Genomic DNA, 228,331 nt, shown 5'->3' with positions numbered 1-228,331 from the left:
GCGCGCGTTCGCGGAGGGACCGGCCGAGTTCGTACCGCTCCTTGCGGGGCCGGCCGGGCCGGCGCAGCGAGGCGAATCCTTCGTCGGGGCCCGAGTCGAGCACGGTGTTCATCGTGCCGTAACTCTACGGATCGCGCATGAACCGGAGGCGACGCCGCGCATGAACGGGAAGCGCGCCACGCGTGAACCAGAGGCGGCGGCAAAGCGTGGACCGGAGGCGGTGGCAAAGCGACGACCGGAAACAATAGAGTCTTGACCCCGGCCGTGTTATCGCTAACATGAGGCAACGGGTCACGGGACCGGCCCGGCGTTAGTCTCTTCTCCAGGCCTTTCTTGAGGGGTTGAGGGTGCGTTGGTGGACATCAGGGGGTCCCGTGGCCCGGCTATGACCGACGTCGCGCGGCTGGCGGGGGTTTCGCACCAGACCGTGTCGCGGGTGCTGAACGATCACCCGAACGTGAAGGAGCAGACCCGGCTGCGCGTGCGCGCGGCCATCGCCGAGCTGGGCTACCGGCCCAACCGGGCGGCCCGCACGCTGGTCACCGGCCGTTCCCAGCTGCTCGGCGTGGTCACGCTGAACAGCACGCTGTTCGGCCCGGCGTCGCTGCTGGCGGCCTTCGAGCAGGCCGCGGCCGAGGCCGGCTTCGCGGTGAGCGTGGCCAGCGTGGTCAGGCTCGACCGGGAATCGGTGGCGGCGGCGGTCGACCGTCACCTCGATCAGCGCGTGGCGGGGCTGGTGGTGATCGCGCCGACCGCCTCGGCCGGCGAGGGGCTGGCCGCGCTGCCCGCGGGCGTGCCGGTGGTGACCATCGACGGCGACCCGAACCGGGCCCATGGGCTGGTCACGGTCGATCAGGTGGCCGGGGCCCGGGCCGCCACCCAACACCTGCTGGACGCCGGTCACCGCACGGTCTGGCACGTCTCCGGCCCGCCCGACTGGTACGACGCGGCCGGCCGGATCGAGGGCTGGCGGCGCACCCTCCAGGCGGCGGGGGCCGAGGTGCCGCCGCCGGTGCAGGCCGACTGGTCGGCCGCCGCGGGCTATGCGGCGGGGCAGATGCTGGCCCGGATGCCCGAGGTCACGGCGGTTTTCACGGCCAACGACCACCTGGCCCTGGGCCTGCTGCGGGCGCTCTACGAGCGGGGCCGGCGGGTGCCCGAGGACGTCAGCGTGGTCGGTTTCGACGACGTGCCCGAGGCGGCGTTCCTGATCCCGCCGCTGACCACGGTCCGCCCCGATTTCGCGGCCGTGGCGCTGGCCGGCCTCGATCTGCTGCTCGCTCAGATGGCCGATGCCGACGCCGCGCCCGGACAGACCGTGGTGGAGCCGGAACTGGTGGTGCGCAACAGCGTCCGCAGATAAAGCAAAGTAAAACCGTCGTGTCCTGAATGTTGCCGACAGCCGTTGACACGATGGATTGTTAGCGTTCACACTTTCGCTTCATGACCCAGCACACACCGCCGGCGTACGTCGTGGGAATCGACTTCGGAACGCTCTCCGGTCGTGCCGTCGTCGTCCGGGTCTCCGACGGCGCCGAGCTCGGCTCGGCCGTGCACGACTACCCACACGCGGTGCTCACCGAGACGCTGCCCGACGGCACGCCGCTCGGCCACGACTGGGCGCTGCAGGTGCCGGCCGACTACATCGAGGTGCTGCGCAACGCCGTCCCCGCGGCCCTGCGCGCGGCCCAGGTCGACCCGGCCCAGGTGATCGGGGTGGGCACCGACTTCACCGCCTGCACCATGGTGCCGACCACGGCCGACGGCACCCCGCTCAACGAGCTCGACCGCTTCGCCAGCTCGCCGCACGCGTACATCAAGCTCTGGAAGCACCACGCCGCCCAGCCGCAGGCCGACCGGATCAACGCCCTCGCCGCGAAGCGTGGCGAGTCCTGGCTGCCGCGCTACGGCGGGCTGATCTCCTCGGAGTGGGAGTTCGCCAAGGCGCTGCAGGTCCTCGAGGAGGACCCGGAGGTGTACGCGGCCACCGAGCGCTGGGTCGAGGCGGCCGACTGGATCATCTGGCAGCTCACCGGCGACTACGTCCGCAACGCCTGCACGGCCGGCTACAAGGGCATCCGGCAGGACGGCGCGTACCCGTCGCGGGAGTTCCTGACCGAGCTCAACCCCGACTTCGCCGACTTCGTCGACACGAAGCTGGACCAACCGATCGGGCAGCTCGGCGAGGCGGCCGGCCGGCTCGGCGCCCGCGCGGCCGAGTGGACCGGCCTGCCCGAGGGCATCGCGGTCGCCGTCGGCAACGTGGACGCGCACGTCACCTCGGCCGCCGCCCAGGCGCTCGACCCGGGCCAGATGGTCGCCGTGATGGGCACCTCGACCTGTCACATGGTCAACCACGACGAGGTCAAGGTCGTGCCGGGCATGTGCGGGGTGGTGGACGGCGGGATCGTGGCCGGCCTGTTCGGCTACGAGGCCGGCCAGAGCGGGGTGGGCGACATCTTCGCCCACGTGGTGCCGCCCGGCTACACCCACGAGCAGCTCACCGACCTGGCCCGGGGCCAGAAGCCGGGCGAGCACGGCCTGCTGGTGCTGGACTGGCACGGCGGCAACCGCTCGGTGCTGGTCAACGCCGAGCTGTCCGGCCTGGTGGTCGGCGAGACGCTCGCGACGAAGCCGGAGGACGTCTACCGCGCGGTGATCGAGGCGACCGCCTTCGGCACCCGGGTCATCGTGGAGACCTTCCAGCAGGCCGGCGTCGAGGTGCGCGAGTTCGTGGCGGCCGGTGGGCTGATCAAGAACCCGCTGGTCATGCAGATCTACGCGGACGTGCTGAAGTTGCCGCTGTCGGTGATCGGGTCGGACCAGGGCCCGGCGCTGGGCTCGGCGATCCATGGCGCCGCGGCCGCCGGCGCGTACCCCGACGTGCGTGCCGCGGCCGCGGCCATGGGCCGCAAGCAGGACGCGGTCTGGTCGCCCGATCCGGCGGCGGGTGCGGTCTACGACGAGCTGTACGCCGAGTACGTGCGCCTGCACGACTACTTCGGCCGTGGCGAGAACAACGTGATGCGCAAGCTTCGCGCCATCCAGCGCAAGGTCGTGACCTCATGACGGTTGCCGAGAGCATCCTCGAGCTCCGGCGGCAGGTGGCCGCCCTGCACGCCGAGCTGGTGCGCAATCAACTCGTGGCGTGGACCGCGGGCAACGTGTCGGCCCGGGTGCCCGGGGCCGACCTGCTGGTGATCAAGCCGTCCGGTGTCTCCTACGACGACATCACGCCGGCGAACATGGTCGTCACCGACCTCGACGGCAAGCTGGTCGAGGGCGATCTGGCGCCGTCCTCGGACACCGCCGCCCACGCGTACGTCTACCAGCACATGCCCGAGGTCGGGGGAGTGGTGCACACCCACTCCACCTACGCGACCGCCTGGGCCGCCCGCGGCGAGCCCATCCCGTGCGTGCTCACGATGATCGCCGACGAGTTCGGCGGCGAGATCCCGGTCGGGCCGTTCGCGCTGATCGGTGACGACTCGATCGGCCGCGGCATCGTCGACACCCTCCGCGCCTACCGGTCCCGGGCGGTGCTGATGCGGAACCACGGTCCGTTCACCGTGGGCAAGGACGCGAAGTCGGCGGTGAAGTCGGCGGTGCTCTGCGAGGACGTCGCCCGGACCGTGCACATCGCCCGCCAGCTCGGCGAGCCGGTGCCGATCGCGCGGCAGCACATCGACTCGCTCTACGACCGCTACCAGAACGTCTACGGACAGGAGCCGCGAGCGTGACACCCCAGATCTGGTTCCTCACCGGCAGCCAGGGCCTCTACGGTCCGGAGACCCTCGACCAGGTGGCCGACCAGTCGCAGCAGATCCAGCGGATGCTCACCGGCAACGGGCTGATCGCCGAGCTGGTCGGCCGGCCGGTGCTCACCGGCAGCGCGGCCATCCGGGACGTCATGCTGGCCGCCAACGCCGACCCGAACTGCGTCGGCGTGATCGCCTGGATGCACACGTTCTCGCCGGCCAAGATGTGGATCACCGGGCTGGACGCGCTCCGCAAGCCCCTGCTCCACCTGCACACCCAGCTCAACGAGTCGTTGCCCTGGGAGTCCATCGACATGGACTTCATGAACCTCAACCAGGCCGCGCACGGCGACCGGGAGTTCGGGTTCATCCAGGCCCGGCTGGGCGTGCCGCGCAAGACGGTGGCCGGGCACGCCAGCGACCCGGGCGTGGTCGAACGGATCAACCGGTGGGCGCGGGCGGCGACCGGCGTGCAACATCTGCGGACCCTGCGGCTGGCGCGCTTCGGCGACAACATGCGCGACGTGGCCGTCACCGAGGGCGACAAGGTCGAGGCCGAGCTGAAGTTCGGCGTCTCGGTCAACACGTACGGCGTGAACGATCTGGTCGAGCGGGTGGATTCGGCCGGCGACGACGAGGTGGACAAGCTGGTCACCGAGTACGCCGACGCGTACGAGCTGGCGCCCGAACTGGCCCGCGGCGGCGAGCGGCACGATTCGCTGCGGTACGCCGCGCGCATCGAGGCCGGCCTTCGCCGCTTCCTCACCGAGGGCGGCTTCGGCGCCTTCACCACCAACTTCGAGGACCTGGGCGGGCTGCGTCAGCTGCCGGGCCTGGCGGTGCAGCGGTTGATGGCCGACGGGTACGGCTTCGGCGGCGAGGGCGACTGGAAGACCTCGGTGCTGCTGGCCACGATCAAGGCGATGGCCCCGGGCGGCCGGACCTCGTTCATGGAGGACTACACGTACCACTTCGGGCCGGGTGAGCCGAAGATCCTCGGCGCCCACATGCTCGAGGTGTGCCCGACGATCGCGGCCGGCACCCCGCGGGTCGAGATCCACCCGCTGGGCATCGGCGGCCGCGAGGACCCGGTCCGCCTGGTCTTCGACGCCGCGCCCGGCCCGGCCGTGGTGATCGGCATGTCCGACATGGGCGAGCGGTTCCGCCTGGTGGCCAACGAGGTGGACGTGGTGCCGCCGGACGAGCCGCTGCCCCGGCTGCCGGTCGCCCGGGCGGTGTGGAAGCCGCGCCCGTCGCTGTCGACCTCGGCCGAGAGCTGGCTGACGGCCGGCGGCCCGCACCACACGGTGATGACCGCGGCCGTCGGGGCCGAGACCCTTCGCGACTTCGCCACCATGCTCAATACTGAGCTCCTGATCATCGACTCATCGACAAATGTTGATGACTTTGCGGACCGGATCCGCTGGAATCAGGCGTACTACCGCCTGGCCCGGCCCCTGTGAAAAATAGAGGAGAATTCATGCGTTTCACCCGTCTGGCGGCGGTGGCCTCGGCCACCGTCCTCACCGCGGCGCTGGCCGCCTGCGGTTCCAGCGAGAAGACCGTCGACCAGCAGGCGTCCGGCGGCGCGAACAACGCCGGCGCGCTGATCGGTGTCACCATGCCGACGCGGTCCTCGGAGCGCTGGATCGGCGACGGCGACAACCTGAAGAAGCAGCTCGAGGCGCTGGGTTACAAGGTCGACCTGCAGTACGCCGAGGACGACATCCCGACCCAGGTGAACCAGCTCGACAACCAGATCACCAAGGGCGCCAAGCTGCTGATCATCGCGTCGATCGACGGCACCGCGATCACCACCCAGCTGCAGAGCGCCAAGGACAACAAGATCCCGGTCATCGCCTACGACCGGCTGATCCGCAACTCGCCGAACGTCGACTACTACGCGACCTTCGACAACTTCAAGGTCGGCGTGCAGCAGGCGACCTCGCTGCTGACCGGTCTCAAGCTGGTCAACGCCGACGGTTCGCCGGGCACCGCCAAGGGCCCGTTCAACGTCGAGCTGTTCGCCGGCTCGCCGGACGACAACAACGCCACGTTCTTCTTCAACGGCGCGATGTCGGTGCTGAAGCCGTACCTCGACAAGGGCACGCTGAAGGTGCCGAGCACGCAGACCGAGTTCAAGAAGGTCGCGATCCTGCGGTGGCAGCCCAAGACCGCTCAGGACCGGATGGAGAACCTGCTGACCTCGACGTACCGCTCGGGTCTGAAGGTGGACGGCGTGCTGTCGCCGTACGACGGCCTCTCGATCGGTATTCTCTCGGCCCTGAAGAGCAACGGATACGGCACCACGGGCCAGCCCTACCCGGTTGTCACCGGACAGGACGCCGAGCTCGCCTCGGTGAAGTCGATCATCAAGGGTGAGCAGTACTCCACCATCTACAAGGACACCCGCGAGCTGGCCAAGACCACCGTGGGCATGGCCGACGCCGTGCTCAAGGGCCAGAAGCCGACCACGAACAACGACAAGGACTACGACAACGGCGTCAAGGTCGTGCCGTCGATGCTGCTCGAGTCGGTCATCGTGGACAAGACCAACTACACGAAGGCCCTGGTCGACACCGGCTACTACAAGGACTCGGATCTGAAGTGACCATCCTGTCGATGCGGGGCATCACCAAGACCTTCCCGGGTGTGAAGGCCTTGCAGGACGTCACGCTGGACGTGGAACGCGGCGAGATCCACGCGATCTGTGGTGAGAACGGCGCGGGCAAGTCCACGCTGATGAAGGTGCTGTCCGGCGTCTACCCGCACGGCTCGTACGACGGAGAGATCCTCTTCGACGGCGAGCCGTGCCGGTTCGCCGGCATCCGGGACAGTGAGCACCGGGGCATCGTCATCATCCACCAGGAGCTGGCGCTGGCCCCGAACCTGTCGATCGCCGAGAACATCTTCCTCGGCAACGAGCAGGCGACTCGCGGCATGATCGACTGGAACCGCACCAACCAGGCGGCGCAGCAGTTGCTGCGCCGCGTGGGCCTGGCCGAGAGCGCCGTCATCCCGGTGGTCGATCTGGGCGTCGGCAAGCAGCAGCTCGTGGAGATCGCCAAGGCGCTCTCCAAGGAGGTCAAGCTGCTGATCCTCGACGAACCCACCGCGGCGCTCAACGACGAGGACTCCGAGCACCTGCTCGACCTGATCCGCGGCCTGCGTGACGAGGGGATCACCTGCGTGATCATCTCGCACAAGCTGAACGAGGTGATGGCCATCGCCGACCGGGTCACCATCCTGCGCGACGGCAAGACGATCACCACGATGAGCATGGCCGCCGACGAGGTGACCGAGGAGAAGATCATCGCCGGGATGGTGGGCCGCGACCTCGACCACCGGTTCCCGCCGCGGGAGCCGCACGTCGGCGACGAGATCCTGCGGATCGAGGACTGGACCGTGCACAGCCCGACGCAGCACGGCCGGGTCCTGGTCGACAACGCCAACCTGACGCTGCGCCGGGGCGAGATCGTCGGCCTGGCCGGGCTGATGGGCGCCGGCCGCACCGAGCTCGCGATGAGCGTGTTCGGGCGGGCGTACGGCATCGGGATCTCGGGGCGGGTCTTCAAGGACGGGCGGGAGATCCACCTGCGGTCGGTGCGGGACGCGATCAGGAACGGCATCGCGTACGCGACGGAGGACCGCAAGCGCTACGGCCTGAACCTGATCGAGGACATCAAGCGCAACGTCTCCGCCGCCGGTCTGCGGAAGCTCGCGCGCCGGGGCTGGGTGGACGACAACGAGGAGTTCAAGGTCGCCGAGGAGTACCGCCGGTCGATGAACATCAAGGCGCCCAGCGTCTCGAGCATCACCGGCAAGCTCTCCGGCGGCAACCAGCAGAAGGTCGTCCTGTCCAAGTGGATCTTCACGAACCCGGACGTCCTGATCCTGGACGAGCCCACCCGAGGCATCGACGTCGGCGCCAAGTACGAGATCTACACGATCATCAATCGGCTCGCCGAGGAGGGCAAGGCGGTGCTGCTCATCTCCAGTGAGCTGCCCGAGCTGCTCGGCCTCTGCGACCGCATCTACACATTGTCGGCCGGCCGGATCACCGGTGAGGTGCCCCGGTCGGACGCCACCCAGGAGGGCCTGATGACGCTCATGACCGCAGGGCAGGCGCAATGACCAGCGTCGCGCCCAGCAATGCCGACCTTGCGGTCGATCCGGTACCGGCCGGCGCCGGGCCGGAGGGACCCCGGCGCTTCCAGTTGAACCTGCGCCAGAGCGGCATCTACTTCGCCTTCGCGGCGATCGTGGTGCTGTTCACCATCCTCACCGGTGGCGACCTGCTGGCGCCGCAGAACATCAGCAACATCGTGGTGCAGAACTCGTACATCCTGATCCTGGCGATCGGGATGATCCTGGTCATCATCGCCGGGCACATCGACCTGTCGGTGGGCTCGATCGTGGCCGCCAGCGGCGCGTTCGCCGCGGTGATGATGGTCAACCAGGGCTGGCCGTGGCCGCTGGCCGTGCTGGTCACCCTGCTGATCGGCGGTCTGATCGGCGCCTGGCAGGGTTACTGGGTCGCCTACTTCGGCATCCCGGCGTTCATCGTGACGCTGGCCGGCATGCTGCTGTTCCGGGCGGTCACGCTGACCGTGCTCGGCAACCGCGGCATCGGCCCGTTCCCGGACGAGGTGCGCACCCTGGCCAACGGCTTCACCGAGGGCTATCTGGGCAACATCGGCCTGGGCGCGCTCGGCGGGGCCGACCTGTTCAGCCTGCTGGTCGGGGTGGCCGCGGTGGCGGTGTTCGCGTTCAGCCAGTGGCGGACCCGGATCGCCCGCCTGCGCTACGAGCAAGCGGTCGACCCGATCCCGCTGTTCGTCCTGAAGATCGCGCTGGCCGCGCTGGTGGTCATGTACGTGGTCCTCCAGCTCGCCCGGTTCAAGAACCTGCCCTGGGTGCTGGTGCTGCTCGCCGCGCTGGTGATCGGCTACTCGGTGCTCACCAACCGGGCGGTGTTCGGCCGGCAGATCTACGCCGTGGGTGGCAACCTGCAGGCCGCCACGCTGTCCGGCGTGAAGGTCAAGTCGGTGATCTTCTGGATCTTCGTGAACATGGGCGTGCTGTCGGCCCTGGCCGGCATCATCTTCGCCGGGCGGCTCAACCAGGCCAACCCGACCGCGGGTGACCAGTTCGAGCTGGACGCCATCGCGGCCGCGTTCATCGGCGGCGCCGCGGTGCAGGGCGGGGTCGGCAAGGTGGTCGGCGCGATCACCGGTGGCCTGATCATGGGCGTGATCAACAACGGCATGGGCCTGATCGGCGCGCAGACCGAGTCGGTCATGCTGGTCAAGGGCGCGGTCCTGCTGGCCGCGGTCGCCTTCGACGTGTGGGCCAAGCGGCGGGCCGGCGCGTCGCGCTGACCCGCGGTACGGGAGGAGGGCACTGCGGTCCCTCCTCCCGTCGTAGTGACCTGAATCCGACTCTTCACCGTCCCGTTCGGTACCTTCCTCCACCATGGACCCGCGGCGGGTCTCGGGGAGGGCGGTATGAGGGATTGGCGGCGGCCGACCGCGATCATCGCCGGCGTGGTGCTCGCCGGCGTCCTGGCCGGTGTGGCCGTGGTGGCGGTGACCGGGCCGGACGAGGCGGCCACCCCCGCGGTCGCGCCCGCCCGTAGCCCTGAGGTGGCGCCGGCCGGCGACCCGCTGCCGCCGGCCGACCCCTCCGCGCAACCGATCCCCGACCGGCCCGCCGCCGAGCGGCCGGCCGTGCCCTCGCCCCGCCGCTCCCGGTCGCCCGAGCGGCTGCGCGACCACAACAAGCCCCCGGCCCTCCCGGATGGGCCAGGGCCGCCCGCGGACCGTCCGGTGGTGGTCGAGAGGCCCGAGGACATGGCGCCGGAACCGCGGCCGGACGGCGTACCCGAGCAGGTGAACTTCTTCTTCGGGGGCGGGCCGGAGTGCTTCGACCGGATCCCGCCGCCGCCCCCGGCCATCACGCTGTCGGACGACGCCGTGATCCCCAGCCGCTTCCAGCTGTGCTTCATGGGGTTCGACAAGGAACGGCCGGTGCGGATCACCCTGACGCCACCCGGCGGCCGGACGATCACCCGCACCCTGCCCGCCACCAGGAGCGAGGAGCAGGGGCACAGGTACGAGTGGCCGCGGCTGCCCTCGCACCGGGCCGGCGCCCACCGGATCACCGCCCGCCAGGGGAACACCGTGGTCACCAAGACGGTCAACGTGCTCCGGCCGGCCCGGCCCCGGCTCTGGATCGACCGCCCGCCCGCCTTCCGGGCCAGCACCGACGTGCACATGTACTACGCCGGCTTCCCGCCGGACAGCATGGTCGCCTTCAACCTCTACGCCGGCGAGGGCTACCGGGCGACCTTCCGGGTCCCGGCCGACGCGTCCGGCGGCGGTCACGCCATCCTGCGTACCGGTGACGACCCGCCGGACGGGTGCTTCGGCGTGAGCCACCCCGCCCTGGGCGACTCGACCGGTGACGAGCCGCCGAACACCGAGAACGGATTCTGCACATCAGGGGCCGAGTGATCGCCGCCGCCACCCTGGCCGCCGCCGTGGCGACCGGGCTGGTGCTGGCCGCCCTCGACCGGCCGGCGCCGCCCACCGCGCGCCCGCCCGGCATCATCCACATCCCCGGGCCGTCGCCCGAGCCGCGGTCGCCCGGCCCGGCCTCGCCCGGCCCGATCTCGCCCGGCCCGACCTCGCCCGGCCCGATCTCGTCTGGCCCGGCCTCGCCGGGGTCCGTGGCGCCGGGAGCGGATCCGGCGACCGGGCCGGGACCGGCGCCGCGGCGCGCCCGGCCGCACGCCCAGGTGATCGCGCCGCCGCCGGCACGGACGCCGGGGAACCCGCCGGCCGACGACCCGGTGCTGATCGAGGGGGCCCTGAGGCATCCGGACGACCGCCCCGACGGTGTGCCGGAGCAGGTCGAGTTCTTCTTCGGCGGCGGCCCCGAGTGCTACGACCCCGAGGCCACGCGGCCGCGCATCGAGATGGCGAGCAAGCCGCTGATCCCGACCGAGTTCCTGCTCTGCTTCCTCGGCTTCCGGAGCGACCGGCCGCTCCAGGTCACCGTCACGCCGCCCGGCGGCCGGCCGGTGGCGGTCCCGCCGCAACCCGACCCGGCCAACTTCTTCGGGTGGCCGATCCTGCCGTCGTACCGGGCCGGTGGTTATCGCGTGACCGCCCGGCAGGGGGAGCGGCACGCCGAGGCCGTCTTCACCGTGACCCGGCCGACGACACCACGCCTCTGGCTCGATCGGGGGAGCGCGTTCCTCGACCACAGCGTCGATCTGCATCTGTATTTCGCCGGCTATCCGCCGAATGGCACAGTGGACTTCCATGTCTACCGCGAGGACCACTACTTCTCGACCTTCCGGGTCCGCGCCGACGCGCTCGGCGGTGGGCATGCCGTGTTCCGCACCGGCGGCGACCTGCCGAACGCCTGCTGGGGCATCACCAGCGCGGCCCTGCGCGACGGGCCCCATCTGAATGTCTTCTGCACGTCGGAGGCCGGACGTGACTGACACCGCGGCAGCGAGGCGGGGCCGGCGCCAGGCCGAGCTGGACGGGAGCATCCCGGCCAACCTGCGGGACTTCGCGCAGCGCCTGCGCGACTTGCGGGCCGAGTGCGGCAACCCGCCCTACCGGGTGCTCAGCGGCCTGGCGCACTGTGCCACCAGCACGCTCTCCGAGGCGGCCAGCGGACGCAAGGTGCCGTCGTGGGAGACGACCCGGGCGTACGTGATCGGGTGTCTGCGCTATGCCGGCCGGACCGACGAGCTCGACCGGGAGCTGCCGCGCTGGGAGGCCCGCTGGAACCGGGCCGGCCTCGTGGTCGAAGCACCGGCCCCGCCGCGCGTGGCGCCCGAGGCGCCCCCGCCACCGAGCCGGCGACGGGTGTTACCCGGCGTTCTGGCCGCCATCGTGCTGGTGGCGGCCGGCTTCCTGGTCGCGGCCGATCAGCGGTTGACGTCGGCGCCGATGAGCGGCGCGTTCAACGTCCTGGTGCTGACCGCGGCCGGTCCCGCGCCCGCCCTCGCGCTCGACCGCGACCTGCGGGCGTGGGCCGGCGACTCGGCCGCGATCCAGGTCCGGGCGCTGGCCGGCCCGCCCGGCGCCGACCTCGCGAGCGCCGCCGCCGAGCAGCACGCCGACGTGGTGCTGCGACCGGCCGTGCATCCCGCCGGCCGCCGGACGGTCACCACGGTCGAGATCTTCCTCGGCGACCGGGCGCTGGCCGAGACCCCCGAGTTCGGCGGGCGGCAGGACCTCACCCTGACCGAGCCCGCCGGGACGACCGGCGAGCTGTCCGCCGCGACCCGGCACTACCTGGGCGGGGTGGTCACCTTCGTCCGCGGGCTGGGCGCCTACGCCGACGACGACTACCAGATGGCCGAGGACCACTTCGTGCGGGCCGGCCAGGAACTGGAGCTCATCGGCGGCCAGGCCCAGGGGCCGGTGGTGCACCGGGCGGTGGTCGACCTGATGGCCGGCAACGCGGCCGGGCGCCGCAACCCGCAACGGGCGATCGCCTACTTCGAGCGTGCGCTGGCCGCGCAGCCGGGTTACGGCCGGGCGCTGATCGGGCTGGCCGAGGCCCACCGGGCCGGGGTGTCCTGCAAGCCCGGCGCCGATCTGTCCGCCCTGGACCCGGCCGAGCAGAGCTACCGGGCCTACCTGAACGGGTCGCCGGAGAGCGTGCTGCTGAGCATGCGGGCCCGCCTCGGGCTCGGCCTGAGCGCCATCTGCCGCGGGCAGAGCGGCGCCGGCGGGCGTGCCTACGCGGCCGCCGACCGGGAGTTCCGCGAGGTCCTCCTGCTGTACGGGATCAGCGGCAGCTCCGGGCACGCCCGCTGGCTGGCCGCCGAGGCCACCGCCGGGCTGGGCCTGGACGCGATCCTGGCCCGCGGCGACGACGAGGCGGCGGCCGTGCACTACGAGGAGGCGACCGCCCGGATGGACTCGATCGGCGCGCCGCTGCCCGTCTACCTGGCCCGCGAGCTGGTCTTCCTGCGGGTGCTGCGCGGCTGTTACGACCGGCTGGACCGGCCCGGCCAGGTTCTCGAGACCAGCGACCGGATGCTGCGGATCGACCGGCGGTTCACCGAGATGACCGCCGGTCGATGACGCGGCCGGACGAGGCCGAGCGGGAGCGGCCCGCGGCTCAGGAACGGGCGGCGGCCAGCCCGAACGACGACGGCGTGATGGTCGGGAAAACGTCGTCGAGCGCGCCGAAGCCACATCGCTTCTGCAGGATCTCGCCGATCACCGAGCGGTAGTCGGTGGTGGCCGCGAGGTCGCCGTCGGCCAGGGCGCCGGGCGCCAGCGTCGGCCACCTGGTGTAGACCTTCCCGCCCCGGATCCCGCCGCCGAGCAGCATCATCGCGTTGCCGTGGCCGTGGTCGACGCCCTTCGAGCCGTTCTCGCCGACCCGGCGGCCGAACTCGCTGATCGTCACCACGGTCACCTTGGCCATGCCGTCGGGACCGAGATCGGCGGCGAAGGCGGCCAGGGCCAGCGACGTGTCGTACAGGTTGTCGTACATCCGCTGGCCCTTGACCGCGGCGCCGAGCGCCTCGTGCATGTCCCAGTCGCCGGAGTCGACCGCGGCGGCGGCCAGCCCGACGTTGGACCTGATCAGCCGGGCCAGGTCGCGCAGGGCCTCGCCGAGCGGGGTGGCCGGGTAGATCGCGTTGTTGGCCGGCGCGTACTTCTCGGCCCGCAGCGGCACACTCGCGGTCAGCGCCCGGTCGGCGGCCAGGGCCGGGGCGGCCAGCGCGGCCGGCGCGTCGGCGTACATCCGGCGCAGCGCGGCCGCCATCGGGCGCTTGCTGCTCTCACCGGCCAGCTTGAAGTCGTCGATCGAGGCCATCGACACGTCGCCGGTCGGCCCGCCGAAGATCCGCGACGGCATCGCGTTGCCCATCGCCACCCCGGCCAGCGGCGCGGTGCTCCCGGTCAGCCCGAGCATCCGGTCCAGCCAGCCGGTCCGCAGCGACGTGCCGGCCGCGGCCCGTTCCATCTCCTCCATCGCGGCGAAGTGTGACCGGGTCGGGCTGGGCTGGCCGACCGCCTGCACCGCGGCGAACCGGCCGTCGTTCCACAGCGGCAGCAGCGGGGCCAGCGCCGGGTGCAGCCCGAACGTGCCGTCGCCGGCGATCACCGCGCTCTTCGGCAGGGCGATGCTGGGCCGGGCCTTGTAGTAGTCGGTGTCGCCGATCGGGGCGATGGCCGACAGCCCGTCGAAGCCGCCGCGCAGCGACAGCACCACCAGCGTGTCGCCGGTGTAGCCCTCGCCGGCGTAGGCCAGCCGGGTGGAGAGGCCCTCACCGGCCAGGCCGGCCAGCACGGCGCCGCCGCCCACGGCCAGGGTGCGGCCGAGAACGCCTCGGCGCGACATACCGGACATCTCGTCACAAGAAGCAGCGTTCACAGAGATCACCTCAGCGAGAAGGTCGGCGCGTCGAGGACCAGCGCGATCAGGTACGGCAGGCTGCCCGCGAGCGACTTGTCGGAACTGCTCAAGGGACTGGTCGGCAGCTTGCCCGCGACACTGAGCACGGCGGCGGTGTGCGTGGCCGGGAGCGTCGTCCCGGCGAGCCGGCGGGCCAGCGCGTCGACCAGGGCGCCGTACGTGCCGGGCAGGACGGGCACCAGGGACTTGAGCAGATCCGCGGGGCGGACGAGCTGGCTGGGGTACCAGCCGGTGGCGAGGTTCAGGTGGCTGTTGCAGCGCATCAGGAAGGCGGACGGCGAGGCCCAGGCGGCGGCCACGTCCGGGAAGCCGTTCGGCGGGGCCCAGCGCAGCGGCGCGTTGCCGGCGTCCACCAGCATGTTGTAGAGGGCGTCCAGGGCCTTGGTGCCGTCCTTCTCCGGGGCCAGGCCGAGCGTGCGGACGGTCGCGGTCAGGTCCTCGAACGGCGTGCGCACCTTCTGGCCGACCGACGCGGCGAACTCCGGCGAGGTGAACAGCGCGCGCAGCATCGGGGCGATCGCGGTCCCGTTGTCCAGGTAGACCTGGGCCAGCTTGGCCACCAGCGTCGCGGGCGGCTCGTCGGCCACGAACCGGACGACCATCCGGGTGGCCAGCCGGGTGGCGGTCGCCGGGTGCTTGGCCAGGTGGTCGAGGAAGGCCAGCGCGGCGGCCTCGCCGCCCTCGGCGGTGGCGTTGGCGTGCTGGAAGCCGAGCACGCTGACCGCGCCGGTGGCGTGCTTCGCCGCGGTGTAGGTGTAGGCGCCGGCGCTGCTGACGGTCAGGCCGGTGAGCAGCCGGGCCGCCGCCTTGACCTCGTCCTCGGTGTAGACCAGGCCGACGGTGTGCAGCTCCATCAGCTCGCGGGCGTAGTTCTCGTTCGGGTGCGCCTTGGTCGACGACCGGTTGTCCAGGTAGGTCAGCATCGCCGGGTGCCGGGCGGAGGCCTTGAGCATGTCCGCGAAGGTGCCGAGGGCGTGCTTGCGGATGACCTGCTGGTCGTAGTCGCTCCGGCTGTCCCAGACGCCCGCTGAGGGCGCCGCCACGTGCAGCACGTTGTTGAAGAAGTTGACCGTGGTCTCCAGCAGCTGCCGGTTGCTCCAGACGGCGCGGGCCACGGTGGCCCGGCCGAGCTCCTTGAACGCGTCGTACGAGTGCACCTTGAGCTTCGACCGGACCGTCGCGATGTCGGCGCCGGCCAGCGGGAGCCGGGTCAGCAGGCTGTCGCAGGCGGCGTCGCTGATCTTGGCCGGGCTCAGCTGCTGGTCGAGCCAGCCGTTCACGCCGAGCTTGGTCGCCTCGGCCAGGGTGGCCGGCGTCGCGCCGAAGGTCGCCCGGCGCAGCAGGTGCGCGATCTGGTCGGCCGGGAGCAGGTCGGCGGGACCGGCGGCGACCGCGGGCGCGGCCAGCAGCAGGTCGGCGGCGGCGACGGTCGAGACGGCAACGGCAGAGGCGGCGAGGACGGTGCGGCGCGTTGTCATGCCGGGCTCATCGGCCCGTACGGGCAGTGCCCTTCGGTGATTCGGACCGAGGCAACCGAGGCGCAATCCGTGGGCACCCGTTCCCGCCCGGGCCTGCTCGGACGTAGTCTCGTGGTGTGGATCACATCGAAGCGGTGCGCACTCCGGCGTCCTGGGTCGTCGTGGGGCTGGACAACGGTGGTACCTGCAACAACGCGACCGTGCTGGACGCGACGGGACGGTTCCTGGTGGACCGTCTGGTCGAGAACCCGAGCCTGGTCACCGACGGCCCGGAGCCGGCCGTGGAGCAGCTGGCCGAGGCGCTCACCAACATCCTGACGCTGACCAGCACACCGCTGACCCTGGTGCGCGCGGTCGGCCTGGACACCCCCGGCCCGGCCAGCGCGACCGGCGTGATCTCGTCCAAGGGCTCCACCAACTTCAACCAGACGTCCTGGCACGGCTTCGACATCCGCGGCGCCCTGGAGGCCCGGATCGGGCTGCCGGTGATCTACAACAACGACGCCAACGCCGCCGCCCTCTACGCGCACCACCGGCACTTCGGCGCCCGGGCGGGGGAGACCGGCTCGATCTCGGCGATCGTCGGCACCGGCCTCGGCGGCGGCGTGGTGGAGAGCGGCCGGGTGATCAGCGGCGCGGCCGGGATGGCCGGCGAACTCGGCCACGTGCAGATCCCGCTGCACGACGTGCTGGAGCCGGACCAGCCGGTGCCGGCCTGCAACTGCGGTTTCGAGGGCGATGTCGAGAGCATCGCGTCGCTCACCGGCATCAAGAAGAATCTGCTGCCGTACTGGCTGGCCAAATTCCCCGAGCACCCATTGGCCGCCGAGCCCATCGATAAAGCGGCCAAGCTTTTACGCGGTTACGGCGAAAAAGAGGATCCGCTCGCACTGGCCGTGTTCGGCCAACAGGCCAAGGCGATCGGGAAGCTTTTCACGATCGCGGCCAATTTCACTGATCCACATGCATATTTCCTGGGTGGAGGTGTCGTAGAGGCGACGCCCGGGTTCCGGCAGTGGTTCTTGAACACGGTGCGTGAACACACCCAGTTGCGGCGGGAACAGGTCGACGCGGCGGCGTTCGCGCTGGTGGCAGACCTGGACATGGCCGGGGCGCGCGGCGCGGCAGTGGCCGCATTGGACACTGTCAAGTCCACATAGGTCCGTCATACACGTATCAATTGACCACACTAGATATTGATCGCCACCTTCAGTAGCGTTCCGGTTGCTGTCTACGGCCGGGGGGCCGGGATGCGCTGAAGGGGGAATACAAGATGCGAAGGAGCATCGCGACCGCCGGAGCAGTGCTGCTCGGGCTGATCACGCTTACACCGGGCGTGGCGACCGCTGCACCGGATCCCGCGGGTGGTTCACGCTCCGGGTTGAGCGCCGCCGAGAAGGCCGCCGTCAATGCCGGCGTTCCGTTCGCGCCGAAGGCCAAGCCGGGAGTGAAGCCCAAGGGCGTCAACCCGTTCCTGGCCAACCTGGGCGATCCGGCCAAGGCTGATTACAGCGGGTGGAAGACATATCTGGCCAAGCAGGCCGCCGCCAAGGCGTCGGCCAAACTCAAGGCCAAGGCCGGCGCCAGGGCCGCCGCGCGGCCGGTCCTCTTCGAGGAGGACGAGTTCGACGGCACCCGGGGCGGCAACGACACCCCGGCGTTCGCCCAGCGGCTCCGTGGCTTCGGCACCGGCGCCAACCAGTCGTCCGCGGCCCGCGTGGTCGGTCAGCTCGACCCCGAGCCGGTCACCAGCACCGCGATCGCGCCCACCCCGGCGGCCACTGAGGACGGCAGCATCCCGACCGCCCGGGTCACCGGCCTCGGCGTCACCGCCGACGGCATCACCACCACCGGCGAGATCGGCGACGGCGCGCACGGCTCGCTCGGCGACAGCACCGGCGACTTCGACTACTACTCGCTGACCTCGGCGGCCGGCGACACCATCACCGCCGAGACCGGCGACCTCACCGGCGGGCTCGACACCCTGGTCCGGCTGTACGCGGCCGACGGCACCCAGGTCGCGTTCGACGACGACGGCGCGGTCGAGTTCCTCGCCAGCAAGCTGCAGTTCAAGGTGCCCGCCGCGGGCACCTACTTCCTCGCCGTCGGCGCCTACGGCAACCTGCAGGCCAGCCCGAACGACCCGGCCAGCGGCGACGGCGTCACCAGCGAGGGCACCTACGACCTCAGCATCACCACGGCCCAGGCGGACGAGGACTTCTTCTCGGTCAACCTGAAGAAGGGCGACGTGCTCGGCGCGTCGGTGAAGGGCTCGCCGTCCTACATCACCGTGTACGACACCGACCCGCGTGAGGTGCACGGCTCCAACCAGGACGCCACCGCGATCTACCCGCCGACCTCCCCGCTCCCGGGTGGCGGCAACGCGCAGACCGACTACGTCGCCACCGAGGCCGGCTGGCACTTCATCGGCGTCACCACCGGTTCCGGCGCGTACGACATCACCGTCGAGGCCTTCCGCCCCACGCTCGAGGGCGGCACCCCGCCGGTGCAGACGCTGTTCCTGGACTTCGACGGCGCGCGGGTGAACACCGCGGTCTTCGGCGGCCCGGGCACCGTCACGCTCACCCCGTTCGCCGCCTTCATGTCCCGCTGGAACATCCCGCGGTCCCAGGAGGACGAGCTGATCGCGGCCATCACGGCCAGCGTCACCGAGAGCCTGAAGCAGGACATGATCGACTCGGGCCTCAACAACCGGTTCAAGCTCCAGGTGACGAACAGCCTGGACGACCCGGACACCTTCGGTAAGCCGAACGTCAGCCGGATCATCATCGGCGGCACCCAGGCCGAATCGGGTATCGCCACGATCGGCATCGCGCAGAGCATCGACCCGGGCAACTTCGACACCCAGGAGAGCGCGCTGGTCCTGCTCGACACCCTGAGCAACCCGGCCGGGTCGAGCGCGGCCTCGCTGAACACGTACCTGACCCCGGCCAGTGACCGGATCGCGTTCGTGGCCCAGGCGGTCGGCAACGTGACCTCGCACGAGGCCGGTCACTTCTTCGGCAACTTCCACACCGACAACGCCAGCCTCAACGTCAACCTGCAGGACGCGGGCGGCGCGAACTTCCAGAACCTGTTCGGCGTCGGTCCGGACAACATCGGCGGCACCGCGGACGACGTCGACGTCGACTTCGGTGACGACGCGTTCTCGCCGGCTGAGGGCTTCGTCGGCACCGAGGACACGCTGGGCCGGATCGCCTTCGGCATCACCAGCTAGCACGCACGGACAGCGAGGGGCGTCCCGGGTCTCCCGGGGCGCCCCTTACTCCTTGAGCGCCGCTTCCAGGTCGGGATAGAGCGCCAGGTATTCGGTCAGACCGAGGGTGTCGAGCAGCCGGCGCAGGAAACTGGACGGCGCCGCCAGCCGCACCCAGCCGCCCCGCTCCATCGCCCGGCCGTGGGCGGTGACCAGGACGCCGACGCCCATCGAGTCGCAGAAGTCGAGGCCGGAGAGGTCGACCACGACATGCGGGGCCGAGCGTTCGACGAGGCGGGACAGGTTGGCCTTGAGGGCGGGCGCGGTGTCGATGTCGAGAGAGCCGCGGAGATTCAGGACGGCCGTGTTCGGTGGGTGGTGCGCGACCGAGACCTGCATGGGGTGTCGCTTTCGTTCCGGGGAGGGGTAAGGATCTCTCCACCCTATGCGAGTAAGCGCACTCCAGTCGCCTCCCCGGAACCGCCGTCCTCAGCCCCACCACCACCCAACACCAGACTGAAGGCAGAGTTGAATCTCAAGGCGCGTTGCGCCACTTCCGCCCGCTGCGTTCGATCAGCCGGTTGGCGTCGGTCGGACCCCAGGACGCGGCCTCATACGTCGGGATCGGGGACTGGTCGCCCGCCCAGTTCTCGATGATCGGGTCGACGATCCGCCAGCACTGCTCGACCTCGTCGGTGCGGATGAACAGCGTCGGGTCGCCGAGCAGCGCGTCGAGCAGCAGGCGCTCGTACGCCTCCGGCGACTCCTCGGTGAACGTGGTGTCGTACGAGAAATCCATGCTGGCCGTACGCACGCGGAAGGAGTGGCCGGGCACCTTGGCGCCGAAGCGCAGTGAGATGCCCTCATTCGGCTGGATCCGCAGGACCAGCGCGTCGGCCTCGAGGTCGGTCAGCTGGCTGGTCGGGATCGGCAGGTGGGGCGGCCGCTGGAACTGCAGCGCGACCTCGGTCAGCCGGGCCGGCAGGCGCTTGCCGGTGCGGACGTAGAACGGCACGCCCGCCCACCGCCAGTTGTCCACGTTCAGCCGCATCGCCGCGTAGGTCTCGGTCCGCGACAGTGGGTCGACGCCCTGCTCCTCGCGGTAGCCCGCCATCAGGTCGTCACGGGTGCCGCCCCGCGTGTACTGCCCGCGCACGGCCAGATCGGCCACGTCCCGGTTGGTGGGCAGCCGCACCGACTGGAGCAGCTTCACCTTCTCGTTGCGCAGGCCCTCGGCCTCGAACGAGGCGGGCGGTTCCATCAGTGACAGCGCGAGCACCTGGAGCACGTGGTTCTGCACGATGTCGCGCATCGCGCCGGCGTGCTCGTAGAACCCGCCGCGGGTGCCGACGCCCAGCGTCTCGGCCACCGTGATCTGCACGTGGTCGACCCAGGAGCGGTCCCAGATGGGCTGGAAGATCGAGTTGGCGAAGCGCAGGGCCAGGACGTTCTGAACGGTGTCCTTGCCCAGGTAGTGGTCGATCCGGAAGACCTGGTGCTCGTCGAACGCGGCGTGCACGATGCCGTCCAGCTCGTGGGCGGTCTGCAGGTTCTTCCCGTACGGCTTCTCGATGACCAGCCGGGCGAAGGAGCCCTCGCGGGCCTGGTTGAGCCCGGCCCCGGCCAGCCCGTTGATCACCGGCTGGAAGGCCTCGGCCGGGGTGGAGAGGTAGAAGATGCGGTTGCCCGCGGTGCCCCGGCTGGCGTCCAGCTCGTCGAGGACCTCGCCGAGCCGCTTGTAGGTCTCGGGGTTGTCGTAGCCGCCGGACACGTAGCGGATGCCGCCCTGGAGCTGCGGCTTGTCGAGGAGGCTGCGGTCGCCCAGCGCGCTGCCGGCGAACTGGCTGTCCTCCATCGGCGTGCGAGCGACGCCGACCAGCGCGAACTCGGCGGGGAGCCGGTTGTGCCGGGCCAGGCTCTCGACCGCCGGGAGCAGCTTGCGCCGGGTCAGGTCGCCGGATGCGCCGAAGATCACCAGAGTGGCGGGCGGGGCGCTGCGCTCCTGGATGAGCTGAGGGGCGGTGTCCATGATCGTTGATCGTCCTCCGGCCGATGTGAGCGTCTGACTGAACCTTACGCAGGGCGCTCCGCGCGGGGTTCAGACCCGTCCTGGCCATCGCGCCGGGTCCGCCGCCGCAAAAGTGGCATATTGGTAGTTAACGCCGAAGATCCCGAGGGAGCGTCACGTGAAGTACCGCCTGGTCACCCGCAGCGACTTCGACGGCCTGGTCTGTGCGGTGTTGCTGCGTGTCCTGGACATGATCGACGACATCACGTTCGTTCACCCCAAGGATGTCCAGGACGGCGCGGTCGATATAACTGAACGTGACATCTTGACCAACCTGCCGTACGCGCCGGGCGCTTACATGGTCTTCGACCACCACCATTCGGAGACGCTGCGTAACAAGGCCGGCCTCTCGAACCACATCATCGATCCCGACGCCCCGTCGGCGGCCCGGGTCATCTACGAGCACTTCGGCGGGGCCGAGCGCTTCGCGGAGATCTCCGACGAGCTGATGCGGGCCGTGGACCAGGCCGACTCGGCCGACTACACGCTCGAGGACATCCTGCGGCCCGAGGGCTGGACGCTGCTCAACTTCCTGATGGACAGCCGCACCGGGCTGGGCCGGTTCCGCGAGTTCCGGATCTCCAACTACCAGCTGATGATGCTGCTCATCGACGCCTGCATCCAGATGCAGGAGGTCGAGGAGATCCTGGCCCTGCCGGACGTGGCCGAGCGCGCCGACCTCTACCGCGACTGCTCGCTGATGTTCCAGGAGCAGCTCGAGCGGGTCAGCCACGTCGAGGGGGACGTGGTCATCGTCGACCTGCGCGACGAGGAGACCATCCACGCCGGCAACCGGTTCATGGTGTACGCGATGTTCCCGCAGGCCCGGGTGTCGATGCACATCATCTGGGGCCGTCAGAAGCTGAACACCGTCTTCGCCTGCGGCAAGTCGATCCTGGACCGCACCTCGCCGGTCGACATCGGCGAGGTGATGTTGCGCTACGGCGGCGGAGGTCACCTGGCCGCGGGCACCTGCCAGGTCCCGCACGAGGACGCCGACCGCGTCCAGCGCGAGATCATCGAGGCCCTCAAGACGCCGCGTACGGCCGGCGTCAACTCCTGACCTACCACTGGGCCTGGGTATGCATCGGGGCGGGAGACCGAACTCTCCCGCCCCGATGGCCGCAGGTCGTGGGTCTTGCCCTTGACCCCACCTGCTCGTCGTGTCCCGCGCCCCACGCGCATTCCACGACATTCACCCGCGCCCACCAGCGCGGGGAGTCTCGCCCTAGTTGTCCGGGCCGTCCTGGTAGCGCCACGAGGTGACCCGCGGCGCGCCGGCGGCGACCGGTTCCTTCTCCTCGCCGGCCTCGTCCTCCGGCTCGTCCTGAGCGTCGTCGCCGGCCTCGTCCTCCGGCCGGCGGCGGTTGCGGAGCAGCAGCACGGCCACGGCGCCGAGCGCGAGCAGACCGACCACCCAGCCCGCGTACGTCCAGAAGCCCAGCCCGTCGTCCTGCGCGTCGATGAGCGCCTGGAACGTGGCGTCGTCCTCGGCCGAGGTGCCGCCACCCTGGGTCGCGCCGCCGGTGTCACCGTGGCCGCCGTGGCCGCTGGTCTGGCCGGGCGCCGCCGGGGTCAGCGCGAGGCTGACGGCCGGGATGGCCGGTCCGGCCTTGCCGTCCGTGCAGGTCTGCTCGAGCGTGAAGCGCATCGATGAGGTCGTCGGCAGCGGACCCAGCGCGACGGCCAGGTCGTCGGTCTTGCCCGGCGCGACCTCGTGGCCCTTCATCGCGATCCAGGTGACCGCGGAGGCTGTCTCGGTGACCGGGGCGCCGTTGTGGACGCTGGTCAGCGGGGTGGTCAGCTTCAGCGGCGTGATCAGCGGCGCCCAGCCCTCGTTGGAGAGCGGGAACACCTCGGCCACCGGCGTGTCGGCCGGCATCAGCATCTTGACCTTGTTCACCGTGCACGAGGAGGTGTTGGTGAACTGGAAGTGGACATTCTGCCCGCTACCCTGGGGCGCGCTGGCCGGCTCCACCTTGACGTCCGCCATGGCTGGGCCGGCCATGGTAAGGGCGCCTGCCACGGTGGTAGCAGCCAGAACGCCCGCACGGCGGGCGATGAGGTTTCGGCTCACGACGGGTAGTTCGTATCGCGGGCCCGGATGGTTCAAGGGTTCAACGATTATTTTCCGGCCGTGGTCGACAATGGTCGGCATGCGCGACGTAGTGATCGACGGAGACATGATCAGGCTCGGACAGTTCCTCAAGATCGCCGACCTGGTGGACACCGGCGGCGAGGGCAAGGTGCTGATCACCTCCGGTGACGTGAGCGTCAACGGAGAGGTCGATCTGCGCCGCGGCCGGCAGCTGCACCGGGGCGACGTGGTCGAGGTGATGGGCCGCCGGGCCCGCGTCGCCTAGGCCGTCGATTTCGATACTCATTTATGCACGACCTCCCCCGGACGGTTGACATGTAATCGATCACAGGCATGTACTGATGACCGTTCTGTTACCGGCGTCACAACAGCCGGTGACAACGATGTCCGCCTCGCCGGGGAGGCCACGTGTCTCGTGCCCACATTCGTGCGGCGACAGCCGCGATCTCCGCAACCGTCCTTCTCGTCTCGTCCGGTTGCGCCGGGTGGGGTGGCAGCGAGGGCGGTTCGGACAACCCCAAGAGCATCGACGTCCTGATGGTCAACAACCCGCAGATGATCGATCTGCAGCGGCTGACCGCCGCCCATTTCACCCGCGAGACGGGCATCTCGGTGAACTTCACCGTCCTGCCCGAGAACGACGTCCGCGACAAGATCAGTCAGGAGTTCTCCAGTCAGGCCGGCCAGTACGACGTGGCCTCGCTGTCCAACTTCGAGATCCCGATCTACGCCAAGTCCAAGTGGATCGCCCCGCTGGACGACTACGTCAAGGCGGACACCCGCTTCGACCAGGGCGACATCCTGCCGTCGATGACCCAGTCGCTGACCGCGGACGACGGCAAGCTCTACGGTGAGCCGTTCTACGGCGAGTCCTCGTTCCTGATGTACCGCAAGGACGTGCTCGACGGGCAGGGCATCCAGATGCCGGCCGCCCCGACCTGGACCCAGGTCGCCGACATCGCCGCCCGGGTGGACGGCAAACAGCCCGGGATGGCCGGGATCTGCCTGCGCGGCCAGCCCGGCTGGGGCCAGGTGTTCGCGCCGCTGACCACGGTCGTCAACACGTTCGGCGGCACCTGGTTCGAGAAGGACTGGACGCCGAAGGTGAACGCGCCCGAGTTCAAGGCGGCCACCAACTTCTACGTCAACCTGGTCCGCGAGCACGGCGAGGCCGGGGCGCCGCAGGCCGGCTTCACCGAATGCCTGAACAACACGGTCCAGGGCAAGGCCGCGATGTGGTACGACGCGACCAGCGCCGCCGGCTCGCTCGAGGCCGACGATTCGCCGGTCAAGGGCAAGATGGGGTACGCCGCCGCGCCGGTCATGCAGACGAGGAGCAGCGGCTGGCTCTACGCCTGGTCCTGGAGCATCCAGCAGGCCAGCGAGAAGAAGGACAACGCCTGGAAGTTCATCTCCTGGGCGTCGTCCAAGGAGTACGAGGAACTCGTCGGCCAGGACGTCGGCTGGTCCAGCGTGCCGGCCGGCAAGCGCGCCTCGACCTACGAGAACCAGGAGTACCTGGGCGTCGCCGCCGCCTTCGCCGAGCCGACCAAGAACGCCATCACCACCGCCGACCCGCGCAACCCGGGCGTGCAGCCGCGGCCCGCGATCGGCATCCAGTTCATCGACATCCCCGAGTTCACCGACCTCGGCACCCAGGTCTCCCAGTACGTCAGCTCGGCCGTCGCCGGGCAGATGAGCGTCGACGAGGCCCTCGACCGAGGGCAGCGCCTGGCCGAGGACGTCGCCGAACGCTACAAGTCGAGGCAGGGGGCCAGCTCATGACCACCGTGGCGGAGAAGACCTCGGCGGGCACGTCGGCGCCGCCCCCGGGCGTGATCCGCAAGACCTCGGCCTGGGCCCGGCGCGCGCCGCTGCTGCCCGCGCTGATCTTCATGATCGTGGTGACCCAGCTGCCGTTCCTGGCCACGCTGGTGATCTCGTTCATGGACTGGAACGCGTACTACCCCGACGAGCGGGGCTTCGCCGGGGTCGACAACTTCGTCCGGGTGTTCACCGACGTGAACATGCGCGAGGCGGTCTGGACCACGATCCTGCTCACCGCCGGGGTGGTGCTGATCAGCCTGATCCTCGGGCTGGGGATCGCGCTGCTGCTGGACCGCAAGTTCCGGGGCCGGGGCGCGGTCCGCACCATGATGATCGCGCCCTTCCTGGTGGTGCCGGTGGCGGCCGCGCTGCTCTGGAAGCACGCCCTCTACAACCCCGAGTACGGCCTCTTCAACGGCGCCCTCACCTGGATCTGGGGCATCTTCGGCGCCGACCCGCCCCAGCCCGACTGGATCAGCAACATGCCCCTCTGGTCGGTGATCTTCGCGCTGGTCTGGCAGTGGACGCCGTTCATGATGCTGATCCTGCTGGCCGGCCTGCAGGGGCGGCCGCTGGACGTGATCGAGGCGGCCCGGATCGACGGGGCCAACAGCTGGCAGATCTTCCGCAGCATGACGCTCCCGCACCTGCGGCAGTACCTGGAGCTCGGCGGGTTGCTCGGCTCGATCTACATCGTGCAGAACTTCGACGCGGTCTTCACCATCACGTCCGGTGGGCTCGGCACGGCGAACCTGCCGTACACGATCTACACGATCTTCTACAACGCCCACGACTACGGCCGGGCATCGGCCGCCGCCGTGATCGTCGTCGTCGGCACCATCATCATCGCGACGTTCGCCCTGCGTACCGTGTCGTCGCTCTTCCGAGAGGACCCGGGCCGATGAGTACGGTTGCCACGACGGCGCCGCAGGCCGTCGAGAAGAAGAAGTCGCGTGGCGGGCCCTGGCTGAGCCTGCTGGCCTGGGTGGTCGGCATCCTGTTCGTGCTGCCCGTGGTCTGGATGGTGCTGACCTCCTTCCACGGTGAGTCGGACGCCGCGCAGAACCCGCCCGCGGTGTTCGCCCCGCTCACCATCGAGGGCTACCGCGAGTTCTTCACCGGCGGCGCCTCGCCGTGGCCGCCGCTGCTGAATTCGCTCACCGCGAGCATCCTGTCGACCGCGCTGGTGCTGCTGCTGTCCATCCCGGCCGCGTACGCGCTGTCGATCAAGCCGGTGAAGAAGTGGACCGACACCCTCTTCTTCTTCCTCTCCACCAAGATGCTGCCGATCGTGGCCGGTCTGCTCCCGCTCTACCTGTTCGCCCAGAACGCCGGCCTGCTCGACAACATCTGGCTGCTGATCATCTTCTACACCTCGATGAACCTGCCGATCGCGGTGTGGATGATGCGCTCGTTCCTCTCCGAGGTGCCGGTGGAGATGCTCGAGGCGGCGCAGATGGACGGGGCCAACCTGGTCAAGACGCTGCGCTCGGTGATCGCCCCGGTGGTCATGCCGGGCATCGCGGCCACCGCGCTGATCTGCTTCATCTTCAGCTGGAACGAGCTGCTGTTCGCCCGGGTGCTGACCGCGACCGTGGCCGAGACCGCGCCGGTCTTCCTGACCAGCTTCGTGACCAGCCAGGGCCTGTTCCTGGCGCAGCTGTGCGCGGCGGCGTTCGTGGTCTCGCTGCCGGTGCTGGTGGCCGGGTTCGCGGCCCAGGACAAGCTGGTCCAGGGTCTGTCGCTCGGTTCGGTCAAGTAAGGATCATTTTGATCGGCGGATCCCGGAACCTTGGGGGTCCGCCGATCGTCGTACACGGCATGACCGTTCGCCGCATCCCCCTGATGGCAACAGCCGCAGCGTTGATCGCTCTGTCCGCCTGCGCCCGCACCGACGCCGGCTCCGCTTCCGCTCCTTCCCCCTCGGGCGATGGCGTGACCGGAAGCGCCGGCACCGATCTGGTCCTCCGGATGCTCAGCGAGGGCGGGTTCGTGCCCGCCGAGCGCATCGTCGGGCGGATCCCCGAGGTCAGCGTCTTCGCCGATGGGCGGATCATCACCGAGGGCCCGGTCCCGGCCATCTATCCCGGCCCGGCGCTGCCCAACCTCCAGGTCACCTCGATCAGCCCCGGCGAGGTCACCAAGCTGGCCCAGGAGGCCCAGGCGGCCGGCGTGCGCACCGGGTCCGACCTCGGCCAGCCGAACGTGGCCGACGCGCCGAGCACCCGGATCGACGTGATCGTCGGCGGCGAGACCCAGAGCGTCAGCGTGATGGCGCTGCGTGAGGCCCAGGAGAACGACCCGAGGCTGACCCCCGATCAACGGGCGGCCCGGGCCAAGCTGGCCGCGTTCGCCGACAAGCTCCGCGAGTACGGCGCGAGCCCGCAGGCCAAGCCGTACCAGGCCGGTCAGATCGCCGCGCTGGCCCAGCCCTACGTCAAGCAGGACGACGGGATGCCGGGCGAGTTCACCCCGGTGGCCTGGCCGGGCCCGGCGCTGCCGGGTGAGCCCCTGAACCCGAACGTGAAGGTCGGTTGCGTCATCGCCGACGGCCCGGCCGTGCTGGCCGCGGCCCAGAAGGGCAAGGCCAACCAGCAGACCCCGTGGACGTGGGAGGCGAAGCAGTTCCGGGTCACCTTCCGCCCGCTGCTGCCGGACGAGACCGGCTGCGCCGACCTGAGGAAGCAGAAGTGACCCCGCTGGGCGACCCGTTCGACCCGGACGAGTTCCTGTCCCGCGACGAGCCGGGGCACGAGCCGAACGGCGACGGGCCGGGGCGGGCGATGCCCGCTCCGGCCCGTGCGGCCTGCCGTCCGATCACTTCACGCCGAGCAGGTCCACCACGAAGATGAGCGTCTCGTTCGGCTTGATCGCGCCCGGCGCGCCCTGGGCGCCGTAGCCCAGGTGCGGGGGGACGGTCAGCCGGCGGCGGCCACCGACGCGCATGCCGGCCACCCCCTTGTCCCACCCGGCGATGACCCGGCCCCCACCCAGCTCGAACTCGAACGGCTCGCCCCGGTTGTAGGACGCGTCGAACTCCTTGCCGGACGAGTGCGCCACACCCACGTAGTGCACGCTCACGTACTGGCCCGGCTTCGCCTCGTCGCCGTCACCCGGGGTGATGTCCTCGATCAGCAGCTCGGCCGGCGGCTCGCCGGTGATCGGGCCGACGTCGGGCTTGTCCATGGATCCTCCTGTGTTCGGTTACGTCCGCCATGCAATCACAGCCGGGCGCGCTTCTCGTCGATTGCCACCCAGGGTGATGAACGACTCGCGGCTCCCGTCCGTACCCCTGGGGTCAGTTCCGAGTCGAGGGAGTCCTCACCCATGCCGCTCCGCCGCATCGGCGCGGTGCTCGCCGCGACCGCCCTGGTCACGTTGACGACCACCGTTCCCGCCAGCGCCCACGGCGCACCGACCAAGCCGATCAGCCGCACCGCCGCCTGCGCCGGGGAGGGCACCGAAACCTCCAGCGCCGCGTGCAAGGCGGCCAAGAAGGCGAACGGTCAGCCGTTCGGGAAGTTCGACAACCTGCGCGTCAACGGGGTGAACGGCCGGGACCGCGAGGTGATCCCGGACGGGAAGCTGTGCAGCGGGGGACTGGACGCCTACCGGGGCCTCGACCTGGCCCGGGACGACTGGCCGGCGACGAAGGTGACCGCCGGCGACACGCTGACCATCCGCTACACCTCGCCCATCCCGCACCAGGGCACCTTCCGGGTCTACCTGACCAAGGAGGGGTACGACCCGGGCGAACCGCTGCGCTGGGACGACCTGCCCACCAAGGCCATCCTGGTGGACAAGGACCCGCCGCTGGTCGACGGGGCGTACCGGATGAGCGCGAAGCTGCCGAAGGACCGCACCGGCCGGCAGGTGCTCTACACGATCTGGCAGAACTCCTCCACCGCGGACACCTATTACTCCTGCTCGGACCTGGTGCTGAGCGCGGCGGAGAAACCCGCGGCGAAGAAGACGCCGGCTGTGGTCGTACCCAAGGCGTCGAAGGCCGCACCGAAGGCGAAGCCGTCACCGACCGCCTCGGACGAGCCCGCACCGGCCGCGGAAACCCCGGCCCCACAGCAGCTCCGGCGGGCCGCGGAGCTGCCGGCGGACGACAGCGTCTACTACGTGGCGATCGCGCTGCTGGCCGCGATGACCGCCGCGTTCGCGCTCACCTGGATGATCCGCAGCCGCGGGCGGCGTACTCAGGATTCTCCCAGGGAGATCGAAATCCGTTGAACCGCCGTGCTTCCGGCACCGTACTGAAGGGCGTCGACGACACAGCCCCGCCCCTAAGACGATCGAAAGGCCGAGCATGAGTCGCAGTCACTACCGCCGCCAGACGGGCACCGGCCTGTCCCGGCGCCGGGTTCTCACCGTCGCCGCCACCGTCGGGGTCGGCGCATCCGTCGCCGGTGTCGCCGGGCTGAGCCTGGCCGGTGAGCGCAAGGGCGACGGCAAGGACGACGGCCAGCCGTTGGTGTTGTCGCTGGTCGACGCGAAGAAGGGTGTGTTCGACGTCTTCAGCGGTGGCCAGAAGCTGAAGCTGGAGGACAAGAAGCTCGCCGAGCAGCTGCTCAAAGCCGCCAAGCGCGGCTGACTCCTCCTTCCCCCGACGACTTTAAGGACCCCCCTTGTCTTCGCATCGTGAAGCACCGGAGATCAGCAAGGACCCGGTGGCGGACAGCTCCGACCTCTACGCGTTCGTGAGCCCGGACCACCCGGACACCGTGACCCTGATCGCCAACTACGTTCCGCTCCAGCCCCCCGCGAGCGGACCGAACTTCTTCGAGTTCGGCGACGACGTACTCTACGAGATCCACATCGATTCCAACGGCGACGCCCGCCCGGATCTCACGTACCAGTTCCGGTTCCGCACCGAACTGCGTAACGACAAGACGTTTCTCTACAACACCGGGCCGATCGAGTCCCTGGACAGCGAGAACTGGAACCGTCGCCAGTTCTTCTCGGTGACCAGGGTGGACGCTCACGGCAAGCACACCGTGCTGGCCGAGAAGCTGCCCTGCCCGCCCTGCAACGTCGGTCCGCTGTCCATCGCGGACTACGACAAGCTCGCCGCCGACGCCGTGCACAAGCTGAAGTCCGGCGAGCAGGTCTTCGCCGGGCAGCGCGCCGACGCCTTCTTCGTCGACCTCGGGTCCATCTTCGACCTGGGTACGCTGCGTCCGTTCCAGAACGCGCACCTGGTCGGCCAGAAGCTCTTCAACTACGCCGGCAAGGCGGTCAACGCCACCGACAAGACCAACGTGCACTCCATCGCCGTGCAGGTCCCGCTGCACATGGTCCGCAAGGACGGCAAGAAGAAGGTCCGCGGCCGTGACGCCGGCGCGGTGATCGGCGTGTGGACCTCGGCCAGCCGCCGCCAGGTCCAGGTGCGCAAGGGCAAGGGCGAGGACGACGTGTACGTCGGCCCGCACACCCAGGTCTCCCGGCTCGGCAACCCGCTGTTCAACGAGGTCATCGTGCCGATGGCGCAGAAGGACCTGTGGAACAGCCTGCCGCCCAGCGAGGACAAGCGGTTCGCCGAGTTCGTCGCCACCCCCGAGCTCGGCGCGCTGCTGCCGGTGCTCTACCCGGGCGTCTTCGACAAGCTGGCCGAGCTGAACAAGGCCGGCGAGCCGCGCGCCGACCTGCTCGCGATCCTGCTCACCGGCATCCCGGACGGGCTGATCGACGAGTTCCAGAACAACACCGGCGAGACCCAGGCCGACATGCTGCGGCTGAACACGGCCATCCCGCCGGCCAAGGAGGAGAACCCGTTCGGTGTCCTCGGCGCCGACCTGGCCGGGTTCCCGAACGGCCGGCGGATCGCCGACGACGTGGTGTCGATCTCGCTGCGGGCCATCGCCGGTGTCACCGTGCCGCTGGTCAACGCCGACTTCAAGCCGGACGACGCGGCGGCGCTGGTCGAGCAGGGCCTGACCATCAAGAACGTCAGCGCCCCGCTGCTGAAGAAGTTCCCGTACCTGCCGACGCCGTTCGACGGTTTCAACAACCCGCCGGCGCCCGACGCTGCGAAGGCCAAGAAGTGACGGTCGGCGCGCATCACCACCACACCCTGGCCCCCAGCGGCCAGGGCACGGTGGTGCTCAACATCGGCGGTTCGATCGGCGCCATGGTCATCCACACGCCGGGCAGCCTGCACGGGCACGAGATCGAGGTGTCCCCGCTGTCCGACCCCACGCGGCGTACGCACGCCGCGGTCCGCGCCCGCTACGTGCGCGGCGGGGTGCTGTGGAGCGTCGTCATCGACGACCTGCCCGAGGGCCGGTACGCCATCTGGCGCGACCCGGTCACGGTGCTCGCCGAGGTGGACGTCACCGGTGGCATGGTGACCGAATATGAATGGCCGGTCCCGGTGACTGTCTGAGAGTCACCGTAGGACTACAGTCGGCGGATGGTGTCGAGGGGGTCGGACGCGGAGGCGGGCATTCCGGTCCGCACCACGCTGCGGACCAACGACCTCGACGAGGCCGGCCGGTTCTGCCGCAAACTGTTCTACGACAGCGTGCGGGTCCGCCCCCTGGGCGACACCCGCACGCTGGACTTCCAGGCCGAGGGCCTCGGCCTGGGCGCGGTGACGATCGGTGAGCTCGGGTACGGCGCCGACGTCTTCGTCACCACCTCCCACCTGGAAGACGCCTACCACGTGCTGGCCCCCCTGACCGGGGCGGTCCAGTCCCGTCAGCTCGGCCATGTGGTCGCCGCCGACGCGTCGTGCGCGGTTGTCCTCCAGCCGGTGGGCGAGGTCGAGCTGCGCCTGGGCGCCGACTGCCGCCTGCTGAGCGTCAAGGTCGACCGCGCCACCCTGGAACGCGAGGTCGACGCCGCCCTCGACCGCCAGGTCACCTCGCCCATGCCGCTCGCGGCGAGCTTCCCCACCGGCACCGGCCGGGGCCGCAGCTGGGCGGCCATGGTCCGCCAGCTGCTGACCGACATGCGCGGCCACAACCCGTTGATCGCCCGGCCCCAGATCGCCAAGCAGTGGCGCGACCTGCTGATCACCGGCCTGGCCCTGACGGTCGAACACCCGTTCTCGAACGAGCCCGCGGCCCGTCGCCCCCGCACGGTCAAACGCGCCCTGGACGCGATCCAGGAGCGCCCCGGCCACCCCTTCACGGCCGGCGACCTGGCCGCCATCGCCGGCGTCGGGGTGCGCGTGCTGCAGGACGCCTTCAAACAGCACGTCGGCATGTCCCCGATGACCTACCTGCGCCGCTTCCGCCTCGACGGAGTCCACCGGGAGCTGTCCAACGGCGACCCGTGGCGCACCACCGTCAGCGACGTCGCGGCCCGCTGGGGTTTCGCCCACCTGGGCCGCTTCGCCGGTGACTACCGCCGCCGCTTCGGCGAGTCACCCTCACAGACGCTCCGCGATCGTCGCTAGGGGCGGATGGTCAGGGGCGAGCTGATCGGCGACTCGTTGCCCGAGCGGTCGAGGCCGCTCAGGCAGTAGGTGCCGGGCCCGGGTGCGGCCGGCGCGGTCCCGGCGCGGCCGGTCGACACGAGCGCGGCCTTGGGGCCGTCCACCCGGTACAGCGCCCAGGACGCCGGCTTCTTGTCGCCGGCCTGCCAGTCCAGGGCCATGGTGCCGCCGGGGGCGGACTTGCGGGCCGCCACCAGGCGCGGGGTCGACGGCTGCTCGTTCGGGAGTTGCTTCATCAGCGGGACCAGGGCCGGCGACGCGTAGTGGGCCTTGCGGTAGCGGGACACCGAGCCCAGCCGGTCGGCCCGGATCTGCTTGGCGCTGAAGTGGACGCTGCCCTGCACGGCGTACTGGTCGTTCAGGGCCAGCTGGCGGTCGATCTGGGCCGGATCGCTCCACGGCCCCTTCTCACCGACACGGTAGTCACCCTGGCCGATGTAGAGCTGCACGTCGGTGCCTTTGACCAGCTTGGACCACCAGGGCAGGACCTTCTCGTACGCGGCCTTGTCGAAGCCGATGGCCCAGTAGAGCTGGGGCACGATGTAGTCGACCCAGCCCTCGAGGACCCAGGTGCGGGTGTCGGCGTAGATCTCGTCGTTGCTCTGCAGGCCCTTGGAGTCGGAGCCCAGCGGGTCGGTGCGGGCGTTGCGCCAGATGCCGAACGGGCTGATGCCGAACTTCACCCACGGCTTCATCTGCTTGATGCGCTGGTCCATCTCGCGGACCAGGGTGTTCACGTTGGCCCGGCGCCAGGCCGCCTTGCTCTGGCCGGGCCGCGCGTACTTGGCGTAGCTGGCGTTGTCGGGGAAGTCCTGGGTGCCCTCGGGGTAGGGGTAGAAGAAGTCGTCGAAGTGGACGCCGTCGACGTCGTACTTCTGCACCGCCTCGAGCATCGAGTCTTCGACGAAGCGCCGCGCCTCGGGGATGCCCGGGTCGAAGTAGAGGCGGGCCTTCGGGCCGGTCGGATAGGAGATCGACCACTCGCGGTGCTTGATCAGCGGGTGGTTGGGCGCCAGCTTGGCGAAGTCGGCGCCGGGTCCCTTCGGGCCGGGCTGGGTTCCCCGGTACGGGTTGAACCAGGCGTGGAACTCCAGGTTCCGCTGGTGCGCCTCGTCGATCATGAACTGCATCGGGTCCCAGCCGGGGCTCTTGCCGTCCCGTTTGCCGGTCAGCCACTCGGACCAGGGCGCGTACTTCGACTCCCAGAACGCGTCGCCGCTGGGCCGCACGTGCACGAAGATCGCGTTGTGGTTCTGGGCCTGGGCCAGCGCCAGCCAGTCCAGGTACTCCTTCTTCACCTGCGCCTCGGACAGGCCCGGCCGGCTCGGCCAGTCGATGTTGGTGACCGTGGTGAGCCACATGCCGCGCAGTTCGCGGGGCGCGTCCACCGGCGCCCCGGCGCAGCGCCCGGTGACGCCGGTGACCGGTTCCACCGCCGCCGGCCCGACCGGCTGGGCGGCGGGTGGTTCGTACGTGGCAGCCCTGATCAGACCCACCGCGATGGCGGCCAGGGCGATCACCGAGACCACCACGATCGCGGTGATCTTCAATGGCGGTCGGCGCAGGCGCATGGCCCCCAGTGTGCCTTGCGCCCACGAACGGCTCGTAACAGGTCGTAGAGTCCGGGGCGTGACGGTGATCGTGGTAGGGGCGGGCATAGCCGGTCTGGCCTGCGCGCGGGAGCTGGTCGACGCGGATGTTCCGGCCCGGGTGATCGAGCGTGGGCGCGTGGTCGGCGGGCGGTTGGCGAGCAAGAGATTCGACGGCCGGTACGCGGACATCGGCGCCGCCTACCTCACCGCGGACGACCCGGCCTTCCAGGGGCGGCTGGACAGCTGGCGGGTGGCGGGACTGGCACACCCGTGGACCGACACGTTCGCGGTCGACGACGGCGGCGAGCGTTCCACGACGACCGGGCCGGCGCGCTGGTCGGCGCCGGGCGGGCTGCGGAGCCTGGCCGAGGACCTGGCCGGTGAGCTGGACGTCACGCTGGAGCAGGAGGTGCGCACGCTGCCCGAGGCGGACGCCGTGGTGCTGGCGATGCCGGCGCCGCAGGCCGAGCGGATCACGCCGGTGGGCGTACTCCAGGAATGGTCCCCGGTGCTGGCCGCCGTGCTGACCTTCCGGGAGCGGACCTGGCCCGGCTTCCACGGCATGTTCGTGAACGGCCATGACGTGCTGGCCACCGTCTGTGATGACGGGGACCGCCGGGGCGACCGCGCGCCGGTGCTGGTGGCCCACTCGACCGGCGACTTCGCCCGGCCGCATCTGGCCGAGCCGCTCGCGGCCGCGGCGGAGCTCGAGTCGGCCGTACGCAAGCTGCTCGATCTGCCCGCCGCCGAGTCGGTCCGCGTGCACCGCTGGACCTTCGCGCAACCGTCGCCCGGCGGCGGCGAGCTGTTCCACCGCCAGGGCGACGTCTACGTCTGCGGCGACGCGTTCGGCCGGCCGCGCGTGCAGACGGCCTGGCTGAGCGGCCGGGCCGTCGCGCGGGACATCATGCGGAGCATGAAAAAGTAGGCTCAGACCTCAGAGCAGGCTGCGGTAGACCTCGAGGGTGTCCTCGGCGATCGTCGACCAGGAGAACTTCTCCACGGCCCGCCGCCGCCCGGCCAGGCCCAGCTCCTTGGCCCGCGCCGGGTCCTGGAGCACGCCGGTCAGCGCCGACGCCAGGTCGGCCACGAAGCGGTCCGGGTCGACCGGGGTGCCGGTGCCGTCCGCGACCTGGTCGATCGGCACCAGGACGCCGGTCTCGCCGTCGGCGACCACCTCGGGGATGCCGCCGGTCGCGGTCGCCACCACCGCGGTCTCGCAGGCCATCGCCTCCAGGTTGACGATGCCCATCGGCTCGTAGATCGACGGGCAGACGAACACCGTGCCGTGCGTCAGCACCTGGACGACCTCGTGCTTGGGCAGCATCTCCTGCACCCAGATCACGCCGTTCTCGTCGCGGGCGTTGCGCAGCTGGATGGCCAGGCCCTCGACCTCGGCGGCGATCTCGGGCGTGTCCGGCGCACCGGCCAGCAGCACGATCTGGACGTCGGACGGCAGGTCGTGACAGGCCCGCAGCAGGTAGGGCAGTCCCTTCTGCCGGGTGATCCGCCCGACGAAGACCACGCTGGGCCGGCTCAGGTCGATGCCCAGCCGCTCGATCACGTCCGTGCCCCGGTCGGGTTGGTACTGCTCGGTGTCGATGCCGTTGTAGACCACCCGGATCTTGGATTCATCGACCGACGGGTACGCCGTGAGCACGTCACGCTTCATGCCGGCGGACACCGCGATCACCGCGTCGGCGTTCTCGATGGCCACCCGCTCACAGAACGAGGACAGCGCGTACCCGCCGCCGAGCTGTTCCGCCTTCCACGGCCGCAGCGGCTCGAGGCTGTGCGTGGTGACCACGTGCGGCACGCCGTGCAGGAGTTTGGCGGTGTGGCCGGCGAAGTTCGCGTACCAGGTGTGGCTGTGCACGATGTCGGTGCCCTCGCACCCGGCGGCGATGGCCAGGTCGATGCCCATGGTGCGGAGCGCGGCGTTGGCGCCGGCCAGCTCGGCCGGTTCCGGGTACGCAGTGACGCCCGGCTCGTCGCGCTTGCCCCCGAAGCAGTGCACCCGGACGTCGGCCAGCGGGCGCAGATCACGAGCGAGGTACTCCAGGTGGACGCCGGCGCCGCCGTACACCTCCGGGGGGTACTCACGGCTGATCAGATCCACACGCAGGTCTTGGGAGGTCACGACACTCAACTTAGCCGCTTCGACTGGCGTTCGCGCAGCCAGAAAGTTAGCGTTCCTCCATGGCTGTCAAGGTGCTCGCGATCGTACTGGCTGGTGGCGAGGGCAAGCGCCTGATGCCCCTCACCACCGACCGGGCCAAGCCCGGCGTCCCGTTCGGCGGCATCTATCGCATGATCGACTTCGTGCTCTCCAACCTGGCCAACGGCGGGTATCTGAAGATGGTGGTGCTGACCCAGTACAAGTCGCACTCCCTCGACCGGCACATCTCCAAGACCTGGCGGATGTCGACGCTGCTCGGCAACTACGTCACCCCGGTGCCGGCCCAGCAGCGGCTCGGCCCGCGCTGGTTCGCCGGCTCGGCCGACGCCATCTACCAGAGCCTGAACCTGATCAACGACGAGAACCCCGACTACGTCATCGTCTTCGGCGCCGACCACATCTACCGGATGGACCCGGGCCAGATGGTCGACCAGCACATCGCCTCGGGCGCCGCGGTGACCGTGGCCGGCATCCGGCAGCCCAAGGCGATGTCCGACCAATTCGGAGTGATCGACATCGATCCGGCCAGCCCGCGCCGGATCCGCGAGTTCAAGGAGAAGCCGGTCGAGGTCGACGGCCTGCCGGACGCGCCGGACGAGATCTACGCGTCGATGGGCAACTACGTCTTCACCACGCGGGCGCTGTGTGAGGCGGTCACCCGGGACGCGCAGAACCCGGACAGCAAGCACGACATGGGCGGCAACATCATCCCGATGCTCGTCGAGAAGGGCGAGGCGTGCGTCTACGACTTCCGTGACAACGCCATCCCGGGCAGCACCGACCGCGACCGCGGCTACTGGCGTGATGTGGGGACGCTCGACTCGTTCTACGAGGCCCACATGGACCTGATCGCCACCTCGCCGGTCTTCAACCTCTACAACCACGAGTGGCCGATCTACACCAACTACGGCTCGTGGCCGCCGGCCAAATTCGTCCATGGGTACGACGACCGCCAGGGCCGCGCCGTCGAATCGATGATCTCGCCCGGTGTGGTCGTCTCCGGCTCGCTGGTCGACCGGTCGGTGGTCTCGCCGAACGTCCGGATCAACTCCTGGGCCCACGTCGAGGGCTCGGTGCTGATGGAGGGCGTGCAGGTGGGCCGGCGCGCGGTCATCCGCAACGCGATCATCGACAAGAACGTGATCGTGCCCGAGGGCGCCCAGATCGGTGTCGACCTCGACCGTGACCGCAAGTTCTACACGGTCTCCGACAACGGCGTGGTCGTCATCGGCAAGGGGCAACAGGTCGAGCTCTGACGGGTACGGCCGGGAGGCGCCCTCCCGGCCGTACCCGCCCGCTCGATCACGGGATGCAGTTGTGCCCCTCGTTGTGCGTGTACTCCGCCGCCGAGAAACTGGCCGAGAACCGCCGCACCTTGATCTCGAAGCAGCCGTCCGCGTCCACGGCGTCCTGCGCGGCCCGCTCGACGTTGTAGACCGTGCCGATGCCGATCGCGGTGCATCCGGCCTCGGCCAACGGGAACGCCGGGCCCCAGGCCGCGGTGATCGCGGCGCAGGCGACCGCCTCCGTGACGGCCGATCCGGCCCCGTTCTCCGGGTCGTTGAGCGCGTCGTTCAGCATCCGGCTCGCGCCCCGGCTGAAGTAGTACGACTGCGTCCCGATGCCGCCCAGACCCTTGGTCAGCACCCCGTTACCGGCCGGCGAGAATTCCGCGTCGCCGTCCGGCATCCGCGGCAGGCCGATGGTGAGACCGGCCGGCGAGTTGGCGATGCGGTCCAGCGCCGTGATGGTGATCGGGCCCGCCTCACCGTCGGCGTCCAGCCCGGCCGCCACCTGGAAGTAGTACACGGCCAGCCGGGTCCGGGCGCCGTACTGGCCGTCCGCTCCGACATCCATGCCCAGCGCTTCGAGCGATTCCTGCATCGAGCTGACACACGGCCCCGACGAGCCCATGATCAGCAGCTGGTCGGTGCACGTGGTCAGGCTCGGTGTCCCGGCCGCCTGAGCCGCCCCGGTGCCGGCTGGAATCAGCGCCAGCCCCGCCGCGACCGCCAGCATGATCTTTCGTACCCACATCTCCGTCTCCTCCCGCTCGGGTTCACCGCCACCACGGGCCCGGCGCGAAGAAGGTTCACGTGTTTTCGCTCCGGCTCCAGCCGATGGCCGGGGCGATGTGCTTGGTGATGGTCTCCAGGATCCGGGCGTTGTAGGCGACGCCGAGCTGGTTCGGCACGGTGAACAGCACCGTGTCGGCGGCCCGGACGGCCTCGTCGGCGGCCAGTTCCTCGGCGATCCGGCCCGGCTCGCCCACGTACGTACGCCCGAATCTGCTTCTGACCCCCTCGAGCAGGCCGACCTGGTCGTCGTGGGCCTGCGCGCCGAAGTAGATCTCGTCGATCTCCTCGGTGATCGGCAGGACGCTGCGGGACACCGACGCCCGGGGCGTACGGGTGTGGCCGGCCTCCTGCCAGGCCTGCCGGTAGAGCGCGATCTGATCGGCCTGAAGCTGGTCAAAAGGCACGCCGGTGTCCTCGGTCAGCAGCGTGGAGCTCTGCAGGTGCATCCCCTGCGCGGCGGCCCACCGACCGGTCGCCCGGGTGCCCGACCCCCACCAGATCCGGTCCCGCAGCCCCGGCGACTGCGGCTGGATGGCCAGGCCGCCGCTCACGCCGGTGCGGGCCGGGTCGGTCCGGGCCACCGCCGCGCCGTCGATGGCCTGCAGGAAGATCTCGGTCTTGGAGCGGGCCAGGCCGGCCGCGTCGGCGCCCTCGGGCGGGACATACCCGAACACCTCGGCGCCGCGCAGCACCGTCTCCGGGGATCCGCGGCTCACCCCGAGCTGCAGGCGGCCCCCGCTGATCAGGTCGGCCGCCGCGGCCTCCTCGGCCATGTAGAACGGGTTCTCGTAGCGCATGTCGATTACGCCGGTGCCGATCTCGATCCGGCGGGTACGCGCGCCGATCGCCGAGAGCAGCGGGAACGGCGACGCGAGCTGCCGTTCGAAGTGGTGCACCCGGACGAAGGCGCCGTCGACGCCCAGCTCCTCGGCGGCCTCGGCCAGCTCGATGGTCTGCAGGAGCGCGTCCGCGGCGCTGCGGGTCTCGGAGCCGGCCGCGTTGCGCCAGTGACCGAAGGACAGGAAGCCGATCTTCTTCACGTGGCCATTGAACCTCGGCCGTCCATCAGCGGCTCGGGGTCGCGTCCATCAGCGGCTTGGGGTCGCCTCCGTCAGCGCCCCGACGACCTCCTGGCCGGCCTGAACGGCGCCCACGACCCGGCGCGGATCACCGCCCTGCTCCGCCGCTACAGCGCCGAGCGACGGTAGGGGCTCGGCTCGGGTTCATTCGTAGTGGTAGCGGCAGGAGATGACGGCGATCTCGGCCGGCTCGACGGCGTAGATCAGGCGGTGTACCAGTGAGACGGGGTCAGCGGGCGTGGGGGACGCGGCCGGTCAGGCGCTGCCAGAGCCAGCTCGACGGGACGGAGCGGGCGCGAAGGACGTACTCGCTGACGGCGTCGTTGGTCATCGTGTCGGCCAGGTGGCGGCGGGCCGACGGGCGGCCGATCAGCAGGAGTTGATCGCCCGGGGTGACGGGGGTGTCGTCGCCGGGGGCGAGGATCGTGGCGCCGGTCTCGCGCATCAGCAGGAGGGGCACCACGGCCAGGGGGCGGTCGCGCTGGTGCGGGCTGCGTAGCAGGTCGGCCAGTCGGGCCTCGCCTCCGCGCAGCCAGGAACCCAGCGCGGGCGCCTCGCGGCTGGTCAGCGCCACCTTCCAGACCTCGCCCAGGCGGCCGCCGCACTGGTGCCGCAGGCGGTCGACCAGGCCGGTCGCCCACTCGTCGCTCTCGGACAGCATGTTCTGGAGGAAGCGCCACAGCAGCGGGGTGCTCAGCTGCGCGTAGACCTCGCGGGCCATGACCTCGGTGGGCACCATGAGCCAGTCGGCGTCGACCGCGGTGAACAGCGGGGCGTCGGCGGGGCGGTTCTGGCGGGCGGCGATGAACAGGTCCGGGTTGATCTTGCGGGCGGCGGCGATGAGGGAGAGGTTCGTGGTGTCGTTGTGGGTGCCCGCGACCAGGCCGACGGCCTGGTCCAGCTCGGCGCGGGCGATCACCTCCGGGTCGGACGCGTCGCCCACGATGATGTCGGGGCCGGCGTCGGGGTCGAGGTCGATGATGGTCACCTCCAGGCCCTCGGCTCGCAGGTCGGCGGTGAGTTCCCGGCCGAACCGGCCGTGGCCGCACACCACCCAGCGGCCGGTCGCCGGGGCCTTCCCACGCTCCGGCAGGTCGGCCCCGGGCCCGCTGACCAGCCACGACATCAGCTGGTAGGAGGACGGCGCGTGCAGCGCCAGCCGGAGGTGGTCGCCGAACCGGTCGAACGGGTTGACCACGGTCGGCGTCCCGAAGGCCTTCATCCGGTGGGCGATGGTCGGCGAGGTGGTGCGTGCGATGACGCGTACGTCGGGCCGGACGAGCGCGGCCGTCATCGTCACCAGCAGGTTGACCTCGTCATCGTCGGTGAGCGCGAGCACGCCCTCGCAGCGCGGGTGTTCGAGCCCAGCCATGCCCAGGGTGTGCGGGTCGCGGGCGTCGGCGGCCAGGCCGGGCACGTCGGCGTGGTACTGGTCGACGTCGAGCGAGTCGACGCGCTCGGACGAGGTGTCGAGCACGACGAAGCGGCGGCCCAGCGCGTCCAGCGACCGGCCCAGCAGGCGCCCGGTCTGCCCGTACCCGACGACCAGCAGGAAGGGCTCACGCAGCCGGGCCACCCTGCGGGTGAAGCGTTGCAGCGCGAGCGCCTGCCGGAAGGCCCGGTCCTGCAGCAGCGTGAGGAGCGACCCGATCGCGTACGCCCAGCCGATCACCGTGAAGTAGATGGTGGCCATCACCCAGAGCCGCTGCGCACTGGTGAAGGGGTGCGGGATCTCCCCGTACCCGATGGTGGTCGCGGTGTAGCTCATGAAGTAGAACGCGTCGAAGAAGCCCATCCGGGTCGGCTGCCCGGCCGCGTCCCGCCCGGGGATCAGCGACAGGCCGAGGACGCTCACCGCGAAGATCAGGATCAGGACGATCAGCGGTACGCGCATCCGGCGCAGGATGAGGAAGATCGTCGGCGAGTTCTCCCGGCCGCGCATGGGGTGGCCGCGCCGGGCGGTCATCGGCGATGGAAGGACACGGTCTCGATGACCAGCAGGACCACCGAGACGAGGTTGGCCAGCAGCGCGCCGCCGGACAGCGACACCACGCTCGCCATGGCCTGCGGGTCGAGGCCGGCCGAGGAGATCTGGCTGGCCCAGGCCCAGGCCAGCGCCGCCGCGATCAGCTGGAGGTCGGCCACGAGGCTGGTGGCCAGGTGGACCGCGCCGATCTGGGTGCGGTCGCCGAACTTGAGCACGGTGGCGATCAGGCTGACGACGACCGCGGCGAACAGCTCGTAGACGTTGTGCAGCGCCGGGTCGGACAGGTCGCCGATGAAGAAGCCGAAGTTGAGCGTCGCGGCGAGCAGGACGAAGAATCCGAAGATGACCTTTTCCAGGCTCACCCGGTCACCGTACCGTCGGCGACCTCCAGATGCCGGGTGGTGTGGACGGCTTCGAGCATGCGGCGGTCGTGGGTGACCAGCAGGAGCGTGCCGGTGAACGAGGACAGGGCCTGCTCCAGCTGCTCGATGGCGGGCAGGTCGAGGTGGTTGGTGGGCTCGTCGAGGACCAGCAGGTTGACGCCCCGGGCCTGGAGAAGGGCCAGGGCGGCCCGGGTGCGTTCGCCGGGGGAGAGGGTGGCCGCGGGGCGGCGGACGTGGTCGGCGCGCAGGCCGAACTTGGCCAGCAGGGTGCGTACATCGGCATCGTTGAGTTCGGGCACCACGTTGCCGAAGGCCCTGGTCAGCGGCTCGCCGCCGAGGAACAGGCCGCGGGCCTGGTCAACCTCGCCGACCACCACGCCGGGGCCGAGGCGGGACTCGCCGGCCTCCAGCGGGAGGCGGCCGAGCAGGGCGGCCAGCAGGGTGGACTTGCCGGAGCCGTTGGCGCCGGTGATCGCCACCCGGTCGGCCCAGTCGATCTGCAGGGTGACCGGGCCCAGGGTGAAGGCGCCGCGGCTCACCACGGCGTCGCGCATCGAGGCGACGACCGCGCCGGATCGGGGGGCGGCGGCGATCGTCATGCGGAGGTCCCACTCCTTGCGGGGCTCGTCGACGACCTCCAGGCGCTCGATCAGCTTCTCGGTCTGTCGCGCCTTGGCCGCCTGCTTCTCGCTGCTCTCGACCCGGAACGCCTTGACGTTCTTGTCGGGATCGGTGGCCTTCCGCCTCGCGTTGCGGACGCCCTTCTCCATCCAGGCCCGCTGGGTACGGGCGCGTTCGAGCAGGTCGTCCTTCTTCTCGGCGTACTCGTCGTATTCCTCCCGCGCGTGCCGGCGGGCCCGCTCGCGTTCCTCCAGGTACGCCGCGTAGCCACCGCCGTAGAGCCGGACCTGCTGTTGCGCCAGGTCGAGCTCGAGCACCTCGGTGACCGTCCGGGCGAGGAACTCGCGGTCGTGGCTGACCAGCGCCACCCCGGCGCGCAGGCCGGTGACGAACTCCTCCAGCCGGCGCAGACCGTCCAGGTCGAGGTCGTTGGTGGGTTCGTCGAGCAGCACGACGTCGAAGCGGCTGAGCAGCAACGACGCCATGCCGGCGCGGGCCGCCTGGCCGCCCGAGAGGGCGGTCATCGGGTGCTCGGGAGCCACGTCCAGCGCGAGGGACGCCAGCGCCATGGGAAGGCGTTCGTCCAGGTCGGCGCCGCCCAGACCGAGCCAGCGGTCGAGTGCCGCAGAGTAGGCGTCGCCGGAGTCGGCGGAGGAATTGGCGAGGGCGGCCGCCGCCGCGTCCATCGCCTCCTGGGCCGGGCCGACCCCGGTGCGCCGGTGGAGGAAGTCGCGCAGCGTCTCGCCCTCGCGGCGCTCGCGTTCCTGGGGCAGGTAGCCGACCGTCGCCGTGGGCGGGCTCAGGGTCACCGTGCCGGCGGCCGCGGGGAGCAGGCCGGCCAGGGTTCTCAGGAGCGTGGTCTTGCCGGCGCCGTTCGCGCCGACCAGGCCGATCACGTCGCCGGGGGCGATGACCAGGTCGAGGTCGGCGAACAGGCTCTTGTCGCCGTGCTCGGCGGCGAGGTTGCGGGCGATCATCGTGGCGCTCATGTCAGGTTCGATGCTAGTGAGCCCGGCGACCGAGTTTTCGCGGGCGGTGACGATCGCGGAGTAGCTTTCTTCGAGTGACAGACGCGCCAACCGCGATGATTCCGGAAACACCCTCCGACCTGCCGCGCACCCTGGGCGAGCTGCGGGCCTCCGGCCACGAGTTCCGCACCGTCAAGGAGGAGCTGCGCGACAACCTGCTCCAACGGCTCCGCAGCGGCGCGCCGCGCTTCCCGGGCATCGTCGGGTACGACGACACGGTGCTCCCCGAGGTCGAGCGCGCGCTCCTGGCCGGCCACGACATGGTCCTGCTGGGCGAGCGCGGCCAGGGCAAGACCCGCCTGATCCGGGGCCTGATCGACCTGCTCGACGAGTGGACCCCGATCATCGAGGGCTCCGAGCTGCGCGAACATCCTTACCTCCCGCTCACCCCGGCGTCCCGGCGGCAGCACGACGAGATGGGCGACCTGCTGCCGGTGGGCTGGCTGCACCGCTCCGAGCGGTACGGCGAGAAGCTCGCCACCCCGGACACCAGCGTCGGCGACCTGATCGGCGACGTCGACCCGATCAAGGTGGCCGAGGGCCGCGCGCTCGGCGACCCCGAGACCATCCACTTCGGCCTGGTCCCACGCACCAACCGGGGCATCTTCGCGGTCAACGAGCTGCCCGACCTGGCCGAACGCATCCAGGTGTCGCTGCTCAACGTGCTCGAGGAGCGTGACATCCAGGTCCGCGGCTACCAGCTCCGGCTGCCGCTCGACCTGCTCCTGGTGGCCAGCGCCAACCCCGAGGACTACACCAACCGCGGCCGCATCATCACGCCGCTCAAGGACCGTTTCGGCGCCGAGATCCGCACCCACTACCCGCTCGAGGTGGAGCTGGAGGTGGCGCTGATCCGGCAGGAGGCGGCGCTGGCCGCGTCCGTCCCCGAGCACCTGATCGAGACGCTGGCCCGATACACGCGTGGGGTCCGCGAGTCGCCGGCGGTGGATTCCCGGTCGGGCGTGTCGGCCCGGTTCGCGATCGCCGCGGCCGAGACGGTCGCGGCCAGCGCGCTGCGCCGGGCGGGGCTGCGCAACGAGAGCGAGGCGGTGGCGCGGGTCTGCGACACCGTGTCGGTCACGTCCACGCTGCGCGGCAAGGTCGAGTTCGACAGCGGCGAGGAGGGCCGGGAGACCGAGGTGCTGGCCCACCTGCTGCGGGTGGCCACGGCCGAGACGTTCCGGGCCCGGCTGGCCGGCCTCGACCTGTCCGGCTTCACCGAGCTGGTCTCCGAGGGCGCGATCATCGAGACCGGCGACCTGGTGTCGGCCGAGGAGCTGCTGGCCCAGATCGGCACCGTGCCCGGCCTGGCCAAGGTGCTCGACCGGCTCGGGCTGGGCGACGCGCCGAGCCCGGCGCAGGCGGCCTCCGGCATCGAGTTCGTGCTGGAGGGCCTCCACCTGACCCGGCGGCTGGCCAAGGAGTTCACCGACGACGGCCGCACCCTCTACGGGAGCTGACATGAGCGGGAGCGGGGAGGCTACGGCCTCGACCACGACGGCGGACGATCGCCGAGCCGCGGAGCGGGGTGGGCAATGAGTGGGAACCGATTCCGGTACGGGGCCTGGCGGGACGGGCCCGACCCGCTCGCCGCGCCGTACGACGTGCGCGGCGCGGTGGACGAGGTCGGCGAGCGGGTGCTGGCCGGCGAGAACCTTCGGGACGCGCTGCGCGATCTGCTGCGGCGCGGGCCGCGGGACGGCCGCGGGCTCGACGACCTGTACGCCAAGGCGCGCCGGATGCGCCGGGACGCGCTGCGCCGGGGCAACCTGGACGGCGCGGTGACCCGGGCCCAGCAACTGCTCGACCAGGCCCTGGCGGCCGAACGCGAGGAGCTGGGCCGGCGCGGCGACGACGACAACGCCCGGTTCGCCGAGGCGATGCTCGACAACCTGCCCCGGTCGACCGCGCAGGCGGTGCAGGAGCTGTCCGAGTACGACTGGGCCAGCGACGAGGCGCGCCAGACGTACCAGCAGATCTTGAATGGCCTGCGGCAGGAGGTCATCGAGCAGCGCTTCGCCGGGATGAAGCAGGCGCTCCAGGGCAACGACCCGGCCGCGAACGCCCGGATCTCCGAGATGCTCACCGACCTCAACGACCTGCTCGGGCGGCACGCCCGCGGCGAGGACACCGAGGACGCGTTCCAGCAGTTCATGGAGAAGCACGGCGAGTTCTTCCCCGAGCAGCCGGGGAACATCGAGGAGCTGGTCGACTCGCTGGCCCGGCGGGCCGCGGCGGCCGAGCGGCTGATGCGGTCGCTGAGCCCGCAGCAGCGCGAGGAGCTGGCCCAGCTGATGGACCAGGCGCTCGGCGACGGCCCGCTGCGGGGCCAGCTGTCCGAGATGACCGATAATCTCCGCGCGCTGCGGCCCGGCCTGAACTGGGGGCGCGGCGAGCGGATGCGGGGGTCCGAAGATCTGGGGTACGGCGACGCGACGGCCGCCCTCGGCGAGCTGGCCGACCTGGACGACCTGCTGGAACAGCTCGGCCAGGAGCATCCGGGGGCGACCCTGGACGACGTCGACGTGCAGGCGGTGGAGCGGCAGCTCGGCCGATCGGCGGCGGACGACGTGCGGCGGCTGCGCGAGCTCGAGCGGGAGATGCGCCGGCAGGGCTGGGTGACGCGGGACGACGAGGGGCTGACCCTGTCGGCCAAGGCGTTGCGGCGGCTCGGCCGGACGGCTCTGGCCAAGGTCTTCTCCGACCTGTCGGCCAAGCAGCGCGGCCAGCACGACCTGCGCGACGCCGGGGCGGCCGGCGACCTGACCGGCTCGTCGCGACGCTGGACGTTCGGCGACGAGCAGCCGCTCGACGTGGTGCGCACGATCGGCAACGCGGTGCGGCGCCGCGCGTCCGGCCGCTCCACGGCGACGCTGCCGGTGCGGTTGCAGCCGGACGACTTCGAGGTGGCGGAGACCGAGCGCCGGGCGTCCGCGGTGGTCGCCCTGTGCGTCGACCTGTCGTACTCGATGTTCGCCGACGGCCGCTGGGGCCCGATGAAGCAGACCGCGCTGGCCCTGTCCCACCTGGTCGAGACCCAGTTCCCGCAGGACTCGCTGCAGATCATCGGCTTCGGCCCGCTGGCCATGACGCTGTCGCAGAGCGAGCTGGCCGCGATCGAGCCGAACATGGAGAAGGGCACCAACCTCCAGCACGCGCTCAAGCTGGCCGGCCGGCACGTGCGCAAGCACCCCGGCTCCGAGCCGGTGGTGCTGGTGGTGACCGACGGCGAGCCGACCGCCCACCTCGACGACGACGGGCAGCCGTTCTTCTGGTGGCCCACGCTGCCCGAGACGGTGGAGGCCACGGTGCGTGAGGTCGACCAGCTCACCCGGTACGGCGCGACGCTCAATCTGTTCATGCTCGGGGAAGATCCGGGACTGCGGCGGTTCGTGGACGCGGTGGCGCAGCGCAGCGGGGGCCGGGTGTTCAGCCCGGACGTCGAGGAGCTGGGACGGTACGTGGTCGACGACTACGTGCGGTCACGACGAGGACGTGGATGACCGTGCCTCGCGTGTCGGGGAGCGCAGGCTGGTTATAGTGGCTCGGCGAGTGGCCGGAGCGTGCGTTTACCCGAGGGGGTTCGGGTGGCCCGGTGATGAGCGTCGGGGGAGAGGGAGTCGCGATGTCGCAGCAACCGTCTGCGCACGCGCCTGTAGTCGCGTCCCGGCGCATCTGGACCGTTCCGAACGTCATCAGCTTCATCCGGCTGCTCGGCGTGCCGCTCTTCCTCTACCTGCTGCTCGGGCCCGAACATGACATCGCCGCGGTGATCGTGCTGGTGGCCGGGGGCACGACCGACTGGGTGGACGGCTACGCGGCACGCCGCCTCAACCAGGTCAGCCGGCTCGGTGAGCTGCTCGACCCGTTCGCCGACCGGCTCTACATCCTGGCCACGCTGATCGGCTTCACGCTGCGCGAGGTGGTGCCGTGGTGGCTGACCGCGGCCCTGCTGATGCGCGAGGTGGTGCTCGGCGTCGGGCTGCTGGTGCTGCGCCGGTACGGGTACGGGCCGCCGGCCGTGCACTACGTCGGCAAGACCGGCACGTTCGTGCTGCTCGCGGCGTTCCCGCTGGTGCTGCTGAGCCAGGCCCTGCCGGGGTCCGAGCACTGGCTCGGCCCGACCGGCTGGGGCCTGATGTGGTGGGCGCTCGCGCTCTACTGGGCGGCCGCGGTCTTCTACTGGGTCCAGACGATCGGCCTGGTCCGCGCCGAACGCCGGGCCGAGCGGGCCCAGGACACCGACGGCACCGGGCCGGGGGCGCCGACCGGGCCCGCGGCGGTCACCGGATGACGGCCACGGGTGGCGGGGAACGCCGCACGTTCACCCCCGACTTTCTGACCGAGCTGTTCCGGAACCCGCTCGACCCCGGGTACGCCGACGCGGCCGAACGCAAGGCGCGTGGCGAAGGCCCGTCACCGAACGCGCGGAAGACCTACCGGACGATCATGGCGGTCACCCTGGTCTTGCTGGGTGTGCTGCTGGTGATGGCCTACCGGCAGACGATGGAGGACGAGCCGGCCCGCACCCGCGCCCACGCCACCCTGGTCGAGCAGGTGCAGGACCGCCGCGTCAGCAACGGCGAGCTGCAGGAACGCGCCGAGTCGCTGCGGGCCGAGGTGGCCGGCCTGCGCGAGCGCGAGCTGGGCGGCGCGGCCGTGCAGCGGCTGCGTGACCTGGAGGCGGCCACCGGGCTGGCGCCGGTGCGGGGCAGCGGGGTCCAGGTGACGCTGGCCGACGGGGCGACCACGATCAACCCGGTCACCGGCGACCGGCGGACCGAGGCGCAGGTCAAGGACACCGACCTCCAGCTCGCGTCGAACGCGCTGTGGGCGGCCGGCGCCGAGGCCATCGCGATCAACGGGGAGCGGCTGACCGCGACGTCCACGATCCGGCAGGCGGGCGAGGCGATCCTGGTCGACTTCCGGCCGGTGACCTCGCCGTACGAGATCGTCGCGCTCGGCCCGGACGACCTGGAGAGCGAGTTCCGGGACGGGTACGCGGGCCGGTTCTTCGCCGAGCTCGTCAAGCGGTACGGGATGTCGTTCGACGCGGCCGAGGTCGACGACGTCACGCTGGACGCCGCCACCGAGCTCAAACTGCGGGTCGCCAAGCCGATCACGCCCCTTGTCCCTTCGTCCTCACCGTCGGAAGGCGGCCGATGATCGCCGTACTCGCCCTGATCGCCGGTGTCGTGCTCGGCATCGTGTTCCACCCGACCGTGCCGCCGGGCCTGCAGCCGTACCTGCCCATCGCGGTGGTGGCGGCCCTGGACGCGGTCTTCGGCGGGGTGCGCGCCCAGCTCGACGGGATCTTCGACGACAAGCAGTTCGTCGTCTCGTTCGTCTCGAATGTGCTGGTCGCGGGCCTGATCGTCTATCTCGGCGACCAACTTGGCGTGGGCGGCCAGCTCTCCACCGGCGTGGTGGTCGTCCTCGGCGTCCGGATCTTCGGCAACGTGGCCGCCATCCGCCGGCACCTGTTCCGGGCCTAGGCGCGATGACCGATCCCGACAAGAAACCCGAACCCGAGGCGACGGGTACGGCCGGAGGCGAGCTGCCGCTGGCCGGCCGGATGCCCGCCCTGCCCGGGGAGTCGCGCGCGTCGATCCGCCCGCCGGAGCCGGCCGACACGCCCGGGACCGCGGAAGATGATCCATCTAACAAACCGACGGTCTCGCTGACGCGTTCCGAGCTGGTCGCCGGCCCGGGCGACGGCCCGACGACCCGCGTCGAGCGACCTCAGCCGGACGACGGCGAGACCCGCCGGCTGGTGCCACCACCGACGGTCACCGCCCCCGACGAGGAGCCCACGGTCATCACCCCGACGGCCGGCGCGACCGGGACCGGCGGCCGAGCGGAAGCCGCGCCGCAAGGCGCGGGTGACGACCAGGCCGCGGACCCGGCTGGGCGGGAGGTGTCGGCGTCACCCGAACCGGTGAACGCCGTCGACATTGCTGACCAGGCCGTTGACGGGGAGCCGACTGGCGTACCCATAAAAAGCGAGACCCGAGCCGCGAAGAAGTGGACATCGGGTGGGGCTTTGATCGCGGTGTTGCTGGCGTTGTTCGGGTTCACCCTGGTGGTCCAGCTGCGCAGCAACAACACCGATGAGGGGCTGGCGTCCGCGCGGCAGGAAGACCTGGTGCGGATCCTGTCCGACCTCGAGTCGCAGGACGCCCGGCTCCAGCAGGAGATCACCGCGCTGGAGACCTCACAGCGGAAGCTGACCTCGGGCGTGGCCGGGCGGGAGGCGGCGCTGGCCGAGGCCGACCGGCGCGCCGAGGAGCTGGGGCTGCTGGCCGGCACGCTGCCGGGACAGGGGCCGGGCCTGCGGATCACCATGGTCGGGGTGAAGGCGTCCGGCGTGCTGAACGCGGTGCAGGAGTTGCGCGGCGCCGGCGGCGAGGTCATGCAGGTGCAGGGGAGTGGCGGTCAGCCGGTGCGGATCGTGGCCTCCACCTACTTCGTCGACGCGCAGGAGGGCGGGATCGCGGTCGACGGGGAGCGGATGGCCGGGCCGTACACACTCTCCGTGATCGGCCCGCCGCAGACGATGGAAACCGCGCTCAACATCCCGGGTGGGGTGGTCGCGTCCGTGGAGGGTGACGGCGGTAGCGTACAGGTCGAGCGCCGCGAGGTGGTCGACGTGACCGCCCTGCGCAAGGCGACCACCCTGCAGTACGCACGACCGGTCTCCTGACCGACCAGGCCGGTGTCACTACGGAGGAATGTGTGATTCCTGAGGACCTGCGGTACACGTCCGAGCACGAGTGGGTGGCCTCGGACGGCAGCGGGCCGGTGCGGGTGGGCATCACCCACTTCGCGCAGGACGCGCTGGGCGACATCGTCTACGTGCAGTTGCCCGACGAGGGCACCGAGGTGCGGGCCGGTGACTCGATCGGCGAGATCGAGTCGACCAAGAGCGTGTCCGAGCTCTACGCGCCGATCGCCGGCACGGTGGTGTCGCGCAACGCGACGCTGGCCGACGAGCCGGAACTGATCAACGCGGAGCCGTACGCCGCGGGCTGGCTGGTGGAGATCGCTCCGGCCGATCCGGCGTCGGTGGACGCGTTGCTCGACGCGGCCGGATACCGGGCCCTGACCGAGAACTGAGTCTCCCGCGCGTCCGGTTGTCCGTCGATCCACGGCTGACTAGGCTCGCGTGGCACGTGTAGAACTTGTTATCTCTTCGAAACCTATAGTCGTGTGTCCGGCGTCCCGGACAGCGGCCGTGGGCAGCCGCGTCTGGGCGCCCCGGGTCGCCAGGGGGCACGACCCGCGACAGATCCGTGAGGTGGTCCATGACGCGCCCAGACGACGAGTTTCCCCCACTCGACGTCACGTCCACGCTCAACCTCGGTGCGCTCGACGAGGTGCTCGATGGGCCGGAGACGGACGTTGTCCCGAGCCGGATGTCCGGCTCGCTGCCGCCCGGCATGGCCCTGCTCGTCGTACGCCGGGGGCCGAACGCGGGCGCCCGGTTCCTGCTCGACCACGACGTGACGACCAGCGGCCGGCACCCGGACAGCGACATCTTCCTGGACGACGTGACCGTGTCGCGCCGGCACGCGGAGTTCCACCGCGACCAGGGCACCTTCACGGTGCGTGATGTCGGGTCGTTGAACGGGACGTATGTCAACCGCGAGCGGGTCGAAGCCGCGACGCTCAGCAACGGCGACGAGGTGCAGATCGGCAAGTTCCGTCTCGTGTTCATCGCCGGACCCCGGCCGGAGGGCGAGGGCGGCCAGGCGTGACGTCGGCGGGGGCAGCCGCACGCGACCCGGGATCAGCACGCCCGGGCCGCGATGTCGTGCTGATGAGTATCGGTGAGGTGCTTGCTCAGCTCCGCACCGAATTCCCCGACACGACCATCTCCAAGCTGCGGTTCCTCGAGGCGGAAGGCCTCGTCGACCCGCAGCGGACGCCGTCCGGCTACCGGAAGTACTCGCAGGACGACGTGAACCGGCTGCGGTTCGTGCTGACCGCGCAACGTGATCAGTACCTGCCGTTGCGGGTCATCCGGGAGCAGCTGGACAAGCAGGAACTGGAGCCTCCGCAGCGACCCGCTCTGGTCGCCGTCGGGGCCGCCGGTTCCACGCGTGCGGCCGATCCCGCGGACACCCGAGTTCCGCGGGCGGAGCTGCTGCAACGCACCGGGGTGAGCGACGAGATGCTCACCGAGCTGGAGCGGGCCGGGCTGGTGACGGCCCGGCCGCCCGGCTGGTACGACGGCGACCAGGTGGTGATCGTCGAGGCGGTGGCCGGCCTGGCCCGGCACGGCCTCGAACTGCGTCACCTGCGTGCTTTCCGGGCCGGCGCCGACCGCGAGGTCGGCTTGTTCACCCAGCTGCTGGCGCCGCTGGTGCGACAGCACGATCCCGGGGCCCGGGCCCGGGCCGCGGAAACCGCGCGTGAGCTGCAGGCGCTGTCACAGCGGTTGCACGCCGCACTGGTGCGTGCGGGGCTGCGCAACGAATTGGGCCGGTGAAACCCCCGCCGAGGGGCATGCCGCAGCAGACGGACACGGACGGCGTGCGTGTACCGTGCAGGAGTAGGGCAGTCGTTGGAAAGTGCGGCGGCGATGACATCGACACACGGAGGCGGCGGTGCGCGAGCTGAGCGTGGTCGGGGTTCGGGTGGAGCTGCCCAGCAACCAGCCGATCGTTCTGCTCAGAGAGGTCGACGGGGACCGTTACCTGCCGATCTGGATCGGCGCGGTGGAGGCTACCGCCATCGCGTACGAGCAGCAGGGCGTGAAGCCGGCCCGGCCGTTGACCCATGATCTGCTGCGGGACATCCTCGCGGCCCTTCAACAGCCGTTGAAGGCCGTGGAGATCATCGAGCTGAAGGACAACGTGTTCTACGCCGATCTGCTGATCGGTGACAGCCTGCGGGTGTCCGCGCGGCCGAGCGACTCGATCGCCCTGGCGTTGCGGGTGGGTGCTCCGATCCGGTGCGCCGACCAGGTGCTGACCGAGGCCGGCATCGTGATCCCGGACGAGCAGGAGGACGAGGTCGAGAAGTTCCGCGAGTTCCTCGACCAGGTTCGCCCCGAGGACTTCGCCGGATAATCCGGCACGCATCGGGGCAAAGGCCCCGGTCGTCCGTACGCGGCGTGTCGCAGTATTACCTCCCTGTTTCCCGCTCGGCTGAGATATAGGCTCATGGAGTCTCAGTCGGTGGCATGGGGAGGTAGTCGCATGCACGATCAGCCTCTTGAAGGGCCCCAGGTCGGCGAGGACGGTTCCGTCGGCTATCGAGGGGTGACCGCCTGCCACGCGGTCGGCATCAGCTACCGCCAGCTCGACTACTGGGCGCGGACCGCGCTGGTGGTGCCCAGCATCCGGGACGCGTCCGGCTCCGGCACCCAGCGCCTCTACTCGTTCCGCGACCTGGTCGTCCTCAAGGTGGTCAAGCGCCTGCTCGACGCCGGGGTGTCGCTGCAGAACATCCGCAAGGCGATCGAGACGCTGCGCTCGCGTGGGGTGGAAGACCTGGCCGGCATCACGCTGATCTCGGACGGGACCACGGTGTACGAGTGCCGCTCGCCCGAAGAGGTCGTCGACCTGCTCCAGGGCGGCCAGGGTGTGTTCGGCATCGCCATCGGCGGCGCGTTCAAGGAGATCCAGGGCTCGCTGACCAACCTGCCGGCCGAGCCGGCCTCGCCCCAGCCGGTGGGCACCGACACCTCGGCCGAGCCCGCCGCGGGTGACGAGCTCGCCGCTCGCCGGGCCCGCCGCCGCGCCGGCTGACCGTAGTGTCGCTGCGGTGACGCACATCGCCGACAGCCACGATGCCGACGCCGGCAACACGGTGATTGTCATCGAACATCACCAGGCGGTGATGGCACACGCCGATTGGATCATCAACCTCGGTCCCGGCGCGCGCGCCGACGGTGGCCGGGTGGTGTTCACTGGTACGCCGTCCGAGCTGGTCAGCGGGCCGGAAACGCTCACCGCGAGACATCTTCGGGAGTACGTCGGCAACTGAGGCAGCCCGACACGCGGGACGGAATGTGACTGCGGGTATCGACGTGTGCGATCCTTCCCCGGTCTTTTCCACCCCCTGTCCGGCCGCGGAGGTCTCCCGTGTCGTTCGTCTACGCGATCCTGGCGTTTCTGATCGGTCTGCTCGTCGGATGGTTGGTGTGGGGGAGGCGTGCCGCGACGACCCCGGCCGCGTCCGCCGCGCCGGCGTCCGAGGCGGCTGTTGCCGCGCCTTCCTCCGTGCCGGAGGCGGCTTCTCCCGCGCCCGAAACGGCTTCTCCCGCGCCGGAAGCGGTGACCGTGGCGGTCGAGCCGGTCCCGTCCGAGACGATCGAGCCGGTCGAGGACGAGCCCGCTTCGTCGCCGAAGCCGCACCTCTCCGCCGGCCTGGTCGAGGAGACCACGCCTTCGCCGGAGCCCGAGCCTGAGACCGCCCCGGTCCCGCGTCCGGGCGAAATCTCGTCCGCGCCGGTCGAGGAGCCCGAGCCGGTCGCCCGGCCGCACGAGATGGCGGTCGCCCCGGTCGCTGAGCCTGCTCCGATCGCTGACCCCGCACCGATCGCTGACCCAGCACCGATTGCTGAGCCTGCTCCGGTTGCTGAGCCTGCTCCGGTTGCTGAGGCTGCTCCGGTTGCTGAGGCCGCGCCGGTCGCCGCGGTGCCCGCCCAGCGCATCGCCGTCGGCGACGACCTCAAGCGCCTGGAAGGCATCGGCCCCAAGATGGCCGCCGCGCTGCACGCCGCCGGGATCACCACCTACGGCCAGCTGGCCGTGGCCGACGACGCCGCGATCCGCTCGGCGATCACCACGGCGAAGCTGCGCCGCCCGGCCACCGCGGGCACCTGGCCGCGCCAGGCCGCCCTGCTCGCCGAGGGCGACGAGGCGGGCTTCACCGCGCTCGCCCGTACGCTGAAGAGCCGTACCTGACCCTGGCAGTTTCTTGGAGCTCGATGTCCGAATATCGCTCGGACAATCACCGCGACGGCCCCTAGATTCGTGGCATGCCTGATCGACAACGGGCGGTCGCTCTAGGGGCCGCCGCGGTGACCGTCCTGTTCTGGGCGTCCGCCTTCGTCTCCATCCGCAGCGCCGGCTCGGCCTATTCGCCGGGCGCGCTGGCCCTGGGCCGGTTGGGCACGGCGGCGCTGCTGCTGGGCGGGTGGGCGCTGATCCGCCGGGTGGGCTGGCCCGATCGCCGGGCCTGGCCGGGCATCCTGACCTCGGGGCTGCTCTGGTTCGGCGGCTACATGGTGTTCCTGAACTGGGGCGAGCGCCTGGTCGACGCGGGCACCGCCGCGCTGCTGGTGAACATCGGCCCGATCCTGATCGCGCTGCTCGGCGTGTGGCTGCTGCGCGAGGGGGCGCCCCGGTCGCTGTGGTTCGGCATCGCGGTGTCGTTCGCCGGCACCGTGGTGGTCGGGCTGTCGATGTCCGCGGGCGGCGGGTCGTCGCTGCTCGGCGTGCTGCTGTGCGTGCTGGCGGCGATCACCTACGCGATCGGGGTGGTCGCTCAGAAACCGGCCCTCCGGTACGGTAGCGCGCTGCAGATCACCACCTACTCCACGCTCGTCGCCACGGTCGCGTTGCTGCCGTTCGCCGGCCGGCTCGCCGGCGAGGTGGCCGGCGCGCCGCTGCCGGCCACGCTGAACATGATCTACCTGGGGGTCGGTCCGACCGCGATCGCGTTCACCACCTGGGCGTACGCGCTGGCGCGCACCACCGCGGGCAAGCTCGGCGCCACCACCTACGTGGTGCCGGCGCTGGTCGTGTTCATGTCGTGGCTGTTCCTGGACGAGGTGCCCGGCTGGCTCACGCTGGCCGGTGGGGCGCTGTGCCTGGCCGGGGTGGCGGTGTCCCGTCGCCGGTCCGCTTCAGACGGTCGAGCAGAAGCGCCAGCGGCGGCCACCCCTCCCGTCCCCGCCGAGCCACCGCCCACGCCCGCATCCGCACCTCGGGACCGCTGAGCCGGACCAGCCGCACGCCCGGCTGCGGTGGCCGGTCGACCGGCAGCAGTCCGATGCCCATTCCGGCCACCAGCAGGTCCTGCAGCAGGATCAGGCTGTCGGCCTGGTGCACGAAGCGCGGGGTGAAACCCATCATCGAACCGAGCGTGCGTACGACGTCCTGCTCGGCCGGGTTGCGCGAGTTGACGATCCAGTCCTGGGCGCCCAGGTCGAGGTCGTCCGGCGCGTCGGCCGGGACCCCCAGCCACCACACGTTCTCCCACAGCGGCCAGGCCAGCAGCGACGCGTCGAAGGTGGCCGGGGCGAGGTTGTAGTCGTACACCAGGGCCAGATCGATCTCGTCGGAGGCCAGCAACGCGAACTGCTCGCCCGGCTCGTACTCGCGGATGGCCACGCCGACCCCCGGGTGGGTGGGCCGGAGGGCGGCCAGGATCGGCAGGAGCGTACGGCGGATCGCGGTCGCGAAGCCGGACACCCGCACCGTGCCGACCGGCTCGGCGGCCGGGTCGAGGTCGAGGCGGGCGGCGTCGACCGCGGCCAGAATGGTCACGCCGTGCGCGGCCAGCCGCCGCCCCGCCGGGGTGAGCCGCACGTTGCGCCCGTCCGGCTCGATCAGCGTGGCCCCGACCTCCTTGGCCAGCGCCGCCACCTGCTGCGACACGGTCGAGGTGGTGATACCCATCTCGTCCGCGACGGCCCGCATCGACTTTCGCCGTTCCAGCTCGATCAGTATTCGCAGGCGGCGGGTCTCCATCGCTCCATCGTCCGGTAATCATGAATGGTTTGTCCACCAAAAGCACGTGGACGTGAACGATTATTCAAGGTGAACTGGCGGACATGACGAACAACGCCCGTTCCGGTTCGCTGCTGGCCCTCGGCTCGATGGCCCTGGTGCAGCTCGGCATCGCGGTGTCCGTCGGCCTCATCGACCGGATCGGCGCCGACGGCACGGCCTGGCTCCGGCTGGCCTGGGCCGGCGTGCTGCTGCCGCTGCTGGTCCGCCCCCGCCTGCGCGGCGTGCCGCGGAAGGTTCTGCTCAACGGCGTTCTGCTGGGCGTGGTGACCGCCGGAGTCACCATCCTCTTCACCAACGCGGTGGCCCGGCTGCCGATGGGCACGGCCAGCGCCCTGGAGTTCCTCGGCCCGCTCGGCGTGGCCGTGTTCCGGGGCTCCGGCCGGGCCCGGCTGTGGGCCCTCCCGGCCGCCGCCGGCGTGGTGCTCCTGACCGAGCCCTGGCACGGCGGCGCCGACCCCATCGGCGTGGCGTTCGCCCTGGCCGCCGCGGTCTGCTGGGCCGCGTACATCGTCCTGACCCAACGGGTCGGCGACGCGCTACCCGGCCTCACCGGCCTGGCCGTCTCGATGCCGGTCGCCGGCATCGCGGCGACCCTGGTGGCCGGCCCGTCGGTCCTCGGCCACCTGAGCCCGTCGTTGCTGCTGGCCGGCGCCGGCCTGGCCCTGCTGCTGCCGGTGATCCCGTTCAGCCTGGAGCTGCTGGCCCTGCGCCGCCTGACAACCGCCGCCTTCGGCACCCTGATGGCCCTGGAGCCGGCCTTCGCCCTGCTGATCGGCCTGCTCGTGCTGAGCCAGACCCCCACGGCGATCGCGGTGGCCGGCATAGCTTTCGTGGTCCTGGCCGGCATCGGCGCCGAACGCACGGGCGCCCGCGTTGCCCCGTCCGCGGCACCCGCCCCATCGGCCGAGCCGAAGGAGGCCGCCGATCCCGAGGAGCCCGAGGAGCCCGCCGAGCCGGAAGGGACCGCCGAGCCCGCGCTGGCGTCTGAGCCGTCGCCCGCGCCGGCCGCGCCCGGCCCGTCGGTCGGGCCGGAAGAACCCGCCGAGCCTGCGCTGCGCGTCTGAGTCGGCACCCGCGCCGGCCGGGCCCGCGAAATGATCTTGATTTCGACGCGGCCACCGCCGCCGCCCCCACCCCTCTGGGTGGGCGGGAAGGTAGCACGCGGGCGGCGGGTCCGGCGGGCGCTGTCCACAGGAGACGGCGACTGTGGATGGGCGCCCGTGCTCCGCTACATTCGCGGGCGTGCAGATCCAGGTTCAGGAGGGCTCGCTCGCCGAGGCGCCGACCCACGATGCTTCAGGCATGGACCGGCGGGCGTTCGGGGAGTTCGTCGGGCCCGGGGGTGAGCTCGCCTCCTACGCGTTCGGGTGGGCCGACGCCGCCGAGCACCATGTCGGGCGGCTGACGGTCGGCATCGGGGCCGGGAATCCGGGCGGCGGGACGTTTCATGCCGTGGTGTTCGAGCATGAGGGCGGGCCCGCGTACTCGCTCACCGACGAGCCCTTCGAGCGGGTGCCCGAGGGCGGCCCGGATCTGAGCGCCGAGCAGGCCCGCGCCCACCCGGATCTGCCGTTCGTCTGGTGGGTCGCGGACCAGGTCATGGAGCGGGACCGGCGCGCCTGGTGGATGCGGCACTGGTTGCTGGGCACCACCTGCGTTCAGGCCGGCGAGGTCGGTCGTGAGCCCGTCCTTCGGGTGAGCCACGGCGCCGATGACGGGATGTGGCGGCTCGTCGGCGCGGCCGGCGCGGATGCCGGCGCGGCCAGGATCGTGCACCTGCACCACGCGGTCGAGCACGATCCCGGCCTGCTCGACGGGCTCGACCTGACCGCGGGGCAGAGCGCAGACCGCGACCGCCCGGGCGCGCCCTGGACCCGCCACTAGGACAGCGGCCGCCGGTAGAACAGCGGCGTCAGTGCTCGGCCTCCGAGAGCGGCCCGACGTCGATGCCCCGGATCGCGGCCGCGCCCAGTTCGTCCGAGGCGGCCAGGTCGACGGTGGCCTCGATGCCCCAGTCGTGGTCCTCGTCGGGGTCGGCGAAGACCTGCCGGACGCGCCACGTCGACGGGCCCGCCTCGATGTGCAGCAGCGCGGGGCCGCGGGCGTCGGGGCCGGTGCCGATCTGGTCGTACTCGTCGTAGTAGTCGGCCAGGGCGTCGGCCCAGCGGTCGGCCGTCCAGCCGGCCTCGCTGTCGAGGTCGCCCAGTTCGCCGGAGCGGCGCATGGCGGCCAGTTCGACGCGGCGGAACATCGCGTTGCGTACCAGGACCCGGAACGCCCGGACGTTGCGGGTGACCGCGGGCGGCTTGTCGTCGACGCGCGCCGCCGCCTCGTCGGAAGCGGGGTCGAAGGACGGGTCGCGCAGGCGTTCCCACTCGTCGAGCAGGCTGGAGTCGACCTGGCGGACCAGTTCGCCCAGCCACTCGATCAGGTCGGTCAGCTCCTCGGTGCGGGCCTCCTCGGGCACGGTCTGCCGCAGCGCCCGGTACGCGTCGGCCAGGTAGCGCAGCACCAGGCCCTCGGAGCGGGACAGGCCGTAGAACGACACGTACTCGGTGAAGGTCATCGCCCGCTCGTACATGTCGCGGACCACGGACTTCGGCTTCAGCTCGTGGTCGGCGATGTAGGGGTGGCCACGCTGGTACGTGTCGTAGGCCGCCTCGAGCATTTCCAGCAGCGGGCGGGGCCAGGTGACGTCCTCGAGCAGTTCCATCCGCTGCTCGTACTCGATGCCCTCGGCCTTCATCGCGTTGACGGCCTCGCCGCGGGCCTTCTGGCGCTGGGCCGACAGCACCTGCCGCGGGTCTTCCAGGGTCGCCTCGATCACCGACACGACGTCGAGCGGGTAGTCCGGTGACTCGCGGTCGAGCAGTTCCAGGCAGGCCAGCGCGAAGGGGGACAGGGCCTGGTTGAGCGCGAAGTCGATCTGGAGGTCTTCGACCAGGCGGTAGGTGCCGCCGGCCTTCTCGATGATTCCGCCGGCCAGGAGGGCGCGCGCGATGGCCACGGTGCGGCGGATGTGGCGGCGTTGCGCGGCCGGGTCCTCGTGGTTCTCCAGCAACAGGTGGCGCATGGCCGAGAACGAGTCGCCGCCGCGGCCGAGGACGTTCAGCAGCATCGCGTGGGACACCTGGAACGACGACGTCAGGGGCTCGGGCTCGGCCTCGATCAGCCGGTCGAACGTGGGCCGGCCGTAGCCGACGGAACCCTCCGGCGGCTTCTTCTTGACCACCTTGCGGCGCTTCTTGGGATCGTCACCGGCCTTGAGCATCGCCCGCTCGTTGTCGATCACGTGTTCCGGCGCCTGCACGATGACCGTGCCGACGGTGTCGTACCCGGCCCGGCCGGCCCGACCGGCGATCTGGTGGAACTCGCGGGCCTTGAGCAGCCGGGTCTTCACCCCGTCGTACTTGGACAGGCCGGTGAACAGGACCGTGCGGATCGGCACGTTGATGCCGACGCCGAGGGTGTCGGTGCCGCAGATCACCTTGAGCAGGCCGGCCTGGGCCAGGGTCTCCACCAGGCGGCGGTACTTGGGCAGCATGCCGGCGTGGTGCACGCCGATGCCGTGCCGGACCAGGCGGGACAGCGTACGCCCGAAGCCGGCGGTGAACCGGAAGTTGCCGATCGCCGCGGCGATCTTGTCCTTCTCCTCGCGCGTGCACATGTTGATGCTCATCAGGGCCTGGGCCCGTTCCAGGGCGGCGGCCTGGGTGAAGTGGACGATGTAGACCGGGGCCTGCCGGGTGTTCAGCAGTTCCTCGATCGTCTCGTGCAGCGGCGTCATGGCGTACTCGAAGAGCAGCGGGACCGGCCGATCGGCCGTGGCGACCACCGCGGTCGACCGGCCGGTGCGCCGCGAGAGGTCGTCGACGAAGCGGGTGGTGTCGCCGAGCGTGGCCGACATCAGCAGGAACTGCGCCTGGGGCAGTTCGATCAATGGCACCTGCCAGGCCCAGCCGCGGTCGGGTTCGGCGTAGAAGTGGAACTCGTCCATCACCACCTGGCCGACGTCGGCGTCCGGGCCCTCGCGCAGCGCCAGGTTGGCCAGGATCTCGGCGGTGCAGGCGATGATCGGCGCGTCCGCGTTCACGCTGGCGTCGCCGGTCAGCATGCCGACGTTGTGGGCGCCGAAGGTCGCGCAGAGGGCGAAGAACTTCTCGGACACCAGCGCCTTGATCGGGGCGGTGTAGAAGGTGGTGCGCTTGTCGGCCAGGGCGGCGAAGTGGGCGCCGGTGGCCACCAGGCTCTTGCCGGAGCCGGTCGGGGTGTTCAGGATGACGTTCGACCCGGTGGTGATCTCCAGGAGCGCTTCCTCCTGGTGCGGGTAGAGCGTCAGCCCCTGCTCGGTCACCCAGCCGGTGAAGGCGTCGAGGACGGTCTCGGGATCTGGGGTGCCGGGCAGGCGTTCGGTCAGGTTCATGATGATGTCCAGTCTATGGACACCGTGATGGCCGGGTACGAGCGCTCGTACCCGGCCATCACGGGGGACCCTTGCGGCGGGGTTACCGCATGATGCGGCCCATGGCGGCCGCCGAGGTGCTGGTGGAGGGGGCGTCGCCGCCGAGCGCGGAGTAGATCGGGCCGGCCACACCGGCGGCGAGGCCGGCGGCGGCGACGATGACGGCGATGGTGGAGCCGATTCGAGTACGCATCTGGGGAGCTCATTTCGCGTGAGGTGGGGGACCTGACACAAGATTGGGCGGCGCCGATTGCGACTTGGATGATGAGCGGGTGCTGATCGGTAGCAGCCCTAAAGTGAGCGACCGACTACTCATCGTGGCCAGTCGCGCAGGGTGAGACGCAGCGCCGCCACCTCGGCCGGGCCGAGCCCGTAGACCGCGAACCGGGCGTCGTCCAGCCGGTCCAGGTAGCGCCCGGCGTCGGCCAGGTCCTCGTCGTCCAGCGCCGGGTCGGCCGCCCGGGCCAGCGTGAGCACCCGGTCGAGCGGGTAGCGCTCCAGCGCCGCCGCCACGTCGATGTAGTCGCGGACCTCGCGCCGCCCGGCCAGCGCCGCCACCTTGGTCGCGACCAGGTCGTCCAGGTGCATGACGGGCCCGATGTCCATCACCACCGGCGCGCGGCGGCGGTCGAGCCGGCACAGCGTCAGGCGCAGCGCCCGGTCGCCGTCGGCCACCAGGAACTCGCGCAGGTGGTCGTCCATGCCGTCGAACATCTCGTCGGGCGCCTCGCGGGCCACCGCGTACCCGGCGCCGGCCAGCGCCGACGCCACCTCCTCGGCGGCCGCGGCCACGCCGTCCTCGGCGTCGGTGAACAGGTCGACGTCTTCGGTGGGGCGGCGGACCAGGCCGTTGACCAGCCAGGCGACGCCGCCGCCGAGGACGAAGCCGTGCTTGTCGGCCACGCCCAGGGCGATGCGGGCGACGTCGGTGAAGAAGTCGGTCACTTGCCGAGCGCGCGGTGGCGGGCTTCCCACGCCGCGCGTACGCCGCGGGGGAGGTTGAGCCGCGACCACACCCGCGCCAGCGTCGGCCCGTGCAGGTAGTTGCGCAGCTCGTCGGCGCGGACGGCCTCACGCAGCACGTTCTCGTACATCCACAGCAACTCGTCGGGCTGGTCGAGGTCGAACGCGCGCGGCGGGCCCCACCACAGACGCAGCGGCAGCTCGACCGGCCCGTGTTCGGGACCGGTCAGCTCGCGCAGGCTCCCGGCGACCACCACGGGCCGGTGCGGCCGCGCGAGGTGCACCACGGGGCTGGTCATGGGGACAGCGTATCCTGCGCGAACCCGTCGAGCAGCCGGCCACTGGCCGACCGACTCCACCAGACTTACCGGACGGTCAGAAATACCTTTACCTACCGATAGGTGATCAAACGCGGGAGGCGCGGCATGCACGCTCTGATCTCGGGCGCGAGCGTCGCCGGGCCGGTGCTCGCCTACTGGCTGCGCCGGCAGGGCTGGGACGTCACGGTGGTCGAACGGGCGGCGTCCATGCGGGCCGGCGACGGTGGGCACGCGGTCGACCTCTTCGGGCCGGCCGTCGAGGTCGTCGAGCGGATGGGCCTGAGAGCCTTGACGGCACGAGCGCCCGGCTCTCCGACGGCAGCACGGTGGAGGCCGACCTGGTCGTCGGCGCGGACGGGCTGCACTCCGGCGTACGCGGGCTGGCCTTCGGCCCCGAGCGCGACTACCGGCACTTCCTCGGGGCCTACCTCGCGGTCTACACCTTGCCCGACGTGCTGCACGCCGGGCCCACCGTGGCGTCGTTCGCCGCGCCGGGCCTCGCGGCGACCGTCTATCCGACCGCGACGGCCGGCCTGGCCGGGCCCTGTTCCTGATCCGGACGCCGATCGAGAACCTCACCCCGGCCGCCGCCCGGGACCTGATCGGCGACGCGTTCGGTCCGCGGCTGGCGCCGGTCCTGGAGCACTTCGGCCGGGCCGGCGACTTCTACTTCGACGAGATCGCCCAGATCCGGATGGCGTCCTGGTCGCGCGGCCGGGTGACCCTGGTCGGCGACGCCGGGTACGGCCCCGGCCCGGCGGTCGGCGGCGGCACCAGCCTGGCCGCGGCCGGGGCGTACGTGCTGGCGACCGAACTGGGCGACGGCCGTGACATCCCGGCCGCCCTGGCCCGTTACGAGGCCGCGCTGCGCGAGCCGGTCGGCCACGCCCGCCGGATCGGCCCGTCGGTGCTGGCCTCGATCGTCCCGGGCAGCCGCGCCCAGGTCTGGGCCATGGCCCAGACCATGCGCCTGCTCCCACGCCTGCCGGGTCCCGTCCGCAGCCGCCTGACCTCGTTCGGTGGTGGCCCGGCGGCCATGCTCAACGGCCTGGAGCTGCCGCCGGCCCGGTGAGGCGGACGCGGACGACCAGGTCGTGCAGGGCGCCGACCGCGTCGGGGTCGGGCTGGTCGGGCAGCCGGGACGCGTCGCGGGCGGCCTCCAGGTCGGTGCGCAGACGGGCCACGTCGTGGTCGAGGGCCGCTCGCACGTCCGGCGGGAACGGGCCGTGCTCGGCCGCGCGCTTGGCCGCGATCAGGTCGGGCACGTAGGCCGGGGCGTCCAGTTCCCGCAGGTCGGCGACCACCTCGCCGGTGCGCATCAGGTGGCGGCCGGTCAGCAGCACGCGCAGCAGGTAGAGCGCGGGCTTGAGCTCGCCGGTCTTGGCGAACAGCTTCTCCTGCGTCGCCGCGAAGCCCAGGTAGTGGTAGGCGTGGTTGCGGGTGACCAGGCGCGGCGCCAGGGCGGTCAGCTCGGCGTGCACGGGCGTGGTCACCACCACCAGCGGGGACAGCAGTTGCTCCAGCACGTACCCGTTGCGGCTGTTCAGAAGGCGGGCGAACTTGAGCAGGTCGTGGCTGACCAGGTCGAGCTCGACGCCGTCGCGGAGGCCGTCGGCCTGGAGCGTCTGGGGGCCGGTGCGCAGGCCGACCACCTCGGCGGCGGGCAGCACGTGGCTGGCGCGCAGGTCGAGGTCGGAGTCGACGGACGCGAAGCCGTACAGGTGTGCGCCGCTCACGGTCGCGAAGACCAGGGGATAGGGCAGGTCGGTGGCGATCTGGCCGGCCCACTCCGGCACTTCGGTGGTCATTGCAGGCCCCTTTCGCGTACGCCGATGAGCACCTGATCGATCGTCTCGCGATCCGGCCGATCGGGCAGCCGGGTTTCCGTCGCGGCCGCGGCCAGGTCGGCGAGCAGTTCCGTGGCCCAGTCGGCCCAGGGCGCCTCGCCGTGCTTGATCGCGAGCAGCCGGTCCCGCAGTGGTGACACGTCGACCAGGATGTCGCCGGTACGCAACACATGGGCCCCGGCCAGCAGCAGCCGGATCATGTGCATCGCCTGCTTGTGGTTGACCACGCCGGTGCGCTCGCGGCGGGCCTCGACCCGGGCCAGCTGGTCGCGCGCGTAGTTGCCGTAGGTTTCGGCCACCCGCCGCGACAGGAACGCCCGCCGCGCGTCCCGCAGCGCCCGCCCGTCGGAGGTGATCGTCTCGATCAGCGGCGAGAAGAGCACCTCCAGCACCGTCGGGTTGGCCTGCGCGGCGAGCGTGCAGAACCGCTCGATCTCCCAGGAGAACTCCTCGTCGCGGGGGCCGTCGAGGTGGGTCGGCGGCTTGTCCAGCCGCCAGAACAGCCGGGTGGGCGCGGCGAACACACCCCGCCGGTCGTGGTCGGAGCCGGGGCCGTCGAGCCCGTAGGCCCGGGACCCGACCACGACCGACAGGATCGTGTGCTCGGGGACGAAGGACGTCACAGGTCCAGGACCGTGCCGTCGATCGCGTCGAGCTCGGCCGGGCTGAACGACAGGTTGCCCAGCGCGCCGATGTTGGCCTCCAGCTGGGCCACGCTCGACGCGCCGATGATCAGGCTGGTCATCCGCGGGTCGCGCAGCGCCCAGGCCAGCGCCAGCTGGGCCAGCGACTGGCCGCGGCCCTGGGCGATGTCGTTCAGCGAGTGCAGCCGGCCCATCGTCCTGGCGTCCAGCGCGTCCTCGTCGAGGAAGACGCTGGTGCGCACCCGGGAATCGTCCGGGATGCCCTGGAAGTAGCGGTCGGTGAGCAGGCCCTGCTGGAGCGGGCTGAACGCGATGCAGCCGGCGCCGGCCGACTCGAGCGCGTCGAGCAGGTGGTCGCGCTCGATCCAGCGGTTCAGCATCGAGTACGACGGTTGGTGGATCAGCAGCGGCGTGCCGAGCTCGGCCAGGATCGCGGCGGCGCGGGTGGTCTGCTCGGCGGTGTAGTTGCTGATCCCGACGTACAGCGCCTTGCCGGCCCGGACCACCGCGTCGAGCGCGGCCATCGTCTCCTCCATCGGGGTGTCCGGGTCGGGCCGGTGGTGGTAGAAGACGTCGACGTAGTCCAGGCCCATCCGCCGGAGCGACTGGTCCAGCGACGAGACCAGGTACTTCCGCGAGCCCCACTCGCCGTACGGGCCCTCCCACATGTGGTAGCCGGCCTTGGTGCTGATGACCAGCTCGTCCCGGTACGGCGCGAGGTCGCTCGCGAGCAGCCGGCCGAAGTTCGACTCGGCGCTGCCGGGCGGCGGCCCGTAGTTGTTGGCCAGGTCGAAGTGGGTCACGCCGAGGTCGAACGCGCGCCGCACGATGGCTCGCTGGGTCTCGAGCGGCCGGGTGTCGCCGAAGTTGTGCCAGAGGCCGAGCGAGACCGCGGGCAGGCGCAGGCCGCTGCGGCCGGCCCGGCGGTAGGTCATCGTCTGGTAGCGGTCGTCCGCCGCGTGGTAGGTCACACACCACACTCTAGGAGCGAGATCATCAGCCGGTGCACTGGTAGTTTGGTCGCCAGCCGCTGCGGGAGAGATCACCGGAGCAAAGGTGGCGCCGAAGGGGCAAATCCTCCCCGGAACCTCTCAGGCACACGGACCGCGCGGGCAGGCGACTCTGAAGGACCCTTCGTGGGTACGACAGAGGGGGAGGGTCTGACACGACGACCCCCGGCCTGGAGTGCGCCCATGACGACTTTTGCCAACCGGCACATCGGTCCTGACGCCGACGAGCAGTCCCAGATGCTCAAGGCGATCGGCTACTCGACGCTGGACGACCTGATGGGCGCCGCGATCCCCGAGGTCATCCGCTGGCACGGCACGCTCGATCTGCCCGCGGCGGCCTCCGAGGAGGAGGCGATCGCCGAGCTGCGCGAGATCGCCGGCCACAACCAGGTCACCACGCCGATGATCGGGCTCGGCTACTACGGCACCGTGACGCCGGCCGTGATCCGCCGCAACGTGCTCGAGAACCCGTCGTGGTACACCGCGTACACCCCGTACCAGCCCGAGATCAGCCAGGGCCGCCTGGAGGCGTTGCTCAACTTCCAGACCATGGTCACCGATCTCACCGGGCTGACCACGGCCAACGCCTCGATGCTGGACGAGAGCACCGCGGTCGCCGAGGCGATGACCCTGGCCAAGCGCGGGTCCAAGAGCAGATCTTCGGTGTACGCGGTGGACGCCGACACCTTCCCGCAGACGCTCGCGATCCTGCGTACCCGGGCCGAGCCTCTCGGTATCGAACTGCGCCTGATCGACGCCTCGCTGGGCGGCGACGACCTGCCCGACGAGTTCTTCGGGCTGCACCTGCAATACCCGGGCGCCTCCGGCGCGGTCCGTGACCACGCCGCGCTCGTCGAGCGGGCCCACGCCGCCGGCGCCCTGGTCACGGTCGCGGCCGACCTGCTCGCGCTGACCCTGCTGCGGCCGCCGGGCGAGATCGGCGCCGACATCGCGGCCGGCACCACCCAGCGCTTCGGGGTGCCGCTCGGCTTCGGCGGCCCGCACGCCGGCTACCTGGCGGTCCGGGCCGGCCTGGAGCGGTCGCTGCCCGGCCGGCTGGTCGGCGTGTCCAAGGACGCGGACGGCGCCCAGGCCTACCGGCTCGCCCTGCAGACCCGCGAGCAGCACATCCGCCGCGAGAAGGCGACCAGCAACATCTGCACGGCGCAGGTCCTGCTGGCGGTGATGGCCAGCATGTACGCGGTCTACCACGGCGCCGACGGGCTGCGCGCGATCGCGAAGCGTACCCATCAGAAGGCCTTGGATCTGGCCGGCGGGCTCGCGGCGGCGGGCATCTCGCCGACGCACGACGCGTTCTTCGACACCGTGACCGTGCGCGTGCCCGGACAAGCCGCCGCCATCGTCGCCGCGGCCGGTGACCAGGACATCGACCTGCGCCTGGTGGACGCCGACACGGTGTCGATCGCCTGCGACGAGACGACGACCGACGCGCACGTCGAAGCCGTCCTGGGCGCCTTCGGGGCCACGGTCGCGTCGCCGGCCGAGTGCGGGGCGGTCGCTCTGGCGCGTACCAGCGAGTTCCTGACCCACCCGGTCTTCACCACCCACCACTCGGAGACCGGCATGCTGCGCTACCTGCGCCGCCTCTCCGACCGCGACTACGCGCTCGACCGGGGCATGATCCCGCTCGGCTCCTGCACGATGAAGCTCAACGCCACCACCGAGATGGAGCCGGTGAGCTGGGCCGAGTTCGCGAACATCCACCCGTACGCCCCGGCGTCGCGCACCGCCGGCTACGAGGCCCTGGTCGCCCAGCTCGAGGGCTGGCTGGCCGAGCTGACCGGCTACGACGCGGTGTCCGTGCAACCCAACGCCGGTTCGCAGGGCGAGCTGGCCGGCCTGCTCGCGATCCGCGGCTACCACCGCTCGCGGGGCGACCTCGACCGGGACGTCTGCCTGATCCCGTCCAGCGCGCACGGCACCAACGCCGCCTCCGCGGTGATGGCCGGCATGCGCGTGGTCGTGGTGGCCTGCGACGACAACGGCAACGTGGACCTGGCCGACCTCGACGCCAAGATCGTCAAGCACGCCGACCGGCTGGCCGCGATCATGGTCACCTACCCGTCGACCCACGGCGTGTACGAGACGTCGATCGCCGACCTCTGCGCCAAGGTGCACGAGGCCGGCGGCCAGGTGTACGTGGACGGCGCCAACCTCAACGCGCTGGTCGGGTTCGCGCGGCCGGGCAAGTTCGGCGCCGACGTTTCGCACCTCAACCTGCACAAGACGTTCTGCATCCCGCACGGCGGCGGCGGTCCCGGCGTCGGCCCGGTCGCGGTGCGCGCCCACCTCGCCGACTTCCTGCCCGGCGACCCGCTCGAGTCCGGCGATCACCACGCGGTGTCGGCGGCGGCGCACGGGTCGGCCGGCATCCTGCCGATCTCGTGGGCCTACCTGCGGATGATGGGCCCCGACGGCCTGGCCGCGGCGACGTCGGTCGCGGTGCTCGCCGCCAACTACGTGGCCGCCCGGCTCGCCGACCACTTCCCGATCCTGTACGCCGGGGAGAACGGCCTGGTGGCCCACGAGTGCATCCTCGACCTGCGCCCGATCACCAAGGCCACCGGCGTCTCGGTGGACGACGTGGCGAAGCGGCTGATCGACTACGGCTTCCACGCGCCGACCATGTCGTTCCCGGTGGCCGGCACGCTGATGGTGGAGCCGACCGAGAGCGAGGACCTGGCCGAGCTCGACCGCTTCTGCGACGCGATGATCGCCATCCGGGCCGAGATCGCCCAGGTCGCGGCCGGTGAGTGGCCGGCGGGCGACAATCCGCTGGCGAACGCGCCGCACACGGCGGCCTCGGTGTCGGCCGACGAGTGGGAGCACCCGTACCCGCGCTCGGCGGCGGCGTACCCGGCCGGCGTGGATCGGATGTCGAAGTACTGGGCGCCGGTCCGGCGGATCGACGGGGCCTACGGCGACCGGAATCTGGTCTGCTCGTGCCCGTCGCCGGAAGCCTTCGAGGACTGATCGTCCCCGGCGAGGGGGCCGCGGCTCGGGTGCGGGTCGCGGCCCTGCTGTCGCTACTTTGCGTAGCGGTAACCTTGCGGTTCTTGTTACGCCGCGAGGGCGTGCTTACCCGGTCCGCGGTGCGGCTCGATGACCGTTCCGTCGGGCAGGATCTCGCCCGTGTCCTCAAAGACGATGACGCCGTTGCAAAGCAGGCTCCAACCCTGCTCGCGACAGGTCGCGACGATCCGGGCGGCCTCGCGGTCCGTGGCTCCGGCGGGTGGGCAAGGGCTCTTGTGCTGGCACATCAGGGGTATCTCCGATAGGGGCTGTGTGATGATTCACAACTGCGGTGACGAACGTTACCTCACTCCGAACGACTGCGGATGGGGCGGGTGACGGCGTCCCGTTGCCAGAATCCTCGCTTCCGATGGTCCACGGTAGGGGCGCTGTCGACCACTTCCCGACACCTCCTTCATGTCTCATTCCGGCATCACTGAGCTCCGGCCAGGGCGGTCACCGTCTGTCATCTACCTTCCAGTGGTCTCTGACGGACGGCGGTGACCCCGCAGAGCTTGTCGCCGAGTTCCTCTCCTCCGCCGGACTGCGCGTGCGAAACCTCGGCCGAACGGCCACCCAAGTCCACCCGACCGGCGATGGCACTCCGTGCGGCGCCGCACTCTATGTATCCGCCGCCGCCGGTTCCGTGATGGCCGGCGGCGCCGTCGGACCACCGACCCCGTCGCCGGCCCTCCCTGACGTGTACGCCGTCGTCCTCGCGCACGGTTCATCCGGTCCGGAACCGGCCGGCGCATCGGCCTCCGCGTTGCGTCCGGGAGCGACCCCTTCTCCCGCCGCGCTGTCGTCGCGGCCTTTCTCGCTGGAACCCTGGGCCGACAGCTGGACCGCGGATGACCATGCGCGGGCCGTGGCGCTGGCCCGGGAGGCCATCGCCCGCGGCGACATCTATCAGGTCAACGTCGTCGGGCACGCCTCCGCGGCCTACACCGGCGATCCGATCCCGGCGCTGTCCCGGCTGGCCCGGCTGGCCGGCGCCCGCTACGGCGGCGTGCTGGCCGGTGACGGCTGGGCGATCGGCTGCGCCTCGCCCGAGACGCTGGTCGAGGTGCGCGACGGCCGGGTGATCACCCGCCCGATCAAGGGCACCCGCCCGGCCACGCCGGCCGGCCGGCACGAGCTGCTGACGTCGGCCAAGGAGCGGGCCGAGCACATCATGATCGTCGACCTGGAGCGCAACGACCTGTCCCGGCTGCCCGGTGCCGGCCCGGTGCGGGTCGACCAGCTGTTCGCCGTACGCGAATGGAGTGGTCTCTGGCAGGCCGAGTCGGTCGTCTCCGCCCCCTTGGACGGCGACGTGGACCTGGCGTCGCTGCTGCGCGCGGTGTGCCCCGGCGGCTCGGTCACCGGCGCGCCCAAGCTGGCCGCCCTGGACGAGATCGCCCGCCTCGAACCGGTCGGCCGCGGCGCCTCGATGGGCGCCCTCGGCTGGATCGGCCACGACCACCTCGACCTGGGCCTGACCATCCGCACCGCCGCGGCCGACGGCGACCGCCTGCACGTCTGGGCCGGAGGCGGCATCACCTGGGACAGCGACCCGGCGGCCGAGGTGGCCGAGGCCGCCGCCAAGGCCGGCCCGCTGCGCGCCGCCCTGTCATCGTCGGCGGTAACGGCTGGATAGGCTTACGGTCATGACAATCAGGCCCATCCGCGTGTTCGGCGACCCGGTTCTGCGTACCGAGGCCGACCCGGTCACCGACTTCGACGCCGAGCTTCGCCGGCTCGTGCGCGACCTGGAGGACACGGTCCGCGAGCCCGGCCGGGCCGGCGTGGCCGCACCGCAGATCGGGGTGAGCCTGCGCGTCTTCTCGTACAACGTGGACGACGTCATCGGCCACCTGATCAACCCGGTGCTGAGCGACTTCGAGGGCGAGCAGGACGACGAGGAGGGCTGCCTGTCCGTGCCCGGCCTGTACTTCCCGACCCGCCGCGCCCTGCGGGTGACCGCCACCGGCCAGGACCACCACGGCGAGCCCCTGGTCATCCACGGCGAGGGCTTCCTGGCCCGGGCCCTGCAACACGAGACCGACCACCTCGACGGCACGATCTACATCGACACGCTGACCGGCGACACCCGCCGCCAGGCGCTGCGCGAACTACGCAAGATCCGCCCCGCCCGGCCGCTCTAGCCGGACAGCCGTCGAGGTGGCGGCCCGGCCGTCCGCGCCGCCCTCGTTGCGGCGGGCCCGGCGCCTACTCCCGCTGCCTGCCGATCAGGGGGCTGACCCCTCGGCCAGGGTCTCGAGGACGTCGGGGCCGAACTTCTCGAGTTTGGCGCGGCCGACGCCGCTGACCGTGCCCAGTTCGTCGAGGGACGTCGGGCGCAACGCGGCGATCGCGCGCAGGGTCGCGTCGTGGAAGATGACGTACGCGGGGAGCTTCTGCTCCTTGGCCACGCGGCCGCGCCAGGCCCGCAGGCGCTCGAAGATCGGCTCGTCCTCGGGCGACATCGGGGTGGCCGCCGCCGACGGTGAGGTGCGGGACGCGCGCGGGGCCTTGGCCGGCTTCTCGGGCTCGCGGCGCATCATGACCTTGCGATCGCCGCGGAGCACCGAGGTGCTGTCTTCGGTCAGCACCAGCGTGCCGTAGTCGCCCTCGACCGTCACCAGGCCGGCGGCCAGGAGCTGGCGGACGACGCCGCGCCACTCGGGCTCGCGCAGGTCGGCGCCGATGCCGAAGACGGACAGCTCGTGGTGGCGGTGTTGCAGAACCTTCTCGGTCTCCTTGCCCAGCAGGATGTCGATGGACTGACCGGCGCCGAACTTCTGGCCGCGCTCGCGTTGCAGCCGCCAGACCGTGGACAGGAACTTCTGCGCGGCGACCGTGCCGTCCCAGGCCTCGGGCGGGTTGAGGCAGGTGTCGCAGTTGCCGCAGCCGCCCTCGGTGACCTCGTGCTGCCCGAAGTAGTCGAGCAGCCGGGCCCGGCGGCAGGTGACCGTCTCGCACAGCGCCAGCATCGCGTCGAGGTGGGCGGCCGCGTTGCGCCGGTGGGACAGGTCGCCCTCGGACGACTCGATCATCTTGCGCTGCTGGACGACGTCGGCCAGCCCGTAGGCCAGCCAGGCCGTGGACGGCTGCCCGTCGCGGCCGGCCCGCCCGGTCTCCTGGTAGTAGCCCTCGACCGACTTGGGCAGGTCGAGGTGGGCCACGAACCGGACGTCGGGCTTGTCGATACCCATGCCGAACGCGATCGTGGCCACCATGACCAGCCCCTCCTCGCGGAGGAAGCGGGACTGGTTGGTGGCGCGGATGACCGGGTCGAGCCCGGCGTGGTAGGGCAGCGCCGGGATGCCCTCGTCGACCAGGTAGGCCGCGACCTTCTCGACCGAGGCCCGGGACAGGCAGTAGACGATGCCGGCGTCGCCCGGGTGTTCGTTGCGCAGGAAGGAGATCAGCTGCCGGCGCGGCTCGGCCTTGGGCACGATGCGGTACTGGATGTTGGGCCGGTCGAAGCTGGCCGTGAAGTGTCGCGCCAGGGTCAGGTCGAGCCGGCTGGCGATCTCTTCCTTGGTGGCCGTGGTGGCGGTGGCGGTCAGCGCGATCCGCGGCACGTCGGGCCAGCGTTCGTGCAACATCGACAGCTGGAGGTAGTCGGGCCGGAAGTCGTGGCCCCACTGGGACACGCAGTGGGCCTCGTCGATCGCGAACAGCGCCACCGTGCCGCGTTCGAGCAGCCGCTGGGTCGACGGCGTGCCCAGGCCCTCGGGCGCGACGTAGAGCAGGTCGAGCTCGCCGGCGATGAACTCCTGCTCGACGAGCTGGCGCGACGAGTAGTCCTGGGTCGAGTTGAGGAACCCGGCCCGCACCCCGAGCGTGCGCAGCGCGTCGACCTGGTCTTGCATGAGCGCGATCAGCGGGGAGATCACCACGCCGGTGCCGGGCCGGACCAGGGCGGGAATCTGGTAGCACAGCGACTTGCCGCCGCCGGTCGGCATCAGCACCAGGGCGTCGCCGCCGTCGGTCACGTGCTCGATGATCTCTTGTTGCTGCCCGCGGAAGTCGGGGTAGCCGAAGACCTGATGGAGGACGTCCTTGGGCGAGGTCACTGAGCGATAGTAGTTACCTCGCCGGGGGAACGGCCGGACCCTGTGGACAACCCGGGAATCTCCATCAATCGAGCGAGATCGCGGCCGTCCGGAGGGCGGCCATCAGCTCGGGCTCCGTGCGCAGATGTCCGGCGTTGACCATCTCCAGGGTCAGGTTCTCGCCGTACGCCCGGGCCAGGTCGTACGCCTCGACCGGCGGCGTGCACATGTCGAACCGGCCCTGGACGACCCGGCACGGCAGGTGCCGGACGGCGTCGAGCGAGTCGAGGATGAAGTTCTCCGGCACGAAGCCGCTGTTGCCGACGAAGTGCGTCTCGATGATCGCGCAGGCGACCGTGTTGTCGTCCTCGTCGACGTAGCGGGCCACCGCGGCGGCGTCGTAGTTCATCGAACACAGGGTCAGCTCCCAGGTGACCCACGCCCGGGCGTACCGCAGAGCCTCGGCCGGGTCGGGCGAGCGGAACTTCCCGGCGTACCAATCGATGATCTGTTTCCCGCTGGACCGCCGATCGGCCGGGACCGGGGCGATGAACGTCTCCCACTCGGCCGGGAAGTGCGTGCGCGGACCGCCCAGCGTGAGCCATTCGTCGTCCTGCCGGCGCAGCAGGTAGATGCTCCAGAGCAGCAGGCTGCGCACCCGCGCCGGATGGGCGATCGCGAAGAGCAGGCTGAGCGTCGAGCCCCACGAGCCGCCGGCCACGTGGGCGGTGTCCCAGCCGCGGTGGGTCATCAGCGCGTCGATGTCGGCGACCAGGTCGGCCGAGGTGTTGTGCTCGACGCTGCCGGTGGGCGTGCTGCGGCCGCACCCGCGCTGGTCGAAGAAGAGCACCCGATGGCGCGCCGGGTCGAAGAGCAGCTTGTGGGTGTCGTTGAAGGCGGCGCCGGGACCGCCGTGCAGACAGACGACGGGTACGCCGTCCGGCGCGCCCCATTCCTCCCAGTAGAGCGCGTGGCCGTCGCCGACCTCGAGATGTCCACTGTCGAGCACGGCGCCGGTCATGGGGATCCGATCGAGACGTCGGGGATGGCGACGAGCGCGAGCACGTGCCGGGCGGGGGAGTCGGGCGCCGCGACCAGGGTGAGCTTGCCGCCCTGCCGGCCGTGCCGCTCGGCCACCCGGTGCAGCGCCGAGACGCCGGCGCTGGCCAGGTGGGTGACCAGGGTGAGGTCGACGGTGAGCGGCAAAGTGCCGCCCCGGCTGCGCCGGAGCAGGCCCTGTTCCAGGCGGTCGGCCGTGGTGGTGTCGATCGGGCCCTGGACGCGTACGCCGCCCTCGACGCCGTTCAGCTCACCGAGGTGGAAGTCGGCCGGGGCCACGGCGGGCAGCGGCGCGGACGCGTTGGCGAGCAGCGCGGGGCGGGTCAGCGTGTGGCGGACGGTCGCCACGGTCCCGGTCGCGGTCGGCTCCACCCGCATCGACTCGACCAGCTGCGACGTCAGCGCCAGGCCGCGGCCGCGCGTCGACTGCCGGGCCGGTTCGCGCCACCGGCCCTGGTCGGTGATCGTCGCCTCCAGGCAGCCGGCCGCGTCGAGTTCGGCGTGCAGCCGCACCACCGGCGCCCGCGGCGGGTCGGTGACGCCGTCGAAGGCGTGCTCGATCGCGTTGGCCACCAGCTCGCCCAGCGCGTGTTGCAGCAGGAAGGTGTCGTGGTCGGTGGCGCCGAGCCCGGTCAGCCACTCGCCGATCGCCGTGCGGGACGGGCGCAGCGACCCGGGCTCGGCGGGCAGGGTCAGGTCGAGCGGGCCGGGCGGGGCGACCCGTTGCACGGCCAGCACGGTGATGTCGTCGCTGTGTCCGGTGGTGCGCACCAGCAGCTCGACCGTCTGCGAGCAGACCCGCTCGGCCGGGCTCAGCTCGGGGGCGCGCAGGGCCCGCCCGGCCGCGCTGTCGGCCGCCACGTGGGCCAGCTCGGCGGTGCTGTCCGGGATGGTGCGGCCGGGGCGCTCCAGGATGCCGTCGGTGTAGAGGACGAGCACGTCGCCTTCGGCGAGGGTCGCGGTGCGTACGGGGAAGAGCGCTCCGGTGCCCAGTGGGGTGCCGCCGGTGCCGGGCAGGTAGCGGCTCTCACCCGCGGCCGTCACGATCAGGGGCGGCGGATGCCCGGCCGTGCAGTAGGTCAGCGAGCCGTCGGCCGGGTCGAGCAGCGCGAGGCAGACCGTGGTGGCGTGGGCGGCCGGGAGCCGGCGGGCCAGGCGGTCGGCCGCCGCGAACGCGTCGACCGGGTGGTCGCCGGTGTCCAGCCGGTCGCGCAGCACCGCGCGGAGCTGGCCCATCACGCCGGCGGCGGTCACACCGTGGCCGACCACGTCGCCCACGACCAGGGCCACCGTGCCGTCCGGGCGGGTCACCGCGTCGAACCAGTCGCCGCCGGCCGCGCTGTCGGCCACCGCGGGCAGGTAGCTGGCCGCGATCTGGGCCCCGGGCACCACCGGCAGGCCGGCCGGCAGCAGCTCGCGTTGCAGGGCGGCCACCACGTCGCGGGTCTGCTCGTAGCGTTCCTGCAGGTCGGCCGCCTCGGCCTCGGCGGCCAGGCGGCTGCGTACGCTCTCGGTCACGTCGAAGCCGGCGCCGATCACGCCGCGCAGCGATCCGTCGGGGTTCCGCCACGGCACGATGGTGAAGTTGGCCCACATCTCGATCGTGCCGCCGCCGGGCGCGTCCAGGTGGACCCGCCACTCCTGGCCATTGCTGGGCTCGCCGGTCTTGTACACCTCGTGGTAGGCGTCGGGGATCTGCTGGCCGACGAGGTCGCTGAGTACCTCGCGGACCGGCCGGCCGATGATGTCGCGACCGTCGAGCACCGCCCGGGTGGCCCCGCTGACGGACACCATCAGCAGGTCGGGGCCCTCGCAGACGGCCAGGATGAACGGCAGCTGCTCGATCGCGTCGGCGAGCAGCCCGTCATCGGCGGGCACGGTCACCGCCCCATCCTGCCGTATGCCGGACCTTCCGGCTCACTCCGCCAGCGGAAGATCGATCGTATGGGCGGTGTGTGACGCCTTTGTGGCCAGATAACGGACGTTTGCCGCGGATACGTGCACACCGGTGGGGATCTGTTCCTCGACCTTCACCCCGGCCGCCTTCAACTGCTCGGTCTTGTCGGGGTTGTTGCTCAGCAGCCGGATGCGTTCCGCGCCCAGGGCCAGCAGCATCTGCGCCGCCACGGTGTAGTCCCGCTCGTCCTCGCCGTGCCCCAGGGCCACGTTCGCCTCGTAGGTGTCCAGGCCGGCGTCCTGCAGCGCGTACGCGTCGAGCTTGGCGTAGAGCCCGATGCCCCGGCCCTCCTGCCGCAGGTAGAGCAGGAGACCGCCGGCCTCGGTGATCCGTTCCACCGCCTCCCGCAGCTGGGGACCGCAGTCGCAGCGCTGGCTGCCGAAGACGTCGCCGGTGAGGCACTCGCTGTGTGGCCGGACCAGGGGAGGGCGGCCGCCGACCGAGGACCGGGCCACCGCCCGACGCCAGTCACCCAGGCCCAGGGCCAGGTGCTCCTTGCCGTCCACCAACCCGTCGAAGGTGAACACGCGGGCACTGCTGGTGTAGCCGTCGCCGAACCGCAAGGGAACCGTCACCTGCGTCCGTACGACCGCCTCGGGTGTCTGTCTCATCGGCCCTCCTCGTACTGCGGCCTCGCGCCCCCGGCACGATGCCCAAAGATCTCCGTCACCATGCCGTAACAGGATGTGAATGTGCCAGCAATCGAAGCTCCGATTATCTTGGACGCATCGTGATCGGCCAGGGTGACGATCGTCGCTCGCCAGGAAGGGAACATCGGTGGGTGAGCGACCGTACGTGCTGCTGAGCTGCGGCATGTCCATCGACGGATATGTCGACGACACCGCGGCGGAACGGCTGCTGCTGTCCAACGAGGCCGATTTCGACCGGGTCGACGAGGTGCGGGCCGGCTGCGACGCGATCCTGGTCGGGGCGGCCACCGTCCGCACCGACGATCCCCGGCTGCTGGTCCGCTCGGCCGAGCGCCGGGCCCGCCGGGCGGCCCGGGGTCAACCCCCGACCCCGATCAAGGTGACCGTGACCAGCAGCTGCGACCTCGACCCGGCGGCGCGGTTCTTCACCACGGGCGACGTGACGAAGCTCGTCTACTGTGCCTCCGGAACGGTCGAGCTGGCGCGCAAGCGGCTCGGCGACGCGGCCGAGGTGGTCGACGGCGGCGAGCCGGTCGACGTCCACCGGGTCACCGCCGACCTGCACGAGCGGGGCGTCGGCCGGCTGATGGTCGAGGGCGGCGGCACGATGCACACCCAGTTCCTCAGCGCCGGCCTGGCCGACGAGCTCCAGCTCGTGGTCGCGCCGATCTTCGTCGGTGACTCCCGGGCGCCGCGCTTCGTGCACGACGGCGTCTTCCCGTGGGGCCGCGACCGCCGCGCCGACCTGGCTTCCGTTCAGCAGATCGGCGACGTGGTCCTGCTCAGGTACGCGCTCTCGGACCGGTACGCCGGGTAGCTCAGGCACCAGTCGTTGCCAGGACGCGCGGGGCGGGACGCTGAGCCGGGATGAAGGCGGGCGCGACCTCCGGCCCGACCTGCGGAACGGCCACCGGCTCGAGCACCGGCTCGGCCACGGCCACGGGCGCCGTCGTACGCGACCGGGCCGCGAAGCGTGCGATCAGCACCACCGCGCCGGGCAGCGCCGCCACGAAGGCGAACACGCCGTACACCACCGCGATGGTCAGGCCCTGGGTGGCGCTCATCCCGGCGGCGGCGAACGCCCACGCGGTCACGCCCTCACGCGGTCCCCAGCCGCCCACGTTCAGCGGCAGCGTCATCGCCAGCAGCGCGAGCAGCATCAGCGGGGCCAGCCGCAGCACCGAGGCGGTGGAACCGGCGGCCCTGGCGGCGACCACGAACGTCGCCAGGTGGCCGGCCAGCACGACGCTCGACGCCAGCAGCACGCCCGGCCAGTTGCGCCGGGACAGCAGGCCGGTGCGGATCTCGGCCAGCCCGGTGCGCGCGCCCTTGGCGATCCGCGAGGTGCCGCTGCGCAGGCGGCGCGTGCCGAGCACGACGATCGCGCCGACCGCGAGGATGGCCAGGGTGGTCGCCGCCGCCGCGGCTCCGTGCCGCGCCAGCACGTCCAGGACCGGCGAGGGCACGGTGACCAGCACGGTCAGGCCGACGACGAAGAGGACGATCTGGCCCGCCGTACGCTCCAGCACCACCGCGCGGACGCCGCGGCCGACATCACCGGTGTCCTTGCCGTGCCGCACCGCGCGGTCCACGTCGCCGAGCACCCCGCCGGGCAGCGCCGCGTTCAGGAACAACGCCTTGTAGTAGTCGGCGATCGCGGCCCGCATCGGCAGGCGCATCCCGATCCCCCGGGCCACCAGGCACCAGCGCCAGGCGCTGAACACCGTGGTCGTGACGCCGATGCCGAAGGCCACCAGCAACGTGCCGCCGTCGATCACCCGCAGGCCGTCGAGGAAGGCGCCGGTGCCCAGCTTCCAGATCAGGAGGCCGATGATGGCTGCGCCACCGAGCACACGTACCCATGCCCAGACCGTTCGCGTCACGATTGCTGTCCCCTCGGTAGCTCGTACACCCTCCTGTACGCCGAGCTGCCGCGGATCGGTTCAATCAAAACGTCGCGAGCACGTCCGCATGGCCGACACTCGCGACGAATCCGGCGCTTCGCCGCTGCTCCGGATAGTCGTCCAACCGCAGGTCAGGACGCTGTTCGAGGGCCGCGCCGGTCCAGCCCCGAAGCCATTCGGTGGCGAGCGCCCCATTGTCGGTATCCAGACGCCACGGCGCCGGCCGCACGGTGACGGTCGCGCCGGCCTTCCCGAACGCGGCGGCCGCGGCGTCGGCGGCGTCCGGCCCGAGCAGCCGCCGCCCGCCGATCGCCCGGCGCTGATGTTCGTTGAACGCGGCCGCGACCTCGTCGTCCAGCGGATCGGCCGGGTCGAGCGACACCTCACCGGTCACCGACAGCGTGAACAGCGCGGCCGCCCCGGCCTCGGCGCACGCCGCGGCCAGCGCCTCGACCTCGTCGACGGTCAGCAGGTCGAGCAGGGCCGAACAGGTGACCAGCGACGTGCCGGCCAGGTCGGCCCCGGTCAGCCCGGTCACGTCGCCCTGCCGCGTCTCGACGGTCACCCCGTCCGGCAGGTGGGCGCCCGCGTGCTCCAGCAGCGCCGGGTCCCGGTCCATCAGCACCCAGTGCTGCGGCCCGCCGAGCTGCGGCGCCAGCCACCGCCCCATCGACCCGGTCCCGCAGCCGAGATCGCGTACCACCACCGGCCCGGTCAGCGTCGCCCGGAGCGCGTCCACCAGCCCCCGGTCCCGGGCGGCGGCGTCGGCCGGCTCCCGCAGCGTCAACCAGTCCGCGCTGAACTCACCCGTCATGCCCCAGCACCTCGCTCAAAAGTCGGGTCGTCTCATCCCAGCCGCGCAGCGTCTCCCGCCGCGCCCGTGCCGCCGCCCGCCACCGCTCCCGCAGTGTCCCGTCGGTCAGCCATTCCCGCAGCGCCGTGGCCAGCGCCCCGGGATCGCCCGGCGCCACCAGCCGCCCCGGCGCCGTACCGTCGGGGGCCGCGCCGAGCGCTTCCGGCACCCCGCTGACCTGGGTGCCCAGCACCGGCACACCCCGGGCCAGCGCCTCGGTCACCACCATCCCGTAGGTCTCCGCCCGCGACGGCAGAACCAGCAGATCCGCCCCCGCGTACGCGGCATCGAGCTCTGCCCCGCCCTTGGCCCCCGCGAACACGACGCGCCCGCCGAGGTCAACGGCCGCCGCGCCGTCGTCCGGCCCTCCGAGGGCGGCCAGGTCCGGTGGCGTTCCCGCGCCGACGAACGTGCAGGTCCACTCCAGGTCGCCCAGCGTGGCCAGGGCCCGCATCAGCACGTCCTGGCCCTTGCGGTGGGAGAGCGCCGCGACGCAGAGGAGGCGCCCGCCGCCGGGGGAGGGTTCGGCCACCGGCGCCGGATCGACACCGGGCGGCGCGACGAACACCTTGTTCTCCGGCAACTCGTGCAATTCGACCACCCGGCGGGCCGCCTGCTCGCTGGTCACCACCACGGCGGCGCTCGCGTGCAGCGCGCGTCGCTCCAGCGGCACCAGATCGGCCGCGTCGGCCGACTCGTCCCCCAGGGGCAGATGGACCACCATGACCACCCGCAGCCCGCGTCGCGCCGCCGCTTCCACGACATCCGGCACCCCGCAGCCGACCAGCCCGTCCATCACCACATCGGACATTTCCGGAATGTCGCCGAGGGCGGCATCGAGGGCCCTCGCCTGCCGTTCCGACGGCCGCGGCCACGAGCCGGGCACCGCGATCTCGTGCACCCCGTCGAGCCGATCACAGACGGCCCGGTCGTAGCGGTTGCCGCCGCTCGGCCGCTCCGGATCGTCCACGCCGCCGGGCAGCACGAAATACCTACCGACTTGCCCCATCACGTCCCTTTGCTCCGAGCACCCACATGCGTCAGCCCGTCACACATGTTCTTGCTCTGCGCACCTATACGCGTCACCGCGTCACACTTGTTCTTGCTCTGCGCACCTATATGCGTCACGTACACGCAACCACGAGCCGGGTGGTGAGGCACCATCCGGGGTGCCGGTTCTTGATCACGGGCGGCGCCCGGCGCGCTTGACGACGCGGATCACCGGCGCGGTCTGCACCTCGCCGATCAGCGGCAGCGCGCCCAGGTCCTCGGTCAGGTAGCGGTAGAGGTCGTGGTCGTCCCGGAGGACGGCCGAGACCAGCAGGTTGGTCGGCCCGGTGGTGGCCGCGCAGAACACGACCTCCGGATGCGCGGCGATCGCGGCGCCGGTCCGGGCCAGATGTCCGGGCGGCACGCTGGCCCAGATGCGCACCTCGGTGGGCCGGCCCAGCGCGGCCGCGTTGACGTCGAGGTCGAAGCGGAGCAAGCCGGCCGCACGGAGCGCGTGGACGCGGCGGGCCACCGTCGACTCGGACCAGCCGGTCGCCGCGGCCAGCACGGGGTAGGGCGCACGGCCGTCGACCGCGAGGGCTTCCACCAGGGGACGGTCCGCGTCGGTGAGATGCGTGCCGGCGACATCCTCGTAGGCCGGGCGGAGAGCGGCGATCTGGTCGGCGGTGAGCGGCCCGGCGCCTTCGAAGCCGTGCCGGGCGGTGCTGAACACGTGGAGCACGCCGTGCGCGGTGACCGAGACGACCGGGCCGGTGCGCGGCAGCCGCTGGAGGATCAGTTCGTCACGGGCGCTCGCGGACCAGGCCCGCAGGCCGGCGCTGATCTCGGTCCCGCCGGAGAGCAGGACCACCCACCGGGTGTCGTCGCGCCGGGCCAGCGCCTCGGCCACCGGGGCCGCCGACCCGGGCCGGCACCGCATGCGGATCACCTGCTCGGATCCGCCCAGGCGGCGCGGATCCACCTCACCCACGAGCGCGATCACGCCCATCTCGCGCAGCCGGGCGTAGCGGCGGGCGACCGTGCGGTCGGAGACCCCGAGCACCTCGCCGATCCGGGCGAAGGGCGCCCGCCCGTCCAGGTGCAGCGCGTGCATCAGGCTCCGGTCGAGGTCGTCGGATTCCATCAGCATGTCGTCGATCATGCCGGATTCGTGCGTCGAGGCCGCTACTAGCGCCGATACACCGCATCCGTGGCGACGATGCCGTCATGAAGGCTGTGCGATTCGCCCGCTACGGCGGGCCGGAAGTGCTGGAGATCGCCGAGGTCGCCGAGCCGCACGCGGGCGCGGGCGAGATCCGGATCGCGGTGCGGGCCGCGGGCGTGAACGGGCTGGAATGGAAGGTCCGGCAGGGCCTGCTCCGGGAGGTCCGTCCGCTGCGGCTGCCGGCCGGGGTCGGCGGTGACGCCGCGGGCATCGTCGACGAGTTGGGCGCCGGGGTGGCCGGCGTCGAGGTGGGCGACGCGGTGTTCGGCTCGGGCCGGGACACGTACGCCGAACACGCCGTGCTCACCTCCTGGGCGCACGCGCCGCGCGGGGTGACGCTGGTGGAAGCGGCCGGCTTCGCCACGCCGTTCGAGACCGCCCTGCGCGTCCTGGACGACGCCCGGGTCCGGGCCGGGCAGACCGTCGTGGTCAACGGGGCCAGTGGCGGCGTCGGGTCGGCGGCCGTCCAGTTCGCCGTCGAGCGCGGCGCCACCGTCATCGGGGTGGCCGGCCCGGCCGGCCGCGACTATCTGGCCGCCCTCGGCGCCGTGCCCACCACGTACGGTCCGGGCCTGGTCGACCGGGTGCGGGCGCTCGCCCCGGCCGGGGTCGACGCCGCCGTGGACATCGCCGGTTCGGGCGTCATCCCCGAGCTGATCCGGCTGACCGGCGACCCGGCCGCCGTGGTGTCCATCGCCGACTTCAGCGCCCCCGGCCACGGCGCCTCGGTCTCCACCGGCTTCGGCCGCGACCGGACCCCGGCCCTGCGCGAGGGCGCCCGCCTGGTCGCGGCCGGCCGGCTCACCCTGCCCGTCACCCGCACCTTCCCGATGGACCGGGCCGGGGACGCTCAGGCCGCCTCGGCCACCGGCCACACCCGTGGCCGGATCATCGTCACCCTGGGAGAGCCCCGATGACCGTCACGCTGATCAACTGCTTCGCCGTCGAGCCGGCCGCCGAGGACGAGTTCCTGCGGGCCTGGCGCGACACGATCGGCCACTTCGCCACGGCGCCGGGTTTCGTCCAGGCCAGGCTGCACCGCAACACCGGCCTGAACGACACCACGTTCCAGTACGTCAACGTCGCGCTGTGGGCGGACGTCGAGTCCTACCGCGCGGTGTTCCGGGACTTCACCCCGGCCGGGCAGCGGGTCGCGGGGGTGACGGCCCGGCCCGGCCTGTTCGAGGTTGTGGTCGAGGTCGGGCCTCAGAGCTCGCGCTCGTAGGCGGCCCAGGCGATGTGCGACTCGTGCAGCGTCACCTGGAGGCCGGCCAGGCCCGAGGCGCCGGCTCCGAGCGCGCCCTCGGCGATCGCGGTCGCCAGCCGGTCGGCGATCACCTTGGCCAGGAACTCGGTCGACGTGTTGATCCCCCGGAAGTCGGCCTCGTCGTCGAGGTTGCGGTAGCTGAGCTTCCCGCAGATGGCGTGCAGCTGCTCGCCGGCCAGGCCGATGTCGACGACGATGTTGTCCGCGTCCAGCTCGGGGCGCCGGAACGTGGCGTCCACGATGAAGGTGGCGCCGTGCAGCTTCTGCGCGGGCCCGAAGACGTCGCCGGAGAAACTGTGCGCGACCATGATGTGGTCGCGGACGGTGATGCTGAACAAGCTCTTACTCCCCTTCGTAGTTGACGATGTGACACAGCGTGGGCAACGACCCGTCGGTCAGCCGCGGCAGCACGTCCGGCAGCTCGGCGAAGGCGCAGTCGCCCGTGATCAACGCGTCGAACCGGTCGTCCTTCAGCAGATCAAGGGCAAGAGCGAGGCGTTCCGCGTACGTACGACGCCGGCCCGGCGGGATGCCGCCGACCTGGCTCGACTTCACGGTCAGCCGGCGCGAGTGGAAGAACTCGCCCAGCGGCACGGTCACCGGGCGGTCGCCGTACCAGGAGAGCTCGACGACGGTGGCGTCCGGGGCGAGCAGTTCGAGCGAGCGGGTCAGCCCGGCCGAGGTGGCACTGGCGTGGATCACCACGTCGCAGTCGCCCGCGGCCTCGGCCGGTGTCGCGAAGCCCACCCCCAGCCTCTCGGCCACGGCGGCCCGGGACTCGTCCACGTCGACCAACTGCACCCGGGCGCCGGGCAACCCGGCCAGCACCCCGGCCACCGAGCAGCCGACCATGCCGCCGCCGACCACCGCGATCCGGTCGCCGATCAGCGGCGCCGCGTCCCAGACGGCGTTCACCGCGGTCTCGACCGTTCCGGCGAGCACGGCCCGGGCGGGCGGCACGCCGTCGGGCACTACCGTGACCGCGGCGGCCGGCACCACGTACCTCGTCTGATGGGGGTAGAGGCAGAACACGGTGCGGCCCTCGAGCGGGCCGGTCTCGGCCACGCCGACGTTGAGGTAGCCGTACTTGACCGGGCCCGGGAAGTCGCCCACCTGATGGGGCGCGCGCATCACGTCGTGCTGGTTCGGGGGCACGCCGCCGGCGAAGACCAGGGTCTCGGTGCCGCGGCTCACGCCGGAGTGCAGCGTACGCACCAGAATTTCGTCATCCGACGGATCACTCAGGTCTTCGGTGCGTATCTCGCCCCGTCCCGGGAAAGCCAACCAGAAGGCGCGTGCGCCGTCCGACATAGAAGGACTCCTAGACAGGCTGAACCGAATGCGGCTCGGCGAGCGTATTCGGGTTAGACAGCGGCAACACTACGCGGCAACCGATCTTGCCACCCGGGAGGCACGGTGACATCCAGTACCCAGTCGGCTACGTCCAGCAGTCGTGGACCGGCGCTCGGCCTGCTCGTCCAGGCCGGTCTGCTGATCGCGCTGGGGGCGACCGTGGGCCTCTCGACCGGCGGACTCGCGGCCGGCGCCGCGTACGGAATCGTGCTCTGCGCCCTGCTCGCGCTCGGCCTGCGCCGCGCCGGACTCACCAGGCTCGGCCCCGCGAACCTGGTCACCTTCGCCCGTGCGCTGATGGTCGGCGGGGTGACCGCGCTGGTCGTGACCTCGTTCACCCGGCCCATCCACATGGTGGCGCTGGTCACCCTGGTCGGCGTGGCGCTCGCGCTCGACGGCGTCGACGGCCAGGTGGCCCGGCGGACCGGCAGCTCGACGACGCTCGGCGCCCGCTTCGACATGGAGATCGACGCGTTCCTGATCCTGGTGCTCAGCGTCTTCGTGGCCGGCACGTTCGGCTGGTGGACGGTGGCGATCGGCGCGTTCCGCTACGTCTTCGTGGCCGCCTCCTGGCCGGCGCCGTGGCTGACCGCCCCGCTGCCGCCGAAGTTCTCCCGCAAGGTGGTCGCCGCCACCCAGGGTGTGGTGCTGGTCGTGGCGACGGCGCACATCCTCCCGTACCCGATCGCCTTTGCCGGTCTGGCCGTCGCGCTGATCTCGCTGACCTGGTCGTTCGGTCGCGACATCGGCTATCTGTGGCGCGCCGAGCAGCTGCGCCGGTCGGCCGCCGCCCGCACCGAGCTGCCGATCGTCGCGCGTCACCGCCGCGTCCTCCGCGAGCCCGCCCCGGTCGGCTGAAAGTCGTAGTCGCCCCCGCACACGTCCTGCCCGCGGGCCGATGTGCGGGCCGCACCCCGGCCGACATGCTCCCACCATGACCTCCGCACCTCACCAGGCAGAGCAGCTCGACTCCACGGCGCCGCTGGCGCACACCGACGTGATCGTCCTGGACTACCTCGCCGCGCTCTGGGCGGAGAGCGAGGACCTGGCGCCCGGCCTGCGGGACGAGCTGATGACCACGGTCGCCGACTACATCGCGATGCGGCGTACGTCGGTGTCCGACCCGCTCGCCGACCCCGCCCAGATCGTCGGCCGGCTCGGTCCACCGGAAGCCCTGGTCGGCGCCGTACGCCGCGGCCGCATGCCCGCCCACCTGCGCCTGCCCCTGGCCCCGCCGCCACTCCCGTACCGCCGCCCGGAGCCCCCCGTCGCTCCCGTCCCCGACCGCACCGCCGCCGACGGCGCCGCGATCGGCCTCCTGATGGGCGGCGGCTTCGTCCTGCCGGTGGTGGCCCCCATCGCCGGCATGGTCCTCGCCTCGATGTCCCCGCGCTGGACATCGGCCCAGAAACTGGCCGCCTGGACCCTGGTGATGGGCTCGCTGATGACCGGCTTCGTGCTGTCGCTGGTCGTCCTGGCCTCGGCCAACAGCGAGGGGCTGGCCCTGTTCGTCGCCTACTCGACGGCGGTGACCGGCTCGATGATCGCGGGCATCACCCTGATCCCCGGCCTGAGCCGCAAGAACGGCTAGAGAGCCCCGAATACCGTCAGGTTCTGCCCCTGCTTCGAGCAGTGGTAGGCCGGCACGGCATCGGCCGCCCGGAGACCGTCAGGGCCTACCACTGCGGGGTGCGTGGCGGCAGCGAGGGCGAGTGGGCAGCGTGGGCGCCTGGCCGCCGAGGGCGGGCGCTGGCGGCAAGGGGCGGGCGCTACCGGATGGTGATCGGGTTGACGATGTCGGCGGTCAGGGTGAGCAGCGTGAAGGCGCCGCCGATGAGGATGACCACGTAGGTCAGCGGCATCAGCTTGAAGAAGTCGACGCGGCCCGGGTCGGGGCGGCCCAGCCGCGCGGCGGCCCAGGAGCGGGCCCGCTCGAACCAGGCGATGGCGATGTGCCCGCCGTCGAGCGGCAGCAGCGGCAGCAGGTTGAAGAAGCCCATGAACACGTTCAGCCCGATGAAGATCATCAACACCGTCGACCAGAGGCCGAGCGAGGCCGCCTCCCCGCCGATCAGGCTGACCCCGACCACGCTGATCGGGGTGTTCGGGTCACGTTCGGCGCCGGTGATCGAGCGCCAGAGCGCGGGGACCTTCGACGGGATGCGTTTGGCCGACTCGTAGGTCTGGCCGACCATCCAGCCGGAGTAGGTCACGGTCGCCCCGACCGCGCCGGCCGGGCCGTAGGTCACCTCGCGCGGGGCGGAGATGTGCAGGCCGACGCCCAGGGCGGCCACCGTGGCGACCGGGCCGGCCGGGTTGTCCAGCGGCGGGCGTTGGACCGCGCTCAGGTCGGCCCGCACCACGGCGGGCTGCCCGTCCCGGGTGTAGGCCACCTCGGCCGGGCCGGGTCTGGTCTGCCGGACGACCCGCAGCATGTCGGCGTAGGTGGCGATCGGCACCCCGTTGACGGCGGTGAGCACGTCACCGGTGCGCAGCCCGGCCGTCCTGGCCGGCGCCACCGGGTCGGCGGGGGTGCAGGCCCGGGCGGCGTCCGGCGTGACACAGTCGCCGATCGTGATCGCGGCCGGCTGGGCGGCCAGGTCGGCCTCACTCTGTGGATAGTCGAGGTTGGGCACACCGACGTACGCGGCGGCGAACCAGAGCGTGACGATGGCCAGCGCGAACTGCACCATCACACCGGAGACCATGACCACGGTGCGCTTCCACACCGGGAACCGCCACATGGCCCGGTGCTGGTCGGCCGGGTCGACGTCGTCGTCGTGCGGGGTCATCCCGACGATCTTGCAGAAGCCGCCGAGCGGGATGGCCTTGAGGCCGTACTCGGTTCCGCCGCGGCGCCAGGAGAAGATCGTCGGCCCGTACCCCACGAAGTATTGGGTGACCCGCATCCCGAAGCGCTTCGCGCTGAGCAGGTGTCCCGCCTCGTGCAGGCTGACCGAGACCAGGATGGCCAGCGCGAAGGCCGCCGTGAACAACACCCGCATCATCACAGCGCCGAAGGGTAGCGGATGCCCGCCGCCTCCCCGGTACAGGTGGGAGGCGGCGGACCAGCGAAGGGGTCAGTGCCAGTTCAGGTCGATCTGGTGCTCGACGGTGCGGTAGCCGGCTCGGGCGAAGGCGGCCGCCATCGGGGTGTTGGCGACGTCGGTCGCGGCCCGGATGCGGGGCGCGTTCTCGGCCGCGAGCAGGCTGGTGCCGGCGGCCAGGAGGTCGTTGACGTAGCCGTGGCCGCGGTGGGCCGGTACGACGCCGATGTAGGCGATGACATGGTTGTACCCGTTGTGGGCGGGGATGACGAAGCCGACCGGCTCGCCGTCCGGCGTGGTGCCGACCCGCCACCACGAATGCGGGCTGGCGTAGCGCTCCAGTTCCTCGTGGTACTGCTGCCGGGCCGACTCGGCGGCGGTCATCCGGGTCAGTTCGTGCCGGCTGTGCGCGTCGAGCGAGCCGTCGACCACGAGCGTCATCAGCTCGATCAGTTCGTCGGGGTCGCGCGGCTCGCGGAAGGTGAGCCGGCCGGTCGGCGCGGGCGGGGGTGTGCCGGGGCGCCATTCCAGCCGCAGGCGTTCGACGAACAGCTTCGCGCCGGTGCTCTCCAGCACGCCCAGCCAGGCGTGCGGGTGGGTACGCCAGTCCGGCGGGACGAAGCGCAGGTATTCGGGATGGGTCGCCCCGGCCGGCGTGACCGCGGGCAGGGCGGCGTCGAGCAGGCGCACGGCGTCGGCCGGGTCGCCGGCCAGGTCGAAGATGTCCATCAGGAGCGGGTGGTCGTCGCCGGGGCGGGACCACCAGCCGGCCCGGGCCACGACGCGGTCGTCGCGCAGGGCGAGCCACAGCCATGAGGGCTTGCGGCGGCCGGCGTCGAGGTCGGTCGCGATCTGGTCGTTGAGGACGTAGGGCAGGCGGTTGAACAGGTCTAGCTCATCGGGCCCGGTGATCGGGCGCAGGATGAGAGTCAAGGCGTTCTCCGTTCGGAGGGCGCCCCGTCCCGGAGGACGTGAGCGCTGCAAGTGCTGCGTACATGGCTCTGTCCTCCTTTCTTTGTTAGGTCCGGCCACCCGTTCTACCAGAGCGAGCGGGTGGCCGGAACTCGATTACGACGGGCCGGGATCCTGGGTGCCGCGGGCGGCCCGGGAGGCGGCGTCGGCGGCCGTGCTGGCCCAGTTGCGGGCCCGGCCGGCCTGGCTGCCGGCCCACTCGCCGAACTCGGCGGCGCCGCCGCTGACCCGGCGGGCCAGGTGCACCAGCGGGTCGGGGGAGGTGTTGAACGCCTCGCGGTAGTGGGACGCGGCGGCGCGGACGTCGCCGGTGATCGAGGCGTTGCCGTCGCCGTCGCGGCGCGGGTAGTCGCCGCCGATGATGGCCGCGTACTCGCCGGACTCGACCCAGCGGGCCAGTTCGCCGGCCCGGGAGACCGGGACGGGGTGGCTGGCGTACAGCGTCATGCCGATCTTGAGGACGCTGTCCCGGAGGTCGCCGCCGCCGCGGTAGTCGTTCGCCTGCTCGAGGAAGGCGGTGGTGTCGATCTGGGACAGGTCGCCGCCACCGGCCAGCTTCATCAGCACCCGGGTGGAGGCGGCCGGGTCCTGGCCGGCGAGCAGGCCGGCCCGGTCGGCGGAGAGCTCGGCCTTGCGCCACCACTCGTACATGGCGGCGATGATGGCCCGCAGCGCGATCGCCCCGATCGGGAGCCAGCTGACGTTGGCCGCCCACTTGGTCAGGATCATCAGGATCGTCTTGTAGACGGCGTGGCCGGAGCGGACGTGGCCGATCTCGTGCCCGAGCATGGCCCGGAGCTCGTCGTCGTCCAGCTTCTCCACCGCGGCCGTGCTGATCACGATGAACGGCTTGTCCATGCCGATCGCCTCGCCGCTGATCATCGGGTTCTGCCCGACGTACAACTCGGGCAGCTCGGCGACGTCCAGGGTGGTCGCCGCCTCGGTGAAGACCCGGTACACCCGCGGGTACTGCCGGTGGTCCACGCGGATCGCGTTGGCCAGGTACGACAGGCGGAACGCCCGTTCGTTCCACATGCCGAAGAACGCCTTCACCACGTCGTCGAAGCCGCGCAGCTCGCGCAGGGCGGTCAGCGCCCCGCGATCGGCCGGGTGCTCCCAGGCGCGTGAGCTGATCCCGGTCAGGGTCACCCGCGGCCGGGCCGGCCGGTTGTCGTCATCGATGGTCATCTAGGTCCCTCCGAAAGGGCGTGCATGAGTGTGGCCGAGCCTCGGCCATCGGGGGCGGTGGGCACATCGGCTCGGAGCCGGACTTTTCGGGTTCACGCCCTGCGACTTTCGGCCGACCCGGAAGGCAAGTGGTGCCTATACGCGCTCAGAGCAGGGGGGCCGATCGGAAATCAGCCGTTGACATTCGTAACACCGTGGAGACAGGATCTGACTACGAAGTCAGAGACGGGCGTCACGAGGGGGCGGTCATGACGAAGCGCCGTCCGGCGGGAACCGATGTGGCCAGCCGCGCCGGCGTCTCGCAGAAGACGGTGTCCCGGGTGATGAACGGCGAGCCGTACGTCAAGGAAGAGGTCCGCCTCCGGGTCCTGCAGGCCGCGCAGGAGCTGGGCTACCGGCGCAACAACGCGGCCCGCACGCTGACCTCGGGCCGCACCCGGCGGATCGGCGTGGTGTCGCTCGGCAGCCCGCTCTACGGTCCCGCGTCCACCCTGATCGAGCTCGAGCGCGGGGCCCGCAGCACCGGCTATTCGCTGAGCGTCGTCACCACCTTCGAGGGTGATCCGGCCGGCGTGGCCGGCGCGATCGAGTCGCTGCTGGGCGAGGGGGTCGACGGCATCGTCCTGTCCGAGCCGATCGACGAGGGCGAGAGCGTGCGGGTGGATGCCGACCTGCCGGTGCTCAGCCTGGGCAACTTTCCGGGACTGACCGGCCCGGGTGTGGTGTTCAGCGGCGCGGACGGCGCGGAGGCCGGCCGGGTCGCCACCCGCCACCTGCTCGACCTGGGCCACGAGACGGTGCATCACGTGGCCGGGCCGCAGCGCTGGTGGGCGGCGCGGGACCGGCTCGCGGGCTGGCAGCAGGCGCTCCAGAAGAAGCCGCCGGAATGGATCGAAGGCGACTGGTCACCGAAGTCCGGCTACGCGGCCGGGCTGCGGCTGGCGGAAGACCCCGGCGTCACGGCCGTGTTCGTGGCCAACGACGACATGGCGATCGGCCTGCTCGCCGCGATGCGGGAGGCCGGTCGGGACGTGCCCGGCGATGTCAGCGTCGTCGGGGTGGACGACATACCGAGCGCGGCGTACCAGTCGCCGCCCCTCACCACCGTCCGGCAGGACTTCGTCACGATGGTCCGCCACGGCCTCGATCGCCTGTTACGGCAGATCGAGGCGCCCGGCAGCGCCACGCCGGGCCCCCCGGAGCCGCTGCACCTGGTGGTGCGCCGCTCCACCGCTCGTCCCCGCTGAGAAAAGCACAAGCAGAAGCGAAGAGGAGCCCCTCCGATGCGCGATATAAAACGATTCAAAACGATCGCTGCCGTCCTTGCCGTTGTGCTGACCCTGTCGGCGTGCAGTGGCGGTGACGACGACGCGGGTGGTGGCAAGGCCGCGGCGCCGGCCGGTCAGGCCGACATCGACAAGGCCATGCAGACGCCGACCGAGCTCACCTTCTGGTCCTGGGTGCCCAACATCCAGAAGGAGGTGGACATGTTCACCGCGAAGTACCCGGCGATCAAGGTGAAGCTGGTCAACGCCGGTCAGGGCGAGCCGCAGTACACCAAGCTGCGTACCGCGTTGAAGGCCGGCACCGGCGCGCCGGACGTCGCGCAGATCGAGTTCCAGTACATCCCGACCTTCTCGCTCACCAAGAGCCTGGTCGACCTGCGGCCGTACGGCGCCGAGGCGCTGAAGGACAAGTTCGTCGACTGGACCTGGTCGCAGGTCTCCGGCGCGAACGGTGAGGTGTGGGCGTACCCGCAGGACACCGGGCCGATGGGTCTGCTCTACCGGCAGGACCTCTTCGACAAGTACGGCATCGAGGTGCCGAAGACCTGGGACGAGTTCGCCGCGGCCTCGCGCAAGCTGCACGCCGCCGACCCGAACGTCTACCTCACCAACCTGGCGCCGAACCAGAACGGCGTCTGGATGGGTCTGCTCTGGCAGGCCGGCGTCAAGCCGTTCGCCAACACCGGTCCGGACTCGGTCGGGGTGAAGCTCAACGACGAGCCGTCCAAGAAGCTCGGCGCCTACTGGGGTGGCCTGATCAAGGAGGGCGTCGTCTCCACCGACCCCGACTTCACCGACCCGTGGTACCAGGCGCTGAACCGCGGCAAGTACGCCGCCTGGATCGCCGCCGCCTGGGGACCGACGTTCCTGAGCGGCAGCGCCAAGTCGACCACCGGCAAGTGGCGGGCCGCGCCGCTGCCGCAGTGGGACGCGGGCAAGCCGGCCTCCGGCAACTGGGGTGGCTCGACGAGCGCGGTGGTGACCGGCACCAAGAACCCGATCGCGGCGGCCAAGTTCGCCGAGTACATCAACACCGACCCGGCGGTCACCAAGCGGTTCGCCACCGAGCAGTTCCTCTTCCCGGCCACCAAGGCGCTGCTGACCGACCCGGAGTTCACCGGGCAGAAGCCGGAGTTCTACGGCGGTCAGACCGTCAACCAGGTGTTCAGCGACATCAGCGGCACCGTGGACACCCAGTTCCAGTGGCCGCCCTTCCTGGACCAGGTGGGCAACGACTGGGACGAGACGGTCGGCAAGTCGTTCGCCGACAAGAGTGACACCGGCGCCGCGCTCGACCAGTGGCAGACCCGGGTGACCGACTACGCCAAGAACCAGGGCTTCAAAGTCCAATGAGACGAGCGAACGCCGGCTACCTGTTCGTGCTGCCGTTCATGGTCGTCTTCCTGGCGATGCTCGTGCTCCCGTTGCTCTACGCGGCGTACCTGAGCCTGTTCCGCGAACAGCTCATCGGGGGCACGGTCTTCGCCGGGCTGGACAACTACACCCGGGCGCTCACCGACGACCGGCTGGTCGGCGGTGTGCTCCGGGTGGTCCGGTTCTTCTTGTTCCAGGTGCCGATCATGTTGCTGCTGTCGCTGGTCGCCGCGCTGGCCGTCGACAGTGGACTGCTGCGCTTCGCGAAGGTGTTCCGGCTCGGGATCTTCGTCCCGTACGCCGTGCCCGCGGTGGTCGCCACGCTGATGTGGGGCTACCTCTACGGCCCGGACTTCGGACCCTTCGCGCAGCTGGCCGACGGGCTCGGCCTGCCGCCGCCCGGGTTCCTCACCGACGCCCACATGCTCGGCTCGATGGCCAACATCGTGACCTGGGAGTTCGTGGGCTACAACATGATCATTCTGTACGCCGCCCTGCGCGGCATCCCACCCGATCTCTACGAGGCGGCGGCGGTGGACGGGGCCGGCGCGTGGCGGATCGCCTGGAGCATCAAGATCCCGGCGCTCCGCCCGGCCCTGCTGCTCTGCCTGATCTTCTCGGTGATCGGCAGCTTCCAGCTCTTCGCCGAGCCGAACCTGCTCCAGCGACTGGCCCCGAACGTGATCGACAGCGCGTACACCCCCAACCTGTACGCGTACACGCTGGCCTTCACCGGCCAGGAGGTGAACTACGCGGCCGCGGTCTCGTTCCTCCTGGGCCTGGTCATCGTCATCGCGTCGTCCCTGGTCCTGCTGGCCACCCGCCGGAGGTCGGCATGACGAGACGCAGCAACCTGCTGACCATCGGCATGCTGGCGCTGCTGGTCTACTTCCTGCTGCCGCTGTTCTGGCTCCTGGTCGCCTCGACCAAGTCCACCGGCGACCTGTTCAGCAGCTTCGGCCTGTGGTTCTCGGGCAGCTTCCACCTGTTCCAGAACATCGGCGGCGTCTTCACCTACGGCGACGGCGTCTACGGCCGATGGCTGCTCAACACGCTGTTCTACTCGGTGGTCAGCGCCGGCGGCGCGGCGTTCCTCTGCGCGCTCGGCGGGTACGGCTTCGCGAAGTACCGGTTCCGTGGCAACAACACGCTGTTCGGGGTCGTGCTGGCCGCCGTGATGGTGCCGACCACCGCGCTGGCCATTCCGACCTACCTGCTGTTCAGCAAGTTCGACCTGGTCAACACGCCCTGGGCGATCATCCTGCCGTCGCTGGTCAGCCCGTTCGGGCTTTACCTGATGAGGGTCTACGCCCAGGACGCCATCGACGACAGCATGATCGAGGCGGGCCGGATCGACGGCGCCTCCGAGTTCGGCATCTTCTTCAAGATCGTGCTGCGTTCGCTGGCACCGGGGATCGTCACCGTGCTGCTCTTCACGCTGGTCGCGACCTGGAACAACTACTTCCTGCCGCTGATCATGCTGAGCGACCCCGACCTCTATCCGATCACCGTGGGCCTGGCCGCCTGGTCGTCGCAGACCGCGGGCGGCGGAGGTTCCACCGGTGAGCTGGTCGCCTTGGTGGTGACCGGTTCGATGCTCTCGATCGTGCCCCTGATCGCCGCGTTCCTGCTGCTCCAGCGCTATTGGCAGTCGGGCCTCTCGGCCGGAGGAGTCAAAGGATGACCTTGCCCCATCGGGTGCTGTTCGGTGCCGCCTACTACCACGAATATCAGCCGTACGACCGCCTGAAGACCGACCTGGACATGATGGCCGAGGCCGGTTTCACCGTGATCCGGGTCGGCGAGTCGGTGTGGTCGACCTGGGAGCCGGAGAACGGCCGGTTCGACCTGGACTGGCTGCAACCGGTCCTGGACGGCGCCCACGAGCGGGGGATCGCGGTCATCCTCGGCACCCCGACCTACGCCGTGCCGCCCTGGCTGGCCCGCCTGTACCCGGAGATCGCGGGGGAGCGGGCCACCGGGGAACGGATCCCGTGGGGCGCCCGGCAGGAGGTCGACTTCACCCACCCGGCCTTCCGCTTCCACGCCGACCGGGTGATCCGCAAGATCATGCGGAGGTACGCCGGTCACCCGGCCGTGATCGGCTTCCAGGTCGACAACGAGCCGGGCAACGAGCTGCTGCACAACCACGGCGTCTTCCAGCGCTTCACCGACCAGCTGAGGCACCGGTACGGCGACGTCGAGTCGCTGAACCGCGCCTGGGGCCTGGTCTACTGGTCGCACCGCCTGGCCACCTGGGCCGACCTGTGGACGCCGGACGGCAACGTCCAGCCGCAGTACCACCTGGCCTGGCGGCGGTTCCAGGCCGAGCAGACCACCGAGTTCATCGCGTGGCAGGCCGGGATCGTCCGGGAGTACGCCCGCCCCGAGCAGTTCGTCACCACCTGCGTCTCGTACGAGCGCCCGGCCGTCGACGACGCCGAGGTCAACCTGGCCCTGGACGTCGCCGCGGGCAACCCGTACTACGCCATGCAGGACGGGCTGGCCCACCCGGGCGACGACGACCAGCCGCAGTACTGGACCAGCTCCGGCACCTGGGCGCTGTACCTGTCGGGCGACCGGATGTACTCGTCCAAACAGGCGCCGTACCTGGTCACCGAGACCAACGCGCAGTCGATCGGCTTCCCCTGGAACAACCGGCCGGCGTACGACGGGCAATGGCGCCAGGCGGCGTGGGCGCTGATCTCCCGGGGCGCCACGATGATCGAGTACTGGCACTGGCACACGCTGCACTTCGGCGCCGAGACGTACTGGGGCGGCGTGCTGCCGCACTCCGGGCGCCCCGGCCGCACGTACCGGGAGCTGGCCCGGCTGGGCGGTGAGCTGGCGACCGCCGGTGAGCTGGTGACCGGGCTGACCCCGGACGCCGACGTGGCGATGATCTGGTCGTCCGACAGCAAGTGGCTGATGCAGCGCTTCCCGCCGCTGGCCCGGGGCGGCGACGAACCGGACGAACGCGCGTACCACGGCCTGTTCGACCCGTTCTACCGCGGCGCGTTCGACGCCGGGGTCCCGGTGCGCATCCTGCACTCCGGGCACCTGGACGGGCCGGGTGACGCCGCCCGGCGCTACCCGGTGCTGGTGGCGAGCGGGCTCTACATCGCCGACGACATCGCGCTGGCCTGGCTGCTGGCCTACGCCGACGCCGGCGGCCACCTGGTCCTCGGGCCGCGCACCGGCTACGCCGACGAGGAGGCGCGGGCGCGGGCCGAATCGGCGCCGGCGGTCGTCGGGGGACCGGCCGGGGTCCGCTACGACGAGTTCAGCAACCTCAGCGAGCCGGTGCCGGTCGTGGCGACCGGCGGCGGCCTGGACCTGCCGCCCGGCGCGACGGCCACCCGCTGGGCCGACGGGCTGGAGGTGGACGGCGCCGAGGTGCTGGCCCGGTACGAGCACCCGCACTTCGGCCGCTGGCCGGCGATCACCACCCGGGCGCACGGCCGCGGGCGGATCACCGTGGTCGGCACGGTGCCCGGCCCGGCGCTGGCCGCGGCGCTGTTCCGATGGCTGGTGCCCGCCGGCGAGCAGGGCTGGCGGGACGCGCCGGCGAGCGTGACGGTCTCCGGCGCCACCGCCCGGGACGGCCGCCGCGTCCGGTTCGTGCACAACTGGTCGTGGGATCCCGTCGCGTACCGGCCGCCCGTTCCCGTCACCGACGTCCTGACCGGCCGGGACGTCGACGGCGACCTCGACCTCGGCCCCTGGGACGTCCGGGTTCTGGTGGAACGCTGAATCCTCATGCCCGCCCGCCCCCGGCCGATAGATCAAGCGTCGGAAGGGGGCGGCGGTGGTCGTGACTCGTGCGTGGACCGGGCTGGCCGCCCGGCTGCCCGCCGGCGGAGGCCTGCGCGACGAGGACCGGAAGCGCCGGCACCGGCTGCTCACCCTGTTGCTCGCCGGGGGCATCCCGCTGCTCACCATGGTCGGTGCGCTGCAGAACGGTGGCCTCGACGCGGCCTGGTTCCTCAGCGTCGTGCTCGTCCTGCCCTGCGTCATCGCAGCCTCGGTGATGCCCGGCCGGCGGCTGGCGTCGGTCCTGGTCGCGCTCGGCTTCGTCGCCCTGTGCGGCGGCTTCGTGGCGGTCTCGCACGGTCTCACCGAGGCCCACTTCGCCTACTTCGTGGTGGTGGCGGCGCTCGCCCTCTACCGCGACTGGGCGCCCTTCGGCGCCTTCCTGGCCGGCACCGTGCTGCACCACTCGGTGCTCGGCGCGCTCCTCAGCGACCGCACCTACGGCCACCATTCGGCCCAGGCCCACCCGCTGAAGTGGGCGCTGCTGCACGGCCTGGCGGTGCTCGCCGCGGCCACCTTCCAGGTCATCTCGTGGCGGCTCACCGAGATCGAGGAGAAGCGGGCCCAGGTGAACCTGGACGAGAGCCAGGCCCAGATGACCCTGGCCTTCGACGAGACCCCGGTCCCGATGGTCATGTGGTCGCCGGACGGCCGCCTGTTGCGCGCCAACGACGCGTACTTCGCCTGGATGCGCCTGTCGCGGCCGCTGCCGGCCGACTTCCGGATCGAGGACCTGCCGATCACGGCCGAGCCGGGCGAGGAGAACATCTTCGGCGAGGAACTCGCCACCGGTGACGCGGTCACCCTCACCCGGGCCTACCGCCGCACGGACGACGGCTCCCGGATCTGGGTGGAGATCCACAGCAACGGCCTGCGCGACGCCGACGGCCGGCTGCGCCTGATCTTCCTGCACTGCCTGGACGTCACCGGCCCGATGGAGCACCGCGCCGAACTCCAGCGGCAGGTTCGCGTCGACTCGCTGACCGGGCTGCTGTCCCGCCGGGGCTTCGAGGACGACCTGGTCGCGCTGCTCGGGCGCTCGGGCGGCCCGGTCGGCGTCATCTACCTGGACGTGGACCGCTTCAAGGCGATCAACGACGGCGCCGGGCACGCGGCCGGCGACGACGTGCTGCGCGGCGTCGCCGACCGGCTCGGCGTGATCGCGCCGGCCGGCTCGCTGATCGGCCGGCTCGGCGGCGACGAGTTCGTGGTCGGCGTGCCCGGGCCGATGGAGATCGCGGCCGAGGTCGCGCGCTCGGTGGTCGACGCCTTCGGGATGCCGCTGCCGGTGGCCGGCAACATGAGCCGCATCGCGGTCAGCGTGGGCGTGGCCGGCGCCGACCGGCCCGACCTGGCCGAGCAGCGCTGTTGGCCGCCGACACCGCGATGTACGCCGCGAAGAAGGCCGGCGGCAACCGGCTGGCCGTCTTCAACGAGCAGATGCGGGTGGCCGTGAAGCAGCGGATCACCTCCGAGGCCGACCTGCGGCGGGCCCTCGACGGCCCGCTGGACGAGACGCTGCCGGTGTGGTTCCAGCCGATCGCGTCCTCGGCCGGTGGGCGCATCCTCGGGGCCGAGGCGCTGGTCCGCATGCGTACCCCCGACGGGAAGATCCTGGGACCGGGCCACTTCATCCCGGCCGCGGAGGAGACCGGGCTGGTCGTCCCGCTGGGCGAGCACGTCATGGCCACGGCGCTGAGGTGGCTGATGAACTGGCGGCTCGAGCTCGGGTACGTGTCGGTCAACGTGAGCCCGCGGCAGCTGTCCGAGCCCGGCTTCGTGCCCATGGTGGCCCGGCTCCTCGCCGAGCACGGCCTGGACGACCCGTCGCGACTGGTCCTGGAGATCACCGAGACCGCGGTGCTGTCGCTGTCGGACGACCTGCAGAAGCGGCTCGACGCGGTCAAGGCGCTGGGCGTACGCATCGCGCTCGACGATTTCGGCACCGGCTACAGCTCGCTCACCTGGCTCCAGTCGGTGCCGGCCGACGTGGTCAAGCTGGACCGTTCGTTCGTGTCCGGCCTGGCCGGCGACGTGCGCAAGTCGTCGATCATCGTGGCGGTGCTCGGCCTGGCCACCTCGCTGAACATGACCGTGGTGGCCGAGGGAGTCGAGGAGCCGGACGACTGGCGGGCGCTGGCCGCGGCCGGCTGCCCGGCCATCCAGGGCTATCTGGTCAGCCGGCCGGTGCCGCCGCGGGAATTCCAGCGCCTGCTCTGGGAAACGCCTGCCCCCACGGGTGAGCTGCTCGCGCTCTGAGGGGTGTCCTGACCCTCACCAGCGTCCGGTGTGCCGCAAGATCTCGCCGATCACCTGCGGCCACACCGCGCGGGGCGGATATTCGTGCCCCACGCCGTCGAGGGCCACCACCCGGGCGCCGGCCGGCGGGGGCGGCGACCACCGGTCGAGGGTGCCCTGGAGCACCAGGACCGGCGCGGTCACCGGCGCGTCCGGCCGGGGCGCCTCGGCGAACACCAGGCGGTGGTTGACCCGGCTCGACATCAGGTCGACGCTGCGGTCGAAGACCCGCTGGGCCAGCCGCCGCAGCCGGGGCTCGTCGGGCTGGAACGGGCCCGCGCGTTCCTGCACCTCGGAGACGAGCCGGTCGACCGCGGCCCGCCGGTCACCCCATTCGGTGTGCGGCCACGCGGTGAAGGCGGCGGGGGAGACGTAGGTCAGCGACCGGACGCGTTCCGGCTCGGTCGCGGCGAGGTGATGGGCGAGCAGCGTGCCCAGCCCGAAGGCGACCAGGTGGGCGCGCGGCTCGTCGAGGGCGTCGAGCAGGGCCAGGGCGTCGGCGGCCAGGTCGGACCAGGCGTACGGCGGGGCGCCGGGCGGGAACGACGTCGAGCGGCCGGTGTCGCGGTGGTCGTACCGGATCACCCGGCGGCCCCCGGCGGCGAGCCGGCGGCACCACTCGTCGTCCCACCAGTCCATCGCGGACGCCGCCCCGGCGATCAGCAGCACGGGCGGTCCGGGCTGGTGACCGTACGTCTGCACGCACAGGTCGACACCGCCCGCCGGGACCATCGTCTCCTCCGCCATCCCGGCATTCTGGAACAAGATCCTGACAGGTTGATGGGAGGATGAGCGCCGTGCGCATGCCTGATTTGTCGGAATATCAACCTCACCGCGTCGCGACGGCGTCCTTCGAGGGCGAGAACGTTCCCGGCCTGGTCGCCGAGTTCTACCGGCGGCCGGAGGGGGATCGGATCGCCAGCGTCGGCCGCTATCTGGTGGCGGGGCGCGAGCTGTTCAGAGCCTGGGGGTACGTGGATGAGGAGCACTGCCGCTGGTCCGCGGTGGACGGGCACCCGCCGGTCGGCGGATGCCCCGTGGTCGAGCTGGACCGTGACCCCGGCGGGTCAGTCGTCGGCCTGCGCGTGCGCACGCCGGGCGGTGACTTCCTGAGCACGCGCGATCCGCAGGGAGACGCCGGTGAGGGTGAGCGCGATCGCGAACAGGACCAGGTGGACGACCGGACTGTCGATCGGGACGAAGGCGATGATCGCCACCGGGATCTGGACCACGGCGATCAGGCCGGCCAGCCACCAGCGGCTGGCTCGTGGACTCCAGAGGACGGCCGTCCACACCGGAGCGGTCACGACGATGAGCGTGAGGCCGTCGAGGACGGCGTGCAGGGCCGGGCTGTGCACCGCGTTGTGCGCGAAGGCCTGGGCGGGGGCGGCGAACCAGAGGGCGGCGACGACGAGGGGGATGACGACAGCGGCACGACGCATGGGATCCTCTTCTTTCATCCGAGCGTTACTGAACCGTTGCACTGAGTATCGACGGTACGGACGGTTTGCGACACTCGTCAATGCTTCTCCCGCTTGCGGGGTAATACGATCAATGCCACCGCTATGGCGATGATCGTCCCCGCGAGCAGCGTGCGCGGGCCGACCTCCTCGTCCAGCAGCCACCAGCCGAGCAGGACGGCCACCACCGGGTTGACGAAGGCGTACGTGCCGGTGATCCGGGGTGGGGCATTCTGGAGCAGCCACTCGTAGGCGGTGTAGGCGATCAGGCTGCCGAAGACGATCAGGTACGCCACGGCGAGCAGGCTCACCGTCGTGTCGGACGAGAGCTCGACCCGCCCGAACTCGCCGCCGAGGCCGCCCAGCACGGTCAGCAGCACGCCGGCGCAGATCATCTCCACGGCGCTCGCCAGCAGCGGCTGCTCCGGGCGGGGCGCGTGCCGGCCGTACACCGAGCCGAGCCCCCAGCAGAGCGCGCCACCCAGCGCGACCGCCGCCGAGAGCGGGTCCGGCGGATCGCCGCCGAACGGGTTGACCAGCACGGCCACCCCGGTCACGCCGGCCAGCAGACCGAGGCCGACCGGCAGGCTGATCCGCTCCTTGTCCACGACCCGGCTGCCGATCACGATCCAGAGCGGGATGGTCGCCAGCAGCAGGGCGGCCACGCCCGACGACAGCTCCTGCTCGGCCCAGGTCGCGCCGCCGGTGCCCGCGGCCGGGAGGAGCAGGCCCTGGATCGCGCCGGCCCGCCACTCCCTGGCCGTCGGCCTCCGGTAGCCGGGCCGCCCGCGTCGCCGCCACGCGCACAAGGCGTAGAGGATCAGGCCCGCGGCGAGGAACCGGACGGCGTTCAGCGTCAGCGGCGGCAGATGCCCGACGGCGACCTTCATGGCCAGGTACGTCGAGCCCCAGACCACGTAGACGATCATCAGTGGGCCGAGCAGCGGCATGATCGTGCATTCCCGCTGCGCGGGTGTGCGAATCCTCATACACGCAGCGTGATGTTGTTCTCTGTCCGGTTTGTCGGTTAGTCACTCCGGGTTACGTCGGCTAAGGTCGCGACGTGCGTTTGGCAGAGGTAGCAATGGCGGCAACGGTTACTGTGAGTGTGGCTGGGTTAGCTTACGTTGCGTATAACCCGGGCGTGCTGACGGAGCGTGCGTCGACCGTGGCCGACGAGGCGACCTGCCGCGCGGTCGACTCGGCCATCGTGGCGTACGCGTCGGTCCACGGCTCGCCGCCGGGGTCGGTCGACGACCTCAGGCCCTATGTGCGCGGGGATATCGCCGACTACCGCATCGTTCGCGGGGTCGCCGCCGGTCCTGGTTGCGTCTGATCCTTGTTCGGGTGCCTGGTCCTTGTTCGGGTTCAGAACGACAGCATCCCACCGAGCAGGGCCTGCCACAGGAACGCGCCGACCACGCCGTCGACGACGACCGACGGCTCGTCCGCGCGCAGGGTGTGCTGGAACGACCGGACCGCGCCGTCGGTGATCGGCCCGAAGAGCCCGTCGATCCGCGGCGCCCGCGCCGGGTCGCCGGACAGGTTCCGGAACTGGAACTCCTCCTGGATCGCCCGGACCGCCTCGCCGGAGTCGCCACGCCGGCGCGTCATGATCAGGGCCCGCCAGGTGACCGGCCCGACCACGCCGTCCTCGGCCAGATTCCGCTGATGTTGCAGGGCGCGCACCGCCGCGTCCGTGCGGGGACCGAACTCCCCGTCCACCAGAACGGCCCGGCCCTGCTCGCGCAGCAGGTACTGCAGCGTGGGAACCGGATGTGCCTTGTCGCCGCGGTGCACCACCGGCCAGGGCTGCAACATGTTGATCGCTCCTTCTCCGGGACCGTCCATCCGGGGTCATCCTGTCGCCCACCCGACACGAATGGAAACTCTCAGTCAGGTGACCGACACTCTGCGCTTCGGTAACGCCCGTGGGATGCATGTCCCGCCGCGCCGCATGATCGGACAGAGACATGAACCGAACGGTTCTTACCCTGGAGTCCTTCGGGGACGATCCTTTCTGGACATGAGCCCGCTGACAAAGGTGCTGATCGGCCTGGCCGCCGCAGCCCTGTCCCTCTGCCTGTGCGGCGGCATCGTCGCCGTGATCAACGGATCCGGGCCGTCCGCCCCCGACAACCAGGCCGCCGACGCCGCCCGCGTCCTCGACCCATCGGCCGACACACCGCCCACCACTTCGCCGACAACCCCCGCGACCACTCCCGCGACGACCGCGCCCACGACCCCGCCCGCCGCCGCGCCGACGATCCCGCCCACGTCGACGCCGCCGGCCCGTCCGAAGCCGAAGCCGAAGCCGAAGCCCAAGAAGTCGACGAAGGCGCCCGCGCCGCCCGCCGACTCCCAGGACGAGGACGACTCCGTCTACTACGCCAACTGCACCGCCGTCCGTGACGCCGGCAAGGCCCCGATCCGCAGAGGCCAGCCCGGCTACAGCCGAAAGCTCGACCGCGACGGCGACGGCGTCGCCTGCGAGAAGTGACGTCCTGAGCCGGCGGCTCGCGAATGTCGCGGACGTTACAGATCGTTTGTTGTGGCCGGCGCGACGGTGTCGGGGAACCTGGACTCACGCCTCCGAGACGTGCCGGGAGGGCGACGTGAGTGTGCTGGGTCCGGTTCTCGCCCTGATCGGTGTGGTGGTCGGCGGGGCGCTGTCGTTCATCTTCGCGTTTGTCGGTGAGAGTCGCCGGGAGCGCTGGGCCTTGCGCCGTGAGTGGCGCGAGCGCAAGTTGCAGGCCTACAGCGGCTATCTCGCCGACTGCAAACGGCTGCGCGATCTGGCGCAGCGCCTGGCCGCCGGGGTCGGGCTCGACGATCAGGCCCCGCCCTTGCCCCGCTCGGAGAACCTGGAGCCGCTGGCCGAGGCGAACATGGCCCGTAGCGCCTCGTTCGAGACGGTCAGCCTGGTCGGCGGAAAGGACGTCGTCGAGGCGGGGCGCCGGCTCAACGTGGCGCTGTGGCGGCTGGAATGGTTCGCCCGCGGCTTCCTCGACGACACCGACACGGTGGGCTGGTCCGAGGCGATGGCCGGGTACTTCGCCGCGATCAACGACTTCCACCGATGCGCCCGCTGCGACCTGGCCGTGGCGGGCGAGTTCTCACCCCGGACCGCCGAGACCTCGCCGCGGATCCTCTACGAGCGCGACCGTCGGCTTCGCGACTGCTGAGCGTCTTCGGGCGCGACCACTCACTCAGGTCGCAGGGGGCGCCCATCGTTCTGGACGCGCAGCGGCCAGATGGGTGGCCGCTGCCCTCGGCGGGAGCAGCGGTCTGTACCACCCACCGGGCTACGACATCCGGCTCTTGAAGTTGATCTTCGGGGCGGCCTTATAACATCGGCGGGTAGGCGAAGCGAACCATGGAGAGCGGGACGTAATGAGCGCGGAGACACTGGAGTTTCAGGCCGAGGCGCGGCAGTTGCTGCAGTTGATGGTCCACTCGATCTATTCGAACAAGGACATCTTCCTGCGGGAGCTCATCTCGAACTCGTCGGATGCGCTGGACAAGCTGCGGCTGGCCACGTTGCGGGACGGGGTCGAGGCGGACACCTCGGATCTGCACATCCGGATCACCGTGGACAAAGAGGCGCGGACGTTGACCGTGGCCGACAACGGGATCGGGATGACGCGGGACGAGGTGGTGTCGCTGATCGGCACCATCGCCAAGTCGGGGACCGCCGAGATGTTGCGGCAGCTCAAGGAGTCGGGGGACGCCAAGGAGCTGATCGGGCAGTTCGGGGTGGGGTTCTACTCGACGTTCATGGTCGCCGACCGGGTGACGCTGGTGTCGCGCAAGGCCGGCACCGACGACGCGGGCACGAGGTGGGAGTCGGGGGGTGAGGGGACGTACACGATCGAGGAGGTCGCGGACGCTCCGGCCGGCACCTCGGTGACCGTGCACCTGCGGCCGGCCGACGAGGAGGACGCGCTCTTCGACTACGCCGACGAGTGGAAGATCAAGGGGATCGTCAAGAAGTTCTCCGACTTCATCGCGTTCCCGATCCGGTTCGGCGACGGCGACGAGCCGATCAACTCGATGAAGGCGCTCTGGGCGCGGCCTCGATCCGACGTGAAGGACGAGGAGTACCACGAGTTCTACCGGCACATCAGCCACGACTGGACCGACCCGCTCGAGATCATCAACATGAAGGCCGAGGGCACGTTCGAGTACGAGGCGTTGCTCTTCATCCCGTCGCGCGCCCCGCACGACCTGTTCCAGCGGGACGGGCAGCGCGGCCTCCAGCTCTACGTGAAGCGCGTCTTCATCATGGACGACAGCCGTGAGCTCATGCCCGACTACCTGCGCTTCGTCAAGGGCGTGGTGGACGCGGCCGACCTGTCGCTGAACATCTCGCGGGAGATCCTCCAGCAGGACCGGCACATCCAGATGATCCGCCGCCGGCTGGTCAAGAAGGTGCTGTCCACGATCAAGGACCTGCAGGCCTCGCAGCCGGAGAAGTACGCGACGCTGTGGCGCGAGTTCGGCCGGGCCATCAAGGAGGGCCTGCTCGCCGAGCCCGACAACCACCGCGCCATCCTCGACGTCGCGTCGTTCTCGTCGACGCATGGCGCCGACCCCACGACGTTGGCTGATTACGTGGCGCGGATGAAGGAAGGCCAGGAGGAGATCTACTTCCTGACCGGCGAGTCGCGCAGCCAGGTCGAGAACTCCCCGCACATGGAGGCGTTCCAGGCCCAGGGCTACGAGGTGCTGCTGCTCACCGACCCGGTCGACGAGATCTGGGTCGAGGCGGTCCCTTCCTACGACGAGAAGAAGTTCCAGTCGATCGCCCGCGGCAATGTCGATCTTCCGGCCAAGGCCGAGGAACCCCCCACCGAAGGCTTCGACCCGCTGCTGGGCTTCCTCAAGGGCGCGCTGGAGGAGCAGGTCAAGGAGGTACGCCTGTCCCACCGCCTGACCACGTCGGCCGCCTGCCTGGTCAGCGACACCGACGACATCACGCCCACGCTGGAGAAGATGTACCGCGCGATGGGCCAGGAGGTGCCGCACGTCAAGCGCATCCTCGAGCTCAACCCGGCCCACCCGCTGGTCACCGGCCTGCGCGCCGCCCACGAGAGCCGCCCCGAGGACGCCGCGCTGACCGAGACGGCCGAGCTCCTCTACGGCACCGCGCTGCTGGCCGAGGGCGGCGACCTCGACGACCCGGCCCGCTTCGCGAAACTGCTCGCCGACCGCCTCTCGAAGACCCTGTAGACAATCGATGTCGTGGCGGGGCGGTGGGTACAGACCGCCGCTCCCGCCGAGGGCCCGTCCGGGCGGCCGCACGCTCCGCTTCCGCGGCCGCCCTCCGCGCGACGTGCGTGAGCGGTTGCGCTCACCTACTTCGCGTTCTCCGGTCAGGAGCGGGTCAGTTCCCTGATCCGGTCCATGGCCGCGATCGCGTCGGCCCGGTTGCGACGACCCAGCCCGCAGCTCGTGGACACGTCGGTGGCACCGCCGACCGCGTCCTCGACGTAACCCCGGATCCGCAACTGGGTGGCCAGGTCCTGCCGCTCGTGGGCATAGCCGGCCACGAACCGGGCGCCGCCCAGCCGGAGGCCGGACAGCGGCCGGTAGAAGGCCGGATCGTCCACCGGCGGTGCCACGGCCGCCGCGAGCGGGGCGTGCACATAGTGCAGTGGCCGGGTCGACGGCCAGCGTGCCGCCAGCGCGTTGGCCAGCTGCACCAGCGGTCCGGCGTCGCCCAGGCGCCCGAGGGCCCGGTGGTTCAGGTCGCCCAGGCACAGGTGCACGCCGAAGCGGGCGCCCGCCGGAGCGCCCAGCGCCAGGGCCGCCACGCGGTCGGCGAGCAGCCGGGCCAGCGCCTTCCGCGCGGGGCGGGGTGACCGGGCCAGCAGGATCATCTCGGCCGGGATCTCGATCTGGAACAGCACCTCGCCGCCGGCCAGCGCGTGCACCTCGTGCATGGTCAGCGACAGCGCCTCGGCGAACACCCCGGCGTGCCGCATCATCCCGGCCGGCCCGAACGTGAACATCGCCAGGTCGAGCGCCCCGGGGATGCCCACCTGGAACGTCGCGGCCGGCCGGAGCTCCCGGAACACCGGCAGCGACGCGCGCGCCGCGGCCACGATCCCCAGGTCCAGGGCGGCGCCGTAGAGCCGCTCGCCCGGCCGTACCCGGAACCGCGGGGTCGTGTCGTAGTCCGACCAGTCGCCGTCCCGGACCGTCTCGAACCGCGGATGCTCGCGGAAGCCGTCGAGCATGCTCTTGATCCAGTCGCGGCGCTCGCCGGTCTCGCCGTCCGGCATGAAGTCCAGGTCCGGACCGAGCCGGTCAACGGCCAGCCGCATCGCGTCGGCGGCGTCGGTGCCCGGGATGCTGCCGACGAGCAGGGCCCGCCGGGTGTCGAGAAGTTGGTGGCTCACCCCGACAACAACGTCGGCCACAGATCCCGTTCAAGCCGGTCGGCGTTCCTGCCCGGACACACCTCGGGTCCGGGACGGAAGGGACAACCACCGCCTCCGCCTCGGCCTCGTTCAACAAGCCATGGAGATGTAGATCAGGATCAAGAGCGGGATGTCGTAGCGGGGTGGGTGGTACAGACCGCTGCTCCCGCCGAGGGCCCGTCCGGGCGGCCGCACGCTTCGCTTCCGCGGCCACCCTCCGCGCGACGTGCGTGAGCGGTTGCGCGCAAACCCCGTGCGGGTGATTGGCACGTCGCGGGATTGACGCTGGTGGCGTCGGCCGGAAGCCTCGGTGGGTTCCATCGGCTCCGATGTGGAGGACGCGTGCGGATCGAGCTCGAGTGTGTCGATGATGACGAGGGTGAGCTGGGCGAGCTGGAGGCGTTCCTCCGGCAGGACCCGCGCCTGGACGATGCGTCGATCGTGCGGGGACAGCCCGCCGTCCGCCCGGGTGAGCTGGGCGCGCAGGAGATCCTGGAGCTGATCGGGACCAACGTCGGGCTGGGGCTGGTCGCCAACGCGTTGTATGAGTTCCTGCGGAACAGACGCGGGAAGCCGGTGCGGTTGCGGCTCACCCGGACCGATCTGCCCGGCGGCGCGCGAGAACGTGCGGCGGCTGGCGTCCGAGCTGGCCGACGACAAGGTGTGGGGCCTGTCGCGGCCGATGCGCCTGATCGAGCTGCTCGACCCCGACCGGGCCACCGTGCTGGCCACCGTCGCCGACGCCGGGCAGCTGGTCGGGCGGCAGGGGATGCTGCTCCTCTACTTCGTGGGCCATGCCGAACCGGCCGGTGGCGAGCTGTGCCTGGCCATGCGCGACGCCGACCGGCAGAACCCGCGCGCCACGATGGTTCCGGTGGCGCGCCGCCGCCGCGGCCCTGCCCGAGAGCAACCGCCGGCGCTCTACGCCAACCCGCGCTAGCTGGGCTCGCACTCGTTCGTCGGGCAGGCCAGCTGGAGGCGCTCGACGACTGGGCGGGCCCGGCCCAGCCGCACGCGATCCTGCTGTTCGAGGCGATCGGCGGCACCGGCAAGAGCATGCTGACCTGGCAGTGGGCCCCACCTGGTGCTCAGCGAACTGCGGTCCCGGCCGTGGCTCCTGGTGCTGGACGGCCTGGAGCGCGTGCTCGTGGCCTATCACCGGATAGACGCCGGTCAGCTCGCTGATGAGCGCGGGGACAGCTCGACCGCTGGGCGTCCGACCCGAATCATGGCGGCCGGCTCGACCTCGGCCTGGTCCAGAAGCGAAATCACATCCTGTCGACCGCGCTCGACGGGCTGCCCGACGCGAGCCGGCAACTGTCGGCCCTCAGCCTGCTGGTCGACGCGTTCGACTACGCGACGCTGCAGGGGCTCAACCCGCACCGCCCGCCCGCGCCCGAGCATGTCGAGCGACGTCGCCGAGGCGATCGCGGAGTTGCGAAGGAGCAGGACGCCCGGGCCTCCGCGAGTTGAGTGACCCGGGTGGCGCTGGGAGGCGTGCGGGCGTGGGGGGACTTCGGGGAACTGGTGGGGGACATGCAGCTCTGGACGGACGGGGCTAGTCGGATCTGGGGGCGGTCTCGCGGTTCGCTGAGGCTCGGAAGCCGGCTGCTTTGTGCGTACCGTCGCAGAAGGGTTTGATCGCTGATTTTCCGCAGCGGCACAGGGCCACGGTGGGGCGGCCGGCGTCGATGACGGTGCCGTCGGGGGTTTGCAGGGTGAAGTCGCCGCGGATGATCAGCGGGCCGTCCTCGTAGGGAGTGATGGTTGAGGCCATGACGGCGGGATTGCCTGAGCGCAATGGTTGAAACGTACGTTTATCTGGAAGATCCTCGGGCAGCCAAACCGGCATGAAGCTTCCGGGACCGCGTGGCGCCGCCTCCGCGGCGGTGATCGATCTGCTCGCGGGGCGGGTGGCCGGGCTGCCGCGTCAGCTCGAGCCGGACGACGACGACGATCTGCAGCTCGCGTTGTTCGTCGGCTACGAGCTGGCCTACCGCGGCTGGGACGGGGTGGACGACACCTGGGAGTGGGACCCGGGGCTGCTCGGGGCGCGCGCCACGCTGGAGGCGCGGTTCGAGAGTGACCTGCACGCGCTGGTGGGGCCCCCGGAGCCGGTCGACCCGGCCGAGGTGCCGCAGCGGCTCATCGAGCTCACCGAGTCCGACGACGGGCCGCCGCTGTCCAAGTATCTGCGCGGCCGGGCCACCCACGACCAGTTCCGGGAGTTCGTCCAGCTCCGGTCGGTCTACCACCTGCGTGAGGCCGATCCGCACACCTGGGCGATCCCGCGGCTGGCCGGCAAGCCCAAGGCGGCCCTGGTCGAGATCCAGATCGACGAGTACGGCGGCGGCGTCGCCCCGCGCATGCACCAGGAGCTGTTCAAGCAGACGATGAGCTGGTTCGGGCTCGACCTCACCTACGGCGCGTACGTCGACCTGGCGGGCGCCCCGACACTGGCCAACAACAACGTGATGTCGCTGTTCGGAATGCACCGGAAGCGGCGCGGGGCCCTGGTCGGGCACCTGGCCGCGTACGAGATGACCTCGACCGCGCCCAACCGCAACTACGGCAACGGCCTGCGCCGCCTCGGCGGTGACGCCGCCGCGATCGCCTTCTACGACGAGCACGTGGAGGCCGACGCGGTGCACGAGCAGATCGCCGCGCACGACCTGTGCGGAAGCTTCGCGGCGGCCGAGCCGGAGCGGGCCGGCGACGTGCTGTTCGGCGCCCGCTGCGCGCTGGCCCTGGACAACCGCTGGGCCGGCGCCCTGTTGGAGGCGTGGCGATGAGGCTGGGGGCGTGGCAATGAGGCCGGAGGCGTGGCGATGCGGGTCGTAGTCGTCGGCGCGTCCGGCAACGCGGGGACGGCGTTGCTGCGGCGGCTCGCGCGGGAACCGGGCGTCGAGGTCGTCGGGGTGTCGCGCCGGGTGCCCGCCGCCCCCACGGTCGAGTGGCACTCGCGCGACATCGACGACGGTGATCTGGCCGGTGTCTTCGCCGGCGCCGACGCGGTGGTGCAGCTGGCCTGGCAGATCCAGCCCAGCCACGACCGGCGGCAGCTCTTCCGGACCAACGTGCTCGGCACCCGCAACGTGGTCGCGGCGGCGCTGGCGGCGGGCGTACGGTCGCTGATCGTCGCGTCGTCGGTCGGCGCCTACGCACCCGGTCCGAAGGACGCGTACGTCACCGAGGACTGGCCGGCCACCGGCATCGTCGAGTCGTCCTACAGCACCCACAAGGCGCTGGTCGAGAAGCTGCTGGACGACGTCGAGCGGGGGCAGTCCGGGCTGCGGATCGTCCGGCTGCGCCCGGGGCTGATCTTCCAGCGCACGGCCGGCACCGAGATCGCGCGCTACTTCGCCGGGCCGCTGCTGCCCGTGGGCCTGCTGCGGGCGCAGCGGATCCCGCTGCTGCCCGGTCACCCTGACCTGCGGGTCCAGGCGGTGCACGCCGATGACGTCGCCGACGCGTACGCGAAAGCCCTGCTCGCCGATGTTCGGGGGCCGTTCAACGTCGCCGCGGCCCCGGTGCTCGACACCCGGCTCGCGGCGCGGATGTTCCGAGGGGTACGCGTGCCCGTGCCCGGCGTGGCCCTGCGGGCGGCGGCCGACCTGACGTGGCGGCTGCGGCTGCAACCGGTCGACGCGGGCTGGGTGGTGATGGGGCTGAAGGCGCCGCTGATGTCGTGCGACCGCATCGCCCGTGAGCTGGGCTGGGCCCCGGTCCACGACGCCGGGTCGACGCTGCGCGAGTTCATCGCGGGGTTCGCCGAGCGGGCCCACGACGACACCCCGCCGATGTCCGGCGACCCGGAACTGGCCGGCCGTCCCCGCGGCCTGCTGCGCGGGCGGCTCCCGGGGACGGGCAACCCGTACTGATCGATCCGTGTCAGAATCCCGCGCGTGAACGAGTCTTCCTTTACCGAGCTGACCACTGTGGTGGCGCCGCCCGCGACCCCCTATCTTGGCGACGGAAGCTGGGACGGGTTGGTCGAAGAACTCGGCACGGCGCTGCCCGCGGAGTACGTCGCCCTGATGAAGCGCTACGGCGGCGGGTCCTGGCTGCACTTTCTGTACTTCTACACACCCCTGCGGATCAACCGGTTCCTCAACCGCGCGCGGAACTTCGCCAAAGGCTACGTCTACCAACAGGAACTCGTGATCGACGCCGGCGCGACGCCGATGCAGGTCTGGCCCGAGCCGGGCGGGTTCCTGCCGTTCGCGAACGACGCCAACGCCGGCACGCTGGGCTGGGTCATGACCGGGCCGCCGGACGAGTGGCCGCTGCTGCTGGTGAGCCGGGAGCACTGGGACTTTCCGTTGCCCGGCGGGCTGGTCGACACGCTGCTGGACTGGGCGCGCGGCGGGCGGCCGGTGTCCGAGTTCCCGGTGCTGGGCGGGGACGACGATCTGGTGCAGGAGGCGGTGTTCACGCCCTGGGACGCCGGCGCCGCCTGGTGATCATCGTTCGGAGGCGGGGATCGGTCAGCCAGGAACGGGGGCCGGGATGCTGGACCCGGATCGCGGCCACCCGGATGGCCTCGTCGAGGGCGTCAAGGAAGCCGGTGGCCCGGGCGATCGCCACGGCCAGGGCGCCATGGAAGGCATCGCCCGCGCCGGCGGTGTCGGCCGCGTCGACGGTGGGGACGGGGCGTTCGCCGGATTCGGTTCCTGACCACCAGCGCACGGGCGCGGGGCCGTCGGTGACCGCGACGTGCGGGGCCACCGACCGCAGCGGGCCGCCGCCGGGCAGGTGGAAGCCGGCCGACGCGGCCACCACGTCGGCGTGGGGAAGTACCTCGGCGAAGACGGGTCGCCAGTGGCCGGCGTCCACGACCAGGGTGCCGGCACCGGCGGCGGCCGCGCGGGCCAGCACCGGATGGTGACCGTCGACCAGGACCACGCCGGACAGGTCGCACCGGGGCATGCTCAGGGTGAGCGCGCCGGCGTTACGGCTGACGATGCTGCGCCGGCCGGTGCCCTCCTCCACGGTCACGGCCGACAGGGGCGGTGGCTCGGTCGAGGAAGCGGCGGCGTCGAGCAGGCTCACTCCGTACCCGTCGAGGTCTTGCTTGATCAGATCGCCCAGCGGGTGGGCGCCGATCGCGGTGACCAGGGTGACCTCGGCGCCCAGCACGGCCGCCGTCACCGCGGCGTTCAGGGCCGGGCCGCCCGCCGCGACCGTGACCGAGGTGGCCTGCGCCTTCTCGTCGGGGCCGGGGATCCGGGGCACGCGGTGCACCAGGTCCACGGTGGACAGCCCGACGCAGGTGATTCTCACCGCGGCAGCAGGGTTCCGGTCAGGCCGGCGCAGTAGTCGAGCAGCGCGTCCTGCAACTCGGCACGCATCGTCGCGGCGGCCGGTCGCTCCTCGCGCATGTTGTAGAAGTAACGGCCGGTCACCTTGGCCGACGGGTCGTCACTCACCGCCAGCCAGGCCTGCGTGCGGGTGCCCTCGTCGAGCTTGCCGGGCGCGCCGGCGCCGCCCATCCGGGTCGCGATCCAGCCCGGGTCGACGGCGTTGGCCAGCACGCCGGGCCAGTGTCGCGCCACCGCGAAGGCCAGCACCACGTCCCACAGCTTGGTGTCGCTGTAGGCGCCGCTCCCGCTCCACCGCCGCGACGTCCACTGCGGGTCGTCGAGCGTGGCCCGCCCGCCCTGGTGCATGCCCGAGCTGAGGTAGACCAGCCGGCCGGGGCGGGAGATCAGGCAGGTCAACAGATAGGGCGCGAGTACGTTCACCGCGAAGTGTTTCTCGAGCCCGTCCGCGGTCTCCTCGCGCCGCCGTGCCGTGTAGCCGATGCCGGCGTTGTGCACGATCGCGTCGTACGGCCCGGCCCGCTCGGCCTGGGTCGCCACCTCGAGCGTCGCGGCCGTGGTGGCCAGGTCGCCGACGACCACCGCGGCCACCTCGGGCGCGGCGGCCCGGATGTCGTCGGCCCGCTGCTCGTTGCGCGCGTGCAGGACGACCTCATGACCCTCGGCGAGCAACCGCCGGCCGAGACCCAGCCCGAGCCCGTCCGCCGAACCGGTGACAAAGATCCGCGCCATGCCCGCGAGCCTACCCAGCGGCCATGAAACGATGCGGCGATGCGGACCCCCCGGTTGGAGATCGAGTACTGCACGCAGTGCCGGTGGTTGATGCGGGCCGCCTGGACCGCGCAGGAGTTGTTGACGACGTTCCCGAAGGATCTGGGCGAGGTGGCGCTGGTGCCGGGGATCGGCGGGGTGTTCGAGATCCGGCTCGACGGCGAGACGATCTGGTCACGCCAGGAGAGCGGTTTCCCGGAGCTGGCCGAACTCAAGCGGCTGGTGCGGGACCGGGTCGCGCCGGACCGGGACCTCGGTCACTCCGACCGGAAGGCGGAGTAGCCCGTCAGTTGCGGGCCAGCTCGGAGAAGAACGTGCCGATGTTGCGGAACACGTTGGCCACCCCGTCGCCGAGACTCTGGGCGATGTCGGCCGCGGGACCCGGGTTGGTCCCGATGTAGAAGATGAGCAGGATGATGGCCACCCAGCCCAGAATCTTCTTCATGTGGTGATCGTGGCATGCGGCCGCCAGCGGGCGTGGGACTTCGGCGTGGCGAGTCCGGGGATTCAGCGGGGCAAACCGAACAAATCGGCAGCGTTGCCCCAGCAGACCGCCCGCAGCCAGTCGTCGCCGAGGTCGAGGCGGGCCAGGGCCTCGAGCTGGTGTGCGTACGGGTAGGGGATGGTGGGGAAGTCGCTGCCGAGCAAGATCCGGCCGCCGAGCCCGAGGTCACGAAGCTGGGGGAGGCGTGCCCGGGGGAACGGGGCCAGCTCCTCCCAGAAGTCGGTCAGCGCCATCGTGGTGTCCAGGCGGACGTTCGGGAATCGGGACGTGAGGTCGAGGAACTCGGCGTACTCGGGGGCGCCCAGGTGCGCGATGATCAGTGCCAGCGACGGGTGCCGGGTCAGGACCTCGCCGATCGGGCCGGGGCCGGTGAAGCGGTTCGGCACGGGGCCCGAGCCGGCGTGGACGACGATCGGCGTGCCGGCCGACGCCAGCAGGCCCCAGGCCTCGTCCAGCGCCGGGTCGCGCGGGTCGAAGCCGCCGACCTGCAGGTGCAGCTTGAAGATGCGGGCGCCGCGGCCGAGGGCCGAGCGGACCACCTCGGCGGCGGTGTCCTCGGGGAAAAATGTCGCGCTCGGCAGGCACTCGGGGACCTCGGCCGCGAAGGCGAGCGTCCAGTCGTTCAGCCAGGCCGACATCGCGGGCTTGTGGGCGTACCCGAGGGCGGAGAAGGACCGCACGCCCAGCCGCCGGAGAGTCGCGGTTCGCTCGGCGTCGGAGCCGCGGTAGCGGATCGGCCACGGCCGGCCGATCAACGGGCCGGCCGCGTCGAACTGCGCCCACACCTTGCGCAACATCCGCTCGGGCAGGAAATGGGTGTGTACGTCGGCCAGCCCGGGGAGGCCGAGCCCGCGCCAGAACGCGGGGACGTCGTCGTCGGTCACCCACCGATCATGCGCTTGGCGACCTCGCGCGCGTCGGCGTGGGCGGACTCCCGGGCCGCCGCGGCGTCGGCGGTGACCAGGTTGGGGCGGAAGTGGATCTCGCTGATGTCGGTGACGCCGGCCCAGCGGAGCCAGTCGGTGAGGTACGTCGCCTGGAAGTCGGCGCCGAACGACGGCGGCAGCCCCGGCCCGTACACGGCGCTGGTGTAGATCACCGCGGCCCGCTTGCCGGTCAGCAGACCCGTGTAGCCGGCCGCCGGGTCGAACCCGAAGACCAGGCCGGGCTGGCTGACCACGTCGATGAACTGCTTCAGGATGTACGGCACGCCATGGTTCCACATCGGCACGCTGAACAGGTAGAGGTCGGCGTCGTCGAAGCGCTGGAACGTCTCGACGGCGCGGGCCCAGCCGTCACCGGTGGGCTCCTGACCGGCGAAGACGGCCATCTTGGCGGCGGCCGCGTCCGGCCCGAAGGCGGGCAGCGAGCCGTCCCAGAGGTCGAAGGTCTCGACGGGTACGGCCGGGTTGGCCGCACCGAACGTTTCGATGAACGTGCCGGCGATGGCCAGCGACTCGGAACGCGGGCCACGGGGTGAGGCGGAGACGTGCAGGAGCTTGGACATCGTGGATCTCCTTCGACGCTGTGATTTGCGTGCGCACGCACATTGTTGCCCGGTTGCGTGCGCACGCACAAGAAAACGGTAGGCTCGGGTGATGGACGACACCGCCGCCTGGGCCGGCCTGCTGCGCGTGCACGCCACCCTCGTGCCGCTGCTCGACCGCGAACTCCAGAGCGCCTGCGGGCTGCCGCTGACCTCGTACGACGTACTCCTCGAACTGAATTCCGCACCCGGCCGCCGGCTCAGCATGGGCGAGCTCGGGCAGGTCGCCGTGGTCAGCCGGTCACGGGTCAGCCGGGTGGTCGACCAGCTGGCCGCCGAGGGGCTGGTCGTGCGCGAGATCAACCCCGACGACAAGCGTTCGGCGTACGCGATGATCACCGACGCCGGGCGCAAGCGGCTCCGCGGCGCCGCCCCGGTCTACCTGGCCGGGATCAAGCGGCACTTCACCGACCACCTCGGCGCCGACGCATCGGCCGTGGCCGCCGGATTGGAGCGCGTTCTGGCCGCTCTTCGCGTTTGAGCCCAGGCTCGGCCGGGGTACGGCCGCCGCATGCAGGTCTACGCAGCCGAGGCGATCACCGACGCCGGTGGCACTCAACTGGTCCTGGCCGCGGTGCTCGGCATCGCGGTCGTCATCCTTCTCATCGCCTGGGCCAAGTGGCATCCGTTCCTGGCCCTGGTGCTCGGCGCGGCGACCCTCGGCATCGTGGCCGGCGCGGGCCCCGAGGCCGTGGTCAAGTCGTTCACCACCGGCACCGGCACCACCGCCGGGAACGTCGGTCTGCTGATCGCGCTCGGCTCGATGATCGGCGCGCTGCTGGCCGACTCCGGCGGCGCCGACGGCATCGTCAAACGGATCGTCGACCGGGTGTCCGGCGGCGCGCTGCCCTGGGCCATGGCGGCCGTCGCGGCGCTGATCGGCCTGCCCCTGTTCTTCGAGGTCGGGGTTGTGCTGCTGGTGCCGATCGTGCTGCTGGTGGCCCGCCGGACCACCGTGCCGCTGCTCCAGATCGGCATCCCGGCCCTGGCCGGCCTGTCCGTGCTGCACGGGCTGGTGCCGCCGCACCCCGGGCCGCTGGTCGCGATCTCCAGCCTGAACGCCAACCTGGGCCTGACCCTGGCCTTCGGGCTGATCTGCGCCATCCCGACGGTGCTGGTGGCCGGCCCGATCTTCGGCAACTTCATCAGCAAGCGGGTGCACGTGCCCCTGCCCGCGCTGGCCGGCGTTCCTTCTTCCGGCTCGTCTTCCGGCGCTGACCGTCCCGACGCCGTCGCCACCGAATCGGGCGCCGCGGTGTCGGCCGACGCGACCGCCGAGCCGGTCGAGCGGGACGACGACAAGCCGAAGCCGACCCGGAACCCCGGCTTCTGGCCGGCCGTGCTGACCGTGCTGCTGCCGATCGTGCTCATGCTGCTGCGGGCCATCGGCGAGCTGACCCTGCCGGACGGGAACGGGCTGCGCGACGCGCTGACCGTCGCCGGCGAACCCGTGGTGGCGCTGCTGGCCGGCGTACTCGTGGCGATGTGGTCCCTCGGCCACCGGGCCGGGTTCGACCGCCGCCAGACCTCCGCGGTGATCGGTGGCTCGCTGCCGCCGATCGCCGGCATCCTGCTGATCGTGGCCGCCGGCGGTGGCTTCAAGCAGGTGCTGGTCGACGTCGGCGTCGGCAACGTGGTCGCCGACGCCGCCAAGGACGCGAACATGTCCGCCCTGCTGCTCGGCTTCCTGGTCGCGGTGGGGATCCGGATCGCCACCGGATCCGCCACCGTCGCCACGATCACCGCCGCCGGCATCGTCGCCCCGCTGGCCGGCACGCTCAGCACGCCCGAGGTGTCACTGCTGGCGCTGGCCATCGGCTCCGGGTCGCTGTTCTTCTCGCACGTCAACGACGCCGGGTTCTGGCTGGTCAAGGAGTACTTCGGGATGACCGTCGGTCAGACCATCAAGACCTGGTCGGTGATGGAGACGATCATCTCGGTGGTCGGCTTCGCCTGCGTGATGATCATCAGCATCTTCGTCTAGCCGTTCTGGGCATCCCGCCACCCGACCCAGCGACGGAGTTCCGTCACGTCGAATTCGGGACCCCACAACCCGAGGGTGAACTGGGTGGCGCCGAGCCTCAACAGCTCCGGCGCCACCTCGTCGGGCTCCCCGGACACGCCGACCGAGACCTCGATCTCGGACGGGTCGCGGCCGACGTCGGCACAATGCCGCTCGAGCACGCCCTTCTTGTGCGCCAGCTTCTCCGGGTCGGCGAACGTGTGCCAGACGTCGGCGTGCTTGGCCACCAGGCGCAGCGTCTTCTTCTCGCCGCCACCACCGATCAGCACCGGGATCTTCCGGGTCGGCGCCGGATTCAGCTTGCCCCAGCGGGACTCGATGCGGGGCAGGGCCTCGCCCAGGTCGTCCAGCCGGCCGCCCGCGGTGCCGAACTCGTACCCGTACTCCTGATAGTCCTTCTCGAACCAGCCCGACCCGATGCCGAGGATGAGCCGGCCGTCGCTGATGTGGTCGACCGTCCGGGCCATGTCGGCCAGCAGCTCCGGGTTGCGGTAGCTGTTGCACGTGACCAGCGCGCCGATCTCGGCCCGGCTGGTCTGCTCGGCCCACGCCGCGAGCATCGTCCAGCACTCGAAATGCAGGCCCTCGGGCTCGCCGTTGAGAGGGAAGAAGTGGTCCCAGTTGTAGAGGATGTCCACGCCTAAGTCCTCCGCCTCCGCGGCGGCTCGGCGGATGGACGCGTACTCGGCGTGCTGGGGCTTGATCTGGACACCGATCCGAAGGCTTCTGGTCGTCATGTCCGAAACCCTATGCGCGATTGTGATCTTCGTCCTGCCGTACCCCGGCCGGATTCTCAAGGTCCGCACAGGCTTGACCAGCAGAATCGTCACCATGCGTAGACGAACCCTGTTATTCAGCCTCGTGGCCGCCACGGGTTTGTCGGCATGCTCTCCCTCCGACGAAGCCGCCCCCAAGCCGGCCACCTCGTCGTCCGCGCCGACCGGGGACATCATGGCGTCGAACGAGTCCTCCAGCCTCGAACCACAGAACGTGACCCGCTACGAGTTCCCGGCCGGCTCCGCCCCGGCGGCGGCGTTCCCGGTCGGCCGCCGAGACTTCACCTTCGCCCGGGGTACGGACCGTCCGCTGCCGACCCGCGTCTGGTACCCCGCCGCGGGCGTGGCGCCGGCCTCGCCCGCCCCCACCGACAACGCCGCACCCGCCGCCGGCAAGTTCCCGCTGATCCTGTTCAGCCACGGGCTCACCTCGGTCCCCGAAGACTTCGCGGCGCTGCTGTCCCGGTGGGCGCAGGCCGGGTTCGTGGTCGCCGGCGCCGCGTACCCGCACACCAAGTACGAGGCGCCCGCCTTCGACGAGAACGACGTCATCAACCAGCCCGCCGACGCGGTCGCCGTCATCGACCAGCTGCTCGCCCAGAACGGCGACCCGCTGCGCGCCGTCATCGACGACACCCGCATCGCCGCGGCCGGCCACTCCGGCGGCGCCATCACCACCATCGGCCTGTTCAGCGCCCAGCGCGACACCCGCCTCAAGGCCGGCCTGGCCATCGCCGGCACCGACTTCCTCAGCACCCCGTTCACCGGCCCGACCTCGGCCATGCTCTTCGTCCACGGCACCGACGACGACACGGTCAAGTACGAGGCCGGCCGCACGGTCTACGAAGCCGTCCCGTGGTCGAGGGCGATGCTCACGATCGAGGGCGGCGGCCACGTGATCGAGGACTCGTCGTTCGAGGCCATCGCCCGCACCACGACCGAGTTCTGGCGGTGGTCCCTGTACGGCGACAACAACGCCCGCAACCGCCTGCCGGCGGCGGCCGCGGTCGGCGGGGTCGGCCGGCTCGACCAGGAATTCTGACCGATCCGCGGCCCCGCCTGTGGATAGTTCTCGGCATCGTCACAAGTGGCTGCTACCTTCCTCGCCCACCCACAGGGGTGGGGGAGGTGGCGGCCGCGTGTCGCGATTTCAAGATCAAATTCGCGGCGGACGGCGGACGGGGGACGGCGGACGGGGGACGGGGGACGGGGGACGGGGGACGGGGGACGGGGGACGGGGGACGGGGACGGGGACGGGGACGGGGGGTTCGGCGGACGGGGTTCGGGCCGCCGAGTTCGCGCCGGGCAGCAGAACGCCTCGCGGAGCGCCAACGGGCGGCCCCGCCATTCCTTGACCAGGGCCGGGTCGGCGGCGGAGCGACCGTGGGGAGATGCTGCTCGTGGCGGTGGTGGGTCCGGACGGCACGCCGCTCGCGGCGGCCCTCGCGGCCTTGCAGTGCGCCGCGCGAGGGCGAGGGCGAGCCGCGGGTTCAAGTATTAGTTCAGGGCGGCTCGCAAGAAGGATTCGAGGGGGGTGGCGAGGCGGCCGATCAGGGACGCCAGGGTGGGGTCGGCGGGGGCGAAGTCGCCGTCTCGGCTGGCCGCGAACATGCCCAGGAGCATTGTCGCGGCGAACTCGGGCAGGCCGCTCGCGAATTCGTCGTCGGAGACGGCCACGTGGCGGATGTCGCGGCCGGTGACCCGGGTGGCGATCGCCGCCACCTCGGCCATGTTGATGGCGGCGGGGCCGGTCAGGGGCGGCGTCGGGCCGTCGACGTTGCCGTCGATCAGGATGCGGGCGATGGCCGCGGCCAGGTCGGCGTGGGTGGTCCAGGCGATCGGGCCGTCGGCCGGGACGCGCAGCTCGCCCGTTTCGAGCGCCTGCCGCAGCAGCATCGGCACCGTGGTGGCGTAGTAGCCGTTCCGCAGGGCTGTATACGCGACGCCGGACCGCGCCAGCATCTCCTCGGTCGCGGCGTGGCCGCGGGCCGGCGGGAACGGTGACGACGGGTTCGCGCCCATGTGGCTGGTGTAGAAGATCCGCTTCGCGCCCGCGTCGACGGCCGCGGCGACGGCGCTGCGGTGGGCCGCCAGCTGCTTGTCGCCGATCAGCGGGGCCGACACCAGCAGGACGGCGGAGGCGCCCTCGAAGGAATCGGCGGGATCGGCGTAGTCGCCCGCCCGCACCCGCACCCCGCGGTCGCGCAGGGCGGTGACCCGCTCGGGGTCACGCACGCTGACTGCGACCTGGTCGGCCGGCACGAGTTGCAGCAGCTGCTCGACGACGGCGCCGCCGAGCTTTCCGGTCGCTCCGGTGACAACGATCATGACCTACTCCTTATCGATGGAAACATCACCACGATAGCACTGGAAATATCAGTGGAAGCAAGCCTGGGTTATCGTTGATCCGTGAGCGAACAGGACACCCGGTGAGCGAACAGGACACCCGGTGAGCGAACAGGACACCCGGTGAGCGAACAGGACAGCCCGTGAGCGAACAGGACACTCGGGACAGGCGGCCCGTCCGGCCTCCGACGACCCGGTGGCCGACCTGCGCAGTGGCTGGGATCTGAACGTCGAGCTGGGACTGGCGAACCCGGCGCTCTACCGGCTGTTGTACGCGCGGCCGAACGCCCCGGCCGCGCGCGAGGCCCTCGACGCGGGCGTGGCCATGCTGGCCGCCAAGATCCGGCGGGGCGTACGCCGGGGCCGGCCGCCACCGCGATCACCCTGCGCGCGGCCCTGCCCGGCCTCGACGCGTACAGCGCGGGGGAGCGGGCGCTGCTGGACGAGTGGCTGGGACGGGTCAGCTAGTGGGGCGCGCGGTGCTGTCGCGGACGACGAGTTCGGTGACCAGCTCGACGCGGGGGACCTCGATGTGTTCGCCGCGGGCCAGACGCAGGGCGGTGCGGGCGGCCAGGGCGCCCATCTCGGCCAGCGGCTGGCGGACCGTGGTCAGCGGCGGCGACGCCCAACGGGACTCGGGCAGGTCGTCGAAGCCGGCGATGCTGATGTCGTCGGGGATGCGCAGGCCGCGCAGGCGGCACGCCTCGTACGCGCCGAGCGCCATGGTGTCGCTGGCGGCGAAGATCGCGGTGGGGCGGTCGGGCCGGTCGAGCAGTTCGGCCGCGCCCTCGAAGCCGGACCGGTGCTGGAAGTCGCCCTGCACGATGGCCTGGTAGTCGAGGCCGGCCTCCTCCAGGGCGGCCCGGTAGCCGTCCAGCCGGGCCCGGCTGCACAGCAGGTCCTTCGGGCCGGCGATCAGCGCGATCCGCCGGTGGCCGAGCGAGGCCAGGTGTTCGGTCGCGGACCGGCCGCCGGCCCAGTTGGTGGCCCCGATCGTGGGGACGTCGTTGCCCGCGTTGCCGGCCGGGTCGACCATCACCACCGGGATGCCGAGGCGCTGCAGCTCGGTGTGCGCGACGCCGGGGCCGGAGAGGACGAAGATGACGCCGTCCGAGGCGCGGGAGCGCAGGTTCTGCAGCCACTGCCGGGTGGACGTGGAACGCCGGTGCACCGCGGAGATGACCGTGCCGACGCCGGCCGCGTGGGTGACCTCTTCGACGCCGCGGATCAGCTCGACCGCCCACGGGCTGTCCAGGTCGTTGAAGACCAGGTCGACCAGCGCCGCGCCGCCGGGCCGCTGCCGGGACGCCCGCCGCTGGTAGCCGTGCTCGCTGAGCAGTTGCTCGACCTTCTCGCGGGTCTCCGGGGCCACGTCCGTCCGGCCGTTCAACACCCGCGAGACGGTGGGTACGGACACACCCGCCTCGGCCGCGATCGCCGCGATCGTCACCCGCCTGCCGTCCACCGGCGCCGCCCTCACGCTTGGAAGTTTCGGAAAGTATTCCACCTGGGGGCCGACATGCGGCACCCGGTGGCAATAGATAGGTGAACGTCTATGCTTCCCAGCATGCGGAAGTTGATTGCGTGCGCCGTGGCCGCGCTGCTCGCCGCCTCGGGCCTGACCACCGGCGCCGGCGCCGGCCCGGCGACGCCCGGCGCCAAGGACGTGATCGTGCACCTGTTCCAGTGGCCGTGGGCGTCGGTTGCGAACGAGTGCGCCGCCGTGCTCGGCCCGAAGGGTTTCGGGGGCGTGCAGGTGTCGCCGCCCCAGGAGCACGTGCTGGTCGCCGGCCGGCCCTGGTGGCAGGACTATCAGCCGGTCAGCTACCGCCTCGAGTCGCGGCGCGGGAACCGGGCGGCGTTCGCCTCGATGGTGTCCACCTGCCACGCGGCCGGGGTGAAGATCTACGTCGACGCGGTGGTCAACCACACGGCGGGCGGGACGTCCACGGGTACGGGCAGCGGCGGCTCGGCCTACTCGCACTACGCCTACCCGGCCGTGCCGTACGGGACCGACGACTTCCACCACTGCGGGCGCAACGGCAACGACGACATCGCCAACTACGGCGACCGCTGGGAGGTGCAGAACTGCGAGCTGGTCGACCTGGCCGACCTCAAGACCGAGAGCTCTTACGTACGCGGAAAGCTCACCGCGTACCTCAACGATCTCGTCTCTCTCGGTGTGGACGGCTTCCGGGTCGACGCGGCGAAACACCTGCCGGCCGGCGATCTGGCCGCGATCGTCGACGCGGTGACCGGCGACCCCTACGTGTTCTCCGAGGTGATCGAGGGCGGTTCGGGCGAGCCTGCCCCTGAGGAGTACGCCGGGATCGGCGACGTGACCGAGTTCCGCTACGGCGACGTGGTCAGCTCCGCCTTCCGCGACGGCAACCTGGCCCAGCTCGACGGGCTGCCGGGCCGGATGCGCCTCGCCTCCGATGACGCGGTGGCGTTCATCGACAACCACGACACCCAGCGCAACGGGCGCAGCGTGCTGACGTACAAGAACGGCACGACCTACCGCCTCGCGCAGGCCTTCCTGCTGGCCTACCCGTACGGCGTCCCGCAGGTCATGTCCGGCTACGACTTCAGCGGCGCCGACCAGGGCCCACCGGCGGCCGGCGACGGGACGACGAGCCAGGTGACCTGTGGCAGCGGCTGGGTCTGCGAGCACCGGGCGATCGCCAACCTGGTGGCGTGGCGGGCGTCGGCGGGCTCGGCCGGCCTCGGCAACTGGTGGAGCAACGGGTCGAACCAGATCGCCTTCTCCCGGGGCGGCGCGGCGTTCATCGCGTTCAACCGGGGTTCGTCGAGCCTGACCCGCACCTTCGCGACCGGGCTGGCGGCGGGCGGCTACTGCGACGTGCTGGCCGTCGACGGCAACCCGTGCGGCGGCGCCTCGTACACAGTGGACGGCAGCGGGCAGGCGACCATCACGGTGGCGGCGGGCGCGGCGGTCGCCCTGCACACCGGCGCCCGTGGTCCGGGTGGCGGCACGGGCTGCTCCACGGCGTCGGTCTCCTTCGCGGTCAACGCGACCACGACGTGGGGCCAGAACGTCTTCGTCGTCGGCGACGTGCCCGAGTTGGGCAGCTGGAACCCGGCTCAGGCGGTGGCGCTGTCGTCGGCGGCGTACCCGATCTGGCGCGCGACGGTGACGCTGTCGGCCGGACGCGCCGTGGCCTACAAGTACATCAAGAAGGAGGGGTCCACGGTCGTCTGGGAGAGCGACCCGAACCGCTCCCGGACCACCCCGTCGGTGAGCCCGTGCAGCGCCGCCTGGGACGATTCCTGGCGTTAGCCGACCGGCCGCGCGGGCGGCTTCCCCGAGATTGAAGCGTGATCGTCACCGGGAGGAACGGGGCAGCGCCATGGGCCGGAGGGGTGCAAAGGTAACGCTTTCCCCCTCGAGGAGTGACAACGAAGTGAAGAAACTGTTCAATGCCGCGTCCGTGCTCGCACTCGCCGTCGGAATCGGTATCGCCTCGGCGGCTCCCGCCAGCGCCGCCACCGACCGGAGCGGGGCGGAACGGCTGAACATCCCGAACAGCAGCGCCTGCCGGGGTGGTCGTACGGTCCTGGAAGGAATGGTGGCCGGGCCGGGTGGCCAGCTCTACATCATCTTCTCCAAGGGAAGCGCCGGGGATCCGGCCCTGTCCAGATGGACGCGCGACGGATCGGCCTGGGACGGCGCCAGCTGGATCTGTGCCGGGGCGCCGGTACCCATGTCCGAGCTCGGTCACGGCAACGACCTCGCCTACAACGCGAACTACCTGGGCCAGGGCCCGGCCCTGATCTCCACCCACGGAAGCCAGTCCGCGTTCCCGAGCGACGCCGTCGGAATCGTGCACCTGAGCGCCGGTGGAGCCATCGGCGCCCGCGAGGTGGTCCACCTGTCCACCGGCAACATCAGCGGCCTCTGCTACAGCGCGACGGCGGCCGGCGGGGCCGGCCGATACGCGGCCCGGCGCCTCGGCAACCTGTGGACGCACGCCGGTTCCGGTGCCCTGACCAGCGGCTGGACGCTGGTGAAGAGCAACCTGACCAGCCACGACAACCGTTCCGACCAGGGCATCGACTGCTCCGAGAACTACATCTGGAACACCAGATCGATGAACGACTCGACCCCCGCCACCGGCTGGAACTGGGTCTACCAGTACAACTGGTCCGGCGGCGACGTGGAGAGCGACATCGGCATCCCGTCGAACAACCTGACCGACGAGATCGAAGACATCACCCACGTCGGGAGCGACTTCTTCGTCGCCATCAACCGGAACGACGGGCTCGCCGACTCCGTGAAGGTCTTCACCGAGTAGACCCCGCGCGTGGTGGCCGTCGACGCTTTTGTCGACGGCTGCTGCTGGGCTGCATCCCGAGACTATGGACGAGCACCATCCGCACTCCCGGCCCGGACTGATGGACGCCCTCAAGACAGCGCTCCGACGCCTCACGCTCGGCGCGTTCGCCTGCACCGCCGCGTTGATCGTCGTGCTGGTCGGTCTGGCGGTGCTCAGCGCCATCGGATGGACCTCCGACCCGCACGGCTACGCGATGTTCGCGGGCATTCTGTTCGCGGCGGTCCTGACCCCGGTCGCGCTCGCGCTGTGGCTGCTGTACCGATCAATGCGACGACGCAACTGACAAGCCGTCGCGCTGGGCCGAAGCGGCGTGCCTGGTCGGCCTGGTCTCGTCATACTGCTCCCTGGACCGGTGGCAGAGCCGGGTGATCGCAACGCCCAGAGCAGAGTGACCCGGCACGCGCGGGTGGCTCGACGGCGTGTGGGGCCGCTGGCGTGCCATGCCCCACCGGGGGTTCGAATCCCCTCCGGTCCACGATGCCGGCTCCGGGGGCCGAGCCCCCGGACGCCCCGCGTTATCTGGGTCTTTGTCGGCGGCTCGCCGCCGGCCCCGCGGGTGCCGTCCTGAAGACTTCGTCATCAGCTTCGAGCGACCGCCGCGTAGGCACCCTGACCAATGTCGTCAGTTCTGTCCCGGGCTCGCCGTGGGCAGTCCGGCGGCCTTCGCGCTGTCAAGCAGCCGCCGGTCGTAGGTGACGAAGGCGATCAGCGTCGTCCCCGACTCGTTCGTGAGCACCTGGGCCGTGGCAAGATGAATGGCGTCGAGGCTTCGCAGCGTCGGCTCCGTAAAAGCGGCTGCCGTGGCGCGGATTGTGTTGTCGATCTCCATGCGAAAGAGCCGCCCCACAGCCGCCGGCACGCCGATCAAGGCCTGCGGAGCCGACCGTCGCAGCGCCCTGGGCACCTCAACCTCCACGAGTGCGGAGGACACCAGAGGCGCATCATGGTGAGCGTTGAGCCAGGAAACCAGGTCGACGCTGTGCTCTTCCTGCCGGACCAGCTTGACCACAGCGGCGGAATCGAGATAGATCACCAGCGTTCCTCATCCCGCATGGCGGCAAGCGCTGTGGCAACGTCAACGTCGTCGTCACCGAGCTTCGGCGGGAGCGGGACGGGTCCGGTGCTGGTGGGGGAGGCGGCCCTACCAGCCGCGACGAGGTTGGCGAGGGTCGACCTGTCGTCGCCGACGGGCACCAGCCGGGCGATCGGCCGCCCTCGATCGGTGATCTCAAGAGACTCGCCGCCGCTCACCCGAGCCAGTACCTGGCTGGTGTTCTGGTTCAGATCCCGGACGCCGATACGCTCCATGGAAGAAGTGTAGAACATAAAGTTCTACATCTCCATGTCGTTCGCCCCCCGGGGCATATGCCCAGCAGGACCGAGCCGACGGCGTCCAGCAGCGTTGGTCCGCCGCCTACTTGATGACGCCTTGACTCATGTGCTGCCCCTCCGGCACCGGTGAGAACTTTCTCTGCATTTTAAGGCGGCCGCTCCGCAGGCCGCTCGCGCCGTCGGATCAGGGCCTGGCCTCCGGCCAGCCGCCGACGTCTTGGGACTTCGTCAACAACGCCGCGGTAAAGCCGGCCAGGCGGCACGACACTTGGACAAGCGGGCGGGGCGCCGGTGGTGGCCGGCAGCTTGATGGACTTGGTTTCGGGAAGCAAGCACTTATGCCTCCGGCGGGGGACTGTGATCTCTGGGATGGGTTGAGAGCCATCCCAGAGATCCGTCGTCCAGGCGAAGCCGAGCAGGCAGGCCCTACATGCTCCACAGTGTGTGGACGAAGGCCGACGGGATGACTGATGGCCTAGTTAATCAGGCCGGCCATCAGCGGCAGAATCCTCCGGAAAATTAATAACCTTGCAGTTATTTACAAGCCATCCAACCGATATCTCTGATCGTGATACATCTGTGTCGGTCAATCGGCTTGCTGTCATCTTTGACCGAAGTTGGTGTACCATTTTCAATGGCGGCGTAAATGCCCGTCGGATAGCTCGGTTGACCTTGGAAACAATTATGCTACATTCGACATTCGTGGCGACCTTGCCATAGTGGCGACCTTCCGACTCCGTAACTGTCAGAACAGGTCTTTTGTCAATCAAACTAGCGAATGCAAAACCCAGCATGAGCGGCGCGCCCCCCCGGTTCGGACCCGCGCCACGCATACCTAAAGAGCATTGGCGCCATATCAATGAGCCGTGATAAGTAGACCGTGATACCGACGAAGTCTTCGCCCCGGTAGACCTTGGCCGTTCGGAGGCTGCTCGCGAGTATGGCCAATGCTTTCCCGAGCTTGACGACCTTAAGTCCATTGTAGTGCTCCAGCTCTGCCATCCATTCCGCTTCGTAACGCGTGCGAAGCTCAAGCGACGGAAAGCCCTGTGCGGCTCGATGGACAATGCGCGGCGCCAGCCATGCGCTGAGGTCCAGGACCTCAGCGGCGATCGCCCCAAAAACCGCACCTAAGATGCCGCCGATCATGAGAGCGTTCATGCCGTGCCCCCAGCGGGGCGCCAGGCCCGCGGAACCCTTCGACCAACTCGGTCAAGGGCCTCGCGTGCAGATGCGGCACCGTTAGTGCTGAGTCGGTAATAGCGGCGCCGAGGGCGACCATCCTGAACCTCCGCCGTGTCTTCCCAGTATGAATCCAGCCATCCCAGGTGCTCGAAGCGCGCCAGGATCGGATAAAGGGAACCGGTGGCGATGCCTGCCTGACCAGCGATGTCGAACCCGTAGCGTGGTCTTGTTGGATCTTCAAGCAATGCTCGAAGGACGGCCTGGGTCGCCATGGTCATACGTGGTGGACTAGACATATCCGTACTCTACATAGCTAGAGATGGCGGAGCAACCAACGGGCCGCCCCGATGAGATGTACAGCAGGGAAGTACAGCAACCGAACGAGCCTTGCCTGCCCCAGCGAGCTCGAGTCGACGTCTGAGCTGCGAGTTCGAATCTGATCGGCCTCACTGCCGGGACTCGATCGGTCACAGGTCTCAAGTCGGGCATGAAGGCGCCCGTTCTCTAATTTTGGCCGATGTGAGACTCGAACTTGGGGACTGGCTCCGACCGGCCCGCAGGGGCGAAGATCATCGAGAGGTCGGCGGATCGCCCGTACGCTCAGTGAACTGGCAAAACGTCCTGGTAGTGGGTCGCCGTTGACAACAACGCGGCGGTTCGCATGGTGCAACGTCCGGTTCGCCGACCGTCGGGTTATCGGATTGCGGATGCTTCTAGGGTCGTAGCGTGATCATCACGGGGGAGGACCAGGCTCGGGCGGGAGTGGCGGATCCGGATCGGTTTGTCCGGGCGGTCGCCGTCAGAGCGTGTCTGCGCGCCGGGTGGCTGAGTGACGAGGAGTTGCGGTCGCTGGCGGCGTCGCTGCCGCGGTCGCTTCGGGGGCTGTTGTCGCGGTGGGCGTCGCCGGGGGCCGCGGATGTGCTGGTCGAGGAGGTCCGGTCGCGTTACGGCGACCGGGAGGCGGCTCGGCTGCTGCCGCGTTGTGGGGACGCGACCGTGCGGCGGCTGCTCCCGTCGCTGGATGACCTGGCCGGCCCGAACGCCTTGGCCGCCAAGCACCCGGCCGCGCTGCTGGACCATCTGGAAGCGCGTCTGGCGGTCGGCGACCGCGCTGAGCTCTGGAACCGGTTCGCCGCCGCGGTCCTGCGGATCGGGGACGATCGGGTTCTGGACCTCGTCGAGCGCTTCGCCCCGGATGGCGTCCTGCCGGGGCGGCCGGTCGACTACGGCCGTTACGCCGGGCGGCATCCGGGCCGGGTCGCCCGGTTGCTCGCGGCGCCCGGTCGCCTGGACGGCGTAACGCTGCCGCGCCGGCTGGCCCGTCGCCTCGCTGTCCTGCCGGACGATGAGCTGATCCCGTTCGGCGACCGCCCGGAGCTTCTCGCGGCCCTGCCCCCGTCCCGCCGTGGCGCCGTCTTCCGGGCTGCCCGCGAGGACCCGGGCCGGCCCGCTCCGAACTGGCCGGCGGTGCTGGCGGTTCTGCCGCACCGGCTGCGTGCCGAGGAGGCGAGGCGGTCGGGGCTGCGGGACATCGCGGGGTTCCTGCCCTGGGAGCAGGTCCGCGAGCTGGCCGCCGTTAACGACGGTGATAGTGGCGTGCGGCTGGCCGCGTACCGGAATCTGCTCGGCTCGGCCCGGTTGAGCCGCGACCGGACCGCCGTGGCCGAGGCCCTCGAAGGGCTGAGTGGCCGCCTCCGCAACGAGATCGATCCGGTACGCCGGGAGCTGCTGCGCGCCGTCGGTGATCTGGTGCCGCTGATCACGGCGGCCGCCGCGCCCTCGCTCGCGCGGCTCGTCACGGACACCCTGGAGGCGCCGAGCACGTCCACCGGCACCCTCGAGGAGCTGGTCGAGATCCCGCTCGGCGTCCGGCATGATCCGGCGCTGCGCGACTGGGCCCTGGACGCCGTCGCGAGGATTGTGCGGGCCGGTGGTTTCGACGTTGTGCTGGCCCTGCGTGACCGGGGAGATGCCGAGCTGGTCGACCGGCTGGCCGGCTGGGTCGAGGCCGGCGCCGCGCATGGCGATCACGACCGCGCGCCCGATCTGGCCTGGGCGCTGCGCCGGGCGGGGTGGCCGGTGGAGAGGCTGCGGGGCTGGCTCGCCGACCTGGCCCTGCATCACCCGGACACCACGGTGGCGAAGGAGGCCATCGAGCAGTGGCTGGCCGACCCGGCCACCCGGGACGACCGGGCCGCCCGGCTGCTGGCCGCCGATCCGACGGCGATCACCCAGGAGCCGGTGTGGGCGGTGGTGCGCGCCCGGCGGACCGATCTGGTTCCGGCGAACGTGCCGCCCGGTCGGTTCCGGCCGGCGCCGGCCCGCCGCTGGACCCCGGCCGTGGTGCGCGGGACCGAGCGGTGGCGGCCGGAGCAGCGGGCGGCGTTCGTCCGCCTGCAGGGCGAGGTGGTCGCGGACGCCGACGAGGATCTGGCGATCCGGGTGCGGGCGGTGCGGGCGGCCGCGCGGGCCGGCGGGCGTGAGCTGGTCGAGTCGCTGGTGGATCATCCGGATGTGCGGATCGCGGAGGCGGCGGTCGGCGCGTTGGGCGCGGATTCGCTGGGCGTGATCAGGGCGCAGCTCGACACCGATCGGGCCCGGGTGGCGGTGTGGGCGCTGGCCCGGGTCGCACGGGACCTGCCTCCCGCGGAGGCGGTCGGAGTGCTCGCCGACGTCGTCCGCACGTCGCCGAGGATCGCGGCGCGGAAGGAGGCGGTACGGCTGCTCGGTGACGCGGTGCCGGTGCTGGCCGAGGTGTTCCGCCGGGACGGGCAGCACCCGGATGTCCGGGCCGCGGTCGTGGCCACCGTGCGGCAGCGGCTCGACCAGGAGCTGAGCTGGGACCTGCTGACCGAGGCGGCCCGGGACGGGATCAAGCCCGCCTGGCCGGGGGAGATCGCCGAGCGGCACCGTCCGCGCTACGCCCGGGTGGTCGCGCTGACCGGCGACGAGGACGCGATGCTGCTCTGGATGGAGCACCTGACCGGCCTCGGTGACCTGCTGTTCCGCCGGATGACCAACCTCGAGCGGCGATGCCCGCCGTTCGTGGGGGCGGTCCTGCGGCACCCGGACGCGGACGCGTTCCGGCTGGCCCTGCGCCGGCTGGCCGAGCTGGATCGGCTGGACGCCGAGCCGGGCGGGCCGGCGGCCGATCGTCCGGCCCGGCGGCGCCTCACGTGGCTGGCCGACCGGGCGGTGACCTGGGCGGTCTCGGCCGGCGCGGGCGTCGACCGGGCTCCGCTGATCGCCGCGGCGCGGGCTCTGGGTGAGGTTCCGGCTTTCGCGGGTACGGCCGCCCGCCTGCTCGCGGCGGCCCTTCCCCTCCGTACCCCGGAATTGATCGAGCTCTGCACCCCGCGCCCGCTGCTGGCCGTCGTCGTGGCCGGCGTGGTCGCCGAGCGGGCCCGGAAGGAGTCCCTCGAACCGGCGATTCTGCGGGCCTCGGCCGCGGTTCTGGGCGGGCGCGGCGACCTGGCCGGCGGGCTGATCGCGGTGGCGCTGGCGAGGGCGGGCGAGCGTCACCGGTGGGCCGAGCCGTTCCGCGGCATGCTGCTCGACCTGCGTCAACACCCTGATCCTGAGGTACGGGGGGCCGCGCTCGAGGTGTCGATGGTGGCCCGGTGACGGCACGTTCGGACCGATTTGCGACCCGTTCGCCGGACCGGCGCGGAGCTAAAGCCGCTATTCGGGCAAGATACCGTGCGTCGTGCTCAAAACCCGAATTCGTGCAAAGGCCGCGGTTCGCCGCGCGTTGATGATCGGGGTGGCCACCTCGGTGGTCGCCGCCGGCGGCGCGGCCCTGGCCGAGGTGGTCGGTTCCGACCCGGTCGCCTCCCCGTCGTTCAACGGCCCGGTGTACGCCGTGGCCCACCGCGGCGACACCGTCTACGTCGGCGGCACCTTCACCGCCGCCGTGGTGAACGGCAAGACCATCGCCCGGGACAAGCTGGCCGCCTTCAACGCGAAGACCGGCGAACTGCTGCCGTGGGCGCCGACGGCCGACGCCAACGTTCGTGCGCTCGCGGTCGACGGCGACACGGTCTACGCGGCCGGCGACTTCGACAAGATCTCCGGCACCGCCCGGGACGCGGTCGCCGGCCTGAACGCCACCACCGGCGCGCTCACCCCGCTCAAGCACTCCGTCACCGGTCAGCCCAACGCCATCGCCACCGGCAACGGCAAGCTCTACGTGGCCGGCAAGCTGGCCGCGATCGACGGCGCGACCCGGTCCAACGTGGCCGCCTTCTCGCTGGCCACCGGCGCCCTGGACGCCTGGGCCCCGACCACCGACGACGTGGTCAACGCCGTCGCGGTGACCGGCAAGCGGGTCTACCTCGGCGGCAGCTTCCACAAGACCAACGGGCTCTCCTCGACGCTGCGGCTGACCGCGGTCGACGGCATCACCGGGGTGCTCGACAAGTCGTTCCTGCCCAAGCCGGTGTCCCAGGTGATCGCGCTGACCGCGGACTCGACCGGCGTCTGGGCCTCGCTCGGCGGGCAGGGCGGGCGCGCGATCGCGTACTCGCCGACCGGCGCGACCAGGTGGACCCGGGTGTTCGACGGCGACGCGCAGGCGATCGCGGTGCTGGACGGCGTCACGTACGTGGGTGGCCACTTCGACAAGGCCTGCACGACGACCAACAACGGCGCGATGGGTCTCTGCACCGACGGCTCGGTGCCGCGGGTCAAGCTGGCCGCGGTGGACGGGCAGGGCAACCTGCTGAACTGGGCGCCGCAGGCCAACGGCGTGGCCGGGGTCCGGGCGCTGGCCGCCTCGCCGACGCTGGGCGTGGTCAGCGCGGTCGGCGACTTCACCATGATCGGCACGCAGACCCGCAAGCGCTACGTCGCCTTCAAGATCGACCGGCCCGAGGCGGGTCCGGCGCCGGCCAGCCCGTACGTGGCGTCCTACAACTTCGACACCACGGTCGCCGACGGCACCTTCGACGACGGCTCGGGCAAGGGCCACCTGCTGCGCGCGGTCACCCGCGGCGGCGGCGCGGTCAAGATGGTCCCGCACGGCAACGGCCAGGCGCTCGAGTTCCCGGCCAAGTGCGCCGGGGAGAACTGCGCGAAGCTGGTCCTCCAGTCGGCCGACACGCCGGACCTCAACCCGGGCAGCGGCCCGCTGAGCTACGGCGCGGCGGTGCGGCTCAGCCCGCAGGAGGCCGGCGCGGGGGAGAACATCCTGCAGAAGGGGTACGCCTCCGGCGGCGGCCAGTACAAGCTGCAGGCCGACGGCATCTCCGGCAAGCCGAGCTGCGGGATGGGCGACAAGGCGTCCACCTCCGTGCTCATCGCCCGCAGCCGCGAGTCGATCGCCGACGGCGAGTGGCACACGCTCGAGTGCCGCCGGTCCGGCGCCACCCTGAGCATCGTGGTCGACGAAGCGGTCAAGACGAGCGTGGCGATCCCGGTGGCCCTGTCGGTGGTCACCACCCAGCCGCTCAGCCTCGGCGGCAAGGGCGTCGGCGCGGACAACGACCAGTTCCACGGCGAGCTGGACGACGTCTGGGTCAAGGTCGGCGGATAGCCCGAACAGTGGTAGCCAGGAGCGGCATCCGGTGCCCGGATGCCGCCCTGGCCTACCACTGACTGATCGTCAGCGCTTGCCGGGGAGGGCCAGGGCGATCACGGCGCCGACGCCGACCACGGCCGCTCCGACCAGGACGGCCGGGACGACGCCGTCGACGAAGCTGTCCAGGCTGGTGTAGCCGCCGTACGAGCTGAACACCGAGGCCAGGGCGGCGACCCCGGCGGCCACCCCGAACTCGCGGATGGTGTTGTTGGCGCCCGAGGCCACGCCGCGTTCCGCCTCCGGCACGCTGGCCAGGGCCATCGTGCTGATCGGGGCGAAGGTCAGCCCCATGCCGATGCCGGCCATCACGAAGGCCGGGACCAGCGACGAGTACGTCGTGTCGGCCGCCGTCACCAGCCCGATCCACAGCAGCGCCCCGGCCAGCAGCGCCTGGCCCGTGGCGATCAGCGTGCGCAGCCCGATCCGGTCGGCGAAGATGCCGGCCAGTGGCGCGACCACCATCGGCGCCATCGTCCACGGCAGCGTGCGTACCCCGGCTTCGAGCGGGCTGAGCCCCTGCACCACCTGGAAGTACTGGGCGAGCAGGAACACCGCGCCGAACGTGCCGGCCGAGAAGGTCAGGGTCACCACGCTGACCAGGCTGAAGCCCCGCGACCGGAAGAGCCGCAGCGGCATCATCGGCGACTTCGTGCGGCTCTGCCAGGCGACGAAGAGCCCGATCAGCACCACGCCGGCGATCAGCATCGAGGCCACCCGGCCGGAGGTCCAGCCGCGGTCCGGCCCGTCCACCACACCCCAGACCAGCAGCAGCATGCCGGCCGCGGACAGCACCAGGCCGAGCGGGTCGAGCTTCGAGGCGCCGCCGCGCGAGTCGCGGAGCACCACCGCGGCCAGCACCACCGCGATCACGCCGACCGGCACGTTCAGCCAGAAGATCCAGGTCCAGTCGAGGCCCTCGGTGACCGCGCCGCCGACCACCGGGCCGACCGCGACGCCGAGCCCGCTGATGCCGCCCCAGATGCCGACGGCGGCGTTGCGCATCCTGTCCGGCACGGCCTGCGCCAGCAGGGTCAGGGACAGCGGCGCGACCGCGGCGCCGGCCAGACCTTGCACCGCGCGGGCGGCGGTGAGCTGCCACGGCTCGGAGGCCAGCGCGGCCGCGGCCGAGGCGAGCGTGAAGAGCGCGATGCCGCCGACGAACATCCGCCGCCGGCCGATCCGGTCGCCGAGCGCGGCCGCGGTCAGCAGGAACGCGGCGAACGGCAGCGTGTAGGCGTTCACGAACCATTGCAGGTCGGTGATCGAGGCGCCGATCGACGTCCGGATCACCGGCAGGGCCGTGGTCACGACCAGGTTGTCGAGCGTGACCATGAAGATCGGGATGCCGGTCGCGGCGAGCACCCAGGCCAGCGGCCGGGCCTTCCGCGCCGGTTCGGCGCCGGGCCGCTCGAGAGTCGTGGCGGTCATCAGGTTCTCCCCAGTTGTTATTCACTGATAACTACGCGACCGAAGGTAGTTATCCACTGATAACTTTGTCAAGTACGATCGGGGGCATGCCCAGAACGAGACTCACCGCCGAGGAGCGCCAGGACCAGCTGGTCCTGGCCGCCGTGACCGCGTTCAGCGAGGGCGGGTACGCCGGCACGACCACCGACCAGGTGGCCCGGCTGGCCGGCGTCTCCCAGCCGTACGTCATCCGGCTCTTCGGCACCAAGCAGCAGCTCTTCCTCGCCGCGATCGGCTACGCCTGCGACCGGATCGAGGAGCACTTCCGGACCGCCGCCGAGGTCGCACCCACCCTGGAGGCCCTCGGTGCGGCCTACGACCAGCTGATCGCCCAGCGCGAGCTGATCACCCTGTTGCTGCACGGGTTCGCCGCCGCGGGCGACCCGGTGATGGGTCCGGTGGTCCGCGAGGGCTTCGGCCGGATCTACACCTCGGTGCGCCGGCTGACCGGCGCCAGCGTCGAGGAGTGCCGCGACTTCATGGCCATGGGCATGCTCTGCACCGTTCTGGGCTCACTTCGCGTGATCGGCCCGGACGCGGTCCAGCCCGAACCGTGGTCGGCCGAGGTGCTGGGCGCCCTCAACCTGCACCACGCCTAAAGGTTGTGCCTCAAGTAGGCGGGTGACCGCCAGCCCAGCATCGCCTCGGTCATCCGGACCGCCTCGACCGTCGCGCGCACGTCGTGCACCCGGACGATGCGCGCGCCCCGCAGCACGCAGAAGACCACCGCCGCCAGCGTGCCGGCCAGCCGGTCCGGCTGCGGCCGGTCCAGTGTCTCGCCGATGAAGTCCTTGTTGCTGACCGCGGCCAGGGTCGGGTGGCCGAGCTCGCAGATCTCGTCCAGCCGCCGGGTCAGCTCCAGCGACTGGACCGTGTTCTTGTTCAGGTCGGGGCCCGGGTCGAGAACGACCTGGTCCGGGCGTACGCCGCGGTCGAGCGCGACCGACACCCGTTGCTGGAGAAACGATCGCACCTCGGCCACGACGTCGTCGTAGCGCGGGGACGGATGCGGGGTGCGGGGCGCGGCCAGGCTGTGCGTGATCACCAGCGCGGCGTCCGTACCGGCGACCGCGTCGGCCATCGCCGGATCCCGCAGCCCGGACGTGTCGTTGATCACGCCGGCCCCGCACGCGATGGCCTCGCGGGCCACTTCCGGGCGATACGTGTCGACCGACACCACGGTCAGCTCGCGGGCTGCCTCGACGACCGGGAGCACCCGCTCGAGCTCCTCCGCGACGGTCACCTCGGGCCCCGGCGCGAACGGCACACCACCGATGTCGATCCAGTCCGCGCCCTGTTCGGCGGCTGTCCGCACCGCCTCCAGCGCGTGCGCGAGCGCGAAGGTCCGGCCCCGGTCGTGGAACGAGTCCGGCGTGCGGTTGACGATCGCCATCACCGCCACCCGGCGGTCGAAATCGAACTCCCGGCCGCCGATCACGAGTCGCATATCGGTGGACGGTAGCAACCGGTCATCGGTAAGAGTGACGTAATGGATGCGCGGGGACCGGGTCGATATCTGTGGTGGCTGGCTCGACGTGTCCGGAAACGGATCTTCATCGGGGCCGCGTTCGCCACGGTCTGGTACCTGAGCCTGGCGGCCACGCCGTACCTCCTGGCCCAGGCCATCGACCACGGCCTGCGGGCACACCGCACCGACGTGCTGCTCGGCTGGGCGGCGGCGGTTCTGGTGCTCGGCGGGGCCGGCGCCTTCCTCGGCATCATGCGGCACCGGTCGATGACCAAGCTGCGGACCCTGTCCGGGCTGCTGACAGCCGACCTGGTGCTGGAGCACGCGACCCGGCTGGGCGCCGCGCTGCCGCGCCGGATCACCGCCGGCGAGGTCGTCACGATCGGCATCTCCGACGTGTGGGTGATCTCCCGCTCGATGAACGTCGGCGGCGTCGGGGTGGCCAGCATGGTCGCGTACGGGACGGTCGCGGTCCTGCTCTTCCACACCTCGCCACTGCTCGCCGTCACCGTCCTGGCCGGTGTCCCGCTGCTCGCCCTGATCGTCGGCCCGCTGCTGACCAGGGTCCAGGCGGCCGGGCAGCGCTACCGGGAACGGCAGGGCACGCTGGCCGGCCGGCTCGTCGACGTGCTCGGCGGCCTGGGCGTGCTGAACGGCCTGGGCGGCAAGGAGTCGCACCTGGGCCGGTACCGCCAGGAGTCGGACAAGCTGCGCGACCTGGGCTACCGGGTCGGCGTCACGTCGAGCTGGGTCGGCGCGCTCGGCACCGGCCTGCCCGTCCTGTTCCTCGCCGTGGTCACCTGGATCGGCGCGCGGATGGCCGCGAGCGGCGACATCACCATCGGCGAGCTGGTCGCGGTGTACGGCTGGACGTCGCTGCTGGCCATCCCGGTCGACGTGATGATCTTCTGCGGCTTCGACATCACCCGCGGCCTGGTCGCCGCCCGCCGGGTGGCCGCCTTCCTGCGCGTACCCATCGAATCCGACCACGGTGACCCGGCACCCGCCGGACCCGCCCCGCTGAGCGACCCGATCTCCGGCGTGAGCGCCGAGCCGGGCCGGTTCACCGTGCTGGCCGGCGCCCGCACCGCCGACGCGGAGGCGATCCTGGACCGGCTCGGCCGGTACGGCGAGACCGAGGCCACCTGGGCCGGCCGGCGGCTGGACGGCATCGCCCGCGCCGAGGTGCGCGACCGGGTGCTGGTGGCCCGGCACGACGCCGAGGTGTTCGCCGGGACGCTGCGCGACGTGGTGGCCGGTCCCGGCGAGACCGACGACGACCGGGTACGCCGGGCCATCGACGCCGCCGTCGCGCACGACATCGCGGCCGACCTGGACCGGCCGGTGGAGTGGCGCGGCCGCAACCTCTCCGGCGGCCAGCGGCAACGGCTGCGGCTGGCCCGGGCGCTGCACGCCGACCCCGAGATGCTGCTGGCGGCCGAGCCGACCTCGGCCGTGGACGCGCACACCGAGGCGGCCATCGCCCAGCGGCTGAGCGACGTGCGGTCCGGCCGCGGGACCGTGCTCGCCACCACGTCGCCGGTGCTGCTGTCCCGGGCCGACGTCGTGCATTACCTGGTCGACGGCCGGGTGGTCGCGTCGGGCACCCACGACTCCCTGCTGAGAACCGAAGCCGGTTATCGGGAGCTGGTCACTCGAGTGTTCGAGGAAGTTCAATCGTGAGCGGGGTTCTGCCGGTCGCGACGCCGGCCGACGTGCGGAAGGCCGCGTTCCGGCTGATCGCCGCCGACCGCCGCGCGGTGGTCAGCGTCCTCGTGCTCAACGCCTTCGCCGCCCTGGCCGGGCTGGGCGGGCCGTGGCTGCTCGGCCGGATCATCGACGCGGTCACCGCGGGCGCCGGTCCGTCCCAGGTCGACCACTACGCGCTGGGCGTGCTCGGCTGCGCCGTCGCCCAGACCGTCCTGCTCCGGTACGCCCTGTGGGCCGGCGCCAACGTCGGCGAGCGTACGGCGGCCCGCATCCGGGAAACCTTCGTCGACCGGGCCCTGACCCTGCCCGCGTCGGTCGTCGAGCGGGTCGCCGGCGGTGACCTGGCCGCCCGCGGCACCAACGACATCGACCAGGTGGCCAAGTCGGTGCGCGACATCCTGCCGGCGCTGACCGGGGCCTTCGTGCAGATGTTCTTCCTGGTCGGCGCCGTGCTCGTGCTCAGCCCGCCACTGGGCGCGGCCGGGCTGCTCGGGTTCGCCGGCATCTGGTTCATCACCCGCTGGTACCTGCGGGTGGCCCGGGACGCGTACCTGCGCGAGGGCGCGGCCGACTCCCGCCTGGCCGACGAGCTGACCGCCACCGTCGAGGGCGCCCGTACGATCGAGGCGTTCGGCCTGGCCCGGCTGCGGCTGGCCATCGGCCGGGCGGCCATCGACGAGACCCGCCGGACCCGGATGGCCACGCTGCGGCTGCGGACGTTCTTCTTCCCGACCGTCGAGCTGTCCTACGCCGTCCCGGTCGTGATCATCCTGGTCGCCGGCGGTTACCTGGCCTTCCACGGCTGGGTGTCGGTCGGCACGGTCGGCGCCGCGGTGCTCTACCTGCGGCAGCTGGCCGGGCCGCTCGACTCGATCACGATCTGGATCGAGCAGCTCCAGAGCAGCGGGGCGTCGTTCGCACGCGTCGAGGGCCTGGCCGCGGTGCCACCCGGCCCGGTTTCGACCGAACGGCTTCCGGACGGCGAGAAGATCGAGATCGACGGCGTGCGGTACGCGTACGACGAGGGCCGCGACGTTCTGCATGACGTCACGCTGACCGTGCGGCCGGGGGAGCGCCTGGCGATCGTCGGGCTCTCCGGCGCCGGCAAGTCGACGCTCGGCCGCCTGATCGCCGGCGTGGACCGGCCGCGCACCGGCAGCATCACGGTCGGCGGGGTGCCGGTCGCCGACCTGCCGCCGGACGAGTTGCGCCGGCACGTCGTGCTGGTCACCCAGGAGCACCACGTCTTCGCCGAGTCGCTGCGGGACAACCTGATGATCGCGGCGCCCGACGACGACCTGCGCCGGGCGCTGACCCGGGTCGGCGCCGACTGGGCCACCGACCTCGACCTGGACCTGGGCGAACACCCGCCGGACGGCGCCCGGGCCCAGCAGCTCGCGCTGGCCCGGGTGCTGCTGGCCGACCCGCACACGGTCATCCTGGACGAGGCGACCGCCCTGCTCGACCCGACCGCCGCCCGCACCGCCGAGCGGGCGCTGGCGGCGGTGCTGCACGACCGTACGGTGATCGCGATCGCCCACCGCCTGCAGACGGCGCACGACGCGGACCGGGTGGCCGTGATGGACGACGGCCGGATCGTCGAGCTGGGCCGACACGACGAGCTGGTGCGCCGCGACGGCCCCTACGCCGCCCTGTGGCGCATCTGGCACGGCTAGTTCCAGTGGTAGCCCATCGCGGCGTCTGCCGCCCGGATGCCGCTCCGGGCTACCACTGAAGGGTTCACGCGCCGGCGGCGTCCAGACGTTCGATCTGCTCGGTGGTGAGCTTGAGGTCGAGGGCCGGGACGACGTTCTCGAACTGCTCGGGCGTACGCGGGCCGATCAGCGGCACCACCCGCGGCCCGGGCCGTTGCGCCAGCCAGGCCAGCACCACCTGGTTGCCGGTGGCCCCCAGCTCCGCGGCCAGCTCGTCGACGGCGGCCAGCCGCGCGTCGGAGTCCGAACCGCGGTAGGCGTCGAGGATGAAGTGGTCGTCCCGCTTCGCCTTGTTGTCGTACAGCCCCTTGAGGATCGGCGAGTACGCCACCAGCGTCAGGTCGTCGTGCTCGGTCAGGTAGTCCCACTGGTCGGCGTCGACCACCGACGAGTTCTGGTTCGCCCCGTTCGGCCGCAGGTACGAGTGCTGCTGCTGGAGCGCGACCGGCGCCGTCCAGCCGTTCCGCTCGCACAGCCGCCGGATCCGCTCCAGCCGCCAGGTCCGCACGTTCGACCAGCCCAGGTGCAGCACCTTGCCCGCCTTGACGAACGAGTCCAGCGTCTCCAGGGTCTCCTCGAGCGGCGTCGCCCGGTCGTCCACGTGCACGTAGTAGAGGTCGATGTGGTCGGTGCCCAGCCGGGTCAGGCTGCCGTCCAGCGCCCGCCGGAGGGTGTCCGCCCCGGCGCCGGCGAAGGTCCGCCGGGCCAGGTCCCAGTTCGGCGAGCCGTCCGCCGCCCACAAGTCCGGGCTCGCCACCGGCACCGCCGTGGCCTTGGTGGCCAGGAAGACCTGGTCCCGCCGGTTCCCGTCGCGCAGCCACCGGCCGAGCAGTTCCTCGCTCTGCCCGCCCGCGGTGCCCGGGTTGACCCACCACTCGTAACAGTCCGCGGTGTCGATGAACGACCCGCCCACCTCCAGGTACCGGTTCAGGATCGTCACCGAGTCCGGCTCGTTCGTCTCGCTGCCCATCTGCATCGCGCCCAGGGCGAGCGCGCTCACCTGCCGGCCGGTCCGGCCGAGTTCCACTGTCTGCATGCCCCGACGCTAGGACCCGGAGCGCGCTCCAGGTCAAGCCTCGAAGTTCGGATGTTTGTCGCTGTCGATCTCGGGCATCCGCCCGCCATGCGTCTTCGGCGTAGCAATCTCTCGGAGCCCGGGTACGGCCGTCGCCGTAGTGGTAAAGGGTTCAGCTACCTCGACACCGACGGCACCCGGCTGACCGATCCCGCCGCCCTGGAGCGCATCAAGGACCTGGTCATCCCGCCCGCCTGGACCGAGGTATGGATCAGCCCGCACGAGCGCGGGCACATCCAGGCCACCGGCAAGGACGTGGCCGGCCGCAAGCAGTACATCTACCACCGGGTCTGGCGCAGCACCCAGGACGAGGCCAAGTTCGACCACGCCCTGGAGATCGCCGAACGCCTCCCCGAGATGCGCGAGCGGCTGGCCGCCGACCTGACCAGCCGGGGCCTCAACCGGGGCCGGGTGCTGGCCGCGATCGTCAAGCTGCTCGACATGGGGATGTTCCGGATCGGCGGCGCGCAGTACGCCGACCGCGACGAGGACCCGTCCTACGGCCTGTCCACGCTGCGGCCCGACCACTGCCGCACCCAGGGCGCCTGCATGCTCCTGGAGTTCACCGGCAAGTCCGGCGTCGAGCACACCGCCCCGGTCGGCGACGGCGAGGTGTGCGCGGTGCTGCGCGAGCTCAAACGGCGCCGGCGCGGCGAGAAGCGGCTGTTCGCGTTCTGGGATCCGCACACCCGGCGGTGGCGGACGGTCGACGCCGACGACATCAACGCGTACCTGCGCGAGATCAGCGGCGAGCAGATGACGGCCAAGGACTTCCGGACCTGGCACGGCACCGTGAAGGCGGCCGAGGAACTGGCCGCGGCCGGGCCGCAGCCGACCGAGAACAAGCGCAAGAAGGCCGTCTCGCACGCGATGAAGGAGGTGGCCGGCCTGCTGGGCAACACGCCCGCGGTGGCCCGCTCCTCGTACGTCGACCCGCGGCTGGTCGACCTCTACGCCGACGGCAAGGTCGCCGACGTGGAACCGGGCACGCCCCGCGAGCAGGCCGAACGCGAAGTGCTCGACCTGCTGTCCGACGCTTAGATCCGGCCGTCGCCGGCCGATCGGGCGGATATGGGCCGGATCGTGCGCGGGTGGGGGATCGGCCTGCTGATCCTGATGGTGCTCGGCGGGCAGGTGTGGTCGTTCGTCGACCCGGTTCAGCGCCCGTACGTGATCGGCCTGGTCATGCTGGTCCTGGACATCGTCGGGTTCGTGTCCGGGATGCGGGCCGCCCGGCGCGGCGACATGACGTTGTGGCGGATGATCGCCCTGGGGCGGATGTGCGCGATCGTCACGTTCGCGCTGCTGACCGCCGAGAGCTTCGCCCGGACCGAGTACCTGTGGTGGGTCGGCGTCACCGTACGCCTGGGCGCCTTCGGCTTCTTCTCGCTGGCCGTGCTCCTCGCGCCCGCCCAGCGGATGCGCGGCCGCGAACGCGTCGCCTTCTTCGCCGAGACCACCGCCGTGGTGGCCGGCGGGTTCATGGTCGTCTGGTACTTCGTGATCAACCCGGCCATCGTCGGGACCACGTCGAACCTGGCCTGGATCGGCTACATCGGCTACCCGGTCGGCGACCTGCTGATGCTGCTCGCGATCGCGGTGACCCTGCTGCGCGGCTCGATCGGGCCCGCCACCGGGCCGAAGGCGCTGCTGCTCGCTGGCATGGCCGCCTACCTGAGCGGGGACGCGCTGTGGTCCGGCCTCGAGTCGCAGCGCCTGATGTCGATCCGGTCGCCGTACGCCGGATGCCTGATCATGCTCGGCGGCCTGCTGATGACCGTGGCGCCGATGCGGGTCCGCGTACCGGAGCAGAAGCCGGAGCAGAAGCCGGACCGGACCGCCCGGCCCGACCTGCGCTGGTCCCACCTGCTGCCGGTGGCCGCGATGGTGGTCGGCGGCTCGCTGATGGTCGTGGTGACCGTCAAGGAGAACGACATGCTGCCCTGGGGCGGCCTGGTGCTCGGCCTGATCACGATGGCCGCGGCGATCACCGTGCGGCAGGTCATCTCCCTGCGGGACAGCCGCGACCAGATCGTCACCGACGCGCTCACCGGCCTGGCCAACCGCACCGGCCTGGACGAGGCGATCGGCCGGGCGCTGCGCCGGCACGAGCCGTACGCGCTGCTCCTGGTCGATCTCGACGGCTTCAAACTGATCAACGACGCGTACGGCCACGCCGCCGGCGACATCGTGCTCACCGAGGTCGCCCACCACCTGCGCAGCGTCGTCCGCGCCGGCGACGTGGCGGCCCGGATCGGCGGCGACGAGTTCGCCGTCCTGCTCACCGAGGTCACCACGACCGAACAGGCCGGCGCGGTCGCCCAGCGGATGCTCACCATGGCCGCGGCCAACCCGGTGCGGCTCGGCGAGGACACCCTGCCGATCCGGGCCAGCATCGGCCTCACCGCCGGCGACGCCGAGGACACCCCCAAGGAGCTGCTGCGCCGCGCCGACCTCGCGATGTACCAGGTCAAGCGGGCCGGCACGCACGGCTGGCGGGCGTACGACCCGGCCATGACCGACCGCCGCGCCGAGGACGCCGCCCTGAGCGAGGCCCTCAACGCTCCCGACCGTGACCTGTTCGTCCTCTACCAGCCGATCGTCGACCTGACCACCGGCCGTCCGGTAGCCGTCGAGGCGCTCGTCCGCTGGAACCACCCGGTGCACGGCCTGGTGTCACCGGCCCAGTTCATCCCGATCGCCGAACGCAGCGGCGCCATCACCGAGATCGGCCTGTTCGTGCTGGAGGAGGCCTGCCGGCAACTCGCCGCCTGGAACCGGCTGACCTACATCAGCGTCAACCTGTCCCCGCGCCAGCTTCAGGAACCCACCCTGGTGCACGACATCCTCGCCATCGTCCGCCGCACCGGCATCGCGCCGTCGTCCCTGGTCCTCGAGGTCACCGAGTCGGCCATCGTCGACCAGGCCGCCATCGCCATGCTGGACACCCTCCGCGGCCACGGCATCCGGATCGCCGTCGACGACTTCGGCACCGGCTACAGCTCGCTGCACTACCTGACCCGCCTGCCGGTCGACATCCTGAAGATCGACCGCAGCTTCGTGGCCGAACTCAACGGCACCCCCGAAGGCTCGGCGATCACCGAGGCGATCATCCGGCTCAGCCACGTCCTGCACCTGACCACGATCGCCGAGGGCATCGAGACCGACGAGCAGGCGGCCGAACTACTGGCGCTGGGCTGCACCACCGGCCAGGGCTTCCGGTACGCCCGCCCGACTCGGCCCGCCGACCTGGATCTCACCGATCTGGAGTACGCGACCCGCCAGCCGTAGCCCGTCCGTCCGGTGGGTCAGCACCAGCACGGTCCTGGCTTTCTCGCTCGTGGCACTCAGCAGGTCGGCCATCAACGCCTCGGCGCCGGCCGCGTCCAGCGCCTCGGTCGGCTCGTCCAGGATCAGCACGGCCGGGTCGGCCAGCAGGGCGCGCGCGGTGGCCAGCCGCTTGCGTTGCCCGCCCGAAATCGTGGAGCCGCCCGTACCCAGCCGCCGGTCGAGCTCCAGCTCCAGCCCCACCCTGTGCAGGCTGGCCCGGAGTTCGTCGTCGGTGGCGTCCACCTTGGCCAGACGCAGATTCTCCCGCACGGTCGAGGCGAACACATGATCCGTCTCGTCGCCGACCAGCACCACGAGCTTCCGGAAGTCGTCCTCCGGGATGTCACCGATCCTCGTCCCGCCCAGCGTGACGGTGCCGGCCGTCGGCGCCAGGAAGCGGGCCAGGACGGCCGCCAGGGTCGACTTGCCGCTGCCGGACGGCCCGAGGATCGCCGTGCGGGAGCCGGCCGGGAGCTCGAGGTCGAGCCCGTTCAGGGCCACCCCGTCCCACCCCGCGACAAGTCCCGTGATGACGACGCCCTTTTCTTCCGTGCTCGGTGCCACAGTCGCTTGTCCACCAGGGGCGGCGGCCGGGGTCAGGTCGGCGAGGCGACGGCGGGCGGCCAGCGCGCGCCGCCGGGCCAGGGCCGCCTCCGGGAGCGCACCGACCGGCTCGGCCAGCGCCACCACCGCCAGCAGCAGCACCGCCGCCCACTCCCGCGACAGCCCGCCACCCGGCGGCAACGCCCACGCCGCCCCCGCCACCGCGACCCCCCACCCGAGATGGCCGAGCGCCGCGGCGAGTCCGGCTTCCCGCGCCGCCCGCGCTTCCCGCGCGGCCAGGCGACGGCTCCGCTCCTCCGGTACGCCCAGAGCACCCGAGCCGCGCAACTCCTCGATCCCGTCCACCGTCTCCACCACGGAGTCCCGCAGCACGGCGCGTGCTTCCTCCGTACCCCGCTCTCGTCTCGCCTCGAGCCAATTCCCCAGGGCCGGCGCCAGCACCCCCGCGACCACCATCCCCGCCACCACCGGAATCGCCGCCGCCGGCCGCACCGCCGCGACCACGCCCGCCCCGGCGACCGCCGCCCCCGCGGCCGCGAGCGCCGGCAGCCACCCGCGCAGCAGCCCGTCCACGTCGGCGTCCACGTCGTCCACCACCCGCGTGAGCAGCTCACCGCGGCGCCGCGTCCGGGCCCCCGGCACCCGCGGCACGAGCCCCGCGTAGACCGCCGCCCGCCGCGCCCCCAGCCGCGCGAACGCCACCTGATGCGACACCAGCCGTTCCGCATACCGAAGCAGCGGCCGCGCCACGGCACTGCCACGAACCAGCACGACGGCCGCCGACAACGTCAACACCGGCGGCAGGGTGGCCGCCCGCACGAGCAGCCAGGCGGCCGCCCCCGTCAGCAGAACGCCGGCCAGCCACGACCCACACCCGAGCACAACGGCCGCGGCGGCGAGCCAGGCCTTCGGCGCTTCTCCCGCGCCCGTTTCCCCGATCTCTCCCGGCTCCGTGCCGGCCGACGTGTCGTGCTGGTCGGTGGCGGCCGTGGTGTGGCGCGATTCCGTGGCGTTCGAGGTGTCGCCCGGGGTCGTGGTGTTGCTCGGTTCCGGGGGTGTCGCTGTGTCGCCCGGCGCCGTGGTGTTGCTCGGTTCCGGGGCGGCCGAGGTGTTGTGCGGGCTCGTGGCGGCCGACGTTTCCTCGGGGTGGTTGACCACGAGCACCGTGCGGTCGGCGGCGGCCAGCAACGCGGGCCGGTGGGCCACCACCAGCACCGCGCATCCCCGATCCGCGGCGAGCCGCAGCTTGGCGATGACCCGCCGTTCCGAGGCGGCGTCCAGATGCGCCGTAGGTTCGTCCAGCAGCAGCACCCGGGGCGCCTCCGAGGCCCGGCTCAGCGTGGCCGCCAACGCCAGCCGCTGCCGTTGCCCGGCCGACACCCCCGCACCGTGCTCGCCCAGCGGGGTGTCGAGCTCGAGCTCCCGGTCCAGGCCGACCGCGCGCAGTGCGGCGATCCCGGCCACGTCGCCCACCGTCCGGGCATGCGGCAAGGTGGGGCGCTGGGGCAGATATACGGCTTCGGGGCCGTCGATCTCGGCGTACCCGGCATCAAGGTCTTGAATGCCCGCCAGCACCCGCAGAGCCGTGGTCTTGCCCGCGCCGGAGAACCCGCGCAGCGCGACAATCTCTCCGCCCTGGACGACGAGCCGATCGAGCCGCAGCGCATCCCGGCCCGCCCCGGGATGGCGCACCCTCAGCCCTTCAGCCCGCACGCCGGGCGCGGCCCCCGGATCCACCCTCATCCCGCGGGCCGGGTACGCCTGGAGCCGGACGCCCGCCTCGCCCGCGCCGATCGCTCCACCAAGATCAACGGCGGGTTTCGCGGCCGCCGCCACCTCCCCCACCCAGTCAATGGGTGGGTCGGAAGGTAGCAGCGCGGTACGACGATTTTCGCGCTCTGTCCACAGGACGGGGCCGCCGTCCTCGACTGTGGACAACGAGGCCGCGGCCACATGCTCTGCTGAAGTGCGGAAGCGGCCGGCTGTGAACGGTGTGGGCTCGGCGAGGCCGCGGGAGTTTTGGGCGGCGGGCGGTGGCGGCGCGGCGGCCGGTTCGGCGGGGCAGCGGGGGTCGCGAGCTGTGGGCGATGAGGGCGCGGCCATGGGCTCGGGGGAGGCCAGGACCTCGTCGATGTCACCGATCACAGCTGAAGCCGCCGCGCTGGCGTGATAGCGGGCGGCCGCCTCCCTCAGTGGCCGGTAAGCCTCGGGCGCCAGCAGGATCACCAGCAACGCCGGCGCCAGCCCCATGTCTCCGGCCGCCACCCGCAGCCCGGCGCCGACCGCGATGAGCCCCACCGACAGCGTCCCCAGCAGGTCCAGCGCCGTCGACGACAGGAAGGCCACCCGCAGGACCCGCATCGTCGCGCTCCGGTGCCGGTCGGTCATCTCGGCCACGACCCGGGTCTGACGGTCGGCCCGCCCGAATACGCGTAGCGTGGCCAAGCCCTGCACGACGTCGAGGAAGTGGCCGGCCAGGCGGGCGTCCTCGTCCCAGCGTTGTTTCGCGCGGGCCTGGGTCGCCCAGCCGATCAGGGCGCCCAGCACCGGCACCAGGGGGAGGGTCAGGACGGTGATCACCGCGGAGGCCGGGTCGACGAACGCCATCGCGATGACGACCAGGGGCGGGAGGGCCGCGCCGAGGATGACCGCGGGCAGGTAGCCGGCGAACCATGGGCGCAGCGCGTCCAGTCCGGTGGTGAGGGCGGCGGTCAGGCGGCCGCTGCCGTAGCGCGCCACCCACGCCGGGCCGTGTCGCAGGGTGGCGGCCAGGGTGGAGCGCCTCAGCTGGTCGGTGGCGCGGGCGGCGGTGCGCTGGGCGACCACCTGTTCGGCCCAGGTGAGCAGCGCGCGCACCGGGTAGGCCAGGGCCACCAGCAGCAGGCCGGTCGTCCGGGAGCCGGCCACCACCGCGGTCAGGCCGAAGGCCAGCATCAGCGCCGTCCCGGCGTGCGCCGCGCCGATCAGCGCGAGCAGCCCCACCCCGGCCCGAGCCGCCCGCGCATGCCGCATCAACCGCGGATCAACCGGCCCCCGGCCACGCGAAGAGGCCGCGGGGGAAGAGCCCGCGTAAGGGGAAGGCGCGGAAGGGGGAGGGGCGCTCATGACGGGATCCGTTCGCTGGCGACGCGGCGGCGGAAGACCCAGTAGGAGTACGCCTGGTAGGCGAGCACCCCGGGCAGGATGATCAGCCCGGCCATGGTCAGCAGCCGCAACGTCGAATCGGTGGCCGCGGCGGAGGTCCGGGTCAGCGACCACGCCTCGTTCAGCGTGCTCGGCAGCACCACGTCGCCGTGGCTGGTCAGGATCATGGCGACCGCGAAGGCCGTGCCCACGGCCGTACCCACGAAGGCGGTTGACTCTCGCCCGGCCCGGGCCAGGATCGTCACACCGAGCGCGACCATCGCCCCGACCAGCAGGGGCCGGCTGGACATGGCCCACCCGGCGGCGAAGGTCAGGACGGCCAGGAACAGGCCGGCGCCCACCGCCACCCGCCGGGCCCGCCGCCGCACGGGGCCGGTCGTTCGCAGGCCCAGGAACGTCGCCCCGAGCAGCACCGCCCCGCCCAGGGCGAGTGCCGCGCCGAGGAGCGACCAGGCGTTCCCCAGCGGGCCGAGGCTGCGCGAAAGCCCGGACCCGGTCACCGATCCCGCGGCGTCCAGGGCCAGCCCCCGGGCGAACACGGCGAGCAGCGCACCCCACAGCAGCATCACCCCGGCCGACGAGCCGAAGAGCGCCCACTCCGCCCGTCGTCGCCAGGCGGCGGACGAGTGTTTGCCCCGGAATTCGAGGGCGACGCCCCGGATCGCCAGCAGCAGCAGGACGAGCGCGAACGGCAGGTAGAGGCCGGACAGCAGGGCCGCGTACCAGGCGGGGAAGGCCGCGAAGGTGACGCCGATGGCCGCGACCAGCCACACCTCGTTGCCGTCCCAGAACGGGCCGACCGTGCGGATGGCCGCCCCGCGCTCGTGATCGTCCCGGCCGAGCAGGGGTGCGAGGATCCCGACCCCGAAATCGAAGCCTTCGAGTACGAAGTAGAGCACCCAGGCCAGCACGACCAGCGCGAACCAGAAGGTGATCATGGTTGGCTCCTAGTACGACGAGGTGGAAGAAACGAGTGGCTGGGCGGGGGACGAGGACGAGGAATCATCACGGCACACGTGCCGCACCAGCCGGAGCCAGACCACGGCCAGCACCCCGTACACCAGGGTGAAACCGGCCAGCGAAGCGATCACCTCGGCCCGCGTCAGGCCGGGTGAGATCCCCTCGGCCACCGTGGTCAGCCCGAACGCCAGCCACGGCTGCCGCGCGGTCTCGGTGAAGATCCAGCCGATCGCGTTGGCGGCGGTCGGCAGCAGTGGGATCAGCGGCAGCCAGCGCAGCAGCCACCGGTGCGGGGTGCGCCCGCGCCGCCCCAGGAACAGGTACAGCGCGGCGACCGCGGCGGCCAGCATCCCGACGCCGATCATCAGGCGGAACGACCAGAACGCGACCGGGATCATCGGCACGTAGCTGCCGGGACCGTACTGGGCGACGTACTGCGCCTGGAGGTCGTCGATGCCCTGCACGGTCGAGGTGGGTGAGCCCTTGGCCAGGATGGACAGCAGGTAGGGGATGTCGACGCGGAACGAGTCGCCGACGGCGAAGAGGGAGAACGGCGCCCCGGTGGTGGTCGAGTAGAGGGCCTCGGCGGCGGCCATCTTCATCGGCTGGACCTCGGTGATGACCTTGCCGAGGTGGTCGCCGGTCAGGGCGGTCAGCGCGCCGCCGATCAGGGTCAGCCACGCGCCGAGGCGGGCGTACACGCCGAATTCGCGCCAGACCCCGATGGCCAGGATGAGCGAACCGCCGACCATGACCGCGCCGGCCATCGTGTGCGGGAAGGCGGCCAGGTTGACCTTGTTCAGCAGCAGCTCGCTGAACGAGGACAGCTGGGCGCGGCCGGTCACCGGGTCCAGCGCGTACGCCACCGGGTTCTGCATGAACGAGTTGCCGGCCAGGATGATGAACGCGGACAGCATGGTGCCCACCGAGACCACGATGATCGTCGCGAGGTGGACCGGGCGCGGCAGTCGTTCCCAGCCGAAGTACCAGAGGGCCAGGAACGTCGCCTCGAGGAAGAACGCGAGCATCCCCTCGATCGCGAGCGTCGGCCCGAACACGTCGCCGTAGAACGTGGCGAACGCGCTCCAGCCCATCCCGAACTGGAACTCCTGCACCAGCCCGGTGACCACGCCGACCGCGAACGTGATGATCAGCAACTTCCCGGTCAGCTTGGTGAGGGTCAGGAACTCTTCCCGTTTCGTACGCAGCCAGGCGATCTGCAGCCCCGCGGCGATCCCGGCCAGGCTGATCGACATCGGCACGAAGAAGTAGTGGTAGATCGTGACGACCGCGAACTGCAGCCGGGTCAGGTCCAGCACGTCCATCAGGACACCTCTCTACGACGTTCCGTAGTAGATACTACGCCGCGTAGTACGACGGCGTGCAGTAGACTCGCTCACATGCCGCTCGGAGACCTGGAACGTGAGGTCATGACCCAGTTGTGGGAGAGCGCCGGGCCGCTGAGCGTGCGTCACGTGCACGAGCGGCTGCGCGGCCGCGACCTCGCGTACACGACCGTGATGACCGTCCTCGACCGGCTGGCCAAGAAGGGCGTGGTGACCCGCGAGCGGGACGGCCGGGCCTGGCTCTACGCCCCGGCGCAGACCCGCGAGCAGATGACCGCCGGCCTGATGATGGATGCTCTGGCCGACACCCCCGACAAGGACGCGGCGCTCGCCTACTTCGTCGGCCAGTTGTCCCCGGACGCGTTGACGGCGGCCATCGAGGCCGCCCGCAAGGGCGAGTGACGGCGCTCCTGCTCGGCGCGCTCGGCCTGCTGCTCTCGCTGGTCGCGCCGGGTCTGCTGGCCGCCGCCCGGTGGCCCGACCGCGCCCCGGCGCCGGCCGTCGTGCTCTGGCAGGCGATCACGCTCGCCGGTGTGCTGTGCGCGCTGGGTGTCGTGCTGGCCGGACCGGAGGAGCTGATCCGCGCGTTCCGTGGCGACCGCCGGATCGCCATCGTCGCGCTGATCGCCGCGCTGGCCGTGGCCGCGGTGATCGTGCTGCGGCTGCTGATCTCGCTGGGCGGGGTGATGTGGCGGTCGCGCGCCCGCCGGGCCCGGCACCGGCTGCTGGTCGACCTGCTCGACCGGGCCGAGCAACGACACGGTCTGGACGTCGAGGGGCTGCGGGTCCTGGACGGCGCACAGCCGCTGGCCTACTGCGTCGCCGGGCGCTCGCCGCGGGTCGTTCTGAGCGGCGGAGCGCTGGATGTGCTCAACGCCACACAGATCGCCGCGGTGATCGCCCACGAGCAGGCGCACCTGCGGCACCGGCACGAGCTGGTGCGTGAGTCGTTCACGGCGTTCTACCAGGCCGTGCCCCGTCCGCTGCGGTCCCGCGCGCCCCTCGACGCGGTCCGGCTGCTGCTCGAGATGGTCGCCGACGACGCGGCCGCGCGGCGGTCCGGCGCCGCATCCGTGCGCGGGGCGCTCACTCTGCTGAGCGACGGGGGCGACGAAGTGGGCGGCGCGGGACGGGACCGGCGACTGTCCCGATTGACCGATCCGCCACCCCGATCGTTGGCACTCTCCGTGATTGTCCTGGTCGGAGCGGTGGCGCTGTTGGTGCTGCCCACGCTCGTGGTAGTCGTCCCGTGGCTCAGTGTCGCGGTCAGCAACTGGCCACTCTGAGTAAAGGGTCACGGCACGGTTTCCGAACGCCAGAGCGGCGGAGTACGGTGATCCGCGGTTCCGCGGTTCCCCTATCGACCGACCCCGGTCGATCCGCGAAACCGCCGCCCGAACCTCGGCGGCTGAGCGAAAGGACCGACCACCTTCGTGAGCCGCGCACGCCGATTGCTCTGCGTCTTCGCCGTCCTTGCGACCGTGATCGTCATCCCGAAGCCGGCGCTCGCTTCCCCCGGCGTGCTGGCCGAGCCCACGCCGTCGAACGTCGAGAAGCAGATCGACCAGCAGTGGGACAAGCTCGAGCCGGTCATCGAGCAGTACAACAAGGTGCACGGCGAACTCCAGGCCAACCGCCGGAAGCTCCAGGCCATCCAGAAGCGGCTGACCCCGCTCGAGGTCCAGGTCAACGTCGCGATGGGCCAGGTGCGCGGGATGGCCGCGCAGACCTACATGCAGGGCTCGCCGTCCGCGGTGAAGGCGATGATCCTCACCGGCAACGCGCAGGGCCTGACCGACAAGCTCGAGTTCCTCGACCAGTACGCGAAGCACCAGCGCAACTCGGTCAAGGACGTCGTCACGCTCAGAGACCGGCTGAGCCAGGACAAGCAGGACCTGGACACGCTGACCAAGGCGCTGGCCGCCCAGGACGTGGGCCTGGCCCGGTCCAAGGCCGGTATTCAGAAGAAGGTCGACCAGCTCCAGACGCTGCGGCTCGCGGCGTACGGCAAGACCGGCGACGACGGCCCGCTGCGGCTCGGCCCCTGCCCGGCGACGTACACCAAGGAGAAGGGCAACCGGGCCGCCCAGAAGGCCTGCAGCCTGATCGGCACGCCCTACGTCTTCGGCGCCATCGGGCCGGGCGGCTACGACTGCTCCGGCCTCACCATGGCGGCGTGGAACGCGGTCGGTGTGCACCTCACCCACTACACCGGGGCCCAGATCGGCCAGGGCCGGCCGATCAGCCGCGGTGATCTGCAACCCGGCGACCTGGTCTTCTATCCACACCACGTGGGGATCTACGTCGGCGGGAACAAGATCGTGCACGCGCCGCACACCGGTGACCACGTGCGCATGACCGACGTCGACCGGATGGGGGCCATCGGCTACCGCCGGCCGGGCTAGGACGCCGACCAGGGCGCTCGGCCGGGCGACGCGGCGATGAACCCTTCCGGTGCATAATTCGGTGCCATGACCGTGGCGGTGATCTCCCGCAGGGCGCGCAACCTGGCCGAGCTGGGCCGGTACGCGGACGCCGAGCGGCTGCTGCGCGACGGTCTCGCCGAGGCGCCCGGCGACGCCGACCTGCTGGTGCTGCTGGGCTACGTGTTGCGGATGCGGCTCGACTACCCGGGCGCGGTGGCCGTCTGCGACGCCGCCCTGGCCGCCGATCCGCTGCTGGCCGGGCCGCACGCCGAGCGGGCCGAGAGCCTGCTGGCGATGCTGCGCGACGACGAGGCGATCGTCTCGGCGAGCGAGGCGGTACGCCTGGACCCGCATGATCCGTACTGTCACCGGGTGCTGGCCCGGGCGCTGGCCGGGGCCCGTCGCCACGACCACGCCCGCGCGGCCGCCCGGCGGGCCCTGACGCTCGGCCCGGACTCGGTGGAGAGCCTGCTCACCCTGGCCGGGGTGGAACGGGACGCGGGGGAGCGGAAGGCCGCGACCGAGATGGCCCGGCGGGCGCTGGCCTACGACCCGGCCCACCCGTACGGCCGGTGGCTGATGGCGATGCTGGACGCCGAGCGGCTCAAGGTCGGCCGGTCGATGCGCGGCCTGCGCGGCGTGGCCCGGGACGACCCGGCCCATCCCGACGTGCTCTCCATGACGTGGCCGATGCGCAGCCTGCTGAGCGCGCTCCGCCGCTGGCTCGGCCCGGCGGTCGTGCTGGTCGTGGTGCCCGCCCTGGCCGGCTGGTGGTGGGGGCGGGTGCTCGCGGCCGGCTTCGCGCTGGGCGTCGCCGGCCTGGCCGCACGGGTGCTGATCCCGGCCCGCGCCACCCCCTGGCGGTGCCTGCGCCTCACCCCACGCCTGTTCCGGCGCGCGGTCGTCGCCGGTCTGGTCACCGTCGGCGGGTCGGTCACCCTCCTCGTCGGGTACGCGGTGAGCGCCGTGACCGCGCTGCCGCTGGTGGCGCTGGGGCTGATGCCGATCCTCTGGCTGCTCGGCCTGGCCGAGCTGATCGGCGCCCGGCTCGACGACCCCGGCCACAGGTGGGCGCTGCGCAACGTCGGCAATCAGTTCCGTCAGCTCGGCGCCGAGCTGCGCGAGTGGTGGCAGACCGCCAAGCGCGAGCTCCGCGAAGCCTGGAAGGACCCTCCCAAGCAGAAGTGACACACAGCCACACGCACGACGTGCCCCCCACCTCGCGTCGCACGCGCCGCCTCATGTTCGCGGTGCTGATTCCCGCTGCCGTGCTCACCCTCGTCGGCCTGATCGTGCTCTGGCCCGGCGGCGTCACCGAGGCGCCGGTCGACGACGGCGGGCAGCGCGCGTCCGGCGAGGTCACCGCGATCTCCGAGCAGGCCTGCCCGCCGGACGCCGGCGCCCCGCCGTGCGGCACGGCCGCGGTCCGGGTCACCACCGGTCCCGGCGCGGGCAGCACCACCATCGTCGACCTGCCGCAGGGCCCCGGCGCGCCCCGGCTGTCGGTCGGTGACGACGTGGTCCTGCTGTACTTCCCCGACGCGGTGCCCGGCGGCCGGGTCTACTCGGTGATCGACCAGCAGCGGGGGATGCCCCTGGTCGTCCTCATCGCGCTGGCGGTGGCCGTGATCGTGGCGTTCGGCCGGTGGCGCGGGCTGACCAGCCTGGCCGGCCTCGCGGTGTCGTTCCTGGTGCTGCTGTTCTTCGTGCTGCCGGCGATCCTGGACGGCTCGCCGCCGCTGCTGGTCGCCGTGGTCGGCGCCGCGGCGATCATGTTCGCGGCGCTGTACCTCACGCACGGCGTGAACACGCACACCTCGGTCGCGGTGGCCGGGACGCTGGCCAGCCTGGTGCTGACCGGCCTGCTCGGCACCGCCTTCACCGCGCTGCTCAGCCTCAGCGGCGTGGGCAGCGACGACGCGGCGTACCTGTCGGCCACGCGCGCGAACCTGGACACCCGCGGCCTGCTGCTGGCCGGCATCGTGATCGGCGCGCTCGGGGTGCTGGACGACGTGACGGTCACCCAGGCGGTGACGGTCGGCGAGATGGCCGCCGCCGGCCGGTCGTCGCGGCGTGAGTTGTACGCGTCGGCGATCCGGGTCGGCCGGGCCCACGTCGGGTCGGCGGTCAACACCATCGTCCTGGCGTACGCCGGGGCCTCCCTGCCCTTGCTCCTGCTCATCGCCGCCACCGACCAGCCGCTCGGGCAGCTGTTGACCAGCGAGCTGATCGTCCAGGAGATCCTGCGCAGCGCGGTCGGCACGATCGGCCTGGTCGCCTCGGTGCCGATCACCACGGCCCTGGCCACGCTGGTCGCCGACCTGCGCCCCGGCGCCGCCGGCCGGCACCCGGTCCGGGGCCACGCCCGGCACGCCCGCTGAGCGCCGTCGCGCTCGCACATTGGTCAACCGCTGCCGCCGATCAAGTTCGGCAACTCCGACGAGATCGCGAGATCCAGAACGGGCGTTACGAGCACCGGATCCGGACCGACGCCGTCTCCGGCAAGATCACCCGGCACGACATCAAGGACTGACCCGCCTGAGCAGCTCGCGGTAGGCGGCCAGCCCGTCCGGCACCCAGTCCCAGTCGTCCAGCCTGGCCGTCAGCTCCTCGTCGGTGAGGAACGTGTGCCAGGCGACCTCTTCGACCTGCGGCCGGACGGGCTGCGTACACCGCACCTGATAGACCGCCGACCACCACGCGTGCTCGCCGGTCTCGTAGAGGAACTTGAACAGCGGCGTCGGCCGGGGCAGCCCGGTGACCCCGAGTTCCTCCTCGGCCTCGCGCCGGGCGGCCTCGTCGTACGTCTCGCCGGCCCCGACCACCCCGCCGACCCACATGTCGTGCAGCGACGGGAACACCTGCTTGGTGGCCGTACGCCGGTGCACGAAGATCCGGTCGCCGGCGTCGCGCACCAGGATGAACGAGCACCGATGACGCAGCCGGCGCGCGTACGCCTCGCTCCGCCGCGCCCGCCCGACCACCCGGTCCTGCTCGTCCACGACGTCGATCAGCTCATCCACGGGAAGAAACGTACTGCCATTCCTCGGGGCGCACCGGCCGCACGGCGCCGAGGCCCATCGGCGGCATGTTGCCGTACATGGCGTGGTGTGCGCCCGAGGGGGAGTGGATCAGCTCGTGCCACACGCCCACGCCGTCCCCGGCCCCGTAGTGCCACCAGTAGCGTCGCCGCGCGTCGTCGTGGGCCGCTCCACGGGCGAACCGGTGCAGGTCGGCCGGGCTGCGCCAGTACTGCACGACCATCGCCTGCCGTGGCCCCGGCCCGAGGAGCAGCCGGTAGCCGAGCAGGCCGCTGTCCGGCGCCGCGGCGAGGTCGCGGAGCATCCCGGCCACGCTCAGCAGCAGCGGCAGCCACCGCCGCACCTGGCGCCATCGGTTGATCCGGATGCCGAACAGGAACACCACGATGGGCTCGCCGTTGCCGGGCGCCACCTTCCCGGGGCGGACGCCGGCCGGTCCGCGGTCGCGCATCCACTCCGGGTGAAACAGCAGTCGCACACTGTCAAGCAGCACTCGTGAAGGCTAGGTCCGCATCGTCCATAATGGGGGCGGATGCCCCACGGCACTCCAGATCATGTACTGATGTCCGCCGACGAGCCCGCCGGATTCGTCCGTAGTATCGTTCCGGTCGATGAGGGGCCCGCTGCGACCGACCGACCCGCGTGGGATCGGTGTCTACCGACTCGAGAGCCGCCTCGGCCAGGGCGGCATGGGCACGGTCTTCCTGGGCCGCGCCCCCGGCGGCCGGCCCGTGGCGATCAAGATCATCAAGCCTGAGCTGGCGTACGAGGAAGAGTTCCGCGCCCGTTTCCGCAGTGAGGTGAACCGGGCCCGCCAGGTGCCGCCGTTCTGCACGGCCGAGCTGCTCGACGCCGACGCCGACCACGAGACCCCCTACCTGGTCGTCGAGTACGTCGACGGCCCCAGCCTGGCCGACGTCGTCGCCGATCACGGCCGGCTGTCCGGCGGCAACCTGTACAGCGTGGCCGTCGGCGTGGCGACCGCCCTCGCCGCCATCCACGGCGCCGGGGTGATCCACCGCGACCTCAAGCCCCGGAACGTCCTGTTCTCGCTGGGCACCCCGAAGGTGATCGACTTCGGCATCGCCCGCGCCTTCGAGGCGACCAGCCAGCACACCGGCACCGACCAGATGGTCGGCACGGTCGCCTACATGGCGCCCGAGCGCTTCGACGCCGACTCGGCCCGCGCGGTCGGCCCGGCCGCCGACGTGTTCGCTTGGGGTGTCGTCGTCACGTACGCGGGCACCGGGCGTACCCCCTTCAACGGCGACTCCGCTGCCGCGACCGCCGCGCGCATCCTCACCCAGCAGCCGAACCTGGGCGACCTGCCCGCGCCGCTGCGCGACATCGTCGCGCTGACCCTCGACAAGGACCCGGCCCGCCGGCCGACCGCCGCCGAGCTGCTCGACATGCTGGTGGCCGCGGGCGGCGCCGGCGACACCCCCGAGCTGCGGCACGCCGCCCAGGCCGTCCGGCAACCGGTGGCGGCGGCGAGCAACGCCACCACGGTCGTGTCGGACCGCCGCCGCTGGGGCCGCACCGCCCCCATCCTGGCCGCCGTCGCCCTGATCGGCATCGTGCTCGCCGGTCTGCTGGCGTTCACCCCGATGCGGCAACTGGTCGAGGCGGACAGTCCCGCGGCCCTGGCCCCCGCGCCGTCCTCCTCGGTCGAGAACGCCCCCAGCCCGCCCGCGCCGTCGGCCGTCGCGTCGAGGGCCGCCCCCGCCGCGAGCCCCTCCGCCACCGACAAACCGAAGCCGCCGCAGGACGACGCCCCGTCGGTGGCGCCGTCCAAGGCCCGGCCCAAGGTCCGCCTGTGCAAGAGCGCCGACGTCAGCGTCACCATCTCCGCCCAGGACGACACCCCCGACGCCCCCGGCACCCACCGGGCCCTGATCTCGGTGGTCAACGAGTCCGGTGACCGCTGCCGGGTCGACGGCCGGGTGTTCGTCCGCCTCTACGACGCCGCCGACGGGCGCATCGACGTGCGCACCGCCTCGGTCGACGAGCCCGGCGAGGCCCTCGACACGACCCTGTTCCCCGGCGGCGGCGCCTTCCAGGGCATGAAGTGGGTGGCCTGCGACCGCAACGAATGCCCCGCCGCCAGCACGTTCCGCGCGAGCCTGGAGTCCTCGGCCACCGGCGTGGTCGCCCAGATGGACGGCTTCCCCGACCCCGGCACCCCCCGCATCGCCATGACCTCACTCCAGCTGGGCACCCTCCAGCCCAGCCGCCAGGGCGTCGTCGCCTGGTGATCAGCCGGCCGGTACCGGGGCCGGCGAGCGGGTCAGGACGGCCGCGACCACGCCGAACACCGCGACGAGCGCGGCGTTGACCAGCACGGCCAGCCAGCCGACGTTCGCGATGTGAGCCACCGGCCAGAGCAGCGCGCTCACCGCGAGCAGGACGACGGTCCAGGTCGGCGCGAGCCGGCGCAGGACCAGGGCGCCGAGCAGCAGGGTGAGCGGGAAGCACAGGCCGAGGGGCTTGATCAGCACGGCGGCGCCGGCCGCGTCGACCAGGTCGGTGTCGCCCAGCGAGACGTGGATCGTGTTGAAGCCGTACGCGACGTCACCGGCCGCGCCGAACGCGCCGGCCACGAGCAGGACCGCGGCCAGGACGCCGTGGCCGAGGGTCGCGAGGCGGACCATGACCAGGAGGTAGCCGACGGCGCCGAGGACGTGGACCACGCCGGCGGTGGGGTCGTCCCAGCCGCGGGTCGCGTACAGCAGGTCGGCGATCAGATAGACGGCGGGTGCGACGACGAGCGACGCGGTGAGCACGCGCTCCAGGGGAGTGGAAGTCATGGTTCCACTCTCGGCGCCACGACCCGGCCGGTCATCGGGGCCGGCCCTCGGGCAATCGCCGGGTTAACCCTGGTCACAGCGGGGTCCGGCGCTGGCACGATACAGACGTGATCTTCCGGTGGGCGCTGCGCTGGGCGGCCGGTGCGGTGACCGCCGTGCTGGTCGCCGGCGGCTTCGCGCTCGGCCTCCACGTCGGCAACCTGCACAACGGGCTGATCGCCGTGTCGTTCACCGCCGTCGGGACGTACGTGGTCCACCGCCGCCCCGGCCACCGCGAGGGCCGGCTGTTCGTCGCGGTCGGCGTCGCGCACGCGGTGATGTTCGCCGGACGGCAGTACGGCCTGCACGCCGGCCGGTTGCCGGGCGCCTCGTGGATCGGCTGGCTCGGGGTCTGGCCGCTGCCGCTGGTGCTGGTGCTGATCGGCCTCGCGGTGATGTGCTTCCCGACCGGCCGCCTGCCGTCCCGCGGGTGGGTGCCGGTCGCCGCCGTCCTGGCCGGGGCCGGGCTCGTGCTGGCGACGGTCTCGGCGCTGTGGCCGGTCGAGTACGCGCGTACCGGCCTGGTCGCGGCTCATCCGCTCGGCCTTCCCGGCCTGCCGGTCGCGGACGCCTTCTACCGCGTCGCCCGTCCCGTGGTCTACCTGCTGTCCCAGCTGACCTGGGTGGCCTGCGTGGCGGTGCGGGTGTGGCGGGCCCGTGGCGACGAGGCCCGCCAGATGCGCTGGTTCCTGTACGCGGCGGCGGTGTCGGCCGCGGTCATGGTGGCCGGTCTGGTGGTCTGGGGTTCGCCGGTCCCCGGCACGCTGACCGTGCCGCTGCTGGCGGTGGCGGCCGGCGCCGCGATCCTCCGGCACCGGCTCTACGACATCGACCCGGTGATCAACAAGTCGCTGGTCCTCGGGGCGATGGCGGCGCTGGTGACCGCCGGTTACGCCGTCGTCGTGGCCGGCGTCGGACGTCTGGTCGGCGGGTACGGCACCCTGCTGTCGCTGCTGGCCACCGGTCTCGTGGCGGTCGCCTTCGAGCCGCTGCGCACGCGGGTCCAGCGGCTGGCCGACCGGCTCGTGTACGGGCGTCGGGCCACCCCCTACGAGGCCCTGTCCCGGCTGTCGGCGCACTTCACCGCCCCGGCCGGCGGAGTGCTCGACGGCATCTGTGGCACCGTGGCCGACGCCGTCGGAGCGCGGGAGGTGGTGCTCTGGACCGGCTCGCCCGGCGAACTGCGCGCCGTCTCGGCCTGGCCCGCCACGACGCCGCTGCCGGCCGGCCCGCGCCTGCTGTCCGATCTGGTGGCCGTGCCGATCCGGCACGACGGCCGGTTCCGTGGCGCGATCACGGTGGCCAAGGCGCCGGGCGAGGCCCTGTCCGGCGGGGAGCAGCGGCTGGTCGGTGACCTGGCCGCCCAGGCCGGGCTGGTCCTGGAACTGCGGGCCACGGCCCAGCGGCTGGTCGCGGCCGGCGACGCCGCGCGCCGGCGGCTGGAGCGTGACCTGCACGACGGCGCGCAGCAGCGCCTGGTGACCGTCGCCATGGAGCTCGGCGGGGTGGTGCGGCTGGCCACGACGACCGGGGCGGCCGAGGTCGCGGCCCGGGCCGACGACGTGCGCCGGCAGCTTCTCGAGGCGACCGCGGAGCTGCGGGAGATGGCGCGGGGACTGCACCCCGCGGTCCTCACCCAGGACGGGCTGGCGGCCGCGGCCGGGTTCCTCGCCGACCGTTCGCCGCTGCCGGTCCGGCTGACCGTGTCGGTGCCCCGGCGGTTGCCGGCCGAGATCGAGTCCACCGCGTACTTCGTGGTCAGCGAAGGGCTGACGAACGCGGCCAGGCACTCCGGCGCCGGGGCCGTCGTGGTCCGGGTCGGCCTCGCCGGTGACGTGCTGACCGTCGAGGTGTGCGATGACGGCCACGGCGGCGCCGAGCTGCGGGCGGGCGGTGGCCTGGCCGGGCTGGCCGACCGGCTGGCGACCCTGGACGCCCGGCTGACGGTGCGGAGCGACCCGGCCGGCACCCGGTTGCGGACGGTGATCCCGTGCGCGTGATGCTGGCCGACGACGCCGTGCTGTTCCGCGAGGGCATGGCCCGCGTGCTCACCGACGTCGGGTTCACCGTGACCGGCCAGGCCGGCGACGGCCCGGCCCTGCTGGCCCGGGTGCGCGCCGACCCACCCGACGTGGTGGTGATCGACCTGCGCATGCCGCCCGGGTTCGCGGCCGAGGGCCTCGACACCGCGGCCGCGATCCGGGCGACCTCGCCGGACATCGGCCTGATGCTGCTCTCGCAGTACGTCGAGGTGCACCACGCGCTGCGGCTGATGACCGAGTTCGACGGCGGCGTCGGCTACCTGTTGAAGGACCGGGTCTCCGACCTCGTCGCGTTCGGCGCCGACGTGCGGAAGGTGGCTCGCGGCGAGACCGTCATCGACCCCGAACTCGTGGCCCGGCTGGTCGCCCGCCGCCGCGAGCGCGACCCGCTGGACGCGCTCACCGACCGCGAGCGTGCCGTGCTCGCGCTGATGGCCCAGGGCCTGTCCAACGGGGCGGTCGCCGCCGACCTGCATCTGGCCGTCAAGACCGTCGAGGCCCACGTCACCTCGATCTTCACCAAGCTGGGCCTCATCCAGCACGAGCGCGAACACCGCCGCGTCCTGGCCGTGCTGACCTTCCTCCGCGCCTAGGCCGGGTTATGAAACACGGCCAAGTACGGCCCGCACCAACCCCGGGCGGCTAACGGTCCCAGCGGTCCAGCACCATCGTCCGTCGCAGGGCGGCGTTGATGCCGAGCCACCGCGCCGGCTCCGGTTCCCAGGGCCGCGACCGGTGGTTCACCCACGGCAGCGCGGTGCGGTCGGTCGTCCGCGAGAGGATCAGATCGGCGAGGGTACGCCCGGCGAGGTTCGCCGCGGCCACGCCGTCGCCGACGTAGCCGCCGCCCCAGGCCAGGCCGTCGTCGCGCAGGCCGACGGACGGGGTCCAGTCGCGGGGGATGCCCAGGGGCCCGCCCCACCGGTGGGTGATCCGGGGCGTGATGTCGAAAAGCTCGGTCAGGGTGCGGGACAGGCCTTCGAAGACCCGTGGCACCCGGTCGTAGCCGGGGCGGATGCGCGAGCCGAAGTGGTACGGCGCCCCGCGGCCGCCGAAGGCCAGCCGGTCGTCGGCGGTCCGCTGGCCGTAGATGACCAGGCGCCGCTCGTCGGTGAAGGTCTCGCGCCGCCGCAGCCCGATCCGCTCCCAGTCGGCGGCGGGCAGCGGCTCGGTGGCGATCATCAGGGAGTAGACCGGCGCGACCGTGCGCCGATAGCCGGGCAGGGTGGTCCGCCACGCTTCCAGGGCGTGCACGACGACGGGCGCGCTGACGGTTCCGCGGTCGGTCACCACGCGACCGGGGGAGGTGCGTAGCACCCGCGTCCCCTCGTGGATGACCACCCCGCGACGAGAAGTGGCGCCGGCCAGCCCTCGTACGAGACGCGCCGGGTGCAACGCGGCGCAGTGCGGGCTGTAGACGCCGCCCAGCACGCCGGTGGCGCCGCAGATGTCACGGGCGGCGTCGGCGTCCACGAAGCCCGGCGTGGAGACCGCGCGCCGGAGCTGGGCCGGTGTGCGTACCAGAGAGATGGTTCCGCCCTTGGCGTAGTGGCAGTCGATCTCCTCGGCGGCGGCCACCCGGCCCACCTCGTCGACCGCGTCCTCCAGCGCCGGCGACATGCCCGGCATGACGACCGGGAAGAGGCCGGAGCACCAGCCGCCGTTGCGGCCGGACGCGCCGAAGCCGCAGTAGCTGGCCTCCAGCACCACGATCCGCAGCGAGGGGTCGAGCGAGGCCAGATAGTACGCCGTCCAGAGCCCGGTGTAGCCGCCACCGCAGACGGCCACATCGGCCGTGGTGTCACCGTCGAGCGGCCGGCGCGCCTCCCGGGACAGCGACGCCAGCCAGAACGACGGGCTCAGATCCGGGTCCACGCCTCGCTCAGCACCGTACGCAGGATCTGCTCGATCTCGGCGAAGTGCTGCTCCTCGCAGATCAGCGGCGGCGCGAGCTGCACCACCGGGTCGCCGCGGTCGTCGGCGCGGCAGTACAGCCCGGCCTCGAACAGCGCCTGCGACAGGAAGCCGCGCAGCAGCCGGTCGGACTCCTCGGCGTTGAACGTCTCCTTGGTCGCCTTGTCCTTGACCAGCTCGATGCCGAAGAAGTAGCCGTCGCCGCGGACATCGCCGACGATCGGAAGATCGAGCAGACGGTCGAGGTACGACCGGAACAGGCCGGTGTTCTCCCGTACGTGGGCATTGAGCTGTTCCCGCTCGAAGATGTCGAGGTTGGCCAGGGCCACGGCGGCGCCGACCGGGTGCCCGCCGAACGTGATGCCGTGTGCGAACGTGGCGTCGCCCTTGAGGAACGGCTCGACCAGGCGCTCCGAGGCGATCATGGCGCCCAGCGGCACGTACCCGGAGGTCATGCCCTTGGCGCAGGTGATGATGTCGGGCTGGTAGCCGTACCGGTCGGCCCCGAAGTATTCGCCCAGCCGGCCGAACGCGCAGATCACCTCGTCGGAGATGAGCAGCACGTCGTACCGGTCGCAGATCTCGCGGACCCGCTGGAAGTAGCCGGGCGGGGGCGGGAAGCAGCCGCCGGAGTTCTGCACCGGCTCGAGGTAGACGCAGGCGACCGTGTCGGGGCCCTCGAACTCGATGGCCTCGGCGATGCGGTCGGCGGCCCAGATGCCGAACTGCTCGGGCGTCAGGTTCTCGTCGGGCCGGCGGTAGAAGTTGGTGTTCGGCACCCGGAACGTGGACGGGACCAGCGGCTCGAACTGCTGCTTGAGCGCGGGCAGGCCGGTGATCGACAGCGCGCCCATCGTGGTGCCGTGGTAGGCCACCATCCGCGAGATCGCCTTGGTCTTCATCGGCTTGCCGGCCTGCTTGAAGTAGCTGCGGGCCAGCTTCCAGGCGCTCTCCACGGCCTCCGAGCCGCCGGTGGTGAAGAAGACCCGGTTCAGGTCGCCGGGGGCCAGCGTGGCGAGTCGTTCCGACAGCTCGATCGCGGCCGGGTGGGCGTACGACCAGAGCGGGAAGAAGGCGAGCTCGGCAGCCTGCTTGGCGGCGGCCTCGGCCAGCTCGGTGCGGCCGTGCCCGGCCTGCACGACGAACAGGCCGGAGAGCCCGTCCAGGTAGCGCTTGCCGTTCTGGTCGTAGATGTACGGACCGTTGCCCCGCACGATGACCGGCGCCTCGCCGGCCGACAGGCGGGTGAAGTGCATCCAGAGGTGGTCCTGCGTCATCTCGTTCCCCACGCGTACGTCTGTTTGGCCAGCTTCAGGTACATGAACGTCTCGGTGCCGGCGACGCCCTCGACGCCCCGGACCTTCTCGTTCAGCAGGTCCAGGAGGTGCTCGTCGTCGGTGCAGACCAGCTCGACGAGCAGGTCGTAGCCGCCGGCGCAGATCACCACGTAGTCGACCTCGGGGATCTCGGCCAGCTTGTCGGCCACCACCCGGAGGTCGCCGATCACCTTGACGCCGACCATGGCCTGCCGGGCGAACCCGAGCGTCAGGGGGTCGGTGACCGCGACGATCTGCATCAGACCGCCGTCGAGGAGTCGTTGCACGCGTTGGCGTACCGCGGCTTCGGACAACCCGATGGTCTTGGCGAGCGCGGCGTACGACATCCGTCCGTCACGCTGCAGGTGCTCGATGATCTGCTTGTTGATGTCGTCCAGCGCCAGGTCGGTCACGCCGCGATTGTGCCCTCGGTCACCAAGCCTGGCAATGGAATCCGTGGTCGGTTACTTGTCACCCCATTGAATCCGTTGCGGTGGCGGATGTACATACGTTTATCGCAAGAATCTGAGGCCTTGACAAGTGTTTCCGTGGCGGGAACGCTCCGATCACACGGTTTCGGTTGGGGCGACATGCGGATACTTCAGATTGGCGCCGGCGGTGTGGGGTCGGCGGCGGCCGGCATCGCCGCACGGCGCGACTTCTTCTCCGGTTTTGTGGTGGCTGACTACGACTTGCGGCGCTCGGCCGCGGCCGTCGCTTCGCTGGACGCCCGATTTGTCGCGGCGCAGATCGACGCCTCGGACGCCGCCGCGGTCACGGCGCTGTGTCGTGAGCACGAGATCACCCACGTGCTGAACGCCGTGGACCCCCGCTTCGTCATGCCGATCTTCGAGGGCGCCCTGGCCGCCGGCACCGACTACCTGGACATGGCCATGTCGCTCTCCCGGCCCGGCGTGATGCTCGGCGACGAGCAGTTCGCCCAGGCCGGCGAGTGGGAGGCGGCGGGCCGGCTGGCCCTGGTCGGCATCGGCGTCGAGCCCGGCCTGTCCGATGTGTTCGCCCGGTACGCGGCCGACCACCTGTTCTCGCGGATCGACGAGATCGGCGTCCGGGACGGCGGCAACCTGGTCGTCGAGGGGTACGACTTCGCGCCCTCGTTCTCGGTCTGGACCACCATCGAGGAGTGCCTCAACCCGCCGGTGATCTGGGAGAAGGACCGCGGCTGGTACACCACCGAGCCGCTGAGCGAGCCGGAGACCTTCGACTTCCCGGGCGGCATCGGCCCGGTCGAGTGCGTGCACGTCGAGCACGAGGAGGTCCTGCTCATCCCGCGCTGGGTCGACGCGGGCAAGGTCACCTTCAAGTACGGCCTGGGCAAGGAGTTCATCGACGTCCTGAAGACCCTGCGCAAGCTCGGCCTGGACCGCACCCAGCCGGTGACCGTCGGCGGCGTGCGGGTGTCGCCCCGTGACGTGGTGGCCGCCGTGCTGCCCGACCCGGCCACCCTGGGTTCGCTCATGACCGGCTCGACGTGCGCGGGGACGCTGGTCACCGGCCTCGGCCAGGACGGGCGGCCCCGCTCGGTCTACCTCTACCACCTGGTCGACAACGAGTGGTCGATGGCGGCGTACGGATCGCAGGCCGTCGTCTGGCAGACCGCGGTCAACCCGATCATCGCGCTGGAACTGCTCCAGGCCGGTGTCTGGCACGGCGCCGGCGTCCTCGGCCCCGAGGCCTTCGACGCGGTGCCGTTCCTCGACAAGCTCATCGAGTACGGCACCCCGTGGGGCCTACGCGAGCAGTGACCGGTACGGCTGGAAGAAGTCGCGCAGCTCACCGGCGTACAACTCGGGCTCCTCGACCGGCGCGAAGTGGCCACCGCGTTCCATCTCGGTGACCCGGACGACGTTCGCGAGCCGTTCGAGCCAGGCGCGCGGCGGGTGCAGCGTGTCGCCGGGGAACAGGGCGAAGCCGGAGGGCACCTCGACCCGGCGCGCGTGCTGCTCGACCGGGATGGCCGCGTTGGCCGCGTACATCCGCATCGACGAGCCGATCGTCCCGGTCAGCCAGTAGCGGGTGAGCAGCTCGCAGATCTCGTCCGGGGTGAAGCCGCCGCCGTGCGGGTCGCTCCACGAGCGCAGCTTCTCGACGATCCACGCGGCCAGCCCGGCCGGCGAGTCGGTCAGCCCGACCGCGGCGGTCAGCGGCTTGGTGCGGTGCATCTCGGCGTACGCGCCCTCGCGCGCCTTCCAGTCCGCCGCCGTGGCCAGGTAGGCCCGTTCCTCCGGGGTGTAGTCCGCCCCGGTGTCGACCGGCATGCTCGCTTCCATGCGGTGCACGGCGACCACCCGGCCGGCGTGGTTCAGGGCGAGGAAGCGGGCGACCGAGCTGCCGATGTCGCCGCCGGCCACCCCGAACCGCGGATAGCCGAGGGTGGTCATCAGCTCGGCCCACCGGTCGGCCACCGCGATCGAGTCGACCGCCGGGCCGGCCGAGTGCCCGAAGCCCGGCATGTCCGGCACGACCACGTCGAAGTCGGCGCTCAGCAGCGGCAGCACCTTCTCGTAGCGCCACGACGAGTCGGGCCAGCCATGGCACAGGATGAGCGGGAACGCCGGCGTCCGGCCCCGCGCGTGCAGGAACGCGACGCCCCGGTGGCGGAAGCGGGGGAGCCGGTCCTCCGGCATCACGAACTTGTCGGCCCAGTAGGCGACGAGCTCCCGGAGGTCGTCGTCGGCGTCGTCGGGCCAGCGGGTGGCCCGCAGCCGGGCCCGCAGGTCGGCCATCTCCGCGGGGTCGGCCGCGATCCGGAACGGTTCGGTCACGACGGGAGGAGTGCCCGCTCCACGATGTCCAAACCTCGGGCCAGGTCGTCGTCGCTGATCACCAGCGGCGGCAGGAAGCGCAGCACGTTGCCGTAGGTGCCGCAGGTCAGCACCAGCAGCCCGGCCTCGTGGCAGGCCTTCGCGGCGGCGGCCGCGCGTGCCGGATCGGGTTCGTTGCCGCCCGGCCGCACCAACTCGACGGCGATCATCGCGCCCCGGCCGCGAACCTCGCCTTCGGTGATTTTGCCCAGCCGGTGGAGCATGGTCTCGCCGATGCGCCGGGCGGCCGCGTTGAGGTCGAGCTCGCGCATGGTCTCGACGGCGGCGAGCGCGGCCGCGCAGGCGATCGGGTTGCCGCCGTACGTGCCGCCCAGCCCGCCCGCGTGCACGGCGTCCATGATCTCGGCCCGGCCGACCACCCCGGCGATCGGCAGGCCGCCGCCCATGCCCTTGGCCGTCGTCACCAGATCCGGTTCCAGGCCCTCGTGCTCGGCGGCGAACCAGTCGCCCGTACGGCAGAAACCGGTCTGGATCTCGTCGGCGATGAACACCGCGCCCGCTGCGCGCGCCCACTCGGCCAGCGCGGGCAGGAAGCCGGGCGCGGGCTCGACGAAGCCACCCTCACCCTGGATCGGCTCGATCAGCACCGCGGCGACGTTGGGCCCGCCGACCTGCTTCTCGATCACGTCGATGGCTTTTCTCGCAGCCGAAACACCGTCGAGGCCACCGTCGCGCAGCGGGTAGGACATCGGCGCGCGGTAGACCTCCGGCGCGAACGGGCCCATCCGGTGCTTGTACGGCATCACCTTCGCGGTCAGCGCCATCGTGAGGTTCGTCCGCCCGTGGTAGGCGTGGTCGAACACCACGACCGCCGGCCGTCCGGTCGCGTGGCGGGCGATCTTGACGGCGTTCTCGACCGCCTCGGCGCCCGAGTTGAACAGGGCCGCCCGCTTGTCGAAGCCACCCGGGGTCAGCTCGATCAGCTGCTCACAGACGGCCACGTACGACTCGTACGGCGCGACCATGAAGCAGGTGTGGGTGAACCGTTCCGCCTGCTGCTGGACGGCCGCCACCACCCGCGGCGCCGCGTTGCCGACCGACGTCACCGCGATGCCCGACGCGAAGTCGAGCCAGGTGTTGCCGTCCACGTCCCGGATCCCGGCGCCGGACGCGCTGTCGACGTAGGACGAGATGACCGAGCTGACACCGCGGGCGACGGCCGAGGACCGGCGCCGCTGAAGTTCGGAGGACGTCACGCTCACTCCCCGACGTGGTGCATGACGTGCTTGACCCGGGTGTAGTCCTCCAGGCCGTACACCGAAAGGTCCTTGCCGTGCCCGGAATGCTTGAACCCGCCGTGCGGCATCTCGGCGACCAGCGGGATGTGGCAGTTCACCCACACGCAGCCGAAGTCGAGCCGCCGGGTCATCCGCATCGCCCGCCCGTGGTCGGCGGTCCACACCGACGAGGCCAGCCCGTACTGCACGCCGTTGGCCCAGCGCACCGCCTCGTCCTCGTCGGTGAACCGCTGCACGGTGATGACCGGCCCGAACACCTCGTCCTGGATGATCTCGTCCTGCTGCCGCAGATTCGTGATGACGGTCGGCGTATAGAAATAGCCGCGCTCACCCTGCCGTGATCCACCCGCGGCCAGCTCGGCGTGGTCGGGCAGCCGGTCCACGAAGCCGGTGACGCGTTCGAGCTGCCGCGCGTTGTTCAGGGGGCCGTAGAGCACATCCTCGTCGTCGGCCGCGCCGGTCTTCGTACCCTTGGCCTGCTCGGCCAGGGCGGCGGCGAAGTCGTCGTACACCCGCGGCCCGGCCAGCACCCGCGTCGCCGCCGTGCAGTCCTGCCCCGCGTTGAAGTAGCCCGCCTCGGCGATCGCGGCCGCCGCCTTCGCCACGTCGGCGTCGTCGAAGACCACCACCGGCGCCTTGCCGCCGAGCTCCAGGTGGGTGCGCTTGAGATCCCTGCTCGCCGCCTCGGCGACCTCCATGCCCGCGCGCACCGACCCGGTGATCGACACCATCTGCGGGGTCGGGTGGCTGACCAGCGCCCGCCCGGTGTCCCGGTCGCCGGTGATCACGTTGAGCACGCCGGCCGGGAAGAACTCGGCCGCGATCTCGGCCAGCATCAGCGACGTGACCGGCGTGGTGTCCGACGGCTTGAGCACCACGGTGTTCCCCGCCGCGATGGCCGGCGCGATCTTCCACACCGCCATCATCAGCGGGTAGTTCCACGGCGTCACCTGCGCGCAGACCCCGACCGGCTCCCGCCGCACGTACGACTCGAAGCCCTGCATGTACTGCCCCGCCGACCGCCCTTCGAGCAGCCGCGCCGCGCCCGCGAAGAACCGGATCTGGTCGATCGCCGGCGGCAGCTCCTCGCTCGCGGTCAGCCCGAGCGGCTTGCCGGTGTTCCGCGACTCGGCCGCCACCAGCTCGCCGGCCCTGGCCTCGATCGCGTCGGCGAACCGGAGCAGCGCCCGCTGCCGCTCGCCCGGCGTGGTGTCCCGCCACGTCTCGAACGCCGTGGCCGCGGCATCCATGGCCCGGTCGACGTCCACCGCCCCCGAAACCGGCGCCGACGCGAACACCTCGCCCGTGGCCGGATCGATCAGGTCGACGTACCGCCCATCGGCCGGCTCAACGGCAGCCCCGGCGACAACGTTCTTCAGCACGGTTTTCGCGGTCATGGCGCCATCCTTTGCACTGGATCCGTCGCTGGCAAGACCCGCCGCCTACCTTTTCCGTTTTTGCTCCCCCCGCGCTTGCAAATGACAACCGTTACCATCAAGATGAAGCGTGTTCGGCCGCGTTTCCAGGCCCGGCCTCTTCAGATCAAGATCATTCTCGGGTACGCCCACCGAACCTGCAGGCCACCACACCCCCGCGCCGTCGCCGGTCACCCTCCCTGCCGACCCGCCGGGTCGTCCTGCGTGATCACCCTTTCTGTGGCCAGGCACGAGACAAGGCACCGTTCCTTGGCGTCGTTCATCAGCCGGCTGGTCCATGTCGTGAACCCGCCGTCGCCCAACTCGACCTCCCGCTCGCCGTCACCAGCGGTGATCCGCAGCGCCGCCTCGGTGTAGTAACCCCCGCCCCGTCTCCGTCCCGGCTCCTCGACGATCGGCATCACGCCGGTGGGGGGCCGGCCCCGGCCCTCCATCGCGGAGACGGCCCGGCCCCGGCCCTCCATCGCGGAGACGTGCACCCGAGGGTTCCCATCCGGCAGGAGCGCTGCGAGGACCTTCTGCCAGAAGCCGAGGTGCAGGGCGAGCAGCCGCGCCTGGGTCGTCCCCGATCCCGCGTCACGAGCACTGGACACCAGGGCGAACAGCCGAAAATGCGCGGGCCGCCCTTCCCCGAAGTCCTGAGCCCGCAGGTGCCGCTGACAAGCGGCCAGGTGCACCGATCCGCCGGCCGGTTGCCGCCGACGCCGGCCGGCGGCCTCGACGGCCAGCGCGTTGGTGGCGTCGCTGAGAACCTCGGTACCCCGCATCGTCGTGACAACCCGGTTCTGGCTGACCGGGCCAACGGCCGAGCAGGTACCCAACGGCACGACCGGCGACAACTCAACGCCGTCAACCTCCGGTGGCAGCAACTGCCAGATCCGAGCCTCCACAACAGCCAGCCGCCGAGGATCGACCGCGGCCGGCCGCACGAACCGGTCGTCCCTCCACCGGCGCATCAGCTCCGCCGGCGTCACGTCCGCAGCCCGGTCACGCGCCGCGCCCAGGAGCAGCGTCCGCAGCTCAGTTCCGGACAGCTCCGCCAGCGCCCGCCGCGTCCCTTCCGGCATCCGGGCCCAGACCCGCTCCTCGGCCGCCGACCCGTGCCCACCGCTCATCCGCTCACCATGACGCAGAACCCGGATCCCGTCGACACGATTCACATGCGTCCGCTGATCGGGTTGACGTTGCCCGCAACTGATCCGGGATCTCGACGGCAGCCCATTCCGCCGGTCAAGGCGCCGAGCCCGCGTCGTCAAGCCCACTCCGTCGGCGAGGCGGTCAAGTCCCGCCGCCCGGCCAACTCCGCGCAGGCAAGCCATTCGCCGGGGTGGTGACCATGGCCCGCCGCCGAACTCGCCGGCGCATTTCCACGGCACGGACCCCCACCCCGGACCCAGTGCTCGCACCTTTCCTCGTGCTGTCTGATCAATCGGCGGCGATGAGCGTGACAGCCGCGACGGTCCGGCCGCGGATGCCGGCATCGCCGGTGCGGGCCAGCGAATCGAGCGCGGCGTCGGCGAACTTGATGGCGTGCGGATCGGAGGTGGCCGCCGCCGCCTCCATCGGGTCACCGTCAACGCTCTCCACCGGCCGAGGCTCGGCCGGGGAGTAAGCAGCACTCACCGCCGCCGCAGCCGCCCAAGCCGCGTCGAGGCTCGGCCCCCAGAGCCGAGCCGGCAACGCGGGCAGCACCCGCAACACAGCAGCCGGCGCCGTGGCCGCGTGCACCAGCATGACCGGCGCGCCATAGCCATGCGTGAACTGCCGTGCCACCGCCGCGTCAACAATCCCGCCGAGCCGATCGAGAACCGCCACCGCCTCATAGGCGCCCTGCCTGTGGATGACGCCGCCCGCCGCAGCCCTGTGGACGACCCCGCCAAAATGTCCGCCCGCCGTGCTACTTTCCCGCCCACCCACAGGGGTGGGGGAGGTGGCGGTGGCCGCCGCGATCTTCAAGATCGTTTTGTCGGCTTCGCGCTCGCGCGCGCCGGGTTCGGCTCGCCAGGACCCGGGAGCGGCCGGCACGTGGCTGGCAGCGGCGGGCCAGGAACCCGGGTTGGCGGGCGAGGAGCCTGGAACGGCGGGCGAGGAGCCTGGAACGGCGGGCGAGGAGCCGGGGACGGCGCGCGAGGAGCCTGGAACGGCGGGCGAGGAGCCTGGAACGGCAGGCGAAGAGCCGGGGACGACGGGCCAGGAGTCGGGAACGGCGGGCCAGGAGTCGAGCGCCGCCAGTTGGGCGAGCCGGTGGCGGATGCCGAAGCGCTGGTCCGGCACACGCGGCACCGCATCCAGGGCCGCCCTCGGGTCCGACGCCCGGTAGGGCCCGGCCGCGGGAAGGGCCAGCGGCTGCCAGCGCGCCGCCCAATAGGCGAGCCCGTGCGCCAGCTCCATGACCCGAGGCGGGGTCTCGACGTCGAGCAGGGCCCGGACCGCGTGCCCCACCCGGATCACGCCGTGGGTGGCGCCGGCCGCGATCCCGGGCAGCAGCCGCGGCCACCACACCGCGAGCACCTCCCGCCAGGGCGCGGCGGTCAGCTCGCGCTCGAAGAACGCCAGCCAGTCGCCGGTCCGCACGGGATCGCCCAGCGGGTCGCGCCACTGGTCGCGCGGGATCGGGCTGATCCCGCGGGGCCGCTCTTCCAGGAGGTGGTCGTAGCCGTCCAGCCACCGGTGCACCTGGGCGGCGTGCCCGCGGCGGGCCAGCGCCTCGGCCGCCATCGGGGCGTGGTTGGACAGCCAGCCGTTGCGCTCGGGGCCGGTGTCACGGAGGCGTTCGAGCGCCTCGTCGAGGATTCCGTCAGCCATCCCCGCAGACTGCAACCTCAATCAAGCTTGAGGTCAACCCCCGGGCGGCCGGTCCCCGATAGTCGGGGCGCCGTGAGGGTTTCGGCCTGCTGTGGGTCTGGATTGCGTGGATCCCCCACTTGAGACGGAACGGCCCGGCGGGGTTGGTCGAACGGGTCGACACCGCCAGGCCCTCCGCGGGTTCAGCTCTCGGTGATCGTGAGGTCGACGGTCTTCGTGCCGGACTTGGGGACGTTCACCTTGTCGGGCCAGGAGCCGGATGCGGCGGGGCCGGTGAGCGACCAGCGGAGCAGGACCGGGCCGGGGCCGATGATCGGCATGTCGTAGGTGCGGTTCTCGCTGGTGAAGGTCGCGGTGGCCAGGTCGTCGCCGGTGGCCGCGTTGACCGCCGTGACGCGGCCCGTGGTGAAGGAACGGGATGTGGTGACCGTGCCGGTGAGGCGGCTGCCCGTGATCAGCACCGGGTCGTAGGTGGTGACCCGGTCGGGCTGCACCTTCACCGTCGGCGCCTGGAAGCGGTTGCCTCCGTTGCCGAGGAGCTGGCGGGGTGCGGCGCCGTCCTTCGGGGTGAGGAACAGCGGCCAGTCGTACGGGCCCAGGTCGAGGTAGATCCGGTAGCTGCCGCTGGTGAACGACTCGCTGGACGGCGGCGTTCCGGCCAGCGACCAGGCGTCGGGGCTGACGTTGACCTTCGCCATCGGCGCGCCGGCGGCGTCGCGGACCGTGCCGGCCACGGTGCCGCCCCGGTCGAGCAGGATCGTGGGCGGCCGGGTCACCTTGCCGACCTTCACCTTGATCTTGACCGCGTCCTTCTGGCTGCCGGAGCCGCCGTTCTCGCCCACCCACTGGGCGCCCAGGCCGAGGGAGTTGGTCGAGTAGACGAACAGCTGGAAGGTGCCGGGCCGCATGGCGTACGTCGTGAACTTGCCGGTTTTGTGCGTGCACCCGATGTCCGACTCCATCGACGGGAAGCCCTCGCCGGGGACGGCGAGCACGAGGCACCACTGCTTCTGCCCGGCGCCGTTGATCCGGTCGACGATGGTGACCGAGATCCGGCCGCCCTCCTCCAGTGAGGACACGGTCAGCGGGGTGATGCCGCCGTCGGCCACGGTCACCGGGATCCGGTCGCTCTGCAGGTAGTTGCTGCCGTTGTCGGGGTGGACGACGACGGTGGCGGGACCGGTGGGTACGCCGACGATCGACAGGGTGTCGCCGTCGGTGCAGTAGCCGGTCCAGGTGTTCACCGTCGCGCAGAAGCCGGCCGGCGCGGTGATCCGCAGCGTGTTCCCGAGCGTCCAGGTCTCGTCGACCGTCGTGGTGGTGTTCGCGGCCAGGTGGTACGTCCCGGGAGCGGTCTGGGTCAGCTTGGCGTCGGTGTTGCGGAACGAGATGCGGTACTCCTCCGGCGTGATGCCGTCGGCCGTCCATTCGCCGTTGCTGTCGGTGACCTCGGCGTACGAGTACCCGCCGGCCACCGCCTTGATCTCCACGAAGATCTTGGACAGCGGCGCCCCGTCCGGTGTGGTCAACCGGCCGCGCACGGTGGCTGGCCCGGCGTACCGGGTGTCGGCCACGGTCACCTCGCCCGGCCGCACGACGATGGTGTCGGCCTGGTCGCGGTGCAGCGTGCCGGGCACGTACGTCTGGGTGCCGTCGAAGTTGTCCCAGGACAGCTGGTACCCGCCGGGCTCGAGGGCGCTGAAGAGATAGCCGCCCGCCTCGTCGGAGTCTTTCCCGCGGACCTCGACGCCGTCCTTCCACAGGTGCAGTTCTTCCTCGGCGACCGGGCTGCCGTTGGCCCGCTCGAGCTCGCCGGTGATGCCGCCGAGCGGCCGCAGGGTCTCGTCGACCTCGATCACCTGGCCGGCGGCGACGGTGAAGATCGTCGCGTCGGCCGCCTTGGGCTTCTGCGGGACGTACTGGGTGCCGACGGCGTCGTGGTCGAGGGCGACCCGCCACCGGCCGGCCGGCACGTTGATCCGGTAACGCCCGTCGTCCTCGAGGATCCCGCCGACCGAGAGGGTGGAGCCGCCGACCTGGGCCGCGTAGATGTAGAAGTCTTCGGCGGGGGCGCCGGACGGCAGCGTGACCTCGCCCTCGATGGTGCCGAGCTCGATCTGGGTCTCGTCGACGACCACCGGCTCCTGGCCGGTCACCTGGATCGTCTCGGCCGACGCGAAGTCGGGCTTCTGGTGTGCCCACTGCGCCACGCCGTGGTCGGTGTACTGCAGCTTGACCGGACCGAACGGCGTCGGCGAGACGCGGTACCGCCCGTCGGGACCGGTGTAGCCGCTGGCCAGGACGCGGTTGTCCAAGGAGTACGCGTACACCTGGGCGCCGGCGATCGGCTCGCCGGTGAACGAGGTGTAGGCCCCGACGATCGTGCCGACCGGGAGTTCGGTCTCGTCGACCGTCACGGTGACACCGCTCGCGATCGGGAACAGCGTCGCCTCGGCCGCGGTGGTCTTCTGGTGGGCCCACTGCTTCATGAAGCCGTGGTCGAACGACAGCCGGACGGACTCGGCCCAGGTGAACAGGACGATCGAGTAGTGGCCGGCGGCGTCGGTGTTGCCCCAGCCGACGATCCGGTCGGTGTTCGATTCGACGACGATGTGCGAGTTGACGATCGGCGTGCCGTCGGCGGCGGTGTAGGTGCCGACGACGGTGCCGTAGGGGGAGGCGGCGTGCGAGGGGGCGGCCCATCCGGCGACGGCCAGCAGGCCGGCCGCGGCGGCGGCGAGAACGCGGCGGAACATCGGCTCAGCTCCCGGGGATCGTGAGGTCGACGGTCTTGGTGCCGGACTTGGGGACGCTCACCGGGTCGGGCCACGAGCCGGACGCGCCGTCGATCGACCAGCGGAGCAGGACCGAGCCACCGCCGACGATCGGCAGGTCGTACGCCCGGTTCGCGCTGGTGAAGCCGGCCATCGCGAGGATGTCGCCGGTGGCCGTGTTGACCGCCGTGATCTGCCCGCTGGTGAACGGCCGGTCGGTGGTCACCGTGCCGGTCAGCCGGCTGCCCGCGGCCAGCGTGTAGTCGAAGACGCCGCCGGGGACGACGGTGGCGGCCTGGAAGCGGTTGCCGGTGCCGCCCGACCACTGCCGGGGCGGCGTCCCGTCCTTCGGGGTGAAGAGCAGCGGCCATTCGTACGGCCCGAAGCCGGACATCGTGTACCGGCCGTTGGCGTCGGTCTGCGGGTACGGCGGCGCGGTGCCCAGCGGCCACGCCCCGCGGCTGACGTTGACGCCCGCGACCGGAGCGCCGGCCGCGTCGCGGACCGTGCCGCTGATCGGCTGGCCCGGGTCGAGCAGCACCTGGGGCAGCCGGGTCGTCTTCCCGGTCTTGACCTTGATCTTCACGGCTTCCTTCTGGTCGCCGGTGCCGCCGGCCGCGCCGACCCACTGGGCGCCCAGCCGCGAGGTGCGGGTCGAGTGGACGAACACCTGGTACGTGCCGGCCGGCACGGCGTACGTGGTGATCTTGCCGTTCTTGTGGGTGCAGTTGTTGTGGGAGCCGAGGTCGGGGGTGCCGTCGCCGGGCGCCACGAGCACCGCGCAGAAGTCCCACGCGGGCGCGCCGCCGGCCCGCTCGGCGATCTGCACGCCGACCCGCCCGCCCTGGTCGAGCGGCACGGTCACCGCGGTGTCGCCGGAGCCGATGGTGACCGGGACCGGCGTACCCGGCAGATAGTCGCTCTTGTTGGTCGGGGTCACCGAGAGCGTGTCGGCGCCGGGGGCGAGGCCGGGAACGATCAGCGTCTCGGTGTCGGTGCAGTGGCGCCCGGGCCGGTCCTCGAAGGTCGCGCAGAAGCTCGCCGCCGGGTCGCCGGTCACCGCGTCGACCGCGGTCACCCGCAGCGTGCTGCCGGTCCGCCAGGTGTCGTCGACGGCGGTGTCCCGGCCGGACGCGAGCGGGAAGACCTCGGCGTCGGCCGCGGTGGCCTGGCCGTACGCCCACTGGGTGTTGCCGCTGGTGGCGAAGGACACGACGTAGTTCTCCGGCCGGATGTTGTCGATCGTCCAGGTGCCGTCGCCGGTGGTGGTCGCGCCGTACGAGTAGCCGGGCGGCACCGAGGCGGCGCGCACGGACACGCCCGGCGCGGGAGTGCCGTCCGGCAGCGTGAGCCGGCCGTGCAGCCGGGCGCCCGCGACGTCCCGGGTCGAGGCCGTGGTCTTCCGGTACGCCCGGATCGTGATCACCTCGGCCTCGTCCCGGTGCAGCGTGCCGGGGAGGTAGGTCTCGGTGCCCGCGCTGTTCCGCCAGGACACCAGGTAGTCGCCGGGCTGGACGCCGCGGAAGAGGTATTCGCCGTCCTCGTAGGCGTACCCGGTCGCGACCACCTGATCGCCCCGCCACAGCTGGACCCGCTTGTCGTTCCCGCCCTTCAGCACGCCGCCGACCGAGCCGAGGGCCAGCACCGTCTCGTCGACGTCGAGGGTCTGCCCGGTCGCGAGGGTGAAGACGGCGCCGTCGTCGAGCTTGGTCTTCTGCGGCACGTACTGGGTGCCGGTGATCTCGGTGTCGACGGAGATGCGGTACTGCCCGGCGGGCGCGCTGATCGAGTAGTGCCCGTCGGCCGTGACGTCGGCCTCGACGTAGCCGCCGCCGACCCGGTAGGCCGTGACGTAGAGGTCGTCGGTCAGCCCGGAGATCACCCCGCGGATGGTGCCGGTCGGGATCTGGGTCTCGTCGACCGCCAGGGTCCCGTTGACCGGCGCGTCGAAGGTGGTCGCCGACGCGAAGTCGGTGGCCTGGTGGGCCCACTGCTCGACGTTGTTGCGGTCGAAGAGCAGCTTCACCGGTCCGGCCGGCACCGGGTCGATCCGGTAGCGGCCGTCCGGCCCGGTCAACACGCTCTTCAGCAGCCGGTTGGTGGTCGAATAGGCCCCCACCAGCACGTCGTCGCCCGGCCGGCCGTCGGCGGTGGTGAAGGTGCCCTCGACCGCGCTGTCCGGCGTGCGGATCTCGTCGACCGTCACCGTGCCGCCGTCCGGCACGGTGAACAACGTCGCGCTCGCCGCGTCGGGCCGGCGGTGCGCGTACTGCGTACGCAGGAGCTCGCTGAATTTGATCTTGATCGAGCCGGCGGTGATGTTGGGAACCGTGTAGCGCCCGTTGGCGTCGGTGGTGCCGCCGCCCTGGTAGAGGTCGGTCGCGGAATAGACGATGACCTGCGCGCCTCGGATCGGCGTGCCCGCGTCGGTGGTGTACGTGCCGGTGACGGTGCCGGCCGCGGCGGCCTCCGCGGGCGCGGCCCAGGCGCCGACGATCAACAACGCGGCCGCCAAGCTACGACGGATCATGCGAGAGCTCCCCGTGAATCAAGCAGTGCCGATGTCCACAGGAGACTAGCCGCTCAGCCGGGGGAGCGAGATCCGGAAAACGGCCCCCTTGCCAACCGCCGTGGTGAGCTCTATCTCGCCGCCGTGGGCGTGCGCCAGCGACTGGGCGATGGCCAGCCCCAGCCCCGAGTTCGCGCCGCCCTCCCGGCTGCGGGAGCGGTCCGCGCGGTAGAACCGGTCGAACACGCGGGTCGCCTGGTCGGCGGTCAGGCCGGGACCGTCGTCGGCCACCTCGAGCACCGCCCGGCCGTCCATCGTGCCCACCCCGATGCGGACCGGGGTGCCGGCCGGGGTGTGCGTGGCCGCGTTGCCGACCAGGTTGGTGACGACCTGCCGCAGCCGGGCCTCGTCGGCGTGCACCGGCGCCGGGCCGGGCCGTTCCTCGCCGCCGGGCCCGGTCAGCGTCACCGGCCGGGTCGGGTCGAGCGCGCGCAGGTCGTGCCGGGCGTCGGTGGCGAGCGTACGCAGATCCATCGGCGCCCGATCGAGCTGCGCGTCCGGCAGCTCGTCGAGCCGGGCCAGCAGCAGCAGGTCCTCGGTCAGCGCGCTCAGCCGGGTGGCCTCGCGGTCGATCGCGTGCATCGCCTCGGCCACCGCGTCCGGCCCGGTCAGCCCGCCCATCCGGTACAGCTCGGTCGACCCCTTGATGACGAACAGCGGGGTACGCAGCTCGTGGCTGACGTCCGACACGAACCATCGCATCCGCGCCTCGGACGCCGCCCGACCGAGGAACGCCTGCTCGAGCTGCACCAGCATGCTGTTCAGCGAGGCCGCGAGCCGCCCGATCTCGGTCTTCGGTGAGGCTATTCCGGGTACGCGCTGAGTGATGTCCCCACCGGCGATGGCGGCGGCGGTGTGCTCGATCCGGCGCAGCGGCCGCAGCCCCCGGCCGAGCGCGAACCACCCGGCCACGGTCAGCAGGATCAGCAGCAGGCCACCGCTGACCAGGCTGGCCGTCCGGAACCGGCTCAGCGTGGCGTCGGCCTCGGTGAGCGGGGTCGCCGCGACGACCGTCCCCGAGCCGTCCGCGGCCGGCCGCGCCACCGCCCGCCACCGGCCCGAGCCGTCGGCCGCGCGCAGGTTGACCGTCGTCCCGTCGGTCGGCACGGTGCGCAGGACGTCGTGATGAGGCAGGGTCAGGCTGCTCAGGCGCGACGAGACGACGCCGTTCACGACCCGGCCGTCCGCTCCGAGAAACACCAGGTAGGGGGCGCCGAGCAGATCGAGGGCCGGGTCGAGCAGGTCGGGCCGGTCCTGAGCGCCGGGGATGGGCGGCCGGTTCGCGGTCACCGCCGACATGATCGTCGAGAACGACCTGAGCTGGTTGTCGATCCGCTCGTACTGATATTTCTCGAGTTGGTCGACCACGACCGTGCCGAACACGGCCAGCCCGGTCAGCAGCAGCCCCGCGGTGAGCGCCAGCAGCCGCGACCGCAACGAGAACCGGGTCACCGCCGCGGCCGCCGCATCACGTAGCCCACCCCGTGCACGGTGTGGATGTGCTTGGGCTCCTCGGCGTCCACCTTGCGGCGCAGATAGGAGATGTACGTGTCCACGATGCTCGCGTCCCCGCCGAAGTCGTACCGCCACACCCGGTCGAGGATCTGCGCCTTGGACACCACCCGCCCGGCGTTCTCCATCAGGTAGCGCAGCAGCCGGAACTCGGTGCCGGAGAGCCGCACCGGCTGCCCGCCCCGGGTCACCTGGTGCCCCTCGGTGTCCATCGCGACCTCCCCGACCGTGATCACGTCACCGCCGTGGCCGGCCGTGCGGCGCAGGATCGCGCGGATCCGGGCGATCAACTCCTCCAGGTCGAACGGCTTGGTCACGTAGTCGTCGGCGCCCAGCGACAGCCCGGTCACCTTGTCGGCCTGCCGGTCGCGGGCGGTGAGGAAGAGCACGGGCACCTGGGTACGTTGCTCGCGCAGCCGCCGGACCACCTCGAACCCGTCCATGTCCGGCAGCATCACGTCGAGCAGCACCAGGTCGGGCGGGTCGGCCCCGGCCGCGGCGACCGCCTCCCCGGCGGTCGCCGCGGTGGTCACGCTGAAGCCGGCGAACCGCAGCGTCGCGGCCAGCAGCTCACGCACGGTGGCCTCGTCGTCCACCACCAGCAGGCGGTCACTCATCACGTCAGCTTGTCAGACGTCGCGGCGCCGGAAGAGCACGAACCCGGCGGCCAGCACCGCGGCGATCCCGGCGCACATGCCGCCGAAATAGAGCCAGGGGTGCGGCAGATCGGGGTTGGGCAGCGTGGCCAGCACCTGGGCCCCGCCCTGGCTGGGCCAGAAGTAGAGCACCTTCTGCAGCCAGTCCGGGAACAGGCCGCCGAGCGCCGGCACCAGGAAGACGATGCCGACCAGGGTGGCCAGGGCGCCCGCGGTGGACCGGAGGATCGTGCCCAGACCGACCGAGAGCAGCGCGATCGCGGCCAGGTAGAGGCCGCCGCCGAGCACCGCGGGGAGCACGCCCGGATCGCCCAGGCCGGCGTGCGGCGCGTCCTTGGCGGCCAGCATGAGCTGCCCGATGGTGAACACGGCGACCATCAGCACCTCGCCCACGACCACGGCCAGGGCGGCGGCGAGCAGCACCTTGGCGGCCAGCAGCCGGTGCCGGCGCGGCGTCGCCCCGAGCGACATCTGCATCAGCCCCGACGCGAACTCGGAGGTGACCATCAGGATGCCGAGGACGCCGATCACCAGCTGGGCGACGATGTAGCTGCGCAGGCTCAGGTTGGTCGGGTCCCATTCCAGCCGGTCGGCCGGGCTGAGCTCGGCGTAGCCCTCGCCGCCGGCGAAGCTGGTCAGCGCCGTGATGCCGAGGCCGACGACGAACAGCGTGGCCAGCGTCAGCCAGGTCGACCGTACGCTGCGTAACTTGACCCACTCGGCGTGCAGGGTGTGCGTGAACCTCATGCGGCAACCTCTTGAAATCTCATGCGGCCACCTCTTGAAATTCGACACTGTCCCGGGTCAGTTCCATGAACGCGTCCTCCAGCGAGGCGCGTTGCGGCGTGAGCTCGCTCAGCACCACTCCGCCGGCCGCGGCCAGCGCCCCGATCTCGGCGGCGTTCAGCCCGTTCACGATCAACGACGACTCCAGGCCTTCGCGTACGGAGGCCCCGGCGCCCACGAGCCGGTGCGCGAACGGCGCCGGGTCGGGCGTACGCACCAGAACCGTTCCCTCCCCACCGGCCGTGACCAGCGCGTCCATGCTGGTGTCGGCGATCAGCCGGCCCCGCCCGACGACCACCAGATGATCGGCGGTCCGCGCCATCTCGCTCATCAGATGGCTGGAGACCAGCACCGCCCGGCCCTCGGCGGCCAGCCCGCGCATGAAGTCGCGGATCCACCGGATGCCCTCCGGGTCGAGGCCGTTCACCGGCTCGTCGAAGATCAGCACCCGCGGGTCGCCGAGCAGCGTCGCCGCGATGCCGAGCCGCTGCCGCATGCCCAGCGAGAACCCGCCGGTCCGCCGCCCGGCCACACTCTCCAGCCCGACCCGGGCCAGCACCTCGCCGACCCGGCGGCGGGGGAGACCGTTGCTCACGGCCAGGGCGAGCAGGTGGTCGTACGCCTTCCGATGGCCGTCGATCGCGCCGGCGTCGAGCAGGGCGCCCACCTCGGTCAGCGGCACCGGCAGGTCGGCGTACCGGCGGCCGCCGATCGTGACGGCGCCGCGGGTGGGCCGGGCCAGGCCGACGATCATCTTCATGGTGGTGGACTTGCCGGCGCCGTTCGGGCCCAGGAACCCGGTCACCTGGCCGGGTTCGACGGTGAAGGACAGGTCGTCCACCACGGTCTCGGGGCCGTACCGCTTGGTCAGCCCCCGCACCTCGATCCTCGTCATGCCGCATACCGTGACGCGTGTCTCTGATCCAGTTCTGAGTTGTTCTGGGAGAACTCTGTGAGAGCGAGACATCATGGGGCCCATGGCGATCCCCCTGTCCCTGCTCGATCTCGCGCCCATCGCCCCCGGGCAGACCGCCCGCGAGAGCTTCGCCGCCAGCGTCGAGCTGGCCCGTGCCGCCGAGCGGGCCGGCTACCGCCGGGTCTGGTATGCCGAACACCACAACATGCCGTCGATCGCCTCCTCGGCCACCAGCGTGCTGATCGGCCACGTCGCCGCCCACACCGACACCATCCGCCTCGGCGCCGGCGGCATCATGCTGCCCAACCACTCGCCGCTGGTGATCGCCGAGCAGTTCGGCACCCTGGGCACGCTCTTCCCCGACCGCATCGACCTGGGTCTGGGCCGCGCCCCCGGCAGCGACCAGAACACGATGCTGGCCCTGCGCCGCGACAACTCGTCGGCCGACACTTTTCCCCAAGACGTGCAAGAGCTCCAGGGCTTCCTGACCGGCAAGTCGCGCATCCCCGGCGTCGAGGCGGTGCCCCGGCCCGAGGCGCCGGTGCCGCTCTACATCCTGGGCAGCTCACTGTTCGGCGCCCAGCTCGCGGCGGCCCTGGGCCTGCCGTACGCGTTCGCCTCCCACTTCGCGCCCGACGCCCTCCACCAGGCGATCGGCGTCTACCGCGACTCGTTCCGCCCGTCGGCCCAGCTCGCCGAGCCGTGGGCGATCGCCGGCGTCAACGTGATCGCCGCCGACGACCACGACCTGGCGGTCGAGCAGAAGAACGCGGCCTACCGCGCCCGTACCCGAGCCTTCCTGACCCGAGGCCCGATTCGCAGAAACTTCACCGACGCCGAGATCGACGACTTCCTCGCCTCACCCAGCGGCGGCCAGCTGGCCCAGATGACCCGCTACACCGCCGTCGGCACGGCCGCCGAGGTCCGCGACTACCTCGAGGCCTTCGCCAAGGAGGCCGGCGCCGACGAGCTGATCACCGCCCACCACGCCCAGAGCGTCGACGACCGCCTCCGTTCGATCGAGCTGACGACCGCCCCCTGACGCCCGGGGCAGCCGGCCGCCGTCCCGGTCCATCAACCCTTCTTCGCCATCTCGAAGGTAGCCGGCACCGCGTGCGTCGCCCGCTTGTACGACTCGCGCAGATCGTCGCGGGTGACACATCGGACCGTCACCTCGTCGAAGCGTCCCGACCGCATCAGGGTGCGCTCGGCCGAGACGCCCTTCTTCCTGAGCATTTCGGCGACCTGGACACCGGTGGTCGCATAGCGGATGTGCAGCCTCGGCCGGCCGCCGGAGAACTTCGCCGCAGACATCGATTCCGTAATCGTTTCCGCCACCCATCCGGAATGAGTCGGGGTTGAAGTCGCTCTCGTAGAACGAGCTGAGGACGCAGAATCCGGCGAATGCCTCGAACGCCTCGTCCTGGGCGAGCGTCTCCAGATCGTGGTCGGTCTGGAACTGCTTCATCAGGCTCTCGATGACGATGTCCATGCGGGTTCCCTCACTCTGCCCTGGCGCGCTGGAGGACTTCCTCGGCGCTCAGCGCGCTCTTCGGGTGATGACTCAGGCACATCGGCGTATTTAATCGGCGGAACGGTTTGCCCTCGGCGACCGCATAGAATTCACCGGCCTTGAGCCGCGAGATCTCCAGCACCGCGCTTCCCTTGGCCTGAGCCACCTCCTTGGCCGCGGCGATCTGCGTGGGACTGTTCAGGAACCCGTAGAACTGCGTCGCCGCATTGCCGACGATCCGGTTGTGGATGCCCTTCGGCGCCTGGGTCGCGAAGATGAGACCGAGGCCGTACTTCCGGGCCTGACTGGCCAGCGCCAGCGCGCTTTCGGTGCAGGCGGTGACCGGACCCGAGGGTACGAGCGTCTGCGCCTCGTCCATCACGAACAGCCCACCGAGGGGCTTGTCGCCGGCCGGATGACGCTTGATCCAGGCGAACAGCGCCATCTGCAGCTGGTTCACGAAGCTCTGACGCTGCTCGTCGGTGGGAAGCCCGATGAAGTTGACGACCGAGACACGGGCGCGTTTCCCCGGCGCCGGGGTCATCAACACGCCCGGGTCCAGCGCCACACCGGCCCCGCCGAAGAGCGGATCGTTGACCATCGCCGCCTGCAGCGTCTCAGCCATGTCGGCGGCCAGCTCGTAGGCCTTGGCCAGGGTGGCCGCCTCGTGCGGGAGATCCTTGAGCAGGTCGACGAATTCGGCCAGCCCGCCGCCACCGCTCCGGGCGAAGTGGGCCATCGCCTGCTTGAGCACGGCCCTTCCGCGGTCCGCCTTGGCGGTGTTCCCGGCCATGCGGGCGCGAGGCGCCAGCGCGGCGACCGCGGCGTCGAGGGCCAGCGCGAACTCGTCCGGCTCGTCCAGGACGGCCGCGAAGTCGGGCAACGGTTGCAGGCTGAGTGGCCGGCCCGACTCCCGCCGCGGCGTCCAGACCACCACGTCGGTGCCCTGGAGATAGTCGGCGGCCATCCGTGCGTCCTCCGGCCGCCACCCCGCCGGCGGTGTGGGCCAGGGATCGCCGAGGCGCGCGAGGTCGTTGTTGGGATCCAGCACGATCGCCGAGACGCCGTGGAGCGCGCACTCCTCGATCAGGCGGCGGATGAGGACCGTCTTGCCCGACCCGGATCCGGCGAAGATGACGGCGTGCTTGCGAAGTGACTCGAGCGTGGCCCGCACCGGTTTCCCGTCCGAGACGCCGAGGCCGATCTCGTTCTCGGCCTCGGGTGCGTCGAGAACCACCGGCGCGTTCTCGACTGCCGGCGACCCGACGAGAGCGGTCGGCGGCCCGACGAGAGCCGTGGGCGGCCCGAAGAGGGTCGTGAACAGCGCGGTGTTCCAGGCCGGTTGACGCGACACCAGCCAGTGCGGAAGGGCCGGCTCGTGCTCGTCGAGCATGGTGGCCAGCGCGTCGAAGGTGCGCAGGTCGTCCTCGGTCACCTCGGTGATGACGCCGCCCAGGTCGAGGAACTCCTGGCGTACGCGGCGGCTGACCGCGCCGGTGGGCCAGTCGGTGTTGCGCAGCAGGACGGCGCGGCGCTTGCTGATCGCCGGGTCGAGGTTGGCGAAATCGCGCAGCCGGCGAAGCCGCGTCTGCACGGCTCGGTGGTGCGGATGAGCCAGCGCCCGGAACGACCACTGCGCCTCGTCCTCGGTGGTGTCGTCGAGCGTTTCGCGCAGCCACGCGTGCAACGACGGGCTGCCGTCCTCGCCCGGCTGCACCTTGTACCGGCTACGGCGATCACCCTGCTCGATCGTCCAGGCGCGCAGCCCGGCGTCGAGCAGCCGCGGCATCGCCTGATCCTCACCGGCGGGGCTCAACGCGTCACCGATCTTGGCCTGCCCGCGGAGCTCCGCCAGCCGCTCGTCGAATGTCGTGAGCTGCTCCGGCGGCGTCACCGGGGCGATCCGTTGCGCCGGCCGAGCCACCGCGCCGAAGTCGGCGAGCTCAACCACGGCGTCGGAGTCCAGGCAGGACTCGACGTGATCGTCCGCGCGCTGCAACAGCCGGCGGGGCGTGAGATCGGTCGCGGTGCCGAAGGCCGTCCGCAGGATCGGCCACGTCGGGTACGGCGGTTCGAACTCGGCCGTTTCGAAGAACGGCTCGAACTTCGCCGCCAGCAGACGCTCGGCGACCTCGGCCGACGGAAGAACGCTGAGCCGGGTCTCCTGCCGGAACCGATTGGTGACCGAGGCCAGGGCCGACTCCCTGATCAGATTCCAGGAGGTGGGCAGACAGGCGACGATCGTCACGGTCCGGCTCAGAACCTCGCGCAGCTGCATCAGGCCGTTGCCCAGGTCGGCGGCGAGATCGATGGGCTCGCCGGCCGGCGTCCGGGCCTGGGCGAAGATCGTGTCGATCTGGTCCACCGCGAGCAACGTCGGCCCGGTGATCGCCAGGAGCCGGGAGATCTCCGCGGCGACATCCTGCGGTTTCTTCGGCCGCCGGGGAAGACCCCAGGTGTCCAGGGCCTCCGCTGTCCCGTCGTCCGCGGACAGCAGCCAGCTCTCCGCCGCGTCGGCGACGTTCTCGTCGGGTGAGGCGATCAGCACCAGGGCGCGAAGGGTGTGGCGGCATTCGCGTCCCGCCTCCGGGTGGGCCCGTCGCACCCCGCTCACCAGGTGATCGAGGACCTCCGGGCTGATCGGCCGATCACCACGCACCATGAGCCGCATCGCGTTGGGGACCTGCGAGATCTCGGCCAGGGCGCCGAGAAAGACGGAGAGCTGCAGATGCCGGTACGAGCCCGAACGCCTCAGCCCGCGGAGGAACGCGTGCACGATGTTCGTCCAGAAGCTGCGGCCGTCGGTGATGCCCATCAGGAAGAAGTAGCCGTGCCGGTGCTGCACCTGCTCGCGCGCCCATCGCACCAGATGTGTCTTGCCGGCGCCCTGCCGCCCCTCGATCACCAGGCCCAGCGGGCACCGGGACTCGCTGTCCCTGGCCTCTTCGAAGGCGCGGAGCAAGGTGTCACCGACGTCGCCGTTCAGCTCGTCGATGTGGATGTCGAGCGGCGACCAGACATCCTCCTGGGTGGGCGCCCAGTCCAGCCTGCTCAGTTCGGAGAGCGCACGGCGCTCGGCCGGCTCGATCACCGCGTGCCGATCGCGATCAGATGCATGTCCTCCCCGCCGACGCTGATCGCGGCCGCGCGTGCCTCGTCGGTCAGGACCCGGCGGTTCGGATCGGGGTCGAGGTGGATCTGCTTCCGGCGGTTCAGATCGATCAGCGCGGCGTCGAGCTCGGCGCGGGAGATGCCGGCGAGCCGGCCTCGGAGCTGGTCCAGACCGACCAGCTCGCCTGGCTGCCCGGCGAGCTCGCCGTAAACGCGCCGGATGCCGTCCTCGGGCGATTCCTCCAGCACGAAGACGTCGGAGAGCTGGTAGTCCAGCTTCTGCATCATCCGATCGAGGTTGCGCAGCGTCGCATAGTGAAGGCGCCAGGCGGGCGATGCCTTTTCCGGCGGCTCGGAGGTGAGTTCCGTTCGTGCTCTCGCCCAGCCCTTGTCGGTGAGTTCGTGAAAGATCGCCTGCCGGGCGCCTTTCCGCCACGTGATCAATTTCTCGTCATTCAGCCGATCACGGTCGGGTTTCTTGATCGTCAATCCAAAACGGTTCTGAAGATCCGGATTGGATGCCTCGGAAACGTGGATCATGAGTGCGATCAAAGCCTGGCGGGCTGAGGTGCTGAGGGCGGCGGCCATGGGAAGCATCATGAATGGTCGGCGGCAATATCGCGAGAGTGAGAATTTGCCGCTGATGATCGAATGCGAATAGGCCGGCCTTGATCACCATTACGAATCGAAGCCGACGCCCAGGCGGTCGAGGGTTCGGAGCCACAGGTTGCGGCGGCCGGCCTGGCGGTCGGCCTGGGCGATGGACCAGCGGGTGAGCTGGATGACGCCGTTGCGGACCGGCTCGGGTGGGAACGGGACCGGCTTGCGGCGGACCATCTCCAGGCGGGTCAGGGGAGTGGGCCGGCCGGTGAGCAGGTCGAGCATGACGTTCGCGCCGAAGCGGGTCGCGCCGACGCCCAGGCCGGTGTAGCCCGCGGCGTACGCCAGCCGGCCGCCGTAGGCGGTGCCGAAGAACGGGCTGAACCGGCTGCACGCGTCGATCACTCCGCCCCACTTGTGGGTGAAGCGGATGCCGTCGAGCTGGGGGAACGTGGCCGCGAAGTGCCGGGCCAGCCGCCGGAACGTGTCCTCGCGCTGGTCGCGGGCGGGACTGATCCGGCCGCCCCGGTAGTAGATCGCGTCGTAGCCGCCCCACAGGATCCGGTCGTCGGCCGTACGCCGGAAGTAGTGGAACTGGTTGGCCGCGTCGCCGAGGCCCTGCCGGTTGGCCCAGCCGATCGAGGCCAGCTGTGCCGCGCTCAGCGGTTCGGTCATCAGCGCGTAGTCGTACACCGGCGCGATGTAGTGCTGGAGCCGGCGCAGCAGCTTCCCGTGTGTCCCGGTCGCGAGCGCCACCGACGAAGCGAGGACCTCGCCCCGCGGGGTGTCCAGCCGGAGCCCGCCCCGGGCCGGCGAGATGCCGAGCACCGGGGTGTTCTCGAAGATGCGTACGCCGAGCGAGAGGCACGCGCGGCGCAGCCCCCAGACCAGCCGCGCCGGGTCGACCATGGCGCAGCCGTCCCGATCCCAGACCCCGCCGAGGAACCGTGGCGAACGGACTTCCGCCTGAACCGCTTCAAGAGAGAGGAAGTCGGGCGAGGAAGAGAGCGCCGCCAGCTGCCATTCGGAAGTGGCGACCACGAGCTCACCGGTGCGCTCGAAGGAACAGTCGATGTCATAACGTGCGACGGCCGACGCGATCGCGCCCAAATTGTCCAACCCGAGCTGTTCCAACTGAGCCAGCGAGGAAGGAAAGTGGCGCAGCCCGTTCTCGTACCCGTGGGTCAAAGAGGCCGAGACGAACCCACCGTTCCGCCCCGACGCGGCCCACCCCGCCGTACCCGCCTCGAGAACGACGACGTCCCGTGAAGGATCCCGCTCCTTGGCCAGCAAGGCGGTCCACAGCCCGCTGTAGCCGGCCCCGATCACAGCCAGCGAGGCCCGCAAGGCCGAAGCGAGCGGATCAAGGGCCGGCGGCGCCCCCTCCTGGGACAGCCAGTAACAGGAGGGTTCGGCGTCGGCCAGCGGGTCAGCCACGGCGGCGGCGCGGCCGGGAGCGCACCCCGGACAGCACCGCGATCAGCACCCCGACCGCGAAGATGAGCGTGCCCATGACGTTGACCTGCGGCGGCAGGCCGACCCGGGTGGCGCCCCAGATCCAGAGCGGGAACGTGACCGTGGTGCCGGCGGTGAGGTTGGTGACCACGAAGTCGTCGATGGACAGCGCGAAGGCCAGCATCATGCCGGAGCCGATGGCCGGCAGCAGCAGCGGGAACGTGACCTTCCAGAACGTCGTCCAGGCGGTCGCGCCCAGGTCGGCGGCGGCCTCCTCCAGGGATCGGTCCAGGGTGAGCACGCGGGCGCGGACCACCACGGACACGAACGAGATGGAGAACATGATGTGCGCGATCGAGATGGTGACCGGGCCGAGGCCGACGCCGAGCGACACGAACATGGTCAGCAGCGAGGCGCCCATCACCAGCTCGGGGGCGGACATCGCGGCGAACAGCACCAGGTTGACCGTGCCCGAGCCGCGGAACCGGTAGCGGCCCAGCGCGTAGCCGATGCCGGTGCCGAGCGCGCCGGCCACCACGGCGGTGATGATCGCGACGACGACCGAGATCAGCAGCGCCTCGGTGAGCGCGTCGATGCCGAAGACCCGGCCGTACCACTTGACGGTGAAGCCCTCCCAGGTCTGGTTGTAGCGGCCGGGGGTGTCGTTGAACCCGAACGCGATCATCACCGCGACCGGCAGGGTGAGCCAGGCGACCACGACCCACGTGTAGATGTGCAGCGCGCGTGAGTTCCTCATCGGGCCGCCACCTTCATCACGTCCTCGGTGCCCAGCGCCCGCGCGTAGGCGAAGACCCCGATCAACAGCACGGCCATGAGTACGAAGGACAGCGCCGACGCCGTCGGATAGTCCGCCGTGGCCAGGTATTGCGCCTGGATGACCTGCCCGATCATCGTGGTCGACGAGCTGCCGAGCACCGCCGAGTTCACGTAGTCGGAGCTGGCCGGCACGAACGTCATCAGCACACCGGCGAACACCCCGGGCAGGGCGAGCGGCAGGATCACCTTGCGGAAGGCGGTGGCCGGGTCGGCGTACAGGTCGCGGGCGGCCTCGATGACCCGCGGGTCGATCCGTTCCAGGGCCACGTAGACCGGCAGCACCATGAACGGCAGGAAGTTGTAGACCAGGCCGGCGATTACCGCGAACGGCGTACCCAGGATGTGGAACGACGAGCCGAGCAGCCCGATGTCCTTGAGCGGCCCGAGCAGCGGGCCCTCGTCGGTGAGGATCTGCCGCCACGAGATGGTCCGCAGCACGAACGACACGAAGAACGGCAGGAGCAGCAGGAACAGGTAGGTGGCCTTGCGCCGGCCGCCGTAGAAGGCGATCCAGTACGCGACCGGGAACGCCACCACGATGAGCAGAACGGTGGCGATCGCGCCGTAGAGCAGCGACCGGAACAGCTGGGTCCGGTAGTTGCCGATGGCGTCCACATAGGTCTGCCAGTGGCCGGTGAACGCGTACCCGTTGACGATGTCGCCCTGTTGCAGCGACAGCGACAGCATGGTGATCATCGGCACCGCGAAGAACAGCAGCAGCCACAGCCCGCCGGGCAGGACCAGGAGGTAGGGCGCGAGGTTGCGCCGCAGCCGGCTCACCGGGTCAGCCCAGCACGACGGGTTCGAAGACCTTCTGGAACTCCTGGTAGTCGGCCGGGGTGTCGAAGTTGCGGTAGTAGTGCAGCTTCGCGTAGTCGGCCTCGGTCGGGAACACCAGCGGGCTGTCGGCCACCGCGGTCAGCGTCTTCTTGTCGTCGCCGGTGGCGGTCTCGGCCTTCTTCTTCATCAGTTCCTGCGCGGCCGGCACCGGCGTCACGTAGTTGATGTAGGCGGCGATGTCGGTGGCGACCTCGGGCCGGTAGAAGTAGTCGATCAGCGTGAGCGCGGCGACCGCGTTCGGCGCGGTGATCGGGATGGAGAAGTTGTCGGTCCAGATCGTGCCGCCCTCCTCCGGGATGACGAACTTGAAGTTCGTGCCGTCGGAGACGTTCTTCTGGAACACGTCGCCGGACCACGCCTGGGTGATCCACACCTCGCCCTTGCCGAGCGCGTCGATGTAGCTCTGGTCGTAGTAGTTGCGCAGGATGCCCTGCGACTTCTGCTCCTTGAGCTTCTCGGCCGCCTTCTTCCAGTCGTCGGCGGTGGAGTTGTCGGGGTTGATGCCGAGCACCATCATCCCGAAGTTGGCCAGCTCCTGGGTGTCGGAGAACATCCCGACCTTGCCCTTGAACTTCGGGTCCCACAGGTCGGCGAGTTTGGTGATCTCACGGCCGGTCTTGGCCGGGTCGTAGGCGATCCCGCTGATCCCGGACGTCCACGGCACGCTGTAGACGTTCCCCGGGTCAAAGGCTTCCTTCTTGTACGCCGGAGCGGCGTTCTTGGCGAAGTTCGGCAGCTTGGAATGGTCGAGCGGCGCCAGGAAGCCGGAGGTCGTGAACTGCTTGAACTGCTGGCCGTTGGTGATGATCTGGATGTCGAACCCGATCGGCTGCTTGGCCGCGAGCTGCGGCTGCACCTTGGCGAACCAGGGGCCCATCTCCTGGATGACCTCCTGGTAGTTCACCGTGATGCCGGTCTCCTTGGTGAACGCCTTGAGCTCGGGCTGTTTCGGGTCCATGTAGAGCGGCCAGCTCGCCACGTCGACGTGCTTGGTGGCGGTCTTGCCGGCCCAGAACTTGGCCACCGCGTCGGCGGCGGGCGCGCTGGCACCGGGGTTGCCCTGGCCCTTCACGCCACAGGCGGCCAGGAAGGCGCTGAACGACGCGAGGCCGCTCATCCGGAGCGCGTCACGCCGGCCGAGGCGACGCTGGGTCATGCCACGAACAAAAGAGGGGTCACGGGGGGATGACATCAGACTCCGATCGGGTACGAATGCTGCGCGTTCCAGTAGAGGAAGACTTTGTCGCCACGGACCGCGAGGTCGTCGGCGTTGGCGGCGTTCTGGTCGAAGACCGTGAACTCGGGGCCGGCGGCGGTCGCCACGGTGTAGTTGGTCGAGGTGCCGTGGTAGACGACCTCGCTGACCGTGCCGGCGACGACCGAGCAGTCGCTGGGCGCCTCGACGCCGCGCTCCAGTTCGATCTTCTCCGGGCGTACCGAGATCTCGACCTTGTCACCGACCGCGACCGAACCCGGAACCGGGACCAGCACGCAGTCGCCGGGCGCCGAGCTGAGCGTCGCGATGCCGTTCTCGATGCTCCGGACCTCGCCCTCGAGGAGGTTGGAGGTGCCGATGAAGCCGGCCACGAACCGGGTCGCCGGCTTCTCGTAGATCTCCCGCGGCGTGCCCAGCTGGTCGATCCGCCCGCCCTGCATCACCGCGATCCGGTCGGACATGGTCAGCGCCTCGCCCTGGTCGTGCGTGACGTAGACGAAGGTGATGCCGACCTCGCGCTGGATCCGCTTGAGCTCGACCTGCATCTGCTGGCGCAGCTTGAGGTCGAGCGCGCCCAGCGGCTCGTCCAGCAGCAACGCCCGCGGCCGGTTGACCAGCGCCCGGGCCAGCGCGACCCGCTGCTGCTGGCCGCCGGACATCTCGCGCGGCGCCCGCTTCTCCATGCCGCTCAACGAGACGATCTCGATGATCTCGCCGACCCGGCGGGCGATCTCGTCCCTGGCGACCTTCTTGCGCTCCAGCCCGAAGGCCACGTTCTGGTGCACGGACATGTGCGGGAACAGCGCGTACGACTGGAAGACCATGTTGACGTCACGCTTGTTCGGGGCGATGTTGGTGACGTCCCGGCCGTCCAGGAACACGGTGCCCGCCGACGGGTCCTCGAACCCGGCGATCATCCGCATCGTGGTGGTCTTCCCGCAGCCGGACGGACCGAGCAGCGAGAAGAACTCGCCCTGCGCGATGGCCAGGTCGAGCGTGCGTACGGCGTGGACGGTCTCGCCGTGCGACTGGAACTCCTTGTGTACGCCGACGAACTCGATCGCGGGGGTGTCGCTCATCCGGGGGTACCTCTATCAGCCGACGTTGTGCATCACATGCTTGATCCGGGTGTACTCCTCGAACCCGTACGCGGACAGATCCTTGCCGTGCCCCGAATGGCCGAACCCCCCGTGCGGCATCTCGGAGACGAACGGGATGTGGGTGTTGACCCAGACGCAGCCGAAGTCGAGCCGCCGGGTCATCCGCATCGCCCGCCCGTGGTCGCGGGTCCACACGCTGGCGCTCAGGCCGTACCGGACGTCGTTGGCCCAGCGGACCGCCGCGTCCTCGTCGGTGAACTCCTGGACCGTGATCACCGGGCCGAAGACCTCGTCCTGGACCATCTCGTCGCGCTGCTCCAGGCCGGTGACGACGGTCGGCTCGACGAAATAGCCACGCTCGCCGATCCGCCGGCCGCCCGTCGCCACCCGGGCGTGCGCCGGCTTGCGGTCGAGGAAGCCGAGCACCCGGCCCAGCTGGTTCGCGTTGTTGACCGGGATCACGTCCTGGCGCGCGGCCGCTTCCACCAGCGCCTCGGTGAAGTCGGCGGCGACCCGGTGGTGGACCAGGACCCGGGACGCGGCGGTGCAGTCCTGGCCGGCGTTGAAGTAGCCGGCGTCGGCGATCCGGGCCGCGGTCGACGCCAGGTCGGCGTCGTCGAAGACCACGACCGGCGCCTTGCCGCCGAGTTCGAGGTGGACCTTCTTGAGGTCGGCGGCGGCCGAGGCGGCCACCTCCATGCCGGCGCGGGTCGATCCGGTGATCGAGACGAGTGCGGGGTCGGGGTGGGCGATCAGGTCGCGGCCGGTGTTCCGGTCGCCGCAGACCACGTTGAGTACGCCGGGCGGAAGCACCTCGGCGGCGATCTCGGCCAGCAGCAGCGTGCTCACCGGCGTGGTGTCCGACGGCTTGAGCACCACCGCGTTGCCCGCCGCGATGGCCGGGGCGAACTTCCACACCGCCATGACCATCGGGTAGTTCCACGGGGCCACCTGCGCGCAGATGCCGATCGGCTCGCGGCGCACGTACGACTCGTACCCGGCGAGGTATTGCCCGGCCGACCGGCCCTCGAGCAGCCGCGCCGCCCCGGCGAAGAACCGCAGCTCGTCGAGGAGCGGGGCCATCTCCTCGTCGCGGGTCAGCCCGACCGGCTTGCCGGTGTTGCGGCACTCGGCCTCGATGATCTCCTCGGCCCGCGCCTCGACCCGGTCGGCGATCCGCAGCAGGGCGAGCTGCCGCTCGGCCGGCGTCGCGTCCCGCCACGTCGCGAACCCGTCGCGCGCCGCCGCCATCGCCGCCTCGACGTCCTTGGCCGAGGAGACCGGCGCGTGGGCGTACGTCTCTCCGGTCGCCGGATCGATCACCGGCGAGGTGGCGCCGTCCGCGTGGTCTGCGTAAGCCCCGCCGATGAAGTTCCGCAGGACGGGCAGCGCATCGCTCACGGTCGGTCCTCCTGCCCTCACTGACGTGGGGGGACCTTGACACAGAGAACCGCTTGGAGACAAGGGAATCCGAACTATTTTGCAGAGCCGAAACGGAATCAGCCGTCGATGGTCGGCTATGCCGCGAATTCCGGTGACGATCGCGTACGGCTCTCCGGAATGCGCAGCGGCCGGTGAGCGCAACCCTCTGCGCTCACCGGCCGCCTGATGTGTGGCGATTGGTGCTACTTCTGTGCGGCTACCTCGTACAGCTTCTCGGGAGCCACCGCGCCGACCAGGATCCGGCCGTCGTCGGTCGCCAGCGCGCTGAACAGCGTGCTCTGCAGCAGATGTCCGCTGCCCCAGCTGCCCTTGACCGCGGGCAGGCTCTTCAGCACACCCTCGAGCGCCGCGGCCTCCGGGCCGGCCGCCTTCTTGTCGTCGGCCTTGTCGTCGGCCTTCGGTGCCTGAGCGACGAACACCGACGTCCAGCCCTTGCCGACCACCTTGGTGCTCTCGGCCGCCTGCTTCCGCGCCTCACCATGCTTCTGCTTGGCCTCGGCGCCCTTCTTCTCGGCCTCGGCCTGAAGCTGCTCGGCCGTCTGGTTCTCGACCTTGGCGCCCGGCGGCGGGTTGAAGTTGAACTGCTGCGCGTCCGGCTTGGTGAAGCTCACCTGCTGGAACGCCACCCGGACGGCCGGGTTGTTGGCGTCCTTGGCGTAGACGTCCACCCGCAGCGGGATGTGCTCCTTGGCGTCGATCGCCAGGCGCACCTGCCCGATCAGCGAGGCGCTGTCCTTCGGCGCCAGCACCAGCTCGTACGCGTCCCGCCCGGCCACCTCGGCCGCACCGGTCGTGCTGACCGCCGTGGTCGGGTCGATCGCCGCGAGCGCGGCGTCGGCCGCTTCCTGCGGTGTCGACGGCACCACACCCGCCGGCGGCGTGTGCTGAGCCTTGCCCGCCTTGTCCGCCGGCACCTTCAGGTGCGACGCCGTGTTGTTCTGGCTGCGCCAGATCCACACGTCCGTACCGTTGCGGATGATGTCGGTCTGGCCGAGCACACCCTGGATCGCGACGCGGGCCTGGTCCTCGCCGGCGTACCAGACCCGGGCGGTGTTGCTGCCCGCGATCAGCTTGGTCAGCTCGTCACCCTGGCCGGTCACCCCCGGCACGGCCGGCAGCCCCAGATCGGCGGTCTGCACGATCGTCCCGGACAGTCCTTCCACCTTCGCGTTCTGCACGTCGACCAAGAGCTGAGCCGCGCTGCGCTCCGGCAGAGCCGGGTCGGCGCTGGCGACGATGGTCCCGGCAGCCGCGCCACCCCCGATCACGACGACCGCTGCGGCCGACGGCACCAGCCAGCGAAGCGCCGGCCTGGACCTGAACACGTTCACTACGTCCACCTCCCGTTGTCTGCCACCCACCATGCTCCCGACGCCCTGTGACTCCGCTGAGAAGGTCCCCTAGGGGTCTCCTCGGACCAGGCGTCGGCGCTGTGACTCAGCTGAGGAGGTCGCCGCGGAGCAGCCCCCGGCGTGACACAGTTGTCCTCGTGCGGTTGCTGGTGGTGGAGGACGAGGAGCGGCTGGCCGCGGCGCTGCGGCGCGGGCTGCAGGCCGAGGGGTTCGCGGTGGATGTCGCCGGCGACGGCCAGGACGGGCTCGAGATGGCCCGCCACGGCGGGTACGACGCGATGATCCTCGACGTGATGCTGCCCCGGCTCAGCGGCTACCGCGTGGTGCGCCAGCTGCGGGCCGAGCGCCACTGGCTGCCGGTGCTGATGCTGTCGGCCAAGGACGGCGAGTACGACCAGGCCGACGGGCTCGACTGCGGCGCCGACGACTACCTGACCAAACCCTTCTCGTACGTGGTGCTGCTGGCCCGGCTCCGGGCCCTGCTCCGCCGGGGCGGCCGGGAGCGCCCGGTGGTCCTCGCCCACGGCGACGTCGAGCTCGACCCGGCCGAGCGCCGGGTGCTCGTCGGCGGCAGCGAGGTGGCCCTGACCGCCCGCGAGTTCGCCCTGCTCGAATACCTGATCCGCCATCCCGGTCAGGTCGTCTCCAAGACCGAGCTGCTCGACCACGTCTGGGACGCGGCGCTGGACACCGCGCCCAACGCCGTCGAGGTCTACGTGGGCTACCTGCGCCGCAAGATCGGCCGCGATCGCCTGGAGACGGTCCGCGGCGCCGGTTACCGCCTGGCCGCCGTACCCGCATGAAGTGGTTCCGCCGCCGCTCGTTGCGCGCGCGGCTGACCGGCGTCTCCATCGCCGCCCTCGCCGCCGGGCTGCTGGCCGGCGGCCTGGCGCTGATCGCGGTGCTCAGCTTCGCGCTGCTGCGCTCGATCAACGAGGAGGCGCTGGACACCGCCCGCGCGGTCGCCGACCTGGTCGAGCAGAACGCGCTCAGCGACCCCATCCCGGTCAGCGCGGGCGTGCAGGTCCAGGTGGTCGACGACCAGGATCGGGTACGCGCGGTGAGCGCGACCGCCGACCGGCTGGTGCCGATCCTCTACCCCGACGAGCTGAAGGGCCTGGCCAGCGGCCACGGGACGGTCATTCCGGGCGACCGCATCGGGGTCGACGGAGCGGTCCGGGTGGTCACGGTCGAGGCCCGGCAGGGCGCCGAGACGGTGCACGTGCTGGTCGCCCGCGGCACCGGCGACGTGACCGCCGGCATCCGCCTGCTGCGGATCACCCTGCTCGTGGTGTTCCCGCTGCTCATCGTGGTGCTGGCGGTGGTGTCGTGGCAGGTGGTGGGCGCCGCGCTGAGCCCGGTCGAGGCGCTGCGCTCCGGGGCCGAGGAGATCACCGGCCGGGCCCGGTCCGACCGCCTGCCGGTGCCCGACTCCAGCGACGAGGTCCACCGGCTCGCGGTCACCCTCAACGACATGCTCCGCCGCCTCGACGCCTCCCGGGCCCGGCAGCGGGCCTTCGTCGCCGACGCCGCCCATGAGCTGCGCAGCCCGCTGACCACCATGCGCACCGAGCTGGAGGTGGCGCAGCGGCTGCCCGACGACACCGACTGGCCCGCCCTCTCGGCCGACCTGCTGACCGACGTGGAACGGCTCAGCCGGCTGGTCGACGACCTGCTGCTGCTCGCCCGGGCCGACGACGCCGCGACCCGGCCGGCCGCCCGGATCACGTCCGTCCGGCTCGATGAGCTGCTGGCCCAGGTCGCCACGCGCTACCCCGGCGTCCGGGTGGTGTCGGAGCCCGTGGAGATCACCGGCGACCCGGACGCCCTGAGCCGCGTCGTGGCCAACCTGCTCGACAACGCCGTACGCCATGCCTCATCGGCCGTGACCCTCGCGCTCACGGCTGATGCCTCGGGCGTCCTGATCACCGTGACCGACGACGGCCCCGGCATCCCCGAGGCCGACCGGGAGCGCGTGTTCGGCCGGTTCACCCGGCTGGACGACGCGCGGGCGCGCGACGCCGGCGGGTCCGGGCTGGGGCTGGCGATCGTCCGGGAACTGGTCCGCCAGCATCACGGGACCATTACCCTCGGTGACGCGTCGCCGGGTCTCCGGGCCGAGGTCCGATTGCCGAAGTCGTAGGGAACTTTCCGGCCCGATGCGCCGACCAATGGCCGTACGTTCCATTCGTCTGGAAGGCCGAGAGAAGATGACCTTGTTCAAGCGGGCCGCTGTGGTGGCCGGAGCGGTCGCCGCGCTCACCCTGGCGATCGCCGCCCCCGCGTCCGCGCACGTTTCCGTGAGCTCGGCCAACGCCGCTCAGGGCGGCTACACCAAGGCCACGTTCCGGGTGCCGAACGAGAGTGACAGCGCGTCCACCACCAAGCTCGAGGTGACCCTGCCGATCAAGACCGCGCCGGTGGCGTCCGTGTCGGTCAAGCCGGTGCCGGGCTGGACCGCGGTGGTCACCAAGGGCAAGCTGGACAAGCCCCTCGAGGCCCACGGCGCGCAGATCAACGAGGCGGTCGAGAAGATCACCTGGACGGCGGCCGCCGACGCGGCCATCAAGCCCGGCCAGTTCCAGGAGTTCGATGTCTCGCTGGGCCCGCTGCCGCAGGTCGACCAGATGATCTTCAAGGCGCTGCAGACCTACTCCGACGGCAACGTGGTCCGCTGGATCGACGAGCCGCCCGCGGCCGGCGGCGAGGAGCCCGAGAGCCCCGCGCCGGTCCTGAAGCTCGCGAAGGCCGCCGCCGAGAGCGACACCGCCCCCGCCGCCGCGCCCGGCCCGACCGTCGAGGCCGCCGCGCCCGCCTCGGAGTCGTCCTCCAGCACCGGCACCGCCCTGGGCGTGGGTGGCTTGGCGCTCGGCGTCATCGCCCTGATCGTGGCGCTGCTCGCGTTCCGCCGCTCCACCGGCTCCGCCCCGGCCGAGCCGACGCCCGGCAAGTAGCGCGCGGGATCAGACCGGGCCCGGGCTCAGGAGGCGTAACGCTTCTCGGCCCGGGCTCGCGCCTTGATCGCCTCGACCTCACGGTCCTTCTTGGGCCCGACGTTCACCAGGTCGGCCAGCAGATGCTCGGTCGCATGGGCGACGGCCGCGACGGCCCGGTCGAACGCCTCCTGATTACGTGCGCTCGGCTTGGTGGTGCCCGCGACCTTGCGCACATACTGCAACGCCGCCGCGTGCGTCTCGTCGTGCGTGGCCGGCGGCTCGAAGTTGTTCAGCGGTCGAATGTTTCGGCACATGGTCCCGAGCCTAACGCCGCGGCCTGGAACAATCCGCTTCATGAACGGGCGGTGGGTTCGGTTGCGCGCGGCCTGATCGTGACGTGGGTGGCCGCCGCGGCGCTCTCCTGGTGGACGGCCCTCGCGAGCAGCCGGACCGCCGCGCGCAGGCGGACATCGCCGCCGGCCGGGTGGCGACCTACACGTGGGGCGATCGCTGGAACACCCTGAACTCCGGTCGGTGGTTCGATGAGGCCACCCTCGAGCCGGGCGAGAAACTCGGCGCTGTCGCCGCGTACCCATCGCCTCGAAGCGCGGGGGCTCGGCGACCGGCCGCACCGCCTGGGAGGTGGTCACCCGGGTCCGACCCCGGGGTGGAACTGACCGCGCGACCTAGACTTTTGCGCATGGTGCATTGGTACGAGTCGGCTGTTGATCGGCAGCTGCGCGAGGCTCAGGAACGTGGGGAGTTCGAGAACCTGGCCGGCGCCGGGAAGCCGCTGCGCGGGGCGGGCGGGGAGTACGACGAGGACTGGTGGGTCAAGGACTGGGCGCAGCGTGAAGGGGCCGGGGCGGGCGTGCTGCCGCCCTCGCTGGCGCTGCGGCGAGAGCGGGAAGAGCTTGACGCCACGATCGACCGCAAGCCGTCGGAGCAGGCGGTCCGGGAATATGTGGCGGCGCTGAACGAGCAGATCCGCAAGGCCCGGGTCGGGCTGCTGGACGGGCCGCCCACGCTGCTCCCGCCGGTGGACGCCGACCAGGTGGTCGCCCGGTGGCGGGAGCGTCGCGGGCTTACCGGACCTCGGTGATCTTCAGGGGCTTGCCGGTCAGGACGTCGCTGCGTACGAAGGAAAGGTCGATCTTGACGTCGGTGAACTTCAGCACCGGCAGGGTCAGCGGCGGCGGCTGCTCGGGCGTGAAGGTCACCGGGATCAGGCCGAAGAGCTTGCCCTCGAACTTCGGGGTGTAGAAGCGGACGTTGCCGGTCGTGGTGAGCGCGCCGGCGTCGATCACCGTGGTGTGGCCGCCGGGCTCCTGGATGGTGAGCTTGAACGGCGTGGTCACCGACTTGCGCATGCTGAACTTGAGGACCTGCTTGGGGCCGTCCGCGGTCTGGAGCGTGGTCACGCCGTCGTAGGTCGAGTCGTACATGGTCAGCGTGTCGCCCTCCATCAGGCCGCCGATGACCGCGGCCGGGGGCAGGTCGTCGGGGCCGGCCTTCTTGTTGAGGACGCGCGGGCCCAGGCACGGGATGTCGTCGTTCGTGGACGACGACGACGGCTTCGGCTTGGGCCTGGGCTTCGAAGGGGTGCCGGGCTTCGAGGTGGGGCCGGTCGTCGGCTTGGCCGTCGGCTCGGACGGGCCGGGGGAGGGCGACGTGTCGTCCCCGCCGCCGAACAGGTTGCCGACGCCCTCGACGAAGTCGTTCCAGCCGTCGACGATCGGGTTGCCGGTGTCGTCCTTCTTCCCGGCGTCGGCGGTCGTGGTCGGCTTGGGCTGCGCAGGCGTCGTCTTCCCCGCGCTCGGCTTGCTGAGGGAGGGTTTGGCCTCCTTGCCCGGTGAGGCCTCCTTGTTCGGCGAGGCTGCCGTGGAACGGGAGGGCATGCCTTTGGGGCAGGCCGGCTCGGCTCGGGCGGGCCGGGGCGCGTGTGCGGCCATGGCCAGCGACAGGCCGATCGCGAGCGGCGCCGCGATGATCGCAAGGGCCTTCCGATGTTGCCCGGTGCGCCCGGGCTCAGCGAAAGGGGGCGGCTCCTGTGCGGCCGGCCGCAGATCGGTGGTCGGCGCGTCCGGCTTCCGGTCCGCGACGGGGCCGGGCTCGATCACCCCGGTGTCAGCCGCGGGAAGAGCGGGATCGGCCGCGGGAAGAGCGGCGGCGGGTGCGGGGGTCCAGGCGATGGCCAGGGCGCCGCCCGCGATGCCCAGCAGCAGGCCGGCGCCGAAGCCGCCGAGGTTGAGGCCGATCAGCGAGTACACCGCGGTCATCAGCGCGACGATCGCGTAGAAGACCCGTTGCGCCGGGGTGAACCAGACCAGCAGCCCGCACAGCAGCATCACCAGCGGCAGCAGGTAGGACAGGAAGCCCTCCTGGCCGAAGTGGACCTCCATCGCCTTCAGGGTCAGGTTGGCGCTCAGGAACAGGGCCGCCGCCGACAGCGTCAGCAGCAGCCCGCCCCAGAACGGCCGGGCCCGGCGCCAGTGCGCGAAGCGTCGCCGAAACTCGCGAACATCCACCTCAGAAGCATTCCTTCGGCGAGGAACCGAAGTTCAGCTTGAGGTCGAGCCCGGTCAGCTTGAACGTGCCGGCGGTGGTGGACACCGCGGTCTGCCTCAGGCCGTTGATCACGATCTTGTCGGACTGCTGGCCGAAGCCGCCGGTCTCGCCCTTGGCCTCCGTGCCACCCTTGGTGAGGGTCCCGGCGTCCTGACCGATGTTGATGTTGGTGAAGGTGGCGTCGCCGGCCAGGTCCTTCATGCCGATCAGCATGTTGGTGGCCCGGGCCGGCTTGCCCTTCTCGGTGCCGGCCGTGATGGTCAGGCTCATCGGGGCGTCCTTGACCCGCACCGACTGGCAGAGGTTGGTCAGCTTGGCGTCGGCGATACCGGACATCGAGACCGGGATCTGCTTGCCCTCGGCGTCCTTGACCACGCCGCCGTACTGGGAGAAGCCGGTGCCGTCGAGTCGGTCGGCGGAGATCTTGAAGTCCTGGCCGGAGACGGCGAAGCTGGCCGCCAGCGCGCCCTGCGACATCCCGAAGAGCAGGAAGCCGGCCGCCACGGCGGGTACGCCGGCGGCGAGCGCGAACTTGCGCCAGTTGGTTCGTCCGGAAACCGCGTCGGTCACGGTGGGGCCCTTTCTCGATCGGTCTCGAAGCGGGGGAACTTCGATGGGTCGTCACTCTGCTCCCAGGTGGCCCCGGTCACAAGCGGTGAGATTACCGGCGGGTAACCAAGGCGCTCCCGATGTGCGTCACGCACCGTTGCAGATACCGGTTCAGTGTCCGCTTTGCCGGGAAATCCGATCACCGGATGTGGAGATCGTCGGCCATGTAACGAGTAGGTAACGAAACTCAGCGGACTCCCAGATTTCCCCTGGCGAGCGGGCGCTCCGGCGCTCAACACGGGCCAACTCCTGCCGATCTGACCAGGGTGACGTCCTCCCACGAGCTGCTGCGGCTCGACGCGCTTCACGAGTACGGAGTGCTCGACGCGCCGGCCGACGACGAGCTCCAGGACGTCGTCCGGGTGGCCGCGCTGGTCGCGGGAAAGCCGTTCGCCACACTCAATCTGATCGACGAGAACCGGCAGTGCCAGCTCACCACCACCGGCTTCGAGGGCGGCGACTCCGCCCGCGACGACTCGATGTGCGCGGTCAAGTTCGAGGAGGGTGAGTTCGTCCACGTCCCGGACGCCAGCGAGGACCCCACGTTCCGGCTCAACCCGTGGGTCACCGGTCAGCTCGCCGACGTGCGGTTCTACGCGTCCGCCCCGCTGGTCACGCCCCAGGGGTACGCCCTGGGCAGCCTGTGCGTCTTCGACAACGTGCCCGGCGTGCTGGACGACGACCAGATCGCCCGGATCAAGGACCTGGCCGGGGTGATCCTGGCCGTGTTCGAGCGGCGCCGCCAGGGCCGGCTGAACGCCGAGCTGCTCGCCGAGTCGGAGCAGCAGCACCGGGCGCTCGAGCAGGCGCACGAGGAGCTGGCCGCGACCAACGCCGAGCTCCAGCGCTCGAACACCGAGCTGGAGCAGTTCGCGGGCGTGGTCAGCCATGACCTGGCCGCGCCGCTGGCGGTGGTCAACGGATACCTCGAGCTGATCGGCGACGAGCAGGCCGAGGGCAGCCGGACCCGCTCCTGGATCGCGTCGGCGACCCGCGCCGTCGGCCGCATGCAACACCTGATCAACGACCTGCCGGAGCACCGGGGGCGGGTCTTCGAGATGTTCACCCGGGTGGACCGCACCCCGGCCGGGCACGGCGTCGGCCTGAGCACCTGCCAGCGGATCGCCGAGCGGCACGGCGGCCGGATCTGGGCCGACGGCACGCCGGGCGGCGGCACCACCACCATCGCCTTCACGTTGCCGGACGCGTGACGTGCTGCGCAGCATGACGGCCCGGGTGCGCGCCGCCATCTCCGTCCTCCTGGTGCTGTTCCTGGCCCTTGTGCTGGTCCAGCTCGTCGTCGGGGAGCGGCTCCAGGCCGCCCAGCAGCAGCACACCGAGCGGCTGGGCGACGCGCGCACCGCCAACCGGGCCGTGCTGCAGAACATGACGGACGCCGAGACCGGGGTACGCGGGTTCCAGCTCACCGGCGACCGCGAGTACCTGGGGCCGTACGAATCCGGGAAGGTGGCCGCGTTCGTCGCCTTCGACCGGGTCGCCGAGCTGTCCGCCGACGACGAGGTGCGCCGCTGGCTGACCGCCGAGCGCACGGCCGCGGCGCACTGGCTCTACGCGTACGCGATCCCGATCGTGAACGCCGGGGTCGCCGACCGGAACGACGCCCTGGCCGACCGGGGCAAGCGGGCGTTCGACCGGATCCGGCTGACCAACGCCTACGTCGAGGACGCCCTGCGCGCCGAGCAGCAGTCCGTGACCGCGGCCGACCGGTCCCGCATCCGCTCGGTCCAGATGCTCTTCGGCGGCCTGGCCATCCTGTTCCTGGCCGTCGCCATGGTGATGGCCGCGGTGCACCAGCGTCACCTCCTCGCTCCGCTCGAGGACATCCGGCGCACGCTGCGTCGGCTGGCCGCCGGCGACCGGTCGGCCCGGGCCGTTCCGTCGGGTACGGCCGAACTACGCGCCGTGATCGGAACGCTGAACGACCTGGCCGCCGAGACCGAACGGCTGCTCGCCGCCGAACAGGCCCGCGGGGTACGCCACGAGCTGCGTCAACAGGTCGCCACCGAGCTACGGCGCCCCGGGGGCGCCCAGGTGACCGCGGCCCGGGTGGCCGAGATGCTGGGCGCGTTCTTCGGCGCCGCCGTGGTGCACGGGCGGGTCGCGGTCGAGCCGGGCGCCGGCGTCAGCGTCCGATGGCCGGACGCCGCCGAGCCGCTCGCCCCGGAGATCGTGGCCGCGGTACAGGCCGGTGCTCCGGGCGAGCCGGCCCTGGTCGCGGACGTGCCCGGCGGCCTCGCGGTGGCGTTGCCCGGTGACGCGCAGTGCCCGCCCGGCCTGCTGTGTCTGGCGCGCCCGGACCGGCCGGACTGGACCGACGAGGAGCGGCGGCTGCTCGGCACCCTGGCCCGGGAGGTCGAGCACGCGATCCGCCAGCAGCGCCTGCACATCCGCCAGGCCCGGCTGATCAGCGAGCTGCAGACCCTGGACGAGCGCAAGGACGCCTTCGTGGCGACCGTGACGCACGAGTTGCGTACCCCGCTGACCAGCATCCTCGGCTACACCGAGATGCTCACCGACGACGATGACGACCTCACCCCGCCGCAGCGGCGCGGTCTCGGCGCGATCCTGCGCAACGCCCTGCGGCTGCGGGACACGGTCGCCGACCTGCTGCTGCTCGATCCGGGCGCGCAACGGGCGGGCGGGCCGTCCGTACCCGTGGATCTGACCGCGCTGACCACCGCCGTGGTGGCCGACGTGGCCCCGGCCGCGCGGGCGAAGGGCCTGCTCCTGACCCTCGATGAGGCGGCGGGGCCGGCCTGGGTGGCCGGCGAGCCGGACCGGCTGGAACGCGCGGTGCGCAACCTGCTCGACAACGCGGTGAAGTTCACGCCTTCCGGGGGACGGATCGTCTGCCGGGCCGGCGCGGAGGCCGGGACCGCGACCGTGGAGATCAGCGACACCGGCATCGGGGTGCCCGCCGGCGACCTGCCCGGGCTGTTCACGCCGTTCCACCGGGGCGCCAACGCGATGGACCAGGCCGTACAGGGCTCCGGGCTCGGGCTGGCCATCGTGCACGCCATCGTGACCGAGCACGATGGCGCTGTGGCCGTACGCTCCGTATTGGGCGGGGGAAGCACCTTTACGGTGAGTATTCCCGCGCTGGCCGAAATTTCTTCCGCCGAACGGGAACCGATCGGGCCGTCGGCTGCGAATCAGTAGCAGACACGTCGTCGTCTGCCCGGGGAGCGAAGTCATGAAGCGCATGAGCCCGTTGGCCATCCTGCTGGCCGGCATCAGCGTCGCCGCGGTGCTGCTCGGCGCCGGCTGGCAGTGGAACCGGATCGCCGGCGTGCCCGCGGCCTCGGTGATCGCCGGCGCCTCGCCCACCCCGGAGGTTCCCGGCGACGGTGACGCGCCGGTGCCGGAGGACAGCGCGACCCCGCCGAACGGCAACGGTGGCGAGGCGCCGCCGCCCGTGGCCAAGGAGCCCCTGGCCCAGCGCAAGCCGCTGACCGGGACCTGGGCCGGGCACCTCAAGGAGGGCTCGCTGGCCGTCGCGGCGAAGAACGGCGCGGCCATCGCCTACCTCTGTGACGGCGACAAGCTGGAGCAGTGGCTCACCGGCACCGCGATCGACGGCAAGCTCGAGCTCAGGGCCGACGACGGGTCGACGCTGACCGGTACGGCGGACAAGAACCAGGCCAAGGGCACGGTCACGGTCGACGGCAAGGCCCGCGACTTCACCATCGAGGTGGCGAAGAAGCCGTCCGGGCTCTACCGGTTCGCCAACCGGGTCCGCGGCGCCAAGGTGGTCGGCGGCTGGATCGTGCTCAAGGACGGGCGCCAGGTCGGCCTGGCCACCGTGGACGGCGTGCCGGTCAAGCCCTCCACGCTGGACGTCACCACGGGCAAGGCCACGGTCGGTGGCGACCCGGTCACGGCGATCCCGGCCGAGGACGCGACGTCATGACCCGACCCGCATCTGCCACCGGCGACGCCGTACGCCTACGATCGGGTGCACCATGGACGACTCCGGGCTGGCGGACCTCTTCGCCAAGGGCGACGAGGACGGGTTCGCCGCTGTCTATACCGCTTTCCGCGGCCCCGTCTACGGCATGGCGGTGACCATGCTGACCGACCGCGGGCTCGCCGAGGAGGCCACCCAGCAGGCGTTCATCTCCCTGTGGCGCGGCCGCGGCCGGTACGACCCGATGCGCGACCTGGCGCCGTGGGTCTTCGGCATCGCCCGCAAGGCCGCGATCGACGTCTACCGCCGGGAACGGCGCGGGCCGGCCATGAGCGCCGTCGAGGTGCCCGAGGTCCCGATCGAGCCCCTCTCGACCGAGCGGCTGTGGGAGGCCTGGCAGGTCCGGCGGGCGGTGGACGACCTGCCCGCCGACGAGGCGGCGGTGGTCCGGCTGGCGCACTTCTACCAGCTCACCCACAGCGAGATCGCGACCCAGCTCGGCCTGCCGGTCGGCACCGTGAAGTCGCGGTCCCACCGGGCCCACCGGCGGCTGGCGGCGGCCCTGGGTTTTCTGCTGGACGAGCCCGCTTCGGCTTCGGGGGCGACAGATGACTGACGACGTGCTCGACGAACGGGCCGCCGCCCTCGAGAACGGTCCGTGCGGGCAGGACGGGGCGATCGCGCGGGTCTCGGGCCTGCTGTCCCACCCCGGAATGTGGGACGCGCCGCCCGACCTTCCCGGCGGGATCGCGGCTCTGATCGCCAAGGCCGAAACCGACTCCGCCCCGGCCTCGCCGGTAGCCCCCCAGGCTCCGGCCTCGCCGGTTGCTCCGCAGGCTCCGCCGGACGACCGGCCGGCCGACATGCGGCCTCCGCGCGGGCCGAGCGCCGACCGGGCGCGGCCCGGCGCCACCCGTCGCCGGCGCCGCCAGTGGGCGACCGCCGCGGCGGTGGCCCTGGTGCTGATCGCCGGCGGCATCGGCGGCGTGCTGGCCACCCGCGAGCGCCCGTCCGCGACCGTCCAACTGGCCGGCGGGGGCGCCCTCCCGCAGGCCCACGGCACCATCCAGATCATCGAGCGCGACGCCGGCTGGCGGCTGGTCCTCAACGCCCAGGGGCTGCCCTCCGCCCCGGCCGGCAGCTACTACCAGGGCTGGGCGGTGAAGGACGGCCAGTACGTCCCGCTCGGCACCTTCCACATGCACAAGGAGGGCAAGGTCGAGCTGTGGTCCGGCGTCCCGCTGCGCCAGTTCCGCCGCATCGAGATCACCAGCCAGCGGGTCGGCGAGGACGACCCGGGCCCGCCGGTGCTGGCCGGCACCCTCTAGCTCGGCTCACTCCAGCTCAGCGGGTCACCACCTCGCGGTGGGTGACGCGGATCGGCATGCCGGCGGCCGGGCGCAGGGTCACGTCGTGGGTGTAGGCGGGCTGCTCGGCCGGGCTCTCGAAGGCGAAGTGCCGGGCCAGGCCGGCCAGCGCGACCACGCCTTCGAGCAGCGAGAAGTACATGCCGATGCAGGTGCGCGGGCCGCCGCCGAACGGGTACCACGCGTACCGGTCGCGGGCCTTCTCGCGCTCGGGGGTGAACCGTTCCGGCTCGAAGCGCATCGGGTCGGGCCAGTGGGCCGGGTGCCGGTGCACGACCCACGGTGAGACCAGCACGTCCGACCCGGCGGTGATCCGGAAGCCGCCGATCTCGTCGTCGGCCACCGCGCGCCGGCCGATCACCGGGGCCGAGGGATAGAGGCGCAACGTCTCCTTCAGAACCATGGTGGTGTACGGGAGACCGAGCGCCTCCTCGGCCGACGGCGTCGCCGCCGGCCCGGACACCTCCGCGCGCAGCCGTTCCTGCACCTCGGGGTGCGCGCCGAGCCGATAGATCGCCGAGGTCAGCGCGGTCGCCGTGGTCTCGTGCCCGGCCAGCAGGAAGACCAGCACCTGGGCCCGGACCTCCTCGTCGGAGAGCGCCTCCCCGCCGTCGCGGGCGTCGGCCAGCAGGCCCAGCAGGTCCGAGCCGGCCGACCCGGGGCCGGACGAGCGCCGGGACGCGATGATCTCGTCGCAGACCTCGAACAGCTCGGCCTGCCCCCGCTGGATCAGCCGGTTGACCGGGACCGGCCAGGAGTGCGGCACCCGGACCGGCATCAGCGCCCGCCGGCGGATCGCCTTGCCCAGCGGGTCGACCCAGCGCTGGACGACCGGCAGCGCCTTGTCCACATCGCGACCGAACAGCACCCGGCAGACGATGCGCAGGGTCAACCGGGTCATCTCCTCGTGCATGTCGACGAGGCGCGTGCCGCCGATCTGCGTGGCGCCGATGTGCGTGGCGCCGATCTGCGGGTCACCGGCCGCGCCGCGCCACTCGTCGGCCAGCCGGTCGGTCTCGGCGGCGAAGATGGCGGCGTACCCGGCGACGCGCTTGTGTGTGAAGAGCGGCTGCAGGAAGCGCTTCTGGCGTTGCCACGTCTCGTCCTGGCTGGTCAGCAGCCCGTCGCCGAGAGCGTGCCGCAGCTCGCCGTAGTTGACGTTGTCCTTGCGGTAGTTGGCCTGGTTGGCGGCGAGCACCCGGTGGGCGGCCTCGGCCGAGAACAGGAACGTCAGCTCCCGGCCGATCCCCGGCGGGCCGACGCGGACCCGCACCACGTCGCCGTGCTGGGCGAACAGCGTCTCGCAGGCGGACAGGAAGCCGGCGCGGAGAACAGGCAGCGAACCGGCGAGGAACGATCCGGGCGCCATCGGGGGACGGTCAGGCACGGCGATCACCTCCGACACCTGCGTACCAGCCCGGGCCCGGTCGCAAAAGGCTGATGTCGGGATCTGCGGGTTACGGACACGCTGCGCACAGGCGAGTCACAGGGGGTGCACAGGCCGCGGGGGTTGGGTAGGTCGTACCCGATCCCCGAGAGAGGTCAAGCCTGATGCACAACCCTGAGGACAATGCGGCGTACGTGCGCCGCGTGCACGACAAGGGGCTGCGGTTCGACATGCGCACGATGTCCCGGCGCAAGCTGCTCGCCGCGTTCGGCGGCGCCGGCACCCTGGCCGTGCTGGCCGCCTGTGGCAGCGAGGACACGCCGTCCACGTCGTCCTCGGCGCCGGCCTCGTCGAGCGGTTCGCTGACCGAGGTCGAGTCGGAGACGGCCGGCCCCTTTCCCGCCGACGGGTCCAACGGCCCCGACGTCCGGACCCTGGACGGGATCGTCCGCAAGGACATCCGCTCGTCCTTCGGCGACGCCAGTGGCACCGCGGCCGGCGTACCCCTCGAATTCTCCCTGGTCGTGAACGACCTGAACGGCAAGGCGGTGACCGGCGCGGCGGTCTACGCGTGGCACTGCGACCGCGAGGGCCGCTACTCCCTGTACTCCGACGGCGTCACCGACCAGAACTACCTGCGGGGCATCCAGGAGACCGACGCCACCGGCAAGGCCACCTTCACCAGCATCTTCCCGGCCTGCTACTCGGGCCGGTGGCCGCACATCCACTTCGAGGTGTATTCGTCGCTCGCCGACGCGACCGACGGTGACGGGCCGATCGTGAAGACGTCGCAGATCGCCCTCCCCGAGACGGACGCCGACGCGGTCTATGCCACCGGCGGCTACTCGGCCTCGGTGCGAAACCTGAGCCAGGTGTCGCTGGCCACCGACAACGTCTTCGGCAACGACTCGGCCCGGACCGAGCTGGCGACGATGTCGGGCAGCGTCACCGACGGGTACCGGGCGACGCTGACCATCGCGATCGACCCGTCCGGCGAGGAGGAGGGCGGCGGCGGCCGGGGCGGCACCCCGCCCGGCGGCGGACCCGGCGGCACCCCGCCCAGCGGCCCGCCCCCAGGGAACTGACTCCGGCCGCCGAGGATATCCACAACGTCAGCGCTCCACGAAGACTCCTACCGTACGGGCCGGCACGGTCAGTGTCCCGGTTGTCCGGTCGGCGGTGGCCCGCCGCACCACCGGGTCGGCCGACGCCGCGAGCACCGGATGGGGGGACACGGCCCGGCCGCGCAGCGCCGGCACGGTCTGGGTGACGGCAGCCGGGGTCGCGTTGAACACCACGGTCACCGACGACCAGCGCCGGTCGAGCCCGCGCCCGTCCAGCCGCATGGTCAGCACGCCGGGCGTCTCACCGGCGCCGGCGAGCGGGAAGGTCAGCCGCTTCTGCACCTCTCTCAGGGTGGACAGCCCGAACACCGGGGACGAGCCGCGCACCTCGAGCAGTTCCCGGTAGCGGGCGCCGGCCCGGCCGATGGTGGCGCAGTCCGGCACCAGGGCCGGGTCGGCCAGGAGCGGTTTCGCGTACGGCCACTTGTCCTGGTTGTCCGGCGCGGGTGGCAGGCCGCGCCCGAAGCCGTTGCCGTCCCGGCAGTCCCAGGAGATCTGGTTGAACCAGTCGCCGGAGTTGAACGAGTTCCGGTCGAGCGACTTCGACCGCAGCCGCTCACTGCCCGTGGTGACGAACCCGGCGCCCTGGCCCAGCGCGGTGGTGGCCAGGGCCAGGGTCTGCATGCGGGCCCGGTCGGTCGCCGTCGTTCCGGTCGGGAGTTTGTAGGCCAGGGCGTCGTACAGGATCTCGTTGTCGTGCGCGTCGACGTAGGTGATCGCCTCGCCCGGCGCCGCCGTGTACCCGGCCGGCGAGCCGTTGTAGTCGACCTGCGCGCCGGTCACGGATTCGCCCGCGGTGCTGACGAAGCGATAGGCCGCCAGGTTGCCGCTCAGCCCGGCCTTGATCTGGTCGTGGTAGCGCAGCAGCCGGGCCCGCTGCTCGGCCGGCGTCCCGTTGACCGGGTCGCCGTTCGGGTCGGTGTACAGCCCCGACGCGAACCCCTGGATGCGCGGGTCGGCGTCGAACGGCCCGCCGCCGCGCACCGCGTCCCGCAGTCGGTCGTTGAACGTGCCGACGCCGGTCCCGGCCATGTTCGCCTGGGTGGCCTGGACGAACCGGGCGTTCCCGGCGACCTCCCCGAAGTCCCAGCCCTCGCCGTAGAGCACGATGTTCCGGCCGTCCACGCCGTCGCGGGCCGGGGTGAGCCGGTCCAGCGCCGCGCGTACGGCCAGGATGTTCGCCTTGGGGTGGTGGCCCATCAGGTCGAAGCGGAACCCGTCCACCTTGTAGTACTTCGCCCAGGTGACGACCGAGTCGACGACGAGCTTGCCCATCATCGCGTTCTCCGGCGCGGTGTTGGCGCAGCAGGTCGAGTTGGCCACCGTGCCGTCGGCGTTGAGCCGCTGGTAGTAGCCGGGCACGATCTGGTCGAGCACGCTGTGTGGATCGGTGCCGGCCGCCGAGGTGTGGTTGTAGACCACGTCCATGACCACGCGCAGCCCGGCGCCGTTGACCCCGGCCACCATCCGGCGGAACTCCCGCGTTCGCGCGGCGCCCTCGGGCTGTGTGGCGTACCCGCCCTCGGGCGCCGTGTAGTGCAGCGGGTCGTAGCCCCAGTTGTAGCCGTCGGTGGCGGCGACCGCGGCCACGCAGGCCTGCTGCCGGTCGGAGTCGGGCGGCAGCGACGGCAGGTCGCAGGGCGGCTGCTGCTGATCTGAGCGGCGCTCGGGGATGGTGGCGAAGTCGAACGCGGGCAACAGGTGCAGGTGGGTCGTGCCGGCGGCGGCCAGCGCCCGCAGGTGTTTCATGCCGGCGCTGTCCCGCCGGGTGAACGCCGCGTAGGTGCCGCGTTCGGCCGCCGGCACCGTGGCGTCGGCGATCGAGAAGTCGCGGATCGACAGCTCGGAGATCTGGGGCTTCGCCGTCGCGGCCGGCTTGACCAGCCGGTGCCAGCCGGGCGGGGCCAGGGCCGGGTCGGCCAGGCCGGCGATCAGGCTGCGCCCGGAGTTCGCCGAGAGAGCCACCGAGTACGGGTCGGTCACCGACGCCGTGACCACCCGGCCCGCCGCGGGCTGCCACGCGGTCACGCGGTAGCGGTAGTAGCGGCCCGTCCAGCTCACCGGTCCGGTCACCGACCACACACCGGTGGCGTCGTCCCGCCGCATCGGGACGATCGCGTCACCGACCTCCGCCTTCACCACCGCGGCGGTCGGGGCCCACACCCTCAGCCGCACGCGGTCCCGTTCGATCGTGGCGCCGAGGGATTGCCTCGAGGCGGCGGCGTAGATGTCGTCCAGCGCCCCGGCGATCTGGGCGCCGGTCGCGGCGAGCAGCCGGCCGTCGGGGTCGCGCTCGGTGATCACCACCTGCCCGCGCAGCGCCCCGGCCACCTTCGCCTGATCGTGGCGGCTCAGCCGGACGGCCGGGTGGTCGGCCAGGTGCGGGTACCTGCGGCGCTGGGCCACGGTCAGCCCGCCGGGCGCCGCCGTCAGGCGCAGGCTGTGCTCGGCGCCGGTCAGCTCGCCGTTCGTGATCGCGATGCCGCCGTTCCGGGCGTACACCAGGTCATAGGTCTTGCCGTCGGTGTCGGTCGCCCAGGCGATCGACGAGCGGTCGAGCCACACGGCCGCCGACCTGGTCAGGTCGGCGTCGGCGCCGGCGCTTGCCTCCGTGGGCGCGGCGGGCAGGACGAGGGCCAGGACGGCCAGGGCGGGTATCAGCGATCTGGGCATCGACATTGATCCCCTTCAACGGGCATCGGTGGATGTCCAGCACGCTATCCGCCGTTTCGACGGGCGAGCAATCCCCTGTGGATAACGTCGTCGATGACGCCCGGTGACCGGGTCCATCCGGGCCGCCGCCGTGCTCGATCCCCTGAACCGGGCGCGCCTCATTTGCGTATCTCCAGGCGGAGGTGGAGTTCGTGATCCTGCTGATGCTCCTCACGCTGGTGCTGGGCGGCCTGGTCGTCTTCGCCGCGTGGTGTGCGGTGCGTGACGGTTTCGGCAAGCACACGGCGAAGGCCAAGGCCACGCCGCGGGTCGAGGTGCTGCCGAGCGCGCCGGGCAGCCTGGAGGGTGTGCTGGCGGCGCAACTCGCGCACGGTGAGATCACCCGTGGCCAGTACCGCCGCGCGATGTCCCAGATCGCGGCTCGCGAGGAGGAACGCCGGCCGATGTCGGTGCCGACGGACGACTGACCTCTTCGCCCCGCTCGACGCTTTCGATCTCGACCAGGCCCAGCCGCTTGGTCGCCCTGGTCATCGCCACGTAGAGGGCGTTGCGGCCACGCGGCCCGGCCAGGATCGCCGCCGGGCCGGCGATCAGCACGCTGTCGAATTCCAGGCCCTTGATCTGGCGTACGCCGAGCACGACGACCCCGGCCGTCAGGTCGGCGCCGGGTCCGTGATTCCTCGTGCCGATCATCTCGGCCATCTCGGCCACCCGGTCGTCCGGGGCGATCACGGCGACCATCCCACCGCGCCCGGCCTCGTGCGCGGTGATCGCGGCGAGCTCACTCCTGGTGACGGTCTTTCGCCATGGGGGTACGCCGGTGGCCCGCACCGATCTCGGGCGGTCGGCGGCGGGCAGCAGTGCGGCGGCGGCGTCCATGATCTCGGCCGGTGTCCGGTAGTTGACAGTCAGCCGGGCCGCGCGCCACCGGTCGCCGACGTGTGGCCGCAGGGCGTCGGCCCAATCGGTGGCGCCGGCCGGGTCGGCGGTCTGTGCCACGTCGCCGGCGATCGTCAGGGACCGGCTCGGGCAGCGGCGGAAGATCATCCGCCAGGCCATCGGGGTGAGTTCCTGGGCCTCGTCGACCACCACGTGCCCGTAGGCGCGTTGCCCGTCGGCGCCGACCAGCTCGGCCGCCTCGTCCAGCAGGGGGATGTCGGCGGTGGTCCAGGGCTGGCCCGGCGCCCGTTTCAGGAGGTCGCACTCGGCCGGGGTGAGGCGGCCGGCGGCGTGCCGGTGCGGGTCGGCGTAGAGGGTCTCCACCACGTGCTCGGGAGAAAGAACCGGCCACCAGGCTTCCGCCGTCGAGCGTACAAAATCATGGTTTTGATCTTGATCGTGGGTTTCGGCCAGGCCGAGCCTGCGCAGGTCGTCCTCCACCGCCTGATCGATTCCGGCCGCGGCGAGCGTGTCCGCGACGTCCGCCTCGATCTGGTCCTCGAGGGCCTGGCGTTCGGCCGAGAGGGCGTCGGCGACGGCCTGGGTGTAGACGGCGCGTGCCCGGTTGTGCGGCTCGGCCCGCGCTTTGGCGACCGCCTCGGGGAAGGGGAGCGTGTCCTGGATGCCGCGCAGGACGTCGGCGAGGAGGTCGGCCATCCGCAGGTCGGCCTTGAGCGTGGCGATCGGCGGGTCGTCGTCAGACTGGGCGTTTTCGGTCAGCGTGGTGAGGGTGACCGCGGTCTCGCCGAGGCCCGGAAGCACCTGGTCGAGGTAGCTGAGCAGGGTGGGGGAGGGCGCGACGACCAGCACGCCATGATCGGCCAGCGCCGGGCGGTGGAAGAGCAGGTACGCGGCGCGGTGCAGGGCGACCGCCGTCTTGCCGGTGCCGGGGCCGCCCAGGATGACCAGCACGCCGTCGGGGTCGCTGCGGATGATCGCGTCCTGCTCGGCCTGGATGGTGGCGACGATGTCGGGCATCCGGCCGGTGCGGTCGGCGTCGAAGCTCGGGCCGGTGTCGATGCCGATCACCCGGCGGCCGTGGGTCCGCAGCAGCAGCCGCGGCGACGTGCCGTCGTAGAACGGGCGGGCCGCTTGCGCGCGCCAGTCGACGAGCAGCGGTTCATCGCCCCGCATCAGGGTGATGCGGCCGACGGCGAGGTTCTCGGTGCGGCCGAAGCACAGCCTGTCCTCGGCCGCCGCCAACCGCGCTCGCCGCGTGATCTGCTCTTCCTTCAGCTCATCCAGGCGTGCGTAGAGCCGGTCCAGGCGGGCCTGTTCGGCCGCGATCTCGTCGCGCATGGCGTACAGATTGCGGCCGAACCGACCGTCAGAAACAGTCTTGTTCTTTCGGGCGGCGTCAGCCGCCACGGTCAGCTCAGGTGCTGGGCGGCGAAACTACGCTCTTCCGAGGGCATCAGGATCCACAGCACCGGGTAGATCAGGATCTGGCTGCCGGGGATGACGAGCAGCGTCACCGCGAAGATCAGCCGGGTGATCCAGGGGTCGAGCCCGAAACGCCGGGCCAGACCGGCGCACACACCGCCGAGGATGCGTCCGTCGCGCGGCCGGCTGAGACCCTGCCGTGCCATCGAGTCGTGGACGGCGTTCATGGTGATCACTCGCTCTCATCTCGTTGTGCTGTTACGTCGATGATGGGCCGGCGAGTGCCCGAGTTTCATCGGGGAAGGCCCCGGTCAGGACCCTGATCTCAGCAGGGCCGCGTTGCCGGGGGTGCCCCTGAGCTGGGCCAGGAAGCGCTGGTACTGGTCCGGGCCGTCGATCACCCGGCGCAGGTGCCCGCCGACGGCCAGCTCGGCCGGCTCCTGCAGCAGCTCGTCGTGCCGGGTGCCCGACTCGCTGACGTCGATGGCGGGGAAGATCCGCGACTCGGCCAGCCCGCGGTCCAGCTTCAGCTCCGCGTTGCCGGTGCCCTTGAACTCCTCGAACAGGAACGAGTCCATCGCCGAACCGTTCTCCACCAGCGCGGTCGCGATGATGGTCAGCGAGCCGCCGTTCTCCAGCGCCCGGGCGGCGCCGAGCAGGCGCTTCGGCGGGTGCAGCGCGGTCGAGTCGAGCCCGCCGCTGAGCGTGCGCCCGCGGCCCGGGGCGGCGAGGTTGTACGCCCGGCCCAGCCGGGTGATCGAGTCGAGCAGCATCACCACGTCGTGGCCCTCCTCGACCAGGCGCTTGGCCCGCTCGACGGCCAGCTCGGCCAGCGCCGCGTGCTCGTGCGGCGTGTGGTCGAAGGTCGCCGCGATCACCTCGCCGCGCACCGAGCGCTCCATGTCGGTGACCTCCTCGGGGCGCTCGTCGACGAGCAGCACCATGAGGTGGATCTCGGGGTGGTTGCGGGTGATCGCGTTGGCGATCGACTGCAGGACCATCGTCTTGCCGGCCTTGGGCGGGGCGACGATCAGCGCCCGCTGACCCTTGCCGATCGGCATGACCAGGTCGATGACCCGGGTGGTGAGCTCGGCCGGGTCGGTCTCCAGGCGCAGCCGGTCCCGGGGGTAGAGCGGCGTCAGGTCGTAGAAGTCGGGCCTGATCTGCGCCGGGTCGTGCCCGTTGACGCTGGTCAGGTCGAGGGTGGCCGGGCGGCGGCCGGTCGTCGTGGCGGTGCCCCGCACATGGTCGCCACGGCGGAGGCCACGGGCGTCGACCGGGATGTCCCGGGGGCCGGGCAGGTAGCCGGCGGCCCGGATCCAGGCGCGGTCGTTGACGATGTCGACCAGCCCGTCGACCTCGATCGTGGTCGTGGACGGGTTCTGGTTCTGTGGGCGCTCGTCGGCGGGCCGGCTGCTCCCACGGCGCCGGGTCGGCGCCTTGGTCTGGGTGGTCATCTTCTGTGGTACTCCAATGGGATTGGTCAGCCCGGCGGCATGCGCGTAACGGCGCTCTCGCTCGGAGCCAGAGGAAAGACAAGGCCGCTGAGAGAGCCTCGTTTCGGAGAGTCGCTGCGGGTCGGTGGTCACCGCGCGATGAGGCCAGGGTAGCGCGTAGGTGGTCGTTCGGCAATCTTCTACGGGCTGTAACAGGGGACGCGTAGCGTCGCAGCGTGGACCTCAACACTGTCGCTGAGGTGGTCAGCCCGGCCGGCGTCGGGCAGTGGCGGCCGGGTGACGCGTGGCTGGCCGGGGGCACGGCGCTGTTCGGCGAGCCGCGGCCGGCCGTCCGCCGCCTCCTCGACCTGGCCGCCGCCGGCTGGGCGCCGCTCACCGCCGGTGAGCACAGCCTGGAGATCGCGGCCACGTGCACGGTGGCTCAGCTGGCCGCGTATGCGCCGCCGCCGCGCTTCGAGGCGCTGCGGGCGATCACCCGGGGGTGCTGCCACGCCTTCCTGGCCAGCTTCAAGATCTGGAACGTCGCCACCGTGGGCGGGAACCTGTGCGCGGCGTTGCCGGCCGGTCCGATGATCGCGCTGACCGCGGGCCTCGACGGTGAGTGCCTGCTGCTGGCGCCGGACGGCTCGGAGCGGCGGGTGCCGGTGTCGGCCTTCGTCACCGGGAACGGCGCCACGGTGCTGGCCGACGGCGAGTTGCTGCGCTCGATCGACCTGCCGGCGCGCGCCCTGACCGGGGTGGCCACGTTCCGGCAGGGCTCCCTGCACACCCACGGCCGGTCGGCGGCCCTGCTGGTCGGGCGCCGCGACGTCGACGGGCGGTTCACGCTGACCGTCACCGGGTCGACCTGGCGGCCGTACGCGCTGACCTTCCCCTCGATGCCGGCGGCCGAGACCTTGCAGGTGGCGCTGACCGGCACCATCCCGGCCGACGGGTACGTCGACGACGTGCACGGCCTGCCCGCGTGGCGCCGGCACCTCACCCGCACCTACGCGGAGGAGATCCGCCGGGAGCTGTCGTCATGATCGTCAACGGCTCGCCGGTCGACGGCCCGCCGCCGCGGCCCGGGCAGTGCCTGCGGACCTATCTGCGGTCCCTGGGCCACTTCGGCGTGAAGAAGGGCTGCGACACCGGCGACTGCGGGGCGTGCACGGTGCATGTCGACGGGGTGCCGGTGCACTCCTGCGTCTATCCGGCCTTCCGCGCGTCCGACCGGTCGATCACCACGATCGAAGGCCTCGGCGCCGGCGGTGACCTGCACCCCGTACAGCAGCGGTTCCTCGAGGCGCAGGGCTTCCAATGCGGCTTCTGTACGGCCGGCTACATCATGACGGCGGCCGCCCTGCCGTCCGGCCTGGACCGGGCGCGCGCCCTCAAGGGAAGCCTGTGCCGGTGTACCGGATATCGCGCGATCGCCGACGCGCTCGACGGTGTGTGCAACGTCGACCCGGCCCGGCCCGGACACGCGGTCGGCGCCGGGGTGGGCGCGCCGGCCGGGCCGGTGATCGTCACGGGCGCGGAGCGGTACACGTTCGACCTGGACATCCCCGGGCTGCTGCACCTGAAGGTGGTGCGGTCGCCGCACGCCCACGCCCGGATCCGGTCGATCGACACGTCCGCGGCGTCGGCCGTGCCCGGGGTCCGGCTCGTGCTGACGCACCACGACGTACCCGCCACGCTCTATTCGACGGCGCAGCACGAGCACGCGTCCGAGGACCCGGCCGACACGCGGCTGCTCGACGACACGGTGCGCTTCGCCGGCCAGCGGGTGGCCGCGGTGGTGGCTTCCTCGGAGGCCGCGGCCGAGGAGGGGTGCCGGGCGCTTCGCGTCGAGTGGGAGGTGTTGCCGGCGGTGTTCGACCCGGTGGCGGCCATGGCGCCCGGCGCGCCGCTGCTGCACGGCGACACCAACGTCGTCGGCCGGTTGCGGGACGAGCTCGGTGACGTCGCCGCCGGCTTCGCGGCGGGCGCGGCCGAGTTCGAGGCGGTCTTCCGTACGCCGCGCGTCCAGCACGCCGCGCTCGAGACGCACGGCTCGGTCGGCTGGCTCGACGACGACGGCCGCCTCGTGGTGCGGTCGAGCACCCAGACGCCGTTCCTGACCCGCCGGGCGCTCTGCCGCGTCCTCGACCTGCCGCCGTCCGCGGTGCGGGTGCTCACCGGCCGGGTCGGCGGCGGCTTCGGCGGCAAGCAGGAGATGCTCACCGAAGACCTCGTCGCCCTCGCCGTCCTGCGTACCGGAAGCCCGGTGAAGTGGGAGTTCACCCGGGCCGAGCAGTTCACCGCGGCGACCACCCGGCACGCCTTCACGGTCCGCCTGCGAGCGGCCGCGGCGGCCGACGGCACCCTGACGGCCATGGACCTGGAGGCCGTCTCCGACACCGGCGCCTACGGCAACCACGGCCCCGCGGTGCTGTTCCACGGCTGCCACGAGTCCCTGGCCGTCTACCGCTGCCCCAACAAGCGGACCGACGCCCACGCCGTCTACACCAACACCGTCCCGGCCGGCGCCTTCCGCGGCTACGGCCTGGGCCAGGTCTCCTTCGCCGTCGAGTCGGTCCTTGACGAACTGGCGCGCGCCCTGTCCCTGGACCCCATCACCTTCCGCGAACGCAACGTCGTCCGCCCCGGCGAGCCGTTGACCGCCCCCGGCGACCACGCCGACGACCTCACCATAGCCAGCTACGGTCTGGACCAGTGCCTGTCCCACCTCCGCTCCCACGCCGCTCCCCGCCCCTCCACCCCGCCGTCGTCCTCCTCGGTGCCGCCTTCTCCGCCGGCGCCGTCCGGTGTCGTGATCGGCGGAGGCGCGCTGTCGGACGGTTCGGGTCGTGGCGCCGAGGCGCCGAGCGGCTGGTTGGTCGGGGAGGGCATGGCGATCGCGATGATCGCGGCCGGCCCACCCGGCGGCCACTTCGCCGACGCCGTGGCCACACTCCGGCCGGACGGCACCTACGAACTGGCCGTCGGCACCGCCGAGTTCGGCAACGGCAGCACCACCGTCCACGCCCAGATCGCCGCCGACGCGCTCGGCACCACCCCGGACCGCATCACCATCCGCCAGTCCGACACCGACGTGGTGCCCCACGACACCGGCGCCTTCGCCTCGACCGGCGTGGTGGTGGCCGGGAAGGCCGTCCTGCACGCCGCCCGCGCCCTGCGCGTTCAGATCCTGGACGCCTCCGGCGGCACCGACCTGACCGCCGACGCCGTGACCGACGGCCCCACGTTGAAGGAGCTGGCGGCCCGCACGCCCCACCCCCTGCGAGCCGAGGGCCACTGGGCCGGAAGCCCCCGCTCGGTGGCCTTCAACGCCCACTGGTTCCGCATCGCCGTAGATCCCCGCACCGGCGAACTCCGCATCCTGTCCAGCGTCCACAGCGCCGACGCGGGCACCGTCATGAACCCCTTGCAGATCCGGGGCCAGATCGAAGGCGGCGTAGCCCAGGCCATCGGCGCGGCCCTGTCCGAACACGTCGACATCAACCCCGAGGGTCACGTCACCACGGCCGGTTTCCGCCAGTACCACCTCCCCACCTTCGCCGACATCCCACGTACCGAGGTGCACCTGGCCCACACCGACGACACCATCGGCCCCCTCGGCGCCAAGTCCATGAGCGAAAGCCCGTTCAACCCCGTGGCCCCCGCCTTGGCCAACGCCCTCCGCGACGCCACCGGAATCCGCTTCACCGACCCACCCTTCACCCGCGACCGCATCTGGCTGGCCCTCAGCCGCCATGCTGACCACCCGTGACCCGGACCCCACTCGCCGTCCTGGGGCCCGGGAGCCGGCTCGAGCGCCGCCTGCTCCGCCCGGTTGCTCGACTCGCGCGGCCGTATCTGTCCGATATGTTCGGTACGGGACCTTGACCTCATCCAGCGCCCGCTCGAGGAAGAGGTCGAAGTTGAAGGTCAGGATGTACGTCACTGCTCCGGCCTTGGCGGCTGCGGCTGACCACCGGTGGTTCAGGTTCGGCGCTCCGTCCTCGAGTACCCGAAAGGATTCGAAGTAGCCGCCGCACTCCAGTCCGGCAACCCCGCCGGGGGATCCATGCTGATTCCCGCGCCAGTCAGCGCGACGGCCGAGCCTCTCGTCAATGCATTCTCCAGGCGGGACATCGGATCAGATCCGGCGGGCACCGGATCAATGAACCTTTTTCAACGTGGCCAGGGCCGTACGGAGCGGCGCCGGTCAACGGCGCTGAAGCCTCCGGCCGGTCGCCAGGTTGAAAAAGGTTCAATCTTGAGCCGAGCCATGCGCCGCAGCGCCGATTCGGCACGCCCGCTCGGATTGCCGGCGTGCTGCGCCGAGGCCTTTTCGAAATAGTCTTTGGCCTGTACTGGGTCGGCGGCCGCCAGCCTTAGCAGGCCGAGCTCGATCAGAGCCGTTGCGGACGCCGGGAGCCGGCCCGCCTCGATGACAGCCTCGTAAGCCGCCTCCACGGCGGCAGAGTCGCCGCCACCGCGCATGATGCGGCCAAGGCCAAGGCCAAGGCCGGCCTCCGGCGCCACGCGTGGGTTGCCGCTGTCGAGCGCCAGCCGGTAAAGGGGAAGGGCTTTGTCGTCGTCTTCCGCCGACAGTAAATCGGCGAGGGCCTTGGCCGCGTAGGGCGCGAGCTTCGGATGGTGGGAATCGATCACCATCTGATATGCCGCTTTTGCGTCGCTCAATTGCCGTAGAAGGCCTCCAGGCCACCCAAATTCAACGCCGCCATCGGCGCCGCGTCGGGGTCTCCGGATTCGATTGCGGCTTTGTACGCCGCCCGGGCCGCAGGCCAATCCTGTCGGGCCCGATGTAGAGATCCGAGCGCGGTCATCGCGAGTGGGCGAAGCGCCTCTGATCCATGTTCGAGGACTGCTTCGTAGGCCGAGCGTCCTTCCTCGATCTCACCGGCTTGGACGAGCAGGTCACCGGCGCGGATGCCGGTCCACGCCACGGCCTCCGAATCGCCCTCCGTCAGAGCGTCCCGAGGAGCCTGACGTGCGGCTTCTAGGTCTTGTGACATAGGTCCGGGCTTTCCGTTCTGGGGCGCCGAGCGACGGTGAACAGGTGGATGGTCGGTCAGTCGACGAGCTCGCCGCCCGTGTCGGCGATGAGGGTGGCGACCGGAGCGATCCGTTTTTCCGATCAGCCGATCAGCCGACCGCTTTCCCCAGCCTGCCAATGAATCGAATGACGACCGTGGACGATGAGTTCCTGCGGTTCCCGTCGGCCGAGATCCGGCGGCACGCCTGCGACGGAGGATTTGCAATCAGTTAGATCTCGGCTGACATGTGATGCCTTCGGAGGCTGCCGACTAAGGGGCCTGCGCGGCGCGACAAGTACTCGCCAGGGTCGGCGGTGACGCGCTAACGTCGGCATGTCCGTGCGTCATGCCGCTCACCTCACCGTCACGCTGGGTAGCGCGCGGATCGCGGCATGACAGTGCGGCTGAGTTGAATGATCATGCTGGTCAGGTCTGGACGCGGGCGCTCATCGGGCCGGGTGTCTTGGCCAGGTCCAGGCGACTCGTGCGATCGCGAGCCAGAGCATCATCTCCACGACCATTCCGACGACGTAGTAGATCCATTTTTCACCGACGATCGTTGCGCCTGCGGATGCCACGTAGGCCAGGCTGACAACGATGTTGACGATTCTGTTGATCCTTGCTCGGGCGAGGAGCGAAACGCTGACCATCAGACTCGGGGCTATCGCGAAAATCGTGACGAGGACGAGGAATCTCTGGTTGATCTCGATGTCCGTACCGGAGATTCTGCCCTCGAGCACCGAGGTGATGTTGTCGGCCCGGAAGGAGGCCAAGACATCGACGTACACGAACACGAACATCGTGGATATCCACAGGCCACTGAGTACGACCTTGACGTCCGGCTTCGAATCTTGCAGCTCTGTTGCCCTTTTCCTGTCCACCGATGGTCTCCTTTTGTGAGCCGATAGCCTCCAGCGGTCTCCACTCTCGACGTGACCGACCGCGGGCACCCGGGTCCACCGGCCGGTTTCTGACCTGTCCGATGGGCCAGGTCGCAGACCGTCCCGGTGGCCGGTGCGTCCGCCAACGCACGACCACTACCGTGACGGGAATGCGGAACGCTGCGATGGCGGGCAGGCGCGACTGGGCGCTCGCCACGATCGTCGTGGTCGTGGTCGCGGTCGAAGCGGTCCTTCGCACTGATCTGCTGTGGCGACCCGTCGCAATCGCCTTCGGATGCGGACTGGCGGTCGCGACGCTCCACCGGCGAACCCACCCCGTGACAGCGGTGGCGTTCGCGTTCGGAGGGTTCGCGGTGCTCGACGTGGCCACGTTCATCGCGCATGCCAAGCCCGTGGAGTTGCGCAGTGGGGTGGGTCGTGCTGGTGCTGACCTACTCGCTGTTCCGATGGCGTGCCGGCCGCGATGCCGTCATCGGGGCTGTCATCGTCGCCGTCGCCGTCGCCGTCATTGTCGGCCGAAACTCCCTCGGGCTCGGTGAGACGATCGCCGCGACCGCCCTGTTGCTGTTCACGGCGGCGCTGGGGGCATCGATCCGCTACCGAGGCACCGCCCGCCAGCAACTGGTCGAACAGGCCAAGCTTCAAGAGCGAGAGCAACTCGCATGAGAGCTGCACGACACCGTCGCCCACCACGTCTCCGCGATAGCGATCCAGGCGCAGGCCGGGCTGTTCCTCGCGCGGTCGTCGTCGCTCAGCGGGGCGACCGAGGCGCTCGAGACCATTGACCGCGAAGCGGCCCGAACCCTGGCCGAGATGCGCACGATGGTCAGCGCACTACGCGACCGCAACACACGGCCGGCCACGGCCCCCCGACGTCGCATCGCCGACATCGAACGGCTCGCCGCCAACAGCACCGACGCCCTTCGCATCGACGTTGCACTGCACGGCGAACTGACGAACCTCCCACCGGCGCTGGAGGCCGCCCTCTACCGGGTCGCGCAGGAGTCGGTCACCAACGCCCAACGGCATGCACAACACGCAACCCGGGTCCAGGTCAACGTGAGCGGAACCGCAACCGACGTACAGCTTGCCGTCAGCGACGACGGCGCCCGTACCTCGCCCGCCCCGAACCATTCCGGATACGGGCTTATCGGCATGACCGAGCGGGTCACACTCTTCGGCGGGACGCTCATAGCCGGACCGAACCCGGATCGCGGCTGGACCGTCCGGGCCGTTCTCCCACGCCACGGTGCCGCGCCATGACCATTCGCGTACTCATCGCCGACGACCAGGGCATCGTCCGTGCAGGACTGTCAACGATCCTCAACGGCCAGCCTGACATCGAAGTGGTCGGACAGGCCCCCGACGGACGTGAGGCCGTCGCCCTCGCCCGGCAACTGCGGCCCGACGTCTGTCTGTTCGACATCCGCATGCCGCACCTCGACGGTATCGAAGCCACGCGCTTGCTCGCCGGACCGCACGTCACCGAGCCGATCGCCGTCGTCGTGATCACCACGTTCGACACCGACGAATACATTCACGGAGCCCTCAAGGCAGGCGCCCGCGGCTTTCTCCTCAAAGGCACCGAACCCGACCAGCTGATCCGGGCCATCCACGCCGCGGTGCAAGGCGACGCGCTCATCGACCCAGGGGTCACCCGCCGACTGCTCGCCACGTTCTCCACGAACGTCCCCGCCACACCGCCGTCCCAACCCATCGACGCCCTCACCCAACGCGAGGAAGACGTGCTGCGCACGGTCGCGCGAGGCCGGACGAACGCCGAGATCGCCGAGGAACTCCACATCAGCATGAGTACGGTCAAGTTCCATCTCGCCAGCCTCATGACCAAGCTGGGTGCCCGAAACCGGGTCGAACTCGCCATGTGGGCCTACGAAACAAAACGCGTCAAGTAAATCCGAGGCCCTGGATAACCCATCGACACGAGCGACGCCGACGCCAGAACCCCGATCGCAGACACAATTCACCGCCCAGCGAGGCTTGCCGCCGATGCGGCGTAAACGAAGGACAAGCCACGACCATGCCAAACCTCAATGCCAGCCACTCTTTCGGCCACGGCCTCGCAACGGTTCGTCGGCTACTTGTCACCGCGTTTCGCCTCATGGGCTATGAAACGCGTGATGGACGTATCCCGAGATTCGGGAACGCCCTGTCATCGGCATGTCCGTGTGCGGACAGCGCCAGGCTTGCCGTGACCCTGCGTAGCGCTGACCGGATCACGGCAGATGAGTTCGCCGTTGGGCCAGGGCCGTCTTGAGTCGGTTGGTGTTGTCGTCTGTGGCCAAGCTTGATGTACGGCCTCGCCGTGGTCTATCCGTGTCGGGGCGTTCGGGCTAGGTACTCGGTCAGGGCCTCCAGCACAGGACCGTGCATGAGGGCGTTGTCGTCGCCCGCGTTGGCCATCAGGACTATGGCTTGTTGCCGCGCGGGACGCAGCACTGTCAGTACGTAGAAGGTGCCGGCGCTGCCGGCACTGGAGGACTCCTCGTCAATGGGTGCGGGGTAGCCGATCCCGCGGTATATCTCCGGGACCGAACCGACCGCGGTGTGCTTCGTCGAACCGCTGCTCTGGGCCTGCGCGGCCGTCCTGCTCTTCGTGCTGCCGGGCCGGATCCCGCGGGTGCTGGTCGGGGTCGTGCTGACGGCCGGGGTCGGGCTCGCCTGGTTCAGCGGCTTCGTACCCGTCGTCTTCGCGGCCGTGCTCACCCTGCTGACCGCCGGGATGATCGCGGTCGGCCGCTTCACGTCGCCCCGCGTCGCGATCGCGAGCGGCCTGACCGCCTGGCTCGCCGTCACCGCCGTCCTGATCGGCGCCGGCCGAACCGCGAAGAACCAGGTCGAGGAGGTGCTGGCGGACCGTTTCCCGGCGGCCCGCACCCTCGACACGGTCCTCACGCCGCTGCCTGCCGACCCGGCCTGCCGTCAGGTGCTGGCCGTGCAGATCAGCGGCGACCAGTACGTGATCCGCAAGGCGTACCACTCGCTGGCACCCGGCCTGATCACCGCCGAGCGATGCTCCCGGCTCTACCCGGGCGGTGGCGAGACGGACGCGCCGCTGGTGCCGGTGGCCCAGCCGAGCACGGCCGCGATCGCGTGGGTCGGCGAGCTGTCGATCGCCGCCGACACATTCCGCACGCTGTCCGGGGAGTACTGCGCCGTCCGTACGCTGATGCAGTTCGCCCGGGCCCCGTACGCCGCGCCCCGAGGGGACGGCTGGACGGTCGCCGACCTCCGCTTCGACGGCGAGACCGGTCCCAGCATCTTCGAGGTCGAGGTCGGCCCGGGTCAGGATCAGTGCCCTCGGGTACGCGCGCCCTGGCTGCCGCCGCGCGAGGACGTGCTCCGGGGCCGCTGAGCCCTACCCCGCCGACCTGGCCGACCGCGTGGCCCGGGAGCCGTGGCTGGGGATGCCTCCGGGCGCGGAGAACTGCCGGAACAGGCGCAGGATGCCGGCTTCGTCCAGGGACACCTGCGGGTAGATCTCGCTGTAGGTGCCCTCGAGGTAGCCGGCGGCGACCAGCGCGGGACCGCGCCCGGGCGTTCCCCGGGGCGACAAAGCCTTCATCCGTCGTCTTCTCTGTCCGGCGTTTGTTGTTCAGCGAGCCGCGTCGAACCTGAACAACGTCAAATTGCCTACGGTCTGGTGCGTTCCGCGTTGCCGACACGGTGGCCCCATCCTCGGGGTGCGGCGGAACGAGTCCTTCCATCTCAGAGGCCGCATGAGCGGGCCTGAAGGAGTCGATCGATGAGTTCCGTACGAGTACGCAGACCCATCGGGATCGCCGCGGCGGCTGTCCTGAGCCTCGGTGCCGTTCCAGCCCAGGCAGCGGCCGCCCCGAACCCCGGCCCCTCCGCTCCGGCCGCCGACCAGGGCCACCATCCCGGCGACCGCCGGGCGAACTTCGACGCCCGAGTCCTGGGTGAACAGGCGACCACCACGCTCCGCACCAAGCGTCAACCGACCGCCGTCACCAAGCTGCACGAGGGCCTCGGCCCGCAGGGCCTGGTCGACATCGACCCGGCCACCGGGACGGCCCGGCGCGTCGCCCGCCTCGACGGGTTCCTGACCACCGCCAGCGCCAAGCCGGCCAAGGAGATCGTCGCCGCCTACCTCGCCGCCAATCCCGGCGTCTTCGGCGACACCGCCGCCCTGCGGCTCCGCAAGGACTACGTCGACGTCGACGGCACCCACCACCTGAGCTACGAGCAGGTCGTGGGCAACGTGCCGGTGTTCGGCAACGGCGTCAAGGCCGACGTCACCAGGAACGGCGAGCTCATCCAGGTCACCGGCTCCCCGGCCGCGTCGCTGCCGGCCTCGCTGGGCGCCGCCCGCCTGACCGCCGCCCAGGCCCGGGACACCGCCGCCAAGGACGCCGGGTCACCGGCCACCGCCCGAGCCGGCGACCCGACCAAGCTGGTCGCCTTCGCCACCAGGGGCGGCGCTCGCCCGGCCTGGCAGATCCTCTCCACCAAGGCCGGCTACCTGCATGTGGTCGACGCGGCCACCGGCCGGGTCCTCTACCGGCAGGACCTGCTGCTCAACGACAACGCGCCGGCCGCCTCCGTGTGGCAGAACTACCCGGGCGCCCCGCTCGGCGGTGTGCAGCAGCAGCGGCCGCTGAAGAACTGGATCGCGCCCGACGCCACCACGCTCAACGGCGATTCCACCCACGTGTTCCTCGACGTGAACGACGACGACGTGGCCAACGAGGGCGAAGAGGTCGCCCCGAACAAGCCCGGCGACTGGCGGTTCCCGTTCAAGGACTTCACCAGCCAGGTCGGCCCGCCCTGCGCCGCCGACAAGCAGTGCTCGTGGAACCCGAAGGTCCCGTACTCGTGGAAGGACAACGCCAAGCAGAACGCCGCCCAGTTGTTCTACTACGTGAGCAGCTTCCACGACCACCTGGAGAAGTCGCCGATCGGCTTCACCCGGGCGGCCGGCAACTACGAGACCGCCGACGGCGACCCGATCGAGGTCAACGCCATCGACGGCGCCGACCTGTTCGGCACCGGTGACCCCGCCTACCTCAACAACGCCAACATGCTGCCCACCCCGGACGACGTGCCCGGCCGCATGCAGATGTACCTGTTCGCCGACCCACTCCTGGCCGCCAACTCCGGGGACGAGGCCGACATCGTCTTCCACGAGTACACCCACGGAATGTCCAACCGGCTCGTGGTCGACGCGTCCGGCAACTCGACCCTGTACGGCATCCAGGGCTACTCCATGGGCGAGGCGTGGAGCGACTGGTACGCCTTCGACAAGCTGGTCGCCGACGGCTTCCAGACCGACACGCCGGCCCCAGGCGAGGTGCTGGTCGGCCGCTATGTCGGCGACGATCAGAACCTTATCCGTACGCAGCCGCTGGACTGCGCGGTCGGCGCCCCCGCGGACGTCTGCCCGGGCACCCCGGGCGCCGGATCGGGCGGTTACACGTACGGCGACTTCGGCAAGATCGTCAGTGGGCCGGAGGCGCACGCGGACGGTGAGATCTGGGGCGAGACGCTCTGGGACCTGCGTACGTCGGTCGGCTCGAAGCTCGCCGAGTCCCTGGTCACCCGGGCGATGGAGCTGTCACCGGCCAACCCGTCGTTCCTCGACATGCGCAACTCGATCCTGATGGCCGACAAGGTCACCCGCGACGGCCGGGACGCCAAGAAGATCTGGAAGGTGTTCGCCGGTCGTGGCATGGGCTGGTTCGCCTCCGACTTCGGCGGCGGCTACAGCACCACCCCGGTCGAGGACTTCTCGGTGCCGCCGACGCGGGACGCGTTGCGGACCAAGGTCAGCGGCACGGTCACCGACTCCGTCACCGGCGCGCCGCTGGCCGGGGCGACGGTCACCTTCGCCGGACACGCCTCCGGCTTCGCCAACCCGTATCAGGCGACCACCGACCCGCAGGGCCGCTACACGATCACCGGAGTGCTCCCCGGCGGCACCTATCCACAGGTGAACGCGGTGGCCGCCGCCTATTCGGTGGGTGTCAAGGAGGTGCGGATACACCAGGGCGCCAACACCGTCGACTGGGCGCTGGACCGGGACTGGGCGGCCACCGGCGGCGGCAGCAAGGTGGCCGGCTTCAACGGCGAGGACTACAGCGACTTCGGCTGCGGTCCGGGCGACGTCCTCGACACCCTGCCGTGGACAGGCTGGAGCACCGACGCCAGATTCGACGCCGACAACCGCATGGATCCACGCTTCCTCGTGGTGGAACTGCCGAAGCCGGTCACCGTCTCGTCGATCGTGATCGACCCCACCGCGACCTGTGGCGACGACCTCAGCGCCTCGACCGGTGACTACCGGGTCGAGACGTCGGCCGACGGCCAGACCTGGACGGTCGCCTCCGAGGGCCACTTCGGGGTCGCCAACCGGAACAAGATGAACGAGGTCCCGCTCGCTGCCGGAAGCACCTCCGGGGTGCGCTACCTGCGTTACACCATGCTCGGGACGCAGACCGCCGAGAACGGCATCAACTGCCCGGAGGCCGACGGATACTACGCAGGCTGTTACTTCGTCGACACTGCTGAGGTTGCGGTGCACGGTAACGCCCGATAAGCGGCTCCGGGTGCCCTGCTCGGGCGCATGGGCACCCGGAGCTCCGGTCCGAACTGGTCCCTGAGGAGTGCGGGATCATCGATGCGACACGTCCGATCCGCCGCGGCGGATCGGCTGTCGTGCTGACCCTGTCGACGACTGCCCGCGCTTCCAGCGAGTGTGGCACCTCGGGCCGGCCCGACTCGGTAGTCCGCCACCAATCGTTGCCGCGCACCCGCCGGGCCGGTCGCGCGTTCGCATTCCACCGCCATGGAGAGCGTCGCGCTGACCGCCGCCGGGACGGCTGTCTGGGCGGGCGGCACGTGTGCCCCCGTGCTGTGTCCGCCCGCCCAGACGCCTCCGGCGCAGACCCTGATGACCTTCGGCGCCACCGAGGCCTCTTACCCGGCGAGTCCGGCCTCCCGGTCGGCGGCGGCGATCTGATCGTGGAAGCGCCGGTGGACCCAGCAGCGCTCGCCGAGGAGCTGCGTCCGCCCCCAGCGGCCGGACACCGGCCCGAGCCGGGTGCGCCGAGGCGCCGCGCCGATCAGCCGTTGCGGTCGGCCACCGCCCGACCAGCGGCTGCTCGCGAGCACGTAGATGGTCTCCGGGGTGACCGCGACGCAGCGGTACCGGGCCCAGAAGATGGCGAGTCCGGTCAGGTAGACGAGCACGAAGACGACGAAGTTCGGCGCGGTCTGGTAGATGAACACCTGCCGGACCTCGGCCTTCGGCGGCAGGAAGGGCGCCGCGCGCCGTGCCAGGTCCTCGCGCATGGCCGGCTTGGTCACAAGGTCCTTCCTAGCAACGTCCAGCCAGCGCAGCCGGTAGGGCGGGGTGCCGTCGTTGCGGACGATCGCGGTGACCAGCCCGACCCGGCGGTGCTCGCCGAGACAACGCGTCCTCGACGCCCGTACACGCTCAGGGTGATGACTTGGGTGGCGTCGCCTTCACCCCGATCGTGCTCAACGGCATCGGTGACCAGATCTCGACCATCGCCCAGCAGCAGGCCCACGAGACGGTCGTACGGTCACGGGGCAACGAGGGGCTGCTGCGGCAGACCTACGTCGCCACCGCCGGTCACTGCACCTGCGTCACGGGCGAGTACGTGGCCGCGATCGAGGTGATGGCCCGGCGGTTGCGTACCGGGAGGTGGCCGGACTGGACCGGGCGGCGATGAACGGCCGCGCGACCGGCCCGGACCCGGAGGGCCGGCCGGGCCGGTACCTGACCTACCGCCCGGAGACCTTCAACCGCCCGTTCCCGGCCTGAGCCGGCCGGCGCCGGTCAGGCGAGGGCCTGCCAGGCCGAGGTGAGATTGCGGCGGAGTTCGACCGGGTCGAGGTCGCTGGTCATCGTCTCCTCCAGCCGGCGGACCGGTTCGGCCAGCCCGGCCAGCAGTTCGGTGCCCGTGCCGGTGAGGTAGATGAGCATCTCGCGGCGGTTGGCGGGGTTGCGTTCACGCCGGATCAGACGGCGTTCCTCGAGCGTGGAGACCATGTCGGCCATGGCCTGGGCGGTGACGAACGAGTCGCGGGCCAGCTTGGCGGTGGTCAGGCCGTCGTGCCGGTGCAGCACGGTCAGGGCGGTGTACTGCAGGGCGGTGATCCCAGCCGGCCGGACCAGGTCGCTCAGCCGCGCCCGGACCAGCAACTCCAGCTGTTTCACCAGGTAGAGCAGCGATGAAGCGGTCGTGCGGGGAACAGCCGTCATGGGCTGGATGGTAGAGCATTGACAGGAAGCCTGTTCGATACGAAGCTGTGAAGAACAGGTTTCCTGTCCTTTCTCCCAGGGTGGTTGCTCATGGATCTCGGTGGCAAGGTGGCGATCGTGACCGGCAGCGGTCGCGGACTCGGACTGGCGTACGCGAAGGCCCTGGCCGCCGCGGGCGCGGCCGTCGTGGTCAACGACGTCGACGCCACGGCGGTGGACGCCGCGGTCGCCGCGATCACGGACGGCGGCGGTCGCGCGACGGGGGTGACCGCGCCGGTCGGCGACACCGCCACGGCGCAGGCCCTCGTCGAGACCGCGGTCCGGGTGTTCGGCCGGCTCGACGTGCTGATCACGAACGCCGGCATCCTGCGCGACCGGGTGCTCTGGAAGATGACCGACGAAGACTTCGACGCGGTGATCAACGTGCACCTGCGCGGCACGTTCACCTGCGCCCGGGCTGCCGCGGTGCGCCTGCGTGAGCAGGGCGACGGCGGCCGGATCATCCTGATCTCCTCGCCGGCGGGCCAGCGCGGCAACTTCGGCCAGACCAACTACGCCGCCGCCAAGGCCGGCATCGCCGCCATGGCCCGCACCTGGGCGCTCGAGCTGGCCCGCAACGGCATCACGGTCAACGCCGTGGTCCCGGTCGCGGCCACCGAGATGACCCGCACCATCCCCGCCTTCGCCCCGGTCATCGACGAGGCCGAACGCACCGGTGCGCCGTTGCCCGCCTGGCTGCGGCGCGACGAGGGGCTCGGCACCGTCGACGACGTCACCGGCCTGATCACGTTCCTCGCCTCGGAAGCGGCCAAGGACATCACCGGCCAGGCGATCGGGGTCGGCGGTGACCGGCTCGCGCTCTGGGCCCACCCGTCGGAGAAGGCGGTCGCGTTCGCCGACGGCGGGTGGAGCGCCGAGGCGATCGCCTCGGCCCCGGTCTTCGAGCAGCTCGAGACCTACGGCATCCCCGCGCCGAAGGCCCCGGACGCGTGATGGACGTCGCCGGCCTCGTTGCGATCGATGTCCACACGCACGCCGAGATCAGCCGGGACGGCCACGGTTCGCTCAGCCCCGAGCTGCTCGGTGCGTCCGAGGACTACTTCAAGGCCCACGGCCATCGGCAGCCGACGATCGACGAGACCGCGGCCTACTACCGGGA

208 protein-coding genes, 1 tRNA gene, 6 pseudogenes and 1 riboswitch (1 of these 216 cut by a window edge) are annotated in these 228,331 nt (G+C 71.4%); of the genes and pseudogenes, 113 read left to right on the top strand and 102 right to left on the bottom strand.

Annotation, left to right across the window (positions count from 1 at the left end):
* Positions 1-112, bottom strand: partial view of a DUF2252 domain-containing protein gene (locus AB0O15_RS32010; RefSeq protein WP_364326140.1) — the beginning only. It extends 1,289 nt beyond the left edge of the window; 112 of the gene's 1,401 nt are visible here — the first part of the coding sequence; it begins with the start codon at positions 110-112; its stop codon lies off the left edge, out of view.
* Positions 113-385: 273 nt separating this feature from the next.
* On the opposite strand from AB0O15_RS32010, the gene AB0O15_RS32005 reads away from it, so the two are divergent.
* The 10 genes from AB0O15_RS32005 (at position 386) to AB0O15_RS31960 (ending at position 12,874) form a co-directional block, all read left to right on the top strand.
* Positions 386-1,363, top strand: coding sequence for a LacI family DNA-binding transcriptional regulator (locus tag AB0O15_RS32005; protein ID WP_364326138.1), 978 nt, complete (start codon positions 386-388; stop codon positions 1,361-1,363).
* 80 nt (positions 1,364-1,443) lie between these two features.
* Positions 1,444-3,069, top strand: coding sequence for a ribulokinase (gene araB / locus AB0O15_RS32000; protein ID WP_364326135.1), 1,626 nt, complete (start codon positions 1,444-1,446; stop codon positions 3,067-3,069).
* Positions 3,066-3,740, top strand: coding sequence for an L-ribulose-5-phosphate 4-epimerase (locus AB0O15_RS31995; RefSeq protein ID WP_364326133.1), 675 nt, complete (start codon positions 3,066-3,068; stop codon positions 3,738-3,740). The genes araB and AB0O15_RS31995 overlap by 4 nt, the downstream gene beginning before the upstream one ends.
* Positions 3,737-5,221, top strand: coding sequence for an L-arabinose isomerase (araA, locus tag AB0O15_RS31990; RefSeq protein ID WP_364326130.1), 1,485 nt, complete (start codon positions 3,737-3,739; stop codon positions 5,219-5,221). Before AB0O15_RS31995 ends, araA begins: the two co-directional genes overlap by 4 nt.
* 17 nt (positions 5,222-5,238) lie before the next feature.
* Entirely contained in the window at positions 5,239-6,369 is a 1,131-nt protein-coding gene (chvE, locus tag AB0O15_RS31985; RefSeq protein WP_364326127.1) for a multiple monosaccharide ABC transporter substrate-binding protein, read from the top strand.
* A gap of 11 nt (positions 6,370-6,380) precedes the next feature.
* On the top strand, positions 6,381-7,892 hold the full coding sequence (gene mmsA / locus AB0O15_RS31980) for a multiple monosaccharide ABC transporter ATP-binding protein (protein ID WP_364326189.1): 1,512 nt from the start codon (positions 6,381-6,383) through the stop codon (positions 7,890-7,892).
* Positions 7,889-9,139 carry a multiple monosaccharide ABC transporter permease gene (gene mmsB / locus AB0O15_RS31975; protein WP_364326125.1) on the top strand — a complete coding sequence of 417 codons (1,251 nt, stop codon included), beginning with the start codon at positions 7,889-7,891 and terminating at the stop codon, positions 9,137-9,139. The genes mmsA and mmsB overlap by 4 nt, the downstream gene beginning before the upstream one ends.
* 126 nt (positions 9,140-9,265) lie before the next feature.
* Positions 9,266-10,273, top strand: coding sequence for a hypothetical protein (locus tag AB0O15_RS31970; protein WP_364326122.1), 1,008 nt, complete (start codon positions 9,266-9,268; stop codon positions 10,271-10,273).
* Positions 10,270-11,271, top strand: a complete 1,002-nt coding sequence (locus AB0O15_RS31965; RefSeq protein ID WP_364326119.1) for a hypothetical protein — start codon at positions 10,270-10,272, stop codon at positions 11,269-11,271. The genes AB0O15_RS31970 and AB0O15_RS31965 overlap by 4 nt, the downstream gene beginning before the upstream one ends.
* On the top strand, positions 11,264-12,874 hold the full coding sequence (locus tag AB0O15_RS31960) for a hypothetical protein (protein WP_364326117.1): 1,611 nt from the start codon (positions 11,264-11,266) through the stop codon (positions 12,872-12,874). The genes AB0O15_RS31965 and AB0O15_RS31960 overlap by 8 nt, the downstream gene beginning before the upstream one ends.
* A 37-nt stretch (positions 12,875-12,911) precedes the next feature.
* Here AB0O15_RS31960 and AB0O15_RS31955 read toward each other — a convergent pair whose 3' ends face one another.
* A complete protein-coding gene (locus tag AB0O15_RS31955; protein WP_364326114.1) occupies positions 12,912-14,147 on the bottom strand; it encodes a DUF1501 domain-containing protein in 1,236 nt (411 codons plus the stop codon).
* A 38-nt stretch (positions 14,148-14,185) separates the two neighbouring features.
* Positions 14,186-15,700 carry a DUF1800 domain-containing protein gene (locus tag AB0O15_RS31950; RefSeq protein ID WP_364326111.1) on the bottom strand — a complete coding sequence of 505 codons (1,515 nt, stop codon included), beginning with the start codon at positions 15,698-15,700 and terminating at the stop codon, positions 14,186-14,188.
* A 116-nt stretch (positions 15,701-15,816) separates the two neighbouring features.
* On the opposite strand from AB0O15_RS31950, the gene AB0O15_RS31945 reads away from it, so the two are divergent.
* Positions 15,817-16,860, top strand: coding sequence for an ROK family protein (locus AB0O15_RS31945; protein ID WP_364326108.1), 1,044 nt, complete (start codon positions 15,817-15,819; stop codon positions 16,858-16,860).
* A gap of 113 nt (positions 16,861-16,973) precedes the next feature.
* Complete coding sequence (locus AB0O15_RS31940; protein WP_364326105.1) at positions 16,974-18,938, top strand: PPC domain-containing protein; 1,965 nt, start codon at positions 16,974-16,976, stop codon at positions 18,936-18,938.
* 45 nt (positions 18,939-18,983) lie between these two features.
* Here the strand turns inward: AB0O15_RS31940 and AB0O15_RS31935 are convergent, their stop codons facing one another.
* Together AB0O15_RS31935 and zwf are read right to left on the bottom strand one after the other, a co-directional pair.
* Positions 18,984-19,316: an STAS domain-containing protein gene (locus AB0O15_RS31935; RefSeq protein ID WP_364326102.1), complete on the bottom strand. Its 333-nt coding sequence runs from the start codon at positions 19,314-19,316 to the stop codon at positions 18,984-18,986.
* Positions 19,317-19,452: 136 nt separating this feature from the next.
* Positions 19,453-20,946 (bottom strand): glucose-6-phosphate dehydrogenase, encoded by a 1,494-nt coding sequence (zwf, locus tag AB0O15_RS31930; RefSeq protein ID WP_364326099.1) that lies wholly within the window; start codon positions 20,944-20,946, stop codon positions 19,453-19,455.
* A gap of 157 nt (positions 20,947-21,103) precedes the next feature.
* Here zwf and AB0O15_RS31925 point away from each other — a divergent pair, with 157 nt between their 5' ends.
* The gene (locus AB0O15_RS31925) at positions 21,104-22,048 is read left to right on the top strand and encodes an exopolyphosphatase (RefSeq protein WP_364326096.1); all 945 of its coding nucleotides are present in this window, start codon (positions 21,104-21,106) and stop codon (positions 22,046-22,048) included.
* Positions 22,049-22,213: 165 nt separating this feature from the next.
* Here AB0O15_RS31925 and AB0O15_RS31920 read toward each other — a convergent pair whose 3' ends face one another.
* A complete protein-coding gene (locus AB0O15_RS31920) occupies positions 22,214-22,978 on the bottom strand; it encodes a DUF1775 domain-containing protein (RefSeq protein WP_364326093.1) in 765 nt (254 codons plus the stop codon).
* Positions 22,979-23,141: 163 nt separating this feature from the next.
* On the opposite strand from AB0O15_RS31920, the gene AB0O15_RS31915 reads away from it, so the two are divergent.
* From AB0O15_RS31915 to AB0O15_RS31895, 5 genes are all read left to right on the top strand, one after another.
* A complete protein-coding gene (locus AB0O15_RS31915) occupies positions 23,142-23,348 on the top strand; it encodes an RNA-binding S4 domain-containing protein (RefSeq protein ID WP_364326090.1) in 207 nt (68 codons plus the stop codon).
* A gap of 143 nt (positions 23,349-23,491) precedes the next feature.
* Positions 23,492-24,868 carry a sugar ABC transporter substrate-binding protein gene (locus AB0O15_RS31910; protein ID WP_364326087.1) on the top strand — a complete coding sequence of 459 codons (1,377 nt, stop codon included), beginning with the start codon at positions 23,492-23,494 and terminating at the stop codon, positions 24,866-24,868.
* Positions 24,865-25,815, top strand: a complete 951-nt coding sequence (locus AB0O15_RS31905; RefSeq protein ID WP_364326084.1) for a sugar ABC transporter permease — start codon at positions 24,865-24,867, stop codon at positions 25,813-25,815. The genes AB0O15_RS31910 and AB0O15_RS31905 overlap by 4 nt, the downstream gene beginning before the upstream one ends.
* Positions 25,812-26,672, top strand: coding sequence for a carbohydrate ABC transporter permease (locus tag AB0O15_RS31900; RefSeq protein ID WP_364326081.1), 861 nt, complete (start codon positions 25,812-25,814; stop codon positions 26,670-26,672). Before AB0O15_RS31905 ends, AB0O15_RS31900 begins: the two co-directional genes overlap by 4 nt.
* 59 nt (positions 26,673-26,731) lie before the next feature.
* Entirely contained in the window at positions 26,732-27,604 is an 873-nt protein-coding gene (locus AB0O15_RS31895; protein WP_364326078.1) for a hypothetical protein, read from the top strand.
* A 123-nt stretch (positions 27,605-27,727) separates the two neighbouring features.
* Here the strand turns inward: AB0O15_RS31895 and AB0O15_RS31890 are convergent, their stop codons facing one another.
* Positions 27,728-28,096 carry an FKBP-type peptidyl-prolyl cis-trans isomerase gene (locus tag AB0O15_RS31890; protein WP_364326075.1) on the bottom strand — a complete coding sequence of 123 codons (369 nt, stop codon included), beginning with the start codon at positions 28,094-28,096 and terminating at the stop codon, positions 27,728-27,730.
* 141 nt (positions 28,097-28,237) lie between these two features.
* Here AB0O15_RS31890 and AB0O15_RS31885 point away from each other — a divergent pair, with 141 nt between their 5' ends.
* The 5 genes from AB0O15_RS31885 (at position 28,238) to AB0O15_RS31865 (ending at position 32,318) form a co-directional block, all read left to right on the top strand.
* Complete coding sequence (locus tag AB0O15_RS31885) at positions 28,238-29,149, top strand: lytic polysaccharide monooxygenase (protein ID WP_364326072.1); 912 nt, start codon at positions 28,238-28,240, stop codon at positions 29,147-29,149.
* 76 nt (positions 29,150-29,225) lie between these two features.
* The gene (locus AB0O15_RS31880; protein WP_364326070.1) at positions 29,226-29,510 is read left to right on the top strand and encodes a hypothetical protein; all 285 of its coding nucleotides are present in this window, start codon (positions 29,226-29,228) and stop codon (positions 29,508-29,510) included.
* 34 nt (positions 29,511-29,544) lie between these two features.
* A complete protein-coding gene (locus AB0O15_RS31875) occupies positions 29,545-30,963 on the top strand; it encodes a DUF4331 domain-containing protein (protein WP_364326067.1) in 1,419 nt (472 codons plus the stop codon).
* Positions 30,960-31,301, top strand: coding sequence for a phospholipase (locus AB0O15_RS31870; protein ID WP_364326064.1), 342 nt, complete (start codon positions 30,960-30,962; stop codon positions 31,299-31,301). The genes AB0O15_RS31875 and AB0O15_RS31870 overlap by 4 nt, the downstream gene beginning before the upstream one ends.
* A gap of 27 nt (positions 31,302-31,328) precedes the next feature.
* Positions 31,329-32,318, top strand: a complete 990-nt coding sequence (locus AB0O15_RS31865; RefSeq protein WP_364326061.1) for a helix-turn-helix domain-containing protein — start codon at positions 31,329-31,331, stop codon at positions 32,316-32,318.
* Here the strand turns inward: AB0O15_RS31865 and AB0O15_RS31860 are convergent.
* Complete coding sequence (locus AB0O15_RS31860) at positions 32,315-33,928, bottom strand: family 10 glycosylhydrolase (protein ID WP_364326058.1); 1,614 nt, start codon at positions 33,926-33,928, stop codon at positions 32,315-32,317. The two genes, AB0O15_RS31865 and AB0O15_RS31860, sit on opposite strands and share 4 nt — an antisense overlap.
* Positions 33,929-33,992: 64 nt before the next feature.
* Here AB0O15_RS31860 and AB0O15_RS31855 point away from each other — a divergent pair, with 64 nt between their 5' ends.
* Complete coding sequence (locus AB0O15_RS31855) at positions 33,993-34,877, top strand: FAD-dependent oxidoreductase (RefSeq protein ID WP_364326187.1); 885 nt, start codon at positions 33,993-33,995, stop codon at positions 34,875-34,877.
* Between the two features lie 9 nt (positions 34,878-34,886).
* Here the strand turns inward: AB0O15_RS31855 and glgA are convergent, their stop codons facing one another.
* Complete coding sequence (gene glgA, locus AB0O15_RS31850) at positions 34,887-36,089, bottom strand: glycogen synthase (protein ID WP_364326055.1); 1,203 nt, start codon at positions 36,087-36,089, stop codon at positions 34,887-34,889.
* 59 nt (positions 36,090-36,148) lie between these two features.
* Here glgA and glgC point away from each other — a divergent pair, with 59 nt between their 5' ends.
* Positions 36,149-37,384 carry a glucose-1-phosphate adenylyltransferase gene (gene glgC, locus AB0O15_RS31845; RefSeq protein WP_364326052.1) on the top strand — a complete coding sequence of 412 codons (1,236 nt, stop codon included), beginning with the start codon at positions 36,149-36,151 and terminating at the stop codon, positions 37,382-37,384.
* 46 nt (positions 37,385-37,430) lie between these two features.
* Here glgC and AB0O15_RS31840 read toward each other — a convergent pair whose 3' ends face one another.
* Both AB0O15_RS31840 and AB0O15_RS31835 read right to left on the bottom strand, forming a co-directional pair.
* Complete coding sequence (locus tag AB0O15_RS31840; RefSeq protein ID WP_364326049.1) at positions 37,431-38,165, bottom strand: peptidoglycan-binding domain-containing protein; 735 nt, start codon at positions 38,163-38,165, stop codon at positions 37,431-37,433.
* A gap of 55 nt (positions 38,166-38,220) precedes the next feature.
* Complete coding sequence (locus AB0O15_RS31835; RefSeq protein ID WP_364326046.1) at positions 38,221-39,246, bottom strand: LLM class flavin-dependent oxidoreductase; 1,026 nt, start codon at positions 39,244-39,246, stop codon at positions 38,221-38,223.
* Between AB0O15_RS31835 and AB0O15_RS31830 the strand changes: the two genes are divergently transcribed.
* Complete coding sequence (locus AB0O15_RS31830; RefSeq protein ID WP_364326043.1) at positions 39,247-39,414, top strand: hypothetical protein; 168 nt, start codon at positions 39,247-39,249, stop codon at positions 39,412-39,414.
* A gap of 100 nt (positions 39,415-39,514) precedes the next feature.
* Here AB0O15_RS31830 and AB0O15_RS31825 read toward each other — a convergent pair whose 3' ends face one another.
* The 3 genes from AB0O15_RS31825 to AB0O15_RS31815 are packed head-to-tail and all read right to left on the bottom strand — an operon-like array spanning position 39,515 to position 43,265.
* Entirely contained in the window at positions 39,515-41,251 is a 1,737-nt protein-coding gene (locus AB0O15_RS31825; protein WP_364326040.1) for a potassium channel family protein, read from the bottom strand.
* The gene (locus AB0O15_RS31820) at positions 41,248-41,634 is read right to left on the bottom strand and encodes a DUF6394 family protein (RefSeq protein ID WP_364326037.1); all 387 of its coding nucleotides are present in this window, start codon (positions 41,632-41,634) and stop codon (positions 41,248-41,250) included. Before AB0O15_RS31820 ends, AB0O15_RS31825 begins: the two co-directional genes overlap by 4 nt.
* Positions 41,631-43,265, bottom strand: a complete 1,635-nt coding sequence (locus tag AB0O15_RS31815) for an ABC-F family ATP-binding cassette domain-containing protein (protein ID WP_364326034.1) — start codon at positions 43,263-43,265, stop codon at positions 41,631-41,633. The genes AB0O15_RS31820 and AB0O15_RS31815 overlap by 4 nt, the downstream gene beginning before the upstream one ends.
* 74 nt (positions 43,266-43,339) lie before the next feature.
* On the opposite strand from AB0O15_RS31815, the gene AB0O15_RS31810 reads away from it, so the two are divergent.
* From AB0O15_RS31810 to AB0O15_RS31745, 14 genes and pseudogenes are all read left to right on the top strand, one after another.
* Complete coding sequence (locus AB0O15_RS31810) at positions 43,340-44,764, top strand: sigma 54-interacting transcriptional regulator (protein WP_364326031.1); 1,425 nt, start codon at positions 43,340-43,342, stop codon at positions 44,762-44,764.
* Between the two features lie 75 nt (positions 44,765-44,839).
* Positions 44,840-46,807 (top strand): hypothetical protein, encoded by a 1,968-nt coding sequence (locus tag AB0O15_RS31805; protein ID WP_364326028.1) that lies wholly within the window; start codon positions 44,840-44,842, stop codon positions 46,805-46,807.
* A 122-nt stretch (positions 46,808-46,929) separates the two neighbouring features.
* Positions 46,930-47,598 (top strand): CDP-alcohol phosphatidyltransferase family protein, encoded by a 669-nt coding sequence (locus tag AB0O15_RS31800; protein WP_364326025.1) that lies wholly within the window; start codon positions 46,930-46,932, stop codon positions 47,596-47,598.
* On the top strand, positions 47,595-48,470 hold the full coding sequence (locus AB0O15_RS31795) for a DUF881 domain-containing protein (protein ID WP_364326022.1): 876 nt from the start codon (positions 47,595-47,597) through the stop codon (positions 48,468-48,470). The genes AB0O15_RS31800 and AB0O15_RS31795 overlap by 4 nt, the downstream gene beginning before the upstream one ends.
* Complete coding sequence (locus AB0O15_RS31790) at positions 48,467-48,799, top strand: small basic family protein (RefSeq protein WP_285686975.1); 333 nt, start codon at positions 48,467-48,469, stop codon at positions 48,797-48,799. Before AB0O15_RS31795 ends, AB0O15_RS31790 begins: the two co-directional genes overlap by 4 nt.
* A 500-nt stretch (positions 48,800-49,299) precedes the next feature.
* A complete protein-coding gene (locus tag AB0O15_RS31785; RefSeq protein WP_364326185.1) occupies positions 49,300-50,007 on the top strand; it encodes a DUF881 domain-containing protein in 708 nt (235 codons plus the stop codon).
* 32 nt (positions 50,008-50,039) lie between these two features.
* Positions 50,040-50,420: a glycine cleavage system protein GcvH gene (gcvH, locus tag AB0O15_RS31780; RefSeq protein ID WP_364326018.1), complete on the top strand. Its 381-nt coding sequence runs from the start codon at positions 50,040-50,042 to the stop codon at positions 50,418-50,420.
* Between the two features lie 188 nt (positions 50,421-50,608).
* Positions 50,609-51,061, top strand: a complete 453-nt coding sequence (locus AB0O15_RS31775) for an FHA domain-containing protein (protein ID WP_285686973.1) — start codon at positions 50,609-50,611, stop codon at positions 51,059-51,061.
* A 62-nt stretch (positions 51,062-51,123) separates the two neighbouring features.
* Complete coding sequence (locus tag AB0O15_RS31770) at positions 51,124-51,795, top strand: MerR family transcriptional regulator (protein ID WP_364326014.1); 672 nt, start codon at positions 51,124-51,126, stop codon at positions 51,793-51,795.
* 118 nt (positions 51,796-51,913) lie between these two features.
* Complete coding sequence (locus AB0O15_RS31765) at positions 51,914-52,378, top strand: bifunctional nuclease family protein (RefSeq protein ID WP_364326011.1); 465 nt, start codon at positions 51,914-51,916, stop codon at positions 52,376-52,378.
* Between the two features lie 129 nt (positions 52,379-52,507).
* Positions 52,508-53,059 carry a MerR family transcriptional regulator gene (locus AB0O15_RS31760; protein ID WP_364326008.1) on the top strand — a complete coding sequence of 184 codons (552 nt, stop codon included), beginning with the start codon at positions 52,508-52,510 and terminating at the stop codon, positions 53,057-53,059.
* Between the two features lie 52 nt (positions 53,060-53,111).
* Positions 53,112-53,297: pseudogene (locus tag AB0O15_RS31755) on the top strand (hypothetical protein); the annotation flags it as partial.
* A gap of 98 nt (positions 53,298-53,395) precedes the next feature.
* On the top strand, positions 53,396-54,220 hold the full coding sequence (locus AB0O15_RS31750) for a helix-hairpin-helix domain-containing protein (RefSeq protein ID WP_364326005.1): 825 nt from the start codon (positions 53,396-53,398) through the stop codon (positions 54,218-54,220).
* A 74-nt stretch (positions 54,221-54,294) separates the two neighbouring features.
* Positions 54,295-55,257, top strand: a complete 963-nt coding sequence (locus AB0O15_RS31745; RefSeq protein WP_364326003.1) for a DMT family transporter — start codon at positions 54,295-54,297, stop codon at positions 55,255-55,257.
* Here the strand turns inward: AB0O15_RS31745 and AB0O15_RS31740 are convergent.
* Positions 55,220-56,011: pseudogene (locus tag AB0O15_RS31740) on the bottom strand (LysR family transcriptional regulator); the annotation flags it as partial. The gene AB0O15_RS31745 and the pseudogene AB0O15_RS31740 sit on opposite strands and share 38 nt — an antisense overlap.
* Before the next feature lie 83 nt (positions 56,012-56,094).
* Here AB0O15_RS31740 and AB0O15_RS31735 point away from each other — a divergent pair.
* The gene (locus AB0O15_RS31735) at positions 56,095-57,117 is read left to right on the top strand and encodes an EamA family transporter (protein ID WP_364326000.1); all 1,023 of its coding nucleotides are present in this window, start codon (positions 56,095-56,097) and stop codon (positions 57,115-57,117) included.
* A gap of 178 nt (positions 57,118-57,295) precedes the next feature.
* A complete protein-coding gene (locus AB0O15_RS31730; RefSeq protein ID WP_364325997.1) occupies positions 57,296-57,937 on the top strand; it encodes a hypothetical protein in 642 nt (213 codons plus the stop codon).
* A 28-nt stretch (positions 57,938-57,965) separates the two neighbouring features.
* Here AB0O15_RS31730 and AB0O15_RS31725 read toward each other — a convergent pair whose 3' ends face one another.
* The 4 genes from AB0O15_RS31725 to AB0O15_RS31710 all read right to left on the bottom strand — a co-directional run bounded on the left by AB0O15_RS31725 (position 57,966) and on the right by AB0O15_RS31710 (position 61,777).
* The gene (locus AB0O15_RS31725; protein ID WP_364325994.1) at positions 57,966-60,476 is read right to left on the bottom strand and encodes a DUF3516 domain-containing protein; all 2,511 of its coding nucleotides are present in this window, start codon (positions 60,474-60,476) and stop codon (positions 57,966-57,968) included.
* A gap of 82 nt (positions 60,477-60,558) precedes the next feature.
* Positions 60,559-60,708: a hypothetical protein gene (locus tag AB0O15_RS31720; RefSeq protein ID WP_364325991.1), complete on the bottom strand. Its 150-nt coding sequence runs from the start codon at positions 60,706-60,708 to the stop codon at positions 60,559-60,561.
* A 119-nt stretch (positions 60,709-60,827) separates the two neighbouring features.
* A complete protein-coding gene (locus tag AB0O15_RS31715; protein ID WP_364325988.1) occupies positions 60,828-61,460 on the bottom strand; it encodes a nucleotidyl transferase AbiEii/AbiGii toxin family protein in 633 nt (210 codons plus the stop codon).
* Positions 61,457-61,777 (bottom strand): hypothetical protein, encoded by a 321-nt coding sequence (locus AB0O15_RS31710; protein ID WP_364325985.1) that lies wholly within the window; start codon positions 61,775-61,777, stop codon positions 61,457-61,459. Before AB0O15_RS31710 ends, AB0O15_RS31715 begins: the two co-directional genes overlap by 4 nt.
* A 347-nt stretch (positions 61,778-62,124) precedes the next feature.
* On the opposite strand from AB0O15_RS31710, the gene AB0O15_RS31705 reads away from it, so the two are divergent.
* On the top strand, positions 62,125-62,352 hold the full coding sequence (locus AB0O15_RS31705) for a hypothetical protein (protein ID WP_364325982.1): 228 nt from the start codon (positions 62,125-62,127) through the stop codon (positions 62,350-62,352).
* 140 nt (positions 62,353-62,492) lie between these two features.
* Positions 62,493-62,870, top strand: coding sequence for a hypothetical protein (locus tag AB0O15_RS31700; protein WP_364325979.1), 378 nt, complete (start codon positions 62,493-62,495; stop codon positions 62,868-62,870).
* Here AB0O15_RS31700 and AB0O15_RS31695 read toward each other — a convergent pair.
* The 3 genes from AB0O15_RS31695 to mgrA are packed head-to-tail and all read right to left on the bottom strand — an operon-like array spanning position 62,839 to position 65,260.
* A complete protein-coding gene (locus tag AB0O15_RS31695) occupies positions 62,839-63,606 on the bottom strand; it encodes a nucleotidyltransferase domain-containing protein (RefSeq protein WP_364325976.1) in 768 nt (255 codons plus the stop codon). The genes AB0O15_RS31700 and AB0O15_RS31695 overlap by 32 nt on opposite strands.
* On the bottom strand, positions 63,603-64,268 hold the full coding sequence (locus AB0O15_RS31690; RefSeq protein WP_364325973.1) for a nucleotidyltransferase domain-containing protein: 666 nt from the start codon (positions 64,266-64,268) through the stop codon (positions 63,603-63,605). Before AB0O15_RS31690 ends, AB0O15_RS31695 begins: the two co-directional genes overlap by 4 nt.
* On the bottom strand, positions 64,265-65,260 hold the full coding sequence (gene mgrA / locus AB0O15_RS31685) for an L-glyceraldehyde 3-phosphate reductase (RefSeq protein ID WP_364325970.1): 996 nt from the start codon (positions 65,258-65,260) through the stop codon (positions 64,265-64,267). The genes AB0O15_RS31690 and mgrA overlap by 4 nt, the downstream gene beginning before the upstream one ends.
* Positions 65,261-65,312: 52 nt before the next feature.
* Positions 65,313-65,406: riboswitch (glycine riboswitch) on the top strand.
* 76 nt (positions 65,407-65,482) lie between these two features.
* On the opposite strand from mgrA, the gene gcvP reads away from it, so the two are divergent.
* Positions 65,483-68,293, top strand: a complete 2,811-nt coding sequence (gcvP, locus tag AB0O15_RS31680) for an aminomethyl-transferring glycine dehydrogenase (protein ID WP_364325968.1) — start codon at positions 65,483-65,485, stop codon at positions 68,291-68,293.
* Between the two features lie 86 nt (positions 68,294-68,379).
* On the opposite strand, the gene AB0O15_RS31675 is transcribed toward gcvP, so the two are convergent.
* The gene (locus AB0O15_RS31675; protein ID WP_364325965.1) at positions 68,380-68,580 is read right to left on the bottom strand and encodes a DUF5999 family protein; all 201 of its coding nucleotides are present in this window, start codon (positions 68,578-68,580) and stop codon (positions 68,380-68,382) included.
* 188 nt (positions 68,581-68,768) lie between these two features.
* On the opposite strand from AB0O15_RS31675, the gene AB0O15_RS31670 reads away from it, so the two are divergent.
* Both AB0O15_RS31670 and def read left to right on the top strand, forming a co-directional pair.
* Complete coding sequence (locus AB0O15_RS31670) at positions 68,769-69,971, top strand: chorismate-binding protein (RefSeq protein WP_364326183.1); 1,203 nt, start codon at positions 68,769-68,771, stop codon at positions 69,969-69,971.
* 10 nt (positions 69,972-69,981) lie between these two features.
* Positions 69,982-70,479, top strand: a complete 498-nt coding sequence (gene def / locus AB0O15_RS31665) for a peptide deformylase (RefSeq protein ID WP_364325964.1) — start codon at positions 69,982-69,984, stop codon at positions 70,477-70,479.
* 84 nt (positions 70,480-70,563) lie between these two features.
* On the opposite strand, the gene recQ is transcribed toward def, so the two are convergent.
* The 4 genes from recQ to ribA all read right to left on the bottom strand — a co-directional run bounded on the left by recQ (position 70,564) and on the right by ribA (position 76,002).
* Positions 70,564-72,396 carry a DNA helicase RecQ gene (recQ, locus tag AB0O15_RS31660; protein WP_364325961.1) on the bottom strand — a complete coding sequence of 611 codons (1,833 nt, stop codon included), beginning with the start codon at positions 72,394-72,396 and terminating at the stop codon, positions 70,564-70,566.
* 64 nt (positions 72,397-72,460) lie between these two features.
* Positions 72,461-73,396, bottom strand: coding sequence for a prolyl aminopeptidase (pip, locus tag AB0O15_RS31655; protein ID WP_364325958.1), 936 nt, complete (start codon positions 73,394-73,396; stop codon positions 72,461-72,463).
* Complete coding sequence (locus tag AB0O15_RS31650; RefSeq protein WP_364325955.1) at positions 73,393-75,318, bottom strand: SpoIIE family protein phosphatase; 1,926 nt, start codon at positions 75,316-75,318, stop codon at positions 73,393-73,395. Before AB0O15_RS31650 ends, pip begins: the two co-directional genes overlap by 4 nt.
* Positions 75,319-75,351: 33 nt before the next feature.
* Positions 75,352-76,002 carry a GTP cyclohydrolase II gene (gene ribA / locus AB0O15_RS31645; RefSeq protein ID WP_364325952.1) on the bottom strand — a complete coding sequence of 217 codons (651 nt, stop codon included), beginning with the start codon at positions 76,000-76,002 and terminating at the stop codon, positions 75,352-75,354.
* Positions 76,003-76,168: 166 nt separating this feature from the next.
* Between ribA and AB0O15_RS31640 the strand changes: the two genes are divergently transcribed.
* Positions 76,169-76,858, top strand: a complete 690-nt coding sequence (locus AB0O15_RS31640) for a dihydrofolate reductase family protein (RefSeq protein ID WP_364325949.1) — start codon at positions 76,169-76,171, stop codon at positions 76,856-76,858.
* A gap of 1 nt (position 76,859) precedes the next feature.
* On the opposite strand, the gene AB0O15_RS31635 is transcribed toward AB0O15_RS31640, so the two are convergent.
* The 4 genes from AB0O15_RS31635 to AB0O15_RS31620 all read right to left on the bottom strand — a co-directional run bounded on the left by AB0O15_RS31635 (position 76,860) and on the right by AB0O15_RS31620 (position 80,938).
* Positions 76,860-77,924 (bottom strand): lysylphosphatidylglycerol synthase transmembrane domain-containing protein, encoded by a 1,065-nt coding sequence (locus AB0O15_RS31635; protein WP_364325946.1) that lies wholly within the window; start codon positions 77,922-77,924, stop codon positions 76,860-76,862.
* Positions 77,925-77,988: 64 nt separating this feature from the next.
* Positions 77,989-78,759: a class I SAM-dependent methyltransferase gene (locus AB0O15_RS31630; protein WP_364325943.1), complete on the bottom strand. Its 771-nt coding sequence runs from the start codon at positions 78,757-78,759 to the stop codon at positions 77,989-77,991.
* Entirely contained in the window at positions 78,749-79,807 is a 1,059-nt protein-coding gene (locus AB0O15_RS31625; RefSeq protein ID WP_364325940.1) for a glycosyltransferase family 4 protein, read from the bottom strand. Before AB0O15_RS31625 ends, AB0O15_RS31630 begins: the two co-directional genes overlap by 11 nt.
* Positions 79,808-79,981: 174 nt before the next feature.
* A complete protein-coding gene (locus tag AB0O15_RS31620; protein ID WP_364325937.1) occupies positions 79,982-80,938 on the bottom strand; it encodes an Lrp/AsnC family transcriptional regulator in 957 nt (318 codons plus the stop codon).
* Positions 80,939-81,015: 77 nt separating this feature from the next.
* Between AB0O15_RS31620 and AB0O15_RS31615 the strand changes: the two genes are divergently transcribed.
* On the top strand, positions 81,016-81,930 hold the full coding sequence (locus tag AB0O15_RS31615; RefSeq protein ID WP_364325934.1) for an NADP-dependent oxidoreductase: 915 nt from the start codon (positions 81,016-81,018) through the stop codon (positions 81,928-81,930).
* Entirely contained in the window at positions 81,927-82,238 is a 312-nt protein-coding gene (locus AB0O15_RS31610; RefSeq protein ID WP_364325931.1) for an antibiotic biosynthesis monooxygenase family protein, read from the top strand. Before AB0O15_RS31615 ends, AB0O15_RS31610 begins: the two co-directional genes overlap by 4 nt.
* Here AB0O15_RS31610 and AB0O15_RS31605 read toward each other — a convergent pair.
* Together AB0O15_RS31605 and AB0O15_RS31600 are read right to left on the bottom strand one after the other, a co-directional pair.
* Positions 82,220-82,618 (bottom strand): 6-carboxytetrahydropterin synthase, encoded by a 399-nt coding sequence (locus AB0O15_RS31605; protein ID WP_364325928.1) that lies wholly within the window; start codon positions 82,616-82,618, stop codon positions 82,220-82,222. The two genes, AB0O15_RS31610 and AB0O15_RS31605, sit on opposite strands and share 19 nt — an antisense overlap.
* Positions 82,619-82,622: 4 nt before the next feature.
* Positions 82,623-83,591 (bottom strand): zinc-binding alcohol dehydrogenase, encoded by a 969-nt coding sequence (locus AB0O15_RS31600; RefSeq protein WP_364325925.1) that lies wholly within the window; start codon positions 83,589-83,591, stop codon positions 82,623-82,625.
* A gap of 105 nt (positions 83,592-83,696) precedes the next feature.
* Between AB0O15_RS31600 and AB0O15_RS31595 the strand changes: the two genes are divergently transcribed.
* Together AB0O15_RS31595 and AB0O15_RS31590 are read left to right on the top strand one after the other, a co-directional pair.
* Positions 83,697-84,491, top strand: a complete 795-nt coding sequence (locus AB0O15_RS31595; RefSeq protein ID WP_364325922.1) for a CDP-alcohol phosphatidyltransferase family protein — start codon at positions 83,697-83,699, stop codon at positions 84,489-84,491.
* A 76-nt stretch (positions 84,492-84,567) separates the two neighbouring features.
* Entirely contained in the window at positions 84,568-85,224 is a 657-nt protein-coding gene (locus AB0O15_RS31590) for a hypothetical protein (protein WP_364325920.1), read from the top strand.
* A 178-nt stretch (positions 85,225-85,402) separates the two neighbouring features.
* On the opposite strand, the gene AB0O15_RS31585 is transcribed toward AB0O15_RS31590, so the two are convergent.
* From AB0O15_RS31585 to AB0O15_RS31575, 3 genes are all read right to left on the bottom strand, one after another.
* Positions 85,403-86,641 (bottom strand): site-2 protease family protein, encoded by a 1,239-nt coding sequence (locus AB0O15_RS31585; protein WP_364326181.1) that lies wholly within the window; start codon positions 86,639-86,641, stop codon positions 85,403-85,405.
* 72 nt (positions 86,642-86,713) lie between these two features.
* Entirely contained in the window at positions 86,714-87,613 is a 900-nt protein-coding gene (locus tag AB0O15_RS31580; protein WP_364325917.1) for a GNAT family N-acetyltransferase, read from the bottom strand.
* Between the two features lie 135 nt (positions 87,614-87,748).
* Entirely contained in the window at positions 87,749-88,840 is a 1,092-nt protein-coding gene (locus AB0O15_RS31575) for a M48 family metallopeptidase (RefSeq protein ID WP_364325914.1), read from the bottom strand.
* Between the two features lie 248 nt (positions 88,841-89,088).
* Here AB0O15_RS31575 and AB0O15_RS31570 point away from each other — a divergent pair, with 248 nt between their 5' ends.
* The 7 genes from AB0O15_RS31570 to AB0O15_RS31540 all read left to right on the top strand — a co-directional run bounded on the left by AB0O15_RS31570 (position 89,089) and on the right by AB0O15_RS31540 (position 97,572).
* Positions 89,089-90,087: a LacI family DNA-binding transcriptional regulator gene (locus AB0O15_RS31570; protein ID WP_364325911.1), complete on the top strand. Its 999-nt coding sequence runs from the start codon at positions 89,089-89,091 to the stop codon at positions 90,085-90,087.
* 84 nt (positions 90,088-90,171) lie between these two features.
* A complete protein-coding gene (locus tag AB0O15_RS31565) occupies positions 90,172-91,479 on the top strand; it encodes an extracellular solute-binding protein (protein WP_364325908.1) in 1,308 nt (435 codons plus the stop codon).
* Positions 91,476-92,339 (top strand): sugar ABC transporter permease, encoded by an 864-nt coding sequence (locus tag AB0O15_RS31560; RefSeq protein ID WP_364325905.1) that lies wholly within the window; start codon positions 91,476-91,478, stop codon positions 92,337-92,339. The genes AB0O15_RS31565 and AB0O15_RS31560 overlap by 4 nt, the downstream gene beginning before the upstream one ends.
* Complete coding sequence (locus AB0O15_RS31555) at positions 92,336-93,184, top strand: carbohydrate ABC transporter permease (RefSeq protein WP_364325902.1); 849 nt, start codon at positions 92,336-92,338, stop codon at positions 93,182-93,184. The genes AB0O15_RS31560 and AB0O15_RS31555 overlap by 4 nt, the downstream gene beginning before the upstream one ends.
* Positions 93,181-95,253 (top strand): beta-galactosidase, encoded by a 2,073-nt coding sequence (locus tag AB0O15_RS31550; protein WP_364325899.1) that lies wholly within the window; start codon positions 93,181-93,183, stop codon positions 95,251-95,253. Before AB0O15_RS31555 ends, AB0O15_RS31550 begins: the two co-directional genes overlap by 4 nt.
* Before the next feature lie 55 nt (positions 95,254-95,308).
* Positions 95,309-96,769: a sensor domain-containing diguanylate cyclase gene (locus AB0O15_RS31545; protein WP_364325896.1), complete on the top strand. Its 1,461-nt coding sequence runs from the start codon at positions 95,309-95,311 to the stop codon at positions 96,767-96,769.
* Positions 96,682-97,572, top strand: coding sequence for an EAL domain-containing protein (locus AB0O15_RS31540; protein WP_364325893.1), 891 nt, complete (start codon positions 96,682-96,684; stop codon positions 97,570-97,572). The genes AB0O15_RS31545 and AB0O15_RS31540 overlap by 88 nt, the downstream gene beginning before the upstream one ends.
* A 15-nt stretch (positions 97,573-97,587) precedes the next feature.
* Here AB0O15_RS31540 and AB0O15_RS31535 read toward each other — a convergent pair whose 3' ends face one another.
* The 3 genes from AB0O15_RS31535 to AB0O15_RS31525 all read right to left on the bottom strand — a co-directional run bounded on the left by AB0O15_RS31535 (position 97,588) and on the right by AB0O15_RS31525 (position 100,060).
* A complete protein-coding gene (locus tag AB0O15_RS31535) occupies positions 97,588-98,358 on the bottom strand; it encodes an alpha/beta hydrolase (protein ID WP_364325890.1) in 771 nt (256 codons plus the stop codon).
* A 320-nt stretch (positions 98,359-98,678) separates the two neighbouring features.
* Positions 98,679-99,053 carry a hypothetical protein gene (locus AB0O15_RS31530; protein WP_364325887.1) on the bottom strand — a complete coding sequence of 125 codons (375 nt, stop codon included), beginning with the start codon at positions 99,051-99,053 and terminating at the stop codon, positions 98,679-98,681.
* A 77-nt stretch (positions 99,054-99,130) separates the two neighbouring features.
* Positions 99,131-100,060 (bottom strand): EamA family transporter, encoded by a 930-nt coding sequence (locus AB0O15_RS31525; RefSeq protein ID WP_364325884.1) that lies wholly within the window; start codon positions 100,058-100,060, stop codon positions 99,131-99,133.
* Between the two features lie 155 nt (positions 100,061-100,215).
* On the opposite strand from AB0O15_RS31525, the gene AB0O15_RS31520 reads away from it, so the two are divergent.
* On the top strand, positions 100,216-100,407 hold the full coding sequence (locus AB0O15_RS31520; RefSeq protein ID WP_364325881.1) for a hypothetical protein: 192 nt from the start codon (positions 100,216-100,218) through the stop codon (positions 100,405-100,407).
* A gap of 32 nt (positions 100,408-100,439) precedes the next feature.
* Here AB0O15_RS31520 and AB0O15_RS31515 read toward each other — a convergent pair whose 3' ends face one another.
* Positions 100,440-100,892 (bottom strand): peptidoglycan-binding protein, encoded by a 453-nt coding sequence (locus AB0O15_RS31515; RefSeq protein ID WP_364325879.1) that lies wholly within the window; start codon positions 100,890-100,892, stop codon positions 100,440-100,442.
* A gap of 205 nt (positions 100,893-101,097) precedes the next feature.
* Here AB0O15_RS31515 and AB0O15_RS31510 point away from each other — a divergent pair, with 205 nt between their 5' ends.
* The 3 genes from AB0O15_RS31510 (at position 101,098) to htpG (ending at position 104,303) form a co-directional block, all read left to right on the top strand.
* Complete coding sequence (locus AB0O15_RS31510) at positions 101,098-101,571, top strand: excalibur calcium-binding domain-containing protein (protein ID WP_364325876.1); 474 nt, start codon at positions 101,098-101,100, stop codon at positions 101,569-101,571.
* Positions 101,572-101,686: 115 nt separating this feature from the next.
* On the top strand, positions 101,687-102,256 hold the full coding sequence (locus AB0O15_RS31505) for a hypothetical protein (RefSeq protein ID WP_364325873.1): 570 nt from the start codon (positions 101,687-101,689) through the stop codon (positions 102,254-102,256).
* Positions 102,257-102,464: 208 nt separating this feature from the next.
* Positions 102,465-104,303: a molecular chaperone HtpG gene (gene htpG / locus AB0O15_RS31500; protein ID WP_364325870.1), complete on the top strand. Its 1,839-nt coding sequence runs from the start codon at positions 102,465-102,467 to the stop codon at positions 104,301-104,303.
* 143 nt (positions 104,304-104,446) lie between these two features.
* Here the strand turns inward: htpG and AB0O15_RS31495 are convergent, their stop codons facing one another.
* Complete coding sequence (locus AB0O15_RS31495; protein WP_364325867.1) at positions 104,447-105,475, bottom strand: hypothetical protein; 1,029 nt, start codon at positions 105,473-105,475, stop codon at positions 104,447-104,449.
* 309 nt (positions 105,476-105,784) lie between these two features.
* Between AB0O15_RS31495 and AB0O15_RS31490 the strand changes: the two are divergent.
* Positions 105,785-106,087: pseudogene (locus tag AB0O15_RS31490) on the top strand (hypothetical protein); the annotation flags it as partial.
* 34 nt (positions 106,088-106,121) lie between these two features.
* Complete coding sequence (locus AB0O15_RS31485; RefSeq protein WP_364326194.1) at positions 106,122-106,436, top strand: hypothetical protein; 315 nt, start codon at positions 106,122-106,124, stop codon at positions 106,434-106,436.
* 618 nt (positions 106,437-107,054) lie between these two features.
* Here the strand turns inward: AB0O15_RS31485 and AB0O15_RS31480 are convergent.
* A complete protein-coding gene (locus AB0O15_RS31480) occupies positions 107,055-107,348 on the bottom strand; it encodes a CDGSH iron-sulfur domain-containing protein (RefSeq protein WP_364325864.1) in 294 nt (97 codons plus the stop codon).
* Here AB0O15_RS31480 and AB0O15_RS31475 point away from each other — a divergent pair.
* From AB0O15_RS31475 to AB0O15_RS31465, 3 genes are read left to right on the top strand one after another with little or no spacing between them, the layout of a single operon-like run.
* Complete coding sequence (locus tag AB0O15_RS31475; protein WP_364325861.1) at positions 107,347-108,288, top strand: iron-containing redox enzyme family protein; 942 nt, start codon at positions 107,347-107,349, stop codon at positions 108,286-108,288. The two genes, AB0O15_RS31480 and AB0O15_RS31475, sit on opposite strands and share 2 nt — an antisense overlap.
* A gap of 36 nt (positions 108,289-108,324) precedes the next feature.
* A complete protein-coding gene (locus AB0O15_RS31470) occupies positions 108,325-109,377 on the top strand; it encodes an NAD-dependent epimerase/dehydratase family protein (RefSeq protein WP_364325857.1) in 1,053 nt (350 codons plus the stop codon).
* Between the two features lie 24 nt (positions 109,378-109,401).
* Positions 109,402-109,959, top strand: coding sequence for an SMI1/KNR4 family protein (locus AB0O15_RS31465; RefSeq protein WP_364325854.1), 558 nt, complete (start codon positions 109,402-109,404; stop codon positions 109,957-109,959).
* On the opposite strand, the gene AB0O15_RS31460 is transcribed toward AB0O15_RS31465, so the two are convergent.
* Both AB0O15_RS31460 and AB0O15_RS31455 read right to left on the bottom strand, forming a co-directional pair.
* The gene (locus AB0O15_RS31460) at positions 109,928-110,779 is read right to left on the bottom strand and encodes a PfkB family carbohydrate kinase (protein WP_364325851.1); all 852 of its coding nucleotides are present in this window, start codon (positions 110,777-110,779) and stop codon (positions 109,928-109,930) included. The two genes, AB0O15_RS31465 and AB0O15_RS31460, sit on opposite strands and share 32 nt — an antisense overlap.
* On the bottom strand, positions 110,776-111,549 hold the full coding sequence (locus tag AB0O15_RS31455) for an SDR family NAD(P)-dependent oxidoreductase (protein ID WP_364325848.1): 774 nt from the start codon (positions 111,547-111,549) through the stop codon (positions 110,776-110,778). The genes AB0O15_RS31460 and AB0O15_RS31455 overlap by 4 nt, the downstream gene beginning before the upstream one ends.
* 39 nt (positions 111,550-111,588) lie before the next feature.
* On the opposite strand from AB0O15_RS31455, the gene AB0O15_RS31450 reads away from it, so the two are divergent.
* Positions 111,589-111,870 carry a SelT/SelW/SelH family protein gene (locus tag AB0O15_RS31450; RefSeq protein ID WP_364325845.1) on the top strand — a complete coding sequence of 94 codons (282 nt, stop codon included), beginning with the start codon at positions 111,589-111,591 and terminating at the stop codon, positions 111,868-111,870.
* A 4-nt stretch (positions 111,871-111,874) separates the two neighbouring features.
* Here AB0O15_RS31450 and AB0O15_RS31445 read toward each other — a convergent pair whose 3' ends face one another.
* The 3 genes from AB0O15_RS31445 to AB0O15_RS31435 all read right to left on the bottom strand — a co-directional run bounded on the left by AB0O15_RS31445 (position 111,875) and on the right by AB0O15_RS31435 (position 113,600).
* Complete coding sequence (locus AB0O15_RS31445; protein ID WP_364325842.1) at positions 111,875-112,033, bottom strand: hypothetical protein; 159 nt, start codon at positions 112,031-112,033, stop codon at positions 111,875-111,877.
* 62 nt (positions 112,034-112,095) lie between these two features.
* A complete protein-coding gene (locus AB0O15_RS31440; protein ID WP_364325839.1) occupies positions 112,096-112,977 on the bottom strand; it encodes an amidohydrolase family protein in 882 nt (293 codons plus the stop codon).
* Positions 112,974-113,600, bottom strand: a complete 627-nt coding sequence (locus AB0O15_RS31435; protein WP_364325836.1) for an NAD(P)H-dependent oxidoreductase — start codon at positions 113,598-113,600, stop codon at positions 112,974-112,976. Before AB0O15_RS31435 ends, AB0O15_RS31440 begins: the two co-directional genes overlap by 4 nt.
* Before the next feature lie 91 nt (positions 113,601-113,691).
* Here AB0O15_RS31435 and AB0O15_RS31430 point away from each other — a divergent pair, with 91 nt between their 5' ends.
* Complete coding sequence (locus AB0O15_RS31430) at positions 113,692-114,120, top strand: MarR family transcriptional regulator (protein WP_364325833.1); 429 nt, start codon at positions 113,692-113,694, stop codon at positions 114,118-114,120.
* Positions 114,121-114,150: 30 nt separating this feature from the next.
* On the top strand, positions 114,151-115,623 hold the full coding sequence (locus AB0O15_RS31425) for an SLC13 family permease (protein ID WP_364325830.1): 1,473 nt from the start codon (positions 114,151-114,153) through the stop codon (positions 115,621-115,623).
* On the opposite strand, the gene AB0O15_RS31420 is transcribed toward AB0O15_RS31425, so the two are convergent.
* Positions 115,620-116,399 carry an LLM class F420-dependent oxidoreductase gene (locus AB0O15_RS31420; RefSeq protein ID WP_364325827.1) on the bottom strand — a complete coding sequence of 260 codons (780 nt, stop codon included), beginning with the start codon at positions 116,397-116,399 and terminating at the stop codon, positions 115,620-115,622. The genes AB0O15_RS31425 and AB0O15_RS31420 overlap by 4 nt on opposite strands.
* A gap of 94 nt (positions 116,400-116,493) precedes the next feature.
* On the opposite strand from AB0O15_RS31420, the gene AB0O15_RS31415 reads away from it, so the two are divergent.
* Positions 116,494-117,480, top strand: coding sequence for a chlorophyllase (locus AB0O15_RS31415; protein ID WP_364325824.1), 987 nt, complete (start codon positions 116,494-116,496; stop codon positions 117,478-117,480).
* A 455-nt stretch (positions 117,481-117,935) separates the two neighbouring features.
* Here AB0O15_RS31415 and AB0O15_RS31410 read toward each other — a convergent pair whose 3' ends face one another.
* A complete protein-coding gene (locus tag AB0O15_RS31410) occupies positions 117,936-118,766 on the bottom strand; it encodes an NAD(P)H-binding protein (RefSeq protein ID WP_364325821.1) in 831 nt (276 codons plus the stop codon).
* 478 nt (positions 118,767-119,244) lie between these two features.
* Complete coding sequence (locus AB0O15_RS31405) at positions 119,245-120,264, bottom strand: LacI family DNA-binding transcriptional regulator (RefSeq protein WP_364325818.1); 1,020 nt, start codon at positions 120,262-120,264, stop codon at positions 119,245-119,247.
* A gap of 87 nt (positions 120,265-120,351) precedes the next feature.
* Here AB0O15_RS31405 and AB0O15_RS31400 point away from each other — a divergent pair, with 87 nt between their 5' ends.
* The 4 genes from AB0O15_RS31400 (at position 120,352) to AB0O15_RS31385 (ending at position 123,617) form a co-directional block, all read left to right on the top strand.
* On the top strand, positions 120,352-122,085 hold the full coding sequence (locus AB0O15_RS31400; protein ID WP_364325815.1) for a carbohydrate-binding module family 20 domain-containing protein: 1,734 nt from the start codon (positions 120,352-120,354) through the stop codon (positions 122,083-122,085).
* A 124-nt stretch (positions 122,086-122,209) separates the two neighbouring features.
* Positions 122,210-123,100 carry a hypothetical protein gene (locus tag AB0O15_RS31395; protein WP_364325813.1) on the top strand — a complete coding sequence of 297 codons (891 nt, stop codon included), beginning with the start codon at positions 122,210-122,212 and terminating at the stop codon, positions 123,098-123,100.
* A gap of 64 nt (positions 123,101-123,164) precedes the next feature.
* The gene (locus tag AB0O15_RS31390) at positions 123,165-123,425 is read left to right on the top strand and encodes a hypothetical protein (RefSeq protein WP_364325810.1); all 261 of its coding nucleotides are present in this window, start codon (positions 123,165-123,167) and stop codon (positions 123,423-123,425) included.
* A gap of 63 nt (positions 123,426-123,488) precedes the next feature.
* Positions 123,489-123,617, top strand: a tRNA-OTHER gene (locus AB0O15_RS31385).
* A gap of 147 nt (positions 123,618-123,764) precedes the next feature.
* On the opposite strand, the gene AB0O15_RS31380 is transcribed toward AB0O15_RS31385, so the two are convergent.
* The 4 genes from AB0O15_RS31380 to AB0O15_RS31365 all read right to left on the bottom strand — a co-directional run bounded on the left by AB0O15_RS31380 (position 123,765) and on the right by AB0O15_RS31365 (position 125,931).
* Complete coding sequence (locus tag AB0O15_RS31380; protein ID WP_364325807.1) at positions 123,765-124,175, bottom strand: type II toxin-antitoxin system VapC family toxin; 411 nt, start codon at positions 124,173-124,175, stop codon at positions 123,765-123,767.
* Positions 124,172-124,450: a type II toxin-antitoxin system prevent-host-death family antitoxin gene (locus AB0O15_RS31375; RefSeq protein ID WP_364325804.1), complete on the bottom strand. Its 279-nt coding sequence runs from the start codon at positions 124,448-124,450 to the stop codon at positions 124,172-124,174. The genes AB0O15_RS31380 and AB0O15_RS31375 overlap by 4 nt, the downstream gene beginning before the upstream one ends.
* A 795-nt stretch (positions 124,451-125,245) precedes the next feature.
* Complete coding sequence (locus tag AB0O15_RS31370) at positions 125,246-125,635, bottom strand: hypothetical protein (protein WP_364325802.1); 390 nt, start codon at positions 125,633-125,635, stop codon at positions 125,246-125,248.
* Complete coding sequence (locus tag AB0O15_RS31365; RefSeq protein WP_364326179.1) at positions 125,632-125,931, bottom strand: PadR family transcriptional regulator; 300 nt, start codon at positions 125,929-125,931, stop codon at positions 125,632-125,634. Before AB0O15_RS31365 ends, AB0O15_RS31370 begins: the two co-directional genes overlap by 4 nt.
* A gap of 454 nt (positions 125,932-126,385) precedes the next feature.
* On the opposite strand from AB0O15_RS31365, the gene AB0O15_RS31360 reads away from it, so the two are divergent.
* Together AB0O15_RS31360 and AB0O15_RS31355 are read left to right on the top strand one after the other, a co-directional pair.
* Positions 126,386-129,283 (top strand): hypothetical protein, encoded by a 2,898-nt coding sequence (locus tag AB0O15_RS31360; protein WP_364325799.1) that lies wholly within the window; start codon positions 126,386-126,388, stop codon positions 129,281-129,283.
* 82 nt (positions 129,284-129,365) lie between these two features.
* Positions 129,366-131,192 (top strand): LamG-like jellyroll fold domain-containing protein, encoded by a 1,827-nt coding sequence (locus tag AB0O15_RS31355; RefSeq protein ID WP_364325796.1) that lies wholly within the window; start codon positions 129,366-129,368, stop codon positions 131,190-131,192.
* Positions 131,193-131,261: 69 nt separating this feature from the next.
* Here AB0O15_RS31355 and AB0O15_RS31350 read toward each other — a convergent pair whose 3' ends face one another.
* A complete protein-coding gene (locus AB0O15_RS31350) occupies positions 131,262-132,665 on the bottom strand; it encodes a DHA2 family efflux MFS transporter permease subunit (RefSeq protein ID WP_364325793.1) in 1,404 nt (467 codons plus the stop codon).
* 86 nt (positions 132,666-132,751) lie between these two features.
* Here AB0O15_RS31350 and AB0O15_RS31345 point away from each other — a divergent pair, with 86 nt between their 5' ends.
* On the top strand, positions 132,752-133,303 hold the full coding sequence (locus AB0O15_RS31345; RefSeq protein WP_364325790.1) for a TetR/AcrR family transcriptional regulator: 552 nt from the start codon (positions 132,752-132,754) through the stop codon (positions 133,301-133,303).
* On the opposite strand, the gene folP is transcribed toward AB0O15_RS31345, so the two are convergent.
* Positions 133,300-134,151 carry a dihydropteroate synthase gene (gene folP, locus AB0O15_RS31340; protein WP_364325787.1) on the bottom strand — a complete coding sequence of 284 codons (852 nt, stop codon included), beginning with the start codon at positions 134,149-134,151 and terminating at the stop codon, positions 133,300-133,302. The genes AB0O15_RS31345 and folP overlap by 4 nt on opposite strands.
* A 42-nt stretch (positions 134,152-134,193) precedes the next feature.
* Between folP and AB0O15_RS31335 the strand changes: the two genes are divergently transcribed.
* Both AB0O15_RS31335 and AB0O15_RS31330 read left to right on the top strand, forming a co-directional pair.
* Positions 134,194-135,855, top strand: a complete 1,662-nt coding sequence (locus AB0O15_RS31335; protein ID WP_364325784.1) for an ABC transporter ATP-binding protein — start codon at positions 134,194-134,196, stop codon at positions 135,853-135,855.
* Complete coding sequence (locus AB0O15_RS31330) at positions 135,852-137,558, top strand: ABC transporter ATP-binding protein (protein ID WP_364325781.1); 1,707 nt, start codon at positions 135,852-135,854, stop codon at positions 137,556-137,558. Before AB0O15_RS31335 ends, AB0O15_RS31330 begins: the two co-directional genes overlap by 4 nt.
* Positions 137,559-137,622: 64 nt before the next feature.
* On the opposite strand, the gene AB0O15_RS31325 is transcribed toward AB0O15_RS31330, so the two are convergent.
* Entirely contained in the window at positions 137,623-138,633 is a 1,011-nt protein-coding gene (locus AB0O15_RS31325; protein ID WP_364325778.1) for an aldo/keto reductase, read from the bottom strand.
* An 87-nt stretch (positions 138,634-138,720) separates the two neighbouring features.
* Here AB0O15_RS31325 and AB0O15_RS31320 point away from each other — a divergent pair, with 87 nt between their 5' ends.
* Together AB0O15_RS31320 and AB0O15_RS31315 are read left to right on the top strand one after the other, a co-directional pair.
* Positions 138,721-139,713, top strand: a complete 993-nt coding sequence (locus AB0O15_RS31320; protein WP_364325775.1) for a DNA topoisomerase IB — start codon at positions 138,721-138,723, stop codon at positions 139,711-139,713.
* Between the two features lie 42 nt (positions 139,714-139,755).
* Positions 139,756-141,963: a bifunctional diguanylate cyclase/phosphodiesterase gene (locus AB0O15_RS31315; RefSeq protein ID WP_364325772.1), complete on the top strand. Its 2,208-nt coding sequence runs from the start codon at positions 139,756-139,758 to the stop codon at positions 141,961-141,963.
* On the opposite strand, the gene cydC is transcribed toward AB0O15_RS31315, so the two are convergent.
* The 3 genes from cydC to AB0O15_RS31300 form a co-directional block, all read right to left on the bottom strand.
* Entirely contained in the window at positions 141,856-145,578 is a 3,723-nt protein-coding gene (gene cydC / locus AB0O15_RS31310; RefSeq protein ID WP_364325770.1) for a thiol reductant ABC exporter subunit CydC, read from the bottom strand. The genes AB0O15_RS31315 and cydC overlap by 108 nt on opposite strands.
* Positions 145,579-145,667: 89 nt before the next feature.
* Entirely contained in the window at positions 145,668-146,648 is a 981-nt protein-coding gene (gene cydB, locus AB0O15_RS31305; protein WP_364325767.1) for a cytochrome d ubiquinol oxidase subunit II, read from the bottom strand.
* A 9-nt stretch (positions 146,649-146,657) separates the two neighbouring features.
* Positions 146,658-147,995: a cytochrome ubiquinol oxidase subunit I gene (locus AB0O15_RS31300; protein ID WP_364325764.1), complete on the bottom strand. Its 1,338-nt coding sequence runs from the start codon at positions 147,993-147,995 to the stop codon at positions 146,658-146,660.
* Between the two features lie 75 nt (positions 147,996-148,070).
* Here AB0O15_RS31300 and AB0O15_RS31295 point away from each other — a divergent pair, with 75 nt between their 5' ends.
* The 5 genes from AB0O15_RS31295 to AB0O15_RS31275 all read left to right on the top strand — a co-directional run bounded on the left by AB0O15_RS31295 (position 148,071) and on the right by AB0O15_RS31275 (position 152,823).
* The gene (locus AB0O15_RS31295) at positions 148,071-148,418 is read left to right on the top strand and encodes a BlaI/MecI/CopY family transcriptional regulator (RefSeq protein ID WP_364325761.1); all 348 of its coding nucleotides are present in this window, start codon (positions 148,071-148,073) and stop codon (positions 148,416-148,418) included.
* The gene (locus AB0O15_RS31290; RefSeq protein ID WP_364325758.1) at positions 148,415-149,302 is read left to right on the top strand and encodes a M56 family metallopeptidase; all 888 of its coding nucleotides are present in this window, start codon (positions 148,415-148,417) and stop codon (positions 149,300-149,302) included. The genes AB0O15_RS31295 and AB0O15_RS31290 overlap by 4 nt, the downstream gene beginning before the upstream one ends.
* A 147-nt stretch (positions 149,303-149,449) precedes the next feature.
* Positions 149,450-150,421 carry an NlpC/P60 family protein gene (locus tag AB0O15_RS31285; RefSeq protein WP_364325755.1) on the top strand — a complete coding sequence of 324 codons (972 nt, stop codon included), beginning with the start codon at positions 149,450-149,452 and terminating at the stop codon, positions 150,419-150,421.
* Positions 150,422-150,487: 66 nt separating this feature from the next.
* Entirely contained in the window at positions 150,488-151,630 is a 1,143-nt protein-coding gene (locus AB0O15_RS31280) for a tetratricopeptide repeat protein (RefSeq protein ID WP_364325752.1), read from the top strand.
* A gap of 53 nt (positions 151,631-151,683) precedes the next feature.
* Positions 151,684-152,823 carry a YibE/F family protein gene (locus tag AB0O15_RS31275; protein WP_364325749.1) on the top strand — a complete coding sequence of 380 codons (1,140 nt, stop codon included), beginning with the start codon at positions 151,684-151,686 and terminating at the stop codon, positions 152,821-152,823.
* Positions 152,824-152,964: 141 nt separating this feature from the next.
* Here AB0O15_RS31275 and AB0O15_RS31270 read toward each other — a convergent pair whose 3' ends face one another.
* Together AB0O15_RS31270 and AB0O15_RS31265 are read right to left on the bottom strand one after the other, a co-directional pair.
* Positions 152,965-153,465: an NUDIX domain-containing protein gene (locus AB0O15_RS31270; protein WP_364325746.1), complete on the bottom strand. Its 501-nt coding sequence runs from the start codon at positions 153,463-153,465 to the stop codon at positions 152,965-152,967.
* Entirely contained in the window at positions 153,458-153,976 is a 519-nt protein-coding gene (locus AB0O15_RS31265; RefSeq protein WP_364325743.1) for a DUF4188 domain-containing protein, read from the bottom strand. Before AB0O15_RS31265 ends, AB0O15_RS31270 begins: the two co-directional genes overlap by 8 nt.
* Positions 153,977-154,094: 118 nt before the next feature.
* Between AB0O15_RS31265 and AB0O15_RS31260 the strand changes: the two genes are divergently transcribed.
* Positions 154,095-155,738 (top strand): protein kinase, encoded by a 1,644-nt coding sequence (locus AB0O15_RS31260; protein WP_364325740.1) that lies wholly within the window; start codon positions 154,095-154,097, stop codon positions 155,736-155,738.
* Here AB0O15_RS31260 and AB0O15_RS31255 read toward each other — a convergent pair whose 3' ends face one another.
* Positions 155,739-156,290 (bottom strand): hypothetical protein, encoded by a 552-nt coding sequence (locus tag AB0O15_RS31255; RefSeq protein WP_364325737.1) that lies wholly within the window; start codon positions 156,288-156,290, stop codon positions 155,739-155,741. It abuts the gene before it with no gap.
* Positions 156,291-156,397: 107 nt separating this feature from the next.
* Between AB0O15_RS31255 and AB0O15_RS31250 the strand changes: the two genes are divergently transcribed.
* Positions 156,398-158,329: a histidine kinase gene (locus tag AB0O15_RS31250; RefSeq protein WP_364325734.1), complete on the top strand. Its 1,932-nt coding sequence runs from the start codon at positions 156,398-156,400 to the stop codon at positions 158,327-158,329.
* On the top strand, positions 158,320-158,964 hold the full coding sequence (locus AB0O15_RS31245; protein WP_364325731.1) for a response regulator transcription factor: 645 nt from the start codon (positions 158,320-158,322) through the stop codon (positions 158,962-158,964). The genes AB0O15_RS31250 and AB0O15_RS31245 overlap by 10 nt, the downstream gene beginning before the upstream one ends.
* A 49-nt stretch (positions 158,965-159,013) precedes the next feature.
* Here AB0O15_RS31245 and AB0O15_RS31240 read toward each other — a convergent pair whose 3' ends face one another.
* Genes AB0O15_RS31240 through AB0O15_RS31230 form a run of 3 tightly spaced genes read right to left on the bottom strand, consistent with a single transcriptional unit; the run spans position 159,014 to position 162,014 of the window.
* Positions 159,014-160,246, bottom strand: a complete 1,233-nt coding sequence (locus AB0O15_RS31240; protein ID WP_364325728.1) for an FAD-dependent oxidoreductase — start codon at positions 160,244-160,246, stop codon at positions 159,014-159,016.
* The gene (locus tag AB0O15_RS31235) at positions 160,231-161,562 is read right to left on the bottom strand and encodes an aspartate aminotransferase family protein (protein WP_364325726.1); all 1,332 of its coding nucleotides are present in this window, start codon (positions 161,560-161,562) and stop codon (positions 160,231-160,233) included. Before AB0O15_RS31235 ends, AB0O15_RS31240 begins: the two co-directional genes overlap by 16 nt.
* Positions 161,559-162,014: an Lrp/AsnC family transcriptional regulator gene (locus AB0O15_RS31230; protein ID WP_364325723.1), complete on the bottom strand. Its 456-nt coding sequence runs from the start codon at positions 162,012-162,014 to the stop codon at positions 161,559-161,561. The genes AB0O15_RS31235 and AB0O15_RS31230 overlap by 4 nt, the downstream gene beginning before the upstream one ends.
* 177 nt (positions 162,015-162,191) lie before the next feature.
* Between AB0O15_RS31230 and AB0O15_RS31225 the strand changes: the two genes are divergently transcribed.
* The gene (locus tag AB0O15_RS31225; RefSeq protein ID WP_364325720.1) at positions 162,192-163,367 is read left to right on the top strand and encodes a saccharopine dehydrogenase C-terminal domain-containing protein; all 1,176 of its coding nucleotides are present in this window, start codon (positions 162,192-162,194) and stop codon (positions 163,365-163,367) included.
* Here the strand turns inward: AB0O15_RS31225 and AB0O15_RS31220 are convergent.
* The 11 genes from AB0O15_RS31220 to AB0O15_RS31170 all read right to left on the bottom strand — a co-directional run bounded on the left by AB0O15_RS31220 (position 163,353) and on the right by AB0O15_RS31170 (position 179,118).
* On the bottom strand, positions 163,353-164,387 hold the full coding sequence (locus AB0O15_RS31220; protein WP_364325718.1) for an epoxide hydrolase family protein: 1,035 nt from the start codon (positions 164,385-164,387) through the stop codon (positions 163,353-163,355). The two genes, AB0O15_RS31225 and AB0O15_RS31220, sit on opposite strands and share 15 nt — an antisense overlap.
* Entirely contained in the window at positions 164,384-165,643 is a 1,260-nt protein-coding gene (gene gabT / locus AB0O15_RS31215; RefSeq protein ID WP_364325716.1) for a 4-aminobutyrate--2-oxoglutarate transaminase, read from the bottom strand. Before gabT ends, AB0O15_RS31220 begins: the two co-directional genes overlap by 4 nt.
* A 2-nt stretch (positions 165,644-165,645) precedes the next feature.
* Entirely contained in the window at positions 165,646-167,082 is a 1,437-nt protein-coding gene (locus tag AB0O15_RS31210) for a gamma-aminobutyraldehyde dehydrogenase (RefSeq protein ID WP_364325713.1), read from the bottom strand.
* A 209-nt stretch (positions 167,083-167,291) separates the two neighbouring features.
* Positions 167,292-168,236: a hypothetical protein gene (locus tag AB0O15_RS31205; RefSeq protein ID WP_364325710.1), complete on the bottom strand. Its 945-nt coding sequence runs from the start codon at positions 168,234-168,236 to the stop codon at positions 167,292-167,294.
* Positions 168,237-168,546: 310 nt separating this feature from the next.
* Positions 168,547-169,926: a questin oxidase family protein gene (locus AB0O15_RS31200; protein WP_364325707.1), complete on the bottom strand. Its 1,380-nt coding sequence runs from the start codon at positions 169,924-169,926 to the stop codon at positions 168,547-168,549.
* A 182-nt stretch (positions 169,927-170,108) separates the two neighbouring features.
* Positions 170,109-172,682 carry a hypothetical protein gene (locus AB0O15_RS31195; protein ID WP_364325704.1) on the bottom strand — a complete coding sequence of 858 codons (2,574 nt, stop codon included), beginning with the start codon at positions 172,680-172,682 and terminating at the stop codon, positions 170,109-170,111.
* Positions 172,683-172,686: 4 nt separating this feature from the next.
* Positions 172,687-175,230 carry a carboxypeptidase-like regulatory domain-containing protein gene (locus AB0O15_RS31190; protein ID WP_364325702.1) on the bottom strand — a complete coding sequence of 848 codons (2,544 nt, stop codon included), beginning with the start codon at positions 175,228-175,230 and terminating at the stop codon, positions 172,687-172,689.
* A gap of 45 nt (positions 175,231-175,275) precedes the next feature.
* Complete coding sequence (locus AB0O15_RS31185) at positions 175,276-176,721, bottom strand: HAMP domain-containing sensor histidine kinase (RefSeq protein WP_364325699.1); 1,446 nt, start codon at positions 176,719-176,721, stop codon at positions 175,276-175,278.
* Positions 176,718-177,398 carry a response regulator transcription factor gene (locus AB0O15_RS31180; protein ID WP_364325696.1) on the bottom strand — a complete coding sequence of 227 codons (681 nt, stop codon included), beginning with the start codon at positions 177,396-177,398 and terminating at the stop codon, positions 176,718-176,720. The genes AB0O15_RS31185 and AB0O15_RS31180 overlap by 4 nt, the downstream gene beginning before the upstream one ends.
* A 12-nt stretch (positions 177,399-177,410) precedes the next feature.
* Positions 177,411-178,184 (bottom strand): ABC transporter permease subunit, encoded by a 774-nt coding sequence (locus tag AB0O15_RS31175; protein WP_364325693.1) that lies wholly within the window; start codon positions 178,182-178,184, stop codon positions 177,411-177,413.
* 19 nt (positions 178,185-178,203) lie between these two features.
* Complete coding sequence (locus AB0O15_RS31170) at positions 178,204-179,118, bottom strand: ATP-binding cassette domain-containing protein (RefSeq protein ID WP_364325690.1); 915 nt, start codon at positions 179,116-179,118, stop codon at positions 178,204-178,206.
* An 82-nt stretch (positions 179,119-179,200) separates the two neighbouring features.
* On the opposite strand from AB0O15_RS31170, the gene AB0O15_RS31165 reads away from it, so the two are divergent.
* Positions 179,201-180,181 (top strand): LLM class flavin-dependent oxidoreductase, encoded by a 981-nt coding sequence (locus tag AB0O15_RS31165; RefSeq protein WP_364325687.1) that lies wholly within the window; start codon positions 179,201-179,203, stop codon positions 180,179-180,181.
* Positions 180,182-180,213: 32 nt separating this feature from the next.
* On the opposite strand, the gene AB0O15_RS31160 is transcribed toward AB0O15_RS31165, so the two are convergent.
* The 10 genes from AB0O15_RS31160 to AB0O15_RS31115 all read right to left on the bottom strand — a co-directional run bounded on the left by AB0O15_RS31160 (position 180,214) and on the right by AB0O15_RS31115 (position 192,585).
* Positions 180,214-180,453: a hypothetical protein gene (locus AB0O15_RS31160; protein WP_364325684.1), complete on the bottom strand. Its 240-nt coding sequence runs from the start codon at positions 180,451-180,453 to the stop codon at positions 180,214-180,216.
* 188 nt (positions 180,454-180,641) lie between these two features.
* Positions 180,642-183,743 (bottom strand): DUF87 domain-containing protein, encoded by a 3,102-nt coding sequence (locus AB0O15_RS31155; protein ID WP_364325681.1) that lies wholly within the window; start codon positions 183,741-183,743, stop codon positions 180,642-180,644.
* Positions 183,740-184,351, bottom strand: a complete 612-nt coding sequence (locus AB0O15_RS31150; protein ID WP_364325678.1) for a hypothetical protein — start codon at positions 184,349-184,351, stop codon at positions 183,740-183,742. Before AB0O15_RS31150 ends, AB0O15_RS31155 begins: the two co-directional genes overlap by 4 nt.
* Positions 184,352-184,441: 90 nt before the next feature.
* Entirely contained in the window at positions 184,442-185,800 is a 1,359-nt protein-coding gene (locus AB0O15_RS31145) for an FAD-binding oxidoreductase (protein WP_364325675.1), read from the bottom strand.
* Entirely contained in the window at positions 185,793-186,575 is a 783-nt protein-coding gene (locus AB0O15_RS31140) for an ABC transporter permease (RefSeq protein WP_364325672.1), read from the bottom strand. Before AB0O15_RS31140 ends, AB0O15_RS31145 begins: the two co-directional genes overlap by 8 nt.
* The gene (locus tag AB0O15_RS31135) at positions 186,572-187,435 is read right to left on the bottom strand and encodes an ABC transporter permease (protein ID WP_364325669.1); all 864 of its coding nucleotides are present in this window, start codon (positions 187,433-187,435) and stop codon (positions 186,572-186,574) included. Before AB0O15_RS31135 ends, AB0O15_RS31140 begins: the two co-directional genes overlap by 4 nt.
* Before the next feature lie 4 nt (positions 187,436-187,439).
* Positions 187,440-188,651 (bottom strand): spermidine/putrescine ABC transporter substrate-binding protein, encoded by a 1,212-nt coding sequence (locus AB0O15_RS31130; RefSeq protein WP_364325666.1) that lies wholly within the window; start codon positions 188,649-188,651, stop codon positions 187,440-187,442.
* Between the two features lie 35 nt (positions 188,652-188,686).
* The gene (locus AB0O15_RS31125; protein ID WP_364325663.1) at positions 188,687-189,790 is read right to left on the bottom strand and encodes an ABC transporter ATP-binding protein; all 1,104 of its coding nucleotides are present in this window, start codon (positions 189,788-189,790) and stop codon (positions 188,687-188,689) included.
* A gap of 15 nt (positions 189,791-189,805) precedes the next feature.
* On the bottom strand, positions 189,806-191,212 hold the full coding sequence (locus tag AB0O15_RS31120) for a gamma-aminobutyraldehyde dehydrogenase (RefSeq protein WP_364325660.1): 1,407 nt from the start codon (positions 191,210-191,212) through the stop codon (positions 189,806-189,808).
* Positions 191,213-191,436: 224 nt separating this feature from the next.
* Positions 191,437-192,585 carry a sigma-E factor regulatory protein RseB domain-containing protein gene (locus AB0O15_RS31115; protein WP_364325658.1) on the bottom strand — a complete coding sequence of 383 codons (1,149 nt, stop codon included), beginning with the start codon at positions 192,583-192,585 and terminating at the stop codon, positions 191,437-191,439.
* 158 nt (positions 192,586-192,743) lie between these two features.
* Between AB0O15_RS31115 and AB0O15_RS31110 the strand changes: the two genes are divergently transcribed.
* The 3 genes from AB0O15_RS31110 to AB0O15_RS31100 all read left to right on the top strand — a co-directional run bounded on the left by AB0O15_RS31110 (position 192,744) and on the right by AB0O15_RS31100 (position 195,560).
* Entirely contained in the window at positions 192,744-193,409 is a 666-nt protein-coding gene (locus AB0O15_RS31110; protein WP_364325655.1) for a response regulator transcription factor, read from the top strand.
* Positions 193,406-194,749, top strand: coding sequence for an ATP-binding protein (locus tag AB0O15_RS31105; RefSeq protein ID WP_364325652.1), 1,344 nt, complete (start codon positions 193,406-193,408; stop codon positions 194,747-194,749). The genes AB0O15_RS31110 and AB0O15_RS31105 overlap by 4 nt, the downstream gene beginning before the upstream one ends.
* Before the next feature lie 67 nt (positions 194,750-194,816).
* Positions 194,817-195,560 carry a YcnI family protein gene (locus AB0O15_RS31100; protein ID WP_364325649.1) on the top strand — a complete coding sequence of 248 codons (744 nt, stop codon included), beginning with the start codon at positions 194,817-194,819 and terminating at the stop codon, positions 195,558-195,560.
* Between the two features lie 26 nt (positions 195,561-195,586).
* Here the strand turns inward: AB0O15_RS31100 and AB0O15_RS31095 are convergent, their stop codons facing one another.
* On the bottom strand, positions 195,587-195,856 hold the full coding sequence (locus tag AB0O15_RS31095; RefSeq protein WP_364325646.1) for a DUF2277 domain-containing protein: 270 nt from the start codon (positions 195,854-195,856) through the stop codon (positions 195,587-195,589).
* 386 nt (positions 195,857-196,242) lie between these two features.
* Between AB0O15_RS31095 and AB0O15_RS31090 the strand changes: the two genes are divergently transcribed.
* The gene (locus AB0O15_RS31090; protein WP_364325643.1) at positions 196,243-196,644 is read left to right on the top strand and encodes a DUF1992 domain-containing protein; all 402 of its coding nucleotides are present in this window, start codon (positions 196,243-196,245) and stop codon (positions 196,642-196,644) included.
* On the opposite strand, the gene AB0O15_RS31085 is transcribed toward AB0O15_RS31090, so the two are convergent.
* Together AB0O15_RS31085 and AB0O15_RS31080 are read right to left on the bottom strand one after the other, a co-directional pair.
* Positions 196,628-198,070, bottom strand: a complete 1,443-nt coding sequence (locus AB0O15_RS31085; RefSeq protein WP_364325640.1) for a DUF6114 domain-containing protein — start codon at positions 198,068-198,070, stop codon at positions 196,628-196,630. The two genes, AB0O15_RS31090 and AB0O15_RS31085, sit on opposite strands and share 17 nt — an antisense overlap.
* Position 198,071: 1 nt before the next feature.
* The gene (locus tag AB0O15_RS31080; RefSeq protein WP_364325637.1) at positions 198,072-198,680 is read right to left on the bottom strand and encodes a DUF6230 family protein; all 609 of its coding nucleotides are present in this window, start codon (positions 198,678-198,680) and stop codon (positions 198,072-198,074) included.
* Positions 198,681-198,985: 305 nt separating this feature from the next.
* Between AB0O15_RS31080 and AB0O15_RS31075 the strand changes: the two genes are divergently transcribed.
* From AB0O15_RS31075 to AB0O15_RS31055, 5 genes are read left to right on the top strand one after another with little or no spacing between them, the layout of a single operon-like run.
* Positions 198,986-199,930, top strand: a complete 945-nt coding sequence (locus AB0O15_RS31075; protein ID WP_364325634.1) for an ATP-binding protein — start codon at positions 198,986-198,988, stop codon at positions 199,928-199,930.
* A gap of 1 nt (position 199,931) precedes the next feature.
* A complete protein-coding gene (locus AB0O15_RS31070) occupies positions 199,932-201,899 on the top strand; it encodes an ATP-binding protein (RefSeq protein ID WP_364325631.1) in 1,968 nt (655 codons plus the stop codon).
* A 34-nt stretch (positions 201,900-201,933) separates the two neighbouring features.
* Complete coding sequence (locus AB0O15_RS31065; protein WP_364325628.1) at positions 201,934-202,650, top strand: hypothetical protein; 717 nt, start codon at positions 201,934-201,936, stop codon at positions 202,648-202,650.
* Between the two features lie 52 nt (positions 202,651-202,702).
* Positions 202,703-203,263, top strand: a complete 561-nt coding sequence (locus AB0O15_RS31060) for a sigma-70 family RNA polymerase sigma factor (RefSeq protein WP_364325625.1) — start codon at positions 202,703-202,705, stop codon at positions 203,261-203,263.
* The gene (locus AB0O15_RS31055; protein ID WP_364325622.1) at positions 203,256-203,975 is read left to right on the top strand and encodes an anti-sigma factor; all 720 of its coding nucleotides are present in this window, start codon (positions 203,256-203,258) and stop codon (positions 203,973-203,975) included. Before AB0O15_RS31060 ends, AB0O15_RS31055 begins: the two co-directional genes overlap by 8 nt.
* Positions 203,976-203,991: 16 nt before the next feature.
* On the opposite strand, the gene AB0O15_RS31050 is transcribed toward AB0O15_RS31055, so the two are convergent.
* The gene (locus AB0O15_RS31050) at positions 203,992-205,401 is read right to left on the bottom strand and encodes a cytochrome P450 (protein ID WP_364325619.1); all 1,410 of its coding nucleotides are present in this window, start codon (positions 205,399-205,401) and stop codon (positions 203,992-203,994) included.
* Positions 205,402-205,565: 164 nt separating this feature from the next.
* Between AB0O15_RS31050 and AB0O15_RS31045 the strand changes: the two genes are divergently transcribed.
* Positions 205,566-206,486, top strand: a complete 921-nt coding sequence (locus AB0O15_RS31045) for an intradiol ring-cleavage dioxygenase (RefSeq protein WP_364325616.1) — start codon at positions 205,566-205,568, stop codon at positions 206,484-206,486.
* Between the two features lie 27 nt (positions 206,487-206,513).
* Here the strand turns inward: AB0O15_RS31045 and pulA are convergent.
* Positions 206,514-209,111: pseudogene (pulA, locus tag AB0O15_RS31040) on the bottom strand (pullulanase-type alpha-1,6-glucosidase); the annotation flags it as partial.
* A gap of 278 nt (positions 209,112-209,389) precedes the next feature.
* Here pulA and AB0O15_RS31035 point away from each other — a divergent pair.
* On the top strand, positions 209,390-209,665 hold the full coding sequence (locus AB0O15_RS31035; RefSeq protein WP_364325613.1) for a hypothetical protein: 276 nt from the start codon (positions 209,390-209,392) through the stop codon (positions 209,663-209,665).
* Here AB0O15_RS31035 and AB0O15_RS31030 read toward each other — a convergent pair.
* The 3 genes from AB0O15_RS31030 to rho form a co-directional block, all read right to left on the bottom strand.
* Positions 209,577-211,436 (bottom strand): ATP-binding domain-containing protein, encoded by a 1,860-nt coding sequence (locus tag AB0O15_RS31030; RefSeq protein ID WP_364325610.1) that lies wholly within the window; start codon positions 211,434-211,436, stop codon positions 209,577-209,579. The genes AB0O15_RS31035 and AB0O15_RS31030 overlap by 89 nt on opposite strands.
* Positions 211,437-211,507: 71 nt before the next feature.
* Positions 211,508-211,747 carry a PspC domain-containing protein gene (locus AB0O15_RS31025; RefSeq protein ID WP_364326177.1) on the bottom strand — a complete coding sequence of 80 codons (240 nt, stop codon included), beginning with the start codon at positions 211,745-211,747 and terminating at the stop codon, positions 211,508-211,510.
* 84 nt (positions 211,748-211,831) lie between these two features.
* On the bottom strand, positions 211,832-212,977 hold the full coding sequence (gene rho / locus AB0O15_RS31020) for a transcription termination factor Rho (RefSeq protein WP_364325607.1): 1,146 nt from the start codon (positions 212,975-212,977) through the stop codon (positions 211,832-211,834).
* Between the two features lie 215 nt (positions 212,978-213,192).
* On the opposite strand from rho, the gene AB0O15_RS31015 reads away from it, so the two are divergent.
* Both AB0O15_RS31015 and AB0O15_RS31010 read left to right on the top strand, forming a co-directional pair.
* Entirely contained in the window at positions 213,193-214,002 is an 810-nt protein-coding gene (locus AB0O15_RS31015) for an FAD binding domain-containing protein (protein WP_364325604.1), read from the top strand.
* On the top strand, positions 213,999-216,731 hold the full coding sequence (locus AB0O15_RS31010; protein WP_364325601.1) for a molybdopterin cofactor-binding domain-containing protein: 2,733 nt from the start codon (positions 213,999-214,001) through the stop codon (positions 216,729-216,731). Before AB0O15_RS31015 ends, AB0O15_RS31010 begins: the two co-directional genes overlap by 4 nt.
* 404 nt (positions 216,732-217,135) lie before the next feature.
* Here AB0O15_RS31010 and AB0O15_RS31005 read toward each other — a convergent pair whose 3' ends face one another.
* The 3 genes from AB0O15_RS31005 to AB0O15_RS30995 all read right to left on the bottom strand — a co-directional run bounded on the left by AB0O15_RS31005 (position 217,136) and on the right by AB0O15_RS30995 (position 218,885).
* Positions 217,136-217,621, bottom strand: coding sequence for a hypothetical protein (locus AB0O15_RS31005; RefSeq protein ID WP_364325600.1), 486 nt, complete (start codon positions 217,619-217,621; stop codon positions 217,136-217,138).
* A 23-nt stretch (positions 217,622-217,644) separates the two neighbouring features.
* Entirely contained in the window at positions 217,645-217,914 is a 270-nt protein-coding gene (locus tag AB0O15_RS31000; RefSeq protein WP_364325598.1) for a tetratricopeptide repeat protein, read from the bottom strand.
* A gap of 536 nt (positions 217,915-218,450) precedes the next feature.
* Positions 218,451-218,885: a DUF6326 family protein gene (locus AB0O15_RS30995; protein WP_364325596.1), complete on the bottom strand. Its 435-nt coding sequence runs from the start codon at positions 218,883-218,885 to the stop codon at positions 218,451-218,453.
* Between the two features lie 438 nt (positions 218,886-219,323).
* Between AB0O15_RS30995 and AB0O15_RS30990 the strand changes: the two genes are divergently transcribed.
* The 4 genes from AB0O15_RS30990 (at position 219,324) to AB0O15_RS30975 (ending at position 222,279) form a co-directional block, all read left to right on the top strand.
* Complete coding sequence (locus AB0O15_RS30990; protein ID WP_364325595.1) at positions 219,324-219,572, top strand: hypothetical protein; 249 nt, start codon at positions 219,324-219,326, stop codon at positions 219,570-219,572.
* A 3-nt stretch (positions 219,573-219,575) separates the two neighbouring features.
* Positions 219,576-220,169, top strand: a complete 594-nt coding sequence (locus AB0O15_RS30985; RefSeq protein WP_364326175.1) for an ATP-binding protein — start codon at positions 219,576-219,578, stop codon at positions 220,167-220,169.
* Entirely contained in the window at positions 220,166-220,819 is a 654-nt protein-coding gene (locus tag AB0O15_RS30980; RefSeq protein WP_364325593.1) for a response regulator transcription factor, read from the top strand. The genes AB0O15_RS30985 and AB0O15_RS30980 overlap by 4 nt, the downstream gene beginning before the upstream one ends.
* A gap of 650 nt (positions 220,820-221,469) precedes the next feature.
* The gene (locus AB0O15_RS30975; protein WP_364325591.1) at positions 221,470-222,279 is read left to right on the top strand and encodes a hypothetical protein; all 810 of its coding nucleotides are present in this window, start codon (positions 221,470-221,472) and stop codon (positions 222,277-222,279) included.
* Between the two features lie 36 nt (positions 222,280-222,315).
* On the opposite strand, the pseudogene AB0O15_RS30970 reads toward AB0O15_RS30975, so the two are convergent.
* Positions 222,316-222,453 (bottom strand): annotated as a pseudogene (locus tag AB0O15_RS30970) (hypothetical protein); the annotation flags it as partial.
* A 216-nt stretch (positions 222,454-222,669) separates the two neighbouring features.
* On the opposite strand from AB0O15_RS30970, the gene AB0O15_RS30965 reads away from it, so the two are divergent.
* Positions 222,670-225,480, top strand: coding sequence for a M36 family metallopeptidase (locus tag AB0O15_RS30965; RefSeq protein ID WP_364325588.1), 2,811 nt, complete (start codon positions 222,670-222,672; stop codon positions 225,478-225,480).
* Between the two features lie 380 nt (positions 225,481-225,860).
* Here the strand turns inward: AB0O15_RS30965 and AB0O15_RS30960 are convergent, their stop codons facing one another.
* Entirely contained in the window at positions 225,861-226,250 is a 390-nt protein-coding gene (locus AB0O15_RS30960; protein WP_364325585.1) for a hypothetical protein, read from the bottom strand.
* 30 nt (positions 226,251-226,280) lie between these two features.
* Positions 226,281-226,349: pseudogene (locus tag AB0O15_RS30955) on the bottom strand (DUF1918 domain-containing protein); the annotation flags it as partial.
* 44 nt (positions 226,350-226,393) lie between these two features.
* On the opposite strand from AB0O15_RS30955, the gene AB0O15_RS30950 reads away from it, so the two are divergent.
* The gene (locus AB0O15_RS30950) at positions 226,394-226,639 is read left to right on the top strand and encodes a hypothetical protein (RefSeq protein ID WP_364325582.1); all 246 of its coding nucleotides are present in this window, start codon (positions 226,394-226,396) and stop codon (positions 226,637-226,639) included.
* A 107-nt stretch (positions 226,640-226,746) separates the two neighbouring features.
* Here AB0O15_RS30950 and AB0O15_RS30945 read toward each other — a convergent pair whose 3' ends face one another.
* On the bottom strand, positions 226,747-227,172 hold the full coding sequence (locus AB0O15_RS30945) for a MarR family winged helix-turn-helix transcriptional regulator (protein ID WP_364325580.1): 426 nt from the start codon (positions 227,170-227,172) through the stop codon (positions 226,747-226,749).
* A gap of 90 nt (positions 227,173-227,262) precedes the next feature.
* Between AB0O15_RS30945 and AB0O15_RS30940 the strand changes: the two genes are divergently transcribed.
* Complete coding sequence (locus AB0O15_RS30940; RefSeq protein ID WP_364325577.1) at positions 227,263-228,165, top strand: SDR family NAD(P)-dependent oxidoreductase; 903 nt, start codon at positions 227,263-227,265, stop codon at positions 228,163-228,165.
* Positions 228,166-228,331 lie beyond the last annotated feature (166 nt).

It is taken from the genome of Actinoplanes sp. NPDC089786 (genome assembly GCF_040684855.1).
Classification (GTDB): domain Bacteria; phylum Actinomycetota; class Actinomycetes; order Mycobacteriales; family Micromonosporaceae; genus Actinoplanes.
Note: the sequence above shows the minus strand (reverse complement) of the source record. Positions and strands in the feature narration are given on the sequence as shown.

Coding starts and splice junctions, on each gene's coding strand:
- AB0O15_RS32005 (WP_364326138.1), top strand. CDS start 386: ATGACCGACGTCGCGCGGCTGGCGGGGGTTTCGCACCAGACCGTGTCG.
- araB (WP_364326135.1), top strand. CDS start 1,444: ATGACCCAGCACACACCGCCGGCGTACGTCGTGGGAATCGACTTCGGA.
- AB0O15_RS31995 (WP_364326133.1), top strand. CDS start 3,066: ATGACGGTTGCCGAGAGCATCCTCGAGCTCCGGCGGCAGGTGGCCGCC.
- chvE (WP_364326127.1), top strand. CDS start 5,239: ATGCGTTTCACCCGTCTGGCGGCGGTGGCCTCGGCCACCGTCCTCACC.
- mmsA (WP_364326189.1), top strand. CDS start 6,381: ATGCGGGGCATCACCAAGACCTTCCCGGGTGTGAAGGCCTTGCAGGAC.
- mmsB (WP_364326125.1), top strand. CDS start 7,889: ATGACCAGCGTCGCGCCCAGCAATGCCGACCTTGCGGTCGATCCGGTA.
- AB0O15_RS31970 (WP_364326122.1), top strand. CDS start 9,266: ATGAGGGATTGGCGGCGGCCGACCGCGATCATCGCCGGCGTGGTGCTC.
- AB0O15_RS31955 (WP_364326114.1), bottom strand. CDS start 14,147: ATGTCGCGCCGAGGCGTTCTCGGCCGCACCCTGGCCGTGGGCGGCGGC.
- AB0O15_RS31950 (WP_364326111.1), bottom strand. CDS start 15,700: ATGACAACGCGCCGCACCGTCCTCGCCGCCTCTGCCGTTGCCGTCTCG.
- AB0O15_RS31940 (WP_364326105.1), top strand. CDS start 16,974: ATGCGAAGGAGCATCGCGACCGCCGGAGCAGTGCTGCTCGGGCTGATC.
- AB0O15_RS31935 (WP_364326102.1), bottom strand. CDS start 19,316: ATGCAGGTCTCGGTCGCGCACCACCCACCGAACACGGCCGTCCTGAAT.
- zwf (WP_364326099.1), bottom strand. CDS start 20,946: ATGGACACCGCCCCTCAGCTCATCCAGGAGCGCAGCGCCCCGCCCGCC.
- AB0O15_RS31920 (WP_364326093.1), bottom strand. CDS start 22,978: ATGGCGGACGTCAAGGTGGAGCCGGCCAGCGCGCCCCAGGGTAGCGGG.
- AB0O15_RS31915 (WP_364326090.1), top strand. CDS start 23,142: ATGCGCGACGTAGTGATCGACGGAGACATGATCAGGCTCGGACAGTTC.
- AB0O15_RS31905 (WP_364326084.1), top strand. CDS start 24,865: ATGACCACCGTGGCGGAGAAGACCTCGGCGGGCACGTCGGCGCCGCCC.
- AB0O15_RS31900 (WP_364326081.1), top strand. CDS start 25,812: ATGAGTACGGTTGCCACGACGGCGCCGCAGGCCGTCGAGAAGAAGAAG.
- AB0O15_RS31895 (WP_364326078.1), top strand. CDS start 26,732: ATGACCGTTCGCCGCATCCCCCTGATGGCAACAGCCGCAGCGTTGATC.
- AB0O15_RS31890 (WP_364326075.1), bottom strand. CDS start 28,096: ATGGACAAGCCCGACGTCGGCCCGATCACCGGCGAGCCGCCGGCCGAG.
- AB0O15_RS31885 (WP_364326072.1), top strand. CDS start 28,238: ATGCCGCTCCGCCGCATCGGCGCGGTGCTCGCCGCGACCGCCCTGGTC.
- AB0O15_RS31880 (WP_364326070.1), top strand. CDS start 29,226: ATGAGTCGCAGTCACTACCGCCGCCAGACGGGCACCGGCCTGTCCCGG.
- AB0O15_RS31865 (WP_364326061.1), top strand. CDS start 31,329: ATGGTGTCGAGGGGGTCGGACGCGGAGGCGGGCATTCCGGTCCGCACC.
- AB0O15_RS31860 (WP_364326058.1), bottom strand. CDS start 33,928: ATGCGCCTGCGCCGACCGCCATTGAAGATCACCGCGATCGTGGTGGTC.
- glgC (WP_364326052.1), top strand. CDS start 36,149: ATGGCTGTCAAGGTGCTCGCGATCGTACTGGCTGGTGGCGAGGGCAAG.
- AB0O15_RS31840 (WP_364326049.1), bottom strand. CDS start 38,165: ATGTGGGTACGAAAGATCATGCTGGCGGTCGCGGCGGGGCTGGCGCTG.
- AB0O15_RS31825 (WP_364326040.1), bottom strand. CDS start 41,251: ATGACCGCCCGGCGCGGCCACCCCATGCGCGGCCGGGAGAACTCGCCG.
- AB0O15_RS31815 (WP_364326034.1), bottom strand. CDS start 43,265: ATGAGCGCCACGATGATCGCCCGCAACCTCGCCGCCGAGCACGGCGAC.
- AB0O15_RS31805 (WP_364326028.1), top strand. CDS start 44,840: ATGAGTGGGAACCGATTCCGGTACGGGGCCTGGCGGGACGGGCCCGAC.
- AB0O15_RS31800 (WP_364326025.1), top strand. CDS start 46,930: ATGTCGCAGCAACCGTCTGCGCACGCGCCTGTAGTCGCGTCCCGGCGC.
- AB0O15_RS31795 (WP_364326022.1), top strand. CDS start 47,595: ATGACGGCCACGGGTGGCGGGGAACGCCGCACGTTCACCCCCGACTTT.
- AB0O15_RS31790 (WP_285686975.1), top strand. CDS start 48,467: ATGATCGCCGTACTCGCCCTGATCGCCGGTGTCGTGCTCGGCATCGTG.
- AB0O15_RS31775 (WP_285686973.1), top strand. CDS start 50,609: ATGACGCGCCCAGACGACGAGTTTCCCCCACTCGACGTCACGTCCACG.
- AB0O15_RS31770 (WP_364326014.1), top strand. CDS start 51,124: ATGAGTATCGGTGAGGTGCTTGCTCAGCTCCGCACCGAATTCCCCGAC.
- AB0O15_RS31760 (WP_364326008.1), top strand. CDS start 52,508: ATGCACGATCAGCCTCTTGAAGGGCCCCAGGTCGGCGAGGACGGTTCC.
- AB0O15_RS31745 (WP_364326003.1), top strand. CDS start 54,295: ATGCCTGATCGACAACGGGCGGTCGCTCTAGGGGCCGCCGCGGTGACC.
- AB0O15_RS31735 (WP_364326000.1), top strand. CDS start 56,095: ATGACGAACAACGCCCGTTCCGGTTCGCTGCTGGCCCTCGGCTCGATG.
- AB0O15_RS31725 (WP_364325994.1), bottom strand. CDS start 60,476: ATGAACCTGACCGAACGCCTGCCCGGCACCCCAGATCCCGAGACCGTC.
- AB0O15_RS31720 (WP_364325991.1), bottom strand. CDS start 60,708: ATGCGTACTCGAATCGGCTCCACCATCGCCGTCATCGTCGCCGCCGCC.
- AB0O15_RS31710 (WP_364325985.1), bottom strand. CDS start 61,777: ATGACCAGCCCCGTGGTGCACCTCGCGCGGCCGCACCGGCCCGTGGTG.
- AB0O15_RS31700 (WP_364325979.1), top strand. CDS start 62,493: ATGGCGTCCTGGTCGCGCGGCCGGGTGACCCTGGTCGGCGACGCCGGG.
- AB0O15_RS31695 (WP_364325976.1), bottom strand. CDS start 63,606: ATGACCACCGAAGTGCCGGAGTGGGCCGGCCAGATCGCCACCGACCTG.
- gcvP (WP_364325968.1), top strand. CDS start 65,483: ATGACGACTTTTGCCAACCGGCACATCGGTCCTGACGCCGACGAGCAG.
- AB0O15_RS31675 (WP_364325965.1), bottom strand. CDS start 68,580: ATGTGCCAGCACAAGAGCCCTTGCCCACCCGCCGGAGCCACGGACCGC.
- def (WP_364325964.1), top strand. CDS start 69,982: ATGACAATCAGGCCCATCCGCGTGTTCGGCGACCCGGTTCTGCGTACC.
- pip (WP_364325958.1), bottom strand. CDS start 73,396: ATGACCGGCGCCGTGCTCGACAGTGGACATCTCGAGGTCGGCGACGGC.
- ribA (WP_364325952.1), bottom strand. CDS start 76,002: ATGAGACAGACACCCGAGGCGGTCGTACGGACGCAGGTGACGGTTCCC.
- AB0O15_RS31630 (WP_364325943.1), bottom strand. CDS start 78,759: ATGACGGGTGAGTTCAGCGCGGACTGGTTGACGCTGCGGGAGCCGGCC.
- AB0O15_RS31625 (WP_364325940.1), bottom strand. CDS start 79,807: ATGGGGCAAGTCGGTAGGTATTTCGTGCTGCCCGGCGGCGTGGACGAT.
- AB0O15_RS31620 (WP_364325937.1), bottom strand. CDS start 80,938: ATGCTGATGGAATCCGACGACCTCGACCGGAGCCTGATGCACGCGCTG.
- AB0O15_RS31615 (WP_364325934.1), top strand. CDS start 81,016: ATGAAGGCTGTGCGATTCGCCCGCTACGGCGGGCCGGAAGTGCTGGAG.
- AB0O15_RS31610 (WP_364325931.1), top strand. CDS start 81,927: ATGACCGTCACGCTGATCAACTGCTTCGCCGTCGAGCCGGCCGCCGAG.
- AB0O15_RS31600 (WP_364325925.1), bottom strand. CDS start 83,591: ATGTCGGACGGCGCACGCGCCTTCTGGTTGGCTTTCCCGGGACGGGGC.
- AB0O15_RS31590 (WP_364325920.1), top strand. CDS start 84,568: ATGACCTCCGCACCTCACCAGGCAGAGCAGCTCGACTCCACGGCGCCG.
- AB0O15_RS31585 (WP_364326181.1), bottom strand. CDS start 86,641: ATGATGCGGGTGTTGTTCACGGCGGCCTTCGCGCTGGCCATCCTGGTC.
- AB0O15_RS31575 (WP_364325914.1), bottom strand. CDS start 88,840: ATGACCATCGATGACGACAACCGGCCGGCCCGGCCGCGGGTGACCCTG.
- AB0O15_RS31570 (WP_364325911.1), top strand. CDS start 89,089: ATGACGAAGCGCCGTCCGGCGGGAACCGATGTGGCCAGCCGCGCCGGC.
- AB0O15_RS31560 (WP_364325905.1), top strand. CDS start 91,476: ATGAGACGAGCGAACGCCGGCTACCTGTTCGTGCTGCCGTTCATGGTC.
- AB0O15_RS31555 (WP_364325902.1), top strand. CDS start 92,336: ATGACGAGACGCAGCAACCTGCTGACCATCGGCATGCTGGCGCTGCTG.
- AB0O15_RS31550 (WP_364325899.1), top strand. CDS start 93,181: ATGACCTTGCCCCATCGGGTGCTGTTCGGTGCCGCCTACTACCACGAA.
- AB0O15_RS31535 (WP_364325890.1), bottom strand. CDS start 98,358: ATGGCGGAGGAGACGATGGTCCCGGCGGGCGGTGTCGACCTGTGCGTG.
- AB0O15_RS31530 (WP_364325887.1), bottom strand. CDS start 99,053: ATGCGTCGTGCCGCTGTCGTCATCCCCCTCGTCGTCGCCGCCCTCTGG.
- AB0O15_RS31525 (WP_364325884.1), bottom strand. CDS start 100,060: ATGAGGATTCGCACACCCGCGCAGCGGGAATGCACGATCATGCCGCTG.
- AB0O15_RS31515 (WP_364325879.1), bottom strand. CDS start 100,892: ATGTTGCAGCCCTGGCCGGTGGTGCACCGCGGCGACAAGGCACATCCG.
- AB0O15_RS31510 (WP_364325876.1), top strand. CDS start 101,098: ATGAGCCCGCTGACAAAGGTGCTGATCGGCCTGGCCGCCGCAGCCCTG.
- htpG (WP_364325870.1), top strand. CDS start 102,465: ATGAGCGCGGAGACACTGGAGTTTCAGGCCGAGGCGCGGCAGTTGCTG.
- AB0O15_RS31475 (WP_364325861.1), top strand. CDS start 107,347: ATGAAGCTTCCGGGACCGCGTGGCGCCGCCTCCGCGGCGGTGATCGAT.
- AB0O15_RS31480 (WP_364325864.1), bottom strand. CDS start 107,348: ATGCCGGTTTGGCTGCCCGAGGATCTTCCAGATAAACGTACGTTTCAA.
- AB0O15_RS31470 (WP_364325857.1), top strand. CDS start 108,325: ATGCGGGTCGTAGTCGTCGGCGCGTCCGGCAACGCGGGGACGGCGTTG.
- AB0O15_RS31455 (WP_364325848.1), bottom strand. CDS start 111,549: ATGGCGCGGATCTTTGTCACCGGTTCGGCGGACGGGCTCGGGCTGGGT.
- AB0O15_RS31450 (WP_364325845.1), top strand. CDS start 111,589: ATGCGGACCCCCCGGTTGGAGATCGAGTACTGCACGCAGTGCCGGTGG.
- AB0O15_RS31445 (WP_364325842.1), bottom strand. CDS start 112,033: ATGAAGAAGATTCTGGGCTGGGTGGCCATCATCCTGCTCATCTTCTAC.
- AB0O15_RS31435 (WP_364325836.1), bottom strand. CDS start 113,600: ATGTCCAAGCTCCTGCACGTCTCCGCCTCACCCCGTGGCCCGCGTTCC.
- AB0O15_RS31430 (WP_364325833.1), top strand. CDS start 113,692: ATGGACGACACCGCCGCCTGGGCCGGCCTGCTGCGCGTGCACGCCACC.
- AB0O15_RS31425 (WP_364325830.1), top strand. CDS start 114,151: ATGCAGGTCTACGCAGCCGAGGCGATCACCGACGCCGGTGGCACTCAA.
- AB0O15_RS31420 (WP_364325827.1), bottom strand. CDS start 116,399: ATGACGACCAGAAGCCTTCGGATCGGTGTCCAGATCAAGCCCCAGCAC.
- AB0O15_RS31415 (WP_364325824.1), top strand. CDS start 116,494: ATGCGTAGACGAACCCTGTTATTCAGCCTCGTGGCCGCCACGGGTTTG.
- AB0O15_RS31410 (WP_364325821.1), bottom strand. CDS start 118,766: ATGATCGTTGTCACCGGAGCGACCGGAAAGCTCGGCGGCGCCGTCGTC.
- AB0O15_RS31400 (WP_364325815.1), top strand. CDS start 120,352: ATGCGGAAGTTGATTGCGTGCGCCGTGGCCGCGCTGCTCGCCGCCTCG.
- AB0O15_RS31390 (WP_364325810.1), top strand. CDS start 123,165: ATGGACGAGCACCATCCGCACTCCCGGCCCGGACTGATGGACGCCCTC.
- AB0O15_RS31375 (WP_364325804.1), bottom strand. CDS start 124,450: ATGGAGCGTATCGGCGTCCGGGATCTGAACCAGAACACCAGCCAGGTA.
- AB0O15_RS31370 (WP_364325802.1), bottom strand. CDS start 125,635: ATGAACGCTCTCATGATCGGCGGCATCTTAGGTGCGGTTTTTGGGGCG.
- AB0O15_RS31365 (WP_364326179.1), bottom strand. CDS start 125,931: ATGGCGACCCAGGCCGTCCTTCGAGCATTGCTTGAAGATCCAACAAGA.
- AB0O15_RS31350 (WP_364325793.1), bottom strand. CDS start 132,665: ATGACCGCCACGACTCTCGAGCGGCCCGGCGCCGAACCGGCGCGGAAG.
- AB0O15_RS31345 (WP_364325790.1), top strand. CDS start 132,752: ATGCCCAGAACGAGACTCACCGCCGAGGAGCGCCAGGACCAGCTGGTC.
- folP (WP_364325787.1), bottom strand. CDS start 134,151: ATGCGACTCGTGATCGGCGGCCGGGAGTTCGATTTCGACCGCCGGGTG.
- AB0O15_RS31335 (WP_364325784.1), top strand. CDS start 134,194: ATGGATGCGCGGGGACCGGGTCGATATCTGTGGTGGCTGGCTCGACGT.
- AB0O15_RS31325 (WP_364325778.1), bottom strand. CDS start 138,633: ATGCAGACAGTGGAACTCGGCCGGACCGGCCGGCAGGTGAGCGCGCTC.
- AB0O15_RS31320 (WP_364325775.1), top strand. CDS start 138,721: ATGCGTCTTCGGCGTAGCAATCTCTCGGAGCCCGGGTACGGCCGTCGC.
- cydC (WP_364325770.1), bottom strand. CDS start 145,578: ATGCGGCATGCGCGGGCGGCTCGGGCCGGGGTGGGGCTGCTCGCGCTG.
- cydB (WP_364325767.1), bottom strand. CDS start 146,648: ATGATCACCTTCTGGTTCGCGCTGGTCGTGCTGGCCTGGGTGCTCTAC.
- AB0O15_RS31300 (WP_364325764.1), bottom strand. CDS start 147,995: ATGGACGTGCTGGACCTGACCCGGCTGCAGTTCGCGGTCGTCACGATC.
- AB0O15_RS31295 (WP_364325761.1), top strand. CDS start 148,071: ATGCCGCTCGGAGACCTGGAACGTGAGGTCATGACCCAGTTGTGGGAG.
- AB0O15_RS31280 (WP_364325752.1), top strand. CDS start 150,488: ATGACCGTGGCGGTGATCTCCCGCAGGGCGCGCAACCTGGCCGAGCTG.
- AB0O15_RS31275 (WP_364325749.1), top strand. CDS start 151,684: ATGTTCGCGGTGCTGATTCCCGCTGCCGTGCTCACCCTCGTCGGCCTG.
- AB0O15_RS31260 (WP_364325740.1), top strand. CDS start 154,095: ATGAGGGGCCCGCTGCGACCGACCGACCCGCGTGGGATCGGTGTCTAC.
- AB0O15_RS31255 (WP_364325737.1), bottom strand. CDS start 156,290: ATGACTTCCACTCCCCTGGAGCGCGTGCTCACCGCGTCGCTCGTCGTC.
- AB0O15_RS31235 (WP_364325726.1), bottom strand. CDS start 161,562: ATGACGCAGGACCACCTCTGGATGCACTTCACCCGCCTGTCGGCCGGC.
- AB0O15_RS31225 (WP_364325720.1), top strand. CDS start 162,192: ATGCGGATACTTCAGATTGGCGCCGGCGGTGTGGGGTCGGCGGCGGCC.
- AB0O15_RS31210 (WP_364325713.1), bottom strand. CDS start 167,082: ATGACCGCGAAAACCGTGCTGAAGAACGTTGTCGCCGGGGCTGCCGTT.
- AB0O15_RS31205 (WP_364325710.1), bottom strand. CDS start 168,236: ATGAGCGGTGGGCACGGGTCGGCGGCCGAGGAGCGGGTCTGGGCCCGG.
- AB0O15_RS31200 (WP_364325707.1), bottom strand. CDS start 169,926: ATGGCTGACGGAATCCTCGACGAGGCGCTCGAACGCCTCCGTGACACC.
- AB0O15_RS31195 (WP_364325704.1), bottom strand. CDS start 172,682: ATGTTCCGCCGCGTTCTCGCCGCCGCCGCGGCCGGCCTGCTGGCCGTC.
- AB0O15_RS31190 (WP_364325702.1), bottom strand. CDS start 175,230: ATGATCCGTCGTAGCTTGGCGGCCGCGTTGTTGATCGTCGGCGCCTGG.
- AB0O15_RS31180 (WP_364325696.1), bottom strand. CDS start 177,398: ATGAGTGACCGCCTGCTGGTGGTGGACGACGAGGCCACCGTGCGTGAG.
- AB0O15_RS31175 (WP_364325693.1), bottom strand. CDS start 178,184: ATGAGGTTCACGCACACCCTGCACGCCGAGTGGGTCAAGTTACGCAGC.
- AB0O15_RS31170 (WP_364325690.1), bottom strand. CDS start 179,118: ATGACGAGGATCGAGGTGCGGGGGCTGACCAAGCGGTACGGCCCCGAG.
- AB0O15_RS31165 (WP_364325687.1), top strand. CDS start 179,201: ATGGCGATCCCCCTGTCCCTGCTCGATCTCGCGCCCATCGCCCCCGGG.
- AB0O15_RS31160 (WP_364325684.1), bottom strand. CDS start 180,453: ATGTCTGCGGCGAAGTTCTCCGGCGGCCGGCCGAGGCTGCACATCCGC.
- AB0O15_RS31150 (WP_364325678.1), bottom strand. CDS start 184,351: ATGGCCGCCGCCCTCAGCACCTCAGCCCGCCAGGCTTTGATCGCACTC.
- AB0O15_RS31140 (WP_364325672.1), bottom strand. CDS start 186,575: ATGAGGAACTCACGCGCGCTGCACATCTACACGTGGGTCGTGGTCGCC.
- AB0O15_RS31130 (WP_364325666.1), bottom strand. CDS start 188,651: ATGACCCAGCGTCGCCTCGGCCGGCGTGACGCGCTCCGGATGAGCGGC.
- AB0O15_RS31125 (WP_364325663.1), bottom strand. CDS start 189,790: ATGAGCGACACCCCCGCGATCGAGTTCGTCGGCGTACACAAGGAGTTC.
- AB0O15_RS31105 (WP_364325652.1), top strand. CDS start 193,406: ATGAAGTGGTTCCGCCGCCGCTCGTTGCGCGCGCGGCTGACCGGCGTC.
- AB0O15_RS31100 (WP_364325649.1), top strand. CDS start 194,817: ATGACCTTGTTCAAGCGGGCCGCTGTGGTGGCCGGAGCGGTCGCCGCG.
- AB0O15_RS31095 (WP_364325646.1), bottom strand. CDS start 195,856: ATGTGCCGAAACATTCGACCGCTGAACAACTTCGAGCCGCCGGCCACG.
- AB0O15_RS31090 (WP_364325643.1), top strand. CDS start 196,243: ATGGTGCATTGGTACGAGTCGGCTGTTGATCGGCAGCTGCGCGAGGCT.
- AB0O15_RS31065 (WP_364325628.1), top strand. CDS start 201,934: ATGAAGCGCATGAGCCCGTTGGCCATCCTGCTGGCCGGCATCAGCGTC.
- AB0O15_RS31060 (WP_364325625.1), top strand. CDS start 202,703: ATGGACGACTCCGGGCTGGCGGACCTCTTCGCCAAGGGCGACGAGGAC.
- AB0O15_RS31055 (WP_364325622.1), top strand. CDS start 203,256: ATGACTGACGACGTGCTCGACGAACGGGCCGCCGCCCTCGAGAACGGT.
- AB0O15_RS31045 (WP_364325616.1), top strand. CDS start 205,566: ATGCACAACCCTGAGGACAATGCGGCGTACGTGCGCCGCGTGCACGAC.
- AB0O15_RS31030 (WP_364325610.1), bottom strand. CDS start 211,436: ATGCGCGACGAGATCGCGGCCGAACAGGCCCGCCTGGACCGGCTCTAC.
- AB0O15_RS31025 (WP_364326177.1), bottom strand. CDS start 211,747: ATGAACGCCGTCCACGACTCGATGGCACGGCAGGGTCTCAGCCGGCCG.
- rho (WP_364325607.1), bottom strand. CDS start 212,977: ATGACCACCCAGACCAAGGCGCCGACCCGGCGCCGTGGGAGCAGCCGG.
- AB0O15_RS31010 (WP_364325601.1), top strand. CDS start 213,999: ATGATCGTCAACGGCTCGCCGGTCGACGGCCCGCCGCCGCGGCCCGGG.
- AB0O15_RS31005 (WP_364325600.1), bottom strand. CDS start 217,621: ATGGTGATCGATTCCCACCATCCGAAGCTCGCGCCCTACGCGGCCAAG.
- AB0O15_RS30980 (WP_364325593.1), top strand. CDS start 220,166: ATGACCATTCGCGTACTCATCGCCGACGACCAGGGCATCGTCCGTGCA.
- AB0O15_RS30965 (WP_364325588.1), top strand. CDS start 222,670: ATGAGTTCCGTACGAGTACGCAGACCCATCGGGATCGCCGCGGCGGCT.
- AB0O15_RS30945 (WP_364325580.1), bottom strand. CDS start 227,172: ATGACGGCTGTTCCCCGCACGACCGCTTCATCGCTGCTCTACCTGGTG.
- AB0O15_RS30940 (WP_364325577.1), top strand. CDS start 227,263: ATGGATCTCGGTGGCAAGGTGGCGATCGTGACCGGCAGCGGTCGCGGA.